This window comes from Thioclava arctica, from assembly GCF_040892615.1.
GTDB classification, from domain to species: Bacteria; Pseudomonadota; Alphaproteobacteria; order Rhodobacterales; family Rhodobacteraceae; genus Thioclava; species Thioclava arctica.
On record NZ_JBFRYC010000002.1, the window covers coordinates 169076 to 399761 of the forward strand.

189 protein-coding genes, 3 tRNA genes, 1 other RNA gene and 1 riboswitch (2 of these 194 cut by a window edge) are annotated in these 230686 nt (G+C 61.4%); of the genes, 78 read left to right on the forward strand and 115 right to left on the reverse strand.

Annotation, left to right across the window (positions count from 1 at the left end; translation table 11 throughout):
- Nucleotides 1–977, reverse strand: the start of a protein-coding gene (locus AB4874_RS03735; RefSeq protein ID WP_368390987.1) for a hypothetical protein. It extends 1312 nt beyond the left edge of the window; the window shows 977 of its 2289 coding nt (coding positions 1–977); its start codon is at nucleotides 975–977; the stop codon falls past the left edge of the window.
- Between the two features lie 160 nt (nucleotides 978–1137).
- On the opposite strand from AB4874_RS03735, the gene AB4874_RS03740 reads away from it, so the two are divergent.
- From AB4874_RS03740 to AB4874_RS03750, 3 genes are read left to right on the forward strand one after another with little or no spacing between them, the layout of a single operon-like run.
- Complete coding sequence (locus AB4874_RS03740; RefSeq protein ID WP_368390988.1) at nucleotides 1138–2085, forward strand: alpha/beta fold hydrolase; 948 nt, start codon at nucleotides 1138–1140, stop codon at nucleotides 2083–2085.
- Complete coding sequence (locus AB4874_RS03745) at nucleotides 2082–3083, forward strand: formylglycine-generating enzyme family protein (RefSeq protein ID WP_368390989.1); 1002 nt, start codon at nucleotides 2082–2084, stop codon at nucleotides 3081–3083. The genes AB4874_RS03740 and AB4874_RS03745 overlap by 4 nt, the downstream gene beginning before the upstream one ends.
- Entirely contained in the window at nucleotides 3076–4020 is a 945-nt protein-coding gene (locus AB4874_RS03750; RefSeq protein ID WP_368390990.1) for a phosphoadenosine phosphosulfate reductase, read from the forward strand. Before AB4874_RS03745 ends, AB4874_RS03750 begins: the two co-directional genes overlap by 8 nt.
- 43 nt (nucleotides 4021–4063) lie before the next feature.
- On the opposite strand, the gene AB4874_RS03755 is transcribed toward AB4874_RS03750, so the two are convergent.
- From AB4874_RS03755 to AB4874_RS03765, 3 genes are all read right to left on the reverse strand, one after another.
- A complete protein-coding gene (locus AB4874_RS03755; RefSeq protein WP_295534573.1) occupies nucleotides 4064–5998 on the reverse strand; it encodes a DEAD/DEAH box helicase in 1935 nt (644 codons plus the stop codon).
- Nucleotides 5999–6146: 148 nt separating this feature from the next.
- Nucleotides 6147–7073 carry an MYG1 family protein gene (locus tag AB4874_RS03760; protein ID WP_438273434.1) on the reverse strand — a complete coding sequence of 309 codons (927 nt, stop codon included), beginning with the start codon at nucleotides 7071–7073 and terminating at the stop codon, nucleotides 6147–6149.
- An 85-nt stretch (nucleotides 7074–7158) separates the two neighbouring features.
- Nucleotides 7159–7470: an ETC complex I subunit gene (locus AB4874_RS03765; RefSeq protein ID WP_295534577.1), complete on the reverse strand. Its 312-nt coding sequence runs from the start codon at nucleotides 7468–7470 to the stop codon at nucleotides 7159–7161.
- Nucleotides 7471–7821: 351 nt separating this feature from the next.
- Here AB4874_RS03765 and uvrB point away from each other — a divergent pair, with 351 nt between their 5' ends.
- The gene (uvrB, locus tag AB4874_RS03770; RefSeq protein ID WP_368390992.1) at nucleotides 7822–10005 is read left to right on the forward strand and encodes an excinuclease ABC subunit UvrB; all 2184 of its coding nucleotides are present in this window, start codon (nucleotides 7822–7824) and stop codon (nucleotides 10003–10005) included.
- On the opposite strand, the gene AB4874_RS03775 is transcribed toward uvrB, so the two are convergent.
- Together AB4874_RS03775 and AB4874_RS03780 are read right to left on the reverse strand one after the other, a co-directional pair.
- Entirely contained in the window at nucleotides 10002–10448 is a 447-nt protein-coding gene (locus AB4874_RS03775) for a hypothetical protein (RefSeq protein WP_368390993.1), read from the reverse strand. The genes uvrB and AB4874_RS03775 overlap by 4 nt on opposite strands.
- 58 nt (nucleotides 10449–10506) lie before the next feature.
- Nucleotides 10507–11088, reverse strand: a complete 582-nt coding sequence (locus AB4874_RS03780; RefSeq protein ID WP_368390994.1) for a rhodanese-like domain-containing protein — start codon at nucleotides 11086–11088, stop codon at nucleotides 10507–10509.
- Nucleotides 11089–11166: 78 nt separating this feature from the next.
- On the opposite strand from AB4874_RS03780, the gene AB4874_RS03785 reads away from it, so the two are divergent.
- The gene (locus AB4874_RS03785; protein ID WP_368390995.1) at nucleotides 11167–11625 is read left to right on the forward strand and encodes a YdcF family protein; all 459 of its coding nucleotides are present in this window, start codon (nucleotides 11167–11169) and stop codon (nucleotides 11623–11625) included.
- On the opposite strand, the gene AB4874_RS03790 is transcribed toward AB4874_RS03785, so the two are convergent.
- The 11 genes from AB4874_RS03790 to AB4874_RS03840 all read right to left on the reverse strand — a co-directional run bounded on the left by AB4874_RS03790 (nucleotide 11622) and on the right by AB4874_RS03840 (nucleotide 22750).
- Nucleotides 11622–11894 carry a GlsB/YeaQ/YmgE family stress response membrane protein gene (locus AB4874_RS03790; protein WP_295534590.1) on the reverse strand — a complete coding sequence of 91 codons (273 nt, stop codon included), beginning with the start codon at nucleotides 11892–11894 and terminating at the stop codon, nucleotides 11622–11624. The two genes, AB4874_RS03785 and AB4874_RS03790, sit on opposite strands and share 4 nt — an antisense overlap.
- Before the next feature lie 72 nt (nucleotides 11895–11966).
- Entirely contained in the window at nucleotides 11967–12284 is a 318-nt protein-coding gene (locus tag AB4874_RS03795; protein WP_295534592.1) for an antibiotic biosynthesis monooxygenase family protein, read from the reverse strand.
- A gap of 67 nt (nucleotides 12285–12351) precedes the next feature.
- Complete coding sequence (locus tag AB4874_RS03800) at nucleotides 12352–13665, reverse strand: TRAP transporter large permease (protein ID WP_368390996.1); 1314 nt, start codon at nucleotides 13663–13665, stop codon at nucleotides 12352–12354.
- A complete protein-coding gene (locus AB4874_RS03805; protein WP_368390997.1) occupies nucleotides 13662–14156 on the reverse strand; it encodes a TRAP transporter small permease in 495 nt (164 codons plus the stop codon). Before AB4874_RS03805 ends, AB4874_RS03800 begins: the two co-directional genes overlap by 4 nt.
- A gap of 1 nt (nucleotide 14157) precedes the next feature.
- A complete protein-coding gene (locus AB4874_RS03810) occupies nucleotides 14158–15198 on the reverse strand; it encodes a TRAP transporter substrate-binding protein (protein ID WP_368390998.1) in 1041 nt (346 codons plus the stop codon).
- A gap of 247 nt (nucleotides 15199–15445) precedes the next feature.
- Nucleotides 15446–18277: an aminomethyl-transferring glycine dehydrogenase gene (gene gcvP / locus AB4874_RS03815; protein ID WP_368390999.1), complete on the reverse strand. Its 2832-nt coding sequence runs from the start codon at nucleotides 18275–18277 to the stop codon at nucleotides 15446–15448.
- A 5-nt stretch (nucleotides 18278–18282) separates the two neighbouring features.
- Entirely contained in the window at nucleotides 18283–18642 is a 360-nt protein-coding gene (gene gcvH / locus AB4874_RS03820; protein WP_295534605.1) for a glycine cleavage system protein GcvH, read from the reverse strand.
- A gap of 24 nt (nucleotides 18643–18666) precedes the next feature.
- Nucleotides 18667–19770 (reverse strand): glycine cleavage system aminomethyltransferase GcvT, encoded by a 1104-nt coding sequence (gcvT, locus tag AB4874_RS03825; protein WP_368391000.1) that lies wholly within the window; start codon nucleotides 19768–19770, stop codon nucleotides 18667–18669.
- Between the two features lie 158 nt (nucleotides 19771–19928).
- A riboswitch (glycine riboswitch) is annotated at nucleotides 19929–20021 on the reverse strand.
- Between the two features lie 138 nt (nucleotides 20022–20159).
- The gene (locus AB4874_RS03830) at nucleotides 20160–21107 is read right to left on the reverse strand and encodes a 1-phosphofructokinase family hexose kinase (RefSeq protein WP_295534610.1); all 948 of its coding nucleotides are present in this window, start codon (nucleotides 21105–21107) and stop codon (nucleotides 20160–20162) included.
- A 173-nt stretch (nucleotides 21108–21280) separates the two neighbouring features.
- The gene (locus AB4874_RS03835; RefSeq protein WP_368391001.1) at nucleotides 21281–22213 is read right to left on the reverse strand and encodes an MBL fold metallo-hydrolase; all 933 of its coding nucleotides are present in this window, start codon (nucleotides 22211–22213) and stop codon (nucleotides 21281–21283) included.
- 102 nt (nucleotides 22214–22315) lie between these two features.
- Nucleotides 22316–22750 (reverse strand): metallopeptidase family protein, encoded by a 435-nt coding sequence (locus AB4874_RS03840; RefSeq protein WP_438273435.1) that lies wholly within the window; start codon nucleotides 22748–22750, stop codon nucleotides 22316–22318.
- A gap of 78 nt (nucleotides 22751–22828) precedes the next feature.
- Here AB4874_RS03840 and gltX point away from each other — a divergent pair, with 78 nt between their 5' ends.
- From gltX to parA, 3 genes are all read left to right on the forward strand, one after another.
- A complete protein-coding gene (gene gltX / locus AB4874_RS03845; protein WP_368391002.1) occupies nucleotides 22829–24157 on the forward strand; it encodes a glutamate--tRNA ligase in 1329 nt (442 codons plus the stop codon).
- Between the two features lie 123 nt (nucleotides 24158–24280).
- Nucleotides 24281–24556: a hypothetical protein gene (locus AB4874_RS03850; protein WP_368391003.1), complete on the forward strand. Its 276-nt coding sequence runs from the start codon at nucleotides 24281–24283 to the stop codon at nucleotides 24554–24556.
- Between the two features lie 172 nt (nucleotides 24557–24728).
- Nucleotides 24729–25364 carry a ParA family partition ATPase gene (gene parA, locus AB4874_RS03855; protein ID WP_368391004.1) on the forward strand — a complete coding sequence of 212 codons (636 nt, stop codon included), beginning with the start codon at nucleotides 24729–24731 and terminating at the stop codon, nucleotides 25362–25364.
- Between the two features lie 10 nt (nucleotides 25365–25374).
- Here the strand turns inward: parA and AB4874_RS03860 are convergent, their stop codons facing one another.
- Nucleotides 25375–27072 (reverse strand): NAD+ synthase, encoded by a 1698-nt coding sequence (locus AB4874_RS03860; protein ID WP_368391005.1) that lies wholly within the window; start codon nucleotides 27070–27072, stop codon nucleotides 25375–25377.
- 200 nt (nucleotides 27073–27272) lie between these two features.
- Between AB4874_RS03860 and AB4874_RS03865 the strand changes: the two genes are divergently transcribed.
- The gene (locus AB4874_RS03865) at nucleotides 27273–28772 is read left to right on the forward strand and encodes an MORN repeat-containing protein (protein ID WP_438273436.1); all 1500 of its coding nucleotides are present in this window, start codon (nucleotides 27273–27275) and stop codon (nucleotides 28770–28772) included.
- Between the two features lie 86 nt (nucleotides 28773–28858).
- Here AB4874_RS03865 and AB4874_RS03870 read toward each other — a convergent pair whose 3' ends face one another.
- Genes AB4874_RS03870 through AB4874_RS03880 form a run of 3 tightly spaced genes read right to left on the reverse strand, consistent with a single transcriptional unit; the run spans nucleotide 28859 to nucleotide 31738 of the window.
- Entirely contained in the window at nucleotides 28859–30385 is a 1527-nt protein-coding gene (locus AB4874_RS03870) for a cryptochrome/photolyase family protein (RefSeq protein ID WP_368391006.1), read from the reverse strand.
- On the reverse strand, nucleotides 30378–31091 hold the full coding sequence (locus AB4874_RS03875; RefSeq protein WP_368391007.1) for an SDR family oxidoreductase: 714 nt from the start codon (nucleotides 31089–31091) through the stop codon (nucleotides 30378–30380). The genes AB4874_RS03870 and AB4874_RS03875 overlap by 8 nt, the downstream gene beginning before the upstream one ends.
- Nucleotides 31088–31738, reverse strand: coding sequence for an SDR family NAD(P)-dependent oxidoreductase (locus AB4874_RS03880; RefSeq protein ID WP_368391008.1), 651 nt, complete (start codon nucleotides 31736–31738; stop codon nucleotides 31088–31090). The genes AB4874_RS03875 and AB4874_RS03880 overlap by 4 nt, the downstream gene beginning before the upstream one ends.
- Nucleotides 31739–32078: 340 nt before the next feature.
- Between AB4874_RS03880 and AB4874_RS03885 the strand changes: the two genes are divergently transcribed.
- From AB4874_RS03885 to AB4874_RS03915, 7 genes are all read left to right on the forward strand, one after another.
- The gene (locus AB4874_RS03885) at nucleotides 32079–33638 is read left to right on the forward strand and encodes a 2-isopropylmalate synthase (protein ID WP_368391228.1); all 1560 of its coding nucleotides are present in this window, start codon (nucleotides 32079–32081) and stop codon (nucleotides 33636–33638) included.
- 324 nt (nucleotides 33639–33962) lie between these two features.
- Complete coding sequence (locus AB4874_RS03890) at nucleotides 33963–34994, forward strand: rod shape-determining protein (protein WP_295531542.1); 1032 nt, start codon at nucleotides 33963–33965, stop codon at nucleotides 34992–34994.
- A gap of 41 nt (nucleotides 34995–35035) precedes the next feature.
- The gene (gene mreC, locus AB4874_RS03895) at nucleotides 35036–36010 is read left to right on the forward strand and encodes a rod shape-determining protein MreC (RefSeq protein WP_295531546.1); all 975 of its coding nucleotides are present in this window, start codon (nucleotides 35036–35038) and stop codon (nucleotides 36008–36010) included.
- The gene (locus AB4874_RS03900) at nucleotides 36007–36546 is read left to right on the forward strand and encodes a rod shape-determining protein MreD (protein ID WP_368391009.1); all 540 of its coding nucleotides are present in this window, start codon (nucleotides 36007–36009) and stop codon (nucleotides 36544–36546) included. Before mreC ends, AB4874_RS03900 begins: the two co-directional genes overlap by 4 nt.
- 15 nt (nucleotides 36547–36561) lie before the next feature.
- Entirely contained in the window at nucleotides 36562–38511 is a 1950-nt protein-coding gene (mrdA, locus tag AB4874_RS03905) for a penicillin-binding protein 2 (RefSeq protein WP_368391010.1), read from the forward strand.
- Nucleotides 38508–39653 carry a rod shape-determining protein RodA gene (rodA, locus tag AB4874_RS03910; protein WP_295531555.1) on the forward strand — a complete coding sequence of 382 codons (1146 nt, stop codon included), beginning with the start codon at nucleotides 38508–38510 and terminating at the stop codon, nucleotides 39651–39653. Before mrdA ends, rodA begins: the two co-directional genes overlap by 4 nt.
- Nucleotides 39650–40591, forward strand: a complete 942-nt coding sequence (locus AB4874_RS03915; RefSeq protein WP_368391011.1) for a 2-hydroxyacid dehydrogenase — start codon at nucleotides 39650–39652, stop codon at nucleotides 40589–40591. Before rodA ends, AB4874_RS03915 begins: the two co-directional genes overlap by 4 nt.
- 57 nt (nucleotides 40592–40648) lie before the next feature.
- Here AB4874_RS03915 and hisG read toward each other — a convergent pair whose 3' ends face one another.
- The 3 genes from hisG to hisS are packed head-to-tail and all read right to left on the reverse strand — an operon-like array spanning nucleotide 40649 to nucleotide 43920.
- Nucleotides 40649–41350 carry an ATP phosphoribosyltransferase gene (gene hisG / locus AB4874_RS03920; RefSeq protein WP_295531560.1) on the reverse strand — a complete coding sequence of 234 codons (702 nt, stop codon included), beginning with the start codon at nucleotides 41348–41350 and terminating at the stop codon, nucleotides 40649–40651.
- Nucleotides 41347–42417 carry an ATP phosphoribosyltransferase regulatory subunit gene (locus tag AB4874_RS03925; protein WP_368391012.1) on the reverse strand — a complete coding sequence of 357 codons (1071 nt, stop codon included), beginning with the start codon at nucleotides 42415–42417 and terminating at the stop codon, nucleotides 41347–41349. The genes hisG and AB4874_RS03925 overlap by 4 nt, the downstream gene beginning before the upstream one ends.
- Before the next feature lie 3 nt (nucleotides 42418–42420).
- Nucleotides 42421–43920, reverse strand: a complete 1500-nt coding sequence (hisS, locus tag AB4874_RS03930; RefSeq protein WP_368391013.1) for a histidine--tRNA ligase — start codon at nucleotides 43918–43920, stop codon at nucleotides 42421–42423.
- Nucleotides 43921–43995: 75 nt separating this feature from the next.
- Here hisS and AB4874_RS03935 point away from each other — a divergent pair, with 75 nt between their 5' ends.
- Entirely contained in the window at nucleotides 43996–44202 is a 207-nt protein-coding gene (locus AB4874_RS03935) for a SlyX family protein (protein WP_295531568.1), read from the forward strand.
- Complete coding sequence (locus AB4874_RS03940; protein WP_368391014.1) at nucleotides 44196–44627, forward strand: hypothetical protein; 432 nt, start codon at nucleotides 44196–44198, stop codon at nucleotides 44625–44627. Before AB4874_RS03935 ends, AB4874_RS03940 begins: the two co-directional genes overlap by 7 nt.
- Here AB4874_RS03940 and dnaE read toward each other — a convergent pair.
- Nucleotides 44624–48127, reverse strand: coding sequence for a DNA polymerase III subunit alpha (gene dnaE / locus AB4874_RS03945; protein ID WP_368391015.1), 3504 nt, complete (start codon nucleotides 48125–48127; stop codon nucleotides 44624–44626). The genes AB4874_RS03940 and dnaE overlap by 4 nt on opposite strands.
- A 234-nt stretch (nucleotides 48128–48361) precedes the next feature.
- On the opposite strand from dnaE, the gene xdhA reads away from it, so the two are divergent.
- The 9 genes from xdhA (at nucleotide 48362) to AB4874_RS03990 (ending at nucleotide 59322) form a co-directional block, all read left to right on the forward strand.
- Nucleotides 48362–49741 (forward strand): xanthine dehydrogenase small subunit, encoded by a 1380-nt coding sequence (gene xdhA / locus AB4874_RS03950; protein ID WP_368391016.1) that lies wholly within the window; start codon nucleotides 48362–48364, stop codon nucleotides 49739–49741.
- Nucleotides 49738–52065, forward strand: a complete 2328-nt coding sequence (xdhB, locus tag AB4874_RS03955; RefSeq protein ID WP_368391017.1) for a xanthine dehydrogenase molybdopterin binding subunit — start codon at nucleotides 49738–49740, stop codon at nucleotides 52063–52065. The genes xdhA and xdhB overlap by 4 nt, the downstream gene beginning before the upstream one ends.
- The gene (gene xdhC / locus AB4874_RS03960) at nucleotides 52062–52826 is read left to right on the forward strand and encodes a xanthine dehydrogenase accessory protein XdhC (RefSeq protein ID WP_368391018.1); all 765 of its coding nucleotides are present in this window, start codon (nucleotides 52062–52064) and stop codon (nucleotides 52824–52826) included. The genes xdhB and xdhC overlap by 4 nt, the downstream gene beginning before the upstream one ends.
- Nucleotides 52823–54337 carry an ABC transporter ATP-binding protein gene (locus AB4874_RS03965; RefSeq protein ID WP_368391019.1) on the forward strand — a complete coding sequence of 505 codons (1515 nt, stop codon included), beginning with the start codon at nucleotides 52823–52825 and terminating at the stop codon, nucleotides 54335–54337. The genes xdhC and AB4874_RS03965 overlap by 4 nt, the downstream gene beginning before the upstream one ends.
- The gene (locus AB4874_RS03970) at nucleotides 54334–55416 is read left to right on the forward strand and encodes an ABC transporter permease (protein WP_368391020.1); all 1083 of its coding nucleotides are present in this window, start codon (nucleotides 54334–54336) and stop codon (nucleotides 55414–55416) included. The genes AB4874_RS03965 and AB4874_RS03970 overlap by 4 nt, the downstream gene beginning before the upstream one ends.
- On the forward strand, nucleotides 55413–55745 hold the full coding sequence (locus AB4874_RS03975; protein WP_368391021.1) for a hypothetical protein: 333 nt from the start codon (nucleotides 55413–55415) through the stop codon (nucleotides 55743–55745). Before AB4874_RS03970 ends, AB4874_RS03975 begins: the two co-directional genes overlap by 4 nt.
- A complete protein-coding gene (locus AB4874_RS03980; protein WP_368391022.1) occupies nucleotides 55742–56674 on the forward strand; it encodes an ABC transporter permease in 933 nt (310 codons plus the stop codon). The genes AB4874_RS03975 and AB4874_RS03980 overlap by 4 nt, the downstream gene beginning before the upstream one ends.
- A 53-nt stretch (nucleotides 56675–56727) precedes the next feature.
- On the forward strand, nucleotides 56728–57813 hold the full coding sequence (locus AB4874_RS03985) for a BMP family ABC transporter substrate-binding protein (RefSeq protein WP_295531600.1): 1086 nt from the start codon (nucleotides 56728–56730) through the stop codon (nucleotides 57811–57813).
- A gap of 219 nt (nucleotides 57814–58032) precedes the next feature.
- The gene (locus AB4874_RS03990) at nucleotides 58033–59322 is read left to right on the forward strand and encodes an NAD(P)/FAD-dependent oxidoreductase (protein WP_295531604.1); all 1290 of its coding nucleotides are present in this window, start codon (nucleotides 58033–58035) and stop codon (nucleotides 59320–59322) included.
- Between the two features lie 130 nt (nucleotides 59323–59452).
- Here AB4874_RS03990 and AB4874_RS03995 read toward each other — a convergent pair.
- A tRNA-Met gene (locus tag AB4874_RS03995) sits at nucleotides 59453–59529 on the reverse strand.
- A 136-nt stretch (nucleotides 59530–59665) separates the two neighbouring features.
- Between AB4874_RS03995 and selD the strand changes: the two genes are divergently transcribed.
- Nucleotides 59666–61831 carry a selenide, water dikinase SelD gene (gene selD, locus AB4874_RS04000; RefSeq protein ID WP_368391023.1) on the forward strand — a complete coding sequence of 722 codons (2166 nt, stop codon included), beginning with the start codon at nucleotides 59666–59668 and terminating at the stop codon, nucleotides 61829–61831.
- On the opposite strand, the gene mnmH is transcribed toward selD, so the two are convergent.
- The 3 genes from mnmH to AB4874_RS04015 all read right to left on the reverse strand — a co-directional run bounded on the left by mnmH (nucleotide 61824) and on the right by AB4874_RS04015 (nucleotide 63791).
- Entirely contained in the window at nucleotides 61824–62870 is a 1047-nt protein-coding gene (mnmH, locus tag AB4874_RS04005) for a tRNA 2-selenouridine(34) synthase MnmH (RefSeq protein WP_368391024.1), read from the reverse strand. The genes selD and mnmH overlap by 8 nt on opposite strands.
- Nucleotides 62870–63448, reverse strand: coding sequence for a L,D-transpeptidase (locus tag AB4874_RS04010; RefSeq protein WP_368391025.1), 579 nt, complete (start codon nucleotides 63446–63448; stop codon nucleotides 62870–62872). The genes mnmH and AB4874_RS04010 overlap by 1 nt, the downstream gene beginning before the upstream one ends.
- 136 nt (nucleotides 63449–63584) lie before the next feature.
- Complete coding sequence (locus AB4874_RS04015) at nucleotides 63585–63791, reverse strand: YgaP family membrane protein (RefSeq protein ID WP_368391026.1); 207 nt, start codon at nucleotides 63789–63791, stop codon at nucleotides 63585–63587.
- A gap of 137 nt (nucleotides 63792–63928) precedes the next feature.
- On the opposite strand from AB4874_RS04015, the gene AB4874_RS04020 reads away from it, so the two are divergent.
- Both AB4874_RS04020 and AB4874_RS04025 read left to right on the forward strand, forming a co-directional pair.
- Entirely contained in the window at nucleotides 63929–66361 is a 2433-nt protein-coding gene (locus AB4874_RS04020; protein ID WP_368391027.1) for a heavy metal translocating P-type ATPase, read from the forward strand.
- A 90-nt stretch (nucleotides 66362–66451) separates the two neighbouring features.
- The gene (locus AB4874_RS04025; RefSeq protein WP_368391028.1) at nucleotides 66452–66913 is read left to right on the forward strand and encodes a transglycosylase SLT domain-containing protein; all 462 of its coding nucleotides are present in this window, start codon (nucleotides 66452–66454) and stop codon (nucleotides 66911–66913) included.
- A 139-nt stretch (nucleotides 66914–67052) separates the two neighbouring features.
- Here the strand turns inward: AB4874_RS04025 and AB4874_RS04030 are convergent, their stop codons facing one another.
- Both AB4874_RS04030 and AB4874_RS04035 read right to left on the reverse strand, forming a co-directional pair.
- Entirely contained in the window at nucleotides 67053–69560 is a 2508-nt protein-coding gene (locus AB4874_RS04030; protein ID WP_368391029.1) for an ABC transporter permease, read from the reverse strand.
- The gene (locus AB4874_RS04035) at nucleotides 69557–70240 is read right to left on the reverse strand and encodes an ABC transporter ATP-binding protein (protein ID WP_368391030.1); all 684 of its coding nucleotides are present in this window, start codon (nucleotides 70238–70240) and stop codon (nucleotides 69557–69559) included. The genes AB4874_RS04030 and AB4874_RS04035 overlap by 4 nt, the downstream gene beginning before the upstream one ends.
- Between AB4874_RS04035 and AB4874_RS04040 the strand changes: the two genes are divergently transcribed.
- Nucleotides 70239–70940 carry an arylesterase gene (locus tag AB4874_RS04040; RefSeq protein ID WP_368391031.1) on the forward strand — a complete coding sequence of 234 codons (702 nt, stop codon included), beginning with the start codon at nucleotides 70239–70241 and terminating at the stop codon, nucleotides 70938–70940. The two genes, AB4874_RS04035 and AB4874_RS04040, sit on opposite strands and share 2 nt — an antisense overlap.
- 61 nt (nucleotides 70941–71001) lie before the next feature.
- Here AB4874_RS04040 and AB4874_RS04045 read toward each other — a convergent pair whose 3' ends face one another.
- Nucleotides 71002–72207 (reverse strand): MFS transporter, encoded by a 1206-nt coding sequence (locus tag AB4874_RS04045; RefSeq protein ID WP_368391032.1) that lies wholly within the window; start codon nucleotides 72205–72207, stop codon nucleotides 71002–71004.
- Nucleotides 72208–72249: 42 nt separating this feature from the next.
- Nucleotides 72250–73194 carry a hydroxymethylbilane synthase gene (gene hemC / locus AB4874_RS04050; RefSeq protein WP_438273441.1) on the reverse strand — a complete coding sequence of 315 codons (945 nt, stop codon included), beginning with the start codon at nucleotides 73192–73194 and terminating at the stop codon, nucleotides 72250–72252.
- Between the two features lie 105 nt (nucleotides 73195–73299).
- On the opposite strand from hemC, the gene hemE reads away from it, so the two are divergent.
- Nucleotides 73300–74331, forward strand: a complete 1032-nt coding sequence (hemE, locus tag AB4874_RS04055; RefSeq protein WP_368391034.1) for a uroporphyrinogen decarboxylase — start codon at nucleotides 73300–73302, stop codon at nucleotides 74329–74331.
- A 6-nt stretch (nucleotides 74332–74337) separates the two neighbouring features.
- Here the strand turns inward: hemE and AB4874_RS04060 are convergent, their stop codons facing one another.
- The 10 genes from AB4874_RS04060 to hemF form a co-directional block, all read right to left on the reverse strand.
- Nucleotides 74338–74916: a LysE family translocator gene (locus tag AB4874_RS04060; RefSeq protein WP_368391035.1), complete on the reverse strand. Its 579-nt coding sequence runs from the start codon at nucleotides 74914–74916 to the stop codon at nucleotides 74338–74340.
- Between the two features lie 333 nt (nucleotides 74917–75249).
- On the reverse strand, nucleotides 75250–76311 hold the full coding sequence (locus AB4874_RS04065) for an ABC transporter ATP-binding protein (protein WP_368391036.1): 1062 nt from the start codon (nucleotides 76309–76311) through the stop codon (nucleotides 75250–75252).
- A gap of 3 nt (nucleotides 76312–76314) precedes the next feature.
- Nucleotides 76315–77103, reverse strand: a complete 789-nt coding sequence (locus tag AB4874_RS04070) for an ABC transporter permease (protein WP_295531649.1) — start codon at nucleotides 77101–77103, stop codon at nucleotides 76315–76317.
- Nucleotides 77100–77969 carry an ABC transporter permease gene (locus AB4874_RS04075; protein WP_295531652.1) on the reverse strand — a complete coding sequence of 290 codons (870 nt, stop codon included), beginning with the start codon at nucleotides 77967–77969 and terminating at the stop codon, nucleotides 77100–77102. The genes AB4874_RS04070 and AB4874_RS04075 overlap by 4 nt, the downstream gene beginning before the upstream one ends.
- Nucleotides 77970–78043: 74 nt before the next feature.
- Nucleotides 78044–79150 carry an ABC transporter substrate-binding protein gene (locus AB4874_RS04080; protein WP_368391037.1) on the reverse strand — a complete coding sequence of 369 codons (1107 nt, stop codon included), beginning with the start codon at nucleotides 79148–79150 and terminating at the stop codon, nucleotides 78044–78046.
- Between the two features lie 384 nt (nucleotides 79151–79534).
- Nucleotides 79535–81169, reverse strand: coding sequence for a ShlB/FhaC/HecB family hemolysin secretion/activation protein (locus AB4874_RS04085; RefSeq protein WP_368391038.1), 1635 nt, complete (start codon nucleotides 81167–81169; stop codon nucleotides 79535–79537).
- 67 nt (nucleotides 81170–81236) lie between these two features.
- The gene (locus tag AB4874_RS04090) at nucleotides 81237–101831 is read right to left on the reverse strand and encodes a leukotoxin LktA family filamentous adhesin (protein WP_368391039.1); all 20595 of its coding nucleotides are present in this window, start codon (nucleotides 101829–101831) and stop codon (nucleotides 81237–81239) included.
- Complete coding sequence (locus tag AB4874_RS04095; RefSeq protein WP_368391040.1) at nucleotides 101831–102520, reverse strand: hypothetical protein; 690 nt, start codon at nucleotides 102518–102520, stop codon at nucleotides 101831–101833. Before AB4874_RS04095 ends, AB4874_RS04090 begins: the two co-directional genes overlap by 1 nt.
- Complete coding sequence (locus AB4874_RS04100) at nucleotides 102520–103224, reverse strand: hypothetical protein (protein WP_368391041.1); 705 nt, start codon at nucleotides 103222–103224, stop codon at nucleotides 102520–102522. The genes AB4874_RS04095 and AB4874_RS04100 overlap by 1 nt, the downstream gene beginning before the upstream one ends.
- 971 nt (nucleotides 103225–104195) lie before the next feature.
- Complete coding sequence (gene hemF, locus AB4874_RS04105) at nucleotides 104196–105095, reverse strand: oxygen-dependent coproporphyrinogen oxidase (RefSeq protein ID WP_295531671.1); 900 nt, start codon at nucleotides 105093–105095, stop codon at nucleotides 104196–104198.
- Between the two features lie 111 nt (nucleotides 105096–105206).
- Between hemF and AB4874_RS04110 the strand changes: the two genes are divergently transcribed.
- Nucleotides 105207–105614 carry a hypothetical protein gene (locus AB4874_RS04110; protein ID WP_295531674.1) on the forward strand — a complete coding sequence of 136 codons (408 nt, stop codon included), beginning with the start codon at nucleotides 105207–105209 and terminating at the stop codon, nucleotides 105612–105614.
- Between the two features lie 7 nt (nucleotides 105615–105621).
- Here AB4874_RS04110 and AB4874_RS04115 read toward each other — a convergent pair whose 3' ends face one another.
- The 3 genes from AB4874_RS04115 to clpS all read right to left on the reverse strand — a co-directional run bounded on the left by AB4874_RS04115 (nucleotide 105622) and on the right by clpS (nucleotide 107935).
- On the reverse strand, nucleotides 105622–106431 hold the full coding sequence (locus AB4874_RS04115; protein ID WP_295531677.1) for an SDR family NAD(P)-dependent oxidoreductase: 810 nt from the start codon (nucleotides 106429–106431) through the stop codon (nucleotides 105622–105624).
- A gap of 37 nt (nucleotides 106432–106468) precedes the next feature.
- Nucleotides 106469–107515: a class I SAM-dependent methyltransferase gene (locus AB4874_RS04120; protein ID WP_368391042.1), complete on the reverse strand. Its 1047-nt coding sequence runs from the start codon at nucleotides 107513–107515 to the stop codon at nucleotides 106469–106471.
- Nucleotides 107516–107611: 96 nt separating this feature from the next.
- Complete coding sequence (gene clpS / locus AB4874_RS04125) at nucleotides 107612–107935, reverse strand: ATP-dependent Clp protease adapter ClpS (RefSeq protein ID WP_295531839.1); 324 nt, start codon at nucleotides 107933–107935, stop codon at nucleotides 107612–107614.
- Between the two features lie 122 nt (nucleotides 107936–108057).
- On the opposite strand from clpS, the gene AB4874_RS04130 reads away from it, so the two are divergent.
- Both AB4874_RS04130 and AB4874_RS04135 read left to right on the forward strand, forming a co-directional pair.
- Nucleotides 108058–108780, forward strand: a complete 723-nt coding sequence (locus AB4874_RS04130) for an HAD family hydrolase (RefSeq protein WP_368391043.1) — start codon at nucleotides 108058–108060, stop codon at nucleotides 108778–108780.
- 313 nt (nucleotides 108781–109093) lie between these two features.
- Nucleotides 109094–110923, forward strand: coding sequence for a D-alanyl-D-alanine carboxypeptidase family protein (locus tag AB4874_RS04135; RefSeq protein WP_438273442.1), 1830 nt, complete (start codon nucleotides 109094–109096; stop codon nucleotides 110921–110923).
- A gap of 129 nt (nucleotides 110924–111052) precedes the next feature.
- On the opposite strand, the gene ccoS is transcribed toward AB4874_RS04135, so the two are convergent.
- The 8 genes from ccoS to ccoN all read right to left on the reverse strand — a co-directional run bounded on the left by ccoS (nucleotide 111053) and on the right by ccoN (nucleotide 119193).
- Nucleotides 111053–111214, reverse strand: coding sequence for a cbb3-type cytochrome oxidase assembly protein CcoS (gene ccoS / locus AB4874_RS04140; RefSeq protein WP_295531686.1), 162 nt, complete (start codon nucleotides 111212–111214; stop codon nucleotides 111053–111055).
- Between the two features lie 9 nt (nucleotides 111215–111223).
- Nucleotides 111224–113446, reverse strand: coding sequence for a heavy metal translocating P-type ATPase (locus AB4874_RS04145; RefSeq protein WP_368391044.1), 2223 nt, complete (start codon nucleotides 113444–113446; stop codon nucleotides 111224–111226).
- A gap of 4 nt (nucleotides 113447–113450) precedes the next feature.
- Nucleotides 113451–113906 (reverse strand): FixH family protein, encoded by a 456-nt coding sequence (locus tag AB4874_RS04150; RefSeq protein WP_368391229.1) that lies wholly within the window; start codon nucleotides 113904–113906, stop codon nucleotides 113451–113453.
- 5 nt (nucleotides 113907–113911) lie between these two features.
- The gene (ccoG, locus tag AB4874_RS04155; protein WP_368391045.1) at nucleotides 113912–115360 is read right to left on the reverse strand and encodes a cytochrome c oxidase accessory protein CcoG; all 1449 of its coding nucleotides are present in this window, start codon (nucleotides 115358–115360) and stop codon (nucleotides 113912–113914) included.
- Nucleotides 115361–115723: 363 nt separating this feature from the next.
- Nucleotides 115724–116605 carry a cytochrome-c oxidase, cbb3-type subunit III gene (ccoP, locus tag AB4874_RS04160; protein WP_368391046.1) on the reverse strand — a complete coding sequence of 294 codons (882 nt, stop codon included), beginning with the start codon at nucleotides 116603–116605 and terminating at the stop codon, nucleotides 115724–115726.
- Nucleotides 116606–116637: 32 nt separating this feature from the next.
- Nucleotides 116638–116838, reverse strand: a complete 201-nt coding sequence (locus tag AB4874_RS04165; protein WP_295531699.1) for a cbb3-type cytochrome oxidase subunit 3 — start codon at nucleotides 116836–116838, stop codon at nucleotides 116638–116640.
- Nucleotides 116839–116850: 12 nt separating this feature from the next.
- Nucleotides 116851–117579, reverse strand: coding sequence for a cytochrome-c oxidase, cbb3-type subunit II (gene ccoO / locus AB4874_RS04170; protein WP_295531702.1), 729 nt, complete (start codon nucleotides 117577–117579; stop codon nucleotides 116851–116853).
- Between the two features lie 12 nt (nucleotides 117580–117591).
- Nucleotides 117592–119193, reverse strand: a complete 1602-nt coding sequence (gene ccoN / locus AB4874_RS04175) for a cytochrome-c oxidase, cbb3-type subunit I (RefSeq protein ID WP_368391047.1) — start codon at nucleotides 119191–119193, stop codon at nucleotides 117592–117594.
- A gap of 258 nt (nucleotides 119194–119451) precedes the next feature.
- Between ccoN and AB4874_RS04180 the strand changes: the two genes are divergently transcribed.
- Nucleotides 119452–120291, forward strand: a complete 840-nt coding sequence (locus AB4874_RS04180) for a universal stress protein (RefSeq protein ID WP_368391048.1) — start codon at nucleotides 119452–119454, stop codon at nucleotides 120289–120291.
- 113 nt (nucleotides 120292–120404) lie between these two features.
- The gene (locus tag AB4874_RS04185; RefSeq protein ID WP_295531711.1) at nucleotides 120405–120761 is read left to right on the forward strand and encodes a DUF1428 domain-containing protein; all 357 of its coding nucleotides are present in this window, start codon (nucleotides 120405–120407) and stop codon (nucleotides 120759–120761) included.
- Nucleotides 120762–120813: 52 nt separating this feature from the next.
- Here the strand turns inward: AB4874_RS04185 and fnrL are convergent, their stop codons facing one another.
- Nucleotides 120814–121560, reverse strand: a complete 747-nt coding sequence (fnrL, locus tag AB4874_RS04190; RefSeq protein WP_368391049.1) for a transcriptional regulator FnrL — start codon at nucleotides 121558–121560, stop codon at nucleotides 120814–120816.
- A 62-nt stretch (nucleotides 121561–121622) separates the two neighbouring features.
- Between fnrL and hemN the strand changes: the two genes are divergently transcribed.
- Nucleotides 121623–122978: an oxygen-independent coproporphyrinogen III oxidase gene (hemN, locus tag AB4874_RS04195; protein WP_368391050.1), complete on the forward strand. Its 1356-nt coding sequence runs from the start codon at nucleotides 121623–121625 to the stop codon at nucleotides 122976–122978.
- A 56-nt stretch (nucleotides 122979–123034) separates the two neighbouring features.
- Here hemN and AB4874_RS04200 read toward each other — a convergent pair whose 3' ends face one another.
- From AB4874_RS04200 to AB4874_RS04225, 6 genes are all read right to left on the reverse strand, one after another.
- Complete coding sequence (locus tag AB4874_RS04200; RefSeq protein ID WP_368391051.1) at nucleotides 123035–124261, reverse strand: glycosyltransferase; 1227 nt, start codon at nucleotides 124259–124261, stop codon at nucleotides 123035–123037.
- A gap of 2 nt (nucleotides 124262–124263) precedes the next feature.
- On the reverse strand, nucleotides 124264–125868 hold the full coding sequence (locus AB4874_RS04205) for an ABC transporter ATP-binding protein (RefSeq protein ID WP_295531724.1): 1605 nt from the start codon (nucleotides 125866–125868) through the stop codon (nucleotides 124264–124266).
- Complete coding sequence (locus AB4874_RS04210; protein WP_368391230.1) at nucleotides 125865–126974, reverse strand: ABC transporter permease; 1110 nt, start codon at nucleotides 126972–126974, stop codon at nucleotides 125865–125867. Before AB4874_RS04210 ends, AB4874_RS04205 begins: the two co-directional genes overlap by 4 nt.
- Nucleotides 126974–128131, reverse strand: coding sequence for a microcin C ABC transporter permease YejB (locus AB4874_RS04215; RefSeq protein WP_368391052.1), 1158 nt, complete (start codon nucleotides 128129–128131; stop codon nucleotides 126974–126976). Before AB4874_RS04215 ends, AB4874_RS04210 begins: the two co-directional genes overlap by 1 nt.
- A 32-nt stretch (nucleotides 128132–128163) precedes the next feature.
- Entirely contained in the window at nucleotides 128164–130026 is a 1863-nt protein-coding gene (locus tag AB4874_RS04220; RefSeq protein ID WP_438273443.1) for an extracellular solute-binding protein, read from the reverse strand.
- A gap of 254 nt (nucleotides 130027–130280) precedes the next feature.
- Nucleotides 130281–130835, reverse strand: a complete 555-nt coding sequence (locus tag AB4874_RS04225) for a c-type cytochrome (protein ID WP_295531734.1) — start codon at nucleotides 130833–130835, stop codon at nucleotides 130281–130283.
- Nucleotides 130836–131123: 288 nt separating this feature from the next.
- Here AB4874_RS04225 and AB4874_RS04230 point away from each other — a divergent pair, with 288 nt between their 5' ends.
- Nucleotides 131124–131993: a prephenate dehydratase gene (locus AB4874_RS04230; protein ID WP_368391054.1), complete on the forward strand. Its 870-nt coding sequence runs from the start codon at nucleotides 131124–131126 to the stop codon at nucleotides 131991–131993.
- Between the two features lie 12 nt (nucleotides 131994–132005).
- On the opposite strand, the gene AB4874_RS04235 is transcribed toward AB4874_RS04230, so the two are convergent.
- Both AB4874_RS04235 and nudC read right to left on the reverse strand, forming a co-directional pair.
- Complete coding sequence (locus AB4874_RS04235; protein WP_368391055.1) at nucleotides 132006–132479, reverse strand: SRPBCC family protein; 474 nt, start codon at nucleotides 132477–132479, stop codon at nucleotides 132006–132008.
- A gap of 46 nt (nucleotides 132480–132525) precedes the next feature.
- Nucleotides 132526–133539 carry an NAD(+) diphosphatase gene (nudC, locus tag AB4874_RS04240; protein WP_368391056.1) on the reverse strand — a complete coding sequence of 338 codons (1014 nt, stop codon included), beginning with the start codon at nucleotides 133537–133539 and terminating at the stop codon, nucleotides 132526–132528.
- A 217-nt stretch (nucleotides 133540–133756) separates the two neighbouring features.
- Between nudC and AB4874_RS04245 the strand changes: the two genes are divergently transcribed.
- The 6 genes from AB4874_RS04245 (at nucleotide 133757) to AB4874_RS04270 (ending at nucleotide 138779) form a co-directional block, all read left to right on the forward strand.
- Nucleotides 133757–135667 (forward strand): 5'-nucleotidase C-terminal domain-containing protein, encoded by a 1911-nt coding sequence (locus AB4874_RS04245; RefSeq protein WP_368391057.1) that lies wholly within the window; start codon nucleotides 133757–133759, stop codon nucleotides 135665–135667.
- A 180-nt stretch (nucleotides 135668–135847) separates the two neighbouring features.
- Nucleotides 135848–136861, forward strand: a complete 1014-nt coding sequence (locus tag AB4874_RS04250; RefSeq protein WP_368391058.1) for an ABC transporter substrate-binding protein — start codon at nucleotides 135848–135850, stop codon at nucleotides 136859–136861.
- Between the two features lie 62 nt (nucleotides 136862–136923).
- Nucleotides 136924–137712, forward strand: coding sequence for an ABC transporter ATP-binding protein (locus AB4874_RS04255; RefSeq protein ID WP_368391059.1), 789 nt, complete (start codon nucleotides 136924–136926; stop codon nucleotides 137710–137712).
- Nucleotides 137712–138473: an ABC transporter permease gene (locus AB4874_RS04260; protein ID WP_368391060.1), complete on the forward strand. Its 762-nt coding sequence runs from the start codon at nucleotides 137712–137714 to the stop codon at nucleotides 138471–138473. The genes AB4874_RS04255 and AB4874_RS04260 overlap by 1 nt, the downstream gene beginning before the upstream one ends.
- A gap of 136 nt (nucleotides 138474–138609) precedes the next feature.
- Nucleotides 138610–138684, forward strand: a tRNA-Gly gene (locus tag AB4874_RS04265).
- Nucleotides 138685–138704: 20 nt separating this feature from the next.
- Nucleotides 138705–138779: transfer RNA gene (locus AB4874_RS04270), tRNA-Gly, on the forward strand.
- 142 nt (nucleotides 138780–138921) lie between these two features.
- Here the strand turns inward: AB4874_RS04270 and AB4874_RS04275 are convergent.
- Nucleotides 138922–139149 (reverse strand): hypothetical protein, encoded by a 228-nt coding sequence (locus AB4874_RS04275; protein WP_368391061.1) that lies wholly within the window; start codon nucleotides 139147–139149, stop codon nucleotides 138922–138924.
- On the reverse strand, nucleotides 139122–139328 hold the full coding sequence (locus AB4874_RS04280) for a hypothetical protein (protein WP_368391062.1): 207 nt from the start codon (nucleotides 139326–139328) through the stop codon (nucleotides 139122–139124). The genes AB4874_RS04275 and AB4874_RS04280 overlap by 28 nt, the downstream gene beginning before the upstream one ends.
- Nucleotides 139329–139481: 153 nt before the next feature.
- On the opposite strand from AB4874_RS04280, the gene hisB reads away from it, so the two are divergent.
- The 3 genes from hisB to AB4874_RS04295 are packed head-to-tail and all read left to right on the forward strand — an operon-like array spanning nucleotide 139482 to nucleotide 141372.
- Nucleotides 139482–140069, forward strand: a complete 588-nt coding sequence (hisB, locus tag AB4874_RS04285) for an imidazoleglycerol-phosphate dehydratase HisB (RefSeq protein ID WP_368391063.1) — start codon at nucleotides 139482–139484, stop codon at nucleotides 140067–140069.
- Nucleotides 140069–140707, forward strand: coding sequence for an imidazole glycerol phosphate synthase subunit HisH (gene hisH, locus AB4874_RS04290; protein ID WP_368391064.1), 639 nt, complete (start codon nucleotides 140069–140071; stop codon nucleotides 140705–140707). The genes hisB and hisH overlap by 1 nt, the downstream gene beginning before the upstream one ends.
- Nucleotides 140704–141372 (forward strand): Dph6-related ATP pyrophosphatase, encoded by a 669-nt coding sequence (locus AB4874_RS04295; RefSeq protein WP_368391065.1) that lies wholly within the window; start codon nucleotides 140704–140706, stop codon nucleotides 141370–141372. The genes hisH and AB4874_RS04295 overlap by 4 nt, the downstream gene beginning before the upstream one ends.
- On the opposite strand, the gene AB4874_RS04300 is transcribed toward AB4874_RS04295, so the two are convergent.
- Nucleotides 141373–141762, reverse strand: a complete 390-nt coding sequence (locus AB4874_RS04300) for a DUF2147 domain-containing protein (protein WP_295531773.1) — start codon at nucleotides 141760–141762, stop codon at nucleotides 141373–141375. It abuts the gene before it with no gap.
- Nucleotides 141763–141924: 162 nt separating this feature from the next.
- Here AB4874_RS04300 and hisA point away from each other — a divergent pair, with 162 nt between their 5' ends.
- Nucleotides 141925–142644, forward strand: a complete 720-nt coding sequence (gene hisA, locus AB4874_RS04305) for a 1-(5-phosphoribosyl)-5-[(5-phosphoribosylamino)methylideneamino]imidazole-4-carboxamide isomerase (protein WP_295531776.1) — start codon at nucleotides 141925–141927, stop codon at nucleotides 142642–142644.
- Nucleotides 142645–142666: 22 nt separating this feature from the next.
- Here the strand turns inward: hisA and AB4874_RS04310 are convergent, their stop codons facing one another.
- From AB4874_RS04310 to uxaC, 11 genes are all read right to left on the reverse strand, one after another.
- Nucleotides 142667–143542, reverse strand: coding sequence for a sugar kinase (locus tag AB4874_RS04310; protein WP_368391066.1), 876 nt, complete (start codon nucleotides 143540–143542; stop codon nucleotides 142667–142669).
- Entirely contained in the window at nucleotides 143539–145062 is a 1524-nt protein-coding gene (locus AB4874_RS04315; RefSeq protein ID WP_368391067.1) for a UxaA family hydrolase, read from the reverse strand. Before AB4874_RS04315 ends, AB4874_RS04310 begins: the two co-directional genes overlap by 4 nt.
- Nucleotides 145055–146245 carry a mannonate dehydratase gene (gene uxuA, locus AB4874_RS04320; RefSeq protein ID WP_368391068.1) on the reverse strand — a complete coding sequence of 397 codons (1191 nt, stop codon included), beginning with the start codon at nucleotides 146243–146245 and terminating at the stop codon, nucleotides 145055–145057. Before uxuA ends, AB4874_RS04315 begins: the two co-directional genes overlap by 8 nt.
- Nucleotides 146245–147669 (reverse strand): mannitol dehydrogenase family protein, encoded by a 1425-nt coding sequence (locus tag AB4874_RS04325; RefSeq protein ID WP_438273437.1) that lies wholly within the window; start codon nucleotides 147667–147669, stop codon nucleotides 146245–146247. Before AB4874_RS04325 ends, uxuA begins: the two co-directional genes overlap by 1 nt.
- Entirely contained in the window at nucleotides 147659–148402 is a 744-nt protein-coding gene (gene kduD / locus AB4874_RS04330) for a 2-dehydro-3-deoxy-D-gluconate 5-dehydrogenase KduD (protein ID WP_368391069.1), read from the reverse strand. Before kduD ends, AB4874_RS04325 begins: the two co-directional genes overlap by 11 nt.
- Nucleotides 148399–149223, reverse strand: a complete 825-nt coding sequence (gene kduI / locus AB4874_RS04335; RefSeq protein ID WP_368391070.1) for a 5-dehydro-4-deoxy-D-glucuronate isomerase — start codon at nucleotides 149221–149223, stop codon at nucleotides 148399–148401. Before kduI ends, kduD begins: the two co-directional genes overlap by 4 nt.
- 11 nt (nucleotides 149224–149234) lie before the next feature.
- The gene (locus tag AB4874_RS04340; RefSeq protein WP_368391071.1) at nucleotides 149235–149540 is read right to left on the reverse strand and encodes a cupin domain-containing protein; all 306 of its coding nucleotides are present in this window, start codon (nucleotides 149538–149540) and stop codon (nucleotides 149235–149237) included.
- Between the two features lie 14 nt (nucleotides 149541–149554).
- Complete coding sequence (locus tag AB4874_RS04345) at nucleotides 149555–150835, reverse strand: TRAP transporter large permease (RefSeq protein WP_295531797.1); 1281 nt, start codon at nucleotides 150833–150835, stop codon at nucleotides 149555–149557.
- A gap of 4 nt (nucleotides 150836–150839) precedes the next feature.
- Nucleotides 150840–151397 (reverse strand): TRAP transporter small permease, encoded by a 558-nt coding sequence (locus tag AB4874_RS04350; protein ID WP_368391072.1) that lies wholly within the window; start codon nucleotides 151395–151397, stop codon nucleotides 150840–150842.
- A gap of 62 nt (nucleotides 151398–151459) precedes the next feature.
- Entirely contained in the window at nucleotides 151460–152440 is a 981-nt protein-coding gene (locus tag AB4874_RS04355) for a TRAP transporter substrate-binding protein (protein ID WP_295531803.1), read from the reverse strand.
- A 28-nt stretch (nucleotides 152441–152468) separates the two neighbouring features.
- Nucleotides 152469–153875, reverse strand: a complete 1407-nt coding sequence (gene uxaC, locus AB4874_RS04360) for a glucuronate isomerase (RefSeq protein WP_368391073.1) — start codon at nucleotides 153873–153875, stop codon at nucleotides 152469–152471.
- A 101-nt stretch (nucleotides 153876–153976) separates the two neighbouring features.
- Between uxaC and AB4874_RS04365 the strand changes: the two genes are divergently transcribed.
- The gene (locus AB4874_RS04365) at nucleotides 153977–154690 is read left to right on the forward strand and encodes a GntR family transcriptional regulator (RefSeq protein ID WP_368391074.1); all 714 of its coding nucleotides are present in this window, start codon (nucleotides 153977–153979) and stop codon (nucleotides 154688–154690) included.
- On the opposite strand, the gene AB4874_RS04370 is transcribed toward AB4874_RS04365, so the two are convergent.
- Both AB4874_RS04370 and AB4874_RS04375 read right to left on the reverse strand, forming a co-directional pair.
- Nucleotides 154645–157818: an efflux RND transporter permease subunit gene (locus AB4874_RS04370; RefSeq protein ID WP_368391075.1), complete on the reverse strand. Its 3174-nt coding sequence runs from the start codon at nucleotides 157816–157818 to the stop codon at nucleotides 154645–154647. The two genes, AB4874_RS04365 and AB4874_RS04370, sit on opposite strands and share 46 nt — an antisense overlap.
- The gene (locus tag AB4874_RS04375; RefSeq protein WP_368391076.1) at nucleotides 157815–159155 is read right to left on the reverse strand and encodes an efflux RND transporter periplasmic adaptor subunit; all 1341 of its coding nucleotides are present in this window, start codon (nucleotides 159153–159155) and stop codon (nucleotides 157815–157817) included. The genes AB4874_RS04370 and AB4874_RS04375 overlap by 4 nt, the downstream gene beginning before the upstream one ends.
- A gap of 308 nt (nucleotides 159156–159463) precedes the next feature.
- Here AB4874_RS04375 and AB4874_RS04380 point away from each other — a divergent pair, with 308 nt between their 5' ends.
- The gene (locus AB4874_RS04380; RefSeq protein WP_368391077.1) at nucleotides 159464–160303 is read left to right on the forward strand and encodes a crotonase/enoyl-CoA hydratase family protein; all 840 of its coding nucleotides are present in this window, start codon (nucleotides 159464–159466) and stop codon (nucleotides 160301–160303) included.
- Nucleotides 160304–160357: 54 nt separating this feature from the next.
- On the opposite strand, the gene AB4874_RS04385 is transcribed toward AB4874_RS04380, so the two are convergent.
- Nucleotides 160358–162013, reverse strand: coding sequence for an FAD-binding dehydrogenase (locus AB4874_RS04385; RefSeq protein WP_368391078.1), 1656 nt, complete (start codon nucleotides 162011–162013; stop codon nucleotides 160358–160360).
- Nucleotides 162014–162439: 426 nt separating this feature from the next.
- Here AB4874_RS04385 and AB4874_RS04390 point away from each other — a divergent pair, with 426 nt between their 5' ends.
- Nucleotides 162440–163270 carry a response regulator transcription factor gene (locus AB4874_RS04390; RefSeq protein WP_368391079.1) on the forward strand — a complete coding sequence of 277 codons (831 nt, stop codon included), beginning with the start codon at nucleotides 162440–162442 and terminating at the stop codon, nucleotides 163268–163270.
- Nucleotides 163271–163287: 17 nt separating this feature from the next.
- Here the strand turns inward: AB4874_RS04390 and AB4874_RS04395 are convergent, their stop codons facing one another.
- From AB4874_RS04395 to AB4874_RS04415, 5 genes are read right to left on the reverse strand one after another with little or no spacing between them, the layout of a single operon-like run.
- Nucleotides 163288–164751 carry an oligosaccharide flippase family protein gene (locus AB4874_RS04395; protein WP_368391080.1) on the reverse strand — a complete coding sequence of 488 codons (1464 nt, stop codon included), beginning with the start codon at nucleotides 164749–164751 and terminating at the stop codon, nucleotides 163288–163290.
- Nucleotides 164752–164771: 20 nt separating this feature from the next.
- Complete coding sequence (locus AB4874_RS04400; RefSeq protein WP_368391081.1) at nucleotides 164772–165968, reverse strand: glycosyltransferase family 4 protein; 1197 nt, start codon at nucleotides 165966–165968, stop codon at nucleotides 164772–164774.
- Nucleotides 165965–167020 (reverse strand): UDP-glucuronic acid decarboxylase family protein, encoded by a 1056-nt coding sequence (locus AB4874_RS04405; protein WP_368391082.1) that lies wholly within the window; start codon nucleotides 167018–167020, stop codon nucleotides 165965–165967. Before AB4874_RS04405 ends, AB4874_RS04400 begins: the two co-directional genes overlap by 4 nt.
- A 46-nt stretch (nucleotides 167021–167066) precedes the next feature.
- Nucleotides 167067–168515 carry a sugar transferase gene (locus AB4874_RS04410; protein ID WP_368391083.1) on the reverse strand — a complete coding sequence of 483 codons (1449 nt, stop codon included), beginning with the start codon at nucleotides 168513–168515 and terminating at the stop codon, nucleotides 167067–167069.
- Nucleotides 168512–169420 carry a WecB/TagA/CpsF family glycosyltransferase gene (locus tag AB4874_RS04415; protein WP_295532787.1) on the reverse strand — a complete coding sequence of 303 codons (909 nt, stop codon included), beginning with the start codon at nucleotides 169418–169420 and terminating at the stop codon, nucleotides 168512–168514. The genes AB4874_RS04410 and AB4874_RS04415 overlap by 4 nt, the downstream gene beginning before the upstream one ends.
- 371 nt (nucleotides 169421–169791) lie before the next feature.
- Here AB4874_RS04415 and AB4874_RS04420 point away from each other — a divergent pair, with 371 nt between their 5' ends.
- A complete protein-coding gene (locus tag AB4874_RS04420) occupies nucleotides 169792–171348 on the forward strand; it encodes a mannose-1-phosphate guanylyltransferase/mannose-6-phosphate isomerase (protein WP_368391084.1) in 1557 nt (518 codons plus the stop codon).
- A gap of 24 nt (nucleotides 171349–171372) precedes the next feature.
- Here the strand turns inward: AB4874_RS04420 and AB4874_RS04425 are convergent, their stop codons facing one another.
- Nucleotides 171373–172638: an O-antigen ligase family protein gene (locus tag AB4874_RS04425; RefSeq protein ID WP_368391232.1), complete on the reverse strand. Its 1266-nt coding sequence runs from the start codon at nucleotides 172636–172638 to the stop codon at nucleotides 171373–171375.
- A 310-nt stretch (nucleotides 172639–172948) separates the two neighbouring features.
- On the opposite strand from AB4874_RS04425, the gene AB4874_RS04430 reads away from it, so the two are divergent.
- The 5 genes from AB4874_RS04430 to AB4874_RS04450 all read left to right on the forward strand — a co-directional run bounded on the left by AB4874_RS04430 (nucleotide 172949) and on the right by AB4874_RS04450 (nucleotide 179798).
- Nucleotides 172949–174172: a polysaccharide biosynthesis/export family protein gene (locus AB4874_RS04430; RefSeq protein WP_368391085.1), complete on the forward strand. Its 1224-nt coding sequence runs from the start codon at nucleotides 172949–172951 to the stop codon at nucleotides 174170–174172.
- 102 nt (nucleotides 174173–174274) lie between these two features.
- Nucleotides 174275–175225: a glycosyltransferase gene (locus AB4874_RS04435; RefSeq protein ID WP_368391086.1), complete on the forward strand. Its 951-nt coding sequence runs from the start codon at nucleotides 174275–174277 to the stop codon at nucleotides 175223–175225.
- On the forward strand, nucleotides 175222–176322 hold the full coding sequence (locus AB4874_RS04440) for a glycosyltransferase family 4 protein (RefSeq protein ID WP_368391087.1): 1101 nt from the start codon (nucleotides 175222–175224) through the stop codon (nucleotides 176320–176322). The genes AB4874_RS04435 and AB4874_RS04440 overlap by 4 nt, the downstream gene beginning before the upstream one ends.
- Nucleotides 176323–176427: 105 nt before the next feature.
- Nucleotides 176428–177612 (forward strand): glycosyltransferase family 4 protein, encoded by a 1185-nt coding sequence (locus tag AB4874_RS04445; protein ID WP_368391088.1) that lies wholly within the window; start codon nucleotides 176428–176430, stop codon nucleotides 177610–177612.
- Nucleotides 177609–179798 (forward strand): GumC family protein, encoded by a 2190-nt coding sequence (locus AB4874_RS04450; RefSeq protein WP_368391089.1) that lies wholly within the window; start codon nucleotides 177609–177611, stop codon nucleotides 179796–179798. The genes AB4874_RS04445 and AB4874_RS04450 overlap by 4 nt, the downstream gene beginning before the upstream one ends.
- A 277-nt stretch (nucleotides 179799–180075) precedes the next feature.
- Here the strand turns inward: AB4874_RS04450 and AB4874_RS04455 are convergent, their stop codons facing one another.
- Nucleotides 180076–181383, reverse strand: coding sequence for an HlyD family type I secretion periplasmic adaptor subunit (locus tag AB4874_RS04455; protein ID WP_368391090.1), 1308 nt, complete (start codon nucleotides 181381–181383; stop codon nucleotides 180076–180078).
- Nucleotides 181383–183116 (reverse strand): type I secretion system permease/ATPase, encoded by a 1734-nt coding sequence (locus tag AB4874_RS04460; protein ID WP_295532796.1) that lies wholly within the window; start codon nucleotides 183114–183116, stop codon nucleotides 181383–181385. The genes AB4874_RS04455 and AB4874_RS04460 overlap by 1 nt, the downstream gene beginning before the upstream one ends.
- Before the next feature lie 295 nt (nucleotides 183117–183411).
- On the opposite strand from AB4874_RS04460, the gene AB4874_RS04465 reads away from it, so the two are divergent.
- Complete coding sequence (locus tag AB4874_RS04465; protein ID WP_368391091.1) at nucleotides 183412–184044, forward strand: acetyltransferase; 633 nt, start codon at nucleotides 183412–183414, stop codon at nucleotides 184042–184044.
- A gap of 53 nt (nucleotides 184045–184097) precedes the next feature.
- Here the strand turns inward: AB4874_RS04465 and AB4874_RS04470 are convergent, their stop codons facing one another.
- From AB4874_RS04470 to AB4874_RS04490, 5 genes are read right to left on the reverse strand one after another with little or no spacing between them, the layout of a single operon-like run.
- On the reverse strand, nucleotides 184098–185342 hold the full coding sequence (locus tag AB4874_RS04470; RefSeq protein WP_368391092.1) for a DegT/DnrJ/EryC1/StrS family aminotransferase: 1245 nt from the start codon (nucleotides 185340–185342) through the stop codon (nucleotides 184098–184100).
- Nucleotides 185339–186340, reverse strand: a complete 1002-nt coding sequence (locus tag AB4874_RS04475) for an SDR family NAD(P)-dependent oxidoreductase (RefSeq protein ID WP_295532799.1) — start codon at nucleotides 186338–186340, stop codon at nucleotides 185339–185341. Before AB4874_RS04475 ends, AB4874_RS04470 begins: the two co-directional genes overlap by 4 nt.
- 4 nt (nucleotides 186341–186344) lie before the next feature.
- On the reverse strand, nucleotides 186345–187466 hold the full coding sequence (locus AB4874_RS04480; RefSeq protein ID WP_368391093.1) for a DegT/DnrJ/EryC1/StrS family aminotransferase: 1122 nt from the start codon (nucleotides 187464–187466) through the stop codon (nucleotides 186345–186347).
- Nucleotides 187463–188482, reverse strand: a complete 1020-nt coding sequence (locus AB4874_RS04485) for a Gfo/Idh/MocA family protein (protein WP_295532801.1) — start codon at nucleotides 188480–188482, stop codon at nucleotides 187463–187465. The genes AB4874_RS04480 and AB4874_RS04485 overlap by 4 nt, the downstream gene beginning before the upstream one ends.
- Complete coding sequence (locus AB4874_RS04490) at nucleotides 188479–189003, reverse strand: acyltransferase (RefSeq protein ID WP_368391094.1); 525 nt, start codon at nucleotides 189001–189003, stop codon at nucleotides 188479–188481. The genes AB4874_RS04485 and AB4874_RS04490 overlap by 4 nt, the downstream gene beginning before the upstream one ends.
- A gap of 747 nt (nucleotides 189004–189750) precedes the next feature.
- Here AB4874_RS04490 and AB4874_RS04495 point away from each other — a divergent pair.
- On the forward strand, nucleotides 189751–192618 hold the full coding sequence (locus AB4874_RS04495) for a DUF4082 domain-containing protein (protein WP_368391095.1): 2868 nt from the start codon (nucleotides 189751–189753) through the stop codon (nucleotides 192616–192618).
- Between the two features lie 300 nt (nucleotides 192619–192918).
- Complete coding sequence (locus AB4874_RS04500; RefSeq protein ID WP_368391096.1) at nucleotides 192919–197076, forward strand: DUF4082 domain-containing protein; 4158 nt, start codon at nucleotides 192919–192921, stop codon at nucleotides 197074–197076.
- 48 nt (nucleotides 197077–197124) lie between these two features.
- On the opposite strand, the gene AB4874_RS04505 is transcribed toward AB4874_RS04500, so the two are convergent.
- From AB4874_RS04505 to AB4874_RS04550, 10 genes are all read right to left on the reverse strand, one after another.
- Nucleotides 197125–197805, reverse strand: a complete 681-nt coding sequence (locus tag AB4874_RS04505; RefSeq protein ID WP_368391097.1) for a Crp/Fnr family transcriptional regulator — start codon at nucleotides 197803–197805, stop codon at nucleotides 197125–197127.
- A 204-nt stretch (nucleotides 197806–198009) separates the two neighbouring features.
- Entirely contained in the window at nucleotides 198010–198786 is a 777-nt protein-coding gene (locus tag AB4874_RS04510) for an enoyl-CoA hydratase-related protein (RefSeq protein ID WP_368391098.1), read from the reverse strand.
- Nucleotides 198773–200425: an AMP-binding protein gene (locus tag AB4874_RS04515; RefSeq protein WP_368391099.1), complete on the reverse strand. Its 1653-nt coding sequence runs from the start codon at nucleotides 200423–200425 to the stop codon at nucleotides 198773–198775. Before AB4874_RS04515 ends, AB4874_RS04510 begins: the two co-directional genes overlap by 14 nt.
- A gap of 76 nt (nucleotides 200426–200501) precedes the next feature.
- Complete coding sequence (locus tag AB4874_RS04520) at nucleotides 200502–200870, reverse strand: DUF1850 domain-containing protein (protein WP_368391100.1); 369 nt, start codon at nucleotides 200868–200870, stop codon at nucleotides 200502–200504.
- The gene (locus AB4874_RS04525) at nucleotides 200867–202951 is read right to left on the reverse strand and encodes a TRAP transporter permease (RefSeq protein ID WP_295532809.1); all 2085 of its coding nucleotides are present in this window, start codon (nucleotides 202949–202951) and stop codon (nucleotides 200867–200869) included. The genes AB4874_RS04520 and AB4874_RS04525 overlap by 4 nt, the downstream gene beginning before the upstream one ends.
- A gap of 69 nt (nucleotides 202952–203020) precedes the next feature.
- Complete coding sequence (locus tag AB4874_RS04530; protein ID WP_368391101.1) at nucleotides 203021–203971, reverse strand: TAXI family TRAP transporter solute-binding subunit; 951 nt, start codon at nucleotides 203969–203971, stop codon at nucleotides 203021–203023.
- A gap of 180 nt (nucleotides 203972–204151) precedes the next feature.
- Entirely contained in the window at nucleotides 204152–205303 is a 1152-nt protein-coding gene (locus AB4874_RS04535) for an ABC transporter permease (protein WP_368391102.1), read from the reverse strand.
- Nucleotides 205300–206238: an ABC transporter ATP-binding protein gene (locus AB4874_RS04540; protein WP_368391103.1), complete on the reverse strand. Its 939-nt coding sequence runs from the start codon at nucleotides 206236–206238 to the stop codon at nucleotides 205300–205302. Before AB4874_RS04540 ends, AB4874_RS04535 begins: the two co-directional genes overlap by 4 nt.
- Nucleotides 206235–207185, reverse strand: coding sequence for an HlyD family secretion protein (locus AB4874_RS04545; RefSeq protein ID WP_368391104.1), 951 nt, complete (start codon nucleotides 207183–207185; stop codon nucleotides 206235–206237). The genes AB4874_RS04540 and AB4874_RS04545 overlap by 4 nt, the downstream gene beginning before the upstream one ends.
- Nucleotides 207182–207832 carry a TetR/AcrR family transcriptional regulator gene (locus AB4874_RS04550; protein ID WP_368391105.1) on the reverse strand — a complete coding sequence of 217 codons (651 nt, stop codon included), beginning with the start codon at nucleotides 207830–207832 and terminating at the stop codon, nucleotides 207182–207184. Before AB4874_RS04550 ends, AB4874_RS04545 begins: the two co-directional genes overlap by 4 nt.
- Nucleotides 207833–207969: 137 nt before the next feature.
- Here AB4874_RS04550 and AB4874_RS04555 point away from each other — a divergent pair, with 137 nt between their 5' ends.
- Together AB4874_RS04555 and AB4874_RS04560 are read left to right on the forward strand one after the other, a co-directional pair.
- Entirely contained in the window at nucleotides 207970–209214 is a 1245-nt protein-coding gene (locus tag AB4874_RS04555) for an Hsp70 family protein (RefSeq protein WP_368391106.1), read from the forward strand.
- A gap of 51 nt (nucleotides 209215–209265) precedes the next feature.
- On the forward strand, nucleotides 209266–209964 hold the full coding sequence (locus AB4874_RS04560) for a DUF2161 domain-containing phosphodiesterase (RefSeq protein ID WP_368391107.1): 699 nt from the start codon (nucleotides 209266–209268) through the stop codon (nucleotides 209962–209964).
- Here AB4874_RS04560 and AB4874_RS04565 read toward each other — a convergent pair.
- Nucleotides 209930–210562, reverse strand: a complete 633-nt coding sequence (locus tag AB4874_RS04565; RefSeq protein WP_368391108.1) for a DUF3047 domain-containing protein — start codon at nucleotides 210560–210562, stop codon at nucleotides 209930–209932. The two genes, AB4874_RS04560 and AB4874_RS04565, sit on opposite strands and share 35 nt — an antisense overlap.
- A 70-nt stretch (nucleotides 210563–210632) precedes the next feature.
- The gene (locus tag AB4874_RS04570) at nucleotides 210633–211064 is read right to left on the reverse strand and encodes an Lrp/AsnC family transcriptional regulator (protein WP_368391109.1); all 432 of its coding nucleotides are present in this window, start codon (nucleotides 211062–211064) and stop codon (nucleotides 210633–210635) included.
- A 118-nt stretch (nucleotides 211065–211182) separates the two neighbouring features.
- Between AB4874_RS04570 and rocF the strand changes: the two genes are divergently transcribed.
- Nucleotides 211183–212109 carry an arginase gene (gene rocF / locus AB4874_RS04575; RefSeq protein ID WP_368391110.1) on the forward strand — a complete coding sequence of 309 codons (927 nt, stop codon included), beginning with the start codon at nucleotides 211183–211185 and terminating at the stop codon, nucleotides 212107–212109.
- On the forward strand, nucleotides 212109–213164 hold the full coding sequence (gene ocd / locus AB4874_RS04580) for an ornithine cyclodeaminase (protein ID WP_368391111.1): 1056 nt from the start codon (nucleotides 212109–212111) through the stop codon (nucleotides 213162–213164). Before rocF ends, ocd begins: the two co-directional genes overlap by 1 nt.
- A 66-nt stretch (nucleotides 213165–213230) precedes the next feature.
- Here ocd and AB4874_RS04585 read toward each other — a convergent pair whose 3' ends face one another.
- Nucleotides 213231–213743, reverse strand: a complete 513-nt coding sequence (locus AB4874_RS04585) for a gluconokinase (RefSeq protein ID WP_368391112.1) — start codon at nucleotides 213741–213743, stop codon at nucleotides 213231–213233.
- 459 nt (nucleotides 213744–214202) lie between these two features.
- On the opposite strand from AB4874_RS04585, the gene AB4874_RS04590 reads away from it, so the two are divergent.
- Complete coding sequence (locus AB4874_RS04590; RefSeq protein ID WP_368391113.1) at nucleotides 214203–215276, forward strand: AbrB family transcriptional regulator; 1074 nt, start codon at nucleotides 214203–214205, stop codon at nucleotides 215274–215276.
- Nucleotides 215277–215358: 82 nt separating this feature from the next.
- Here AB4874_RS04590 and rpmG read toward each other — a convergent pair whose 3' ends face one another.
- Nucleotides 215359–215526, reverse strand: a complete 168-nt coding sequence (gene rpmG, locus AB4874_RS04595) for a 50S ribosomal protein L33 (protein ID WP_028719409.1) — start codon at nucleotides 215524–215526, stop codon at nucleotides 215359–215361.
- Nucleotides 215527–215720: 194 nt separating this feature from the next.
- On the opposite strand from rpmG, the gene AB4874_RS04600 reads away from it, so the two are divergent.
- Nucleotides 215721–216782 (forward strand): bifunctional transcriptional activator/DNA repair enzyme AdaA, encoded by a 1062-nt coding sequence (locus tag AB4874_RS04600; RefSeq protein ID WP_368391114.1) that lies wholly within the window; start codon nucleotides 215721–215723, stop codon nucleotides 216780–216782.
- Nucleotides 216783–216842: 60 nt separating this feature from the next.
- Here the strand turns inward: AB4874_RS04600 and AB4874_RS04605 are convergent, their stop codons facing one another.
- The 4 genes from AB4874_RS04605 to AB4874_RS04620 form a co-directional block, all read right to left on the reverse strand.
- Nucleotides 216843–217553, reverse strand: a complete 711-nt coding sequence (locus AB4874_RS04605; RefSeq protein WP_368391115.1) for a tellurite resistance TerB family protein — start codon at nucleotides 217551–217553, stop codon at nucleotides 216843–216845.
- Between the two features lie 80 nt (nucleotides 217554–217633).
- Nucleotides 217634–218017: a DUF302 domain-containing protein gene (locus tag AB4874_RS04610; RefSeq protein WP_368391116.1), complete on the reverse strand. Its 384-nt coding sequence runs from the start codon at nucleotides 218015–218017 to the stop codon at nucleotides 217634–217636.
- A gap of 162 nt (nucleotides 218018–218179) precedes the next feature.
- An RNA gene (rnpB, locus tag AB4874_RS04615) (RNase P RNA component class A) lies at nucleotides 218180–218604 on the reverse strand.
- Between the two features lie 42 nt (nucleotides 218605–218646).
- The gene (locus AB4874_RS04620; RefSeq protein WP_368391117.1) at nucleotides 218647–219849 is read right to left on the reverse strand and encodes an MFS transporter; all 1203 of its coding nucleotides are present in this window, start codon (nucleotides 219847–219849) and stop codon (nucleotides 218647–218649) included.
- A 184-nt stretch (nucleotides 219850–220033) separates the two neighbouring features.
- Between AB4874_RS04620 and AB4874_RS04625 the strand changes: the two genes are divergently transcribed.
- Nucleotides 220034–220468, forward strand: coding sequence for a DsrE family protein (locus AB4874_RS04625; RefSeq protein WP_295532827.1), 435 nt, complete (start codon nucleotides 220034–220036; stop codon nucleotides 220466–220468).
- A gap of 320 nt (nucleotides 220469–220788) precedes the next feature.
- Nucleotides 220789–221178 (forward strand): hypothetical protein, encoded by a 390-nt coding sequence (locus AB4874_RS04630; protein ID WP_368391118.1) that lies wholly within the window; start codon nucleotides 220789–220791, stop codon nucleotides 221176–221178.
- A gap of 81 nt (nucleotides 221179–221259) precedes the next feature.
- Here the strand turns inward: AB4874_RS04630 and AB4874_RS04635 are convergent, their stop codons facing one another.
- The 4 genes from AB4874_RS04635 to gatC form a co-directional block, all read right to left on the reverse strand.
- Nucleotides 221260–221880, reverse strand: coding sequence for an N-acetylmuramoyl-L-alanine amidase (locus tag AB4874_RS04635; protein ID WP_497029711.1), 621 nt, complete (start codon nucleotides 221878–221880; stop codon nucleotides 221260–221262).
- A 62-nt stretch (nucleotides 221881–221942) separates the two neighbouring features.
- Nucleotides 221943–222653, reverse strand: coding sequence for a hypothetical protein (locus AB4874_RS04640; RefSeq protein WP_368391119.1), 711 nt, complete (start codon nucleotides 222651–222653; stop codon nucleotides 221943–221945).
- Nucleotides 222654–222657: 4 nt separating this feature from the next.
- Nucleotides 222658–224136 (reverse strand): Asp-tRNA(Asn)/Glu-tRNA(Gln) amidotransferase subunit GatA, encoded by a 1479-nt coding sequence (gatA, locus tag AB4874_RS04645; RefSeq protein WP_368391120.1) that lies wholly within the window; start codon nucleotides 224134–224136, stop codon nucleotides 222658–222660.
- Entirely contained in the window at nucleotides 224133–224420 is a 288-nt protein-coding gene (gene gatC / locus AB4874_RS04650; RefSeq protein ID WP_038131791.1) for an Asp-tRNA(Asn)/Glu-tRNA(Gln) amidotransferase subunit GatC, read from the reverse strand. The genes gatA and gatC overlap by 4 nt, the downstream gene beginning before the upstream one ends.
- Before the next feature lie 143 nt (nucleotides 224421–224563).
- On the opposite strand from gatC, the gene AB4874_RS04655 reads away from it, so the two are divergent.
- The 9 genes from AB4874_RS04655 to AB4874_RS04695 all read left to right on the forward strand — a co-directional run.
- Nucleotides 224564–225256 (forward strand): metal-dependent hydrolase, encoded by a 693-nt coding sequence (locus AB4874_RS04655; protein WP_295532887.1) that lies wholly within the window; start codon nucleotides 224564–224566, stop codon nucleotides 225254–225256.
- Between the two features lie 82 nt (nucleotides 225257–225338).
- Nucleotides 225339–225707: a MerR family transcriptional regulator gene (locus AB4874_RS04660; protein WP_295532832.1), complete on the forward strand. Its 369-nt coding sequence runs from the start codon at nucleotides 225339–225341 to the stop codon at nucleotides 225705–225707.
- Between the two features lie 236 nt (nucleotides 225708–225943).
- Complete coding sequence (locus AB4874_RS04665) at nucleotides 225944–226342, forward strand: MerR family transcriptional regulator (RefSeq protein ID WP_295532833.1); 399 nt, start codon at nucleotides 225944–225946, stop codon at nucleotides 226340–226342.
- Nucleotides 226343–226373: 31 nt separating this feature from the next.
- Nucleotides 226374–228149: an acyl-CoA dehydrogenase C-terminal domain-containing protein gene (locus tag AB4874_RS04670; protein ID WP_295532834.1), complete on the forward strand. Its 1776-nt coding sequence runs from the start codon at nucleotides 226374–226376 to the stop codon at nucleotides 228147–228149.
- Between the two features lie 147 nt (nucleotides 228150–228296).
- A complete protein-coding gene (locus AB4874_RS04675) occupies nucleotides 228297–228653 on the forward strand; it encodes a DUF6404 family protein (protein WP_368391121.1) in 357 nt (118 codons plus the stop codon).
- A gap of 87 nt (nucleotides 228654–228740) precedes the next feature.
- Nucleotides 228741–229196, forward strand: a complete 456-nt coding sequence (locus tag AB4874_RS04680; protein WP_368391122.1) for a GFA family protein — start codon at nucleotides 228741–228743, stop codon at nucleotides 229194–229196.
- Nucleotides 229193–229405 carry a hypothetical protein gene (locus tag AB4874_RS04685; RefSeq protein WP_295532837.1) on the forward strand — a complete coding sequence of 71 codons (213 nt, stop codon included), beginning with the start codon at nucleotides 229193–229195 and terminating at the stop codon, nucleotides 229403–229405. The genes AB4874_RS04680 and AB4874_RS04685 overlap by 4 nt, the downstream gene beginning before the upstream one ends.
- Nucleotides 229406–229421: 16 nt before the next feature.
- The gene (locus tag AB4874_RS04690) at nucleotides 229422–229952 is read left to right on the forward strand and encodes a hypothetical protein (RefSeq protein WP_368391123.1); all 531 of its coding nucleotides are present in this window, start codon (nucleotides 229422–229424) and stop codon (nucleotides 229950–229952) included.
- A gap of 164 nt (nucleotides 229953–230116) precedes the next feature.
- A protein-coding gene (locus AB4874_RS04695; RefSeq protein ID WP_368391124.1) for a glutathione S-transferase family protein crosses the window boundary here: on the forward strand, nucleotides 230117–230686 show its 5' portion. The gene runs 57 nt beyond the window's last position; only the first 570 of its 627 coding nucleotides appear in the window; its start codon is at nucleotides 230117–230119; the stop codon falls past the right edge of the window.

Below are 230686 nucleotides of genomic sequence, written 5' to 3' on the forward strand. Positions count from 1 at the left end.
TCTCGGGGGCGGTCAGGTTCGGGCGGCGGGGGTTCGGTGGCGGGCTGGGGCGATTGCGCCGCTTGGCTTTGGCGGCGGGCGCGAAACGCCTGCACCATCCGCTCGACACGATGGGCTTTGCCGCGTGCGACCAGATGCTCTTCCATCACCTTGCGATAGAGATAAATGTCCTTGCGCGCCCGCGTGGCTTTGTAAAACCACTGCGGGGTCAGACGCCCCTCGACCGCCTCAAGCATCACCGATTTCAGCAGATCCATCCGGCGCAACACCAGCGCGGTTTTATGACCCTGCCCAAAGGCCTTGAGATGCACGGTCTTATCTTGAGGAAGTCGTGCGATCTGGTCCAGATCGGGTTTCAAGAACGGATCATAGACCACCCAGACACGCCCCGCCTGCCCCACGGTTAGCGCACTATCCGAGCGCGGCAAGCTCCAGTCCTGCGCGCGCCCCTTATCAAAACGGCGCTCCCACGGGACAAGATCAGCGTTGAGCGTCGATTGCGGGCTGAAGGCGATCACATCACAGCCCGGCGCCAGATCGGCAAAGGCCAGCGCGCCAAAGCCCCCCATCGACGCCCCGGCCATGACAACGCGGGAATAGCGCGCGAAAAATCCCGCATCGCGCAACGCTTCCATCCGCGCAATCAACTGCGCATCGCGATACCACGTCGGACCCTGAGCGACGATGCCCAGATGGCTCCAGCCCTGCTCGCGGATGAATTTTTCGGCCCAGGGGCGGATATCATAGCCCGGATAGCCCGCATCCGAGAGATTATCAAAGGTGACAACCAGACAATCAGGCGCGCGCGCGATATGAATAAGCGCATGAGCGCCAAGCTTTTCGTAAAATCCGTCGCGCGGTCCGGCAGGAAAAATTTCGCGATACCATTCCGGTAGAAGATCCCGCTCGGCGTCGGGGGCACCATCCTGCGAGGGGGTCGCATCGGGGACGCCGTCTTCCTCGAAATCGTCGGCCATTCACTGAGCCTCTTGTTTTTCTGCTGCCGATTGAGGTCTGGCATTTTTTGCGACTCTAGGCAATTATTTTGCCTCGATTTCGGAATTACATAACCGACTTATAGTGTTAGTTTGACCGCTGTATGAGGTTCAAAACAAACGCTTAGCCTTAAGGCCCAGAATGACCGCAGCAGAGACCGAAAAACAAAACCGGGCAGAGGCTTGGCGCGAGACACTTTTGGCAGCTGCCCGCGAAAAGGGCTTTTTCGAAGACGTCGGGGACATGCACAAGGCGATCTTCATCCCGGCAGAGGGCGCGGCAGCCAAAACGCTTGTGGTGGTGTTTGATAACCTTGATGACGTGCGCCAAAAGACAGATCGCTTGCCTTGGGCAGTGGATTTCATCTCCTCGCAGGGCTGGTCATCGCTGGGCTTCATGGCGCATGGCCCAACCTGGTATCGCGACGATGCGGTGCTGGATTACTTCGACCGATTGCAGGCGCAAGGCTTCTTCAAGAAATTCAAACGCGTAGTGTTTTATGGCACCTCGATGGGGGGCTATGCGGCCTGCGCCTTCTCAGCCGCCGTGCCCGGTGCGACCGTGGTGGCGATCAACCCGCAATCCACATTGGCGCGTGAAGATGCCGCTTGGGAGCATCGCTTTCGCCCGGTCTGGCATCGCAATTTCTCGGGGCGCTATGGCTTTGCGCCCGACATGGTCGCCAATGCCAAGAAGGTCTGGCTGTTTTATGACAGCCGCATCGCCGGGGACGCCGCCCATGTCGCCCTGTTCAGCGGCGCGCAAATCGAAAAGATCAAATGCCCGTTCATGGGGCATGGGATGCTGTCGGTCTGGCGCGATATGGGCATTTTGAAACCCATCGTTTCCTCCTGTATCGAGGGGCGTGCGACGCGCGAAAGCATTGCGCAACTGATGCGCAACCGACACAGCTCGCTGGCCTATAAACGCGCGGTTCTCAGCTATCTGCAAAAGAAAGGCCGCCATGTTTGGGTGGTGCGCTGGGCGGATGCGGTGATGCGTGAACGCCGGGGCCCGGTCTTTGTGAAGGCGCGCAGCGAGGCGCTAGCCGCCCTTGGGCCGCGCGCAATACGGCTGATCAAATCATGAGCGAGACGCAGCAACACTCGGGCTGCTGCGGTGGCACCGCGCGTACGCAGTCCAACGCCCGGTCGCAGCCCAAAAGCGTTGCGCCTCAAACCCTCGCCCCACAGGCTGCCTCTGCTGATTTGCGCGCCCAAATCACCCAAGGCATGCGCGCGATCCCCGGCGGGCTGTTTGAAATGGGCACCGATCACGGGCGCTACCCGGCGGATCTGGATGGCCCGGCGCGTCAGGTCCGGGTTTCGCCCTTCGTGATCGGCGCGCAAGCGGTCACCAATGATCTGTTCGCCCAGTTCGTGGCCGAGACCGGCTATGTCACCGTGGCCGAGCGCGAGGGGTGGTCTTTCGTGTTTCACACTTTCGCACCGGGTCAGGGCAAAGGCTTGCGCGGCCCGCTTGAAGCGCCTTGGTGGCGCGCCGTGCCCGGGGCCGACTGGCGCCACCCTGACGGGCCAAAGTCCGATATCGCGGCGCGCGGGGATCATCCCGTAACCCATGTCAGCTGGGACGATGCCGTTGCCTTTTGCACCCATACCGCCACTCGCCTGCCCAGCGAGGCAGAATGGGAATGTGCCGCGCGCGGCGGGCTGGATCGCGCGCGCTTTCCTTGGGGCGATGAGATGCTGCCCGAGGGCGCGCATCGTCACAATGTCTGGCAGGGGCATTTCCCCGGCGAGAACACCGCGCTTGACGGCTATATCGGCACTGCTCCCGCCAACGCCTTCGCGCCAAATGGCTATGGGTTATTCAACATGACGGGCAATACTTGGGAGTGGTGCGCGGACTGGTTTGGCCCGCTGCCCCATGCCCAGATGCCGCCCTTGCGCGACCCCAAAGGCGCCGCCTCTGGCCCCGGCCGGGTGATGCGCGGCGGCTCTCATCTGTGCCACGCTTCCTATTGCGAGCGCTATTTCGTACATTCGCGCACCCATAACACCCCCGACAGCTCTTCCGGCCATATCGGCTTTCGCGTTGCCGCCAACGAAGGTTTTTTGCATGACTGAATCCACTCTCAACGCCCATCAGATTGCCTGGGCCAGCCAGCTCGAACAGATCGGTGACGAGCATGGGTTTTATCGCGCCCTCGACCCCGAGCACAAAGCGCTGTTCGTCAAAGGCGATGACACGCTTGTGGTCACCTTCGACAATCTCGACGATGCCCGCCAGAAGGTCGAGGATCGCCTGCCTTGGGGGGTGAAATTCATCAATTCGCAGGGCTGGTCGGCGCTTGGCGTGGCCGCGCATGGCTGGACTTGGTATCGCGCCGAGGCGGTGCATGACTTCTTTGACCAGCTCAAGGCCGAGCGGTTTTTCGACCGCTTCAAACAGGTGGTTTTCTACGGCGCATCAATGGCAGGCTATGCGGCGGCGGCGTTTTCATCCGCCGCACCCGGTGCCAAAGTGATCGCGCTCTCTCCACAAGCGACGCTAGATCGCGATCTCACGGGGGGCTGGGAAAATCGCTTTCGGCTGGCATGGCGGCGCGATTTCAACAGCCGCTATGGCTATGCCCCCAATGAGGTGCGTACGGCCCAGAAAATGTGGTTATTCTACGACCCGCTCAGCCGCGAAGATGCGGTGCATGCCGCGCTGTTTCGCAGCCCCAACGTGACCCGCATTCGCTGCCGTCATTTCGGCCATAATATGGGGTCGGTGATGAATTTGATGGGCGCGCTCAAGCCGATCACCCAAGGCTGTGTGACGGACGATCTGGATGAGGCCGGTATCTACAAGTTATTGCGCGCGCGCCGCCACCTGCCGCTTTTCCAAAAACAGATCTTGCAGCAGATCACCGCGAAAAAGCGCCCCTTGCTGACTTATCACTATGCGCGTGCGGTGCTGGACGATTCATATCCCAAGGCACGCCCGCATTTCCTGCGTCAGGTCAACACCATCGCCAAGCAGCATAATCTGGCGCCCTACGCCCCACCCGAAAACTGAACGACCCGCTAGGATCGTTCAGTTTTAACGGTTGAGAACCCGCTTATTTCGCGGCCCCACGATGAGGCTTGCGCGGGCCTGACGGCTTACCCTTAGGCTTGGCGCTATATTTCGCCTTGGGTTTACCCGCTGGTTTCCCATCGGGTTTGCCCTTGGCCGCTTTCGGCTTGCCGAATTTGCCTTTGCCCGCCGGATCGCCGCCAGCAGCTTTGTCGAACTTCGGCTCAGGCGCAGTTTCGGGCTGCCAAGGCGCGCGTTTTTCACGCGCGGGCTTGCCCGCGGCGTCCCCATCGCGGGGCGCGTTGAATTTTGGCTTCGGGCCGGTGCGCGGTTTGCGCGGCGCATTAGAGTCATCAAAACTGCGTCCGCCCTGCGGCGGGCCACCCCGGCCTGCTGGGGCCAGTTGCGGCGGCGCATCCAACTGGCGCGCCTTCACGCCCTCTTCCAGTTCACCATTCGACCCAAGGGCCGCATTGAAACCCGCCACATAGGCTTGCGACAGCTCGACAAAGGTCTCGGTTTTCTGCACGCGGATCGCGCCGATGCCGTCCTTTTCGATATTGCCCGCGCGGCACAAAAGCGGCAGCAGCCAGCGCGCCTCGGCACGGTCATCATGACCGACCGACAGAGCAAACCATGTGCTCGGGCCAAAGGGCTTGCGATCACGTGCCGGGGCCTTGGCATCGGGCGCCATCAGCTCTTCGGGGGCGCATTTCTGCGCGCGATACAGGCGCAGACAGGCGGCGGCGATCTCGATGGGCGAATGCTGAGCCAGCAAACGCTCGGCGAAATCGGCCTGATCGGCAGAAGGCACCGCATCCCAAGCCGGATCGGCCAGCAGATTATCCTCATCGCGGCGCAAAATATCTTCGGCGCGCGGCGCGGTGGTCCATTCGGCCTTGATCTTGGCAAATTGCAACAGGCGCTCGGCCTTTTTGGTCGCGCGCGGCGGCACGATCAGCGCCGAAATCCCCTTGCGCCCAGCGCGGCCCGTGCGGCCCGAACGGTGCAGCAAGCCTTCGGTGTTGACCGGCAGATCGGCATGGATCACGAGGTTCAAATTCGGCAGATCGATCCCGCGTGCAGCCACATCGGTGGCCACACAAACACGCGCACGCCCGTCGCGCATCGCCTGCAAAGCATGGGTGCGCTCGGTCTGGCTCAGTTCACCCGACAGGGTCACCACGGCCAAGCCCCGGTTGCCCAAACGCGCCGTCAAATGGTTCACCGCCGCACGGGTATTGGCGAAAACAATCGCGCTTTCTCCGTCGTGATAGCGCAGCAGATTGATGATCGCATGTTCGCTATCGGTCGGGCCGACGCGGATCGCCTGATAGGCAATATCGGCGTGCTGACTTGCGCCGCCCAGCGTATTGATGCGCTTGGCGTTGCGCTGGAATTTTTCGGCCAGCTTGGCAATCGGCGGCGAGACGGTCGCGGAAAACAGCAGCGTGCGACGTTCTTCCGGGGCATCGGCAAGGATGAATTCCAGATCCTCGCGAAAGCCCAGATCCAGCATCTCGTCGGCCTCATCCAGCACCACAGCCCGCGCATCGCTCAGATCAAGCGAGCCGCGACGGATGTGATCGCTCAGACGGCCCGGCGTGCCCACGACGATATGCGCGCCACGCTCCAGCGCACGACGTTCGTCGCGCATATCCATGCCGCCAACGCAAGAGGTCACCCGCGCACCGGTCTTGGCGTAAAGCCAGCTCAGCTCGCGCATGACCTGAAAGGCCAGCTCGCGCGTCGGAGCGACGACCAGCGCCAACGGCAACGCCGCCGGCCCCATCCGCATCTCATCGCCCATCAAGGTGGGCGCAATCGCAAGGCCAAAGCCCACGGTTTTCCCCGATCCGGTCTGCGCCGAAACCAGCAGGTCAGACTGCGTCAGAGCGGGGTCAGTCACCGCTTCCTGCACAGGGGTCAATTTGTCATAGCCACGCTCGGCGAGCGCTTCGGTAAGGGGAGAGATCATGATAGGTGGGGTCCGTGGAATTGCGGCAAGGGCGCGTCAGATGCACCGCCGAAGCCGCGCAAGATCAGGTCCAATATAGGCTGCAGGCGCAAATGTATACAGCCAATTCGCCGCACAATAGCAAACTAGGCGGTTTTTTACGCCAATTTTACTGCGCCAAGGCCTCTTGAACCGCCAGTTCCGCCATTTGCACAATCGCGTCACGGCTGTTTGCAACCGCGATGAAACGGCCATTATGGCAAAACTTCGCACCGCTTACGCCACTGGCAGCCTCAAGCGCTGCGTCCGTCAGTCCCGCCCATGCGGCGGGCAGGTCGGCGCGGGTGGCAAACGTGTCTTCGCCCGTGCGGATCGTGCCCAGCGCCCAATCGGTGCCGCGCGGATGGATCACGAACAGCAGATGATCGGCCCCCGCCTGCTCCACGCCAGAGCGAAACGGCATGCCCATCGGCAATTCCAGAATGCGCCCTGCCCCGGCGGCATCGATTGCCGCCATGACCATCGACTCAGCGCGGAATTTAGCGGCTTTGCGCTTGATCTGGGCCTCGACGAAGGCACGCGCCACCGACAGCGCAGCGCTAAAGGCGCGATCATCCGCACCCTCTTCACGATCATCAAACACCGGTTTAAGGCTTTCCAGCAGCACCGGCAGCGTCAGTCCAGCAAAGAGTGGCCCCGCCTCAGACGCATTCACCGCACCATTATCAAGCAGATCGACCGGCAGTACGAAGCCGCGATCAAACGAGGCGTGGGTCGCCTCAATATCGCGCTCGGGCACATCCATCGCGCGCAAATAGTCCTGACCATATTGCGCCCAGATCAGGCCGAACGAGCTATAGGGCTGGCCGTCTTCGCGCAGCGGATTGGGGCGCTGATGATGGTCGAAAATCTGCAATGCGGCATCAAACTGACCGCCCACATCATAGATAATGCGATCTTTCGCAGGTGTGATCCACGCCACGTCGCGACTGCGCACGATCTCAGCCTTCGGGAAAATTCGCGTCAGAACGACCGAGGACAAAAGTTCATCCGCATGAAAGCCGCCGGAATGGGTCACAAGATGGGAGATGGTCATAGGCGGCCTCAAAGGAAAGGGGCGACCGCTGGGCCGCCCTTGAAAGCGTTGAAAGATTGGCGATATCGCACGAAGCGTGGTGCGTTCAATGCGTCCAGTTCGCGCGGCGATCCGAGGCGAAATTCTCGCCATAGCCACGCGGGCGGATATTGGCAGCGCGTCCATGGGGTTCGGTGACGACATAGTCGAGACCGTTCTCCTTGGCGTAATCTTCCGCCGCCTCACGGGTCTCAAAGCGCAAGCGCACCTGTGATTGCGTGTCATCCGACGAGGTCCAGCCCATCAGAGGGTCAATCTCACGCGAGTCAACGGGCACATAATCGAGAACCCATTTTTTGGTCTTGCCAATGCCCGATTGCATGGCGTTGCGGGCGGGCTGATAAATGCGTGCGCGCATGGGCAAACTCCTGTGCGATGCTTTCCCACCGTCTTAGTGCATCCAAGCGAAATCGCAAGCCCCGGATCGCAGGCCAACCCCGGATCGGAACCGGGTATTTCAAAGCAGAAGGGTGTCTGTCGGCCGACTTGGGGAGCGAGGGGTGGGGTGATGCGTCGGCCGACAGATCTATGCTGCTTGCCTGAACATAATGCGAACACCCCATCGATTCAGCAAGGAAAATATTCACCTAAGGCATTGGTTTAATGATACAATTATATCAAAACTCTTAACCTTGTGTTTACACATTCCACAACCCCTTGAATGCGAACGAAAAGAGGACAACTTTAGGGACAGCCAAAGGATGCCGCGATGCCCCACAATACCACCGATCAACCCAAGCCGCGCCCCGAGGTGCTGACTCGCCCCAAGCTTGAGGGCGGCAAGCGGTTCGTATTGCATACGGCATTTTCGGCCGCTGGCGACCAGCCCACCGCGATCGCGGAACTCGCAAAAGGCGTGCAAGAGGGCGAGCGTGATCAGGTGTTGCTGGGCGCAACGGGCACGGGCAAGACCTTTACCATGGCCAAGGTGATCGAACAGACCCAGCGCCCTGCCATCATTCTCGCCCCGAACAAGACCTTGGCGGCGCAATTATATGGCGAATTCAAAAGCTTCTTTCCCGAGAACTCGGTCGAGTACTTCGTGTCTTTCTATGACTATTACCAACCCGAAGCCTATGTCGCGCGCTCGGACACCTACATTGAAAAAGAAAGCCAGATCAACGAACAGATCGACCGGATGCGCCACTCGGCCACGCGGGCGCTGCTGGAACGCGACGATGTGATTATCGTGGCCTCGGTGAGTTGCATTTACGGGATCGGCTCGGTCGAGACCTATTCGGCAATGACCCAGGATATGAAGATCGGCGATCTGATCGAGCAGCGCCAATTCATCGGCGAATTGGTGACCCAGCAATATAAGCGTCTTGATGCCGCGTTTCAGCGCGGCGCGTTTCGCGTCAAGGGCGACACGGTCGATCTGTGGCCCGCCCACCTCGAAGATCGCGCATGGCGCTTTAGCTTTTTCGGTGAAGAACTTGAATCGATTACCGAATTCGACCCGCTTACGGGTCAGAAAACCAACAGCTTTGAGCAGATACGGATCTATGCCAACAGCCACTATGTGACGCCTCGCCCGACCCTGCAGCAAGCCACCAAAAGCATCCGCGTGGAGCTGACGCAACGCCTCAAACAGCTCAATGACGAGGGCAAATTGCTGGAAGCGCAGCGGCTGGAGCAGCGCACGAATTTCGACATCGAAATGCTGGAAGCGACCGGCGTGTGCAACGGGATTGAGAACTATTCGCGCTATCTCACAGGGCGCGCCCCCGGCGAGCCGCCGCCGACCCTGTTTGAGTTCATCCCCGACAATGCTATTGTTTTTGCGGATGAATCTCATGTCACCGTGCCCCAGATCGGGGGCATGTATCGCGGCGACTATCGGCGCAAATTCACGCTGGCCGAACATGGGTTCCGCCTGCCGTCCTGCATGGATAACCGCCCGCTGAAGTTCGAGGAATGGGATGCGATGCGCTCGCAATCGGTCTTTGTTTCAGCCACCCCGTCGAAATGGGAACTGGAGCAAACGGGTGGCGTCTTTACCGAGCAGGTGATCCGCCCGACCGGCCTGATTGACCCGATGATCGAGATCCGTCCCGTCGAGACACAGGTCGATGATGTGCTCGACGAAATCCGCAAGGTTTCAGCCAAGGGGTTCCGGACTTTGGTCACCACATTGACCAAACGCATGGCCGAGGATCTTACAGAATATCTACATGAACAGGGGGTGCGGGTGCGCTATATGCACTCCGATATTGACACCATCGAACGTATCGAGATTTTGCGCGATCTGCGACTCGGGGCGTTTGATGTGCTGATCGGGATCAACCTGCTGCGCGAGGGTTTGGACATTCCCGAATGCGGATTGGTCGCGATCTTGGATGCCGACAAAGAGGGGTTCCTGCGCTCGGAAACGTCGCTCATTCAGACGATCGGTCGGGCGGCGCGCAACTCGGAGGGCCGGGTGATCATGTATGCCGACCGGATCACCGGCAGCATGCAGCGCGCAATGGATGAAACTGATCGCCGCCGCGCCAAACAGGTCGCGTATAACATCGAACACGGCATCACGCCCGAGACCATCAAGAAGAATGTCGAAGATGTTCTGGCGGGCCTCTATCAGGGCGACACAGATATGTCGCGCGTCACCGCAAAAGTTGAAAATGTGAAAATTGGGGCCAATCTTGACGCCCATTTGCACGATCTCAGGTTGAAAATGCGCAAGGCCGCCGAGAACCTAGAATTCGAGGAAGCAGCCCGTTTGCGTGACGAGGTCAAGCGTCTGGAGGCGGTGGACCTTGCGATTCACGACGACCCGCTGGCGCGCCAATCCGCCGTCGAAGCCGCGAGCGAAGCGGCGGTGAAGGCCAGCGGTCGGTCCACGGCCGGGCGACCGGGGCAGCGTGGAGGAGTGAAGCGGCGGAAGGGGCGTTAAGCCGCTTCTTTGAGCGGCTCCTGAAGCGAGGCGGAAAGAATGACATCGCCATCGCGCCAGCGCCCCTTGATCAGCAGATCGCGTGTCTTGAGGATGGGATAGATCTCGACCCAGTCCCGGTAGCGGTCATTGATGACAATGCGCGCGGGAAGGCCAAGCGCCTTTGAAAAACTCTGCTCTCTGCGATATTTTTGCGAAATCAGATAGCCTGCATTTGCATCAAACCAGACCAGAGGCGTCGCCCCTGCACCACCAGCGCCCTGAGCAGAGACAGGTCGGGCGTCTCGGTGCGCTAATACAGCACGTTTGAGCCATCTATCAAAACGTATCGCTGCGCCCCACCCCTGCCCGTGGCAATTCACAGAACGACGACAAGAGCGATCAGCGCCACACCCATTGCGGCCGACGTAATTGGACTGGAAAAAAGCGCAGACAAAATTCACCTCATCAAAAATTCCGTCCAGACTGGCTAGACGGAAAATCTGGCAAAATTTTGATGCTTCACTCCGTCACAGTCAGCCCCAACATCCGCCAGGCCTGCATTCCGCCACGATAATAGTAGATTTTCTCCGCCGGATAACCAGCCTCGATCATGCGGCGCGCGGCGGTGGGGGATTGGCCGCACCACGCGCCATTACAATAAAGCGCGACTGATTTAACCGCCTCGCCCGAACAGTCGAAACCGTCGAAATCGGGCTCGCATCCCAGCTCTCCCAAACGATCCGCGGCCTCGGTATAGGGGATGTTGATCGCACCGGGAATCGCGCCGCCTTCAAAGTCACGACGCACCCGACCGTCGACCACCACCACATTGGGATCATTGAGAAATTGCATGATTTCCAACTCGCCAATCGGTGTCACACCGGGCGCGGGCACCATCGGTTGAATACAGAAACTCGGGCAAGGACGTGAGGTGCGCGCCCATTCACCCGACAGCATATTGGCATTGTCCTGATTGCGCGAAATCTCGACCGGGCCAGACGCCGTCTGCACCGTGACAGACATCACGTCGGGGCGAATATTGACCGGATCGGCAAACGCAGGTGTGGCGCAGACCAACGCCGCAAACAAAATGGCACGCATTGTTTTCTCCCTTTTCTACATCATAGCATAGATTTGCACCTCTTGTCGCGCGATGCGCGGGCGGCTAGCCATAGCAGTATGACCGACGCTTTCATCCTTGGGGCCGCCGTTTGGCCCGGCGGGCAGCCCTCGCCCACGCTGAAACGGCGGGTGCGCCACGGAGCTAAGCTGTATCACGCAGGCACGGTCCAGCGGCTTATCTGCTGTGGCGGACTTGGAAAACACCCGCCCAGCGAGGCCGAGGCGATGGTGCAGCTCTTGCGCGCGCAGGGCGTGCCTGAGACCGCGCTTTTGCGCGAGGATCGCTCGACCTCGACACGCGAGAATATCGCCTTTGGCTTGGAGATAAGCGGCGCGCAGGGCGCGATTGTGCTGGTCACCGATTGCTATCACGCCCCGCGCGCCCGCGCGGTGGCGCGCGCCCTTGGGGTCAACGCGCGCTCATCCTGCCCGGCGCATAAAACAAGCCCCCGCACATGGTTGCGCGAGGGCGGAGCTTGGCTGAAATTTCTTTGGTGGCGGGGGTTTAGACGTTAATCAAGGATCAGCTTGCCGATCACCAAAACGACGGCAGCCCCAACCAAAGCCATCGCGATAATTGCCAGCAAGCCACCTGCTGCAAGCACCGCACCGCCCAAAATCGCAACGATGAACGGCGTAACAAGCGCGCCCAGCACGCCAATCGCCAGATAGGCGCCGCGATGACGCCCGCCCGCAACAAGGCTGGCCAGCCAGCCCGCCAAAAGCCCTGCGAGCACCAAAAGGATAAAGCCGATCACGCCGATGGTTTGAAGAACGTCTTCCATGTCTCTCTCCGGGTTGTCTTTTGACATATTAACGCTGAGCGTGCGGCGTAGGTTCCGTCGGCTCAAGCGCGATCAGTAATTGGCGGCCACCTCATACATCACTGGCTCAAAGCTGCGGCACAGCGTATTGATGTAGCGGTTGCGCGCAATCATTTCCGGGCTGCGCAGCATCGCCTGATAATCGCCCCGCTCGCGCCATTTCGAATAGGTCGCAATCCGGGTCTGAGCGTCATTCATATGCAGCCCCGCACCGATGAAACCGGGCGCTTTCGAGATCACCTCGCTATAGGCCGATTGCAGTTTTTCCATCAATTCCGAGGCCGTCGCCGGCGTCATCTCGAAGGTGCAAATCACAGTTTGGCCGCTGAAATCACTGGTAATTTCTGTCATGAACGATCCTCCTTGGGGTAGAATTGCACAGATCGGCGCAAAAATCATCGCCCTATTTCATCGCCATCTACAGTGGCAGCAAGGCAATCGCAGGAATGGTCAAAATCAACGCGATCCGGGTCAGATCGGCCCCCACGAACCAGATCACCGCGCGCCAAGTCTGCGGCGCGGGCGTGCGCCCCTCAATCGCGCCGATGACGAACAGATTGAGCCCAACCGGCGGCGTAATCAGCCCGACCTCGACGGTGATCAACACCAAAACGCCAAACCAAAGCGCCAGAGCCTGCGCGTCCATCCCGAAATCGAGCCCAGAGATGATTGGCCAGAATGTCGGCAGTGTTAGCAAAATCATCGACAGGCTGTCCATGAAACAGCCCAAAATCAGAAAAAGTAGCAGCATCGCGATCAGCACCAGCCACGGGCTAAGCCCCTGCCCCGCCACCATTTGCGCCAGCTCCTGCGGCATCCGCGCAAAGCCCAGAAACCCGTTATAAACGGCCGCGCCGAGGATGATGAAAAATACCATGCCTGTGGTTTCGGCGGTCGCCAGCAGCGCGCGGATAAAGCCGCCCGCGCGCAATCCTCCCCCGGCCCAAGCCGCAATCCCCGTCAGCGCCGCACCAATCGCCGCGCCCTCGGTGGGCGAGAAAACGCCGCCATAGATGCCCCCCACCACGAGTGCAAAAATCCCGATTACCGGCCAGATCGCCAGCAGCGCAGCCCGGCGCTGCCCCCACGGCATCGGCGCGCGCCTCTCGCCCGCCGCTTGCGGGTGGCGCATCAGATAGGCCTGCACCGCAAGCCCGTAGCCCAGCACTGCCAGCAACCCCGGCAACACGGCAGCGGCAAACAGCGTGGCGATATTCTGCTCGGTCAGGATGGCGAAAATCACCAGCACGATAGAGGGCGGAATGAGGATACCCAAGGTGCCCCCCGCCGCCAGCGCCGCCGTGGAAAGCGCACCGGAATAGCCCGCCGCGCGCATCTCGGGGATCGCAACACGCCCCATCGTGGCCGCTGTCGCCAGCGAACTGCCACAGATCGCGCCAAACCCCGCGCAGGCCCCGATGGCCGCCATCGCCAGCCCGCCCCGGCGATGCCCGATCAGCGCATCGGCAGCGCGAAACAGCGCCCGACTCATGCCCCCTTGGGTCGCGAATTGGCCCATCAACAGGAACATCGGGATCACCGACAATTCGTAATGCGAGAAGGTCGAGACCCCCTCGTTTTTCATCTTGGCCAGCCAAAGCTGCGGGCTGCCTGATACCGCCCAAAGCCCGCCCGCGCCGATCACCAGCATCGCCAGACCGATTGGCGCGCGCAGAAAAATCAACAGCAACAGCAGCGGAAACGAACCCAGCGCGAGCGCAAAATCACTCATGCCCGCTCCTGCCGCACAGCGTTATACAGGGCCACGATCGCCGCCCCCCACGCGCCCGGAAGGCAAGCGGCATAGCCCCACCACACCGGCAGAGCCAGCAGAAATGTCTCGGTGCCAGAGCGCATCTTGCCCGCCATGCCAAGCCCGATCCGCCATGCGATCAGCGCAAACATAGCCGCCGCCACGACTTGCCAAAACACGTCGAACCCGTGCGCGCCTCGTCCGCGCAGCAACTCGACACGCGCATGGGCATGGCGCAGTTGCACCAGCGGGATCATTGCGAAAACGATACCGGGCAGCGCCAGTTCGACGATCTCATAGCCAGCCTTGTAAGGGCCAATCGCGAAGGGTTGCGGCAGCCACCCCCCCTGCGCGCCTTTCAAACCCAGCGCGCCAAGGCTCGACAGCACTGTCATCACGACCAGCGCCAGCAAAACCAAACCACCCGCCAGCGCCAGCGCCTGCACCGCGCGCTCAATCCCGACGCGCATACTAGCCCGAATGCGCTGTGATCAACGCGCGGGCCTTGTCCAGCAACGCCGCGCCATCAACGCCGCGCCCGTCCATCTCGGCGACCCAATCGTCAATCACGGGCTGCGAGGCGGCCACCCAAACGGGTGTCTCCTCGGCGGGAATGGTGATGATCTCATTGCCCAGATCGACCGCTTTTTGGCGCGAGGGGATATCCTCGGCCTGTTGCGCCGTGCCCGCCGCGCGCGAGAACGCAGCCCCCGACACAGACTCAATCACCTGACGCAGATCGGGCGGCAAGCTGGCGAAACGATCCTTGTTCATCGCAAGGATGAAACTGGCGGTGTAAATCGAGGGGCCGGCAAATTCGGTGTGATGATGCACCAATTCCCCGATCTTGAGCGAGGCCGACACTTCCCAAGGCAGCAGCGCCCCGTCAATCGTGCCCCGCGACAGCGCCTCGGGAACGGCTGGCACCGGCATGCCGACCGCCGTCGCGCCAAAATGTTCGAGCAACTTGGTCGTCACCCGCGAGGGTCCGCGCAATTTCAGCCCTTTGAAATCAGCGATCTCGCGCACCGCTTTGTTGGCGTGGATGACGCCCGGCCCATGCACCCAAATGCCCAGCAAATGCAGATCGGCAAAATCCGTGTCGATCATGTCCGATTGCGCCAGATCCCACAGCGCTGCCGAAGCCGGGCCTGCATCTGCCACCATGAACGGCAGCTCCATCACCTCGGTGCGCGGGAAGCGCCCCGGCGTGTAGCCCGGCAGCGTCCAAATGATATCAACCACGCCATCGGTCAATTGATCGACCAGATCAGTGGGTTTGCCACCCAGCTGCATCGAGGGGTAATGCTCAATCTTGATGCGCCCGTTCGAGGCGGCCTCGACCGCGGCAATCCACGGGTTCAGAATATGGGCGGGCACAAAGCTCGTCTCGGGAAGAAACTGATGCAGGCGCAGCGTGACCTCGGGCGCGGCCAGTGCGGGTGCTGCGGCCAATGCGGCAGCCCCGGCGGCTAAAACCAGACTCCCCCGGCGGGTGAAATTACGGCTCATGCGGGTCTCCCTCTCGCGTTGGTTCCCGATTTAGCCTGCGCGCGCTTATGCGTCCAGCAATTAGGAGCCTCGCTTGGGCACCCATTACGCCAAGCTGGGGCGCGGACTCACATCCGCGCCCCTGTTTTACTGGACAGACCGCCTTGCGACCTCTGAAAGGTGGCGACATCGATTGCCACGACAGGATTTGCAAATGCTGGGCACGATGGCGTTCAGCAAACTGCGATCAAGCGTGGCCCGCAGCCTGTCACTCCGCCGCGTAGGCCTCCACTGGCGGACAGATACAGATCAGGTTGCGATCGCCAAAGACGTTATCGACGCGCCCCACGGGTGGCCAATATTTATCGACCCGGAACGCGCCTGCCGGAAAACACCCGGCCTCGCGCGAATAGACCCGATCCCAATCGGCCACGAGATCTTCGACCGTATGGGGGGCGTGGCGCAGCGGGCTGTCCTCGGCGGCGATCTCTCCTGCCTCCACCGCCGCGATCTCGTCACGGATCGCCAGAAGGGCGGTGATAAAGCGGTCGATCTCGGCCTTGGTTTCGCTTTCGGTCGGCTCTACCATCAAGGTGCCTGCCACGGGCCAAGACATGGTGGGGGCGTGAAACCCGTTGTCGATCAGGCGCTTGGCGATGTCATCAACGCTCACGCCCACCTCAGCAAATTTGCGCGTGTCCAGAATGCACTCATGCGCCACCCGGCCCCGATTGCCCATGAACAAGATCGGATAGGCCGATTTCAGCCGCGCCGCGATATAGTTCGCGTTCAAGATTGCGACGCGCGTGGCTTGCGTCAGCCCCGCCCCGCCCATCATCAGGCAATAAGCCCATGAAATCAGCAAGATCGAGGCCGATCCGTAAGGCGCCGCACTCACCGCGCCAGTGCCCTCACCCGTCTCGCTATGCCCCGGCAGATAGGGGGCCAGATGCGCGCGCACGCCAATCGGGCCCATGCCGGGACCACCGCCGCCATGCGGGATCGCAAAGGTCTTGTGCAGGTTGAGGTGGCTCACATCGCCGCCGATCTCGCCGGGTTTCACCAGCCCTACCAGCGCGTTCATATTGGCCCCGTCGATATAGACCTGACCGCCGTGTTCATGGGTGATCTCGCAGACCCGCTTCACCGTTTCCTCAAACACGCCATGCGTCGAGGGATAGGTGATCATGCAGGCCGCAAGTTTCGCGCCGGCAGCCTTGGCCTTGGCCTCGAAATCCTCAAGATCCACGTCGCCATTGGGCGCGGAATTGACTACGACCACCTGCATCCCCGCCATCTGGGCAGAGGCCGGGTTGGTGCCATGCGCCGACATCGGAATGAGGCAGATATCGCGCTGATCATCGCCATTGGCACGATGATAGGCCGAGATCGTCAACAGCCCCGCATATTCGCCCTGCGCGCCCGAATTAGGCTGCATGGAGAACGCATCATAGCCAGTGATTTCGCACAGCTTCTCGGTCAGATCGGAAATGGCCTCGTGATAGCCCGCCGCCTGATCGGCAGGCACGAACGGATGCAGCGATCCGAATTCCGGCCATGTCAGCGGCATCATCTCGGCGGCCGCATTCAATTTCATCGTGCACGAGCCCAGCGGAATCATCGCCCGGTCCAGCGCCAGATCGCGATCCGACAGGCGGCGCATGTAGCGCATCATCTCGGACTCGGCGCGGTTCATGTGAAACACCGGATGGGTCAGGTAATCGCTGGCGCGTAGCATCGCCTCGGGCACGCCCAGCGCGCCCAGATCACCGGGGGTCTCGGTGATCCCGAACGCATCCAAAAGCCGCGTCACGATGCCCGCATCGGTGGTCTCGTCGATGGAGATGCCCACGCGGTCACGCCCGACCTTGCGCAGGTTGATGCCGCGATGACGGGCCGCGGCCATGATCCCCTGCTGGCCCACGCCGACCTTGACGGTGAGCGTGTCGAAAAACGCCTCTGGCTCAACCACAGCGCCCGCATCACGCAGCGCCTGCGCAAGCTGCGTGGTGGTGAAATGCACGCGCTCGGCAATCGCGCGCAGCCCCATCGGCCCGTGAAACACCGCGTAAAAGCTGGCCATCACCGCCAACAACGCCTGCGCGGTGCAAACATTCGAAGTCGCTTTTTCGCGGCGGATATGCTGCTCGCGGGTTTGCAACGACAACCGATAAGCGCGGTTGCCATGGGAATCGACCGAGACCCCCACGATCCGGCCCGGCATCGCGCGTTTCATATCATCGCGACACGCCATAAAGGCAGCATGCGGCCCGCCATAGCCCATCTGCACACCAAAACGCTGCGCCGAGCCGACCGCGATGTCAGCCCCCATCGCGCCGGGTTCCTTCAGCAGGCACAGCGCCAGCAGATCGGTGGCCATGATTGCCACGGCCTTGGCCCCATGCAGCGCCTCGCATTGGGCGGTGAAATCACGCACATGGCCATAGGTGCCGGGATATTGGAAAATCGCGCCGAACACCTGATCGGCGACCAGATCATCGGCCGCGCCCACGATCACCTCGATGCCCAAGGGCTGGGCGCGGGTCTGGATCACGCCAATCGTCTGGGGATGACAGTTTTCATCAACAAAGAACGCGGTCGCCTTGGATTTTGCGACGCGCTGCGCCATCGCCATCGCCTCGGCCGCCGCCGTCGCCTCATCGAGCAGCGAAGCATTGGCCACCGGCAGCCCGGTCAGGTCCGACACCATCGTCTGAAAGTTCAACAGAGCCTCAAGACGCCCCTGCGCGATCTCGGGCTGATAGGGCGTGTAGGCGGTATACCAAGCCGGGTTTTCAAGAATATTCCGCTGGATCGCGGGCGGCGTGACCGTGCCGTAATAGCCCTGCCCAATCAGGCTGACCATCACGCGGTTTTTCTTGGCCACCTCTTCCATCTTTTGCAGCAGCGCATATTCGGTGAGCGGCGCCCAGCTAAGCGGCTGCGCCTGACGGATGGATTTGGGCACTGTCTCATCGATCAGCGCCTCAAGATCGCGCGCCCCCACGGCCTTGAGCATCTCGGTCATCTCGTCTGGCGACGGCCCGATATGGCGGCGATTGGCGAAATCATAGGTGTCATAGGTCGTGGGGGTAAACATGAGGATTATCCGATAAATTCGATGTAGGCGGCCTCGTCCATGAAGCCATCAAGTGCGGATTGGTCGGCCAGTTTCATCTTGAAAAACCAAGCCTTGCCCAGCGGATCTTCGTTCACGAGGCCCGGATTGTCGGCCAGATCCTCGTTGATCTCAACGATCTCGCCATCCAGCGGCGCGGCGATATCAGAGGCCGCCTTGACGCTTTCGATGACGCAAATCTCATCGCCTTGCGACACTTCGGTCCCGGCATCGGGCAATTCGACGAAAACAACATCGCCCAGCTGCTCGCTGGCATGTTCGGTGATGCCGACGATCACAAGATCGCCCTCAACCTTGAGCCATTCATGGTCTTGCGTGAATTTCATTCTCGGTCTCCCTCGTGGTCTTTTTCAGCGTTTGTAGGTAGTGGGTTGGAAGGGCATCGGCGCGATAACAGCGGGCAGACGTTTGCCGCGCACCTCGCCATAAACGATTGTGCCCTCAGTCAGCTCGCTGGGCAGATAGGCCATCGCCATCGGCGCCGCAATCGAGGGGCCAAAGCCGCCCGAAGTGACGGTGCCAATCGGCGCGCCACCCTCGGCATCAGCGAAAATTTGAACGCCTTCGCGCATCGGCGCACGGCCTTCGGGGCGCAACCCGACGCGCTTGCGCGCAGCCCCGCCGTCTAGCTGCGCCAAGATCACTTCGGCACCGGGAACGCCGCCCGCGCGCGCGCCGCCTGTGCGGCGGATTTTCTGGATCGCCCAAGCCAGATTGGCCTCGACCGGGGTGGTCGTGGTGTCGATGTCATGGCCATAAAGGCACAGCCCCGCCTCAAGGCGCAGACTGTCGCGCGCGCCCAAACCGATCGGCTCCACCGCAGCATCCGCCAGCAGCGCGCGGGCAAAGGCCTCGGCCTGCGGCGCAGGCACCGAGATTTCAAATCCGTCCTCGCCCGTATAGCCCGAACGCGAAATCCACAGATCGACGCCCTGCCAGCCGAACGTCGCTACATCCATGAACCGCATCGCGCCAACACCGGGCACCAAGGCCTCAAGCGTGCCCTCGGCGGCGGGACCCTGCAGCGCCAAAAGCGCGCGGTCGGTGATTTCCTGAACGCCCTCGATATGGGCACGCAAATGGGCCAGATCGGCCGTCTTGCAGGCTGCATTGACCACGACAAACAGGTGATCGCCGCGATTGGCGACCATCAGATCGTCCAGAATACCACCCGCGTCATTGGTGAACATCGCATAGCGCTGACGGCCTTCAGCCAACTCCATCAGACTAACCGGCACCAGCGCCTCAAGGGCTTCCGCCGCGCCAGCGCCCGGCAAGATCACCTGCCCCATATGGCTGACGTCGAACAGCCCGGCCTGCGCGCGGGTGTGCAGATGCTCACCCATCACACCCAGCGGGTATTGCACGGGCATCGCATAGCCCGCGAAGGGCACCATTTTCGCGCCCAGTTCCATGTGCAAATCGTAAAGCGGCGTCTTGTGCAGATCGCTCATTCCGGCCTTCTCCCGTTCAGCCGGATCGTCCGGCATCGACCAATGGGCCAAATGGCCCGCCCGATGCCCCCTCTGTCCTTGCCCTACCCTAACGGGGTCGGGCGCCTGAGATCGTTATCCCTTCGGCGGGCGCATGCGGCGCCACTCTCCAGAGTCCTTTATTGAATGCGGTCCTTTTGCCTGAGAGTTTACCGGGGCGGTTGCTCCTTCGGCCCTGCGGATGTTTCCGCAGCGTCTCCCGTATCCAATACCCAATCGCATAGCCGAGCCGCCACAGCCCTGACAAGCCCAATTCGCCAGATACGGCAGTTTGGGGCAAAAAGCGACGCGGCGCAGGGCGTGAAACGCTTAAGGAACAAGCGCAGATATCCCCCGAACGCGCGGCGTGTTCAAATTTCGCTGACCGGGCATTGGCTCAGCAGGTTTTTGACATCGCGCGCCCTGCACAGCTCGGTTGCCGGCGAAGTGACCGCCGCCGACGCCCCTGCCGCGCCGTGACGCAACGCTTCGGGCAAGGGCTTGCCGCGCGCCAGTGCCAGCGTAAAGGCGGCCACGAAACTGTCGCCCGCGCCCACCTTGGACACCACCGTGACCTTGGCGGCCTTGGCAAACCAGCGCCCCTCGCGGGTGGCCAGCACATTGCCCTCAGAACCGCGCGCCACGATCACCGCATGGGCCAACCCGCGGCGCACCAGATCTTGGGCAAAGTCGGCGCTGTCGGCGCGGGTGGGCAAATCGCGCCCGGCCAGTTCCACCGCCTCCAACTCATCCATCCGCAGCAGATCTGCGGGCTGGCATTTGCTCTCTAGCAGGTGGTGCAGCGCCTTGCCCGAGGTATCCAGAAACAGCTGCGCCTTCGTGCGCGCGATCTTGGCGGCAAGCCTTGCGGGAAAATCCACGGGAACGCCGGGGGGTTGGCTGCCCGACAACACGACAATCCCACCTTCGGGGGCAGCGCGCGCAATCCGGGTAAGCGCCTTTGACACGTCGCGCTCAGACCAGTCGGGACCGGGCATGACAAAGCGAAACTGCTCGCCCGAGGTGGTGTCCGTGGCGGTCAGGCTAAGACGGGTTTCTCCCGGTGCTGGAAAGGGATAGACGCCGATACCCGCCTCGGCCAAAAGCCGCATCACCTTATCCCCGGTCGGGCCGCCCAGCGCCACAAAAGCGGTCGAATTCCCCCCGAGTGCAGCAATCGCACGGCTGACATTGAGCCCGCCACCGCCGGGATCAAAGACCGGGCGCGAGCAGCGCAGCTTTCGCTCGGGCAAGATATCTTTGGCTGAGGTCGCGACATCCACCGTCGGATTGAGAGTGATCGTTAGAATGGTCTGCATCGCACGCTCCTTGGCAGGCCGATCGGGGGCCTGGTGGCGATCATGGCACCTCGCAACAGCTGATCCAAGGGCGTTGCGCCCGCGTGCGTTCCCGAAAATGCAAAACGGGCCACACTTTCACAGTGCCGCCCGTTTCACTCTTGAGTGCTTAGATCGCTTTCACGCGCCTTGGGTCAGACGCTCAACTGATAGCTGACCGGAACAAACCGATAGCCCGGCCCGGAGGTTTCCAGATAGCCCATGCCGGGGAAGGGCATGTGATAGCCGATGAAAGGCACCCTGTCGGCTGCGACCATGCCAAACAGCGATTTGCGCGTCGCGGCGGCCTGCGCCTTGTCCATGTCGAAACGCACCTCCCAGTCGGGGCGTTGCAGCGACCAGACGTAGTGGTTTGCACTGTCCACCGCCAGAACCAGCGACTTGCCACCACTTTCCACCATATAGGCCATATGACCCGGCGTGTGGCCAAAGGCCTCGACCGCCGTGATCCCCGAAACGACCGACTCCCCGCCCTTGATAAAGGTGAACTGATCTTCGAGCGGGCGCACCTTGGCCTCGAAGGTGTCATTGCCGGCCTTGGACCAATGATCGAACTCGACCTCGCCGGTGATATATCTCGCCTTGCCAAAGGTCGCCCCGCCCTCGCCCATCAGGCCGCCAATGTGATCGCCATGCATATGGGTGATCACCACCGTGGTGATATCATCGGTGCCATGCCCGGCGGCCGCCAGGGCAGCAGCGGTGCCCTCGGGGCTAAGACCGGTATCGAACAGAATCTTTTCATCGCCCGCCTCAATCAGCGTTGGCGTGAAGAAATTCAGCGCCTTGTCGGCGGGAATAAAGGCCTCGGACGACAGAGCATTGAAATCTTCAGGGCTGGCATTGGTGCCAAAGGTGCCTTGCGGATTGTCCAGCGGACGGGTGCCCGCCAAAAGCGTCGTCACCGTCATATCGCCCAATGTGACCCGCCGATAGGGCGGGATCGCGGGCGGGGCAGCGGCGACCGTCTGCGCTTGCGTCATGCTTGCCCCGAGCAAAGCGGGGGCGGCGGGCAAGGCTGCGGCGGCCATAAACGCGGTGCGGCGGGTGATAAGGGTCCTCGTCATCTGTCTCTCCAAATGGCTGAAAAACGATACGTCAAGAATCACGCCTGCGCGCGGGGCGCAGACCTGATTATAGCACTGTAACGTATCCGTGAGCAGCTTGGTTCACTCCCACCAGCGATCAATTGCCGCGATATCGCCATCCGACCAGCCCAGATGATGCGCCAACTCATGCACGAAGACATGCGTGACCAGCACATCCAGCGTCACATCGCCCCGCGCAGCCCATTCATCGACAATCGCGCGGCGAAACAGCCAGATCACATCGGAATGCCCGCCCGGATCCATCACCGATTTCTGCGTCAGCGGCACCCCTTCATATAGCCCGCTCAGCGCAAGGGGATTGTCGATGCCCAGATCGTCCAGCAGCGCATCGGGGGCGACATCCTCCACCCGGATCGCCACATCCTTGGCGGCGGCAGCAAATTCGGGCGGCAAGCTGGCACGCGCAGCCATTGCCAAAGCCGCAATATCATCCAGACCGGGGGCCAGCACACCGGCCCAATCGCTTTGCTCCATCGCACCCTCCAGAGCGGCCATACCCGCCACGCATAGCCCTTCATATGGACAAACGCCCCGCGCTATGAAAGAGCAGGCGCCAACTAGGAGTTGACCCCGATGACCACCGTTACCCGTTTCGCCCCCTCGCCCACCGGCTATATCCATGTCGGCAATCTGCGCACCGCGCTGATGAACTACCTGATCGCGCGCAAGACGGGCGGCACGTTCATCCTGCGCCTCGACGACACAGATCAAGAGCGCTCGAAGCAGGAATATATCGATGCGCTCAAGGGCGATCTGGAATGGTTGGGCATCGAGTGGGACCGCGAAGAACGCCAGTCGCTGCGCCTTGATCGCTACCGCGAGGTGGCTGAGGAATTAAAAGCTGCGGGCAAGCTTTATGAGTGTTTCGAAAGCCCGACCGAGCTGGATTTGAAACGCAAGAAGCAGCTCAATATGGGCAAGCCGCCGGTTTATGACCGCGCCTCGATGCATCTGTCTGAGGCCGACAAAGAAGCCGCGCGCGCCGCTGGCAAGGATGGCTACTGGCGCTTCAAGCTGGAACTTGAGCGGATCGAGTGGGCCGATGGCATCTTGGGCGATCTGTCGATTGATGCGGCGTCGGTGTCGGACCCGGTGCTGATCAAGGCCTCGGGTCAGGTGCTCTATACCTTTGCTTCGCCGGTCGATGACGCGGATATGGGCATCACCCATATCGTGCGTGGCGGCGATCACGTCACCAATACCGCAACGCAAATCCAGATCATCGAGGCGATTGGCGGCAAGGTTCCCGCCTTCGCGCATCACTCGCTGCTGACCGGTCCGCAGGGCGAAGAACTGTCCAAGCGTCTCGGCGCGCTCTCAATCCGCGATCTGCGCGCCAAAGGGATCGCCCCCGAAGCGCTGCTAAGCATGATGGCGCGCTTGGGCTCCAGCCAGCCGATTGAGCTGCGCATGAGCATGGATGAGCTGGCCGAAGGATTTGAACTCAGCCAGTTCGGCTCGGCCCCCACCAAATTCGACGCCGAAGACCTGATCCCGCTGACGCGCACGCGCAACCAGCACCTGCCCTTCGCGGTGGTCAAAGACCAAATCGCCGCCCTCGGCATTCCCGCCGAACAGGCCGAACAATTCTGGGCCGTGGCCTCGCAAAATATCGATACGCTCAGCGATCTCGATCACTGGGCCGATCTGTGCCTGAACGGCGCCGAGCCGGTGATCGACCCCGAGGATGCCGATTTCATCGCTCAAGCCATGACGATGTTGCCCGACGCGCCCTATTCCGAGACCACTTGGAAAGACTGGACCAGCGCCGTCAAGGACGCCACAGGGCGCAAGGGCAAGGGCCTGTTCATGCCGCTGCGCAAGGCCGTGACCGGTCAGGCGCATGGCCCCGACATGGGCAGCCTGATGCCGCTTTTGCACAAGGTGCGCGCGCGCGGCTGAGGGCCCAAAGCATATTGCACGGGCCGCTTCATGCCCAAAGCGGTCGCATTTCCGCCTTGAGGTCCATCAAGGCGGAGGTGTCTCCAATTTGATAGAATCATCTTCCATTGGGGGAGAGACGCAATGATCACTTTGGAAGATGTTGAGGACATGTCTGCGCTAAGTCGTGCAGAAATTGACGCGCTGTCTGCGCATGAACATATCAGCGCATACGATGCGACGCTGTTGGGCGAATACATGATGCACGTCCATCACGGGCCGCAAAAAGTAAACGAGATGATTTGCGACGATATCCGCTCTGCTTTGCACGCGGACAACGTAGATCAGGCGGGCGAATTATTTGCCGTCTTGCGCGCCTTTTTGGCCGAGAATCCAGAAGCGGCCCGCGGAGCAAGCTGAGAGTCAAAGCCCGGCGTGTTCGAAGTTGGGTCGCCGCACTGTCGCGCATCATCGCCCAACCTCTCGCAGCCCGTTCACACCGTTTGGGGCCTTCCCACGCTTGCCCGATTGAGCGACATATAATTCCCAAATCTATCGTGATATGACGTCCCCGCAGCAGCGAGGGAATCAGTTGGCGCATATCATCACGATCGCTCAACAAAAGGGCGGAGCGGGGAAAACCACGCTCGCGGTCAATCTCGCCATCGCTTTTGCGAAACAATATCAACGCGTGGCGATCCTTGATACCGATCCGCAAGGTTCGCTTGGTCGCTGGTTCATGACGCGGCGCGAATTGCTTGGCGATCCCGGCGTGGAATTTGCCACCTCCTCGGCTTGGGGCGTTGGCTATGAGTGCACAAAACTGAGCGCTAACAATGACATCGTGATCATTGATACGCCGCCCAAGGTGGATAGCGATCTGAAACCTGCTCTGCGCGAGGCCGATCTGGTGCTTGTGCCTGTGGGCTCGTCGCTGGTGGATCTTTGGGCGACGGATGGCGTCGTGGATTTGGCGCAACGCGTCGACAAGACCTGCCTGATCGTGCTGAACCGCGTGAAATCGGGCACCCGCCTGGCCGAAGATGTGGCCGCCGCCGCTGCCGCCATTTCCTCTGAGGTTGCCAGCATCACCCTTGGGCACCGCGTGGTCTATGCGGAGACCCTTGGACAAGGGCTAAGCGCGCTTGAGGCTGGCAAATCCGCCGCCACAGCCGAGGTGAACGCCCTTGCCGCCGAGATTTCGGCGTTGCTGGCCGCGAAAGACTAACCCACTGCGCTTAGGATTCCGGTTCGCGCGGTTCAGGGCGGGCACGGCCATGGCCGGTATCGCGCCAGCGATTGACCATCGGATAGCGACGATCCAGCCAGAACCCCTTGCGCGAGATGCGCGGCCCCGGCGCAGACTGAAAGCGTTTCCATTCCGCGATATAAAGCAGATGCTCGACCTTCTTGATCGTGTCGTGCTCAAAGCCGCGCGCCACCAGATCGACGACCGAGGCGTCATCTTCGACCAGCCCTTCAAGGATACCATCCAGCACCGGATAGGGAGGCAGGCTGTCATCGTCACGCTGATCGGGGCGCAGCTCGGCCGAGGGGGGCTTGTCGATAATGCTGGGCGGAATCACCTCGCCCGGCGCGCCCTTCATCCAGTCGCGATGATTGGCATTGCGCCAGCGGCAGGTTTCGAACACGCGGGTCTTGTAGAGATCCTTGATCGGGTTGTAGCCGCCATTCATGTCGCCATAGATCGTGGCATAACCCACCGCCATTTCTGACTTGTTGCCGGTGGTCAGCAGCATCTCGCCGAACTTGTTCGAGATCGCCATCAGCATCACGCCGCGCAGGCGCGATTGGATATTTTCTTCGGTCACGTCGGGCTTCGTGCCCGCCATCAGATGCCCCAGCGCATCGTTCACCGCATCGCGCGCGCCGTCGATCTTGACCGTATCAAGGCGCATGTTCTGACGTGTGGCCAGATCGGCAGCATCATCAAGCGAACCTTGCGAGGTGTATTCCGAGGGCAGCATTACGCAATGCACGTTCTCCGCGCCCAGCGCATCGGCGGCAATCGTGGCCACAAGCGCAGAGTCGATCCCGCCCGAAAGGCCCAGAACGACCTTGGAAAACCCTGATTTACCAAGGTAATCCGCCGTTCCCATCACCATCGCGCGATAATCCTGTTCCCACTCGGAGGGTTGCGCATCATCGCGGCCCGACACACAGGCCCAGCCATCCGCCCCGCGTTCGAAATCGACGTGATCGACGATTTCATCGAAGGGCGCGAATTGCGCAGCCAACGCGCCGTGACGGTTGAGCACAAAGCTCGCCCCGTCAAAAACCTGATCGTCCTGCCCGCCTACAGCATTGAGATACACCAGCGGCAACCCGGTCTCGGTCACGCGCGCAACCATGTGGTTCATCCGCGTGTCCAGCTTGCCGCGATAGTAGGGCGAGCCATTGGGCACGATCAAAATCTCGGCGCCTGTTTCGGCCAGCGTCTCGGCCACGTCGGGATGCCACGCATCTTCGCAGATCGGAGAGCCGATGCGCACCCCGTTAATCGCGTAGGGGCCCGAAATCGGGCCGACATCGAACAGCCGGTATTCGTCGAAAATGCCCTTATGGGGCAGCTCATGCTTGAGCATCCGCGCAACCAGTTTGCCCTCTTTCCAGACCCAATAGGCGTTGTAATGACCGCTGTCGTCCCAGAATGGCGCGCCAATGCCCAGCGCGGGACCATCGGTGATACGCGCGCCCAAGGCCTCCATCGCGGCAGTGGCATCGCGCACGAAGGCGCGCTTGGCGATCAGGTCCTGCGTTTGATAGCCCGTCAGAAACATCTCGGGCAGCGCGACCATATCAGCCCCCGCGGCGCGGCCCGCAGACCACGCCTCATAGGCTTTCTCGGCATTGGCTTGCAGCGCGCCCACGGTTGGGTTGAGCTGGGCAAGGGTCAGGCGGAAACGGTCGGCCATGGGCATCCTCGGGCTATCAGACTGACCTTCATTTAACAGAAAGCGCCCGGCAGAAAAGGGCGCGCGCACATTCGCAAGGCCGCCACACCACCGCTTGGGCACATCTGCTTGTCACACCTTGCCCCGCCGCTTACTCTAATCGTTAACAGTGACGGGGCGAATCCCGTCTGACATCGACCCAAATCACAGCGAGGGCAGGCATGGCAGGGGCGCGGCTTCGCATCATGACATCGGCGGCATTGATTGCCGCAGTGCTGGGCGCGCAAGGCGCGCGCGCACAAGAGGTCATCACCAAGCAATATGACGATGGCGGGCTCTATGAGGGCACGTTCACCGATGGCAAGCAGGACGGATACGGCACCTATAAGCTCCCCTCGGGCTATGAATATGAGGGCCAATGGGTGATGGGCGAGATCCGCGGCCAGGGTCGCGCGCGCTTTCCCAACGGCTCGGTCTATGAGGGGCAGTTCGCGCGCGGCAAGCCCGACGGCAAGGGCAAGATCACTTTCGCCGATGGCGGCACCTATGAGGGCGATTGGGTCGCAGGCGAGATCACCGGCACGGGAGTTGCGCATTATGCCAATGGCTCGATCTACAAAGGCCAGTTTCGCAACGCGATGCATGACGGCAAGGGCACGCTTGAAGCCGCCAATGGCTATCGCTACGAGGGCGATTGGGTTGCGGGCATCAAAGAAGGCACGGGGCTGATCACCTATCCCGATGGCTCGACCTATGAGGGTCAGGTGAAAAACGGCCAACGCGCCGGGGACGGGACGCTGAAGATGGCCGACGGGCTGATCTTTGAGGGGCAGTGGAAAGACGGCCAGATGAACGGGATGGGCAAGCTGACCCAGCCCAACGGCGATGTCTATGAGGGCCAGATGGTCAACGGCAAGCGCCACGGTCGCGGCCGCGTCACCTATGCCAATGGCGATACCTATGAGGGCGAGTTCCTGCTCGACAAGCGCGATGGCACGGGCACCTTCAAGGGCACTGATGGCTATCTTTATGAAGGCGATTGGAGCGAGGGCCGGATCGAGGGAACGGGCAAGGTCTCATATCCCGATGGCTCGGTCTATGAGGGACATTTCAAGGCAGACCTGCCCGATGGGCAGGGCAAGATCACCTATCCCGATGGCTCAAGCTATGAGGGCGGTTGGGTTGCGGGTGTGATCGAGGGCTCTGGCATTGCGCGCTATGCCAACGGTCTTGTCTATGAAGGCCAGTTCAAGGATGCGCGCAATCACGGCACCGGCAAGATGACCTATCCCGATGGCTATTCCTACGAGGGCGAGTGGGCTGATGGTCAGCGTCAGGGCACAGGCATTGCGCGCTATGCCGACGGCACCGTCTATGAGGGCAATTTCGACGCCGGACAGCGCGATGGCATGGGCAAGCTCAGCATGCCCGACGGGTTTTCCTACGAGGGCCAGTGGCACAATGGCGCGATCGACGGCGAAGGCCGTGCAAGCTATGCCAATGGTGATGTGTATGAGGGCCATTTCAACAATGGCAAGCGCGAGGGGCAAGGCACGATGACCTATGCCTCGGGCGAGGTTGCGCAAGGCAAATGGACGCAAGGCACGCTGCGCGAGACGCCCCCGCCCGACTCGACATCGCAACAGGGCGCAGCGCCGCCCCCCGCCGCGGCCACGCCCGAGCCCGTTTTGCCCAATGCCGAGGGCACGGGCGGCAACTGAGCCGCGCGATGGGACTATCAGGCGTTTGCATTATTTGAACACGCAGATGCCTCCGGCGGGAGTATTTTTCGCTAGATGAAAGGGCCTCAGACCCTCTCGCCTGCGTCGAGCTTTGCCAGTATGGCCGCAGCGCTGTCGAGCTTGTCTTGGCGGGCCTGCGCGTCTTGTTTGTCCCAGTTGCGATAGACCAGCGCCATGCGGGGATTGCCCCCAAACCGTGCTCGGTGGCGGTCGATGAAATGCCAATACAGGCTGTTGAGCGGGCAAGCGCCCTGCCCCGATTTCGCCCCCACATCATAGGCGCAGCCTGCGCAATAGTCCGACATCTTGTCGATATAAGCGCCCGAAGACATATAGGGTTTCGAGGCCACGACACCGCCATCGGCGAACTGGCTCATGCCTGCCGTGTTGGGCGCTTCGACCCATTCGAACGCGTCGATATAGACCGCGAGGAACCAGTCTTGCACCTGCGCGGGATCAACGCCTGCGAGCAGCGCGAAATTGCCCGCCACCATCAGGCGTTGGATGTGATGGGCATAGGCAAGGTCGCGGGTTTGGGCGACGGTGGCGGCCAGACAAGCCATATCCGTTTCGCCCGACCAATAGGCGCAAGGCAGATCTCGCTGGTGATCAAGCGCGTTGCGCGCGGTGTAATCGGGCCCCTCGTGGAAATAGATTCCGCGCATATATTCGCGCCAACCCAAGATTTGGCGAACAAAGCCCTCGGCCGATTGGATGGGCACATTTCCCGCGTGGTAGGCAGACTCTGCCGCCGCGCAAACCTCGTGCGGGGAAAGCAGCCCGATATTGAGCGGAGCAGACAACAGCGCATGATAGAGTAGCGGATCGTCACCCAGCATCGCGTCTTGATAGGGGCCGAAATCGCGCAGGTTGTGGGTGATGGAATGATCAAGCGCGCGCAGCGCCTGCGCCCGACTGACGGGCCAGTTAAAGCCCTCGAGCGTGCCGAAATTATCGGGAAACTCGGCTTCGACCATCTCGAGCACCTCTTGCACCAGCGCGTCTTTGCGAAAGGTCGGCGCAGGGGTGCGAAACAGATCGGGCTGTGCGGGCTTGCGGTTGTCCTTGTCGAAATTCCACTGCCCGCCCGCAGGTTTATCGCCCTGCATCAACAGGCCCGTTTCGCGGCGCATCTCGCGATAGAACCACTCCATCCATAGCTCTTTGCGCCCCTTGGCCCAGTCGGCAAAGCGGCCTTCTGAGCAGAAAAACCGATCATCGGGCAGTTGTCGGATTTGGATCGGACAGGCCTCGAACGCCGCACGCAAGCGCCATTCGCCCGGAGCGATCACCAGCGCCTCATCGGCCCCGAGTTCCTTGGTTCGGCGCGCGATTTCGCCGGGCAACGATCCGGCATTGTCCGGGTCGGTCAGCTTGGTGTAGCGGAGCTGCCAGCCCGCCTGTGTCAGCTCGTCGCCAAAGCGGCGCATCGCGGCGAAAACCAGCGCGAGCTTCTGCTTGTGATGGGCGGCATAGCTGGCCTCGGCGCGCACCTCGGCCATCATCACTACATCGCGCGCCTTATCGGCTGCGCGTAGCGCCGCGCCGTCATGGCTAAGCTGGTCGCCCAGCACCACGATCAGCCTAGTCATAGATCATTTTCCGCGTCATGCCGCCATCGACCACCAGCATCTGCCCCGTGACAAAGCCCGCATCGACCAGATAACGCACGGCCCCCACAATATCGCGGGGTTCCCCAACGCGGCCCACGGGATGCTGGGCGTGATCGGCCTCGCTGAGGGGGGCAGCGCGGCTGTTGATCCATCCCGGCGCGATGGCATTCACGCGCACGTCTGGGCCAAGGCCCACCGCAAGCGCATGGGTCAGCGCCTCCACCCCGCCTTTGGCGGCGGCATAGGCATAGGTGTTGGGTTCCGATTGCAGCGCGCGGGTTGAGGCGATGTTGATCACACAGCCCTGAACCGCGCGCAGCGCTGGCAGGCATTCGCGCGTCATCAAGAACGTGCCCGTCAGATGCGGGCCAATCCAGCGGTTCCAGTCTTGCAGGCTCATCCCCTCAAGCGGGCCGCATACGGGGTCGGCAGGTCCGCCGTTATTGACCAACAGATCAAGCCGCTTGATCCCGGCCTCGGTGACCGCCGCCTTGATGTCGCGCTCGCGCGAAAGGTCGCAGGGGATCGGGTGCAGCCCGCGCTGACCCTGCATCGCCTCGAGCGCCTCGGCATCAAGATCGAGCACAGCGACATGCCAACCTGCCGCAGCCAGATCAAGCGCAATCGCCTTGCCAATACCATGCGCGCCCCCGGTGACAAGCGCTCTGCGGGGTGTCGAATTCACCATGGGATTTCCTTTCCAGCGTAGTCGTAAAATCCGCCCGTTTGCGTCGGGCTCAGGCCTTCCAGCACATCCAGCAGACGGCGCGCCGCCTCGGCCGGGGTCAGCTTGCCGCGCGGGTAATTGGCGGTAAAGGGCGTGTCCACCGTCCCCGGATGCAGGCAGACCAGAACAAGCTGCGGATGGCTGCGGGCCAGTTCAACCGATGCGCCGTGGATCAGTTGATTGAGCGCGGATTTTGCGGCGCGGTAGCTATACCACCCGCCCAAGCGATTATCGCCAATCGAGCCGACCCGCGCCGACAGTGCAGCGAACCGCGCAGGCCGGTCGCGCGGCAATAATCGGCGCGCATGTTTGAGAACCAGTGCAGGCCCCATCGCATTCACCGCAAATTGCGCCGCCATTTCCTGCGCGCCAAGCTGCGAGAGCGTCTTTTCAGGCGTGCCAAGCTGACCGCTGGCAACGAAGATCAGATCGAAAGGTCCGCTCAGCGCGCCCAGCGCCGAGGCGATACTGTCTTCATCACTCACATCGAACCCGTCGCGTGATCGTGACAGCCCCGTCACGACCGCCCCGCGCGCCTCTAGTTCAGACCGGATCGCAGCGCCGATCCCGCCTGTATCGCCGATCACAAGCGCCTGATCTGTCATGGCTCTCTCCCTTCGGATACCACTTCGGCCGGGTATGAATTCTACGCGGGGCCGACCGCGCTGGTTCCTTTTTTACTTTTCATTCCCGCACGTTTGCCTATAGTCGCCCACATGACACGGGATCAACATATCCAAATTACCGCAGCCGGGGCTCAAGCCCGTGGCGCGCTGACCCGTGGTCTCCTTCTTCTTAGCAGCCTCTGAGCGTGCCCCACCCGGGCGCGACCGCTCAGGGGTAGACAGCGCCCGGACCGATCCCGACCGCCACTGCGCAACGCTGGCCTTCGGGACAAACTGACGCTAAGACCCGCTAGGAAAGAGACAACAAATGGCACCGACCATGACCGACAAATCCAAAGTCTTGATTTTTGACACCACGCTGCGCGATGGCGAGCAATCGCCGGGCGCCACGATGACGCATGACGAAAAGCTCGAGATTGCCGAGCTGCTCGACGAGATGGGCGTGGACATCATCGAGGCAGGGTTCCCCATCGCCTCGATCGGTGATTTCGAAGCCGTCAGCGAGATCGCGAAACGCTCAAAGAACGCGGTGATTTGCGGGCTGGCGCGCGCCAAGATGCCCGATATCGACCGCGCCTGGGAGGCCGTGCAGCACGCAGCCAAGCCGCGCATCCACACCTTCATCGGCACCTCGCCGCTGCATCGCGCCATTCCCAACCTCAGCATGGATGAGATGGCGCAGGTGATCCACGACACCGTCACCCATGCGCGCAACCTGTGTGACAATGTGCAATGGTCGCCGATGGATGCCACCCGGACCGAGCATGATTATCTGTGCCGGGTGATCGAGATCGCGATCAAGGCTGGCGCCACCACGATCAACATCCCCGACACGGTGGGCTACACCGCGCCGCGCGAAAGTGCCGATTTGATCAAGATGCTGATCGAGCGGGTGCCGGGCGCGGATGAGATCGTCTTTGCCACGCATTGCCATAACGATCTTGGCATGGCGACGGCGAACTCGCTGGCGGCAGTTGAGGCAGGCGCACGTCAGATCGAATGCACGATCAACGGTCTGGGCGAACGTGCGGGCAATACCGCGCTTGAAGAGGTCGTGATGGCGATGAAAGTGCGCCATGACATCATGCCCTACGACACCGGGATCGACACCACCAAAATCATGAACCTGTCGCGCCGTGTGGCGCAGGTTTCGGGCTTTGCGGTGCAGTTCAACAAGGCGATCGTCGGCAAGAACGCGTTTCTGCATGAAAGCGGCATCCATCAGGATGGTGTGCTGAAAAACGTTGAGACCTTCGAGATCATGAAACCCGCCGATATCGGGCTCAATGAGGCCAATATCGCGATGGGCAAGCATTCGGGGCGCGCGGCGCTGCGCGCCAAGCTCAACGATCTGGGCTATGAACTGGGCGACAACCAGCTCAAGGATGTGTTCGTGCGCTTCAAGGCGCTGGCCGATCGCAAGAAGGAAATCTACGACGACGACCTGATCGCACTGATGTCCGATAGCGCCGCCAATACCGACAGCGATTATCTGCAGGTGAAATGGCTGCGTGTGATCTGCGGCAGCGATGGTCAGGAAGCCGAGCTGAAGATGCTGGTGAATGGCGAGGAGAAATCCTCGACCTGTGGCGGCGATGGCCCGGTCGATGCGGTCTTTAACTGCGTCAAGGCGATCTATCCGACGCAGGCCAAGCTCAAGCTCTATCAGGTGCATGCGGTGACCGAGGGAACCGACGCGCAGGCCACGGTTTCGGTTCGCATGGAGGAAGACGGGCGCATCGTCACCGGGTCTGCCTCTGATACCGACACCATTCTGGCCAGCGTGAAGGCCTATGTCGGTGCGCTCAACCGGCTGCGGGTGCGCAGCCAGAAAACCGCGCCAGATGCGGACATGAAATCGGTCAGTTTCAAGCTGTAGACCGGGACGGCACTTCATCGCAAAGGGCAGCCAGCGGGCTGCCCTTTTTGCGTATTGCGCAAAGTCGCAAAAACTAACGAAAATAGCACGATTTCGTGACGTATCGCATAATGTAAACTTTGAGCCCGTTTCACGCGGGGCCAGACAGGCTAAAAGTTGAAAAAGGTCAAGTGCTTGGAATCCCTTGGGCGGATTGCCGCGAGCGGTGCTTGGGCTGAACGCAAATCCGCTTCCACGTCTTGCGTGCTTTGACTATACCGAGCGCGAGCCACCGCTGTGACGAGTCGGAGGCAATTTAGAATTTGACGACGGGACAGGCGAAAAATGGTAGGCGGGCTCTTTTCCTCGGATATGGCAATTGACCTCGGCACGGCGAATACGCTGGTCTACGTCAAAGGCAAAGGGATCGTGCTGAACGAACCCTCGGTGGTGGCTTATCACGTCAAGGACGGCAAGAAACAGGTGCTCGCCGTTGGCGAAGATGCCAAGCTGATGCTGGGGCGCACGCCCGGCTCGATCGAGGCGATCCGCCCGATGCGCGACGGTGTCATCGCCGACTTTGACTCCGCCGAAGAGATGATCAAACACTTCATCCGCAAGGTCCATAAACGCTCGACCTTCTCGAAACCGAAAATCATCGTCTGCGTACCCCACGGCGCGACCCCGGTGGAAAAACGCGCGATCCGTCAGTCGGTTCTCAGCGCTGGTGCGCGCCGCGCTGGCCTGATCGCGGAACCCATCGCAGCCGCCATTGGTGCGGGCATGCCGATCACCGATCCCACCGGCTCGATGGTGGTCGATATCGGCGGCGGCACGACCGAAGTGGCCGTCCTCAGCCTTGGCGATATCGTCTACGCGCGCTCGGTGCGGGTGGGCGGCGACCGCATGGATGAGGCAATCATCAGCTATCTGCGGCGCAACCAGAACCTGTTGGTGGGCGAATCCACCGCCGAGCGGATCAAGACCACGATCGGCACCGCGCGGATGCCCGATGACGGTCGCGGGATGAGCCTGCATGTGCGCGGGCGCGACCTGCTCAACGGTGTGCCCAAAGAAATCGAAATCACGCAGGCGCAAGTCGCCGAGGCGCTCAGCGAACCCGTGCAGCAGATTTGCGACGCGGTGATGCAGGCGCTGGAAACCACGCCCCCCGATCTGGCCGCAGATATCGTGGATCGCGGCGTGATGTTGACCGGCGGCGGCGCGCTGCTGGGCGAGTTGGATCTGGCGCTGCGCGAGCAGACGGGTCTGTCGATCTCGATTGCGGATCAGTCGCTTAACTGTGTTGCATTGGGCACCGGCAAGGCGCTTGAATATGAAAAGCAGCTTCGCCACGTGATTGATTACGATAGCTGATCCGGGTTTGCCCCGGTCAGCCGCGCTAACCGGAGACGGATTTGGCCAAAAACCGCGATAACGAGGATTATCTTGGCCCGCTGCGCCGCGTGGGCGTGGCGCTTTTGGCGCTGTTTTTGCTGATCCTATTTCTGATCTGGCGCATCGACAGCCCCCGGATGGAGCGCGTGCGCTCGGCCCTTGTTGACCGCTTTGTGCCCAGTTTTGACTGGGTGATGGCGCCCGTCGGGAAGCTGACGGATATGGTCGAGGGGTTCCAATCCTACGCCCGCATCTACGAGCAGAACCAGGAATTGCGCCGCGAATTGCAGCAGATGAAAAGCTGGAAAGAGGCGGCCGTTCAGCTTGAACAGCAAAATGCCAAGCTGCTGGCGCAAAACAAGGTGCGGCTTGACCCGAAACTCACCAGCGTGTCGGGGCGCGTGCTGGCCGATAGCGGCTCGCCATTTCGCAAATCGGTGCTTCTGAATGTCGGGCAGCGCGACGGGATCGTTGATGGCTGGGCGACGATGGACGGGCTGGGGCTCGTCGGGCGGATCTCGGGCGTGGGCAAATCCACCAGCCGGGTGTTGCTGCTCACCGATGCCTCCAGCCGGATCCCGATCAGCATTCCCGCCTCGGGACAGAACGCAATTCTGGCAGGCGATAACTCGCCCTACCCGGTGATCGACTTCCTTGAACATCCCGAGCGCGTACGCCCCGGTGACCGGGTGATTTCCTCGGGGGATGGCGGAGTATTTCCTGCCGGGCTGCTGGTGGGACAGATCTTTCAGGGGCGCGACAAGCGGATGCGGGTGCGCCTTGCCGCCGATTACGAGCGGCTTGATTTCTTGCGCGTGCTGCGCTCGCACCCCGCCGAAAAGATTGACTCCGTTGGCAGCCTGATCGCGCCAGACCCCGCGCTGATTGAACGCGAAGCCGCGCAAAAGGCGCGCGCCGAGGCCAGCGAGGGCGCGCTGCAACCCGAAGATGGCACCGATAATGGAGGCGATGGGAGCGGGGCGGCCAGCCAATGATTGATCCGCTCACCAGCCGCCGTCTGCGCTATCGCGCGCTTTATGTCGCGATAGCGCTGGTGCTGATTTTCGTGCGCTTGCTGCCGGTCGATCATGCGCCCGGCGGTTTGCCCGGCCCCGATTTGACGCTGGCGATCACGCTGGCTTGGTTGCTGCGTCGGCCCGAATATGTGCCCGCTCTCCTGATCGTGGCGGTCTTTTTACTCGAGGATATGTTATTCTGGCGTCCAATCGGGCTTTGGGCGCTTATCGTTCTGGGCGCGACCGAGTTTTTACGTGCCCGCGAGGAATCCTTGCGCGATTTGCCCTTTGCGCTGGAATGGGCGCTGCTTGCGGCGATCTTGATCGCGATGATGGTGGTCAAGCGGATGGTGCTGGTGATGGTGCTGCTGGATCAGCCCTCGCTAGGGTTGGAGCTGTTCCAGATGTTGATGACACTGGCGGCCTACCCGTTCGTGGTGCTGGTGTCGCGGGTCGGATTTGGGTTGCGCCGCGCGGCTCCGGGTGAAGTCGATGCCTTTGGGCATAGGTTGTAGAGAAAGGGGTCAGCAATGAGACGATCCCCGAAAGAGACACAAGAAAGCACCCGCCGCATCACGCGCCGCGGGCTGATGCTGGGTGGCGCGCAATTGGCTGTGGTCGCGGTACTGGCCGCGCGGATGCGCAAGATGCAGCTTGAGGATGCCAATCAGTATCGGCTGCTCGCCGAGGGGAACTCGGTCAAGATCCGGCTGATCCCGCCTGCGCGTGGGCTCATTTATGATCGCAACGGCGTGTTGCTGGCAGGCAATGAGCAGAATTACCGCGTCACGATCACACGCGAGGATAGCGATGATGTCGAAGCCACGCTCAGCGAACTGCGCCGCCTCGTGCCGATTACCGATAGCGATGCGGCGGACATTCTGCACGATATTCGCCGCCGCCCCCCGACCACTCCGGTGACGGTGGCCGATCGTCTGAGTTGGGATGAATTCTCGCGCGTGGCAGTCAACAGCCCCTCTTTGCCCGGCGTGAACCCCGATGTCGGCCTGTCGCGAAACTACCCGCGCCGCGACGATTTCGCTCATGTCGCGGGCTATGTCGGCCCGGTCTCGGACTATGATCTGAGCAAGATGGATGACCCCGACCCGCTGTTGCTGATCCCGAAATTCCAGCTTGGCAAAACCGGGATCGAGGCCAAGGAAGAAAGCGTGCTGCGCGGTCAGGCCGGGCAGCGCCGGATCGAGGTGAACTCGGCAGGGCGCGAGATGCGCGAGCTGTCGCGCGAGCCGGGCAAGCCCGGTGAGAACCTGCAACTGACCCTCGATTACCGGCTGCAGAACTACGCGCTCAAGCGGTTGGAAAATGAATCCGCCGCCACCGTGTTGATCGACGTGACCAATGGGGATGTGCTGGCCTGTGCCTCTGCACCTTCGTTTGATCCCAATATGTTCGTGCGCGGCATCTCGGTGGCCGAATACCAGACGCTCACGCAGGATGACCACCGCCCCTTGGCCGATAAATCGGTGCAGGGCCTCTATCCGCCGGGGTCCACCTATAAGATGGTGACCGCGCTGGCCGCGCTTGAGGCCGGGCTTGTGACGCCCAATGAAACCGTCTGGTGTCCGGGTTATGTCGAGATTGCGGGACGGCGGTTTCACTGCTGGAAACGCGCCGGCCACGGCCATGTTGATATGACCAAAAGCATGGAGCAAAGCTGCGACGTCTATTACTATGAGATGTCGCAACGCGTCGGTATCGACAAGATGAGCGACATGGCCAAACGGCTGGGCATCGGCGTGCGCCCCGACCTTCCGATGTCGGCCGTCAAAGAGGGCGTGGCCCCCAACAAAGAGTGGAAAAAAGAGCGCTACGGCAAAGAGTGGCTGATCGGGGACACCGCCAATGCCGCGATCGGTCAGGGCTATGTGCTGGCCTCACCGATGCATCTTGCGATCATGACGGCGCGCATCGCAAGTGGCAAAAAGGTCGAGCCACGCCTGATCCGCACCCGCGACGGAATCGAGCAGCCGGTGCGCGTCAGCGACGATCTCGACATCCCCAAGGCCTATCTCGATGATGTCCGCAAGGGCATGACGGCAGTGGTGAACTCATCGCGCGGGACCGGGCGCGGCTCTCGCATTGCGATGGCGGAATGGAAGATGGCAGGCAAATCGGGCACCAGCCAAGTGCGCAACATCTCCAAGGCCGAGAGGGCGCGCGGCGTGATCCGCAACGACCAGTTGCCCTGGGATCAGCGCGACCACGCGCTGTTCGTCGCCTTCGCCCCGATCGACAATCCGCGCTACGCGGTCTCGGTGGTGGTCGAACATGGCTCGGGCGGGTCCGTGGCCGCAGCGCCGATCGCGCGCGATGTCTTGCTGTTCGCGCTCGCCGGTGGCCTTCCCCCGGATGAGGCCTACCCCTCTAGCGCGCGCGCCAAGGCCCAGGCGTTGAATGCCTCGCTGGATCTAGTCGACCCGGAAACCGTGCAAAAACCACAGGCGAAGTCGCGCGCATGAGCTATCTCGAATCCAACCTCAAGACCGTGCCAACGGGCTGGCGCAAACTGTTTTACATGAACTGGCCGCTGGTGGTCTTGCTAACGGCGGTCGCCTCGGCCGGGTTCTTGATGCTGTATTCGGTGGCGGGCGGCAACATTCACACTTGGGCCGAACCGCAGATGAAGCGCTTTGCCTTGGGCATGGTTGCGATGTTCGTCGTCGCCTTCGTGCCGATCTGGTTTTGGCGTAACGTCTCGGCGGTCGCCTATATCATCGCGCTCTTGCTGCTGGTCGCGGTGGAACTGTTCGGCGCAATCGGCATGGGTGCGCAGCGCTGGCTGGAAATCGGGCCGATCCGCATTCAACCCTCAGAGCTGATGAAAATCACCCTCGTGATGCTGCTGGCAGCCTATTATGATTGGCTGCCGGTCGAGAAAGTCTCGCGCCCGCAATGGGTTTTGGTGCCTGCACTGATCATCCTTGTTCCGACCTTCCTCGTGCTCGCCCAACCCGATCTGGGCACGGCGGTGATGTTGGTCTTGGGCGGGGCCTTCGTGATGTTCGCAGCCGGGGTTTCCTTATGGTATTTCGGCACAGTCGTTGCCTTGGTGGTGGCACTGGTCTTTGGCGTGATGGAAAGCCGGGGCACCGATTGGCAGTTGCTGCATGACTATCAATACAAGCGCGTCGACACCTTCCTTGACCCCGGCAGTGACCCGCTGGGCGCGGGCTATAACATCATGCAAGCACAGATCGCGCTGGGGTCTGGCGGCTGGTCGGGGCGCGGATTTATGCAGGGTACGCAGTCGCGGCTGAACTTCCTGCCCGAGAAACACACCGATTTCATCTTTACCACGCTGGCCGAGGAGTTCGGCTTTGTCGGCGCGTTTTCTTTGCTGGTGCTCTATGCCGGGATCATCGGTTTCGCGCTTTATACCGCGATGGCGACCAAGGACCGCTTTGCCTCATTGCTGAGTTTTGGGGTCGCGGGGACGTTCTTTTTCTTCTTCGCGATCAATATGGCGATGGTGATGGGGTTGATGCCCGTGGTGGGCGTTCCGCTGCCCTTGGTCAGTTACGGAGGCACCGCGATGATGATCTTGCTAGCGGCCTTTGGGCTGGTGCAAAGCGCGCATATTCACAGACCGAGGCAGGGATGATCCGGGTTCTTTTTGCCGATCGGGCCGAGAATTGGCCGCGCTATAAGGCTCCGTTGGCGCATGCCCTCGCGCAGGCCGGAGTGAGGGCGGAAATCGTGCTGCCCGATGCGGCCGCGCCCGACAGCATCGACTATATCGTCTATTCCCCGATGGGCCCGGTGCAGGATTTCACGCCCTTCACTCGCGCCAAAGCGGTGCTCAACCTTTGGGCTGGAGTCGAGCGTGTGGTGGGCAATAAAACCCTGACCCAGCCGCTGTGCCGGATGGTCGATGACGGGCTGGAGCGCGGCATGGTCGAATATGTGACCGGGCACGTGCTGCGCTATCATCTGGGGTTGGATGCAACGCTGGCGCAACAAGACGGGATCTGGCGCCACGATGACGGCGTGCCGCCACTGGCGCGCAATCGCCGCGTCGTGATGCTGGGGCTGGGGGCGCTTGGCGCGGCCTGCGCGCAGAGCTTGTCGGGTCTTGGTTTTGACGTGACGGGGTGGAGCCGTAGCCCGAAGCAGATCACAGGCATCACCTGTCTGGACGGAGCCGCGGGTTTGAGACAGGCGCTATCGCACGCCGAGATCCTTGTCTCCCTTCTGCCCGACACGCCCGAAACGTCCAATCTGCTAAACGCGCAGACGCTGGCTCTGCTGCCCAAAGGGGCGGCGATCATCAATCCCGGTCGCGGCACACTGATCGACGATGCGGCGCTGCTGGCAGCGCTTGATGCGGGGCAGATCGGCCATGCGACGCTGGATGTATTTCGTGTCGAACCCTTGCCTCCCGCGCACCCCTATTGGGCCCATCCGCGCGTCACCGTCACACCTCATATTGCAGCGGAAAGCCGGGCAGAAACCGCAGCACAGGTCGTGGCCGAAAACATTCGGCGCAGTGAGGCGGGCGAGGCGTTGTTATATTTGGTCGATCGCGCGCGCGGGTATTGAGCGGCTGGGGGTTTCACACCCCCAGCCCCCCGTGGAGTATTTCGCGCTAGATGAAATTCAAAGCTTAGCTGCGTCGAGCCCAAGTTGATGGACAAGCACGGCAAAATCGCCTTGCTGGCCCGTCCAATCGGCGGCGCGCGCGGCAAACAGCGTGGCCTGACTTTGATGGATCAACCCATCCGACAGGATTTTGAGGTGATTGGCGCGCAGAGTTTCGCCCGAGGAAGTGATATCGGCAATCGCCTCGGCCGTGAGATTTGCGATCGTGCCTTCGGTCGCACCTTGGCTGTCAACCAGCTGCCAGTCAGCCACGCCTTGCCGCGTCAGGAAATCGCGCACGAGGCGGTGGTATTTCGTCGCAATCCGCAGCCGGAACCCATGAGTTGCGCGAAAGCGATGCGCCACCGCGTCTAGGTCTTCGAGGCAATCGACATCGGCCCAGCAATCGGGCACCGCGATGATCAGATCGGCATAGCCAAAGCCCATCGGCGCAAGGCTTGTCACCTGACTGTCCCAATCAGCGAGCTTTTCGCGCACGAGATCCGAACCGGTCACCCCCAGATGGATGCGCCCGGCCGCCAGTTCACGCGGGATTTCGCCCGCTGACAGCAGCACAAGGCTGACGCCTTCAGCGCCCTCGACCGCACCGGCATATTCGCGCTCGGACCCGCTGCGTTTGAGCGTGATGCCGCGATTGCCAAACCACTCAAACGTCTTTTCCATGAGCCGCCCCTTGGAGGGCACGCCGAGTTTGATCATACCAGCCCCTCCAGATCGACCAACAGCCCGGCGCGGATCATGCCGCCCACTGCCGGGATTTCGCGCCCCTGCCCCAATTGGCGGGTCAGCGCGTCATAGCGCCCGCCAATCGCCACCGGCGGTAGGTCCGGGTCGGGGGCCGCGAAGGAAAAGACGAAGCCGTCGTAATATTCCATCGTGGAGCGGCCATGGCTGGCGTCAAAATGCAGATTATCCAGCCCGATCCCCTTGGCGGCAAGCGCGCTCAGGCGGCGCTGCAGCCGCGCGATCGCGGGTTCAAGCGCAGGTATCTTGAGCGCGCGCAGATGGTCAGGCGCGCTGTCAGCGCGGCAGCGCAGGGCTGCGAGCGCGTTGAGGGCATTGACCGAGGCGGCGGGCAGCGCAGGCGCGGCGGCATCGGCTTGCAGGGCGGCAATACGGGCCTCCATTTCGCCCTGTTGGCGCAGGCCGATCCAGGGACGATCCGAGCGCGCACCCGCAAGCAATTCGGCGCGCGCCTTTGGCACCGCAATTTGACCGCTATAGCGCGCAAGCAGGTGCTGAAACCGCTTGGGCCGCCAGATGTGACGCGCAAGTGCCGCCTTGCGTTCGGGCAAGGTATCAAGCCCGTCCACGGCCGCGCGCAACAGGCCCATATCCCCAATCGTGGCCGACAGGGTGAGACGGGAAAGGATGTTGGAGAACAACGCGAACACTTCGGCATCGGCGGCTTCGGGATCGGCGCGGTCGAAAATCTCGAAACCGGCCTGAAAATATTCATTGCTGCGCGCGGCCCCGCGATGGTCCTGACGGCGGAAAACTTCGCCCGCATAGGCATATCGCGCGGGTTCCGCACCATCGGCCATATGCGCCTGCACGACGGGCACGGTGAAATCCGGGCGCAGCATCATCTCACCGCGCAAAGGGTCGGCGGTGACATAGGCGCGCGCGCGGATATCTTCGCCGTAGAGGTCCAGAAGCGCCTCGGCGGGTTGCAGGATGTCGGGGGTGACTTCGACAGCGCCAGCCCTGAGGAACGCGTCAAGCAGGCGGGCGGCCATCGCCCTTGATTGCGCCTTGTCGGCCATGGATCAGCCCTCATAGCGCGCAAGGATCTCTTGCACTTTTTCAACCATTTCGCTGGTCGGAACCTCGAACTGCGCGGGTTGGGATTTCCATTCTTCAACTGTTGCGTCTTGGGCGATCTTTGCGCCAAGGATCAGATCCTTGACCTGCACCACGCCGCGCTCTGCCTCGTCACCACCTTGGATGATCGCCACGGGGCTTTGGCGTTTATCGGCATATTTGAGCTGGTTGCCGAAGTTTTTCGGATTGCCCAGATAGACCTCGGCGCGGATGCCAGCCCCGCGCAGTTGCGCAGCCATTGCCATGTAATCGCCCATCCGGTCGCGATCCATCACGGTCACCACGACCGGGCCTTGCTCGGTTCCGCCCAAGCGGCCCTTGGCGCGCAGCGCGGCCAGCAGGCGATCCACCCCGATCGAGACGCCGGTCGCGGGCACGGCCTGACCGGTGAAGCGCTTGACCAGATCGTCATAACGCCCCCCGCCCGCGACCGAGCCGAAGCTGCGCTTGCGGCCCTTCTCGTCAAGGATTTCAAAGGTCAGCTCGGCCTCAAAGACCGGGCCTGTGTAATAGCCAAGGCCGCGCACGACCGAGGGATCGATCACGATGCGGTCGGGGCCGTAGCCTTGCGCGTCAAGCAATTGGGCGATCTGTTCGAGTTCAGCCACGCCTTCGGCGCCCAAATCCGACCCGACGACGAGATCACGCAGCCGCGCGCAGGTCGCAGCGTTATCGGCGCGCTTGGCTTCCATGAAGCCCATCACCGTGTCGGCCTGCGCGTCAGATAGCCCCGCGCCCTTGGTGAAATCGCCCGATTCATCCATCCGGCCCGGGCCGATCAGCGCACGCACGCCCTCCTCGCCGAACTTGTCGAATTTGTCGATGGCGCGCAGGACGGTGCCGCGCTCGGCCTCAAATTTCGACGGATCGGAGGGGTCAAGAACGCCCGCGACCTCCATCACGCCATTCAGGACCTTGCGGTTGTTCACCCGCACCACGTAATCGCCGCGCTCGATGCCCACGGCTTCCAGCGCATCTGCCAGCATGGCGCAAATCTCGGCATCCGCAGCCACCGAGGGCGCGCCCACCGTATCCGCATCACATTGATAAAACTGGCGAAAACGGCCAGGACCGGGTTTCTCGTTGCGCCAGACCGGGCCCATCGTGTAGCGCCGATAAGGGCTGGGCAGGTCATTGCGATATTGCGCGGCCACGCGCGCGAGCGGCGCGGTCATGTCATAGCGCAGCGCCAGCCATTTGCCGTCGTCATCCTCTTGCCAAGCGAACACGCCCTCATTTGGGCGGTCCACATCGGGGAGGAATTTCCCCAGCGCCTCGACCGTCTCGATGGCCGAAGTTTCCAGCGCCTCAAACCCATGCGCGCGATAGACCCGCGCGATCGCGTCGAGCATCTCGGCCCGCTCGGTCACCTCGGCGCCGAAATAGTCGCGAAAGCCTTTCGGGGCTTCTGCGCGCGGGCGGGGCTGTTTTTTCTCTTTGGCCATTGGCTTGCACCTGATCTGATCTCGCGCGAGGGTGTAGCCCAAGGGGCAGGCCCCGGCAAGCGATAGGGACAACAGATGCAGGATCGAGTGGAACGGGCAGAAGAACAGATCGCCCATCTCAGCAAGATGGTGGAGGATCTTTCGGATGTGGCGGTCGAGCAATCGCGCCGGATCGAGCGATTGGAACGCCAGTTGGGCCTGATGATGGAGCGCGAGGCAGAACGTGAATTTGACAGCGGCGGCTCGGTTCCGCTGGCCGATCAGAAGCCGCCTCATTGGTAAAGATGCGCGCGCTTTGGGCCTTTGGGGCGACCTTGATCAGCTTGCAAATGCTGGTCTATTTCGGCCTGCTGATATGGCCCGGCGAGACCGACCTGCACGGCGCGATGGTGCGGTTTTCAGCATGGCAGGCGACGGGGGCGCTGGTGGTGCAGATCTTTGCGCTACTGCCCCTTTTGATCTTGCTGATCTGGCAATTTCGCCACCACACGCAGGCGCGGCTATTGCTGGGTGGGGCGCTGATTTTAAGCGCCGCTTTGGTAGTCTGCGCGTGGATTGAGCTGTGGTTGATCGAGGCTGCGCTGGCCGATTTGGTCAATATGGCGGATCGCGCACGGCAACTTGTTATCTTGCGCTGGGCTGAGGCCGCGCTTGCGTTTTGCGCGGCGATCACCTTGCGGCTGGGCTATGTCTCGGGCGCGCTTTAGACCTCTTCGACTTGTCCCACACCGCGCAAAGATCGGATCGCCCCTTTGACCTGCGGATTGACCGGGAATTCGCGCCCGGTGGCGATTTTGTAACGGCAGTTGCGTTCCGAATCATAAACCATGAAGGCGACGGGGCCGCGCGTGCGCACCTTGCCCTCTTCCTCAAGCCGCTCCAGCAGCGAGGCGATCGAGGGCAGCGCCATCGCGTCATCGACATGGATCAACAGCCCCGAGGCCCCCGCATCCGCCGTCGCCTTGTCCATCGGTTGGGCAGACGAGGCCACCATGCGCACCGATTCCCCATCGACCTCGACCTTGACGGTCAGCACCAGCAGATTGCCGGTTTCCAACACATCGCGGCAGGCCTCCAGCGCCTCGGACCAAAAGGCGACCTCGTAAGGGCCGCTCGCATCCGACAGCGCGACAAAGGCGAACCGATTGCCCTTGGCCGATTTCTTTTCGCGCACCGAGGCGACTTCGCCCGCAATTCTGGTGACGAATGATCCATCAACCGCCTTACGCTGCACCTCTTCCCAGCTCATCACGTTCTTGCGTTTGAGTGCGGGCAGGAAATCTTCGATCGGGTGGCCCGACAGGTAAAACCCGATGGCTTTGTGTTCTTCGGACAGGCGTTCGCCGGGTAGCCAGTCATCGGTATCGGCCAGACGCGGCGGGGGCAGATCGTCGCCCGCCTCGCCAAACAGTGAGACCTGCGCGCTCTCGCGCGCCTCGATCACGGCACCCGACCACGCCATCAGCGATTCGAGGCTTTCAAACACCCGCTTGCGGTTGGGATCGAGCAGATCAAACGCCCCGGCGCGTGCGAGCATTTCCAGCGGGCGCTTGCCCAGCCGCTTCATATCCACGCGACGCGCGAAATCGAACAGATCGGTGAAATCGCCCCCCGCCTCGCGCGCATCCACGATCATCTGCATCGCATCCGAACCGACGTTTTTCAGCGCGCCCAGCGCGTAGACCAGCTTTTGATCGACCACGTCGAAGCTTGCGAGCGAGCGGTTCACGCAAGGCGGAATGATCTCGATCCCGAGCTTTTTCTGCACCTCATCGGCATAGACGGCCAGCTTGTCGGTTAGGTGAATATCGCAATTCATCACCCCGCCCATGAATTCGACGGCGTGGTTGGCCTTGAGCCAGCCGGTGTAATAGCTGACCACCGCATAGGCGGCGGCGTGGGATTTGTTGAAGCCGTAATTGGCGAATTTTTCGAGCAGGTCGAAAACTTCCGAGGCCTTTTTCTTGTCGACCCCGTTCTGTGCCGCTCCCGCCTCGAATTTCGGGCGCTCGGCGTCCATCGCCTCTTTGATCTTTTTCCCCATCGCGCGGCGCAACAGGTCAGCGCCGCCAAGCGAGTAGCCCGCCATCACCTGGGCGATCTGCATAACCTGTTCCTGATAGACGATAATCCCCTGAGTTTCCTCAAGAATATGGTCAATCGTTGGATGCACCGAGGTGATCGGCTTCAGCCCGTTCTTCACCTCGCAATAGGTCGGGATGTTCTCCATGGGCCCCGGACGATAAAGCGCCACAAGCGCCACGATATCCTCGATACAGGTGGGTTTCATCTGGCGCAGAGCCGATTTCATGCCCTCCGATTCCACCTGAAACACCGCGACCGTTTTCGCGGCGGCATAGAGTTCATAGGTCTTGGGGTCATCCAATGGGATCGCGTTGATCTGGTTCTCGGCCCCCTCGGCGGGTTCATACAACTGGTTCCCAGCCGCATCGACATGCAGCGGACGGCCCGATTTGAAGATCAGGTTCATCGCCGATTGCACGACGGTCAGGGTTTTCAGACCCAAAAAGTCGAACTTCACCAGCCCGGCCTGTTCGACCCATTTCATGTTGAACTGCGTGGCCGGCATGTCCGAGCGCGGATCTTGATAAAGCGGAACCAGCTCATCAATCGGACGATCGCCGATCACCACCCCGGCGGCGTGGGTCGAAGCATTGCGCAACAGCCCCTCGATCGCCTTGGCGTAATCAAGCAGCCGCGCGACGACCTCTTCACTGCGCGCGGCTTCGCGCAGACGCGGCTCATCGGCCAGCGCCTTTTCGATGGAAACCGGTTTGACCCCCTCGACCGGGATCATCTTGGACAGCTTGTCGACCTGCCCGTAAGACATCTGCAACACGCGGCCTACATCGCGCACCGCCGCCTTGGACAAAAGCGCGCCGAAGGTGATGATCTGGCCCACCTTGTCGCGCCCGTATTTCTCTTGCACGTAGCGGATCACCTCTTCGCGGCGATCCATGCAAAAGTCGATATCGAAGTCGGGCATCGAGACCCGTTCGGGGTTCAAGAAGCGTTCGAACAGCAGGCTATAGCGCAGCGGATCAAGGTCGGTGATGGTCAGTGCATAGGCGACAAGGCTGCCCGCCCCCGAGCCCCGCCCCGGCCCCACCGGAATATCGTGATCCTTGGCCCATTTGATGAAATCGGCCACGATCAGGAAATAGCCGGGAAAGCCCATCTGCTCGATGATGCCCAACTCGAATGTCAGGCGCGCCTCGTAGTCTTCGACGGGCACGGCATGCGGGATCACCGCCAGACGCGCGCGCAAGCCTTCCCACGCCTGACGGCGCAATTCCTCGATCTCGTCATCGGCGAATTTCGGCAAGATCGGATCGCGGCGATAGGTGGCAAAGGCGCAGCGTTTGGCGATCTCGACGGTATTTTCCACCGCCTCGGGCAGATCGGCAAACAGCGCCACCATCTCGCTTTCGGATTTGAAATAATGCTGCGGCGTAAGGCGCCGACGGGGTTGCGCCTGATCGACATAAGCCCCGTCGGCGATGCAGATCATCGCATCATGCGCCTCGTAAAGGCTTGATTTCGGGAAATAAACATCATTGGTCGCCACCAGCGGCAGGCCCATCTCATAGGCCCATTCGACAAAGGGGCGCTCGGTTGCGGCCTCGGCCTCGGTCACGGCACTGACCTCGCCGGGATGGCGCTGCAACTCGACATAAAGGCGCGTCGGATAGATCGCGGCCAGACGCTCCAGCAGCGCGCGCGCCTTGCCGTTCTGACCTGCCCGAATAAGCCGCCCGATGGGCCCGTCAGAGCCGCCGCTCAGACAGATCAAGCCCTCGGAATGGGCCTCCAACTCGTCGACCGTAACCTGAATCTGTGCCCCGTGCTTATCCAGATAAAGACACGAATTCAGCTTCATCAGGTTTTCGTAGCCACGCTCGGATTGCGCCAGCAGCACGATGGGCGCAGGCGCGCGCGGGCGTTCGCCGGGCTGGGCGGGATCATATTCAACCGAGACCTGACAGCCCACGATCGGCTGCACCCCTGCCCCCAACGCGGTCACAGAAAATTCCAATGCCGCGAACATGTTATTGGTGTCGGTGACCGCGACGGCAGGCATTTTCGCCGCCTCGCACAGCTTCACCAGCTTCTTGGCGGGCACAGCGCCCTCAAGCAGCGAATACTCGGTATGGACGCGCAGGTGAATGAATCGGGGGCTGGTCATCGCGCCACGATAAGGTGCGCGCGCGCAGACGAAAAGTGCCAAAACCACCGATCCCGAATTCGCGTTCAATCGCCTTAATTTTGATCGTCAGATCAGTTTTCAGGCATCGCGCAGGCGCGAATCCCTTGCCAAGCCCTCCCCTGATCGGCTTTGCTATAAGAAAGCCGCCTTCTCTACGCCGCATCGAGCGGGCGCGCTGTGACCGGGGCACCAGTAACGCGGCGGATTAATTGCATGGACATCACGTTTCTTCTCAACGGAGAAACCCGGCGCGTTCAGGTCACTGAGCCTACGCAATCGGTGCTGGACTGGCTGCGCAGCGAGGGGTTGACCGGCACCAAGGAAGGCTGCAACGAGGGCGATTGCGGGGCCTGTTCGGTGATCGTGACAGACGAATCCGGCGCGCGTCCGCTCAATGCCTGCCTGATGATGATGCCCCATCTGCACGGCCGCGCCCTGCGCACCGTCGAAGGGCTGGCGGGCCCCGATGGCACGCTGCACCCGGTGCAACAGGCGATGATCGACCATCACGGCTCGCAATGCGGGTTTTGCACGCCGGGCTTCGTGGTTTCGATGGCGAGCGCGCATCTGAATGGGCAAACCGATCACGACGAACTGCTGGCGGGCAACCTGTGCCGCTGCACCGGCTACGCCCCAATCATCCGCGCCGCCAAGGCCGCGCAAGATGCCCCCGTTCCTGACTGGATGCTCGATCACCCGGTGGATCTGGACGCGGCCGTGTTGGGCGATGAGGGCAGCTCCACCGCCTTTATGCCGCGCCATTCCGATGAGCTTGCCACATGGTATCTGGACCATCCCGATGCCACGCTGATTGCGGGCGCCACCGATGTCGGGCTTTGGGTGACCAAACAGTTACGCCAATTGGATCAGATCGCGTTTCTCGGCCATTGTCATGATCTGCAAACCATCGAAGAAACCGCCGACAGTTTCGTCATCGGCGCGGGCGTGAGCATTGCCGCACTGCGCAAGGCCATGGCGCAGGCCCATCCCAGCTTCGCCGAACTGTTGCGCCGCTTTGCGAGCGAACAGGTGCGTCAAGCCGGCACGATCGGGGGCAATATCGCCAATGGCTCGCCGATTGGCGACAGCGCGCCCGCGTTGATTGCGCTGGGGGCCACCATGACCCTGCGCCGGGGCGATCTGCGCCGCACGATCGCGCTAGAGGATTTCTTCCTTGAGTATGGCAAGCAAGACCGCGCCCCCGGCGAGTTCGTGCAAAGCATCATCGTGCCGAAATCCGCCCCCGGTCTGGCCTGCTACAAACTGTCCAAAAGGTTCGATCAAGACATTTCTGCTGTGTGCGGATGCCTCAATTTGACCGAAGAAGGTGGAAAAATTGCAAGTGCGCGCATCGCCTTTGGCGGCATGGCAGGCATTCCGAAACGCGCCAGCGCGCTGGAAGCCGCGCTGATCGGGCAGCCTTTCAGCGAGGCCGCACTCAGCGCGGCCCTGCCCGCTTTGGAAGATGACTTCACGCCAATGTCGGACATGCGCGCCTCCAGCGCCTACCGGATGCAGGCCGCCAAGGCGATGGTGCTGCGCTATGGCCGCGAAGACAGTGGCCAAGTCTCGATCCTTGAGGTGCAGCCATGAGCATCGGCACCACCCAACCCCATGATTCTGCGCACCTTCACGTCACCGGCGCGGCGCGCTATGTCGATGATATCCCGGTGCCCGCAGGCACCTTGCATCTGGCGTTTGGGCTGTCCGAACAGCCCCATGCCGAAATCACCGCGCTTGATCTTGCGGCGGTGCGCGCGGCACCCGGCGTGGTCGCGGTCATGACCGCCGCCGACATGCCTTTTGCCAATAACGCCTCGCCCGCGCCAGACCCGGAACCGGTGCTGGCCGAAGGCGAGGTGCTTTATGTCGGCCAGCCGATTTTTCTGGTCGCCGCCACCAGCCACCTTGCAGCGCGCAAGGCCGCGCGCTTGGCCAAGATAACCTATGCGCCGCGCCCGGCAATTCTGACGATTGAACAGGCGCTCGCCGCCAACAGCCATTTCGAGGGCGGCCCGGTCACTTGGGCACGCGGCGATGTCACGGCGGGCTTTGCGCAAGCCGCGCAGATCGTCGAGGGCAGTCTGGATATTGGCGGGCAAGAGCATTTCTACCTTGAAGGCCAAGCCGCCCTCGCCCTGCCCGACGATCAGGGCATGGTGATCCGCTGCTCGTCACAACATCCGACCGAGATCCAACATAAGGTCGCGGATGCCTTGGGCTGCGCGATGCATGATGTCCGCGTCGAGATGCGCCGGATGGGCGGTGGCTTTGGCGGCAAGGAAAGTCAGGGCAACCACCTTGCGATCGCTTGCGCAGTGATGGCGCGCACCACGGGGCGGGCGTGCAAGATGCGCTATGACCGCGACGACGACATGATGATCACCGGCAAACGCCACGATTTCACAGTGAAATATAGAATCGGCGCGGATCAGGATGGCAAAATTGTCGCCGCAGAGTTCACCCATCTCGCGCGCTGCGGTTGGTCGCCAGATCTCAGCTTGCCGGTTTGCGACCGCGCGATGCTGCATGCGGACAGTTCGTATTTCCTACCCAATATCAGCATCGAAAGTCACCGTTTGCGCACCAATACGCAATCCGCGACAGCGTTTCGTGGCTTTGGCGGGCCGCAAGGGATGCTGGCCACCGAGGCCGCGGTAGATCACCTCGCCCATGTCATGGGGCTGGACCCGACTGAGCTGCGCCAGCGCAATTATTATGCGGCAGCGCTGGGGGCTGCCCGCCCCCAGACCCCCGGGGATATTTCGATCAAGAGGAAGGTGCAGACCACCCATTACGGCCAGCCGGTGGAGGATTTCATCCTGCATGAGCTGACCGACAAGTTGCAGAAATCCGCAGATTTTGTGGCGCGTAAGGCCGCTGTGGCGGCCTGGAATAGCACAAACACGACATTGAAGAAGGGCATCGCGCTGAGCCCGGTGAAGTTCGGAATTTCGTTCACGCTGACCCATCTCAATCAGGCGGGTGCGCTGGTGCATGTCTATGCAGACGGCTCAATTCAGCTCAGCCATGGCGGGACCGAGATGGGTCAGGGTCTGCATCGCAAAGTCTGTCAGGTGGCCGCGCAGGTCTTTGGGGTCGATGATGGATCGGTGCGCATCACCGCCACCGCAACCGATAAAGTGCCTAACACCTCAGCCACTGCGGCGTCCTCGGGGGCGGATCTGAACGGCATGGCGGTGAAGGCGGCCTGCGAGACGATCAGGGGCCGGATTGCTGCGTTCATGGCCGCGCAAGAGGGCTGCCCTGTCGATTCGGTGCGCTTCGAGGGCGGTCAGGTGATTGCGGGCGACAGCACACGGCCGTTCGCGGCAGTGGTCAAACAGGCCTATGAAGCGCGCGTTTCGCTTTCCTCCACCGGGTTTTACGCAACCCCCGAAATCAGCTGGGACCGGATCAAGGGCCAAGGCCGCCCGTTCTTTTACTTCGCCTATGGCGCGGCTGTGAGCGAGGTGGTGATCGACACGCAGACGGGGGAAAATCGCATTTTGCGCACCGATATCTTGCATGATGCCGGGGCCTCGATGAATCCCGGCCTTGATATCGGACAAATCGAGGGTGGCTTTGTGCAAGGCGCGGGCTGGCTGACGACCGAAGAGCTTGTTTGGGACGACGCGGGGCGCTTGCGCACTCACGCGCCCTCGACCTACAAAATCCCGGCCTGTTCGGATCGGCCCCGGATTTTCAATGTCGCGCTTTGGGATGAGCCCAACCGCGTCGAGACGATTTATCGGTCTAAGGCGACGGGGGAGCCTCCTTTTATGCTGGCGATTTCGGCCTATCTGGCATTGTCAGACGCCTGTCAGGCCTGCGGTCCGCACTGGCCCGATCTGCAAACGCCCGCAACCGCAGAGGCGGTTCTGGCTGCCGTGAACCGAGCGCGAGGCACGCCATGAGCGGCTGGATCAGCGTTACGATTTGCAAGACCAAAGGCTCGACCCCGCGCGAGGCGGGCGCGCATATGCGGGTCTGGCCCGACCGAATTGAGGGCACGATCGGCGGTGGCGCGCTGGAATGGGAGGCGATCTTGCACGCCCGCCAGATGCTAGTAACGGGGCATACTCAAACGCGGCGCAGCTTTGCGCTGGGGCCCGAATTGGGGCAATGCTGCGGGGGGGCTGTGAGCGTTGATTTCATCGCCGATGCGCCCGTTCTTGCGCCCAACGACGGGCAGCTATGGATCTGGGGGGGCGGCCATGTGGGGCGCGCGATTGCCGCCGTAATGGCCCCGTTTGAACACCGCCAGATCACGTTGATCGACATCAGCGCCGAAAAGCTGCCCGATCCGATGCCTGCGCGCGTGTCCCCGTTGGTCGCTGCAGACCCGGTGCGCGTCGTGGCCCATGCGCCAAGCGATGCCGAGCACATCGTCGCCACCCATTCCCACGATCTGGATTTGCGCCTGTGCGATGCGCTGTTGCATCACGGGTTTCGCTCGCTTGGATTGATCGGATCGGCCACCAAAGCCGCCCGGTTTCGCAGCCGACTTGGCGCGCTGAACCACTCAAATGCACAAATTTCGCGCATTGCCTGCCCAATAGGCGATCCAAGTCTTGGCAAGCACCCTCAAGCCATTGCTTTGGGCGTCGCCAGCGCGCTAGTGAGGGACCTGAGCGTGGAGCATGCCGCGCCAAGGGAAAGGGTGCGCGCCGGGTGAGCGAGCTGCTAGAAATCGAGGGCCTGACCAAGGCCTACCCCGGGGTCGTGGCCAATGATGGCGTGGCTTTGCGGGTCCGTCCGGGTGAGGTCCATGCGCTGCTGGGCGAAAACGGCGCGGGCAAATCCACTTTGGTCAAGATGATCTACGGGCTGGTCAAACCCGATAGCGGCACGATGCAGTTTCAAGGCGCGCTCTATGCCCCCGCCGATCCGCGCGCGGCGCGCAGCGCGGGCGTGGCGATGGTGTTCCAGCATTTTTCCTTATTCGAGGCGCTGAGCGTGGCCGAAAACGTCGCGCTTGGCATGGAAACCCCGCCGCCGATGCGCCAATTGGCGGCGAAAATCCGCGAGATTTCGACCGAATATGGGCTGCCGCTGGACCCCGCGCGTCTGGTGGGCGATCTGTCTGCGGGCGAACGCCAGCGCGTCGAGATCGTGCGCTGTTTGCTGCAAGATCCAAAGCTGCTGATCATGGACGAACCCACCAGCGTTTTGACCCCGCAAGAGGTTGATATCCTGTTCAAAACCTTGCGCAAACTCTCGGCTGAGGGCACCGCGATTCTGTATATCTCGCACAAGCTCGAAGAGATCCGCGCGCTGTGCGAGGCGGCCACGATCCTGCGCGGCGGCAAGGTCGTGGATCACTGCAATCCACGCGAGAAGAGCGCCCGCGAGCTGGCCGAGCTGATGGTCGGCGCGGAGTTGAAAGTAACCGACCGCTCCACGCGCAAACCCGGCGATGTCGTGTTGAAAGTCACCAATCTTTCCCTGCCCCCGATGTCACAATTCGGCCCCGCACTGAAAGAAATCGGCTTTGAATTGCGCGCGGGCGAAGTGCTGGGCATCGGTGGTGTGGCGGGCAATGGGCAAGAAGAATTGCTGGCCACGCTATCGGGCGAACGCCCCTCGAAACATGGCACAGTGCAGCTGCTGGGCGCAGACATTTCGGCGCTCGGGCCCAACGCGCGCCGTGGCATGGGGCTGCTCGCGGCGCCCGAAGAACGGCTTGGCCATGCCGCCGTGCCCGCGATGAGCCTGACCGAAAACGCGATTCTAACGGGCACGACGCGCAAGAAACTGACGCAGAATGGATTTGTCGATCAGGGCGCGGCGCGCGACTTTGCGCAAGATGTGATCACCGCCTTTGATGTGCGCACACCGGGCCCGCATGTGGCCGCGCGCGCACTTTCGGGGGGCAATTTGCAGAAATTTGTGATCGGCCGCGAGGTCTTGCAAGCGCCCGAGGTTTTGGTGGTCAATCAGCCCACATGGGGCGTCGATGCGGCAGCCGCGGCGGCGATCCGGCAGGCCTTGCTGGATCTGGCGGCGCAAGGGGCGGCGGTGATTGCGATCAGCCAAGACCTTGATGAATTGATGGAAATCGCTGATCGTTTTGCCGCGCTCAACGAAGGGCGGCTCAGCGCGCCGCGCCCAACCAAAGGGCTGAGTATCGAGGAGATCGGGCTGATGCTGGGCGGCGCGCATGGCATGCAGGAGGCGCAGATATGATCACCCTGATCCGCCGCCCGAACCCCGCAAAGTTCTGGACCTATGCCACGCCGATCGTCGCCGTTATCGCAACAATGATTGCGGGCGGATTGCTGTTTGCACTTCTGGGAAAGCCACCAATTGAGGCGATCCGCGTGATCTTTTGGGATCCGCTTTTCGGCGCGAATGCGGGCTATTTCCGCGGCCAGCTTTTGGTCAAGGCCGGCCCCCTGATCCTGATCGCAAGCGGCTTGGCCGTGGGCTTTCGTGCTGGCATCTGGAATATCGGCGCTGAGGGACAATACATCATGGGGGCGCTGGCCTCGGCTTGGTTGGCGCTGCATATCTATCCCGCTGAAAGTCATTGGCTTTTCCCTGCCATGATCGTGCTCGGAGCGCTTGGTGGTTTGCTTTGGGCGATGATCCCGGCACTGCTGAAAGTGTGGTTCGGCACCTCGGAAATTCTGGTGTCGCTCATGCTGGTTTATGTAGCGGAAAACCTGCTGGCTTACATGGCCTTCGGACCACTCAAGAACCCCGAGGGCTATGGCTTTCCCGGCTCGCGCAACCTGCAAAGCTACCCTTCGGCCCATAACACCGATCTGATCGCAGGCACGGGGCTGCATTGGGGGGTGGTCACGGCCTTTATTGCCGTTATCGCAACCTATATCCTGATGCACCGCCACATCATGGGCTTTCGCATACGCGTTGCAGGCGAAGCGCCGCGCGCTGCCCGGTTTGCCGGTGTCGTCCCGGCGCGTCTGGTGGTGTTTTGCCTTGGGCTGGCAGGCGCTTTCGCAGGGCTTGCCGGGATGTTTGAGGTCTCGGGCCCCTCGGGGCAAATCACCGACAGTTTCAATGTGGGCTACGGCTTTACCGCGATCATCGTGGCGTTTCTGGGCCGTCTGCACCCGATCGGCATCTTGCTGGCAGGCTTGCTGATGGCGCTGACCTATATCGGGGGTGACATGGCGCAGCTGACACTGGGGCTGCCCTCGGCGGCAATCCAGGTGTTTCAGGGGATGTTGCTGTTTTTCTTGCTCGGGTTTGACGTGCTCACCAACTTTCGCATCCGTCTGGGCCGGAAGGCGGTGGCATGAAGAAACTCCCCTCTTTGCATATTCCCGTTCTCGCGCTGGCAGGTCTGCTGGCGGGGTTGGGGCTGTGGTATGCCTTGGCGCTGATGAATGCGCTTTGGGTGCTGGTCGTGGTCGGGATCGTGCTGATCCTCGTTCTCGAAGCCATGGCGCGGGTGACGCAGGCGCTGATGGCGCGCGTCGGAGCACGTGGTGAGGGACCAAGCCCGCACATGCCCCATCTGCGGGGCCGCGAGCGCTATGTCGCAGTCGCGGGGCTGGTCGTGGGACTTATCTGCGGCTACGCCTTCTGGGGACCGGTGCTGATCTGGGGACAAGGGGGCGGCGCATGACGATCGGCGGGATTGATATCATTGGCCTGACGGCGATGCTGATGGGGGCCTCAACGCCGGTCTTGCTGGCCGCGACGGGCGAGTTGGTGGCCGAGAAGTCGGGCGTTCTCAACCTTGGGGTCGAGGGCATGATGATCATGGGCGCGGTCGCAGGCTTTGCGGCGGCTGTGGCTACGGGCAACCCGGTTCTGGGCTTTATTGCGGGCGCGCTGGCCGGGGCGTTGATGGCTCTGCTGTTCGCGTTCCTCACGCAGATTTTCTTGTCAAATCAGGTTGCTACGGGGTTGGCGCTGACCTTGTTCGGGCTGGGCCTCAGTGCGCTGATTGGCAAGGGCTATGAGGGCGTGCGCCCGCCCCCCACCGCCAAGCTGGATTTCGGACCACTCGCGGATATTCCGGTGATCGGGCCGATTTTGTTTTCCCATGACTGGATCGTGTATCTTTCGCTGCTGCTTGTCGCGGTGGTCTGGTTCGTGCTGCGCTACACCCGCGCCGGGTTGATCCTGCGCGCGGTCGGCGAAAGCCATGACGCGGCCCATGCGCTGGGCTATCGCGTGGTCGCCGTGCGCTTTGCCGCGCTGGGGTTTGGTGGGGCGCTGGCCGGTCTGGGGGGCGCGTATCTCAGCCTCGTGCGAGTGCCACAATGGACCGAGGGCATGACCGCAGGCGCGGGTTGGATCGCGTTGGCCATCGTCGTGTTTGCCAGCTGGCGCCCGTGGCGGGTGCTGCTGGGGGCCTATATGTTTGGCGGCATCACCGCGTTGCAATTGCAACTGCAAGCGGCGGGCTATGCCATTCCCGTTCATATCCTGTCGATGGCGCCTTATGTGATCACCATCATCGTATTGGTGATCTTGTCCGCCCTTCACCGCCATGGCGTGCAGGCCGCCCCTGCCAGCCTTGGCAAATCCTTCCACGCCTCAAGCTGAGGCATTTATCCACAGGGCTCATGAGAGGCCCGCAACCAACCTGGAGTAGCTTGATGAACCGCAGATCATTCCTGAAAACCACTGCCGCGACCACCCTGGTCGCCGGTGTCGGCCTGCCCGCATTCGCCGCCGACGAACCGCTGAAAATCGGCTTTATCTATGTCGGCCCGGTGGGCGATATGGGTTGGTCCTATCAGCACGATCAAGGCCGCAAGGCGATTGAGGAAAAATACGGCGACAAGGTGAAAACCTCGTTCATCGAGAACGTCCCCGAAGGCCCCGATGCCGAGCGCGCTCTGACCCAACTGGCGCTGGCGGGCAACAAGCTGATCTTTGCGACCTCGTTTGGCTTCATGGATGCCACCGTCAACGTCGCCAAGAAATTCCCCGATGTGAAATTTGAACACGCCACCGGTTATAAGCGTGCCGATAACCTCGCGACCTATGATGCGAAATTCTATCAGGGCCGCGCGATTCAGGGCACCATCGGCGGGCGCATGACCAAGACCAACAAGATCGGCTATATCGGTTCCTTCCCGATCCCCGAGGTCTATCAGGGCATCAACGCCGCCTATCTCGCCGCGAAAAAGGTCAACCCCGATGTCGAGATGAAAGTCGTCTGGGCTTACACTTGGTTCGACCCCGCAAAAGAGGCCGATGCCGCCGCCGCCCTGATCGCCGATGGCGTGGACGTGCTGCTGCAACACACCGATTCCACCGCACCCCAAGCCAAGGCGCAAGAGGCGGGCAACGTGATCACCTTCGGTCAGGCCTCGGATATGTCGAGCTTCGCCCCCAAACCGCGTGTCTCTTCGACGATCGACAACTGGGCCCCCTATTACATCAAGCGCGCAGGCGAGATGATGGATGGCAGCTGGAAATCCGAAGCCACCTGGGGCGGGATCGACACCGGCATGGTCGAGATCGGCGAAATTTCCGACGCGGTTCCCGCCGAGGTGAAGGCCGAAGCGCTCAAGCTGAAAGACGATATCGCCTCGGGCGCGGTGCATCCCTTTGCAGGCCCGTTGAACAAGCAAGACGGCAGCGTCTTCTTGGCTGATGGCGAAATGGCCACCGACGAGCAATTGCAATCCATGACCTTCTACGTCGAAGGCATCACCGCAGAAGCTCCCAAGTAAGGCAAACTTACTGACACAATTACGAAAGGCCGGCCTATGCGCCGGCCTTTTTCCGTCAATTCCCCGTATGATGCGCGATCACATTCTCGTCAGACTTGTCGCTAAGCCAGTTTGCGCGCAATGATGGCTTGACCGGCGCGCCTGACACATTCAAGAATATGAATTCAACGGATGGTCAAGCACGAAACTGACATTCGGGTAACGGGAGGGACTAACAGTATGGCACATATCGTGGTACTTGGCGCTGGCCTTGGCGGCGCTATCATGGCTTACGAGCTGCGCGATCAAGTTCGCAAAGAAGACGAAATCACCGTCATCACCAAAGAGGCGAAATACCACTTTGTGCCATCCAACCCTTGGGTTGCTGTTGGCTGGCGTGACCGCAAGGACATTACGGTCGATCTAGCGCCGACGATGAAGCGCAAGAATATCAACTTCATCCCGGTTGGCGCCAAGCGCGTGCATCCCGATGACAACAAGGTCGAGCTCGATGACGGGCGCGAGATCAGCTACGATTATATCGTGCTGGCGACCGGCCCCGAGCTGGCCTTTGACGAGATCGAGGGCCTTGGCCCCGAGGGCTTTACCCATTCGGTTTGCCATATCGATCACGCCGAAGCGGCGAAGCTCGACTTTGATAAATTCTGCAAAAACCCCGGCCCGATCATCGTGGGCGCGGTGCAGGGTGCCTCGTGCTTTGGCCCGGCCTATGAGTTCTGCTTCATTCTGGATACCGCGCTGCGCCGCGCCAAGATCCGCGATCAGGTACCGATCACCTTCGTAACCTCGGAACCCTATGTCGGACACCTTGGCCTTGATGGCGTGGGCGACACCAAGGGTCTGCTGGAATCCGAGATGCGCAACAAGCACATCAAATGGATGACCTCGAGCCGCGTGAAAAAGGTCGAAGACGGCACGATGCATGTCGAAGAGATCGCCGATGACGGGTCGATCAAGGCAACCCATGAGATGCCGTTCAAATACTCGATGATGTTGCCGCCCTTCCGTGGCATTCCCGCGGTCATGGGCCTTGAGGGCCTTGTGAACCCGCGCGGCTTCGTCATCGTGGACAAGCATCAGCGCAACCCGAAATACCAAAACGTGTTCGGGATCGGCGTGGGCATCGCGATTCCGCCGATGGGCCCGACCCCGGTGCCCTGTGGCGTACCAAAGACCGGTTTCATGATCGAATCGATGGTCACCGCGACCGCCCATAACCTGGGCAATATCGTGCGCGGCAAGGAACCGGACGAAACCGGCACCTGGAACGCAATCTGTCTTGCTGACTTTGGCGATAGCGGAATCGCCTTTGTTGCCCAGCCGCAATTGCCGCCGCGCAATGTGAACTGGTCGAGCCAGGGCAAATGGGTTCACCTCGCCAAGATCGGCTTTGAGAAATACTTCATGCGCAAACTGCGCAAAGGCACGTCCGAGCCGTTCTATGAGAAATTCGGGATGAAGATTTTGGGCATCGACAAGCTCAAGGCCGTCAAAAAGACCGACGCCTAAGCGCGCCACATCCAATCAACGAAAGGCGGGCCTCGGTCCGCCTTTTTTCATGCGGGGCCCACAAAGACCGCCACGAATGCAGAAAAACGACGCAAGCGCCGTTTTGTCTGATCCGCAAAGAGGGGATAAGTGGTGGCGAGGGGGGGACTTGAACCCCCGACCCCACGATTATGAGTCGTGTGCTCTAACCAGCTGAGCTACCTAGCCACTGCGTGCGCTAACTAGGCAAACCCGCCCCCCCCGTCAAGGGCGTTTTGCACGAAAACGACCTCCCCCGCTGCGTCAGATTGGCGATTGGCGAATGCGCGGCCAGCCGCTAGGCATGAGGAGACAAGGAGATATCATGCACCCCACCGCCCCGCTGCCCCTGACCCGTGACCTCGTTCTGATCGGGGGTGGGCATACCCATGCGCTGGTCTTGCGAATGTGGGGGATGAACCCGCTGCCCGGTGTGCGCCTGACCGTGATCAACCCGATGCCCTCTGCGGCCTATTCGGGCATGTTGCCGGGCCATATCGCGGGCCACTATGCGCGCGATGAATTGCAACTCGATCTGGTCAAGCTGGCGCGTCATGCGGGGGCGCGGCTGGTGCTGGGGTTCGCCAGCGCGATTGATCGCGACACGCAGCTGATCACCGTGCCGGGGCGCGCGCCGATTGCCTATGACGTGGCCTCAATCGATATCGGGATCACCGCCGAGATGCCAAATCTCCCCGGTTTTTCTCAGCATGTCACCCCGGCCAAGCCGCTGGACGCCTTCGCTGATGCCTGGGCCGCGTTCCTCGCGACGGCCCCCGCAGCGCCCCGCATTGCGGTGGTGGGTGGTGGCGTGGCCGGGGTGGAACTTGCGATGGCCTGCGCGCATCGCCTGCCCGCCGCTAAGGTCAGCGTTTATGAGGCTGGCCCTGCGCCCCTGCGCGCGCTGGGGTCTGGGGCACGGGCGCGCATGCTGGCCCATTGTGCGCGCCTTGGCGTAAGCATCGAAACCGATGCCGCGCTTGAAGGTGCGCGCGAGGGCGAGGTCTTGCTGGCAAGCGGGCGCAGCGCCAAGGCCGATTTCATCATCGGCACGGGGGCGACGAAACCCGCCGATTGGCTATCCACGACCGGGCTTGATCTGCAAAACGGCTTCATCACCGTCACCCCGACCCTGCAAAGCTCGGATCCGTTAATCTTCGCCACCGGAGACATCGCTCATCTGGCCTATGCGCCGCGCCCCAAGGCAGGCGTCTACGCCGTGCGTCAGGCCAAACCGCTGTTTCACAACCTGCGTGCTGCGCTGTCGGGCGGGACGATGCGCGACTATCACCCGCAGCGCGATTACCTCAAGCTGATCTCGACCGGCGGCAAAGGGGCCGTGGCCGATAAATGGGGCCTGCCGCTGGATGGCAAATGGCTTTGGCGCTGGAAGGATCGCATTGATCGCAAATTCATGGACAAAGTTCACGACTTGCCCGCGATGCCCCCGCCTGCGCTGCCCGCCGCGCGAGCGCTTGGGATTGAAGAGGTGCTGGGCGACAAGCCGCTTTGTGGTGGCTGCGGCGCGAAGCTGGGCGGGGCCGCACTGCGCTCGGCGCTGGCAGGGCTGCCAGCGCCCTCGCGCGCAGATGTGCTATCTGGACCGGGCGATGATGCCGCCCTTCTGGCGCATAGCGCAGGGGCGCAGGTCTTTACCACCGATCACGTGCGCGCCTTTACCGAAGACCCGTGGCTACTGGGGCACATCGTCGCGCTGCACGCGATGAGCGACGCTTGGGCGATGGGGGCCGCGCCGCAAGCCGCGCTCGCGCAAGTCACCCTGCCCCGCCAATCCGAGGACATGGGCGCGCGCGCTTTGGCAGAAATGCTGGGTGCCGCCGCGCAGGCCTTTGCCGAGGCGGGCGCCGATCTCGTGGGCGGGCACACTTCGATGGGGGCAGAATTGACGCTGGGCTTTGCCGTGACCGGGCTCTGCGCACAGCCCATCGGGCAGGATGGCGCGCAAGTGGGCGATCGTCTGATCCTGACAAAACCCATCGGCACTGGCGTCATTCTGGCCGCTGAAATGGCCAAGGCGGCTCCGGGCGAAGTCGTTGCGCGCGCGCTGCAGTCAATGGCGACCAGCTCCGCCAAGGCCAGCGCGATCCTTGCCCCGGTGACCCGCGCAATGACCGATGTGACTGGATTTGGCCTCGCGGGCCATCTGCTGGGCCTGTGCAAAACCTCCAATCTGTCCGCCGCAATCAATCTGGACGCGGTGCCACTGCTGAAGGGGGCCTTGGCACTGTCCGAGGACGGCCAGCACTCCACCCTTCTGGCGCAAAACATCGCCAATTGCGCAGGCCACATCACCGCCCCGCCGGGGCCAAAAACTGAACTGCTTTATGATCCGCAAACCTCGGGTGGGCTGCTGGCCGCCGTGCCTGCCGATCAGGCCGGGGCGGTACTGAAGGCACTGCAAGCCGCCGGATACGCCGCCGCCGATATTGGCGAGATCACCCCCGGCCCGGCCATGCTGCGCGTCAGCTAAGCGCGGCTTGGGCGGCTGCGATGACCTGCGCCGCCAGCGCCGGGATCGCTTCCGCCGCCAAGCTGGGCGCGTGCACGACCTGCTCGTCAAAGCTCTGACGCGCGCGGTGTTTTTCATAGCGCGGATCGTAGTGATCGGCCATCAGCTCACCTGCGAGCGCGGCAAATTCCCCCGCTGCTGCCTGCGCCTGCCAGCGTTCAATCCGCTCGGCGGGTTGAAACGGGCGCAGCTTGTCGATCACGGCGCTGAGGCGCGCGGTATCGGCGATGATGTCGCCATAGGCACGAGCCAGATACCCAGCGCGCTCGGCCAGCGGAGCGGTAATGCGGATACGCGGGGCGCTGCAAATCGCCGCCCAAATGCCCTTGGGCAGCTGCAGATCGCCAATCTTGGAACTTTCGGCCTCAAGCAGCACCACTCGTCCCGGATCAAGTGCCGCAATCGCGCGTGCCAGACGCGATTCGAAATCCTTTTGGCTGCTTTGCCCACCCTCGCGCGCGCCAAACAACGAGCCGCGATGATTGGCCAGCCCCTCAAGGTCGATCATCTGCGCCCCCTGCGCCGCCGCCGATTTGAGAATATCGGTCTTGGCCGAGCCGGTATTGCCATCAAGCACCACGACCGGGCACGGCATCGGCGCGGCGCAAGCCTCGACCACCAGCCGCCGCCACGTCTTGTAACCGCCCTCAATCAACTCGGCGCGCCAGCCCACCTGCCGCAAGATCGTTGTGAACGACCCCGAACGCTGCCCACCTCGCCAGCAATAGACCAGCGGTCGCCAGCCACCGTCCTTATCCGCTAAGGCCTCGCGCAAATGACGCGCGGCGTTTTCCGCCACCAAAGCCGCGCCAATCTTGCGCGCATCAAAGGACGAGACCTGCTTGTAGATCGTGCCCACACGGGCGCGCTGATCATCGTCCAGCACTGGCAGGTTGATCGCGCCGGGAATGTGATCCTCGGCGAATTCGGACGGGCTGCGCACGTCGATGATCGTGTCAAAATCCAGATCACCGACCTGCGCGACAGAGGTGAGTTGCATCAGTAAACGGTCACCGGCGTACCGACTGGAACGGTATCGAACAGCGCGATCACGTGATCATTTACCATCCGAATGCAGCCATTGGACACTGCATGCCCGATCGAACTGGGCGACGTGGTGCCATGGATACGGATCGCCGTGTCATGGCCGTTCTGATAGAGATACATCGCGCGCGCGCCCAACGGGTTTTGCGGTCCGCCCGGCATCCCATCGGCATATCTCGCGTAATTCTCGGGGCTGCGCTCGATCATTTCAGGGGTGGGCTTCCAGCTTGGCCATTCGACCTTGCGCGCCACCACGGCCTGCCCGCGAAATTTCAGCTCGGCCTTGCCCACGGCCACGCCATAGCGCATCGCCACGCCCGGCGCGATGATATGATACAGGAAGAACTTGTCCGATACGATGATGATCGAACCGACCGCCAGATCGGGCTTCACCCGCACTTGAGTGGGGTAATATTGCGAGCCAATCGGCCATGTCTTTACCGTCTCGGCCTCGACTTTGGGGGCCTGCGCAAAGGCAGGCAGGCCAGCAATAGACATCGCTGCAAGCGAAAGAACAAAGGCGCGGCGATCCATTGGCAACTCCTGAAACTCCGTAAACGCATATCGTTTACGGCAAAAACCTTAAGGCGAGGCTAGCAAAGCCGCCCCGCCCTCTCAAGTTCTTGCAAGCATTCCGGGCAGATAAGGGCCGCAGCGTGGCCAATCCGCCTTACTTTTGGAACGCGCAGCCCGATTTCACGCCGAACTTGCCAAAAATCAAAGCCGCCGGACAAAATCCGGTAAAGGCCGATTGCAACAGGTTCGCGCCGATAAAGGCGGTGAACCACAGCCAATAAATCGACACAAACGCGCTCAGCAGAACGGAAATCAGGATCATGACGCCAGCAAAGGCGAAGATGGTACGGTCGAGGTTCATCGGAAGGCTCCACATAGGGGGAATACTGTTAGGGTGAAGATAGCACCTCCTCACAACAAATTCAATAGTTCGAATGTATGACGCGGCGCTTGACCGCACCCTAGGCCCGCATCACATGAGGCGCAGGAGCGAACACCATGACCAAAACCAGTTTTACCATCGACGCAATGCATTGCGGGGCCTGCACGGGGCGGGTCGAGCGCGTGCTGATGGGCGTGCCCGGCGTACAGCAAGCCAGCGCCAATCTGATGGCGCGCACCGCCAGCGTCGAGTTCGACGCCCCCGCGACACCCGCAAATCTGGTCGCAGCACTTGATGCGGCGGGCTATCCGGCAACGATGGGAACTGCCCGGCTCGACATCGAGGGGATGACCTGCGCCAGTTGCACCGGGCGGGTGGAACGCGCCCTGAATGTGCTGCCCGGTGTCACGACGGCCACGGTCAATCTCGCCACCCAAAGCGCACAGGTCGACTATGTCGAGGGCACGCTTGCCCCCCGCGATCTGGCCGAGGCGGTCACTGCCGCGGGCTACCCTGCACGCGTGAAAGACCAAGGCGGCGCCCCGGCCCCGGTCGCACAACGTCAAGCCGCCGAGGCAAGCCACCTCAAACGCCAATTCCTGATCGCGCTGGCGCTCAGCCTGCCGGTCTTTGCACTGGCGATGGGCGCGCATCTGATCCCCGGCCTCCATCACCTGATCGCCGCCACGATCGGCGAGCGTACAAGCTGGTGGATCCAGATGGGGCTGACGACGCTTGTACTGGCCCTTCCGGGACGCATGTTCTTGCGCATCGGCATCCCCGCGCTGGTGCGTGGCGCGCCCGAAATGAACTCGCTCGTAGCGCTGGGCTCGCTCGCGGCGTTTGTCTTTTCCGCGCTGGTCACAATTGCGCCGGAGTTGATCCCTGCCTCTGCGCGCGGCGTCTATTTTGAGGCGGCCGCCACCATCGTCACCCTGATCTTGCTGGGCCGCTGGCTGGAGGCCCGCGCCAAGGGTCGCGCTGGCGAGGCGATCTCGCGTCTCATCGGATTGCAGCCCAAAACCGCCCGCGTGCAAACGCCAAACGGTGTCGAAGAGCGCCCGATCAGCGCCCTCACCACGGGTGATATCTTGTTGCTTGCACCGGGCGAACGTGTCGCGCTGGACGGGGTGATCACCGAAGGCGCGGGCCATATCAATGAGAGCATGCTGACTGGAGAACCGATTCCGCTTAGCAAATCCGAGGGCGACAAGATCACCGGTGGCACGATTAATGGCGAGGCCGCTCTTAGCTATCGCGTGACCGCCACCGGGGGCGATACCGTGCTTGCGCGCATCATCGCGATGGTTGAACAGGCGCAGGGCGCGAAGCTGCCTGTGCAGGCGCTGGTGGATCGCGTGACGCGGGTGTTCGTGCCCGCCGTCATGGTGCTGTCGCTCTCCACTTTCGCGATCTGGTTGTTGGCGGGAATGGGCTTTACCCATGCCTTTGTCGCCGCGATTTCGGTGATGATTATCGCCTGCCCCTGCGCAATGGGGCTCGCCACGCCGGTCTCGATTTTGGTCGGCACGGGACGGGGCGCGGAACTGGGCCTGCTATTTCGGCGCGGCGATGCGCTGCAACGGCTGGCCGAGGTCACGATCATCGGCTTTGACAAAACCGGCACGCTGACCCAAGGCAAGCCCGCGCTCAGCGATTTGCTCCCGCTGGCGGATTTGTCCGAAACCCAGATCCTTGCGCTGGCAGCAGGGGCCGAGGCGCGCTCGGAGCATCCGCTTGCGCGCGCAATTCTGGACGCTGCCGCCGCGCGCGACATTCCCCATGCGCCGGTGAAACGCGTCAAGGCGCTGGCGGGTATGGGCCTGCGCGCGCAGGCCGAAGGCGCGATGCTGTGGCTGGGCAACACACAGGCGATGGCGCAGGCGGGCGCCGACATCGCCCCCTTTTCCGCCCAAGCCGAGGCACTGGCCGCCAAGGGCCGCACGCCGGTCTGGATGGCGCTTGATGATAAACCCGTCGCGCTGATGGCGCTGTCCGACCCGATCAAACCCGAGGCCCGCGCCGCCATTGACGCGCTGCACCGCGCAGGCGTGCAGGTCGCGATGGTCACCGGCGATACCCGCGCCACCGCGCAGGCTGTGGCCGATACGCTGGGCATAGATCAGATCGAGGCCGAGGTTCTCCCCGACGGCAAACGCGCCGCAATCGACCGCTTGCGCGCCCATGGCCCCGTGGCATTCGTCGGCGACGGGATCAACGACGCCCCCGCGCTGGCAGCCGCCGATGTCGGCCTTGCCATCGGCACCGGCACTGATGTGGCCATCGAGGCGGCTCAGGTCGTGCTGATGGGGGGCGATCCCCAAGGCGTAGCGCGCGCATTGACCCTGTCACGCGCCGTGATGGCCAATATCAAGCAAAACCTGTTCTGGGCCTTCGCCTATAACGTGGCGCTGATTCCGGTCGCGATGGGCGTGTTGGTGCCCTTTGGCGGGCCCGGCCTGTCCCCGATGCTGGCAGCGGGGGCAATGGCCTTTTCGTCCGTCTTTGTAGTCTCCAACGCGCTTCGATTGCGCCGCGCGGCACGCTGATCGGCGATTGCGCGCCGATGCCCCGCAAGCCCCCTTTTCCTTGGCACGCAGATCGGGTTTTTCTTGTCACCGAATTTGCCGGAGCGCCCGATGCTGTCACGCCGCCTCATCTTGCTGTCTCTGGCCAGCCTTGCTGCCTGCGGAGGCGGCCCACAAACCGCGAACAAAGCCCTAGGCAACCCGCCCCTGCATCACAATGAAACGCCGCAACTGCGCGCGCTGATCAACCGCTACTCCGATCACTACGGGGTGCCGCGCAGCCTGACGCATCGCGTGATCCAACGCGAAAGTCGCTACCGCCCCGAGGCGCGAAACGGCCCCTATTTCGGGCTGATGCAAATCTCGCCGCAAACCGCACGCGGAATGGGATTTCGCGGCAACCCCCATGATTTGCTCGATGCCGATACCAACCTGAAATATGGCGTGAAATACCTGCGCGGGGCCTGGATGGTCGCTGATGGCTCTGAAGAGCGCGCAGTAAAGTGGTATGCGCGGGGCTATTACTATGAGGCCAAGAAACGCGGACTGCTGAAGCAGACGGGATTGCGCTAGGGCAAAGCGCGGCAATTCTGGCACGGGTGGAACGCTCCGCGGGGAGTATTTCGAGCTAGATGAAAGACGCAGCACGGCCATTTCATCTAGCATCAAATACTCCCGCCGGAGGCCTCCCGACGCCTGCCAAATCCCCTGCTTACTCGGAGGCGCGCAGCACCCCCGCCGGGCGCGCCGCAAGCGGGCGCAGCGCAAAGACCAGCCCGGCCGCCAGTGTCGCCACCACCCCGCCAGCCACGATGATCAGCGCAGGGATTGGCGCGAACTGATAGCTTGCGCCCATCACCAGATCGACAACGGCCCAGCCCGCAAGCCCGCCAAAGGCGATCGCGACCACACCTGCCGCAGCGCCCATCAGCGCCGAGCGCAGCGCAAAGCTAAACAAGATCGTGGACCGCGTCGCCCCGAGGGTCTTGAGCATTGCCGCCTCCCAGGCGCGCGCCCGCTCGCCCGCCGCCGCCGCGCCGATCAGCACGACAAACCCCGTCAGCAGCGTCACCGAGGCCGCCAGCGACGTCGCGCGCGCAATCGAGGAAAGCGCATCGGTGACGCGCGCAATCGCGTCGCGCACCCGGATCGCGGTAATATTGGGAAACGCCTTGGCCAGATCGCGCATTACCTGCGCCTCGGCCTCGGGCGGGGCGTAGATCGTGGCCAGCCACGTATGGGGCGCGCCTTGCAGCGCCGCCGGATCTAACGTCAGCACAAAGCCAATCCCGCCCGTTGAAAAGTTCACATCGCGAAACGAGGTGACCTTGGCCGTGATATCGCGCCCCAAGATATTGACGGTGATATCATCGCCCAGTTTCAACCCGATCTCTGCCGCCTCTTTGGCCGAGAAACTGGCCAGTGGCGGGCCGTTATAATCCTTGGGCCACCATGTGCCTGCCGTTAGCTTTTCACGCGGAGTCTCGGAATAGGTCACGCCGCGATCGCCGCGCAGAACCCAATGCTCGCCACCAACTTTACGCGCGTTTTGACCATTGATCTTAGTGATAACGCCGCGCAGCATCGGCACAGCTTCGACCTTGCTCACCGCAGGCATCTTGGCCAGCAGCGCCTTGAACGGGTCGATCTGATCGGGCTGGATGTCGATCACGAAATAGGCTGGCGCGATTTTGGGCAGATCGTTGGAAATCGCTCCGCGCAGCCCCGCATCGACCTGCCCCACGGCGGCCAGAACCGAGAGGCCAAGCCCCAGCGACAGGATGACCGAGCGCGCCTCGGAGCGCGGCCCACCAATTGCCGCCAAGGCCGCGCGCAAGGCAGGGCGGCCGCGCGCGAGATGTTGCGCGCCGCGTGCGCCAACGCGGATCGCCCAAGCCGCGACGCTTAGGATGGCCAAAGCCAGCACGATGCCGCCAAGGCTGGCCAGCGTCAGCCCCCACAGCCCCGAAAACCACGCCGAGACGACGACCAACACCACCAGCAAAACGCCCGTCAACGTCATCGTCGGCCAAGGCGGCAGGCGGCGTCCGTTCATCGTGTCACGATACAGCGTCGCCGCGCGCATTGCCGCCATCCGCGACAGCGGCCACAGCGCAAAGATCGCGGCAATCAGCGCGCCATAGAGCGCCGCCTCCCCCAGCGGGCCGGGTTGCAAGCGAATCTCGACCGGGATTGGCAGCGCATTTTCGATCAGCCCCGAGGCCGCGAAAACCAGCCCAGCGCCCAGCGCCAGCCCCGCGACAATGCCCACCACGCCCAGCGCCACAAGCTGAATCAAGAACGCCGCGCGGATCGTCGCCCCCGTCGCGCCAAGCGCGCGCAACGTCGCGATTGTGCCCGATTTGCGCTCGACCCAAGACGACACCGTCGCGGAAATGCCAACACCGCCCACTGCCAGCCCCGCCAGCCCGACCAGCACTAGAAACGAGCCGAGCCGATCCACAAAGCGCTGCGCGCCCGGTGCCGCGCGACGCCGATCCGACCAGCGCATCCCGGCATCCTTGAAGTGGCTTTCGGCTTGGCGCTTGGCCACCGTCAGATCGGTGCCCGCAGGCAAGCTTACGCGGTATTGGGTTTCAAACAGCGACCCCGGTGCCAGCAGCGGCGTGTCCGCAATGGCGCTAAGCGCAACGATCGAATTTGGCCCCAGCGCAAAGCCGGTGCCCGTGCTGTCAGGTTCGCGCAAGAGCCGTGCCATCATCACGAAATCCTGTCCGCCCAAACGCACCGTATCACCGGGTTTTACCGCCAGACGGTCAGCCAAAATCGGGTCGAGGAAAATCCCGGGGAAACCGTTTTCGCCCTTGAGCGCGGCGCGCCCCACGGGCGGGTCTAGCTCCAGCTTCCCTTCAAGCGGATAGGCGCCATCCACCGCCTTGACCTGCGTGAGCGCGCGTTGCGTCGCATCGGTTCCCGTGCTGAGCATGGAGCGGAAATCAATCACCTCCGAGACCGCCGTGGCGTGATCGGTGATCCATTTCAACTCGTCGGGTTTGGCTCGGCGATAGGTGAATTCATATTGCGCATCGCCCCCCAACAGCACCGCGCCCTGATCGCTGAGCGCCGAGGTGATCGCGCTGCGCACCAGCCCGACAGCAGCAATCGCGGCCACCCCAAGCATCAGGCAGAGCAGCATGACCCAAAAGCCGCGCAGACCCGCGCGCAACTCGCGCCGGGCAATCGTGAAAGCCAGGGTCATGCGGGTTCACCCGTCACGACCCGGCCGTCGCGCAGCTCAATGATGCGACTGCACCGCGCCGCTAGATCGGGGGCATGGGTGACCAAGATCAGCGTGGCCCCATGGCGCTCTTGCAGGCCGAACAGCAATTCGATGATCGTGGTCCCCGTCGCTGTGTCGAGATTTCCGGTCGGCTCATCGGCCAGCAGGATCGCAGGGCGCGGGGCGACGGCACGCGCCAAGGCGACGCGCTGTTGCTCTCCGCCCGACATTTGCGAGGGATAGTGATGGCCGCGATGACCCAGCCCCACGGCCTCTAGTTCCGCCTCAGCGCGCGCGAACGCATCGGGGACACCGGCGATTTCCAGCGGCATCGCGACATTTTCCAGTGCCGTCATTGTCGGGATAAGGTGGAAGCTTTGGAACACCACCCCCATATTACCCCGACGAAAGCGGGCCAGATCATCCTCGGACATCGCCGACAGATCATGACCCAAGGCCATAACCGACCCCGAGCTGGCGCGTTCCAGCCCGCCCATCAACATCAGGAGCGATGATTTGCCCGACCCAGAAGGCCCCGTGAGCCCAACGCTTTCGCCCCGCTCAATGGCAAGATCAATCCCGCGCAGAATTTCGACCGGGCCAGCATTGCCCGCCAGCGCAAGTTTTGCGTCTTTGAGCGCGAGGATCGTGTCAGCCATGGCTACCTGTCTTTCTTTTGCTTCAAAGGGATATGGGCCAAATACGCGGCTGCACAAGCGTTTGGGCGCAGGAATTGTGCTTGCGACGCTGCTGGCCATGCCGGTCGCGGCACAGACCAAGATCCTCGCCTTGGGAGATTCGCTGACCCAAGGTTACGGGCTTGAGAATCCCAGCGACGGCTTGGTGCCGCAATTGCAGGACTGGCTGAACGCGCATGGCGCGGATGTGACTGTAGTGAATGGCGGGGTGTCTGGCGATACCACCGCGGGCGGGAAATCGCGGCTCGATTGGCTGCTGACGCCCGACACCAAGGCGGTGATCGTGGCGCTGGGAGGCAATGATCTGCTGCGCGGGCTGCCGCCCTCTGAGGCGCGCGGAAATCTCGATGCGATCTTGGCGGATTTGCAGGGCAAGCATATCCCTGCGCTTTTGGCGGGCCTGCCCGCACCGGGCAATTACGGGCCTGAGTATCAGCAAGAATTCGATGCGATCTATCCCGATCTGGCACAGAAATATGGCGCGGTTCTGGTGCCCAATCTGTTGGCTCCGATCATGGCCACACCGCTCGCAGAGCGCGCCAAGGAAGACTTGATGCAGGCCGATAATATCCATCCCACGCCCGCGGGCGTAAAAAAGGTGGTTGCGGCTTTGGGGCCCAAAGTGTTGGAGCTGTTGGCAAAGGTGAAGCCGGGCAGTTGAGCGCGCGCCTGGCAGTGGGCAGGAGCCTCCGGCGGGAGTATTTTTAGCTAGATGAAAGGGCTTAGCTACGCGCGGCGCGCCGGTCCATCGCCCAAAGTGCGCCCGCGCCAATGACGCCCAGCAAGGCCCCCATCGCGGCGGCGAGCTCGTAACCTGCAAGCGCCGTGCCAATTGCGAAAACAGCGGCGGAAAACGCATCGCCCGCCAATTTCTGCAACGCCATCAGCGAGGCCCCCGCACCGGGACGATTGGACAGCAGGTCTTGCAGATAGGCCATCGGCTGGGTCAACACGACCGCGCCGCCGGCCGCGCCGGGAATTGTCAGCAACCAGACATAGGGCGTAGGTGCAAGAACCGGGATCAGCCCCAGATGCAGGGCATAAAGGGCCGCCCCCGCCCAGATCAGCGACGTGCGAGAGACGCGCCCCACCAACACCGGCAAGGCCAGCATGAAGGGCACTTCGAGCCCCGCCAGAAGCCCCGCGTAAAGTGCCGTATCCGCCGCGCCGCGCCCCGGCGTGGCCTCAAACACCAGCCCCATCACCACCAGATACAACATCACGGCCCCGTTGATCGTACCCAGCGCCACCACCCGGCTGAGGATCGGCAGGTTCGCCATTTCGCGCAAAGATTCGCGAAAGCTGAGGCCTGATTTCGGGTCGGGCCAGCGGGTCGCGCCATCGCGGGGCCAGAACGCCAGTGTCAGCGCAAGGATCAAAATCCCCAGCGTCAGCGTGACCGGGTAGATCGCCGTCAGCGAAGCTCCCTGATCGAAGGCGACCGACCAGATCGGCAGCACGACCAGCCAAGGCAACGCAAACAGCGCGCGCAGGGTCGACAGAATCGCGGCGCGGTCTTTTTCGGGATGGGTCGATGCGGCAAGGCGCGACAGCGCAAACAACTGACCAAAGATCGAGGCTGACAGCGGCAAGATCAACGCATTGGCAATCACGAAAACCACTGCGTTATCGCCCGCCAAGACCAGTGCCGAGGCCAGAATCAGCATTAACGAAGTACCCAACGCGATCGCACGTCGATTGGCCCGCTGATCGGCCAAAATCCCCAAGCCGACCGAGGCAGAGACCGACAGAACCGACGCCACCATCAAGACGAGCGCGAACGCGCCATCGGACAGGCCAAACACCTTGATCGCCAGCGCCGAAACATAGGGGCCCATCGTCGCCGCATGGGCCCCAAACAGCACCAGCAGCACCGCCGCCAGACGCAGCGCGGGATCTTTGACTATCGGGCGGAACGGAGCAAACATAAGCCCCCATTGCCCCCGTTTGCGGCCAATTTCAAGAGGGGCTCAGCGCCAGTCGAAAAAGCCGGTCGGGGCTTGGGCCAGCAATCGCCGCGCCAGATCGTCGCCCAGGGCCGCGCCCTCGGAAATCAACGCGCGCCCCTCGCCCGAGATCGCCTCAGAGCCGTCAGGGCGCAGGATTTCCCCACGCAACCACAGCTCGTCGCCCTCGATGATGGCAAGCCCGGCAATCGGAGTTTCGCAAGACCCGTCCAGCGTGGCAAGATAGGCGCGCTCAGCAGCCAGACGTTGCGCGGTGGGCAGATGGTGGATCGGGGCCAGCAGCGCCTCGCAGCGCGCATCGGCCACGCGCCGCTCAATGCCGATTGCACCTTGCGCCACGGCAGGCAGCATATCTTCCGGCGCAATCGCGGATTTCGCGACCTCGACCATACCCAGACGGGTCAACCCCGCCATCGCGAGAAACGTCGCTTCGGCCACGCCCTCTTGCAGCTTTTTCAACCGGGTCTGCACATTGCCGCGAAACTCAACCAGCTTCAGATCGGGGCGGCGATAGGCCAGCTGCGCGCGCCGCCGCAGGCTGGACGAGCCGACAACTGCACCCTCGGGCAGCGCCGCGATCCCGGCGTGGTTGAGACTGACGAACGCATCGCGCACATCTTCGCGCGGCAAATAGCAATTCAGGATCAACCCCTCGGGCTGCTCGGTGGGCATATCCTTCATCGAATGCACGGCGATATCGATGCGGCCATCGACCATCGCCTCTTCGATTTCCTTGGTGAACAGACCCTTGCCGCCGATCTCTTTCAGCGGCTTATCCGCATCAATCAACGCGCGATCATCGCCCGTAGTCTTGATCACCACGACCTCAAAGGCGGCCTCGGGGAGATCATGAGCCGCCATCAGGCGCGCACGCGTTTCATAGGCCTGCGCGAGCGCCAAAGGCGAGCCGCGCGTGCCGATCTTGAGCGGGGATTTCGCATCGGGCATCTGCATCATTCCCCCGGCTTACCCGCGACAGATGGCCCGCGCAAGACGGCGCGCGCTTGACATGTCGCCACAGGTCGCGATGAAAGAGGCAAAGAGGAGATGCACATGGCTGAGAAAACGATCCTGCGGGCGCTGAATGGTGAAGTACTGCCGACCCCTCCGGTCTGGATGATGCGGCAAGCCGGGCGCTACCTGCCCGAATATCGCGCCACCCGCGCACAGGCCGGCGACTTCCTGTCGCTGTGTTATAATCCTGAACTCGCCGCCGAGGTGACCTTGCAGCCGATCCGGCGCTACGGCTTTGACGCGGCGATCCTGTTTGCAGATATCTTGCTGCTTCCTCAGGCACTTGGTGCAGATCTGTGGTTTGTCACCGGCGAGGGGCCGCGCCTAAGCACGACCACCACACCCGCCGATTTCGCCAAGCTGAAAACCAAAGACGACATTCACGACACGCTTGCCCCGATCTATGAAACCGTTGGCATTCTCAGCCGTGAATTGCCCAACGAGACCACGCTGATCGGCTTTGCGGGCGCGCCGTGGACGGTGGCGACCTACATGATCGCCGGGCAAGGCACCAAGGATCAGGGCCCCGCTCATGCGCTGAAATCGCAAGATCGCGAAACTTTTTCAAAAATCATCGACCTGCTGACCGTTTCGACCATCGAATACCTGTCCAAACAGGTCGAGGCCGGGGCCGAGGTGGTCAAGCTGTTTGATTCATGGGCTGGCAGTCTCAAGGGCGACGATTTCCAGGATTTCGCGGTTGAACCGACCCGCAAGATCATCGCCGAACTCAAGGCGCGCTTTCCGCAATTGCCCGTGATCGCCTTCCCGCGTGAGGCGGGCGAGGGCTACATCGGCTTTCACGAAAAGACCGGCGCCGATTGCGTGGCGCTCGACAATTCGATCACGCCGGAATGGGGCGCGGCCAATGTGCAAATCGCGGGCTGCGTGCAGGGCAATCTTGCGCCCCATCACATGGTCACGGGCGGTCAGGCGCTGGTGGATGAGACCCGCCATGTCGTCGAGGCGTTCAAGAACGGGCCGCATATCTTCAACCTTGGCCATGGTATCACGCCCGATGCCGATCCCGAAAACGTGGCACTGATGGTCGAGACGATCCGCAACGGCTGAGGCGCGTCAGCGTTCCAGAAACACCAGCGCGATCGAGGCCACCAACAGCCCCGCCATCAGCCAATTGAACGCTCTCAGCCGCGGCCCCGTGCCAAGCCAGTGGCTGAGAGTTTGCCCCAACCCCGTCCAGATCGACACCGCGATCAGGTCGATAACCACAAACACCGCGCCCATCAGCAGCCCGCCCAAACTGCCGTAAATCGTGGCCGCGCCAAGCGACATCACCCAAGCCTTTGGGTTCACCCATTGAAACGCCGCCGCCTGTAAAAACGTGAACGGGCGCGTGTTCCCACCCTGCCCCGGCGCGCCTGCATGCGCGATTTTCCACGCCAGCCACAGCATGTAAATCGCAGCCAACACCGTCAGCACATCATGCAGCGCAGGCATGCGGATAAACACCTCGCCAAGCCCCAGCGCGATCAGCACCACCATCAGCCCATGGCCAAGCGCGATCCCCAGCAAATGCGGCACCGTGCGGCGAAACCCAAAGGTCGCGCCCGAACTCATCACCATGATATTATTCGGCCCCGGCGTGCCTGCAGCGACACAGGCAAAACCGAGCAGCGATAAAAAGAGTTGTGACATGACATTTCCATCTCGCGGCGAAACTTAGCGATCATCAAGACGCTCTCGCGCCCCATCGCCAGTGCCAAGATATCCCGGGGGAAGGTCAGAGGCCGGGGCGGCGCCCCCGACCAGACTGTTGTTTATTGCGCGCCCCGCACAATCTTGATCCGACCTATCGACGGATCTGCGGGACAAAGCAGATCACGGGGCTGAATGTGAGCATCGGGGGGCTCTTTCGCCCGCATTTCGCCAAAGCCTACAGCCGTTTGGCGCAAGACGATTGAGCGGTCACGCGGAAGTCAAGCGATGCCCTCCGCCGACGACTTGGGCGAGAAAGCCCCCCTTAAAACCCTAATCCGTCAGCACCAGCAGGTCACGCTCGGCCAGGCTTAGCTCGACGGCCTCACCGATGCGCGGCGGCGGCGTGTCGGGGGTGTTGAACGTATCCAGCGAGATCAGCGTGCCGCCAACATCGACCCGCATGCGGATCGTCGAGCCAAGGAAATGAACCTCGGCAAGTCGCCCGGCAAGGATCGTGTCGCGCCCTTCTTTGCGGCCCAACGACACAACCTCGGGACGCAGCGCGAGGTTGATGGTCTCCCCCGTCGTGGCCCCAGCCAACGGACGGTTAAGCGCGATGGGCGTTTCGCCCACCGTCACCCGGCCCGTCTTGGCATCAACGACGGTGGCCGAGAGCGTGTTCAGCGTGCCAACGAATTGCGCCACAAACCGGGTTGTGGGGTGGTTGTAAATCTCGAACGGCGCGCCGGTCTGTTCGGCCACGCCGCCATTCATCACCACCACGCGATCCGACATCGACAGCGCCTCTTCCTGATCGTGGGTGACGAAGATCGTGGTGATACCCAGCTCGCGCTGAATTTCGCGGATTTCGTCACGCAAGCTGACCCGGATCTTGGCGTCCAGCGCCGAGAGCGGTTCGTCCAGCAGCAGCACGCGCGGCTGCACGGCCAGCGCCCGGGCCAGCGCGACCCGCTGTTGCTGCCCGCCCGACAGCTGGAACGGATAGCGATTGCCCAGCTTGGGCAGGCCGATCAGGCGCAGCATTTCATCCACGCGGGCCTTGATCTCGGATTTCGGGCGGCCCGCCACGCGCATGCCAAAGCCCACATTCTGCGCCACCGTCAGGTTGGGAAACAGCGCGTAAGACTGGAAGACCATGCCGATATTGCGCTGGTTCGGGCGCAGATGCGTGACATCCTGACCGTCAATGCTGATCGCCCCGGACGAGGTCGTCTCAAACCCCGCGACCATGCGCAGTACGGTCGTCTTGCCGCAGCCCGATGGGCCCAGAAGCGAGACGAACTCCCCCTGATCAATGGCCAGATTGAAATCCTTCACCACACGGTTGGTGCCGAAGAATTTTTCAAGATGCTCAATGTTGAGAAAGGCCATGAGTTACCGTTGTGCTTTCGTATGTTTCGAAAATCGTGTGACAAGCTGGATCAGCCCCATGCAGATCCATGTGATTGAGAAGGCAATCACCGCCAGCGCCGCAGGCTCATAGGCCTTGTTGGCACCGACAAGCTGCATATACGGCCCAAAGGCGGGCCGATTGAGCAGCGAAGCGAGAACAAATTCGCCGATGACGATGGCGAAGGTGATGAAGGCCCCCGACAGCACCGCGATCAAGACATTGGGCAGGATCAACCGCGCAAGGATCGTGATCCAGCCCGCGCCAAGACTTTGTGCGGCCTCGGTCAGCGTCGCCACATCCAGCGTGCGCAGCCCCGTATCCACCGCGCGATACATGTAGGGCAGCGACAGCGTCGTATAGCCCAGCAGCAACAGGATATTGGTGCCCGTCAGAGTTCCGGTCAGCGGCAGGAAGGACGAGGTGTTGTAAAGCCGGATATAGCCAAAGACGATGACAATCGGCGGGATCACCAGCGGCAACAGGGTGATGAATTCAACCACCGGGCGCAGACGCGGCAGCTTGAGGCGCACCCAATAGGCCGTGGGCACCACGATCAGTGCGCCGACGAAGATGGTGAAGATCGCCATCACGATTGAATAGCTGAACGTCTCGCGGAATTGGGGATCGCTAAGCACCGAGCGGTAGGCATCCAGGGAATATTCACCACGGCGCGCGCGTAGCGAAAATTCCAGCGTGCCGATCAGGGGCAGCGCGAAATAGGTGAAGCCAAAGATCAGCGCGATGATGGACCAGAACCGTTGCACTCTCATTTCACCCACCTCTCAGACCGAACCCGCAACCAGACATAGACGAAATTCGCGATCCCCGTGATAACGATCATCCCGAACGCCAAGGCATAACCAAGATGGGGGTCTTGCAACACGTCGCCGCGAATCTGCGCATACAGCATGATCGGCACAATCGACAGCGACGATCCCGTCAGCGCGTAAGCCGTGGCCACGGCCCCGAAACTATTGGCAAACAGCAACGCCAGCGTGCCCAGCAGCGAGGGCCACAAGATCGGCAGCGCAACGATGCGCCAATATTGAAAGCCGCTGGCGCCCAGAATCGAGGCGGCCTCTTTCCACTCGCGCTTAAGCCCGTCGAGTGCAGGCGTGATGATCAGGATCATCAGCGGAATCTGGAAGAATAAATAGGTGATCGTGAGCCCGAAAAAGCTAAGCAGATTGAAGCCATGGGCATAGATATTAAAGCCGAACCATTGCTTGAGAACCACCGTCACCAGCCCCAGCCGACCCAACGTCGCGAGGAACGCAAAGGCAAGCGGCACGCCAGCAAAGTTCGAGGCCACCCCCGAAAACGTCATGATCGGTCCGCGCAGCCAGTTCGGCATGCCTCCGAGGGTGACGGCGGCAGCCATGGCAAAGCCGATCAGGCAGCCAAAGAAGGCCGTCGCCAGACTGATCTTGATCGAAATCCAGTAGGAGGCGAGGATCGAGGGCTGAAACAGGTTCACAAGATTGGCGAAGGTAAACCCGCCATCAGAAGATCTGAATGCGCCGATCACGATATACATCGTGGGCATGATCAAAAACAGGACGGCAAAGGCCGTGAACGGCACCATTCCGACCCATGTTAGCGGCAACCGGCGTCGCGAGGCGAGGGTGTCAGCCATATAGTGGTATCTTTCGAATCAAAGTGACCCGCCCCGCGCCGGATGGCACGGGGCGGGTTATTACGCTCAACGCCTTACTGGACGTTAGAGCCGACGACGCTGTCCCAACCAGAGGTCACGACTTCCTTGTTCGCGGCCTGCTCATCAAGCGTCGGGAAGATCGCTTTGGCATAGCCCTCAGCGGGGGGCATCGCGTCCAGCATCTCTTGGGGAACCTTGCCGTTTTTGGCCAGATCGTTGAAGCGAATCGGGTGGCAATAGCCCTTCAGCCAGCCCAGCTGTCCTGCGTCGGAATAAAGATATTCCATCCACAGTTTCGCAGCATTGGGATGGGGCGCATAGGCCGAGATCGCCTGCACATAGACGCCAGCGACCACACCCGTTTGCGGCACGACCACGTCGACCGGCGGGTTGCCCTTCAGCGTGTCACGCCCTGCCAGCGCGTTGTAATCCCACTCGATCACGATCGGCGTTGCGCCTTGGGCCAGCGTACCAGTTTTGCCGATGACGGGCACGAAATTGCCGTTCTTGTTCATCTCGGCAAAATATTTCAGACCGGCATCGCCCGAGGCTTTGCCCGGTGCGCCACCTGCAGACACACCTGCGGCCAGAACACCCAGGATCGCCTGGTTCGAAGCGCGCGGATCGCCTGCCAGTGCAACCGAATTAGCGTATTCGGGCTTGAGCAGATCGGCCCAGTCCTGCGGAACGTTGTCCACGAGGTCTTTGTTCACAGCGAACGACAGCACGCCGTAGTAATCGCCATACCAGTAGCCGTCAGCATCCTTGGCGCTGTCGGGGATCGTGTCCCAGGTCGACACTTTATAGGGCTGGATCAGCCCCTCATCCTTGGCGGCAGGACCAAAGGACAGACCCACGTCGATCACGTCGGGCGCTTGCGGGCCTTTGTTATCTTTGTTGGCGCGGATCGCCTGAACTTCGTCGGCCGAGCCCGCATCGGGGTTCAGCTCGTTCACGGTGATGCCGGGATACTTGGCCTTGAAGCCATCGATCACGCCCGCGTAGTTGCACCAGGAATGGGGCAGCGCGATCGTCGTCAAGCTGCCTTCCTTTTTCGCCGCAGCGTAGAGCGCATCAAGGCTATCAGCCGATGCGATGCTCGCGCTGGCGACAAAAGCCACCACGCTTGCGCTCAGAGCAAGTCGGATTTTAGACGTCATGTCAGGTCTTCTCCCCAGTTGTTGATCGGGCCCCCGGTCAGCATCGCCGCCGGTGTCTCGCCCGAAGATATTGATCGCACGCGCAGCGATATTCGTTTTTACGTCAGGTTTCAGCCCAATCGCGACACGCGCGGATCACAAGCACATGAGCCACTAAGGGCGTCATGTGAAAGTCGTGTGACAGATGCTTCGCAATTCGCGCCGCCAAAGCAACACTTTTTTTTGACACTGCCAAATTTTGAACAGATCGCGACGGCAGTTTTCGCCAAATGGTTGAGTGACTTAGATTTTTCTCGGCCCCAAGCGGGTCGATTCGGCGCATGAACCGACGGCACAGCGAAACTGAGGCGCTAAAGCTGCCTCAGTTTCGCTACGCGCGTGCCCTTAAAATGCGGCAACCGTTAGACGGGTATAAACTGTCGCGGGAGATTGGTTCGCCACAACCTGACGCAGTGGGAAGCCAACCCCAACCTCGAGTTTGGCATTTGGGGTCAGAGGATAGGCAAGGCCTGCGCCTGCCGAGGCAAAGAAGACGCTTTTGGGGAATGTCGAATACACAGACCCGGCATCCACAAACCCGTACACATCCAGCCCCTTTGCCAAACCCTTTATATCAAGTGACTTATGCAATTCGAACTGGGCGTAATAGCCGCTGTCGCCGGACGATGCGTCACTTGGAAAGCCGCGCACGGTCGTCGGTCCGCCGACCTGAAACAAGAGATCGCCCGGAACAAGCTTGGTATCGGTATATTGCCAAGCGCCGTTGGTGATCAGAACGATCCCGTTCTTGAACTGGTACGAACCGTTGAAAGAGCCGGTGAACAGAGAGATGTTACGCTTAAGCGGCGCGAGATGATCGTTGGTCAAAGCGCGCGATACCTGGGGCGAAATCGAGAATGCCAGCCGGTCTTTATTGTAGCTGGCATTGAGCGTCAGCGAGTATTCCTTGGTCGTGGAATCCACCAGCGGCGTCGCGTTTGAGAAGGATTTCGACGTTCCATACGAGGCCCCGCCAATCGCGAAAAGCGACCATGTCGGCGAAATATACAGCGGCTGGTTTAGCGTCGCGCCAAGCGAGCCCGAACGCCCCGAGATGTTAAGCGGCTGAGTCGGCCCGCTGATCACGTTAATCTTTGAGCGACTGAACGTCAGGCCCAGACGCGTCCCCATGGGCGTGATCGGCGCATCATATGACAGCGTGCCAGAGTCACTGCCCTCGGCATGCGTACCATAGGCAAGAAAATTATCGTCGGGCGTCAGCAAGCTGTAGCGGTGATAGAAAATCCCCAGCTCGGTCTTGCCCGTCGATGGCACGCCCTGATTATCAACGAAGAACGACAGTTGGTTTTTCTGCGGCTCGATCAGCTGCAGCGCCACATCGGTGGTGCCAAAATCAGCCCCCGGCTGGAGCGACATACGCAGCTGCGCATCATAAACCTTGTTGAAACGCGTGATGTCCTTGGCGGCAGCGGGCACATCCACGGTGTTTTCGCCCCGCGTCAGCTGCACCCGTTGCAAGATGAAATCTGCCGGCACCTGCTGGGCCCCGTTCACCGCGACCGTGGCAAGTTTGCCCTCGACGAGTTGCACCTTGAGCAAGCCGCGATCAAGCGTTTGCGGCGGCAGCACAGCGCTTGCCGTTACGATCCCCATGCGCGTGTAAAGGTCGTTGACGTCTTGAACGAGGTGCTGAATCTGCGAGAAATCGACCCGTTTGCCAACATATTTGACAAGGATCGGGTCCAGATCCGCCTGCGTCAGAAAGTCCGATCCGGGGGTGAATTCGACCTTGCTGAGCAAGACCGTCGGACCACCGGGCGGAACCATCTGACCGCGCGCAGCAGCTGGGCTGATGACCACAGGCCCCGACAAAGGCGTCGTCGCGCTGAGCGCTTGTACACGGCGCTCATTTTGTTGCTCGATCGTCGTCGCCGGGTTGATCGCTTGCGCCTCTACCGCAGCGACCGATTGCATCAGTGCCAGCGACCCAATCAAGCCCGCCGCACCGAAATCAACCAAACGAGATCTGCGGTGCCTGCCTGCCTTATGTTGTGCTCTCACCGCGCCGCTCCCCATTCTTGTTTGATCATTGCGCGCTGCCAAGTTGCACCGCGGGTCCCTGTCCGCCGACCAGCCCAATATCATGGGCCACACCGTCGATGTAGACTTTTTCTCCGTCCGTATAGACCGTGCTGGTGCGTGGCTGTTGCTTGTAGAACGCCCAGAACGGCGTGCCCGGCCCATATCCCCAATCCACGCCATTGCGCATCACCCGGATCGTATCGCGCACAAGGCCTGCGCCCGGGAAGTCCAGCAACTCAAGCTCGTTGGTAGCGTCGGGCGAGACATTATACTGAACCACATAGGCGTCCGAGGTACTTGCATAGCCTTTCAAATCAAGCGCAAAGGCGTAGGTCGGCTCGAAATACTGCACATTCGCATTGTAATGCGGGCGCGGCGTGCGGTTGTCAAACAGCAACGTTTGCAGCGGCGTGCGCACCCAAAGCGAGCCCGGCACGTAGGCGTTAGCAATGCTCACATCCTTTGCCGTGGTGTCGATCGTCGTGTCCACGAAGAACAGATCGCCGATATCAAGGCCCGCGGGCACATTGGCGGTGATCGTCGCCAAGGTTCCAACGCTGCCGCGACCGCCCGTCAGGGTCAGGCGCAGCGGGTTGGGACCGTTGGGCACCTGCGTGATCCCTGCCGTGACCGTTCCACCCCGCAAGACCAGCGAATCCGCGACCTGCAAGTCGGGCAGGTTCAAAACGCCCGTCGCATCGAAGGACATCGACTTGGCCTTGACCACGTTGATGCGGATGTCACCGGCATAGGTATCGCTGCCCGCAATCAAGTCAGCGACGTTGCCAACATCCAGCAGGTTTCCGATGATGTCCTTGCTTGAATTGATCGCCGCATCGACCCCGGCAATAACCGTATCAAAGCCGATCCCGTTGCCCGTCAACTTGACACTTCCAGCCGCGTCGATCGAGCCGCCGATGATCGCCCCGTCAGCCGAGGTCACATCCACATCTCCCGGATCGCCGGGCAATGCGCCCGTCGTCGTGATCTGCGTGAAGGTGGCGTCATTCTTTGCCAGCCAAGTCTGCGTGCCGGTGCTGGTCGCGGTGCCAACATCAAGCGCACCATCGGTTGTCTCAAGATGGACAGTGCCCGGCCCCTTCGTGCCCGCAGCAAGGGTCACAACGTTCATGTCCCCGTGTGACACAAGATTGACGTTGGCTCCCGCCCCGAGATCATCCACGCCCAAGGCGCCCTGTGTCACGATCTGGACATTAGCGCCCGCCATCGTCGACTGGGTATGGAAGTCGGCGCCCGCAGCGATATCGATGCTGCCGGTATCTGCGCTCAGTGTCGCTTGGGTAATCGCAAGCGGCGTGATCGCGTTGATATCACCAGCGGTGGCGCTTAGTGCGATCTTGGCGGTCTTGATGATCAGCGCATTGGCAACATTGCTGACCGGATCCGTCACGCTCGACCCGTCATAGGGCCAATCCAGCGGTGTCGTGTTGATCTTGGTCTGATCGCCAATCCCCGCACCCGACGTGATTTGCACCAATGCGCCCGCATCGGTGGTCTCGATGTCAAAGTCACGCGCCGGGTCGGTCCCGGCAAGGACATGGCCCGTGGCCGCGATGGTCACATCGCCCGACGCGCTCAGCGCCGTCACAAGTGCATCCCCACTATCCGTGGTGATATCGACGCTGCCATTGGACGCAATCAAACGCGCGCCGTTGAACATCTGCAGCGATCCGGCCGAGGTCAGGATGTTGCCCGCCGTCGTGGACACGGTGGCGTTGCCGGTGATCGACAGCTTGCCACCCACGGTCAATTGCAGCGGCCCGTTCGTGGTCACTGGCCCGTTGATCACCGCCGCCCCACCCGAAGAGAGCGAGATTGCGTTGGGTGCGAGTGCCGAGGTGATCACGAAGCTGCTGCTTGCCGGGCCATACAGATAGATCGCCCCAAGCGGCGCTGCCGCTGTGATCCCGCCCCCAAAGTTCGTGCCGACATTCAACGTCCGGCTGGACGCGCCAATATTGCCGCTTGTGGTGGTCAAAACGACATCGGTGCCAAGAATGTTGATCAGTTGATCATCATTGGCATTGGTGATGCCGCTATCGGCGGACACCGTAACATTGCCCGGCGAGTAGATCGTGTCGATGACCGCCGATCCCGTCACATCAAGGTCGATATCGCCCTGCGCGCGCGCCGTGATCGTGGCGCCGCTCAGCGGTGAAAGACGCATCGGGGCGAAACTCGGGCCCGTCGGATAAAGCGGGTTCAAGCCCGTGCCGATGCCACCCTGCGACGCCTCTAGCAGCAGATTGCCGGTCGCGACGATACCCGAGCCAACATTGGCAATCGGGCCAACAACCTGAATCCGGGCCTCTCCGGGAACTCTGATTGAGTCGAGCAGACCATTGCCACGCGAAGCCAGGTACGCCGTGCCATGATCCAATGTGCCGGGCGTGCCGGCCACATCAACATTGAGCGCGGTCTGCGCATCAAAGTTCAGGGGACGCTTGTTGAGAACCTGAATTGTCAAATCGGACTGCGCAACCAACTTGTTGGCCGCCGCGTGCAAGGCGGCACGTTGGATCTCCGTCATCGCGCTTTCATCCAAGCCCAGCGGCACAGTGACCTGCGTGTTCAGGATCCCTAGGCGAACGGCCTCGTTATAGGCGTCGATCTGGGCTTGGTTCGGCGATGCTGGCAAAGCACCGATCTTGTCGACGATGATCATCAGATCAGACCGTTCGGCCGAGGCAAGCGCGATCTTTTGCGCATCCGTCAGCGCGCTGGGATCAAGATCCGCCGGGATCAGCACCCCGACAGTGCTGGTGCCCGCACCGATGGTTTCGCCAATACCAACGCCCGCATTCAACGTGACGGTGTGACCTGAAACGTTGGGCGCTTTCAGCACCGGATTGGTTCCGGTGACGGTCTTCAAAGCCCCCGGTGACAGCGCAAAGGCCAATTGGCGATCGCTCCATGTGGAGCCACGCTTCAGGGCCGCGATATCATCGGGATGATCCACGGGGTTGTAGATATAGCCTGCGTCGTAGCTTGACGTAAGGCCACCAACCTCGGTGTTCAGGCGGTGATATTGATCGGTAAGTTGCGTCTGGTAATCCGCGATATCCACGCCCTGATCCACCAGTGTTTTATACTGCAAGGACGTCGGATCGAGTGTGTAATTGAACGTCGGATCATAGGCGGCACCGTTATCGGGCTGGCTTTGACGGATTTTCCAATAGGTTTTGTAATCGGCATTGCGACCGCTCGCAAAAGCGTCAATCGCAAGCTGGACCTTGGCGGTATTTTCGGCAGAGCCCTTGATCAGCCCCAGCGAATTCCAATAGCCCAGCAATTCGTTATAGGTCCGGGTATCGACGGTCTGAATCGGGTTGTTGTCAAGGATCTGGCCCGTGGTGTCGAGCAAGACATCCCCGCCCAGCGACACAACCTGATCAATCAGCATTGTGCCATCGGCATTCCCAGTCCAAGCCTGCGCGCCCGTCCCCCAATCGCTTGCGGTGATCCCGATATCGCCCGACGCCAGAACGCTGAGCCCATATTCGGGATCGGGGTTCACAGCATCGCCGAAGTTGCGATTTGCCAGCGAATAACCGGTGTTCACCTGCAGCGGATTGGCGATCGAGCCGATCGCGCCGTTGCCAGCGCTCAGCGTCACGCGCGGCGCTTGAATAAGAGCTGCGGTATCAACGATCGGATGGTTGGTGTTGGGCGCAATGAACTGCGCCGCCTGCCCGGCTTGAATGTCCTTGCCGACACTGATGTTGACATGGCCATCGCCCGCAGCGGGATTGCCCGCAGCCGTCACCCTTTGAATGAGAACGCCATTGGGCGCGTTCAGATTGACATTGCCCGCAGCCGCCGTCGCGATCAGCGCGCCGTTGCCATTTGCCGCACCGTCCATGCGCAATTGCACGGGGGCGGTCACACCGGCCCCGATCGAGCCTCCGGCCGTCAGCGCAACCCGGCGCGCCGTTACCAGCGCCCCCGGATCACCCGAGAGGATCGAGTGACCCGCCCCGTTCGCTGCGATTTCAACATCCCCGTTGCGCGCACTGACCGGCCCATTCAGCGTCACTTTCGTGGGCGATGTGATCGATACTGCGGCCGTATTCTGACCGATAAAGTTGATCGCAATCGGGTAATCAGCCTTGAGGGCGTAGGTCTTGATGGTCGTGTAATACTGATCCAGCAGGTAGCTCGTGGTAACCGTGGAATCGATACACAGCGTCCACCAGTTACAGCTCCGGCTGCTTTGCCCCGTCTGCTTGTAGCTCGAGCGCGGATCGCTGAACGAGAAGTCACCCGTCACCAACTGATTGGGATTATTCGGATCTGTGACGGGGTCAAAGTTCAGGCTGCTATTGGGCGTTTCGGTGTAGTTCGTCGGGCTGGTGAGCAGGATCGCAGGCGCGCTGGCTCCCGTTCCGCTGCTCGTCACGATCGTTCCGTTAGAGGCTTTGAACAGAGTCGTCCCGGTCGGCGTATAGTCTTGGCTCAGATAGGTGCCGTCAGCCAGGCGCGTATCGGCGAGGACATTCGGCGCGCCGATAGACGAGAAGCTGGTATTGCTGCTGATCTCAAGCGCACTTGAGCCAAACAATTGCTGGCTCTTGGTCTGCACATTCACCTGAAGACGATAGTCTGTCGACGTCGTCCAGATGTAGCGCAGGTTGGAGGTTGTTGCATAGCTTGTCGCACGGTCCGCGCCGCTGACCGCGACCGGAGAAAGCGTTTGCCCCGCATAGCTGGGAATGCCCGTCGCCGTGTCCAAAGTCCCGGTTTGCGTAGCCACCATGATCTGGCCCGAGGCCTGTCCGGGCACATAATCGCGCGTATAAACAGTGTGTTTGACGTTGACCTTGGTTGGCAGGGATGCCGCGTCCACATGGGTAATGTCGGTGATGTCGATCACCCCGGCAGTGCCGCGACCCAGCGTTCCGCTCGTATCTGCGCCAGCGTCGATCGTCTGAAGAACCAGCGGGATGTTGCTGGCATTGGACACGTTGATCCGCCCGAAGCCGTCCAGAACATTGAGCTGTCCGCCGCTTGAAGCGGTGTTCAGGATCTGGCCATAGAGCTGGATATAGCCACCATGCACCTCGGCGCCATTGACGACATATTCCGCATTATCAACGTCATAGCTGGCACCAATATTATCGCCAGGGCTTGCGACTACCTGATAGGCAAGACTGCTGGCGCTTGTCGCTGCTTTGTAGGCGTTTGCCTGCGCGATCTTGAATTCCAGCCGTGGGGTCACACCCGTGCCGCTAATGTAATCCTTGATGTTGATCATCTGCGGCTCGCCGCCGCCCGATACCGGGATCACATAGATCGGGTTTGTCGAAGCATCGCGCGCGATCGCCTCGTTATAGTCGGTAATCGCGGCTCTGAGTGCCGTGGTATCAAGCCCGATCGGGTTGAGATTGAGCGTGATCACCTGCCCTTGATTGTTGGTCACTGTGGTGATCGCAGAGGGCGTCCCACCAGCGGTAATGCTTGCGCGATAGGCATCAGATTTCGCCTTGATCGCGGTTGACGAGACGCCGATCTGCATTGGATCAAGCGCCGTAAGCGTCGGATCCGCCGCCAGATTCAGCGACAGATCCACAATGCCCGACTGGATCGTGCTGTTGATGTTGAGATAGCGCGCGCTGATCGAGATCGCACCATTCGCAACAATGCCGATCCCGGCCTCGGCGGCGCTTTTGGGATTGTTGAAGCTCGCCGGATCGCCACCGATATGGTCAAACCCATTGACATAGCTGGAGACGAAATCGCCGTTCTTCGCCAGAATATTGACCGATCCGGCATTGATCGCGCCATAGACAAAGATATTGCCGTATTCGCTGGTAAGATCGACCGTCCCATCGACGTTGTTGACCACTCCATTGACGATCAGATCCGGCGGAGCCAATCCGCGCTGGTTTGCGGGCCAAGAGATGCTGGTCGGGTTGTAATTATTCGTCAAAGTCACGATTGGCCGACTGCTTGTCAGACCAGTGATAACCTGACTGAAGTTGCTTGAACTCGGCTGGCCGGGTGCGAAGGCGGCAACATCTTCCTTCGAATTCACAAGCACATCATTCACCCGGACATGGCCCGCGTCATAGGACGGCATCGTGATATTGTTGACCTTGAGCGACGCGGCCGTGTTGTTGGTCACGTTGATCTCGGCATTGCCGGGGGCAGACAGAATGCCCGTGCCGCCACCCGTCACGATATTGCCCGACAGGTAAATATTGCCAAGCCGCGCCGCGACATCATGCAAGGTGATCATCGGCGTTGAGGGGGCCGCAGCCGGGGCGGTCGAAGCCCCCGGAATCTGTGCGTTCAAATCTGCGATGGTCGCGGCCAAAGTCGAGGCTTGCGTGGCAAAGGTCGCGATCGTGTAGCTGCCAGCCGTCGGCGTGCTGCCGGTCAATGTCGAGACGCGGTCGCTTACCGTCGAATTCACCGAGCCAAGCGCCGTCGTCCAAGCGTCCACGAATGTCTTTGCGTTGGCCACGACGTTGAGATTGTTCTTCACAGCTCCCGTCGTGACGGCCCCGCCATTGGCACGTGTCGTCAGGTTCGTGAGATTGGTATTGATCGTACCCATCTTCGAGTCGAGGTTGTCACTGGCGGTCTTGATCGCGGTGTTATTGGTGACGATCGTGTTGAGCTTTGTCGCGATCTGCCCCTGTGCCGTGCTCACCTGTGCCGTGGTGGAGCTTGGGTTGTTGATGATCGCGATCAGGCCCGTGATATCCGCTTGCAGCGCCTCATTTGCCGCCTGCTTCGTCTTGATGGTTGATTGATAGCCAGTCGCGTCCGACAGCGCATTCGCGACATTGCCGTTATACGTGTTGTAATCCGCAATCAAAGCCTGGGCTGCGGCATAGTCCGGGTTCGGCTTGGTCCCGCCACTTCCATCGGGAATGGTCGCAGGTGTCGCGACGGCGGCCGTATAGGCCGACAAGGTCGCTGCCTGAGCACGCGTCGCTGCGACATAAGACGTATAATCGTTTGCCGTCCCGTTGTCATAGCTGTCCGCGATACTGCTTGGCAGCGCGTCACTGACGACAGTCGCCTGATTGGTGAAGCCGGTCGTGACCCCATCAAGCTGAACCTGTGTGGCGGTCTTTTGGTCGATCAGCTGCTGCTTTTCCGACTTGCCCGCCGCATAGGCGACAAGGCTGAAATTGCCGCTGGCATCGCGCGTCCCAAGTCCAAGTGCGATCAACTTCTGCTCAAGGAAGTTGATTTCGTTCTGATATGCGCCAAGCGCGACCGTGTCGCCCTGCGTATTCTTGATCAGCAGGTTCAACTGGTTCAGGCGCTGGATGATCACCGAATTATCCGCCGTGATCGTGCTGCGGTCGATCCCATTCTCGCCGATCGTGCCACTGATAACGATGCACGAGACGTTGGCGGGGTCGCAGGACGCGCCATAATTCAGCGTCAGCGATTTGAATTTCTGCAGCCCCGTCGCAACCAGACCCTTCAGGTCGAGACGTCCGGTCCCGGTATTGCTGGTGGTGCCACCGTGATAGTCAAAGGTGACTTCATCGCCCCCAAACAATTCGCTTACAGCACTCGCCGCTGCAGCCAAAGCCTGACGGTAAATGTCGGTGCCCGTGCCAACCGCAGACAGCGTGATATCGCCACGATCCGCGCCGATTCTGATATTGCCCGCAGCCAGAATGCCTTTCAGCGGCGGCGGATTCGTATTGTCCGACGTGCCCTGCGTCACGCTCGCATTGTCGGTCAAATTGGCCTGAGCATCGGGTGAACCCGCAATTGGAATGGCGGAATTGTTGTACAGATCGATCGTGGTGTGCAGATTCACCGTCGAACGCGCACCCGTCGGGCTGCGGCCCGCATAGATATTGACCGTCGCGTGGCTGGGCAGCGACCCATCCGCTGGCGTGATCCCGTCGCTCGCCTCAATGCGGGCATCCGTGCCGATCGCGACCGTATTCGCGACCCCAAGATTGGCCCAGGAATGCCCATCCGGCGCCCCCGCAACCCCATAGGTGGTCGCTGCGCTGCGGCCATCCATCTCGGACTGGTTCCAAGCGCCGATATTGATATCGCCCACATCGACCAGCAAGGTGGCGTTTGAGCCGATATTGACAGTCGCGTTTTGGGTGGCCCCAAGTTCGACCACCGAAGACGCGGTCGCAATCGCGCCTGCCGAATCCAGCTTGGCTTTTTGATGCGTGATCAGTTCGTTATAAGCCTCGACCTGCAACAGCGAGAGGCCCGCAGTCGGCAGCAGCAAGCGAATGTCGCTATCCGCGCCGACATTGGCTTGGGTGTCTTGCGTGACCGAGACTTTCACCTTGCCCGCCGGCAGGTTCAACAAACCGCCCGAGCCGGAATCCACGTTCCAAGCAGCGTTATCGGCATTGAAAGCAGGAATCACCGCGTCGGTCAGCGAATACGCCGTTTGACCCAAGAAGAAGTTATGCGCTTTGCTTGCGGCCTTGATCGAAAGTTTGGCCGCGCGCACCCAAGCATTGTCGCCCAGATAGGCATTTACATCGGTATTGACCGTATGGTCCATCAAAGCGCCGCTGGCCCCAACAAGCGAGGCTTGCGTGCTATCCACAGAGCCGCCGAAAATTGCGCTATGGGTGGCGTTGATATCAACAAGACCGTTGATCACGCTGATCAGGAATTTATGGCTGGCCGAGCTGGTGTCGATATAGGCCTCGGTCGTGCCGGTCGCCGATGTCACACCCTTGGACGCGGCCCCCGCGACCACCCCGCCCGAGCCCGCAACGGCCGTGGCAAAGTTGCTATCGGTCCCATTCGCCGCGACGGTGAGGTTCCCTGCGGTGACCCCATTCATGTCGCTCATTGTGGCGCGCGTGTCGGTCGCAGATGTTGACTTGGCGTTGTTGCTGCCAAGGGCTGCGATTCCAAACACATAGCCGGTCGCATCCGCAGTTTGATGTGTTGTGGAATTGGCCTTGATCTCGACCAGACCGCTCGCATTGATGGTGCTGCCAGAGACATTCGTCTCGGCCTTGGAGTCATTCAGACTTTGGGCGTCGCTGCCCGCCAGCCCGACGAGAGCCCCTGCAACCGCAACGGCATCTGCCGTGTTGCTGCCTCCGGTGATCGTCGTCGCGATGTTGACCGAGCCGCCATCCAGAACCGAGCCGCCGTGAACGTCATTGGCCAGTGTCGCCTTGAGCGTGGAATGGGCCAGCGAAACGCCCGCAGCCAAGCCACCCGAAAGCGCCGCGCCCCCCGCATCGGTCGAGGCGCTGTTATTGGCGCTGACCGTGCTTGCGATCGCGCCGCTGGTGTAGATCTGTGCCGCGTTCATCTCGGTCGCGACCGTGGTGGTCACATTCCCCGTGGAAACCGCGCCCTGCAAAGCCGCGCCAATACCGCCCCCTGCTGCAACCGTCTTGGAAATGACGCCATCATTCGACGAGGCGCCAAGCGCCACGCTTGCGCTGCGCGACACATCGGTCCCGATGGTGACGCCCTGATCACTTGTCGCCCCTGACGCATCCGCCCCAAGTGCGGATTTGGTTTGCCCGCCGATGCTTGCTTTCGCGACCGAAACCCCTGCCGCGCCCGAAATTCCGAACGACAGCCCCAAGGATTTGACATCAATCGTGCGCGTCGAGGTGGCATTCACGGCAGCCGCACCGCTCAGCGCGATGTTCGCCCCGTTGATATAGGCGTAAGTATCTGAATCATCGGAAATAACCGAAACAGCCGCGGCCAGCCCGAACCCACCGGCAGCCCCCACCACAGCATTCGTCTTCAGCGCATGAAGGGTCTGCGCATTCAGCGTCAGCCCCGCCGAAGAGATATTGGCCGCTCCCGAAAGCTGCGCGGTGTTCGTCGTATCGACATTTTGCACCACGATGCCCGCGCCAACCCCGGCGACACCCGCCGCCGCAGCCCCCGCCGTAAAGGTCGTGTTCAGCGCGTCATAGCTGCGCACGCCCAGCGCGTTTCCTGCCGTGATATTGGCACGTCCGATATTGGCCGAGGTGCCCGCCGGAACCGAAAGCCCCGTGCTTGGCGCAGTGTCGAGCGTGATCGCCTCGCGCGCGGTCTGTGCGCGTGTGCTTGCGTCTTTCACATGGCTGTCGGTATCGCTGCTTGCAAACAGGCTGCTCACACCGGCCCCAGAGTTGTCATTGGTCTGACCGCTGGCTTGATCGGTGATATCATTGAGCGTGAATTTGCCATCGCTGGCATCGCTCATCTTGTCATCGGCCTCACCGCCCGGGGTGATCCCGTTGCCATAGTCATACACCGCGATCGCAGCCCCGATCGACACAACCCCCGCAGCGCCCGCCACGATAACCGAGTTGCCTGCCTTGTTGGACAACGCATTAACCAGAATATCATTCTTCGCCGTCATGGTGACATTGTCAGCGACACTCGCGCTGGTCGTGGTCTTGATCACACCGACATCCACGGTGCCCGCAAGCCCGACAAAACCAACGGCAAGGCCACCGGCATAGACGTTGGAGATCGACGTATCGCGCGCCGTCACAATCACATCTTGCGCACCCGAGGCGCCCGCTTGCGCCACATTCTGGTTGATCTGCGCATTGGCCCCGATATTGGCCGTGGTCGTGATATTTTGCAGCTGCACCGTCACGACACCGCTGATCCCGGCATACAGCCCGCCCGATGCCGAAGCGGCAATCGACAGGTTGCTCTCGCCCGAGGTCGCCGCGACGTTGATCCCGCGCGCCGCCATGGTCGAGGTCATATTGGTCCCGGTGTAACCCGCAAAGCTGTTGGCGCTATTGCCAAGCGCCGTCACATCGGCATTTGCCGCGATATCAGCCGTCGTGGTCTTGTTGATCGACAGCACACCGATGGCACCGCCAACCCCGGCCGCGCCAAGCCCGACCGAAACCGAACCGTTCATCGAGGCCACGCGCGTCTGATCATCCGCCAGAACCTGCACATTGCCACCCGCCACCGTGGTGCCGCCAAGTTCGGCCGTCGTCACATCGGTCACCGAAATGACGCCAACACCGCCCGCCAGCGCAACAGTGCCTGACCCCGCCGCCGCCGCCGAGAAGGCGCCAAAATCTGCCTGAGCGCGCGCCGTCACAGCAACATCGCCCTGGGCCGCCATGGTCGCGCCCGTATCGACCGTCGCCTTCGTGGTGCTATTCACCATCGCGACCGTGACGCCCGCACCCGCTCCAACGCTCCCGCCAAGGGCAACCGCCCCGGCAATGCCAAGATCGTAAGTGTCGCTTGCAGCGGCAACCGTCACGCCCTGATTGGCGTTCACCGCCCCCGCCAGCTTGTTGATCTGCGCCGCGCCAATGCTCGCCTGCGTGTCCGAGGTGATCAGCGGCACGTTGCCCGAAAGAGCGACCGCCGCAGTGCCCGCACCGCCAAAGCCAACCTCAAGCGAGCGCACTGCATTCGAGGCGGCCGCATTGACCACAACGCCATGCGCGGTCTGCGAATGGGCCGTGGAATTGCGCGTTTTGGTCAGCAACGAAATGCCCGTGTCGCGCGCATCCGCAGCCGTCAAACCGACAGTGCTGGCAGAGCTTGCATTCGCCGCGGTCAAGCCGGTGGAACTATCCCAATCGGGCAGCTCCGCGCCTTGGAAGTTATCCGCGAATGCCGTGAAGCTTGTATCAAAATCAGACACATAGGTAACTCCAGCCCCATTCCCCAGCGCGGTCACCTGTGCGAGATCCGCAATCACAGCATGGGTCGTGTTGTCAATGATGACGATTCCGACAGACGCCCCGATACCAGCACTGCCGCCAACCCCGGCCGAGCCCACCAGTGAATCCACGGTGGCGAAATCATTGGCCAGTACGGCCACGTCGTCATTGGCAAAGACCTTGGCGCTTTCTCCGATGCGCGCCGTCGTGGTGTTTTCGATGGTGTAGACTGCGACAGCACCGGCCAGACCGGCGCTTTGGCTCACACCCGCACTAAGTGCGATCGTATTGGCCGCTTCGCGACTTTGCGCGCTAACCCCAACATCGTTGGCCGTGACGGCGGCATTATCGCCGATCGTGGCGGAAACGGTCTTGCCGAGAACGCCGACAGCCACACCCGCGCCCGCACCGACGGAGCCGCCGATCCCGACAGCTCCGGGGAACGTGTCAAGCGTCGTGTCATCGCTCGCCGTGACAGACACATCCCCGACGGTTCCGCTTTGGCCAATCTGGGCGTAGGTGCCAATCTGCGCTTCGGTCGTAGTATCAAGCACATAGGTGCCAGACCCCACCCCGACGCCAACACTTTGCGACGCGCCCCCAGCCACCGCAAAGGTCTTGCCGGTTTCGCTGGCACTGGCGGCAATATTCAGCGCACCCGATTTCGAGATTTGCACCGCGTTCGCGGCACTCGTGCCATCGGCCAAGGCGGCCCGCGTCACATTGTTGATTGTGACAACCGAGACCCCGGCCCCGATTCCCGCACTGCCACCAATCCCAAGGCCACCCGCGACGCTGAGATTGTCGAAACCGTTATTCGCCAGCACCGAGACATCGCCCGAAGCCGCGATACGCGCCCCTGCCCCAACCAGGGCCTCGACGTCACTGTCAGAGACCAGAACGCTCGCCACACCGGCCACGCCCACATTGCTGCCAGCCGCCGCGCTGACGCCGATCACCTTGATCGATTGCGCGCCATCGGCCGAAATATCGACGGCACCCGCATCAATCAATTGCCCGTCTGCCGACAGTTGCGCGGTCGTTTTCCCCGTGCTGGAGACCACTGAACTGGAAACGCCCACACCAACCTTGCTGCTAAGCGCGACACCGCCCGAAAGCGCCTTGGCATCCAGCGCATTCTTCGCAGAGATCGTGACATTCCCGCCATTTGCGTCAACGCTGGTGGCTGCCGTGCTTGCGGGGGTCGTCAGGCTTTTGCCAATGGCCGCCGAGGTGTCATCCGAGAACACCATGACCGAGAATGAGCCCTGAACGGCAACTTTGCTCGCCTGCGCGCCACCAATCGCCTCGGTGTAATAATTGCCCGTGCTAAAGAGCGGCTGATTGACGATATTCTCTTGGAAATCTTTGAGGTCGGTAAAGTTGAACGCGACCGTGGGGTCGATTTTCTTGTTGGTTGCGGCGACCTTGACCGCCCCCGAGGTCAGCGACGTGCCCGCACCGATATTGGCGGTATAGCTGTTGTCCGAAACGACAACGGCAACCGAGGCGCCAATCCCCGCCTGACCGCTGGAACGCGCGACACTTGTGGATTTCGCGCTCATTCGGCTGGCGTTATCTGCAGTGACATTGACCGCACCGACGCGGCTCAGGCTGCCGATGGTGACATTGTCACCGATCAAGGCTGCAGTCGTTGTGTTGGACACGTCAACCGCCAAGGCCCCGGCAACACTGACTTTTTTCGAAGATGCCCCGGCATATGCCAGCGCAGACAAGCCGTTGAGGAAATCGGTCTTACCCGCCTCGTGCGCCATGTTCTGGCTGCTATCGGCCGTCACATTGATCTCGCCCGCGCGCGCAATCGTCGCACCATCAGCGATTTGCGCCGTGGCGCTATTGTTGGAAATGCTCAGCGCGACGCCCACGCCCACGCCGATCTGTGCGCCTGTCGCAGCCCCGTCACCCTTGGTCGCGATATTGGTTTCGTTGCGCGCCGACACCGTCAGATCGTTGCTCAGCGAGACCGTGACCGCACCCAGCGTGGCGGTGACGGCATCTTGCGCTGCTGCGACCCCAACGGCCGCCGCGACAGTGACCTTGGCCCCGCCCTTGCCGGTTTTTTGGTCCGACCCGTCGGTCCCTTTTTGGTAATTCTTGGTCTCATCAAGGGTCTTCGTGCTTTCGGCATCAGAGGTTTGCGAAGGTTCCTTGTCTTTGCCACCGCCTGCGCTGGCATCGGCATAGGCCTCATAGCTGCGCGTGGATTCCGCTGAAATTTCAAGCGAATCCGCCATCAAGTTGCGTGCAAGCTCTGCCGAAGTCGCGGAAGTATTCTTAAGATCGGTCGCCTTGTCACCGCCCCCTGCAATCACCGCAACCGCCGCACCGACGCCGACCTTGCCACCCTTGGCCTCGCCCGTGCCCGTCGCAGTGTTTTCGCCGCTATTGGTGGCCGCAATTGTGACATCGCCCGCCGTGTTGATCGCGTTGCCGGTTCCGATGCGCGCGCGCGTCGTCTGATCCAAAAGCGCGAGTGCCACCACCGCGTCAATCGCGATGCCGCCCTCAGAGCCTGCCTTGGCCTCGGTTTCGGTCGAGATGTCGGAATTGGCCAGCACCGAAATGCCCGCCCCGTTATTGAAGGCCGCGCCATCCTTGATCTCGGCGATGGCGTCGGTGGTGATCAGGTTCAGCGCCACCGAGGCGCCAATTCCGACCTTGCCGCCGGTGGTCGCACTATCATCAACCGGTGTGGCGCTGGCATTGGCCACCATCTGCTGATCGGCGGAAACCGTCGAGGCACCCGCGTTCGCATTCACAATCGCGCTGCCCGAAACCGTAGCCTCGCTTGAAGAGTTGATCAGGTTCAGCGCCAATGCGCCCGCAAGACCAACCGTGGTGCCACCTGCGCCCGACTTGGCGTCGGTGATGAATGTATCGACATGCGGCGTGTCCAGCGGTGCGGCCTTGAGCGCGGAAACCGTCACACCATCGGCGCTGTAATTCGCAGCCCCAAGGCTTGCGACATTGCTTGAGGTGATCGCGTTGACCGCAGCGGCGGCCCCGATCGACACTTTGGAATCTGCCGTACTTGCATCGGCCGTAACCGACCCATCCGTGGCATTGATCGCCAAGACCGTCAGACGACCACCCGCCGTGATATTCTGGCCATCCGGCAACGCCGCACTGACCGAAGACGTCACCACATTCACACCAATCGCGGCGGCTACCGAAAGCTTGCCTTCGCTCGTGCTCGCCGAGTGATCTTGATTGGCAGTCTCTGTCGTTCCGGCCTGCTGATCGGCATCGCCCACATTGCTGTCAGATTGCGTGGTCTTGGCAAAATCGAGCTGTCCCGTGACCCGGTCATCGACATTGCCTTCGCCATCGCTGGATTCATCGTTGCTGTCTGCGCCAGCGGCCCCCGAGGCCCCGGCCGTGACCGTAAGCGTCCCCGCAGAGCTACCTGCGGCCTTGAAGGTCACATCACCCGTCGTCGCCGTAATCGAGCGCCCCGTCGACACGACAACCTTATCGGTCACCAGCGCCAGCGAAAGCGCCGCACCGACAGCCGCCTTCGATCCCGCCGCTTTTGCCGAAGCCGAGGTCGTCTCGGTCGCGCTCTGCTCGGCCTCGACTGCGACTTCACCGACAACAGTCAAGGTGCTGGGATCGCTGCCAATTGTGGCGCTTGTTGTGTTGGTGACGAGCGCCAGAGACAGCACAGGCACGATCCCGACACCGCCCGAAGCGCCCGCTTCGGCCTCGGTTTCGATCTCATGCTCGGCCTGCGCCTTGAGGGTCAAGGACTCTGCATCGTTAAGCGTCACGTTATCGCCGATCTTAGCAATCGAACGATTGCCGACGATATTGATCGCAGCCGAAGCCCCCAATCCAAAAGTGCCCCCTGCTGTGCCCTCGACCGGCAGCGCCTTGGCGGTTTCCTTGGTCTGGTTGTCCGCCGTGATCGACACCGCGCCATGCAGCGTCACAATGGCATCATCAGCGATGCTGGCGACGCTTTGCGTGTCGATCAGGTTCAGCCCCAGCGCGCCGGCGATACCAATCTTGGAGCCGCCCGCCCCCGAGGTCGCACTGGCAAGATAGCTGTCTGCGCGGGTCGCCAAGCTTGCGGGATTTGCGGCCAGCGATGCCACATCCAACTTGCTTGCTGAAATCTCAAGGCTTTTGACGTCATGGGTTGCAGCCCCCAGCGTCGCGTCATTGACCGCGTGGACCACGTTCACCGAAACCGCAGCGCCGATCCCGACCTGCGCCTGCGCGCCCTCTTCGCCAACCGCAGAGGCGTTGGTCGTGGCTTTACCATCAGTGTTGCTGGCGGTCAGAATTTTGAGCGCGCCCGTGGGCGAGGAAATGCTGATATCGTTGGGAACGCTGGCCAGAACGGTGGCGTTCTGGATGTTCACCGCAACGCCCGCCGCAACGGTGACTTTGCCTTGGCTGGTCTCGGCAGAGTGGTTTTCAGAGGCTGCCGTATCGGTCGCGCCCTGCTGTTCGGCGTCGCCAACGCCCGATGCGTCTTGCTGATCGCGTGCGCTGCTCAATTGGCCATCGACCGTGTCATCCACGGTGGCGTCCTGACCGGCTTCGGCATTGCCGGACTCATCAGCCGGGGCACCGCCAGAGGCGCTTGCCTCGGCGCTCAGCGTGTTGAGCGAGGCCCCTGCGGCGGAAATGGTCACATCGCCACCCGCCGAGATGTTACGATTGGTGGTCGCGGTGACCGTGTCATTCACAAGGTTCAGCGCCAAGGCCGCGCCAACCGCCGCCGTGCCGCCCGCAGCCTGCCCTTTGGCAGACGTCGTCGCACTGGCTTGCTGAATCGCGGCAATGGTGACCTGACCCGAGGTCGTAACGCCCGCCAGCTGCGTACCAAGCTGTGCCATGGTCGTGTTGTTCACCATCGCAAGCGCAACCACCGGCGTGATCGACACACCGCCCGAAGATCCGGCCTCGGCGGTGGTGGTGATATCGTGCACGGCGCTGGCCGAAAGGGTGATGCCCCCCGCCCCGTTTAGCGCGGCACCATCGCCCAGAGTGGCCGTCGAGCGGTTGGCAACGATATTTATCGCGACCGAAGCGCCAATCCCGACCTTGCCCCCCGCAGCGCCCGTTTCATCAGGCAGCGCGGTGGCGGTCGTAGTCGTCTCGTTATCGCTGCTCAGCGTCAGATCGCCGCCCGTCAGCGTCACCGTCGCGTTATCGGCGATGGTGGCCTGACTTTGCGTATCGACAAGGTTCAGCGCCAGCGATCCGGCCAGCCCGACCTTCGAGCCCCCCGCGCCCGATGTGGCGCTGGTAAGATAGGTATCGCCAAGCGCATCAGCAGGATCACCCGCGACCAGCTTTGCCACATCCAGCTTGAGCGCCGAAACAGTGACAGAGGTCGCGTTCACCGTGCCATCACCCAAGGTGGCATCGTTTTTGGTATGCACCACGTTGACCGCGACAGCGGCACCAATGCCAACGGCAGCAGGCGTATCGCCCACGGCGGTCCCGTCCGTCGTGACCGATCCGGTCGTGTTATTCGCAGTCTCAACGCTCAGCGCGCCACCTGCGGTGATCGAACGCCCATCGGGCACGCCAGCGCTGACAGATGCGGTCTGGACATTCACGCCCACCGCGGCGGCAACCGTGACCTTGCCCTCACCCGTCGAGGCCGAACGCCCGCTTTCATCGGCGGCACCATCTGCGCTGGCTTGCTGTTGCTCACTATCGCCAACCCCAGCGCTGTCTTGCTGATCAGAGGCATGGGTCAGGTTGCTTGTGACCGTGCTATCGACATTGATGTCCTGCCCGGGCGCAGCGTCGCCGTTCTCTTCTGCGGCCTCAGCGCCAGAGGCACTCGCCGTGGCCTCAAGCGTATTCAGCGAGGCCCCCCAGCTGCGCAAGCTTACGTTGCCAACCGCGTTCAGATCGCGCAGCGTGGTTGCCGAGACGCGATCATTGACAAGCGCGACCGCGACAGCCGCCCCAATCGCGGCCTTGCTGCCCGCAGCGGTGCCCGAGGCCGTCGTGTTTTCGGTTGCCTGCTGGCTCGCCAAAATACTGATATCACCCGCAGACTGCTGCACCGATGTGCCAGTGCCAAGCTGTGCTGTGGTGGTGTTGTTCACCAGTGAAAGCGCCAGGGCCGGCGTGACGGAAATCCCGCCGCTCGAACCCGCTTCGGCCGTGGTGGTGATCGCGTGCACTGAATCGGCTGAGAGCGTCAGCGATCCAGGGGTGCTGATGCTCGTGCCGTTTGCCACGCTTGCGATGGTCCGGTTGGCCACGATATTGCTGGCAACCGAGGCCCCAACGCCCACATTGCCCGTCGCCCCGGTGGTGTCGGGAATCGCGCTGGCGGTCGAGACCGAGTCATCCGTGGCACGGATTCCCACATCGCCACCGCTGATCGCGACGGGACCCGTGGCTGTGACGCTGGCTTGGCTTTGCGTGTCGACAAGGTTCACGGCCAGCGACCCGGCGACTCCGACGCTGGTTCCGCCTGCGCCTGACGTGGTGTGCGTGACGAAGCTGTTGGCCCCACCCGCGCGCATCTGCGCACTCAGATCGAGGCTGCCCGCAGTGATGCCCTGACCGCCCAAAGTGGCGTTATTTTGCACTTTCGCCAAGTTGATGCCGACCGCCACACCTACACCAACATTCGAGTCCAGCGCCGACCCGTCAGCCGTCACATCGGCGCTATTGGAGGTCTGCGTGCGGATCGCGGCGCCCGCGGTGATGTCCGAGGCGCGATCGGACGTCATGCTGGCCGTGGTGGTCGATGTCAGATCCGACAGTGCAAAGGCACCGACAACCGACACTTTGCCCTCAGATGTGCTCTCATAGGGCTGATATTCGGGATCATCGAGATAGGTCGCAGCCTCACTGCCCGCTTGGGGCTCTGATGCGCCGCCCGCAGTCGCTGCGGCAGTGGCCACACTATCGGTTGCGCTGATCGCATCAAGCGACAGGCTGTCAGCGCGGATATAGCCCGAGGCATCGACCGTGGCTTCGGTAATCGCCTTGACCACGCTGACGGCGACGCTTGCGCCAAATGCGGCGGCGACGGGCGTGGCATCCGCATGGCTGGTGACCGTGTTGGTTGCGCCCAAGCTGGCCGCCCCCGCGATGATCAGATCGGCGGTGCCGATATGGGTCGTGGCCGAGCTGTTCACCGTCGAAACGGCTACCGCGCCATCGGCGCTGGAATTAGCGGGAACCAGGGACTTGGTCGCGATCTGGCTGTCGGCGGTTGCGATAGAAGACAGATCGGCGCTGGCGGCCTGGATATTTGCGCCACCGATAACATCGACCGAGGCACTGACATTGGTAACCACAACGCCAATTGGCAAATTGGCGGCCGTAGCCGCCGTCGAAGCCGTGGCCCGCGCCGTCAAAGCGCCAGAAGCGGTGATTGTTCCGCCATCAATCGAGACGGCCGCGTTCGCTGTTGGCGTTGAGGCCAAGATCGTCAAGGGCGCAGCCGTGGAACTGGCCAGCAGATTCACATCACCACCACGGACTTCGCCAGCGATGGTGATTTGGGCCGTTCCGCCCGTGGCTTGCGTCGCGTTCAGCGTCACAGTGCCCGCAGTGCCGCCGCCAAGCGCTTGCGCGTTCAGCAATCCGCCCGCAGCCACACTGATCGTCGGCGCGGTTAGCGTGATATCGCCCGAAGCCCCGCCCGATAGCGTCGTGTCGATGCTGCCACCGGCCTCGATGGTGATCGAATTATCGGCTAGAATTGACGTATTCACACCTGCGTTCAGGATCGAATTTCCAGCCGTGATCGTTACGTCGATCGGGTCGATCAAAAGCGTGCCACCCGCCCCGGTATCGGACAGAAGATCAAGCACAACCGCGCCGATTTCAGCGTGCTTGCCGCTCAGTTCGACAAAACCACCCGCGCCGCTTCCCGCGCCATGGGCAGACACCACCGCCCCGGTCTGGGCGAAAAGTGAGCTGCCAGCATAGACCACGATCGTGCCGCCGATACCTGCCTTGCCCGCACCATCAGCGCTGAGTTCCGCGGTGGGCGCGAGGGTCGTGTCGCCCCCCGATTTGATGTTGATCTTGCCGCCCTTGCCCGAGGCACTTGCCCCTACGCGGACCTTGCCGCGAATATTGGCATTGCCAGCCGCCACGATCGAAATGACGCCATTGCGGCTGACCATCGCGCCGCCTTCGCTCAGGCCGCTGGAATTCACCGTCGCGTCAAAACGCTGGCGTTGGGTCAGTTGATCGGCCGTTACGCGGCTCCCGGTCGGCCCGGTCAGCGTTACGTTCTGACCATCCAGCGTAATGCCATTTTGCGCATTGATCACGCCCGAGATCGAAATGAACCCCGACGATGACAGCGGGATCTCGCCACGCATCAACTTGCCCGCGGCATCCTGATTGATCGTGCCATCCGCGCCAATCACGGATTCCAGGAACTTGTCGGTCGGCGTGTTGACCGTCAGGGAGCCGACATTGACCACCCCGGACTGTCCCACGATAAAGCCATGAGAATCCGAGAAAAAGACATTGCCGCCGATCTGGCCACTTTTATAGGAGTTCAGCACGCCATCAATCATCACCGGCCCGTCGCGCACGATATTGACAAGGTTTCCGGTGCCGTCGGGCAGATACAGGTTTACCGTGGTGCCCGCGCTCTGCTCGAATTTGCTAAACGAGTTATAGCCAGTGTTTTGCGAGATTGTTGCGGTGGTAATCCCGGTTTGGCTGCCATTGACCGTCACCGTCGTTTTGGTGCGGCCATCCGTGATGATCGTATTGCCAGTCGCAACCGCATCTTGCGCAAAAACGCTTCCGCTGCCTGCCAGCGCAGCAATTGCGCCAAGGGCGATCGTGCCGACGCCAAAGCGCAGACTTTCGCCAAGCGAGCGATGCGTTGGTTCGGGCCCATGTGCGAAAGCCGCAAACTGAGGCTGAACCACAGTCTTGATACGGCGGGAACGACGACGATGGGCCCGATGGGACATTAGAATGATCCTTTAGGGAGCTTGAAGATATCAGGCTCGTTAGGGGCAGCCGAATAAAGCAGATCAAGACTGGCGGGCGTCAGCGTATTGCCCCCGTCCTGCCCTGCCGAGAATGCGCCCTGAAGCAGCAACAGCGTCACGTGATCTTGGGCATCGACACCGCGGAACATCAAAATCCCGCTGCCAATGACAACATTGGTCTTGATCGAATTCTGCGCGTAGGCCTCGCCCATGAAATGATTGCGCAGCAACTCGCCGTTTTCATACAGCATCGACGCGGTCATCGTGGGGTCGGTCTTTTCGCTCCAGGTGACACCCACCTGGATCAGCTTTTTGGTCAGGTAGCCAAAGACGTAGGAGACCTGCGCAATCCCACCGTGCCGGATCAGGTTTGGCACCGAAACCGTAAGAATATGCGTGCGCTCGACCGAGTGTTCCCCGGTTTGAATCGCATCATCCTTGATCTCGAAATCCGACAGGATCGCGGCGCGCACCGCCGCTTCATCCATCCCGAAGCGCGCCGAGCGGAACCCCTCGACCACGCTTGTTTCCTGCGCGCCCTCTTGGGCGGGGGCCTCGGTCTCGGGCTGAGCGACGGTCGTCTCGGGCGACACGTCGGCTTGCGACAACTCCGCATCAACCTCGATCGGCTGGCTGCTGGATTTCGTGGTATTGGCTGTTTTGGTCATTAGAAAGACCCTTCCGGGAGTTTGAAAATATCAGGGGCGTTGGGGTCAGCCGAATACAGCAAATCAAGACTGGCCGGTGTCAGCGTCTTGCGCCCGTCATCGCCAGTCGTGAAAGTCCCCTGCAGCAGCAAAAGCGTCGCGTGGTTATCGCTATCGGCCGCGCGAAACATCAGAATTCCGTTGGGCAAAGCGACATTCGTCTTGATCGTTTCGGGTGCGTAGGCCTCGGCCATGAAATGACTGCGCAGCACGTCGCCGTTGTCATACAGCATCTTCGCCGTCATCTTCGGATCAGTTTTGCCGCTCCAGGTGACGCCCACTTGGATCAGTTTTTTGGATGAATATCCAAACACATAAGACACTTGGGCCATCCCGCCCTCGGGGATCAGATTGGGCACTTCGATGGTCAAGATCTGAGTCCGCTCGACGGCGTTTTCTCCGGCCTGAATCTTGTCCTCTTTCGTGGCGAAATCCTTTGCGATCGCTGCGCGAACCGCCTTTTCAACCATCCCGAACTTAGCCGAACGAAACCCATCAACCGTGATCGTGGCGCGCGCGTCGGCCGAGGCTTCAGGTTTTGGCAACGGGGCTGCAGTCGCGGTATCCGAGAACGCGGGAGTCACCGCTGCGGTCGCAAGAAAGCTCGCCACTCCAAGCGCGACAAGGAGGGGGCGGGAGGCAGAAAATTTTCGGCGAAACGACATATGTTCCTCTTGGGTCAATACTATGGCTCCGAGCAGACGTGCCCGGCTTGTGTCACTTGGACGGGGCGTGATGGCTAAATTGCACATCACGCTCAGCTTTCCGCGCGCAGCTTAGCCGCACGCAAAATTCTCGAAGACTGACGGGAGAACACGCAGGATATGCGCGGCGACACCTTGCAGACTGCAAATGATTCGCATTGTGAAGACAGCGATTCCATGGCCGAATTAGCAGCGCTCACCTGCGACAATTTGCCTAATAGACGCACTTGCAAGCCGCGCCGCAATCGCCTTACGAATAAGGGAATTACACGCAGAATTGACGAATCGTTATCACTAACATTTCGACAGAAATCGTCCCCAAATGTGCGCAGACAATCCAACGCACCGTCCCCCCGGATTATTTATTGCCTATATTTAGAGCCAATTTTTCAAAAAATTCAAGCGTTTCGCCATTTTCCGCGGCAATTAGTTTCCGTTAGGACAAGGAAGCAACGCGATGCAGGCGCCAAATCGACACTGAAAGCGAGTCAACAATATGTGCGTTTATCGTGTCCCAATGCGCATTGCACGCGGCCACAATCTGCGCCCTCAATCCATGCGCCCAAGCGTCCAAACCGTCCTCGCCCTGATGAGAGGCGGGTTTGAGCGGCATAATAATTTCAATCCGAAAAGTTATGGCCTGATACGTCCGCGCAATCGAATAGGACTGTGCCAAGCCCCTGTAAGCACAGCCAAAAGGACTGTAATTCCGCGATCTGTCGCAGCGCTTATTCTGGTTCGCCTTTACAGCAATATATCCAAGGCTCGGAGTTGAAACCCAACCCTAGATAAATGCGGCGATCACAAGGACCGCGAGGCGCGTATTGGGCCATTGCCGCACACGCCCCCCGGTCATCCCGTCTGCACCGATTGCACCAAAGAGACGTGCGCGATCTACGCGCGGGATATTGGATCGTCGCAGCTTGACCCGCTCAATACCACTTCGCGATCGGGGGCAGGCTCATTAGAACCGCATCCGCGTTATGCCCCGTCTCAAGCCCGAATTTCGTGCCCCGGTCATAGACCAGATTATATTCGGCATAGAGCCCGCGATGGCGCAGCTGGGTTTCGCGATCTTCCTCGGACCAATCTTGCACCCGACGTTTTTCGATCAGGGGCAGATAGGCAGGCAGGAACGCCGCGCCGACCGCTTGGGTAAAGGCGAAATCCTCGTCCCATGCGTCGGTGTTGAGATCGTCATAGAAAATCCCGCCCACGCCGCGCGCACGACCGCGATGGGGGATAAAGAAATACTCATCCGCCCAAGCTTTGAAATGATCGTAATAGGTGCCGTCATGAGCATCGCAAGCGCGCTTCATCTCGGCATGAAAATGCGCGGTGTCTTCGTCATATTCCAGGCACGGGTTGAGGTCTGCCCCGCCCCCGAACCACCACGCGCCCGGCGTCCAGAACATCCGCGTGTTCATATGCACAGCCGGGCAATGCGGGTTTTGCAGATGCGCCACAAGGCTGATCCCGGCGGCCCAGAAGCGCGGGTCTTCCTCCATGCCGGGCACGCCGCGCGCTGCCATCGCTTTTTGCGCGCGCGGGGCCAATTCGCCCCATACGGTCGAGATATTCACCCCGACTTTCTCAAACACCCGCCCGCCGCGCAGCACTGACATCTTGCCGCCGCCGTGATCCTCGCCATTGGGGCCGGTGCGCTTGGTCGGCGTCACTTCGAACTGGCCGGGGGCGGCATCGGCCAAGGGACCTTCGGCATGACTTGCCTCCAATCCCTCAAAGCCCGCCACGATCTGATCGCGCAGGTCCGAAAACCACTGACTGGCTTGCGCCTTGCGGGCGTCGAAATCCTCGGTTGCGTCGGTCATGGCTTGGCCTCCCATTTGCATGCGGGTTTGATAACAGGGCGATGTGCGCGCGAAAAGGGCGCGATTGATCCCAGCGGGCGCGCGCCGTAAGCTGGCGCAAAGGAGAACCCCATGCGCCCTGCCATTGCGTTGCTCGCCCTGATTGCCCTGACCGCCTGCGGCACCCCGCAAGAGCGCTGCATCCGCCAATCCACCGCTGAATTGCGCCGCATCGACACGCTGCTAGGCGAGGTGCAGGCCAATCTTGCGCGCGGCTATGCGTGGCAAAGCTATGAAACCACCTTAACCCGCTGGGAAGTGTGTGGCACGCGCACGGTGACAAAGGGGGATAAAACCTACGAAACACCGCGCATGTGTCTTGAGGATCATACCATCACGAGCCGCCGCGCTGTGCCGATTGATCCGGTTGTGGAAACCCGCAAGCGCGACAATCTGCTGGCCAAAAAGCGCGAGCTCACGGCTTTGGCGCAACGCCAGATCGCGCAATGCCGCGCCCTTTATCCCGAAGAGAGCAAATAGCGCGCGCTTAGAACGCTGGCACCTGAACGCGGTCCAGCAGGCCCCGCCCGCCATCGATCTGCACGATCTGCCCGGTCACAAAGCTCGCCCCAGACGAGGCGAGATATTGCACCGTTTCCGCCAATTCCGAGGGCGCCGCAATTCGGCCCAGCGGCGTGCCCGCACAGATCGCCTCGCGCCAATCCTCATTGGTCTTGAGAGCATCTTGCAGCGAACGCGACATCACCGACCCTAACGACACGCCATTGACCCGGATGCGATGGGGCGCAAGGGCCACTGCCAGCGAGCGGATCGCCTGATCTTGCGCCGCGCAAGCTATTGAATAGGCCATCAATTCCGGCTGCGTGCGACTGGAGGCCAGCGACGACACGTTGATGATTGACCCAATCTCCCCCTCGCTGCGGTCCTCATCTTCGGCCTGTTTCATCATCCGCTTTGCCGTCATTTGCGAAATCCGCAGTGCCGATTTCATATTTTTCGACAGCATATCATCAAGCACTTCGGTCGAGGGCTCCAACGGATCACAGGGTGCAAAGGCGCGCGCGGTATTGACCAGTATATCGATCCGGTCAAAGGCATCGACCGTCGCCGAGAGCAGGTTTTTCACCGTCAGTTTCTGGCACAGATCGCCTGCGAAATAGCGCGCAGGGCCCTCGGATTTTGCGGCCTCACCAAGTTCGGAGGCAAGTTTCTCTTCGTCGATATCGGCGAACATGACCTGCGCCCCGCGATCAAGGAAATGGCGCGCAACGGCCAGCCCGATCCCATGAGCGGCCCCAGTAACAATGGCGGTCTTGCCGGAGATGGAAAGCGACATGGCTCTCTCCCAATGGTTTGGCTGAACGTAACCGCGTTTAACGTCGAGCGCGAGAGGGGCGTGCGGCGGCGGTGCGGTTTTGGTCGCGCGCGCTCAAGACACCCTGCGCGCGGGTGATGCGAAACCGCGTGGACGGCCCGCTTGGAGGAGTGACCTCTTGGATGTCGCGAAAGGTCTGGGCCAGCGCATCGCCGTAGGGCAGATGGCGATTGGCCACCATCCACAGGGTGCCAGAGGGCGTCAGCAGACGCGCGGCGGCGGCGATGAACGCCTCGCCCAGCCCCGGTTCGGCATCGCGACTTTTGTGAAAGGGCGGGTTCATCACGATCGCATCATAGCGCGGACCTGCGGGCAGCCGCGTCACGTCCTCCCAGTGGAACTGCGCGCGCGGATCGGTGATGTTGCGCCGCGCACAGTCCAACGCGATTGCATCGGCCTCATATAGCGCGATCTCTTGGACGCCCCCGCGTGCCAAGACCTGCCCGCTTAGCCAACCCCAACCCGCGCCCAGATCGGCCACCCGCGCAGGCAGCGTTTCGGGCAAGCAGGCGGCCAGTAGCGCCGATCCCTCATCCACACCATCGGCGGAAAACACGCCCGGACGCGTCACAAACCCCGGCGCGGCCTCGTAGTCGCGCGCGGTCCAATCTGCCAGCGCCTTCGGATCGGCGGGGAAACGCGCGATCTTGCCATGCGCCTTGGCAATTGGCGCATCCAAGGCCACATGCCCACGCAATTCCTTGAGCAAGGAATCGATCCCCTCGAATTTTGCGCCGTCGATATAAATCGATCCGCCCGGCGTCACGCTGGCACAGGCCTGCGCCAACAGCGCACGCGCCTGCGCCTTGGCGCGCGGGGCAAAGACCACCGCCGCCGCGTAGGGGCCTGCGGGGGTCTGCGCCATCGCGACACCGCGCGCGGCCAATGCGTCATGATCGGGCTTGAACGGCTGGATCACGACCAAACGCTCTAGCGGCAAAGCGCTGAGATCCTGCGCGCCAGCGGGGGCAAATAGCGCAATCTGCCCCTCATCAGGCAGGGGCTCGGATGCCGCGAGGGCAAAGGACAGGCGAGATTGGCTCATGGCAGACAACGTATCCCGATCAGCAAAGGCGCCCGTCCCTTAGGGCCGAGGCGTAACAATAGCAAGCCTCGCCCAGCGGCGGCGCAGCGCCTGGGGTTAGTCTTTTTCCATCGTGCATTGCAGCGGATGCTGATGACGACGCGCGAAATCCATCACCTGAACGACCTTGGTTTCCGCCACCTCAAAGCTGAACACACCGACCACCGCCAACCCCTTTTTGTGCACGGTCAGCATGATCTCGAAAGATTGCGCATGGTTGAGCCCAAAGAACCGCTCAAGGATGTGCACGACGAATTCCATCGGCGTGTAATCATCATTCAGCAGCAGCACCTTATACATCGGAGGACGCTGCGTTTTCGGCCGGGTCTTAGTGGCGACACCGGTCTCGTCTTCGCGATCGTCGTCATTGTCGTGCGACATCATGTAAAACGGCTCGGTCAAGGCATCTCCGCCAGATCAGGAATCGTTGAGGGCTCTGGCGGAATATAGGGTCTTCGTGACATATGAAAAGCCTCTGAGCGCGCTTAAGATAAAGGCAAGTGATGCAAATCAGCACAATCGGCTTTGATGCGGACGACACGCTTTGGCACAATGAACGCGTCTTCGCGCTTACACAGGCCCATTTTACGCAAGCAATGGCCGAGTATATCCCCCAAGACGCGCAAGGCCCCGATCATCTGGCCGAGCGGCTGATCGCAGCGGAACGACGCAACATTTCCCATTACGGTTTCGGCGTGAAAGGGTTCACGCTGTCGATGATCGAAACCGCGATCGAGGTCAGCGAGGGGCGCGTGCCTGCCTCGGTTCTGGCCGAAATCCTCGCCGCCGGGCGCGAGATGCTGTCGCATCCCGTCGATCTCCTGCCCCATGCCCGCGCCACCATCGAGGCGCTGTCGGGACAGTATCGACTGGTCCTGATCACCAAGGGCGATTTGATTGATCAGGAACGCAAACTGGCGCAATCGGGTCTGGGCGATCTGTTTGACGCGGTGGAAATCGTCTCTGACAAAACGCCCGAAATCTATACCCGCGCCTTTGAGCGCCACGGCAGCGGGGCCTCAAATGGTCTGATGGCGGGCAATTCGCTCAAATCCGATGTCATACCGATGATCGAGGCCGGCGGCTGGGGCGTGCATATCCCCCATGATCTAACCTGGGCGCTTGAACACGCACCCGCCCCGCTCAACCATCCGCGATTTGCACAACTGCCCGATCTCAGCACCCTGCCCGCATTGATCCAACAGCTCGCGCGGGACGGCACCTGATGGCCCCCTTCGCATCTGCAAAAATTTCCCCGCCGAAGGCATGCCCGGCCAAAATCCGCGCGTACGTCGCGGAAAGGCGCGTCCACCCTAAGCCCAGCAAAACACCATCCCTAGAGGGGTCACCTTTGGGTCACCCTCTACATATTGTGGTATTGCATGAATGTCGCATTGAATGCTCTTGAAAATAGGCGGTTTTCAGGTCGCAGCACTCATGTTAGGCTGAAACCAAATCAAGCCCCAAAGCCGCCAACGATGTGGCACATAAAAATCGGGGCAACGAGGCAGTGAAAGGGTTAGAGCCGTGACCACGCTTATGTGCTGGGTCCGTCAAGGGCTGTTCGTATTCTTATTGGCAATTTTCGCACCGCTCGGCGCGATCGCTGCACCTTTTGCGGCGATGGTAATGGACATGCGCTCGGGCGAGGTGCTGTATTCGAAGAATGCCGATACGCCGCTGCATCCTGCCTCGTTGACCAAGATGATGACGCTCTACATCACCTTTCAGGCGATCGAGCACGGCGAGTTCAGCCTCGATTCCATCGTTACGGTCACCAAGCACGCCGCCTCGCAGCCGCCCTCACGTCTGGGTCTGCGCCCGGGGCAAAAGATCGCCGTGCGCTATCTGATCCGCGCCGCCGCGATCAAATCGGCCAATGATGCCGCCGCCGCCCTTGGCGATTATATCGGCGGCGATGAGGCTGGCTTTGCCGCGCGCATGAACCGCACCGCCAAACAGCTTGGGATGAACGACACCCATTTCGTCAACGCCAACGGGTTGACGCGTAAGGGACATTTGTCGTCAGCCCATGACATGACCACTCTGGGCCGCCATTTGTTTTTCGATTTCCCGCAATATTACAACATCTTCTCGCGTCATTCCGCGGATGCCAAAATCGCGACCGTCTATTCCACCAACCGCCGTTTCCTCAGTGCCTATAAGGGCGCAGACGGGATCAAGACCGGCTATACCTCGGCCTCGGGGTTTAACCTGACCGCCTCGGCCAAGCGCGGAAATGAACGCATCATCGCAACCGTGTTCGGCGGCACTTCGACCGCGCAGCGCAATGCGAAAATGGCCGAGCTGTTGGATATGGGCTTCAAGCGCGCGCCCAGAAATGCGCGCATTCTGCCCCCTACAGTCCCGCGCTACATCCCGCCACAAGGCGACGCGCCGATGCTCGTGGCGCAGAAACTGGCCCCCAAAGAAAGCCCGCGCCCCGATACTCGGCCCTCCCCGCCGCGCGCGGATAGCGATGCGATTGCGCTGGCGCTGGCAGCGGCCGTGCAAGGCGATCAGGTCGAGGAAAACGTGGCGGACACGCCCGAAGATGTGGCCGAAGAAACCGATACCGCCGCACCCGACATGCAAGTTGCTGACGCGGGGAATGCGGCAAGCGAGACGATCGACGGCGCTGGTATTGGGGCCCAGATCGTTGCAAGCCCGCGCCCGATGCCCGCTCCGCGTTCGATCTTGATGGCGCAGGCGCAACAGGCGAAACCCGCCGAAGTTACTGGCGCGACACCGCTGGCGCAGGCCGCCGCAAGCGATGCCGCCGCCGCGGCTGAACCCAGCGATATCCAACTGGCGTCTTATGAACCCGACAGCGCTGCTGCCGCCGCTGCGCCGACGGGGCCGAAATTTGTGCAAAATACCCCGCCGCAACCCGAAACGGTTGAATTGGCACAGGCTCGCGCGCTTGATCTGGGCGATGAAAGCAAAGCCGAAGGAGATGCGGTTGAACCCATTCCGGGATTTGCCCAAACCACCAAACCGCAGCCCGAAACGGCCGCGATGGCCAATCAGCCCACCAAGGATCAGCCCAGCGAGATCATCCTTGCCGCCCTCACCCCCGAGGCCCCTACCCCCGCCCCCAAGCCGCGCGTGGTTGCGCGTGTCTCCAGCTCGGGCGGGCGAAATTGGGGGGTTAGCCTTGGGCTCTTTGGGTCGAACTTTGCCGCCGAGCGCCACCTGCTGACCACCGCCTTGATGGATAGCGATACGCTGGGCGAAGCGCTGCGCAAGGTTGCCACGCGCAAAACCGGCTATGAGGCAAACTTCGTAGGCATGACGCAAGATGGCGCTCAACTGGCCTGCGCCCGCCTGCAAGCGCGCGCGATGGATTGCACGGTGATCGGTCCCTGACACTCCTCCCCAGAGAACCGATCTGAAAAAGCCGCGCTCCCAAGCGCGGCTTTTTCAATGTTCCCATCGCATATGTCGAACTAACCCGGGACCTGACGCAAGCAGCAGGACAACGCCCCACGCATGTTTTCACTCTTGCTTGGGACGGTCGTCAAACTCATCGGACAAGATCCGCTCGGCATCACCTTTGGGGTCTTCATATTGCCGGTTTTTGATCGACCACCAAAAAGCCGTCAGCCCGATGCCCCCCAAGAACAATGAGATCGGAATGAAATAGATCAGCACATCCATGGCGTTCCCCTAGCGCAGGCGCAGCGAGTTCAGCGAGACCGTGATCGAGCTGGCGGACATTGCCAGCGCCGCCATCAACGGCGTGGCCAGCCCCATCAAAGCCAGCGGCACCGCGACCGCGTTATAGACGATCGAAATCGCGAAGTTCTGCTTGATCCGGCGGCGCGCATGTTTGGCAATCCGGGCGGCTTCGGCAATCGGGGCCAGGTCCTGCCCCAGCAGCACGATATCAGAAGCCGTGCGCGCCGCATCCAGTGCCGAGGCGGGTGAGACCGAGACATGCGCACCCGCGAGGGCTGCGGTGTCGTTGAGCCCATCGCCCACCATCAACACGCGGTGCCCCTCATGGGTCAGATCGGCCACAAGCTGTGCTTTTTCCATCGGCAGAGCGCCAGCGCGAAACTGTGAAATGCCCAAACGGGCCGCAAGATCAGCGACCGCCGCTTCAACATCCCCCGAGACCAGCCAGACCGCTTTGCCTTGCGCAACCAGCCCCGCAACGGCCTCTTCGGCACCCGGGCGCAAGCTGTCGACAAAGCGGATCGATACGGGGGCCTCATCACCAATCTTGAGATGGGTGGCCGTGCTCGCGCCCTCCTCTGCGCCAATCCAGTTGGCCCGACCCAGACGCACGATCTGCCCTTGCCAATGCCCCTCGACACCGTAGCCGGGCACTTCTCGGATATCTTCCAGCGCGGCAGCCGTTGCCCCCTGCCCAAGTGCCGCTTGATGCAGTGCGCGGGCCAGCGGATGCGACGAACCCTCAGCCAAGGCCATCGCCACCGACAGCGCCTTGGGCGAAAGATCAGGCAGGTTTTGCGGGCGCGGCGCGCCCATGGTCAGCGTTCCGGTTTTGTCGAACACGACGGTGTCAATCTCGGCGAGACGTTCCAGCGCGGTGCCATCCTTGATCAACAAACCTTTGCGAAACAGCTTGCCCGAGGCGGCCGTTACCACCGCAGGCACGGCGAGACCCAGCGCACAAGGGCAGGTGATGATCAGCACAGCCGCTGCGATATTCACCGCAAGGCGGAAATCGCCTCCCGTCACCCACGCCCAGGCGCAAAACGCGGTAAAGGACAGGATATGCACGATCGGCGCATAGGCACGCGCGGCGCGCTCAGCCAGCGAAGTGTATTTCGTCTTCGCGCTTTCGGCCATCGCCACCAGATCGGCCATACGATGCAGCGAGCTATCCTTGCCCGCCGCCGTGACGCGGATCATCAGCGGCCCGGTCAGGTTCACTTCGCCCGCGCTCAGAACCATGCCGGGGCCGACCTGAACGGGCAGGCTTTCACCGGTCAGCAGCGAGCGGTCGGATTCGGAATGCCCCTCGATCACCTCGCCATCGGCGGGGATGCGGCCACCGGGGCGCACGCGCATCAGATCGCCCACGACCAGCTCACCCACAAGCACCACGACCTCAACGCCATCGCGCAAAATAGTGGCGCGGGGCACTTCGAGCGCGGCCAGTTCCTCGGCAGCCGAGCGCGCCACAGCGCGGGTGCGATAGTCCAGATAGCGGCCCACCAACAGGAAGAAGGTCAGCATCGTGGCAGCTTCGAAATAGGCATGCGCGCCCGAATGCATCGTCTCGAACAGGGAAATCCCAAGCGCCAGCAGGATCGCCAGCGAGATCGGAACATCCATGCCCAACCGCCCGCCACGCAACGAATAATAGGCGCTGGCAAAGAAGGGCTGGCCGGAAAAGATGATCGTCGGAATCGCGATGGCCGCCGAAACCCAGTGGAACAGGTCGCGCGTGGCATCCTGCGCGCCTGACCAAACCGCGACCGAGAGCAGCATGATATTCATCATCGCGAACCCGGCCACGCCAATGCGCATCAACAGATCGCGCCCACGCTTATCAGCCTCGGTGGCCGACAGCATGCCCGCATCAAGTTCGTGCGATTCATAACCGATTTTATCAAGCGCCGCGATCAATCCCGCAGGTTCGACCCCGGTCTCGGCATCGACCGAGGCGCGTTTGAGCGTCAGGTTCACGCGCGCCGATTTCACGCCGGGCTGCTTCATCAGCTCGCGTTCGACATCGGTGATACAGACCGCGCAATGGGCCGTGGGCAGCGACAGCATGATCCGCGCGCCCTTGATATCGCCCGATTTCGCCAACTGCTCCGCCGAAGGGGCGGCCAGACAGGCCGGACACGCAGAGGCGGAGACTCGCTCCTCCTCATAGGTATTTGCATTGGATGGGGCCGGTGAGACCGTCATCGCATCAGCCTTTCACGAACAAATCAATCCGCTGGCTGAACTGCGTGCCGTCAGCGGCCTCGGCATCAAGGTGGATCAGCCACGCCCCGGGCGCAAGCGCCAAGGGAGCGACGAAAATGCCACCGACATACTTAAACTTCGGCGTCACATCATCGCGCACGTGGGTGGTGCGCCCCACCAGGGCCTTGAGCGAGGCCACCTTTGCAGGCAGTCCCGATTTATCGCGGATCACAAGGCTCAGCTTGCCATCCGAATACTCAGGTTCCACGACCCAGCCCAGCGCCTCTTGCGCAGCCCGGTTCTTATCGAACACCTGCGAGGCGACATAGGAATTCTTGACCTCCAGACCAGGAAAGGTGGAGACCGCGTTCCAGGCCATCACGAGGTTCACCGTGATGATCACGCCAAAGGCGCCTACCGCGATCATCAGAACCTTTCGACCGGTCAGTGGTTTGGCCATCGTGCTCATTTCGCCTTTCCGTTAAAGACCGTGTCGGTTGAGACGCGATCGGTAGTGGCGGCATCCGAAATCCAGACCCGCATTTCCGTGCGGTCCGAGGTTGCGGGCACCGACCCGGGTGCAGCCATGATATAGAGCCGCTGGGTCATCGTTTCATCGGCAGGCACGGTGACCGTGTCGCCCTGTTGCCCTTCGAGCACAACGCTCATCGCGTTTTGATTGACGCCATCTGGGGCCACGACAGTGACTTTGAACGCCGTGGCTTCGCCCGCCTTGTTGCGCAAACGCAGCGTGTAGATGTTGCGGATCGCGCCACTGGGTTCGACCACATACAGCGGATCGCGGTTTGGCGTGATGTTGAAATCAATCGGCGAGCGCATGAACAAAGCCGCCACAAGACCGACACCGATCGCGCCCCAAAGCGTGAAATACATGATCGTGCGCGGGCGCAGGATGTGTTTCCATACGTTGACGACAGGGTTGCCCGCCTTCTCGTTGGTTTCATCCTTCAGCGCCATATAGCCAATCAGGCCGCGCGGCTTGCCGATTTTATCCATCACCTCGTTACAGGCATCGATGCACAGACCGCAGGTGATGCATTCCAACTGCTGACCATCACGAATATCGATGCCCATCGGGCAGACGTTGAAACAGGCCATACAGTCGATGCAATCGCCCTGCGTCGGGTCGTGTTCACCCTTTTTCAACTTGCCACGTGGCTCTCCGCGCCATTCGCGATAGGCGATGGTGATGGTGTCTTCATCCATCATCGCGGCCTGAATGCGCGGCCAAGGGCAGGCATAGATACAGATCTGTTCGCGCGCAAAGCCACCAAAGGCAAAGGTGATCAAGGCCGCAACGGTAATGGTGATATAGGCCACAGACGAGGCCGTGCCGTGGATCAGGTTATTAAGCAGCGTCGGCGCATCGGTGAAGTAAAACACCCACGCCCCGCCCGTCGCCACGCCGATCAGCAGCCACAACACCCATTTCGTGATGCGTTTGCGGATCTTCTCCGCGTTCCAGTTTTGACGCAGCAGGCGAATACGCGCGTTGCGATCCCCCTCAACCCAGCGCTCGACAAGAATAAACAGATCGGTCCAGACGGTTTGCGGGCAGGCATAGCCACACCACACGCGCCCCAAGGCCGAAGTGAACAAGAACAGCCCCAGCCCCGCCATGATCAACAGGCCAGCGACGAAATAGAACTCGTGCGGCCAGATTTCGATCATGAAAAAGAAGAAACGCCGGTTTGCCAGATCCATCAGAACGGCCTGATTGGGCAGTTCGGGCCCACGATCCCAGCGGATCCACGGCGTGATGTAGTAAAACCCGAGCATCAAGGACATCAAAATCCATTTGAGGCTGCGGAACTGACCTTTGACGCGACGCGGAAAGATCGGCTCTCGGGCGGCGTAAAGCGGCGGGGGTTCGACTGGATCGGTGGAGCTCACGACTCTCTCCGTATGGTTACAACGCGTCCTCAGCGTCTTCTCCTATGACACAGTTGTGAAGACTTTGACCTGCGTCAAAAAGACAGATTTAGGATGCAACAAATCTTTGCGCCCTTGGCTGATTGACTGAATATCCCGAAAGCGGCGGCGCCAAAGCCCTCATCACGACACTGTGGGGCGGCCAAAAAATCCTTGCATGCAGAAAAGATACATTCAAGGCTACGCTTTGGTAACCCCGTAACGTGAAAAAGAGGACCCGCGCTTGGGCCCTCTTGATCAAGGGCACCGGCACCCCCAGGAAACGCGCGAACAGGACGGGGGTGCCGATGCTACCCGAGGGGCCGAAGCCCCTTGGGATCACTGTTACTGACCACCGCCAAGGCCGTGGACATAAGCGGTAACGGCGCGAATGTCGGCTTCGGACAGACGCTCGTTCCAGTTGGGCATCACACCCGTGCGGGCGTTGGTCACGGTATAGGTGATCGTGTCCACATCCCCGCCATACAGCCAGATCGCATCCGTCAGGTTGGGCGCACCCTGTGCCTGATCGCCAGTGCCATCTTCAGCATGACAGGCCGAACAGTTGTCCGCGAACACGGTCTCACCAGCGGCCGCCAGAGTGGCGTCGTTGTCCTGACCCGAGATCTTGCGGACATATTGCACGACCTGAGAGATTTCCTCTGTGCTGAGGATCTCGTCCTTGCCGAACGCCGGCATCTGCGAGAAGCGGGCCTCTTCTGTGGGGTCCGTTTCGTTGCGAATGCCATGGGTGACGGTGAAATGGATATCGTCCATCGTGCCGCCCCACAGCCAGTCGCTATCCAGAAGGTTCGGATAGCCAAGCTGCGAATTACCGCCCGCACCCGCACCATGGCACTGGGCACACCAAGTTCTGAAGATCGCCCCACCCGCGTTCTGGGTGAAGTTCTTCAGCTCGGGATCACTGGCGATTTCGTCAAGATTGACGGCAACCAGCTTTTCCTGCACCGGCTTGTTCATCGCGGCGAACTTGTCGATATCGGCCTGCACATTGGCCCGGGTCGATGACCCGAGAAGACCCGGCGTCGCGCCCGATTTAAAGATCGGCCAAGCGGGCATCGCGATCGAATAGCCGATGCCCCAGATGATGCAGATATAGAAGGTATACAGCCACCATTTCGGCAGTGGGTTGTTATACTCTTCAATGCCGTCCCACTGGTGACCAGTGGTCTCGACCTCGTGTTTTTTCGTCGGTTTTTTGCTCATAATTCCACGCCTCCTTAGCTAACGTGGCGCCGTCATTCGCCCCGGTCCCGGTTTTCACCGGGAGCGGAGGAACTGGCGGGTTTGTCTTCATGCCGGAAGGGAATGTCGGACGTATCCTCGTAGGTCTTGCGCGACCCGGGCCGGAAGACCCAGACGACAATCCCGAGGAAGAACACGAACAGGAAGATCAGAAACCAGCTGTCCGCGAATTCCCTGAAGATATGATAGTCCATTTTTATACTCCCTTACCGGCTAGCCACGGGCTGGAAGGTCGAGAAGTCGACCATCGTGCCAAGCACCTGCAAGTAGGCGATCAGCGCGTCCATCTCGGAAAGACCGGGACGCCCATCGAAGTTGCGAACATTTACGGCGTTGGGATAGCGCTCCAACAGACCATCGGTGTCGGCATCGGGATCCGCCTGCGCCATGAAGTCGGCCTTGGCGTTCTCGATCATGTCCGAATTATACGGCACACCCACCATCGCATCGGTGGACAAACGATCGCTGATATAGCGCCCGTCGATCATCCGGTTCGAAAGGAAGCCGTATTTCGGCATCACCGATTCTGGCACAACCGATTGCGGGTTGGTCAGGTGATCCACATGCCACGCATCCGAGTAGCGGCCACCCACACGGGCGAGGTCAGGCCCCGTTCGCTTGGAGCCCCACTGGAACGGATGGTCATATTTGCTCTCTGCTGCCAGCGAGTAATGACCATAGCGTTCCACCTCATCGCGCATCGGGCGGATCATCTGCGAGTGGCACAGATAGCACCCTTCGCGGATATAGACATCGCGCCCGGTCAGCTCCAGCGGCGTGTAGGGCCGCACCCCTTCAACATCCTCGATAACGTTTTCGAGGTAGAAAAGCGGTGCGATCTCTACAATGCCGCCGATGGTGACAACGAGAAAGGCGAAGATCAGAAGCAGTGTCGCGTTCCGTTCAAGGACGGAGTGTTTGTCGAGAAGTCCCATTCTGTCCTCTCCTTATTCTGCCGGAACGGCGGCAACCGAACGTGTTTCCACGCGAGGTTGACGAGCGACCGTCATCCACAAGTTATAGGCCATGATCATCCCACCAGCGAGGTAAAGAACCCCGCCCAGACCCCGCACCACGAACATCGGGTGCATTGCGGCTACGGTGTCGGCAAAGGCGTTCACCAGGAAGCCCTGGCTATCCACTTCGCGCCACATCAGACCTTGCATGATCCCCGCAACCCACATCGAGGAGGCGTAAAGAACGATCCCGATCGTGGCGAGCCAGAAGTGCCAGCTCACGAGTTTCAGCGAATACAGGCCTTCACGGGCCCACAGACGCGGCACAAGGAAGTAGAGCGTGCCGAAGGTGATCATGCCGTTCCAGCCCAGCGCACCCGAGTGCACGTGACCGATCGTCCAATCCGTGTAGTGCGACAGCGAGTTCACCGCCTTGATCGACATCATCGGGCCTTCGAAGGTGGACATGCCGTAAAAGCCGACCGACACCACCATCATACGGATGATCGGATCGGTGCGCAGCTTGTCCCATGCGCCCGAAAGCGTCATCAGGCCGTTGATCATGCCACCCCAGGACGGCATCCACAGGATGATCGAAAAGGTCATGCCCAACGTGCCAGCCCAGTCGGGCAGCGCGGTGTAGTGCAAGTGGTGCGGACCGGCCCAGATATACAGGAAGATCAGCGCCCAAAAGTGCACGATCGACAGTTTATACGAATAAACCGGGCGCTCGGCTTGCTTGGGCACGAAGTAATACATCATCCCCAAGAAGCCTGCGGTCAGGAAGAAGCCCACCGCGTTATGGCCATACCACCACTGCGTCATGGCATCTTGCACGCCCGCAAAGACCTGCACCGACTTGGAACCGAACATCGACACCGGCACGGCGAGGTTGTTGACGAGATGCAGCATCGCGATGGTGACGATGAAGGAAAGGTAGAACCAGTTCGCAACGTAGATATGGGGTTCTTTGCGCTTCAAGATCGTGCCCATGAACACCAACAGGTAGCTCACCCAGACAATGGTGATCAGCCAGTCAGCAACCCATTCCGGCTCGGCATATTCCTTGGATTGCGTTGCGCCCAAGATGTAGCCCGTCGCGGCCAGAACGATGACAAGCTGCCAGCCCCAGAACACGAACCAGCCAAGGCCACCGCCCCAGAGGCGTGCTGCGCTGGTGCGCTGCACCACATAGAAACTCGACGCGATCAGCGCATTGCCGCCAAAGGCGAAAATCACCGCAGAGGTGTGCAACGGCCGCAACTTGCCAAAGTTCAGATAGCCCTGCGCCCATTCGAAGTTCAGCGACGGATAAGCCAGCTGAAATGCGATGATGACGGCCACGAGAAAACCGACCACACCCCAAAAAGTGGTGGCGATAACCCCGGCGCGAACCACGCCGTCAAAATATTCATTCTGAGAGGCCGGTTGATGGCTCCCCATGGTGCGAAGCACCCAGATAAACGCGATTGCTGCTGCCAGCATGATCTCGACCGCGTTGACCTGATAGGCAAGATCGCGCGCGTTGCCAGCCGCAATAGCGGCCAGTACCGCTACCAGGCCAAGCGCAATCAGCTTGATATAATCCCACATTTTGTGCGTCCCTTCGTCGTGTCTGTCCCCTGAAGCGAAGCCCGCAATACGAGAATCCCCCAAGGAGTGACTTTAGCCGTTGTGGTCTCAGGGTATGCACGATGCCTTGATCTGCATCAAATGATCGCGAGGGGGTTGCGCGATTTGGTCGCAGGTTTGTGATTTTGACGCCACGGGCCTTGATCCGGATCAAAGCCGCGTCGACATGATCGGGTTAATCTGGCTTAACTGGAAATCCGAGAGCGCGGAGTGAGCCTAATGTCCTACAAAACCATACTGACAATCGTGACCAACCCTAAGGTCGATGCGTCCCAGCTTGATACGGCGATTGCGGTGGCGCGGCGACGCGATGCGCACCTTGATGTGCTGTGCATGGGAATTGATCGTACCCAAACCGGGTATTACTACGCTGGTGCGACGGCATTTGTGCAACAAGAGACCATTGATCGCGCTCAGGATGAGGCGCGCCTTGCCAATGAGGCCGTGCGTGCCCGCCTGCGTAGCGAAGATATTCGCTGGGGCGCCGATACCGTCGTCTCGCAGATTGGCGCGATGGCCACCGTTGTCGGACAGCGCGCGCGGTTTGCCGATCTGGTCGTGATGGGCCGCCCCTATGGGGACGGGCGCGGCACCGATCTGGAAGCCGCGATTGAAGCTGCCCTGTTCGAAGGTCAGGTGCCCGTCGCAATCGTGCCCGACAGCTATAAAGGCGACATCCCCGCCAAACGCGTGGTCATCGCGTGGAACCAGTCGCACGAAGCAATGCGCGCCGTGCGCGCCGCTCTGCCGGTGCTGAAATCGGCCGATCTGGTGGATATCACCGTGATCGACCCGGCCACGCATGGCCCCGAACGCTCTGATCCCGGCGGCCAACTCAGCCAGATGCTGGCGCGTCATGGCGTCAATACCGAGGTCTCGGTGCTATCCAAAACGATGCCGCGGGTGTCAGATGTGCTTAACCGGCACATCCGCGACAGCAATGCCGACGCGCTGGTGATGGGGGCTTACGGCCATTCGCGCTTCCGCGAGGCAATTTTGGGCGGTGCCACCCGGCATATGCTGGAAATGGCCGATGTGCCGGTGATCATGGCGCATTGAGCCTTAGCCAAACGCTGCAATCGGACAGAAGGGCGCTCTCTCGGGCGCCCTTTTTCATTGCCTGCACGCCCCGCCCCATGCGACGATTACCTTAAGTAAACAGGGAGGCTGCGATGAGCTATGTGACCGCATTCATGACGGCGGTGCCCGAACAGAACAAGGCGCGCTATATCGAGATGGCCCGCAAGAGCTGGGGTTTGTTCGTTGATTTTGGCGCAATCGAAATGACCGAGTGCTGGGAAGACAACGTCCCCGACGGCAAGGTGACCTCGTTTCCGATGGCCGTAAAGCGCGAAGCCGGTGAAAAGGTCGTCGTCTCGTGGATTCGCTGGCCCAACCGCTCCTCGGCGGATCGCTGTTTCGCCTCAATGGAAAGCGATCCGCGCTGGCAGGCAATGGGCGAGATGCCCTTTGACGGCATGCGGATGATGTGGGGCGGCTTCGAGCCGATCTTCAGCGCACAGCGCTAGGCGCGAAGCCCTCAACCCTGTCGAAGGTGATACCCCGGGGCAGAAACGCCCCTCAGATCAGTAAGCCGCCGTCGCTGTCATCGCCCGCTTCCATCAGCAGCCGGTCCATATCGGGCACGCTGACATGGCGCTTGCCTTCCAGCACGATCACCCCGTCGCGTTTAAGCGCCGAAATCTGGCGACTGACCGTTTCAAGCGTGAGCCCGAGATAATCGGCCATCGCCTCGCGGGTAAGCGGCAGATCGAAGGTGACCTCACTGGTCTGCGCGGCATGATTGAGCGGCGCATCGCGCCGCGCCACGATTGAAAGCAGCGAGGCGATCTTTTCGCGCGCCGTCTTGCGGCCCAAAAGCAGCATCCATTCGCGCGCCGCATCCAACTCGTCCAGAGTCATCTGCAACAACCTCTGCGCGATATGGGGCGTGCGCTCCATCATCTCTTCGAAGGGCTTTTTGCGAAAGCAACACATCAAGATATTGGTGGTCGCAGTGACATTATAAGCCGCGCCCGAACGCCCCGGACGGCCGACAAAATCAGACGGGAGCAACAGCCCCACCATCTGCGTGCGCCCATCTTCCAGCGTTTGCGTCAGCGTCGCAATTCCCGACACAACCGAAGCCACGAAATCCATCTTGTCGCCCGCCCAGACCACGGTCTGACCGGCCTCAAAGCTGCGATAATATTTGATATCCTCGAGCTCTTCGATCTCGTCAACATCACAACGTGCACAGACCGCCCGATGGCGGATCGGACAATCCCCACAAGTCAGGGAAACAGGATGAACGTCGTCATGAGCCATGCGGTGTTTCGTCTTGATCTGTGTCAATTTCTCACGCCGATCTTACAACTAAAGATACGTCTATGAAACAGGAATCGCAACTCGCCAAACTCGGCCTTTTCGATGCAAAAGTGCCACGCTACACCTCTTACCCTACAGCACCGCATTTCGCGGGCGGCGTTGGGCCGGATACTTTTTCTAGCTGGATCGAGCAGATTCCGGCGGGTGGGTCGATCTCGCTTTATCTGCATGTGCCGTTCTGCCGCAGGTTGTGCTGGTTCTGCGCCTGCCGCACGCAAGGCACGCAAAGCGATGAGCCGGTGCGCGCCTATTCCGAGGTTTTGCTGACCGAATTGCAAATGCTGCGCGACCGGCTTGCGCCCGGCGTGACGCTGTCGCGCCTGCATTGGGGCGGTGGAACGCCGACCTTGATGCCCGCCGATATGATGAAGCGGCTGGCCGATGCGGTGTTTGACGTGGTGCCGATGGGCGAAGGCGCCGAGTTCTCAGTCGAGATTGACCCCAATGAGATCGACGCCCCCCGGATGGACGCGTTGGTGGGTGCGGGCATGAACCGCGCCTCGATCGGGGTGCAGGATTTCGACCCGCAAATCCAGAAAGTCATCGGACGCGAGCAAAGCTACGAGATAACCAAGGCCGCCGTGGACATGATTCGCGAGCGCGGCGTGGCCAGCCTGAATGCCGATATCCTGTATGGTCTTCCCCATCAGACCCCCGCGAAGATCGCCAATTCGGTGCAGCAGTTGCTGTCGCTTGGGCCCGATCGCGTGGCGCTGTATGGTTACGCGCATGTGCCGTGGATGGCGCGGCGTCAGACGATGATTCCGTCTGATCATCTGCCCACCCCGCAAGAGCGGCTCAAGCTGTTCGAAGTGGCGCGCGATCTGTTTGTGGCCGATGGCTATGACGAGATCGGCATTGATCACTTCGCCCTGCCCACGGATGGCCTGTCGATCGCGCAAAAGAACGGCAAGCTGCGGCGCAATTTCCAAGGCTATACCGATGATCTTGCCGAAGCGCTGGTCGGGCTCGGAGCCTCGTCAATCTCGCGTTTCCCGCAGGGCTATGCGCAAAACGCCTCGGCCACGTCGAAACATACCGGCGCGATCCGCGAGGGGCAGTTCTCCACCGCGCGCGGCCATGTCTTCAGCGCCGAAGACAAGCTGCGCGGCCGCATGATCGAAGCCCTGATGTCGGATTTCGAGATCAAGACGGATGAGCTGGTGCGCGATTTTGGTGCCAAGCCGCATGAGTTGGCACAGATGTTTTCAACCTGTGTCGATAAGTTCGGCGATATGGTCGAGATGACGACCGAGGGGCTGCGCATCCCCGTCAAAGGCCGCCCGTTGACGCGCATGATCGCGCGCCATTTCGACGTCTATGATATGTCGGCCTCTAGCCACAGTTCGGCGATCTGAGGCGCGATTTTGGGTGATAGGATCGGGCGTCTGGGACACTGGGCGCCCTTTTCCCCCTACCCCCGGCGGTGCGCGCCTTCGACGAACTCAATCAGCCGCGGCAGGCACTTCGTTTTGAGATCATAGGTCTCAACGATATGGCGGCGCGCGGCCACGCGCATTGGCGCATAGGTTTCAGGTTCGCTCAGCCCCTCGATCAGCGCCTCTGCCCAGCCTGCGATGTCAAAGAACTCGACCAGCCGCCCGGTCTCGCCATCGCGGATCACCTCGCGCACCGGCGCAGTATCCGAAGCCACTACCGCACAGCCCGCCGCCATCGATTCCAGCAGCGACCAGCTAAGAACAAACGGGTAGGTCAGATAGGCATGCACGCGGCTGACATGCAGCAGGTTGACGTAATCCGCGTAAGGGATGCGGCCCAGAAAATGCACGCGATCCAGATCAAGCTGGCCACCGACCTCGTTCAAGAATTTCTGCTTCCAGCTTTCGGCGTCCTTGGGCGGGGCGCCATAGCTTTGCCCCTCCTCGCCCACGATCAGCACATGCGCCTTGGGGCGCGCCGCCAGCACTTCGGGCAATGCGCGCATAAAGCTGTGAAAGCCACGATAGGGTTCTAGCGAGCGGTTGACGAAAGTCACCACCTCATCGCCGGGACGGAAAACCCGTGTGGTTCCGGGAACGGTGAAACGGGCATCGGCGCGCGGCGCAAGACGGTCGGTATCAACGCCATCATGGCACACGGTGATCTTGGCACGCAGCTCGGGCGGGAAAGTGTCGGCCTGAAACTGCGTGGGCGACAGCCCCGCATCCGCCTGCACCATCGACTGCACCAGATGCGCCGAACGCGCCACGGTCGAGACCCGCGCCTCAAGGCCGGGGCGGGCGAATTCCGGGTCGAAATCGGTATCCAGACCCGTCGTGCGATACATCAGCTCGGCATAGACCAGCAGTTTCGCCTGCGGCCAGACCTCGCGCAGGAACAGGGTTTCGCCCCAGCCGGAATGGCCAACGATCACATCGGGCGCATAGCCATTCTTGTCACGCAACTGACGCGCGGCAAGGGCGGCGCGCGCGCCCCGTTCGGCGCTTTGTGCATAAAGCCGCGTCAGGCCAGATGACAGCGTCACCTCGTCGGGCTTGCGGTATTTCACCACCCGTACCGGCGAGGCGCGTGTGTTGGTTTCAGCCGTGAGCGCCAGCACCTCATGGCCGCGCGCGACCAGCGCGGGCGCGAGATGGGGGAACTGGCCGGGGAAATTCTGATGAACGAACAGGATTTTCATGCTCAGGCCGTTTCAAGCGCCGTCTCGCCCAAAGCGGCGGCCATCAACTGGCGGGTATAGGCGGTTTGCGGGTTCGCAAAGACGTCACGCGCCAGCCCCGCCTCGACGACATCGCCGCGCTTCATCACCATGATCTTGTGGCTGAGCGCGCGCACCACGCGCAAATCGTGGCTGATGAACAGATAGGCCAGCCCGTGACGGCGCTGCAAATCACGCAACAGATCGACGATCTGCACCTGCACCGTCATATCCAGCGCCGAGGTCGGTTCGTCCAGCACCACCACTTTGGGCCGCAAGATCATCGCGCGCGCAATCGCGATACGCTGGCGCTGACCACCGGAAAACTCATGCGGGTAGCGCTCCATCATCGCGGGATCGAGCCCGGTTTCAGCCATGATTTCAGCCACCATATCGCGGCGATTGCGCCCCTTCTCGACGCCATGCACCGTCAGCCCCTCAGCGATGATCTGCTCCACCGTGAGGCGCGGGCTGAGGCTGCCGAACGGGTCTTGGAACACGATCTGCATGTCCCGGCGCAGCGCACGCAACCGCCCCGCCTGCCAGCGCGAGATATCCTCGTTTTCATACAGGATCGGCCCCTCGGAGGCGATCAGCCGCATGATCGCAAGCGCCAGCGTGGTCTTACCCGAGCCGCTTTCGCCCACGATCCCCAAGGTCTCGCCCGCGCGCACAGACAGCGAGGCGTCATTGACCGCCTGCACATGGCCCACCGTCTTGCGCAGCAATCCGCGTTGGATGGGAAACCAGATTTTCAGATGCTCGGTGCGCACGACTTCGGGGGAATTTTCCGGCACCGGATCGGCGAGACCCGTGGGTTCGGCCTCCAGCAGTTTGCGGGTATAGGGATGGCGCGGATTGGCGAAGATCTCTTCGGTCGGGCCTTGCTCGACGATCTCGCCGTTTTGCATCACGCAGACCCGGTCCGCGATGCGCCGCACCACGCCCAGATCATGACTGATGAACAACAGGCTCATGCCCATGTCGCGTTTCAGATCGGCCAGCAGATCCAGAATTTGCGCCTGAATGGTCACATCAAGTGCTGTGGTCGGCTCATCCGCGATCAGCAGTTCCGGGCCATTGGCCAGCGCCATCGCGATCATCACGCGCTGGCGTTGCCCACCCGAAAGCTGGTGGGGGTAATCGTCCAGACGGCTTGCAGGATCGGGGATGCCGACCTTGTCGAGCAGTTCAATCACGCGCGCGCGCGCCGCAGCCCCGCGCAGACCTTGGTGCAGCGACAGGCTTTCGCTGATCTGTTTTTCCAGCGTGTGCAGCGGGTTAAGCGATGTCATCGGCTCTTGAAAGATAAAGCTGATATCATTGCCGCGCGTGGCCATCAGATCGCGTTCCGACGCACCGATCATCTCGCGCCCGGCATAGCGGATCGAGCCCTCAAGCCGCGCCGTGCCTCCCAAAAGCGCCACAGTCGACAGCGCCGTGACCGACTTTCCAGAGCCGGATTCGCCCACAAGCGCAACCGTCTCGCCATTGCCGACGCTAAAGCTGACGCCCTTCACCGCTTGGGTATATTTCCCCTCCGAGCGAAACGACACGCGCAGGTTTTCGACCTCAAGAACCGGTTTCATTGAAACACCTTTCTGGGGTCGAACGCGTCGCGGATGCCCTCAAAGATAAAGACCAGCAGCGACAACATGATCGCAAAGGTGAAAAACGCCGAAAAGGCCAGCCAGGGCGCGTTCAGGTGCTGTTTGCCTTGCAGCGCCAGCTCGCCCAGCGAGGGTGCCGATGAGGGCAACCCGTAGCCGAGGTAATCGAGCGAGGCCAGCGCCCCGATCGCGCCCGTGATGACAAAGGGTAGCATGGTCAGCGTTGCCACCATCGCGTTGGGCAGGATGTGGCGGAACATGATCACCCGGTCGCTCACGCCCAGCGCGCGCGCGGCGCGGACATATTCGAAATTGCGCGCGCGCAGGAATTCCGCGCGCACCACGCCCACCAGCGCAGGCCAGCCAAACAGGATCGAGACAAATACCAGCAACCAGAAACTGCGCCCCAAAATCGCGAACAGGATGATGATGACGTAAAGCGAGGGCGTAGAGGACCAGATTTCGAGGATGCGCTGGAAGAACAAATCGACCTTGCCGCCGAAATAGCCCTGCACCGCACCCGCCGAAATCCCGATAAGCGAGCCGATCCCCGTCACGATCAGCGCAAACATCACCGAGGTGCGGAACCCGTAAATCACCCGTGCCACCACATCGCGCGCGGTGTCATCGGTGCCCAGCCAATGCGCCGCGTCAGGCGCCGAGGGGGCTGTGCCGACATCGTTGATCGTGTTGTAGCTATAGGGGATCACCGGCCAGATCATCCACCCTTTGTCGATCTTTTCGCCATCGATCTCGCCGGTTTTCTGGGCCTGCTCCATCACCGCCTGCGGATCGTCATCGAAACAGGCCTCATTGCCGCCCGTCACGATCAGGCATTGCACCGCCGGGTCGCGATAGATCGCCTGCGTGCGGAAATCGCCACCAAAGGCGGTCTCGGGATAGAACTTGTAGATCGGGAAATAGTAGTGCCCGCGATAGTTCACTACGATGGGTTTGTCATTGGCGATGAATTCGGCCAGCAGCGCGCCGATGAACAGCACGCCAAAGATCATCAGCGACCACAGCGCGCGGCGATTGGTCTTGAAATTGCGCCAGCGGCGGGCGTTGAGCGGGCTTAGGCGCATCATCCGGCCCTCTTCTCAAAGTCGATGCGCGGATCGACAAAGACATACATCAGGTCAGACAGAATATTCACCACAAGGCTGATGAGCCCGAACATATAGAGCGTGCCGAAGATCACCGGGTAGTCGCGTTCAACCGCCGCTTGGAACCCCAGCAAGCCCAACCCGTCGAGCGAAAAGATCGTCTCGACGATGATCGAAGCGCCAAAGAACACGCCCAAGAATTGCGAGGGAAAGCCTGCGATCACGATCAGCATCGCATTGCGGAAGACATGGCCATAGAGCACCTTCTTCTCGCTCAACCCCTTGGCGCGCGCGGTCATCACATATTGTTTGTTGATCTCTTCGAGGAAGGAGTTCTTCGTCAGCAGGGTCATTGTGGCAAAGCTGGCAATCGTCGTCGCCGTCACGGGCAGCGCGATGTGCCAGAGATAGTCGAGCGCCTTGCCAACAAGGCTGAGTTGGGTGAAATCATCCGAGGTCAGGCCGCGCAGCGGGAAAATCTTCCAATAGGACCCACCCGCAAACAACACCATCAACATCACCGCAAACAAGAAGCCGGGAATGGCATAGCCCACAATGATCGCGCCGCTGGTCCAGGTGTCGAATTTCGTGCCATCGCGCACCGCCTTGCGAATGCCAAGCGGGATCGAGATGAGATAGGCCAGCAGCGTCGACCACAACCCCAGCGTGATCGAGACCGGCATCTTATCCAGCACCAGATTGATCACGCTTTCATTGCGAAAAAAGCTCTTGCCGAAATCGAAGGTGGCATAGCTTTTCATCATGATGAAAAACCGCTCCCAGCCGGGGATTTTTTCCTTGTGGCAAGCGGGGTTCTTCAGGTCCGGCGTGCCGGTAAAGCCCGCATCGCAAGTGATGCGCGCATAGCCCATCTGCACCTCAAGCTGGCTGAGCAATTCGGGCGAGATGCCGCGCGCGCCCTGATAGCCGCTATCCTCGACGCCGCCTTGGCCCTGACTGCCCGCATCGCCCCCGCCCGAGATGTTGCGCATCGAATCCGCATCGCCCTGCACGCGGGCAATGACCTGTTCGATCGGCCCGCCGGGGACGAATTGCGTCAGCGTAAAGTTGATGATCATGATCCCCAACAGCGTGGGGATCACCATCAGCAATCGCCGCAAGATATAGGCACCCATTTTCGGCCCTCTGCTCGTTGGTGCGCGCGGCCTTAAAGAGCGCCGCTCGCTTTCAGTTTCTTGGCCTTTTCGGCGTCATACCACCAGAAATCCAGCTCTCCCAGAGAATAGGGCGGAAGGGCTGCGGGGTGCTCATACATGTCGTAATAGGCGACCGTGTGGCTGGGTTTATACCATTGCGGCACCCAGAACCGAAGGCTGCGCAGGGCGCGGTCCAGCGCATGCACGCGCGGCTCCAGTTCATCATGGGTTTTGGCCTGCTCGACCAGCTTGATCAGCGCGTCGATGGCCGGGTTTTGCAGCCCCATCTTGTTGAACACATCATCGGTGCTTTTCGAGCCAAAATACTGCTGCAGATTCGATCCGGGAATGTAGTCCTGACCCAGATGAGCAGTAATCATATCGAAATCATGGCTGCGCTCGCGATTGGTGAATTCGCTGTCGTCCACGCGCTCCATCTTGGCATCGATCCCCAGTGCGCGCAGGTTTTGCACATAGGGGGTGATGACGCGGTCAAAAGTCTGGCTGTCATTAAGGATCGCAACACTCAATGTCTCGCCCTTGGCGTTGCGCCGCATCCCATCGCTGCCCACGATCCAGCCTGCATCCTCCAGCAGTTTGGCTGCTTTGCGCATGTTCTTGCGGTCCAACTGGCGCTTGCCGGAAAGGGGTTGCACGACCGCATCATCGGTCAATATCCCCGCAGGCAGATCGCCCGCCAAAGGTGTAAGGAGTTTCAGTTCCGCAGCCGAAGGCTTGCCCTGCGCCTGCAAATCGGAATTTTCCCAGATGCTTTCGACCCGGTCATATAGCCCGTAAAACAGCGTCTCATTGGACCATTCGAAATTGAACATCAGCCCCAGCGCCTCGCGCACCCGGATATCGTCGAATTTTGGCCGCCGCAGGTTGATCACGAACGCCTGTCCCGAGGCGATATTCCCATCGGGCAGTTCGGCCTTCACGACCTCGCCCTTTTCCACCGCCGGGAAGGTGTAGCCATTGGCCCAGATGCTGGAGCTGGCCTCGTTGCGAAACGTGTAGGTGCCGCCCTTGAAGCCCTCAAATGCCGATTGGTAATCGCCGTAATATTCGATCCGAATACGGTCGAAATTGGCCCGCCCTTTGTTGATTGGCAAATTTGCCCCCCAATAGTCCGGGTTGCGTTTCCAAGACACCGTGCGGTTGTCCTTGGCGGCGTCAAACATATAGGGCCCCGAGCCGATGAAGGGCACATCCGAGGTCTGCGACAGGTCGATCTTGTCTTTCTCGAACTGCGCCTTGGAGAATACCGGCAACCCGCCAACGGCCTGAATGATGTCGCGGCGCGGATAATCGGGCATGAAAGTGAATTTGATATGGCTGGGGTCGATCACCTCGGCGGATTTGACCTGCTGAGCGATCACCGCGCGAAATGAGCTGAGCCCCTTGTCACGCAACTGTTCATAGGAAAATACCACATCGTCGGCGGTCAGAGGCGAGCCATCCGAGAATTTGATCCCGTCGCGCAGGGTGAAGATTACCCAATCCTTGCTGGCGGGGTATTGCAGGCTTTTGCACAACAGACAGTATAACTCGCCCACCGTATCGGCCGTGCCCTCCATCAGCGATTCCAGCGGCGCCGAGGCCAAAGCGGCCGCGCGGCCCTGAATTGAATAGGGATTATAATTGTCAAATCCGCCAGGTGCCCATTCCGAGATTTCTCCGCCCTTGGGCGCGTCCGGGTTGACGTAATCGAGATTGGCAAAATCGGCGGGGTATTTCAGCGATCCCAGCGTGGCGATGCCATAAGTGGTGACCACATCCCCAGACGCATCCGCAGGTGTCGTGGCCGTCGCGGTGTCTTGTGTGGCGGTGTCCTGCGCATGTGCGCCAAATGCCAGCCCGACCCAGATCAAAGCCCCCGCGATCAGCGCCAGCGCGCTGCCTGCAATCCGGTCTTGATGCGTTATCTCATTCGTTCTCACCGCTACACGCGCTTTCACTCTACACTCCCACCTTGTTGTCGCACATCTCAGGGGCCGCCTTTTGATCACGCTAGCGGTCCAACACCCCGGTGGGCAAGTTACGAAACTGTAAGGCGGCGCGCGCGAATGTGAAAGGGCCGCTCCCGGCGGGAACGGCCCTGATAACAGATCGCAAAAAACGCGCCTTATTGGGTGTGTTCTTGCAGATAGGCGATCACATCATTGCGGTCTTCGGCCTTTTTGAGACCCGCAAAGGACATCTTGTTGCCGGGAACATATTCTTTGGGGTTGGCCAGATAAGCGTTGATCGCCTCAAGCGTCCACTCGCCGCCATGCGATTTCATCGCATCGGAATAGTTGAAATCGGCCACAGAGCCAACTGCGCGATTGATCACGCCATCCAGATGCGGACCAACGCCGTTCTTGCCTTCGACGCTGTGGCAGGCCTTGCACTTGCCAAAGACCTTCGCGCCCTTGCCAGCATCGCCATCGCCCAGAACGATGGTTTCTTCAGCTTTGGTCTCTGTCTCGGCAGCCGCGTCACCCTCGGTTGCCAGCAAATCGCCGGGCGCTGCGGACATCATGGTGCCCGCCGCTGCCGCCTCGTGTTCACCACCCGAGTGGTCTTCGGACTCGCCGACATGATAGAGAGCGCTCGACGCCCAAGCCATCAAGAGAAAAAACAGCAAAGCGCCCAATAGCGCGCCAGCAAGCTTGGTGAGGGTCATCGTATTGAACATTTTCCGTCCCTGGATATGTCGTCTTTGTCTCTTGCATCTACCCGGTTGGGGCGTGGAAAATCAAGCGAACTTTACTTGCCGTGATCGGATTTTCATTGTGTCGGCCCTGCTTTGACTGCGCCAACCTGTTTGCACCAAAGGGCCCGGGCCGGCTCGGCCAAGCCCTCTTTTCTTTGTGGGCAAGCCGGGCTAGGCACAGTTTGGACCAGTTTGGGCACAAGGGGCCAAGGCGAAAGCGCCCGCTGTGAAGGACCCGAAGCGAAGGACCCGAAGCGAAGGAATTGCGTGATGTCAGACAACCAAAGCAGCAGATCGCGCGTCCCGCCCCATGGGCGCATCGCCTTTCAGGGGGAGTTGGGAGCCTATTCGCATCAGGCCTGCCGCGACGCCCGCCCCGATCTTGAGGCCGTGCCTTGTCGCAGCTTTGAGGACGTGATCGACACCGTCAAACGCGGCGCGGCGGATCTGGCGATGCTGCCGGTGGAAAATACCACCTACGGGCGAGTCGCCGATATTCACCGCCTGCTGCCCGAAAGCGGTTTGCGCATCGTGGATGAGGCCTTTGTGCGCGTCCATATCAGTCTGATGGCCCTGCCCGGCGTGCAGATCGAAGAGCTGGAAAAAGTGCGCGCGCATCTGGTCTTGATTCCGCAGGCGGCAAGTTTTCTGGCGCGCTACAACATTCGCGGCGAACCGGCGGCCGATAGCGCGGGGGCGGCTGCGGAACTGGCGCAGGCACAGACCCGCACAATCGGGGTTCTGGCATCGGATATGGCAGCCGAGACCTATGGGCTCAATATTCTGGCCCGCCACATTGAGGATAACGCCCATAACACCACCCGTTTTTTGATCATGGGCAAAACCGCCGATCAGACCCGGCGCAGCGAGCTGATGATGACCACTTTCGTGTTTCGCGTGCGCAACATTCCTGCCGCGCTTTATAAGGCGATGGGCGGGTTTGCGACCAATGGCGTGAACATGACCAAGCTCGAAAGCTACATGGTGGGCGGCAATTTCACCGCCACGCAGTTCTATGCCGATGTCGAGGGCCATCCCGATGATCCCGCCCTTGCGCGCGCGCTCGAAGAGCTGGATTATTTCACCGATTATCTCGAAATCCTGGGCGTCTACCCGGCCGATCCGCGTCGCAAGCGCTGAGGACGGTCGTGGCTAGGCGCGGGCAGTTTTTTCGGCCTGCCGTTCTAAGTCTTGGGCGAAATGGCCCACGCGCTCGTCGAAACGCCGGTCCAGATTGCCTTTGCCAAGCTTGGCAGATTGCACCATCAGACGCGCGCCCAAGGTGCGCGGCCTGACCTCCAGCGCGGTTTGCATCCGTGTGCGGGTCTTTGACAACTCGGTGACCAACATCTCAAGACGCGCCTCAAAACTGGTTGACGTGCCAAGGCAAACCAGCGCCTCGGGGCGCTCAAAGGTGGCCAGATCAGTGATCATCTGGCGCTCGCGCCCGCGAAAGCGAAAGCCGATCTCCCACGACATGCCCGCCCCCGGGATCGCCAGCGTATCAAGGCGCTTGAGTGTGATCCCACGGCGCAGCGCGACACGCTCGAACGAACTGAAATCTGCCAACCGGTCGAAAATAAACTCGGCCGGGGCCGCGATATCCTTGCGGGTGGAAAATTTCATACCGTTTATCCTCACTTCGTGCCGACGCTCGGCGCGCAAACTGGCCTTAAAGCAAACGATCCGCAAGCCACTGACGCATCATCCAGCCCGCAATCGCGCCAACGCGTGGCGGAGAAATTACCGCGTCACGCCCTGCCACCACATCCAACAGCCGCTCGCGGGTGATCCACATCGCATCCTCGATTTCGGTGGGATCGACGGTGATCTCCTCGCTCAGCGCCTCGCCATGACAGCCCAGCATCAGTGAGGACGGAAATGGCCAAGGCTGCGAGGCGATAAAGCGCACCGCACCGACCTGCACGCCGGTTTCCTCGGCCACCTCGCGGCGCACCGCTTTTTCAACCGTTTCACCGGGCTCCATGAACCCTGCAAGCGTGGAATACATCCCCTCAGGCCAACCCGGAGACCGCCCCAGCAACAGGCGGTTTCCCTTTGTTATCATCATGATGACAGCCGGATCCGTGCGCGGAAAATGCGAGGCCCCACAGGTGGCACAACGACGCTGCCAGCCCGCATCCTTCAGATCGCTTGGCGCGCCGCAAACGGCGCAAAACCGGTGCGAGCGGTGCCATTCAAACATCGCGCGCGCGGTGGCTGCCAGTTCCGCCTCAAGCGGGCCAAGGCGCGCCATTGCGCCGCGCAACTCGGTGAACCCATGGCTGTCTGGCAGGCTCGGGTGGCCCAGCTCGGTGGCGTCGAAAGACACGCCGCCCTCGGGCAACGATTCCTGTGGCTCATACGCCGAGACATCGCGCGCAAAAAACGCCCCCGCCGCCTCGCTTGCGCCCAGAACGCCATCCGAAACCCTGCCCAGATAAATCTCGGGGCCCGCGAGGGTGGCGAAAAGCGCGTGATCGGGGGGCAGCAGGCCCAACCCTTCGGGGCTCAGCAACACCCTGCCTCGCCAGATTGGCAAGACGCGGGTGTCAGGCTGCGCGCGCAAGTGTTTCAAGCCTTGAGGATCGCGGCGTAACTGGTCATCGCGGTCCAGCCCATTGGCGCCACTGAAGGCAGGCAGATCATCACGCCAATCTGGCATGGGGACGTAGTCGTTGGGCATGGCGCGGGCTCCTTTTGCGCGGATTCTTCCCATATTGACGTAGGCTTGACCAGTCACGGGGGCGTGTTGCGATCCAGAGCCCTGCGCAAAAATAGCACAATCAATTTTACCTCTAGCTCGAATGTGCTTTCTACCATAGGTTGTAGAATCGAAGGCGAAGCTAGCTCGGCTAACGAGCGCTCGCAAGAAGCCGTGCAAATACGGTGAGGGGATAGAGATGGAAGGGTTGCCATTTGAGGCGCCGCAGGTTGAGACCTGTGCGAAGACGGTGACGCTCACGATCCGTGTGCTTAAGACAACGGATCTTCATGGTCATGTGCGCGCCTATGACTATTTCACCGATAAAACCAACCATGGTGCGGGGCTTGCCGCGCTTGCCAATGAGATCGCGAAGGCGCGCCGCCAAATACCAAATTGTCTGCTTTTCGACATTGGCGATTTTCTGCAAGGCACCCCGCTGACCCAGCTTTGGGGGGAATCCCCCGGCCCCAACCGCCAACGTGTCAACCCGATGATCGCGGCAATGAATGCGGTGGGCTATGATGCGGGCACGCTGGGCAATCACGAATTCGATTTCGGTCTGGATCAACTCAATCACGCGCTTCTGGCCGCGCATTTCCCGATCGTCAGCGCCAATCTCATCCTGTCTCCGGACGCCCAAAGCGCCCATCCCGCGCTATCGTTGCCGCCTTGGGTAATGCTGAAACGCGAGATGTGCGATAGCTCCGGGGCGCGCCAGTCTTTGCGCATCGCAGTCATTGGCTTCCTGCCCAAGCAGCCCGATTCACTCGTGCAAGGCGAGGGAGTCGACGGGTTTTTCTTTGGCGACAGCCTGACAGCGGCGCGCGCGCAGATGCGCGTGATCAAAGCGGCCAAGCCTGATCTGGTGATCGCGCTGGCCCATACCGGGATCGCGCCGCCAAACCTGGACGGACCGCTTGAGGGGGGGGCCAAAAATTGCGCCCTCGCGCTTGCGGCAGTTGACGGGATCGACGTAATTTTGGCCGGGCATGACCACCTAACCTTTCCTGGTCCAGAATGGCCTGCGATCGAGGGTGTGGACCCGATCCAAGCGACGTTGCACGGCAAACCAGCGCTCAATTCCGGGTCATACGGCAGCCATCTGGGCGTGCTTGACCTGACCCTACAAAAAGAGGCGGACGGCCCTTGGCGTATCGCGCGCCACATTGCCGAATTGCGCAAACCCCGCGCCATTGAGGCCCCCGCCGTCATCGCCGCAAGCAAACACGCCCATCACAGCACGCTAGCCCATATTCGGCGTGAAATCGGCACGCTGGAAACGCCCTTGCACAGCTATTTCGCGCTGCTGGGACCAGACCCGATCCTCACGCTTTTTGCGCAGATCAAAACCGATTTCGCCCGTCGGGTTCTGGCCGGCACCCCCGAGGGCGAACTGCCGCTTTTATGCGCCACCTCGTCGTTCAAGGCGGGGGGGCGGCACGGGCCAAGCAATTATGTCTCGATTGCGCCGGGACCGCTACGAATCAATCATATTGACGACCTCTACCTGTTCAACAACACGCTGGCTGCGATTGAAATTACCGGGGCCGATCTGCGCAAATGGCTCGAACAAGCCTGCCGTATTTTCCACCAGATCCCGGCGGGAACACAGGGGCATTGGCTGCGCAACCAAGGCTGTCCCAGCTACAATTTCGATGTCATTTCCGGCGTAAGCTATCAAATCGATATCAGCCGCCCCTCGCGCTATGATCTTGAAGGGATTGAGTGCCACACCGGCCCGGGACGCATCCGCGCGCTGTGCTATCAGGGCCACCCCGTCGCGGATGCGCAACGCTTCCTTGTGTTGACCAACTGCTACCGACTTGCGCAAGGCGGACGTTTTGGCATCTGCGGACGCCAGGTTTCGCTGTCCAAGCAGCCCATCAAAATCCGCGATTTGCTGCTCCACAAAGTTCGCGGCTCAAAGCCACTGCAGATCGCAGCCCAACGGAATTGGAGATTTGCCCCGATGGCGGGCACCAGCGTGATCTTCCGCACCGCACCTGACGCGATCAACCACCTCGCCCAACTCACGGCCACCGGGCTGGATGTAGCCCCGATGGGATTAGACGATGACGGCTTTTTGCAGATCAAACTCGCCCTATGAACCCTTCTGTGCATTAAAAATGAGCAACCGCACATCATATCGCCCACAATTCCATCAGTTCGCCGTGATCGACATGGCGGCGCAGGGACCCGCCCCCAATTCGCTTTCGCCAAGCCCCATTGTGCGCAGGATCAGTTTGAATGGCCTGTTTTGACCACGATATTGACTATGAGGATTGCAATGTTTCACCCCAAATCTGCCGTAATCGCCACGCTCGCATTCACTTTCAGCGCAGCGCTTGCGCAAGGCGAAACCAAGATAACTTTTGCACTGGACTGGAAATTCGAGGGGCCGTCTGCACCCTATTTCTTGGCCATTGATGACGGGCTGTATGGGGCTGCTGGGCTGGATGTCGAGATTTCCGAGGGCAAAGGGTCGCTCGATGCAATCCCGAAAGTCGCCACCGGTGCTTATCCGGTGGGATTTGCCGATATCAACTCACTGATGAAATTCCTCGACCAAAACCCCGGCGCGCCGGTCACGGCGGTGATGATGGTCTATGACAAGCCACCCTTCGCGGTAGTCGGGCGCAAGGATCTAGGTATCAACGCGCCCAAGGATCTGGAAGGTAAAATTCTGGGCGCGCCGCCGCCAGATGGCGCATGGGCGCAGTTCCCGATCTTCGCCAAAGAGACCGGTCTGGACATCACCAAGATCAAGGTCGAGCCGGTGGGCTTTCCGGTGCGCGAGCCTATGCTTGCCGAGGGCAAGGTCGATGCGGTGACCGGCTTCTCGTTCTCCTCGACGCTCAACCTCAAACGTCTTGGCGTGCCGCTCGATCAGCAATCGGTGCTGCTGATGGCCGATTATGGCGTGGCGCTGTATGGCAATGCGATCATTGTGAACACCGATTACGCCAAGGCCCATCCCGACGAGATCACCGGTTTCATCAAGGCCACCGCCGAGGGCTGGAAGGCCGCGATTGCTGATCCGGGCAAGGCGGTTGATGCGTTGATCAAACGCAACCCCGCTGCCGATAAGGCGCTGGAAACCGAGCGTCTGCAAATGGCGATCGACGCCAATGTTCTGACCGATTTCGTCAAGGAACACGGGATCGGCAGCATCGATCCTGCCCGCATGGACGCCGCGATCGAACAAACCAAACTGGTCTATGAATTCACGCATACCCCTGATGCGAGCGTGTATTTCGACAGCAGCTATCTGCCCACCGATGGCAGCTTGAAAATCGATTGATCCTCCCCGGGGGCGGGCGGCTCCTCCCGTCGTTCGTCCCCACTTTTTTGTTTGGCAGGTTCATGGACACGCTCATCGACATTCGCGGCGTTACGCACGCCTATCAGACGAAACACGGCCCCCTTCCGGTGCTGGACGGGCTTAATCTGTCAGTGCCCGAGGGCGAGTTCTGCGCCGTCGTCGGCCCCTCGGGATGCGGAAAATCCACGCTGACACGGCTGGTGGCAGGGTTGATGAAACCCGATCGGGGCGAGGTGTTCTTGCATGGCGAAAAGGTCACGAGCCCGCGCAAGACCGTCGGCATGGCGTTTCAGAACCCGGTCCTGCTGGAATGGCGCAGCATTCTGGAAAACGTGATGTTGCCGCTGGAAATCGTCGCGCCGAGTATGGCGCGCGCCGATAAGATCGCGCGCGCCGAGCATCTGCTGGAGATGGTGGGCCTGAAGGGATTCGAGAATAAGCGCCCGTCGGAACTGTCAGGCGGGATGCGCCAGCGCGCCAGCCTGTGCCGCTCGATCGTGCATAAGCCCGAAGTGCTGATCATGGACGAACCCTTTGGCGCGCTTGACAATTTCACCCGCGAAGACCTGTGGCAGACGATGCGCGACCTGCGTGCCGCCGAACCCTTTACCGCCGTTCTGATCACCCATGACTTGCGCGAAAGCGTGTTTCTGGGCGATCAGGTGGTCGTGCTGTCAGGCCGTCCGGCGTGCACGCAATATGTGCTCGATGTCGATCTGCCCGGCGACCGCAGCATCGACATTCTGTATGAACCCAAGGCCGTGGATATGCTGCATCTTCTGCGCGATCAAATTCGCATCGCTCAAGGGCGCGACGAGGGGGTGCATTGATGGATTGGAAGAAAATCGCAACGCCGCTGCTGTCTGTCGTGGCCTTTCTGGTGCTGTGGGAATTCATCGTCTGGATCAACAATTGGCCCAATTACGTCATGGCCTCGCCGTCCGATCTGCCCGCCGCCTATGAGAAATACTGGAAACTGTTCCTGATCGACAGCTGGCAAACGCTGTGGCGCACGGTGGCAGGGCTGGCGCTTGCGGTGGTGTTTGGCACGTTTCTGGGTATGGTCATGGGGTTTTCCAAGACCGCGCGTGACGCACTGTATCCGCTGCTGGTCGGCTTCAACGCAATCCCCAAGGCGACACTGGTGCCAGTACTGTCGCTGCTGTTCATCGGGGCGCATGATTTCAACACCGTTCTGATGGCGTTCCTGATTTCGTTCTTCCCAATCGCGGTGTCGGTCGGGATCGGCCTGTCCACGTTAGAACCGGAATACCGCGACATTCTGGGCGCGCTTGGGGCCTCAAAGCTGACGATTTTCCGCAAGATCGCCCTGCCCAAGACCCTACCCGAGTTTTTCGGCGCGCTGAAAGTCTCGGTCACGCTGGCCTTCATCGGCACCAATCTGGTGGAAATCATCTCGCCCCATGGCAAGGGGTTGGGATCGCTGTTTCAATCTGGCGCGACCAATGGCGATTACCCGCTGATGTTTGCGGTGCTCATCGCGCTCGCCTTCCTTGGGATCGTTTTGTATTACGCGGTCGTGGCGCTGGAGAAGGTTTTTGCCGGCTGGGCCGAGCGCCCCGCAAGCTAAGGAAAACGGTGCGCTGGAGAATCCGTGCCATTCAGCCCTGCTCGCCCGCGGAAAATCCGAAAATTGTCATCCGCGATGAATTTCCTCTTGCGGCGGCGCGCGCGATCCCCTAAATCCGCGACCACTGAACCGGTATGCGGGCGTAGCTCAGGGGTAGAGCATAACCTTGCCAAGGTTAGGGTCGGGCGTTCGAATCGCCTCGCCCGCTCCAGTTCAGACATACCCAAGGATGCGGGCGTAGCTCAGGGGTAGAGCATAACCTTGCCAAGGTTAGGGTCGGGCGTTCGAATCGCCTCGCCCGCTCCAAAACAAAAGACCTCCCTTCGGGGAGGTCTTTGTCATTTCAGACGCTGCGACAGGACATCAGCCAGTTACACGAGATGGCTGCGCCGACTGTTCAAGCGACGAGCGGCCGCACTGTGGACTGAGCAGGTACTGGGCACAAATATCAGGAGCCCGGGCTTGGTGCGCAACCGACCGCGCCTTTGTCCAAGAAATACGTCGCGATCTCGGCCAGATCATCGACCTTAACCGGGCGGCGCAAAACGCAGCGCAGCGGCGAGAGCATCGAAAACAGCTCTCCTTGCGAAAACAATTCGCTTTCTGAGAGCAAACTCGTCACCAGATCCGGGGTGCGAAACTGCGCACTCACCGCCGCCGAAAGCGCACTTTCCACTTCACCGCGTGAGCATAGGGAAAGAGGTTTGGAATCAGCAGATCAAGCGTTTTCACCCGCACTTCTTTCCTTGTACAGGGCACGGTGTCGACCGAAACGACATCGCAACCCTGAAGATACAGAATTTGATGCACGACCAAAATGTCCGGCCCGGCCTCTTCTAAAATCAAAACCTTCATCATCGGTTCCGCGTTCAGATATATGCATTAGATAAGAGCAGGTTCCGTTCAAAACCGCCTAAAGAAACCAGCGCGAGACGGAACTTAAAGGACAAACGCTTAACAACCTCTTTGCACCAGCCTATAAGGCAGACAGCAACAAGGAGCCGCCCGATGCGCAAGGCCAAGATCAGCCGCACCACTGCCGAGACCGATATCTCTGTCGAGATCAATCTTGATGGTCAGGGAACCTATGACAACCAGACCGGCGTCGGGTTTTTCGACCACATGCTGGACCAGCTGTCGCGCCATTCGCTGATCGACATGACCATCCGCGCCAAGGGCGATCTGCATATCGACGATCACCACACGGTCGAGGATGTGGGCATCGCCCTGGGGCAGGCTTTGACCCAGGCGCTTGGCGACAAGCGTGGCATTCGCCGCTACGGGCATTTCGCGCTGGCGATGGATGATGCGCAGATCAGCACCGCGCTCGATCTGTCGGCGCGTCCGTTCCTTGTATGGAACTGTGACATGCCCACCGCCAAGATCGGCACGTTTGACACCGAACTGGTGCGCGAGTTCTTTCAGGCGCTGTCCACCCATGGCGGCATCACCCTGCATGTCGACCGGGTGCATGGGCTCAATTCGCACCACATCGCAGAGGCGGCGTTCAAATCGGTCGCGCGTGCGCTGCGCATGGCCGTGGAGGCCGACCCGCGCATGGCCGACAGCCTGCCCTCGACCAAAGGGGCGCTCTGATGCTGACGGCGCTGGTTGATTACGACAGCGGCAACCTGCATTCGGCGGAAAAGGCGTTTCACCGCATGGCTGCCGAGACCGGGCATGGCACGATTGTCGTAACCTCGGAACCCGACGTCGTGGCGCGCGCGGATCGCATCGTGCTGCCCGGCGATGGGGCCTACCCGTCGTGCCGCGCCGCGCTGCACCGCTTTAAAGGGCTGGCCGAGGCGATCGAAGAGGCCGTGACCATCAAATCCCGCCCCTTCCTTGGCATTTGCATCGGCATGCAGATGCTGGCGACGCGCGGGCTGGAGTTCGAAGAAACCGAAGGCTTCGGCTGGGTGCCCGGCGAGGTGGTCAAGATCACCCCCGATGATCCCGCGATGAAAGTGCCGCATATGGGCTGGAACGATCTGGTGATCGACACGCCCCACCCGGTGCTCGAAGGCATCGCAACGGGCGATCACGCCTATTTCGTGCATAGCTATCACTTCAATGTGGCCGAGCGCGCCGATCTGCTGGCCCATGTGGATTATGGCGGTCCGATCACGGCCATTGTCGGGCGCGGCAATGTCGTGGGCACGCAGTTCCACCCCGAGAAATCGCAAGCCACCGGGCTGCGCCTGATCGCGAACTTTCTCGGCTGGAAACCATGAGCCTGCCGCGCGCGGTCCTCAGCTGGTCGTCTGGCAAAGATTGCGCGATGGCGCTGCATGTTTGTCGCAGCGAAGGGCTGGCCGATATCGTCGCGCTGCTGTGCACCACCAACGAGGCGTTTGACCGCGTCGCGATGCATGGCACGCGCAACGCCATCCTGCGCGCTCAGGCGGCGGCGGCTGGCCTGCCTCTGATCGAAGTGCCGCTGCCCTGGCCCTGCTCGAACGACGATTACGAAGCGCGCATGGCGGCAGCGATGGATCAAGTCCGCGCGCTGGGTGTCGAGACAATGGTGTTTGGCGATCTGTTTCTGGAAGATGTGCGCGACTACCGGATCGCGAAACTGGAACCGCTTGGCATTACCGCGCTGTTCCCGCTTTGGGGCCGCCCGACAGATGAACTGGCCCGCGAGATGATCGCGCTGGGGTTTGAAACCCATCTGGTTACGGTCGACCCGTCCAAACTTGACGCCTCTTTCGCGGGGCGCAAATTCGATGCGAACCTACTGGCCGACCTGCCCGAAGGCGTCGATCCCTGCGGCGAGAATGGCGAGTTTCACACCGCCGTCTCGGCAGGTCCGATCTTTGACGCCCCGATCAAGGTGGCGGTCGGCGAAACCGTGCTGCGTGACGGTTTCGCCTTTGCCGATCTCAGCCTCAGCTGATCACTTCACGCGCTGCCAATCCTGCGATTTGCAGAACAGCCCGCCCGCGACACAGCCAGCCAGCGCCATCGCGCTGCCCTGCACCTTGATCTTGCCGAGATAGATTTTGTTGTTGGAGGGGCGCCAGACCTTGCCCTCGTATTTGCCGCCTCCCTTGGGCGCCATGTCGATGACGATCTCCTTGCCCTCGTTGCCGGTCTTCACCTCTTGCCCCTTCGCATCGAAGCTTTTGGTAATGTTGCCACAAAACGCCGCACCGCAAGGTTTGATCGTGACGTAGGCGAACTTGCCCGCATCGGGCTGGGTCTTCCACATGCCCTCAATCGGGTCGGCCAGAACCGCCCCCGCACTCAGCGCCATTGCGGCCGCTGCCAGTATCAGTGTCTTCATGGTAAATCTCCTCCCTTTTACCGTTCTCACCCATCTGGCCACGGCCCCTGATTCCGGGCAAGCCTGACGTGACGTCCGCGTCAATCTGGCCTATGCGCGCGTCCCCCTCTTGCCCCGCGCCCCCGCGCCGTGGCATGAGGCGCAAAACGATGGAGAGCCACGATGATCCTGTATCCCGCGATCGACCTGAAAGACGGGCAATGCGTTCGCCTTCTGCATGGCGAAATGGATAAGGCGACCGTGTTTGGCGATGATCCAGCAGCGCAAGCGGCCAGCTTTGAGGCGGCGGGGTGCGAATGGGTGCATCTGGTCGATCTGAACGGCGCCTTCGCGGGCGAACCGGTCAACGCCGCCGCGGTCGAGGCCATCCTGGCGCGCATCAAAGTGCCCGCGCAGTTGGGCGGCGGCATCCGCGATATGGCCACAATCGAACGCTGGTTGGAACGCGGCCTTGCCCGCGTGATCCTTGGCACCGTCGCAGTCGAAAACCCTGATCTGGTGCGCGAGGCCGCGCGCGCTTTCCCCGGTCAGGTCGCCGTCGGCATCGACGCGCGCAATGGCAAAGTCGCGACCAAAGGCTGGGCCGAAGAGACCGACGTGATGGTCACCGACCTCGCGCGCAGCTTTGAAGACGCGGGCGTTGCGGCGATCATCTACACCGACATCCTGCGCGATGGCGCGATGGGCGGGCCCAATATCGCCGCGACCGAGGCCTTGGCACGCGCCGTCGACATTCCCGTGATCGCCTCGGGCGGCGTGTCATCCCTGCCCGACCTGATCGCGCTGCGCGACACTGGCGTGATCGCAGGCGCGATTTCAGGCCGTGCGCTGTATGACGGGGCGCTTGATCTGAAAACGGCTTTGGCCGCGCTGAAAGCCTGAGGCGGCCAGCGCCCTGCCCCGCTTAGATGATCGCGCCGGGCTGGGCGATCACCTTGAGCGCTTGGGCATGGCCGCGCAGCAACCTGTCGGTTTGCGACGCCCCCTGCAGATAGGCCGCCAGCCACGCGCCGTTAAAACTGTCACCCGCCGCAGTAGTGTCGACAATCTTTTCGGCTGCCGAAACCGTCGGCGTCGCGCAGTTGGGATCAAGCGGCAAAGGGCCTTGCTCGCCCCGTTTCAGCGCCCCCTCATTCAGCCCCCAGCCGTTCAGGCGCGCGCGCACCGCCGCACCATCGCGATCGCCAAACAACGCCATCTCATCATCCAGCGACGGCAGACCGATATCAGCGACACGCCAAGCAGCCTCAATCGTGGCCTTTGCGGTGGCGACATCTTCCCACAGCCGAGGGCGATAATTGGAATCAAAGGCGATTTGCGCGCGATGCCCGGCCAGATGCTCCAACAGCGCGATGCGGATCGAGGGCGGCAAGATCGCCAGCGTGATGCCGCTCAGATAGATCAGATCCGCGCCCTCAAGCTGGGCAAAGCCGTCTTCGAACAACGTGCGCGCGGCGGATTGATCGCGCCAATAGGAAAAGCTGCGCTCGCCCGCCCCATCCAGCGCAATCGCGTAGAGGCCGGGCAGGCGCGTGGGGTGGCGGGTGATGCGCGCGCAATCCACGCCCTGCGCGGCGATAAACCCGCGCATCCGGTCCGAGACCGCATCCCCCCCCAGCACGCTGACAAAGCCGACCTGCGCCGCCGCACCGATATTGCGCGAAAGATAGACAGCCGTATTCAGCGTATCGCCAGCATAGCTGATCTGCTGTCCGGGACGGTCAAAGGACAGCTCGACCATTGCCTCACCCACGCAGGCGATGACGGTTTTCTTGCTCACATCACTGCTCCGATTTGCCAAGGTTGGAACTCGTTATCACCAAGGCCCAGTTCTTCCGATTTGCTCCGCGTCCCCGAGGCCACGCTCAGGATCGCCTCGAAAATCTCCGCCCCTTTTTGCGCGATTGGCACGCCTTGCGACAAGATATCGCCACACCCGATATCCATATCATCGGGCATCGCGCGCATCAGCGCATCCGAGGTCGCCAGTTTCAACGTCGGCGCGGGCTTGGAGCCAAACGCAGAGCCGCGCCCGGTGGTAAAGACCACGATCTGCGCGCCGCCCGCGATCTGCCCCGTCGCCGAGACCGGATCGTAGCCGGGGCTGTCCATGAAACTCAGCCCCGCTGCGCTGACCCGTTCACCATAGTCATAAAACGCGCGCAGCGGTGTCGCCCCGGCCTTGGCCACCGCCCCGAGCGATTTCTCAAGGATCGTGGTGATGCCGCCCTGTTTGTTGCCGGGGCTGGGATTGTTATCCATCGACCCGCCCCCTTGCGCGGCATAGCCCTCCCACCAGTTGAGACAGGCCATCAGACGACGCGCGACCTCTGGCGTGGTGCGGCGCAACAGCAGGTCTTCGGCACCGTGAATTTCGGGGGTTTCTGACAAGATCACACCGCCCCCCTGCCCCACGATCAAATCCGAGGCCACACCGAGCGCCGGGTTTGCTGTGATCCCCGAGAACCCGTCCGAGCCGCCGCATTGCAACCCGATGCGCAGGCTTGAAACCGGGCAATCGCTGCGTCCGGTCGCGTTGACCTGCGGCAAGATCGCACGGATCTTAGCCTTGATCGCGTCAATCGTGGCGCGCGTGCCTCCGGTCTCTTGAATCGTAAGCGCGTGAAGGCGTTCCCGGCCCGCATCACCGAAATGTGCCTGCATCCGCGCGATCTGCATGACCTCGCAGCCCAGTCCGACAAAGATCGCGGCCCCGACATTGGGATGGGTCGCATGCCCCCAAAGCACGCGTTCAAGGATCTGCGCGCCCAGCCCTGTCGCAGCCATGCCACAGCCCGTTCCATGGGCAAAGGCCGCGATCCCATCGACATTGGGATAGGGCTCCAGCAGCCCCTCGGTTTCGGCCTCGAACGCGGCGCGTTTGATGACCGTCGCCGAGCAGTTGACCGTGGCACAGAGCGCGATGAAATTACGCGTGCCAACTTGACCATTCGCGCGCGCATATCCGCGAAAGCGGCGCGCGGGTTGATCGCGTGGAATTGCCGCCTCTGCGCGCGCCAAATCGGCCCCGATCTGGTGGCTTTGATCGTGATCGCCAAAGGTGCAGTTCTGGGTGTGGACATGCGCGCCAAGCGCAATCGGCTGGCTGGCACGCCCGATAAACTGGCCGAACTTGATCACCGGATCCCCCGCAGCCATCGCGACACGCGCGATCTTGTGGCCAGCCGCGACGGGATGGGACAGCGGCGCGCCTTTGCCCAGCGGACAGCTACCTTCTGCGGCACGCAGCGGCAAAACCGCGACCGTGTCGTCGGGGTGCAAGATGATCGGCTCAGCCATTGGCACCTTCGCGCCCCTTTAGTCCCGCGATCACGCCGCGCAATTCCGCCAGCCCGCGCATCCGCCCGATCAGCGGATAGCCCGGAAACGCGTTGCGCGCGCCATCGTCAAGCAGCGCATGGCCGTGATCGGGGCGGAAGGGCAGCGCACAATCGCGCCGCCCCGTCGCGCGGCGGTGCCCCTCTTGCGCAAGCAAAGCGTCGATCAGCGCGACCAGATCGCTATCGCCCTCCAGATGGGCGGCCTCTTCGAAACTGCCATCGCTCTCTTTGCGCACATTGCGCAGATGCACGAAATGGATGCGCTCGCCAAAGCGGCGCGCGATCTGCACCAGATCGTTTTGCGGGTTCGCCCCCAGCGATCCGGAACAAAGCGTCAGACCATTGGCCGGACTGTCATAGGCGTCCAGAATCCATGCGATATCCTCTTCGTTGGAGACCACGCGCGGCAGGCCCAAAATGTCGCGCGGCGGATCATCTGGATGCACGCCAAAGCGCAGACCAAGCTCTTCGGCCGCCGGGATCACCTCGTTCAGGAAGCGCTTGTAATGGGCGCGGATTTCCGCCCGCCCGATCCCGTCATACAGTGCAAGCTGGGCGCGCAACCCGGCAATATCGTAGCGATCAAACGCGCCGGGCAGACCCGACATGATCGCGTGCAGCAGCGCCTCGCGCTCGCCCTGAGAGCTGGCCTGAAACCATGTCGCCGCTTTGGTGCGCACGTCCTGCGCGTAATCGTCCTGCGCCCCTGCACGGCCCAACATATGGATCTCGAACGCGGCCATTTTATAGGCCTCAAAGCGCAGGCAAGTCCCGCCACGCGCAAGCGGCGCGGTCAGATCCGTGCGCGTCCAATCCAGCACCGGCATGAAATTGTAGCAGATCGTGGTGATCCCTTCGGCGGCCAGATTGGCCATCGACTGACGGTAATTGGCGAAAAGCTGTGTCAGATCGCCATCGCCCCGTTTGATGCGCTCGTGGATCGGCAAGCTCTCGACAACATGCCAATGCATGCCCGCCGCCTCGATCAGGGCGCGCCGCGCAGCGATTGCTTCGCGCGGCCAAACCTCGCCATAAGGGATCTCATGCAGAGCGGTGACGATTCCCGACGCCCCGGTCTGCGCGATCTCGGGCAGGGTAATCGCGTCTAGCTCGGGGCCATACCAACGCCAGCTTTCGATCATTACGCCACCTCCTGCACAGCCACGCGCGCACCCTTTGCCAGCAAGGTTTCATAGGCCTGCGTGACCGGTTCTTGCAGCTTGGCGGCCAGCGCATCAGAGAACACCGCGCGCAAGGATAGCAGCGCTGCAACCTTGCCGCTGGCCGTCTCAGCACTGTCCGAAAGCCCGCGCAATTGCGCCGCCAGCGGGTCTTTGACCTCAATCGGCTGGCCCGTTTCATCCACGCCGCCGACATAGCGCATCCACGCCGCAATCGCGAGCATCAGCCCCGGACAAGTCCGACCATCCGCCAGCGTTTCCGCCACCGTGCCAAGAATGCGCTGGGGCAGTTTCTGGCTGCCATCCATCGCGATCTGCCACGTCCGATGACGGATCGCGGGATTGGCATAGCGTGCGGCCAACGCCTCGGCATATTCAGATAGCGACACGCCCGGCGGCGGAGTCAGCACGGGAATGATCTCGGATTGCCACAGATGCCGGACAAACCGCGCCATCTCCGGGTCGGCCATCGCATCTGCAATCGTCTCATGGCCTGCGAGATAGCCCAGATAGGCCAGCGCGGAATGGGTGCCGTTGAGCATGCGCAGCTTCATATGCTCATACGGCGTCACATCCGCGACCAACTCGGCCCCGGCGACGCCCCAATCCGGGCGGGCGTTGGCTACGAAATCATCCTCGATCACCCATTGGCTAAAGGGTTCGGGCGCGACCGGGGCGGCGTCATGATAGCCCGTCAAGTCCTCAAGACCCGCGATGTCTTCGGGTTTGGTGGCGGGCACAATCCGGTCCACCATCGTGGCGGGAAAGCGCCCCTCGTCCGCAATCCAATCGGCAAGCGCGGGGTCGATCCGGCGCGCCAGATCCAGCACCACACCGCGCAGCATCGGCCCGTTTTCGGGCAGGTTGTCACAGCTCAGAACGGTGAAAGGCGCAAGCCCGCGTGCGCGCCGCATTTGCAACGCACGCACCAGATAGCCCGGCGCCGAGACCGGCAGGTCATGGCTAAGATCATGCACGATATCGGGGTGATCGGGGTTGAGCGCCCCGCTTGCGGGCGCGTGGCAATAGCCCTTTTCGGTGATCGTCAGCGTCACGATACGGATCGCAGGATCGGCCACCGCTTCAAGCACCGCTTGGGGGTCTTCGCGCGCCACCAGAACATCGCGCACGATCTCGATGCGCTGCGCCTCGTCGCTAGCCGCGCCACGCAGCAACACGCTATAGGCAAAGCCCTGCGGCGCCAGCGCGTCGCGCATCGTGGGCGATTGCAGCGACACCCCGACAATGCCCCAATCACCGCCCGAGTTCGCCACCGCCTTGGCGGTATATACCGCACCATGCGCGCGATAAAACGCGCCAAGCCCAAGATGCACGATACCGGCCTTGGGGGCGGGGTTTACGCGGGTCATTCGATCAGCGGGCAAGCCAGCCTCCATCAACATTGAGAACCGCGCCATGGATGTAGCGCGCGGCGGGGGAACACAGGAACGCAGCAGTGCCACCGATATCTTCGGGCGCGCCCCAGCGACCGGCGGGAATGCGTTCAATGATTGCGTCGTTGCGCGCGGGATCGGCGCGCAACGCAGCGGTGTTATTGGTCGCGATATAGCCCGGCGCGATGGCGTTGACGTTGATCCCCTTGGCCGCCCATTCATTGGCCAAGATCTTGGTGAGCCCCGCCACGCCATGTTTGGACGCAGTATAAGAGGGCACGCGAATGCCGCCCTGAAACGACAGTAACGAGGCGATATTGACCACCGCCGCAGGGGTGTTTCCTTCGTCCAGCGCGGCCTTGGCAAAGGCTTGCGTGGTGAAAAACAACGCCTTGAGGTTGACGTCCATCACCGCGTCCCAATCGGCCTCGGTGAACTCCAGACTGTCGGCGCGCCGGATGATCCCGGCATTGTTAATCAAGATCGAATAGCCCTGCCCCGCAAAGACATCGCGCGCCGCCATCGGATCGGCAAAATCAAGCGTCAGGGTTTCGCCCATACCGCCCCGCGCCGCAATCATCGCGACCGTCTCATCACAGGCCCGGCGGCCCGCGCAAGTGACGCGCGCCCCCTGAGCGGCAAGAGCGACGGCAATCGCCTGCCCGATTCCGGTATTGGCACCGCTCACCAGCGCGCGCCGATCTGATAGAGAAAACGCGCTCATTTCAAATCTGCCGGCTGGACGAAATCCATATCGGTGTAATCGACATTGTCGCCCGCCATCGCCCAGATGAAGGTGTATTCGCCAATTCCCGCCCCCGCATGGATCGACCACGGCGGCGAGATCGCGGCCTCTTCATTGGCGATCATCAGATGACGGGTTTCTTGCGGCTCGCCCATCAGATGCAGGACACGCGCCTCGGGCTGCATACCCCAATAAAGATAGGCCTCCATCCGGCGATCATGGACATGGGCAGGCATCGTGTTCCAGACCGACCCGTCAAGCAATTGCGTATAGCCCAGCACCAACTGGCAGCTTTCCATGACGGTCGGGTGGATGAACTGGTTGATGACACGCTTGTTCGAGGTCGCCGCCTCGCCCATCTCGACGCGCTTGGCCTCGGCAAGTTTGATCAAACGGTGGGGGAAGGCGCGATGGGCGGGGGCGGACACAAGATAGAACCGCCCCGCGCCCTCAAATGTCACAGGGCCCGCGCCCATCCCCAGATAGAGCACATCGCCGCGCCCCATATCCCAGGTCTCTCCCGCCGCCGAAACGCGCCCCGGCCCGCCGATATTGACCACCCCCAATTCGCGCCGCTCAAGAAAGGTGGCGGTTTTGGTTTCTGCCACCTGATCGAGCGTCAGCGGCGCCCCATTCGGCACAGCCCCGCCCAGCGTGAAGCGGTCGTAATGGGTGTAAATCAGCCGGATCTCGCCGGGCGCAAACAGACCGGTGCCCAGAAAATGCTGACGCAGCTCTTGCGTGCCCATGCTGCGGGCGTGGTCGGGATGGATGGCGTGACGGGTTTCGACGCTCAGCATTGGAAGTCCTTTCACAAAAAATCGTCGCGGCGCGGGGTAAAACTGTCGATCAATTCTCCGGTCTCAAGGCAGTGACAGCCATGCTCGGCCCCGCCCGGGATCAGCAAACTGTCGCCCGCGCGCAGGTCATGCTCTTCGCCGTTCAGCAAAAATCGAAACCGCCCCGAGACACAGTAGCTCGACTGCACATGAGGATGGGAATGCAACGCCCCTGTCGCACCCGCCTCGAAGCGAACCGAGACCAGCATCAACTCGGGGGCCTCGGCGAGAACCTGTCGGGCAACACCGCGATCAGGGTGGGTGATTGGATAGCTCATGAGACATCGTCCTCTCAGTGGAACACAGATGGCAGCCAAAGCGAGAGCGCAGGAATATAGGTCACCAGCATCAGCGTCGCGAAGGTTGCAAGATAGAACGGCCAGATTGATTTCATCACCGTCGAGATCGGCACCTTGCCCACCGCGCAGCCGACAAACAGCACCGCGCCGACAGGAGGCGTGCACAGCCCGATCCCGAGGTTGAGCACCAAAATCACCCCGAAATGCACCGGATTGACCCCGAACGCCTCGGCGACGGGTAGGAAGATCGGCGTGGTAATCACGATCAGCGGCGACATATCCATGAACGTGCCCAGCACCAGCAAAAGCAGGTTGATCAACAGCAAGATCACGATCGGATTATGCGAGAAGTTTTCCAGCACATGGATCAGTTTCGCGGGCACTTGCAGATAGGCCAGAAGCCAGCCGAACGAGGCCGCGCAGCCAATCACCATCAGCACCATCGCCGTCGTGCGCACCGCGCCTTTGGTGGCCTCGATGAAGTCAGACAGCTTCATCGTGCGATACAGAAAGACCGTCACCAACAGCGCATAGACCACCGCGATATTGGAGCTTTCAGAGGCAGTGAAAACCCCCGAGCGCACTCCGCCAAAGATAATCAGGATCATGATCAGGCCGGGCACCGCATTCCAGAATAACCGCCCAAGTGCCTTGCGACCGGGGAAGGGCTCGGTTGGATAGCCACGGCGCTTGGCGACGAAATAGGCGGCCACCATCAGCGACAGCGCCAACACCAGACCCGGAATGATTCCGGCGGTGAACAGATCGGCAATCGAGATTTTCCCGCCCGCCGAAATCGAGTAGATAATCATGTTATGGCTGGGCGGCAGCATCAGCGCGATGATCGCCGCAGTCACGGTGATATTGACGCCGTAATCGGCCCCATAGCCGCGCGCGCGCATCTGCGGCACCATCAGCCCGCCGACCGCCGAGGCATCCGCCGCCGCCGAGCCTGACACGCCGCCAAACATCACCGAGGCAAGGATATTCACCTGCCCCAGACCGCCGCGAATATGGCCCACCAGCGCGCCCGCCAGCGCCACCAAGCGGCGCGCAATATCGCCGCGCACCATCAGATCCCCGGCATAGATGAAAAACGGAATCGCCATCAGCGCGAACACCGACACGCCAGAATTCAGGCGTTGGAACACCACCACTGGCGGCAGCCCGAGATAGGTGACCGTGGCGAAGGACGCGACGCCCAGACAAAACGCCACCGGCGTTCCGATCAGCAACAAGACAGAGAACGTCCCGAACAAAATCCAGAGTTCCATAGCATCAGTTCCCTTCGCCTACAGGGGCCGCGCCTTCAAGCTCAGCCGCCTCGTGATCGTCGCCAAACCGCGCTGTCGGCAGTCCCGCAAACCGGCGCAGGATGCGCTCGGCGCAAAAGATCATCAGCAGCGCCCCGCCCGCCAAGACCGGCACAAAGCGGAAGGCCCCTGAGACCCCGATCCCCGAGATCGTCGTCGACGCCATCTTGTCAGCCAGAAGCCAGCCATATTTGAGCATCCCGAACCCAAAAGCCGCGACCACCAGATCCGAAATCGAAAAGAAGGTAAGACGCGCCTTTTCGGGCAGCACAAAGAGCAACACGTCAAAGCTCAGGTGATAGCCTTCGCGAATGCCCACGGCGGCACCGAGAAAGATGAACCAGCCCATCAGAATGACGCTGGCAGGTTCGGCCCAGAACAGGCTTGAGCCCAAGACATAGCGGTAAAACACCTGGGCAAAGACGAAAGCTGTCATCAGCACCAGTCCGATCCCGGACAGCCATAGGGCAGCCTGACCCAGCCATCCGGTCCAGACGGCCAGTTTCTCCATAACGTCGCGCATTGCTGGGATCTCCAGAAGATGAGTGGGCCCCCGCCGCAGCGGGCGGAGGCCGGGCGATCAGATCACTGGGTCGCTTGAATGCGCGCGACCAGATCCTTTGCCTCAGGCGTGGTCACGTATTTGTCGTAGACCGGCTTCATTGCGTCGATGAAGGGTTGCTTGTCGATGTCTTTGACCACTTTGACACCCGCCGCGACGACTTTGTCCTCGGATTTTTTCTCTTGCTCGGCCCACAGTTTGCGCTCAAGCGTTTCAGAGTTTTTCGCCGCAGCCTTGATGACCGTTTGATCCTCGGGGCTCAGCTTGTTCCAAGTCGTTTTCGACATCGCCACCAGCTCAGGCACCATCAGGTGTTGATCCAGCGTGTAATAGGGCGCGACTTCGTAATGGCCCGAGCTGTCATAAGAGGGCCAGTTGTTTTCCGCACCATCAATGACGCCGGTCTGGATCGAGGAATACACCTCGCCATACGGCATCGGCGTGGCATTGGCGCCAAGCGCCTTCATCATGTCAACGAAGACGTCGTTTTGCATGACGCGGAACTTCATGCCCTTGAGATCGGCAATCGAGTTGATCGGGTGCTTGGAGTTGTAAAAGCTGCGCGAACCGGAATCGTAATTGGCCAATTGCACAAGGTCATGCGATTCAAAGGCTTTGCCAACTTCGGCACCGATGGGACCGTCGAGAACGTGGTGCTGATGTTCGACCGAACGGAACAGATAGGGCAACGAGAACAGCTGCGTTTCCGGCACGATATCGTTGAACGTGCCAAACGAGGCGCGCACCATATCGATCACACCCAATTGGGTCTGCTCGATCGTGTCTTTTTCCTCGCCAAGCTGGGCCGAGGGATAGACCTCGATGCAGATCCGGCCATCCGTTTTGGCCTCAACCTCTTTGGCCATGGCTTTCACCGCCTCAACGGTCGGATAGCCATCGGGGTGGGTGTCAGACGAGCGCAACGTCATGTCGCAAGCCGATGCGGCTGTGGCAAACGCGGCAGATGCCAGCAATGCTGCAAGTGTTGTCAAAGTCTTCTTCATTCTCTCTCTCCTCCCAAAGATCGCTCGTTCAGAGCTTGTAGGCCTGTCGTGCAAGCCTGTGTGTGAGGTCTTGTATGACCTCATAAGCATCCTCCTCCGACAGCCGCCCTGTGGCGACCAGATTGGCGAGGAATCCAGCATCGACCCGGCGGGCCACATCATGGCGCGCCGGGATCGAAAGATAGGCGCGCGTGTCATCATTGAAGCCCACGGTGTTATAAAACCCCGCCGTTTCCGTGATCATTTCGCGATAGCGCCACATGCCCTCAAAGCTGTCATGAAACCACCATGCGGGGCCAAGACGCAGACAGGGATAGACACCCGCCAGCGGCGCGAGTTCGCGCGCATAGGATGTCTCATCAAGGGTGAACAGAATGACGCGCAGATCGGGTTCTTCGCCCACCGCATCCAACAGCGGCTTGAGCGCCGCAACATAATCGGTGCGCGTCGGGATGTCATAGCCCTTGTCGCGCCCAAAGCGTTGATGCACCGGGGTAGAATGGTTGCGCCACGAGCCGGGGTGGATTTGCATGACCAGCCCGTCTTCAACCGACATCTTCGCCATCTCGGTCAGCATCTGGGCGCGAAACGCCTCGCGCTCGGCGGCATCGGCCTGACCTGCCAGCACCTTGTCATAAAGCGCCTTCGCCCCGGCCCGATCAAGATTGAGCGTCGCCGCCGTGCGATGACCATGATCGCTTGAGGTCGCCCCAAAGGATTTGAAATAGCCGCGCCGGTCGCGATGCGCGTCGAGATAGGCATCAAACGAGGTGCTGCTTTGCCCACCGAGCGCACAGAACTGCTCGATATTATCCCCAAAACCCTCAAAGTCTGGATCGGTCACGGCATCGGGGCGATAGGCCGTAATCACCCGCCCGTCCCAGCCACTCTCACTGATCATCTTGTGCCATTTCAGATCATCAAGCGGGCTTTCCGTCGTCGCGATCACCTCGATATTGAAGCGTTTGAACAAAGCGCGCGGGCGCATCTCGGGGCGCGTCAATGCCTGCGAAATCCGGTCGTAATAGTCATCGGCGGTCGCCGCACTCAGCGGCGTGTCAAAGCCAAAGACGGTCTCAAAGGCATGATCAAGCCAAAGCCGCGACGGCGTTGCGCGAAACAGATGATAGTGCTGGGCAAAGCAGCGCCAGATTTTGCGCCCGTCGGTTTCGCTCGCGCCCCCATCGACGCGCGGCACACCCAGACTTTCCAGCGGCACGCCCTGCGAATGCAGCATCCGAAACACATAATGATCGGGCGTGACAAGCAACTGCGCGGGGTCCGCGAACGGTGCGTCTTGGGCAAACCAGCGCGGGTCGGTATGGCCATGAGGCGAGACGATGGGCGCATTTTTGACCGCGTCATACAGTGCGCGCGCCAGCGCACGCACCCCTTGATCGACTGGTAAAAGACGATTTTCGTCAAGCAGCGCCATGGCATCCGCCTCCCCTCGTTGCTAAGGCTTGTAGCAGTAGACAACCGCTACACTAATAGACTAATATGCTAGAATATTCGACCCGTCAATAAGGAGTCCCGATGTCCGACGCCATGCTCTTGCCACAGCTCGATCTGAATGCGCGCCCCTCGGTCGCGGATCAGGTCTTTGCCGAGCTGCATCGTCAGATCCTCTCGCTGGAACTTGCGCCGGGCGCAAAGCTGTCAGAGGTCGAGGTCGCCAGGCAGATGGGGGTGTCGCGTCAACCGGTGCGCGATGCATTCTACCGGCTGTCAAAACAGGGGTTTTTGCTGATCCGGCCGCAGCGTGCGACAACCGTTTCACTGATTTCATCCGATGCCGTGATGCAGGCAAGCTTCATTCGCACCGCCTTGGAAATTGAAACGATCCGCGTCGCCACCGAAGCGCTGAGCGAGGCCGATCTGCGCGCGCTGCACGATGTGCTGGCAGAACAGCGCGCCGCCGTCGAGCGCGAAGACCGCATCGGGTTTCATCGGCTGGATGATCAATTCCACCGCGAGATTTGCACCCGCGCGGGCATCGGCTTCACATGGGAGCTGATCGCCGAGAACAAGGGGCATATGGACCGGGTGCGCATGCTGTCGCTGTCCTTCGCCTCGCGCGATGCCTTTGACGATCACGAGCACATAATGGCCGCGCTAGAGGCGCGCAACGTCGAGGCCTCGACCATGGCAATGCGCACGCATCTGGCGCGAATCCGCACCCAGATTCACCGCATCCGCGCCGATCATTCTGCCTTGTTTGAAGCGGGCGATGACAGCGCGCCTGCGTAAACCTGGGTCTTATCGCTGGCCCCATCGTCCTGCGTTTCTTTGGTGTTGGCGACATTCACCCCGAAATCTTCCAGCACAGCCAGAATGGCCGGGGTCACGAACAGCGACAGCAGCGTCGCAGCCGTCAGACCAAAGGCCAGACTGGCCACAATCGGACGCAGGAATTGCGCCTGTGTGCTTTGCTCTAACAGCAGCGGACCCAGACCGACCACCGTGGTCAAAGAGGTGAGGAAAATCGCGCGGAAGCGATCGCGCACCGCCTCGCGTCCCGCATCCAGCATCGAGGCCCCCGCCGCGCGACGCTCTCCGATAAAGGCATCCAGCAAGATCGAGTCATTCACCACAACCCCCGCCAAAGTCGCAAGACCCACAAGGCTTGGCAGCGAGATTTGCAACCCCAGCGCCAAGTGCCCCCACATCACGCCAACCAGACTAAGCGGCACCACCGCCAGCACCGCAACGGGGCGAATAAAGCTGCTCATATAGAAGGACAACAGCAGGTAAACCCCGATGATCCCCGCCGCCATGTAGCGCGCCAAAGATGCCCCCGTAGTGGCGGTATCCTCGGCCTCGCCCAGAATGACCACCTTCACGCCGGGGCGTTTTTTCGCCAATTCGGGCAGGTAATCGGCCCGCATCGCCGCCATCAGCTCGCCAGAATTGGCGATATCGGGATTGATCGAGCCTTGCACCGAAACCGCGCGCTGCCCGTTCACATGGCTGATCGTGTTGAAGCCGCGCGTTTGCGTCACATCCGCCACCGCCGAAAGCGGCACCAGCGCGCCATTCGCGCCCGGCACGCGCAGCGCCAAGATATCGCCCAGCGTCTTGCGATCAGATGCAGCTAGGCGGGCGACCACATCAATCTGCCCGTATACATCAGAGAACGACGCCGCGCTGTCGCCACGAAAGGCGGCGCGCAGCCCGCTTGCCAGCGCCTGCGGCGTAACCCCCAAAAGATTGGCAGCACCGGGACGCATCCGCACCACGATTTCAGGCTTGCCCGGTTGCAGATCGAAGGTCACATCGCGCACCCCGTCAAAGCCGCGAAAGAATTTGCGCAATTCGCGTGCGGTCAGCGCCAACTCGTCCAGATCATTGCCCTCAATCAGCAAATCAATCGGCTTGCCCCCCGCCCCACGTTCCTTATCGGTAAAGCGGATCGCGGCCATATCAGGCATTTGTCCGGTCAGCTTTTTCCACTGATCGACAATCGTGCTGACCTCGGTCGTGCGCACGCCTGCGGGCAGCAATGCGGCGCTGATCGTGGCCATATTCGGCCCTGCGCTGGGGCTGTCGGCATTATAGCCATAGGTAATCGTGTAGTTTTTCACCAAGGGCTGGGCACCGGGCTGATCGGGGCTGAGATCGCTGTTCATCTGCTCAAGCGCCTTGACGACCTTTGCCACCCGCGCCTCTGTGCGCTCCAGCGGTGACCCTGCCGCCAGCAAAAGGCGCGCCTCGACCGTGTCGCTTTCCAGCGTCGGGAAGCTTTGGAACTTGATCAGCCCACCCGTGAAGGGCGCAATCGACAGCGCCACAAGCAAGATCGCGAGTCCGATCGTGAGATAGCGAAAGCGCAGCGCCAGACCCGCGAGCGGCACAATCACGCCATCGCGAAACCGATCGAACGCGCCATTGACCGCACGGCTCACCCGCCCCGGTCGCACATCGCCATGCAGCGAATGACGCATATGCGCAGGCAAGATAAGGAACGCCTCGATCAGGCTGACAGTCAGCGTAATCAACAGCACGATCGGGATATATTTCAGCAGCGCCCCGATATTGCCGCTCAGAAAGCTCAGCGGTCCGATGATCATCGCCGTCGTCAAGAACGAGGCAATCACCCCCGGCCCGACCTGCATCACCCCGTTGAGGGCTGCCTGCTGCGCGCTTTCGCCCGCCTGTCGGCGGCGCACGATGTTTTCAGAGATAACAATGGCATCATCCATCAACAGACCTGTCGCCACCAACAGCGCCACCATCGTCATCATGTTGATGGTATAGCCCAAAAGCTGCATCACAAAGATCGCCCCGAGGAACGAAATCGGAAGCCCCATCGCGACCCAGAACGACATGCGAAAGCCAAAGAACAGCCACATCGCCACCAGCACCAAGATCAGCCCCTGCACACCGTTCCAGCCGATAATGCGCAGCCGCTCACGGATGTTTTCCGTCGAATCCGCTGAAATCGTCAGCTTGATATTGCCCGGAGCCTCAGCCTGCGCCTGTGCCAGATCGCGGTCCAGCGCGGCTTTCACCTTGAGCGCGTCTTGCGAGGCGGTTTTGGATACGGCCACGATGGCCGCGCGCTCTCCGTCGAAATAGCTGGCCTGCGAAGGATCATCAAAGCCCTCGCGGATCGTCGCGACATCGCCCAGCCGCACCTCGCCCCCAGCCGCACTTCCCGCGATCGGGATTTGCGCCAATTCATAAGGCGTGCGCTTTTCGCCCAGGAACCGGATCGCGGTCTCTCCTGAGGGGCCTTGCAGCGTGCCCGCAGGCATATCCAGACTGTGACGGGCAAGTGCCGCACCGATATCCGTCATATCAAGATGGAGCCGCTCCAGCGCGGTCTGGTTGAATTCCACCCCGATTTCGCGATTGGAAAACCCTTTGACATCAACTAGCGAGATCGCCGGATCTGCGCGCAGCCGGTCGGCCAAATTCTGGCCATAGGCAAACAGCACCGCCGGATCTTTGGGCCCCGTCACGGCAATCGAGGCGACCGAACTGACCCGCTCGACAATCTGAACCACGGGGGCATCGGCCTTGCCGGGAAAGCTTGAAATGCCATCCAGCGTGTCTTTTACATCATTGTAAAACCGCGTCATGTTGGCGCCTTCGATCATCTTGGCAGTGATCAGGGCCATGTTTTCGCGCGCAAGACAGGTTAGCTTGGCAAGGTTCTCGACCTTCATCAGCAGCGGATCGGCAAGCGTGCAAATCCCGGTTTCCACCTCGGAGGGGGCGGCGCCGGGATAGGTGATGCGCACCGACACTTCCGAGGGCGGCGTGACGGGGAACGTGTCGCGCTGCAACGTCGGCAGGGCCAGCAGTCCCAGCCCCGCGATCGCGATCATCAGAATATTGGCCGCCGTGCGGTGGCCCGCAAACAGCGCGATCATTGCGCGGCCTCTTTGGATTTACCCGCGCCGCTGCCCGGTTTCGCCACCGCTGCGGTCTGCCCCAGCGCCTCGGCGGCGATCTGGGCCTTGCGCGCCTCATCCTCGACCGGCTTAACGGCCATGCCCGGCACCGCGATGGAAGGATCGGTCACCACCAGCTTGTCACCCGGTGATAACCCCTTGCTCACCACCGCCAGATCCCCCGAGGTGAACCCGATCACCACAGGCCGCTTTTCCAGCGTGCCCTCCGCCGAAATCACCAGCGCCATACCGTTTTGCACCGCCTCGGCGGGCACCACGAGAGCCTGTTGTTTGGGGGCCGACAGTTCGACTTCGACAAACATGTTGCGCCGCAATGGCGGGCGCTCTCCGGCGACGCTTTGGGCTTGCGGATCGGTGACGCGCACCACCACAGGCGCGCTTTGCGTGCGCTCATCAATCGCGTCGCCCATCCGCTCGACCTTGGCGGGCCACACCACGACATGCCCTGGCGCGGGCAGTTTGACCTGCGCCTTGAGCTTGGTGACGGCTGCGTTTTCCCCCGCAAGGCGCAGCAGCGGCCCTATCCGCCCAATCGGGAATTGCGCCGAAATATCTGCAGCGTCCACGCCCTCTCCCGTCAACAGAACCTGCCCGCGATTGACATATTGGCCGATATCCGCGCTCAGATCGCTCACGCGCAGATCATAAGGCGCACGAATGTCGGCAAAGCCGATCGAGCGTTCTAGCCCCGCGCGTTGCGTGGCCAGAACATCGCGCTCGGCCGCATTCAGGGCGAGTTGATTGTTCAGCTCAGTCACCTTGGTGCGCGCGGTCAATTCCTGACGTTGCGTGGCATCCAGCGCGGCCTGCGTCACCACGCCTTGAGTGTTGAGCCGCGTCTGGCGTTCCAGATCGGCACGTACCAAGTCCAGATCAGACTGCGCCAAAGCCAGACTTGTGCGCACCGTGTCATCCTTGATGCTCGAGGCCGCAATTTGCGCATCGACCCCGGCCAAGGTCAGCTTCATGTCGCTATCGTCGATGCGAAACACCAAGCTGCCCTGTTTGACGATATCTCCCGGCGCTAGCGGTTTGGCGACCTCGGTAATCGCCCCTTCGATACGCGCCACCGCACGCCATTCGCGCACCGGCGCAACCGAGCCATAGCCCGTCACGCGGGGGATCAGCGCGATGGGCGCAACGGTGATGACACGCACCAAAGTGGGCGGACGGCTCACCGCGCCAGGCTCTGGCAGTTTTCGCAGATTGCCCGCGAAGAAGATGCCCGCCACACCAAGCGCCACCGGTACCGCCACCATAAGAGCACGCCGCATCACGAGGCCAACTGTCGCCATTCCAAAACCCTACCCTTATCGTGTACTTGCGAAAGACTTTGCGCGATGAAAACGCAAGTTTCGAGTCCTTATTTCTAGCGACATCGAGATCGCGATCATGGGGTTGCGTCACAGGAATGCGCAATATCGGGTAGGGCCGCGACATCGCGCGCCAGCCTGATAATCAGACGATAACATTTCCGCAAACGGCGCCGCGCATGTCCCCCAACTGCCGTTACGTTTCGCAACCCCGCCCCGCAAAGTCGTTTTCGCAATAGCCGCCTCGGTGCTATGAAGACCCAAGCCCCCAGCCAGATCATGAGGCACAGATGACCGACATGCCCTCCTCGCAGTATTTCGTTGTTACGATCACAGATGGCGTTGCACATCTTGAGATGAACAACCCCGACAAGGCCAATAGCATGACGCCCGATTTCTGGGCGGATCTGCCGCGCATTGCGGCCGCGCTTGATGCCGATCCGGCGGTGCGCTGTGTCGTGTTGTCCGGACGCGGACGGCATTTCACCTCGGGGATGGATCTGGCGGTGTTCAACGGCATCACCGCCTTGATGCAATCCGAGCCGGGACGCGGGGCCTATGCGCTGCGCGATCTGGTGACAAAGTTTCAAGCCGCGCTCAGCAGTCTTGAAACGCTGCGCGTGCCCGTCATCGCCGCGACTCATGGCGTTTGCCTTGGCGGTGGGATCGACCTGATCACAGCCTGTGACATTCGCATCGCCAGCGCCGAGACCGCCTTTGGGATCGAAGAGATCCATATCGGCATGACGGCGGATGTCGGCACGCTGCAACGCCTGCCCAAGCTGATCGCGCCCGGTATCGTGCGCGAACTGGCCTATACGGGACGGCGTTTCAGCGCGGATGAGGCCAAGGGCTGGGGGCTTGTGAACGCAATCCATCCCGACCGCGACGCCACCATCGCCGCCGCCCTTGCGATGGCCCATGAGATCGCGGCGAAATCGCCGCTGGCGATTGCGGGCACCAAGCAGGCGCTGACCTATGCGCGCGATCACTCGGTGGCCGATGGGCTGGATCAGATCGCGACGTGGAATGGCGGCATGCTGCGCCCTGAAGATTTGATGAAAGCGCTGCAAGCCAAGATGACGAAGCAAACCGCGCTGTTTGCCGATCTGCTCAACGACGCGGGCTGAGCTACGAATGCCAAGGGATCGCGCCGCGGTTGTCGGACCTGCGGCGCGCCCCGATCAGGCGTTTCGCCCGGCTACGCGCCCCGAGAACAGGCAGCCGCCCAGGAACGTGCCCTCCAGCGCGTTATAGCCGTGATAGCCGCCCCCGCCAAAGCCCGCGACCTCCCCGGCGGCAAACAACCCGCCAATCGGCTCGCCGGCTTGATCCAGCACCTGCCCGCTCAGATCGGTATGCAGCCCACCCAAAGACTTGCGCGTCAGCACATTCAGCCGCACCGCGATCAGCGGACCGCAACTTGGATCAAGGATCTTGTGCGGCTTGGCGGTGCGGATCAGGCGATCACCCAGATAGGCGCGCGCCCCGCGAATGGCGGTGATCTGGGCATCCTTGGAAAACCGATTGTCAATTTCGCGATCACGCGCTTCGATCTGATGCTGAATATGGGCCAGATCCAGCGGAATTTCGGGCACGAGTTGCGCCATGCCCGCAACCAGCTCGGGCAAGCTGTCGCGCACGATGAAATCCGCGCCATGGGACTTAAACGCCTCGATCGGCGCGGGCGCGCCCTTGCCCAGCCGCGACTTGAGCACCGCACCCCATTTTGCCGCCGTCAGATCGGGATTTTGCTCGGATCCTGACAGCGCGAATTCCTTCTCAATGATCTTCTGGGTCAGGATAAACCAGCTATGGCCATGCCCGGTGCGCAGAATCCGCTTGAGCGTGCTCAGCGTGTCAAAGCCCGGAAAGCAGGGCGCCCCCATCCGCTCTCCCAAGGCATCAAACCACATCGCGCTGGGGCCGGGCAAAATGCGGATACCGTGATTGGGCCAGATCGGGTCCCAGTTCGCAATCCCTTCGCAGTAATGCCACATCCGGTCGCCATTGATCACCGCAGCCCCCGCCGCTTGGGCAACCTGCTGCATGCGCCCATCGACATAATCGGGCACGCCCGCAACCATTTTCGCAGGCGCCGGACCAAGGCGCTCTTGCGGCCAACTCTGGCGCACCAAAGCGTGGTTTCCCCCGATCCCCCCAGAGGTGACTACGACCGATTCTGCCGCAAATTCAACCGCCCCGATCACATCGCGATTGCTGCTTTGGCCGCGCGGCGCATCATCGGCGGCCAGCATCTCGGCGCGCACCCCGGTGATCCGGCCCTGCGTGGTGATCAAGTCCGTTACGCGATGGCGAAACGCAAAGGTCAGCGCGCCCTCGGCCTGCGCTTGGCGCACGCGCCGCTCAAACGGGGCGACCACCCCGGTGCCCGTCCCCCAAGTCACGTGAAAGCGCGGCACCGAATTGCCATGCCCATCCGCCAGCGCGCCGCCCCGCTCGGCCCAGCCCACGACCGGGAACCAGCGCATCCCAAGACCATGCAGCCAAGCGCGCATCTCGCCGCTTGCGAAATCCAGATAGGCGTTCGCGAACCTCTTGGGATTGGCATCCTCGGGCCGGTCGAACTGCGCCGCGCCAAACCAGTCCTGCGCCGCCAGATCGCGCGAGTCGCGAATGCCTAAGCGGCGTTGCTCGGGCGTATCGACCATGAACAGCCCGCCCAGCGACCAGAACGCCTGCCCACCCAAAGATTGCACGCCCTCCTGATCCATCAGCAGAACCGAGCGCCCGCGCGCCACCGCCTCCACCGCCGCAACCAGCCCTGCCAGCCCCGCCCCCACAACAATCACGTCAAATGTCGATCCTTGGGCGGTCATCGGGCTCTCCTGGCGATGTCTGAGAGCGCGGTCCGAACCAAACCGCGCGATGCCCCCAGCCTATCGCGCCCTTAGGTTTGCACAACCCACGCCGGGCCGGGGCGTGCAAATTTGCACCCGAGAATCGAAAAGGAAACCCACAACAAAAGCGTCCCTGCATTCAATATATAATATCCACCTTCCAAAAGAGTTAATACATTATTAACTTTTGTTAGTGCGACGCCTCCGAGAATGCACAACGATATTCATCACAGCCAGTTGATGATTCTGGAAATCAAAAGGTTTAATAAATGGAATGGCTAACATCTAAATAAGTACCCCAATCGGTTAATAGCAATTAAATTGCGTTAACCTCCTGAAATCGTGTCTCTATCCGGCCCCACACGGACGACGCCAAAAGTCCACGCCTTGAAAGGGATAAAACGAATGAACAAGGAAGTCACCGAACGGTTTACACCGGTCAGCTATTGCCACGCAGTTTCAGAAACAAACCTGCGTCCTGCGGCTCTTAATCCTCAATCGGAAGACCGAAGGAAGCCATTCTCTCAGCGCGTGACACCGCTGACAGATCGCGCCCCGGATTTCGACGTGTATGTCGTCATCGACAATCGCGCGCTGGAACGGGCGTGCTTTGTGCAATGCCTTCAGCAACGCTGCGAAGGCTCGACCATTGTCGATTACGAAACGCTGGCGGATTGGCGCGATGACATCGGCTCGACCGACGCCCGCCAGGTCATTCTCAGCAACCTCGGATCGCGCTCTTTGGCGGATGAAAAGGTGCGCGCCGATTTGCAGAAACTGATCGCCGAGGCCGGAGAGGTGCCCGTCGTCGTGCTTGGCGCTTGCGAGGATATCGAGGCCAGCATTTCGGCGCTGGAATGCGGCGCTGCGGGCTATATCTCGCCCTGTGTGCGCTTCGTGGATATCGTCGAGGCCACGCGCCTTGCCGTTGGGGGTGGTATCTTTTTGCCACGCGCCGCGCTGATGGCGCTACGCAAGACTGCGCCTGAGCCGGTCGAAGGCCGCGTAACGGTTCTGGATCATTTCACCGATCGCCAGCTTGCCGTGGCCGATGCGCTGCGCTGTGGTGCGGCCAACAAGATGATCGCCTATCAGCTGCAACTGCGCGAAAGCACAGTGAAAGTTCATATCCGCAACATCTTCCAGAAGCTGAAAGCAACAAACCGCACCGAGGCGGCGTTCTTGCTCAATCAGATGAACGGCTGGCCCGAAGCCGCCGACGGCGCCCCGAGATAACGGGGCGCCCCCGGGCGTCAAGGCTGGCGCACCCACCAGATCAGCGGGACTTTCGCGCGCAGAAAACTGCGCGCGGCCCCGAGTTCTTGCGACAAGGGGTGGCGCATCATCTGCAGGCCCGCAACCCAGCCAATCGCCGCCCCGATGATCGCCAGCACGGTGCTGAGCCCGCTCAGGGCGTTCCAGGATCCGACCGCCAGAACGATCACCGCCGGCAGGGCCACGGTCACAAGCGTGACGCCCCCGCTGCGCAGCAACACAAGGCCCAGCTCTGCCCAAGCGAAGGGCACTTTGCGGCGCACGAAAATCATCACGGTGATGACCTGAATCGGACCTGTCAGAAACAGGCTCAGCGCCATCACATGCAGCCCGAACCGCGACGCCCCCAGCATGATCAGGAAACACGGCGGCAGCGCGATCATCATCGCCACGGCCATATCGCGCACCCGGCCCAGCGTCACCAGAACCGGGTAGCACAGATAGACCGGGAAGAGGCAAAAGAAGGCCAGCGCCACGATCCGCACCAGCGGCACGACCTCCAGCCATTGCGGCCCCAGCAACAGGCGCACAATCGGATCGGCCAGAACAGCGATCATCGCCAAGGCAGGCCATTGCAGCCCCGAAATATAAGACAGTCCCATCAGGAATGGCGCCTTGAGCGTGCCATTATCGCGCGCATGACTGGCAAGTGCAGGCAACAGCACGGGCTGCACCGCGCTCAGGATCAGGCGATCTGGCAGTTGCGACAAAGAGATCGCACGCGCAAACAACCCCACCGCCCCAAAGCCCAGCACACGGCCCAAAATCAAACGCGGGAAGGCATCAAACAACATGCCCAAAAGCGTGACGATGCTGGACCACGCGCCAAAGGGCACCACGAGCCGCCAATCGCGCAAAGTGGGCACAAAGATCCACCAGAGCGGACGGCAGATCACCGCGCCCACCGCCGTGACACAGGCCGCCAGCACCGAGCCCCAAACAAGGCTGAACGGCCCGTAGCCCGCAAGCGCGAGCCCAATGGTCATGCTGGCATTGGCAAGCCCGGCCGCGACATTGATCGCCGCCACCGCTCCAAAGGCCATGTCGCGGCGCAGCAGCGCCAAAAGCGGCGTGCTGATCGGGGCGACCAAAAACGCCAGCGCCGCGATCCGGATCAGCCCGGCAAGCTTGGGATCTGCATAAAACTGCGCAAGGGTCTCGGCCCCAAACAACGCTAAACCACCCAGCACCAGCGACATGCAGGTGATGATCGTCACCGCCGTGCGCACCAATCGCGGCGCCAGATCGGGCTCGCGGATCAGGAACGTGCCGATGCCAAAATCGCGAAACGCCTCGATCAGGATCACGATGGTGCTGGCAACCAGAAACAGCCCGACTTCTGCGGGGGTCAGGATGCGCGAGACAATCGCCATCGTGATGATGCTCATCAGCACGACCGAAACCTTGTCGGCGAGCGCAAAGGCAAAAGAGCGGCGAACCATGGCTTGCGTCCTTTATGCGGTCAGGGCTTGACGTGTCGGTCGCGTGAGGCCACGCGAAAGCGCCGCTCGCGCAGATAATAATACGAGGTGCGACAGGCATCGCGCAGGGTTTGCGTCAGCTGCGGGCGCGCCATAGCGGCTTCGTGGCAGACCTGCGCAAGCCCATCGCCGACCGCCTCGAGCCCATGATATTTCACAACGAAACTGCGGCCAAATTCACCCAGCGCATGGCGCGTTTCGCTAGACTGGCACAGGGTGTCCAGCGCCTCTTCCATCTCTAGGTTTTCAGCGCCGCCATCCCCAATGCCAAACATGCCGCTTTGCAAAAACCCGTCGGTGCTTTTGGGCGTGAAAAGACGCGCAAACCCGCGCTCGCCGATCACCACAAGCGGCTTGGCAAAGGCCAGACCACGCAGTGCCGAACCGCCCATACCCAGCACGATATCGCTTGCGTCATAGGCCGGGCGCGGGTCGTTCATCGCGCCGATCAAAATCACCGCATCGCGGCCAAGCCGGGCGTTGACCACATCGGCCATGTGCTGCAATTCAGCGCGCGCTTCACCGTCGCCCACGATCACCAGTTTCAACGGCAGCCGAGCCCCCAATTCGCCGACCACCTTGATCGCGCGCACCAGACCTTCGGATTTCATCACCTTCGCGAGGCGCGACACCGAGACCAGCGCGATCTCGTCTGCGCGCACGCCATGGCGCGCCCGAAACGCCGCCCCATCGCCAATGCCGGGCGCATTGGCGTCCACATCGACCGGGGGCAACAGCAGATGCGTGTGTCGCCAGCCCGCGCGCACCGCGCGATCACGCTGCTCGACAAAGCCAAAAGTCGTGGGCACCTCGCGCGGCATCGCGCGTGTGAGGCTCATCATCATGTCGGAAATCACCAGCGGCACCCCCATCGGAAGATGTACACCGCTATAGGCCTCAAGCCCCTGCCACCAATCCCACGCATGGATCAGATCAGGCTGCTCGCGCTGCACCAGCGCACGCAACGCCTTGATTCGCGCTATTGAGGGATGCAAACGCACATCCGGCGCGGGCGAGTAGATCAGTTTATGCGCCGCAACCAAGTCCAATGCTGGACCTGGCGCGGCGTGGAAGACGATATCGAACCCGTGCCGATCGCGAAGATCGGCAGCAAGTTCGATCGCATTCACCTGCGTTCCTCCGAGTTCCAGCCGGTGGCCGAACACGATGAGTTTCACAGATGCGCTCCGTTTGACATCATGCCGCGGGCCAAGGCCTCGGTATGGGGTTCCACGGGACGGGTCCGACGCAGCAGCGGCGCTTTGCGTTGCGGAGCACTCGAAGGGGCGGAAAGCTCGCCTTCGAAATAGACGATCGTGCGCATCAGACCTTCGCGCAGCTCGATCGTGGGCGACCATCCCAGATACTCACGTGCGCGCGAGATATCGGGCTTGCGCTGGGTCGGGTCGTCTTGGGGCAACGGCCGGGTCGTCAGGATCGAACGCGAGCCGGTCAGCTCCAGGATGGTTTCAGCCAACTGTCGCATCGTGAACTCAACCGGATTGCCCAGATTGCACGGCATCGGCACGGTATCTGGCGCATTCATCAGCGCCATGATGCCGCGAATGAGATCATCGACATAGCAGAACGAGCGTGTCTGCATCCCGTCGCCATACAGCGTGATCGGTTCGCCTTTCAGCGCCTGCATAATGAAGTTCGACACCACGCGACCGTCATCGGGGCGCATCCGCGGCCCGTAGGTGTTAAAGATCCGCGCCATCCGGATATCGACGCCATATTGGCGGTGATAATCAAAGAATAGCGTCTCGGCACAGCGCTTGCCCTCGTCATAACAGGCGCGCGGACCGATCGGATTGACGTTGCCGAAATAGCCCTCGACCTGCGGATGCATCGCCGGATCGCCGTAAACTTCGCTGGTGGAGGCCTGAAAGATCTTGGCATTGGCGCGCATCGCCAGATCCAGCATGTTGATCGCGCCATGCACATTGGTGCGCACGGTCTGCACCGGATCGATCTGGTAATGCACCGGCGAGGCAGGACAGGCGAGGTTGTAAATCTCGTCAATCTCGGCGCAGATCGGCACCGTTACGTCATGGCGGATCAGCTCAAAGCGGTAGTCATCCAGCAGATGCAGAATGTTGCTCCGGCTGCCGGTATGGAAATTGTCGAGGCACAGCACATCATTGCCATCCTCCAGCAGGCGTTCACACAAGTAAGAGCCGAGAAACCCCGCACCCCCCGTTACGAGAATTGTCTTATCCGCGCACATATTTCTGTCTCCTAATCATAAAACCAGCACGCCCAACCACGCGCATTCAGTAAGCTCCCTTGCGCCCGAGCAGAGCCGCAAAGGTTCCCAGAACGATCCACAGGTCGAGCCAGATGGACCGGTTATCGATGTAATGTTCGTCAAGCTGTTGCTGCAGCGCGAGATCGGCATCGCTGCGCGCCGTGATCTGCCAAAGCCCGGTGATCCCCGGCGCGACAGAGCCCCGCTTGATACGAAACTCCGGGGGCATCGCAGCCAAGTGATAATCGGGAAACGGGCGCGGGCCGACGATGCTCATCTCGCCGCTGATCACATGCAGCAACTGAGGCAACTCATCACAGCTTGAAGCGCGCAGGAATTTCCCGATCACGGGCAAGATGCGCGGATCGTTATGCAGCTTGAAATGGGTTTCCCACTCGGCGCGCGCGACAGGATCATCGCGCAGCAAAGCTTGCAAACGCGCATCGGCATCGCGATACATCGTGCGCAGTTTGAGCATGCGCAACACGCGGCCATTATGGCCATCGCGGGCCTGACGGTAGAACACCGGGCCGGGATCGACCATCCAGATCGCCGCGCTCGCCAGCGCAAGAATTGGTGCCGCCACGATCATCGCAGGGATCGCAATCGCCAAATCAAAGGCGCGTTTGCGCGCGCTGATCGGAACGTAGGACAGATCGACAATCTTTTCGCCCACCGCGCCGCGCAACGCGCGCGGACCAATTCCCGAAATGCGCATCTGGGGCAGATCGGCCAGAACCAGCACCTGCGCATAGCGGCGGTGCAGATCGGCGGCGGCCTCGGGGCTGGGGGTGCGGTCCAGCGCGGCGATAGCGCCGGGCGCTTGGGTCGGGATCAAGCCATAGCGCCAATTGAGCGCGAAAAAGCTCTCAAGACGGCGCGCCATATCTGGCGCGGTGAGAAAATGGGTCGGCGTGCCCCATAGCCCTAACTGATGCAGAAAACGCTGCACGAGATAGCGCACAGGCACCTGCAAGACCGTCGCGATCACCAAGAAAAACTCGGACATCGCAACGCCGCTCCAGCCGCGGGCATCAAATCCGCCGATCCCCGCCACCAGCACCGCTGCACCAAGAAATGCCAGCAGATCGCGGCGCAGAATTTCTTGCGGCTGCAAGCGATCTCCAGGATAGAACCCGACCAGCCAATGCAGGGCCAAAACCGCGATCACGATCGCTACAGGCACCCACCCCAGAACACTGGCATCTACCACGAAGCTCAGGTGAAGATAGGCCGCGCCAAACGCCACGATATCAGCCAACGCAACCGCCCCGGTGCAAAGCGCGCGCCGAGTTGTGAGCGGCAGGGTGCGCTGCCATGGCATCGTTACCCCTGAGGGGGCCTCAGACACAGAGCCGCTGCTCAAAACGGGGCTCGCCCCGGCCAAGGGGTCAGGCGCAATGGCGCTGTTGCTTGGGTTCGCAGAGGGCCACGAAAGCGAGGCGCGATGAATGTCACCAATAGGTTTTGTCATGATTGTGACCTTCCAGAATTTGAAACGTCGATAGCGGGCACAATCGGAAAGGCCCGCAGCCCGGTCTTTTGCAAAAACCGCAGCCAGATATAGGCGGGCACACACTTGGCGTAGCGCCGCCACAGCCGACGCGGCTCTGTCATCAGACGAAACGCCCATTCCAGCCCGGCACGTTGCAAAAACGCGGGCGCGCTTCGCTTATTGCCGCCGATAAAATCGAACGCGGCGCCAACGCCAATCAAGACCGGAGCTTCCAGCTTGTCGCGCATCGCGGCCATCCAACGCTCTTGCTTGGGCGCGCTTAGCCCGACCCAAACGACATCGGGCTTGACGGCATTGATCACAGCGCTGACCTCGCGCTCTTCCTGCGCACTCAGCGGGCGGAAGGGTGGCGCATGAACGCCGACGATTTCGGCCCCGGGATATTGGCTTTGCAACGCCACACTCAGCCGCTCCAGCGACTCGGGTGTGGTGCCATACAGGAAATGCCGCATCCCGCTGGAGACGCCTTTGGCAAACAACAACCGCATCAGATCGGGGCCATAAACCCGCCCCGCGCTGTCATGCCCGTCGCCATGCAGTGCCCAAACCAGCGGCATGCCATCGGGTGTCACTGCCATCGCCGCATTATAAGCATCGCGCAGACTGGGATCGGTTTGGCATTCGACAAGCCCATGCGCCCCTGCCACGCAGATATAGCCCCGCCGGCGCGTTCGCACCGCGTCCTGAACCAAGCTCACCGCCTGATCCATATTCAGCGCCGACACCGCCACACCCAACACATTGGTTGTTCCAAGAGGCTGCACTGGCGCTGCGTGGCGCGCGGCCATCCCCTCGTTCAGCGGCACATCGATTGGCGTCGCGTCCCAGGTCTGATCTTGCAGGCTTTCACTACGCAGGGTCATCGCAAGCTCCGAGATGTTTGCACCCCTCGACGGTAGGCGCGCGCCAATCCTCGGAAAACTTGGATGAATGACACAACGCTGCGCTTTCTGGCTGGGTGGCCCCCTTCATTGGAAGCAAGCCCACTGCACCAGGGGGATAGCCCTACGCCAAAAGGAGGTGTCCCCGCTCCTCCGGAGGATACCGCGCGCAACGATCGGTGGGATTTACTTGCGCCTCACAATGACCGTCGATGGAAAGAGACTTTGACTGAGGCTCGGGCGCGCGACTGCCGTGCGAGTGCACGCGACATTCGCACTAGCGAGCCTTGGGGTCAGACGTGAAACAGCGCCGCATTGGCTCGGCTGCACAGCTTTGCAAAGGATGATCGACCATGGCAAACGGTATCGAAATGACTCATGCAGAGGCCCGCGGGCGCGTGCAAGACACGCCTGCCTCAGCGGCCGAAACACGTCGCGACAGTCGCCCCGGATCAGAGCCGAGACGCCCCAAGGGCGCGGCAACGATCACCCCTGCCCTTTTGTGCGGCGGCTCTGGAACCCGGCTTTGGCCGCTCTCACGCAAAAGCTATCCCAAGCAGTTCGCGCCCTTGATGGATGACCAGACCCTGTTTCAGGCTGCGGCACGTCGGATGTCAGGCGCGGGGTTTCACGCCCCGATCATCCTGACCCATACCGATTTCCGCTTTATCGTGACTGAGCAGCTCGCAGCAGCCGGGATCACCCCGTCTGCCGTGCTGATCGAACCGCTGGCGCGCAACACCGCGCCAAGCGTTCTGGCCGCCGCCGTGCATCTAGAGCGCACATCGCCCGACGGGTTGTTATTGATCGCGCCCTCGGATCATGTGGTCACGGACAGCACGCGATTTCTGGCGGCTATCGAGGCGGGCCGAAGTGCCGCGATGGCGGGTAAGATCGTCACCTTCGGCGTATCCCCAACCCGACCTGAAACCGGCTATGGCTATATCGAACCCGCCCCGTCGAGCGATCCCGAAACGGACAGCCAACAGCCACGCGATATCGTGCGCTTCATCGAAAAACCCGATGCGGCGCACGCGGCTGATATGCTGGCCCAAGGCGGCTATCTTTGGAACACCGGGATTGTGCTGGCCTCGGCGCGCACGATCATCGCAGCCTTTGCCGAGCACGCGCCAGACTTGCTGGATCCGGTCACGTCTGCGGTTGAATCGGCACGCCCAGATCTGGATTTTATCCGTTTGGATTCCGCCTCTTGGGCCGAAGCGACCGAGATTTCCTTTGACTACGCTGTCATGGAGCGCGCGCGCAATCTTGCGGTGGTGACATTGGACACCGACTGGTCGGATCTGGGCGATTGGGCCGCGGTCTTGCGCGCTTCGAACCCGGATGCGCGCGGCGTTGCGCTGTCAGGGGCCGCCACGGCAATTGATTGTGATATGAGCTTGCTGCGATCTGAAGATGAGGGGCTGCAACTGGTTGGCCTTGGCCTGCAGGGCGTGATCGCCGTGGCGATGCCCGATGCGGTGCTTGTCGCGGATGCCTCACGCGCCCAAGAGGTCAAAGAAGTGGTCGCAAAACTGCGCGCCCAAAAGGCCAAACAGGCGACGGAATTCCCAAAGGATCACCGGCCTTGGGGCTGGTTTGAAAGCCTCGCCACCGGCAGCCGGTTTCAGGTCAAGCGCATCGTGGTGCATCCTGGCGCGGCGCTATCGCTGCAATCGCATCACCACCGCTCGGAACATTGGATCGTGGTGGCAGGAACCGCCCGTGTGACGGTCAACGACAAGGTGAGCCTGATCAGCGAAAATGAGTCGGTCTATATCCCGCTTGGGGCGACCCATCGCATGGAAAACCCCGGCAAGTTTCCGATGGTGCTGATCGAGGTGCAAACCGGCGCTTACTTGGGCGAAGACGATATCGTGCGCTACGAAGATGTGTATGCGCGCAAGTAACCGCCCTGCGCGCGCCCGCTGAAACTAGTGCGGCGCGCGCAGCCCAAACATTGCGACAACGGTCATCATCATCAGGGATTGAATGTCGTTTTGCGCCAGAAAGTTGCTCTCCGACAGGTTGAGCACGACCATCACCCCAATGCTCACATTCATCCACGCCCAGCCCGCTTCGGGTTGCGCACATAGCAACACGCCCCCCCGCCGGATCGCGCGCACAATCGTCAGCACCAGCAGCACCAGCCCCGGAATCCCGAAATTCAGCAACATATCGCGATAGCCATTATGAGCATGCGGCGGAATCCATTGCAGCGCCTCTTCGATGACAAATTTGGCCGGGTTGCTCTGGCTCCAGAACGCCCCATAGCCAAAGCCCCGCCAAGGGCGCTCAGCGATATAACCATCCACCAGATGCCACAGCGGCACACGACCCGTCAGCGTCGCATCCTTTCCCAGAGATTCCAGAACAGGCACCAGAAACTCGCTTAAAAACAGCAACAACAGCGCTGCCAGTTGCAATACAACCAACACCAAAAGCGCGCGCGCGAGGCCGCGCTTGCGGTGCAACAGCGTGTAAACCCAAAACAGCACCAATCCCGTGACCGCCGCCAACAGGCTGGTCGAGGATTGCGACAGCACGAGGCACGCAATGCTGGCCAACAACAAGACGACGCCACGACGAAACAACCGCCCTCCGGCATCCGCCATCAAACCCAGCGCCAGAATGAAGCCCAGACAGGCCGCCCAGCCCAGAACATTCTTATGGGTATAGATGCCGCGCAATCCGGTATCATCGGGCATGAAGGCGATCTGCGGCGCGATCACCCCAATAATCAGGCTCAGGCCCAGACAACCGCCCAAGATGGATGAGAACAGCACCAAAAGCTGGCGCGGAGTGAACCGGATCGCCAAAAGATAGGCCAGCAACATCGCCGCTATCAACGCAATCGCGCGGCGCAACGTGATCGACGGAGAAATCGACCAGAACGCCGACGCAAACGCCAGCAAAGACAGCGAAAACATCGGCAGCGTGCGGCGAATAGCCAGCAGCAGCTCGCCCAGATGGCGGCTCAAAAGGATCAACGTGATCGCAATCACTGGCAACTGCATCAGGCGCAAAACGCCGCGCTCTGAATCGCCAAGACTGCCTGACTGCACCATCAAGAGCAGCGGAAATACCGCCCCCGACAGCAAGAACAGCGAAATCGCAACACCCCACCATTCCAGCAAGCGCCAGCTTACATGCAGGCTTTGCCTGCGATAGCGGCGCGCCGATCGGGCTGCGGGCGTCACGACGGCCAAGGGCAAACCTCCAGTTCCAGACTCAAGATGGCTCCCCCCGCCCGGATGCGTTCACGCATCATCCTCACGGCAAGGGCGCTCGCCTTCGACTGTGACGGTGCGCAGAAGCTCAGGAAAGCCCCCTTTCCGCATGGGGGCGCATCAACTGGATGAGGGCTCATGCCCCCTTGCGGCGTCAAAAGAGGTAGAGTGGCACGCAACTTACGCCTGATAGGCATGTTAGGTCTTGGGCAAGAACCCGCTAGTCTGACCTATGTGGCCACTATTGCCTCTGGAGGGAACCGTGGGGATATCTTCGCAAATGAGACGGATCATGCGTGGCGCGCGGGTTGTCTGCGCCCTTGGCGCGATCTGGCTGGCGCAGGGGATCGGCGCTCCGGTCCTCGCCGAGACCTTGGTTGAGCGCGGCGATGTGCTGTATGTCGCGGTCGTGGGAACGCCCGAGATGACGCGCGATGCACGGGTCGACGCCGATGGCCGCGTCCGTCTGCCGCTTGTCGGGGGCATTCCCGTGGCCGGCAGCAATCTTGATGAGATCAGCGCGCGGATCAAAGAGGCACTGGTCAAGGCTAACATCTTGCTCGATCCGGTGGTGCTTGTCGAAATCTCGACCTACCGCCCGATCTATATCGGAGGCGCGGTGAAACGCAGCGGTGCGGTTCCCTATGAACCCGGATTGACCGTGCGCCATGCGCTGATCGCGGCGGGTGGGCTGGAGACCGCAACAAGCGTAGAGCCCGTGGGCATTGGTCAGGTTCTGGAATTGCTGGCGCGCCAGCGCGCAGCTTCGCTGTCTCTGGCACAGACCGATAGCGAGATCGCGCGCCTCAAGGCCCAGCTAGCCCAAGCCGATGCACCCGCTCAAGACCCGCCCGAGATGGCCCAAAACGCCGCTCCAGACGCCCCCGCCGAGGCCCGCGCGATCCAGAAAATCGACAGTGACCTGTTGCGGGATCTCTCGTTTCAGCGGTCCTCGAACCTGGCCTATGCCAAGACCGCGGTAAAGCTTGCCGAGGTCGAAATCGACGTGCTGGAACAACAGGCGACCTTTCAAAAACACGAACAGCAGTTGCAGCACGATGAGGTAGAGCGCACCCGCACCCTTGTGGAGCGCGGTCTGGTGCCGCTGCCTCAGTTGATGGAATTGCAACGCGAGGATTCGCGTCTGTCGCGCGACCTGCTTGAGAATTACGCCTTCGCCGCGCGCGCCCGCCAATCGATGGAGCGTATCCGTCACGAAACCAGCGTCGAGGCGACCCAGAACCGCATCAAGAACCGTGAATCCTATCGCGCGGCATTGCGCGAACGTGCGGCCCTGCAATCTGAACTGGATATCATCGCCGGGCATCTTTTGGCGGCTGGGCAAAAAAGCGATCCGCAGGCAGGGATCGCCGCTGTGGAGCCCAATGTGGTGATCTATCGCCGCGCGTCCAATGAAACCCGCAAGGTGCCCGCCACGATGGAGACCCCCCTTGAGCCCGGCGATATCGTCGAGCTGAACCTGCCCGATCTGGTGCGTGGCTAACGTGGCGCGTCCAATCGGATCTGGCGTTTCGCCCCCCCTTGCGTTTTGGCAAACCGGTCAAGGCGGCAAGGCAATCTGTCACGCCGAGCGGAGCATTGCTGCATGACCTCTCCTTTGATCAGCGTCATCATCAACAATTACAATTACGGCGCGTTTCTGGCGCGCGCCGTGCAAAGCGCGCTGGATCAACGCGACGTGCGCGCCGAGGTGATTGTGGTGGATGACGGCTCTAGCGATGACAGCCGCGCCGTGATCAACAGCTTTGGCGATCAGATCGTGGCGGTGTTTCAGGCCAATGCCGGACAGGCGGCCGCGATCAATACCGGCGTGCGCTACAGCAAAGGCGAGATACTGTGTTTTCTGGATGCCGATGACTGGTTTACCCCCGACAAGCTGGCCGCCACCGCCGCCGCTTTTGCGCGCGATCCGCGCATCGGGCTTGTGTATAACCGCCTACAACCCGTGCACCCCGATGGCAGCGACGCCTTTGCGCCCATTCCGCGCAGCCTGTGTCAGGGCGATCTGGCGGCGCTGATGGCGCGCTCGGGCGGGCGCTGGCCGTTTCCAATGACCTCTGCCGTCTCGGTGCGCCGCAGTCTGTGGCAGCGCATCGGCGATATTCCCGACAGCTTTCGTATTTCTGCCGATGCCTGGCTGGTCGGGATCTATCCGTTTTTCGCGCGCGTCGCGGCCCTGCCCGAGGTCTTGGGATTTTATCTTATTCACGCCAACAATTGGTATCGCGCGCAAGATGACGCCGAGATGCTGCAAAAACGCATGGCGCATTGGGCTGCGACTGTCGCGGCGAGCAATGAGTTTCTGACCGCGCACGATCTGCCGCATCGCCTTGAATTGGATGATCATTTTCCCTACCAGGTCGCGCGCGCGCGTCTGGAAGGGGCCGCGCCCAGCGCCCGGCTTGACCTGCTTTGGAACGGCCTGCGCGACCCCGGAGAGCCGAACCTTGCGCGCCGCATCCGCGACTGTTTGCGCGCGATGCAACAGGTGTCGAGCGCGGGCATGGGGGGCGCTGATCCGGTGCGCGCGCGATGAACCTGCTGCTGATCGGATCCGAGCCGGTCGATTACACCATTGCTTTCGCCAATGGGGTGGCGGCCAATATGCCCGTCACATTGGTGGCCCCGCGGGCGCGGTTCGCCGCGCTGACCGAGGCGCTTGATCCGGCGATTGATCTTATCTTGATGGATTGGCCGCGCCATCGCAGCCTTGCCAACCCGGCCTTTCTGGCGCGTCTGACGCGGCTGATCCATCAGCGCAAACCCGATCTTATCCACCTGCTCAGCAACACCGCGCTTTGGCTCAATCTGGCGGTGCCGTTTTGGCGCCCGATCCCGCTGCTGACGACGATCCATGACACGCGCCTGCATCCCGGAGATCGCGACACCGCGACCCTGCCCGCTTGGGCGCCGCGTCTGATGGTACGCCAGTCGCGCGATGTCGTGGTGCATGGCGAAAGCCTGCGCGACAGCGCCGCTGCGACCTTTCACAAGCCCGCCGAACGCATCCATGTGCTGCCCCATCCCGCGATGCCGCGCTACGCCGATCTGGCGCGCGCCAAGGGGTTGGCGCGGCGCGCCCCTGACGACAGCTTCACAGTTTTGCTGTTTGGCCGGGTCTTTGCCTATAAGGGGTTAGATACGCTTTTGCGCGCCGAGGCGCTGCTGGGCGAACGCGTGCCGGGCCTGCGTATCGTGGTGGCTGGGCGAGGCGATGACCCGATGGCGCTGCGCGATCTGATGGGCCGCCCCGAGCGCTACGACATCCGCCACCGCTTTATCGAAGATCCCGAGGTGGCGCAGCTGTTTCTCGACGCGGATCTGGTGGTGCTGCCCTATCACGAAGCCTCGCAAAGCGGCGTGCTGCCAGTTGCCGCCACCTTTGGCAAGCCGGTGGTGGTCACCGATGTCGGAGAGTTGCGCGCCAGTGTCGAACCCCACGGAACCGGGCTGGTCGTTGCCCCCAATGACCCGGCGCAGCTGGCGGATGCGATCGCACAGATGGCGCAAGATCGCGATCTGCTGGCGCGCTGCGGCGCACGTGCGCGCGCATGGGCTGACGGCGTGGTTGGCCCCGAAATTGTCGGCGCACAGGCCCATCAACTTTACGCCCGCATCCTCCAAAGGGTCTAGGCAGTCCACCGAACAGATGGGCGCGATATCGGGAAGTCACGTTGTTTGGTGCCAAGGCCTGCCGGACAGTAAAAGCAGTATTGGACAGGTTTCAGGTAGGTTCACGTGCACAACAATACCCATAAACTTCCAGACCCGATGCCAGAGCCGAGCGTTCGTCACTACGTCGCTGGCGGCACCGAACATGGCGGCGGCATCGGGCGGCTGATTGGCTATATTCTGGCCTCGCACCCGCAAAACAGCCATGACCACCGCGTCACCGACACGCGCGGCCCGCGCTGGGACAAGCTGCGCTCGCCGTTCATTCTATGGGGTGCGATGGCGCTGATGATCAAAGACCGGCTGGTCGCACCGGGGCGCGTGCATCATCTGCATATCGCGGGACGCGGCAGCACGGCGCGCAAGCTGGTCTTGGGGGCGTGCGCGCGCACGTTGGGCTGCACCCATGTGCTGCATCTGCATGACTTCGATTACGCCGCCGATTTCCTACGCCGCCCGATCTGGCAAAGACGCGCGATCCGCGCCCTGTTTCGCGGGGCCGACCGCGTCATCGTTCTGGGAGAGCGCGACCGTGCCACCGCCACCGAATTGCTGGGCGTGCCTCCGCGCAGCATCGGCGTGCTGCACAACGCCGTCCCCGACCCGCAGCAAGGTCGGGACGCGCCGGCCAAGACACAGGCCACAGCGCCACAGGCCGATCCGCAAGGCACACCCTGCAAAATCGTCTTTCTTGGCCAGCTCGGGCCGCGCAAAGGCGTGCCCGAACTGCTGAGCGCCTTGGCCCATCCGAATATGCAATCGCTGAACTGGTCAGCGGTTTTGGCGGGCGATGGCCCCGTCGATGAGTATCACGCCGAGGCAGAGCGTTTGGGTCTGCTGGACCGGGTGAGCCTGCCCGGCTGGCTGGGCAGCGCAGAGACCCGCGCGCTATGTGAGCGCTCGGATATTCTGGTGCTGCCGTCGCATGGCGAGGGCATGGCCATGGCGGTGCTCGAAGGTCTCGCGCATGGGCTGGCCGTGGTGACCACACGAGTGGGCGCACATGAGGAAATCCTGCGCGATTGGGAAACCTGTCTGTTCGTCCCTGTCGGCGATGTCGAGGCTCTGGCCAACGCGCTTGGCAACCTGGTCGCCCATCCCGAAATGCGCGCAAAACTCGCGCAGGCGGGGCGGGCGCATTACCTGAACGCGCTGAGCATTGATGCCTATGTTGGCAAGCTCGACGCGCTGCACCGCTCTGTTTCTCAAGGCGCCCTGCAACGCGTGCCCACCCAGCGAGGGGCGGCATGAACCAGCTTCAACACAACCGCCATGCGCCGCTAACCTTTGCTGCGCCAGATCCCGCAATGCCGCGCGAGGCCGATTTCGACCTTAGCGCGATGCTGCGCATGATCCGGCGCAATGTGCGCTTTATCGGGGCAATCACCGCCCTGCTGACGCTTGCGGCACTGCCCTTTATCATCGCAATTGACCCGGTCTATCGCGCGCAGGCACGGTTTCTCATTCACCCCACGCTTGCGGTCGAAACAAACAAAGATGCGGCCGCGCCCGATCTGAGCGATGAGGTCGAACGCTTGCGCTCACGCGTGATCGCCGATCAGGTCATCGCGCGTTTCGATCTTGCAGCGCTACCCGCCTTCAACCCGAAAGCCAAACCGCCCAGCGCGATCCAGAGCACCGTCACAGAGCTGAAATCAGCCCTCAGCGTCACCGCAACACCCAATAGCCAACCCCTTGGCACTCAAGAGCGCATCTTGGCGTCGTATTATCAGCACCTCTCGGTCTGGCACGAAACCAAAAGCCAGGTCGTGCAAATCAGCTTTAGCGCGCCCACTCCAGAATTGGCAGCCGAGGTGCCCAACGCGATGATCAGCATCTATCTCGCCGATCGCGAAGCCAAGCATCGACAGCGCGTCTCAGCCGCATTGGAGCTGCTGGACGGGCAGATTGCCGAGCAAAAAGACAATGTCGCCAAGGCTGCCGCCGAAGTGCAGGCCTATCAGGTCGAAAGCGGCGTCACCTCGGTTGGGCGCGCGGAAACGCTGGAACAAAGCCGCATCATTCTGGTCAATGAACAGCTGTCCGATATTCAGCGTCAATCCTCGGAACTGCATGGCAAGCTGCGCTCGGTCGAGGCGGCACTGGCAGGGGACGGGGGCATTTCGCCCGATGAGCCCGAGGTCATCAGCGATCTGCGCAAGGCGTTGCAACTGCGCAAACGCGCACTCGCGCAGCTTACGGCCAGCTATGGCGATGCCTATGGCGGCGTCTTGACCGAACGCGCCCATGTCATCGAAATCGAGAACTCGATCCGCGATGAATTGACGGCCTGGGCGGCTTCGATGCGCGCCCAGATCGGCCAGCTTAACGACGACCAAGCGACCCTCACGAAGAACCGCAACACCTTGGAGGGCACGCTGTCAAAGACGACCGTTGCAGAGTTGAACCTGATCAACCTGATCCGGCGCGCCGATGCCCAGCGTGAAATTCTCGATGGCTATGAGGGCCAGCGCCGCCAGCTTGCCGCCCGTCTGGCGCAGCCCGCGCTGGATCTTGAAATGATCGCCCCCGCGACCCCGCCCCTCTGGCCGGAAGGGCGCGGGCGCAAGGTCTATCTTCTTTTCACGATGCTCGCCGCGGGGCTGTTTGCATTAACCCTTGCCGGGGCGCGCGATCTGACCGATCGCAGTGCCCGCTCGCATCTGCAATTTGAAGATGACCCCGATATTATTGACGCGGGAATGCTGCCGATATTACGCCGCCGGGGCAAAACCCGCACTGCGGATCGACACCTCAAGATGGCGCTGAACGCAACGATTCGGGTAATTGCCACACAGGAAGGCGGAGCATTGCCGCGCAGCTTGATGGTCACGCCGGTGCAGGCCAATGACGGCGCGCGCTTTGTGGGCTATGAGCTGGCGCGCGAACTGGTTGCCAGCGGTCAGGGCGTTTTGGTGATCGACACGCTTGGCCCAACGCAGCCATGGTTTGCCAAATGGCTGCCGCGAAAGCTTCGCCTTCGTCTGAAATCGGCCAATCCGGGCCGAAAGGGTTTTGCCGAGCATCTGCGCGAGGGCACGGATCTGACCGAGTTGGTGGTCACCGGACGCGCCACCGGGCTTCGGGTTTTACAGCGTGGCAATGGGGTCATTCCGCCGCTTGACGATGCGTTGGCCATTCGATCGATCCTGAAATATGCCTCAACATATCGCTTGATGGCGATCTTCATCTGCCCACCTGCCCTAAGCAGCGCATCTACGACCAAGATCGCCTCGGTGATGGAGCAGGTTTTGGTGGTGATCGGTTGGGGGCATTCCCCCCAAGAGGCCGTGCGCGCTACGGCGGATCATTTGCAGATGGCGGGGGTGGATCGTGTGCTTACAGTGCTGAACCGCGTCGATGCGCGGCGCCAAGCGCTGTATCCGTTTGGCGACGGCACGGCCTTCGCCCATGCCGCGCGCGCGGATGCCTGGTAGGCGCAGAATCGTGGCCCGCAGGGGCGCGCAGCCACATCTTTTAGGCAAGCTCCATCGCTACGCGCGCGCCCTTTCGTGGCGCGCGCAAGTCCTTTTGCGCGGGGCAATTGACGATAGCCGAGCAAACCCCACCACTGCACATCTCATCGCCTCAGGCTGAGAGACGCAGCGTGCATTGCGCCCTTTGGCACAGCCGCACTGAGCGGTGCGTCACGCGATCACTCATATTGTCAAACGGGGGGGATGGGCGATGCACAGCCTGCGCATCGCCCGCAAGTCAGCCGCGGAAGGCGCGGGCGAAATAGTCGCTGAGCGGCTTGATCAGATAGGCCAACGGGGTGCGATCCTGGGTGCGGATAAACACCTCGACCGGCATGCCGGGGATCAGGGTCACATCGTCGGGCAAACGGTCGCGTTCGGATTCACTCAGGGTGATTTCAACGCGGTAATAGCTGGCCTTCGATCCCTCATCCTGAAACGCATCCGCCGAGATTTGCACAACTTTGCCGGTCAATTCCGGCGTGGTGCGCCGATCCAGCGCCGAAAACCGTACGCGCACGTCCTGACCGATCCGGATCTGGTCGATATGGCTTGGCACGACCTGCGCGTGAATAACCAAGGGGCGATCCTGCGGCACGATGTACAAGATCGGCTCGGCGGGCTTCAACACTGAGCGCGGCGCGAACACCTGCAGGCCATAGACCACCCCCGAAACCGGCGCGACGATGTCGAGCCGATCAATCTGTTCCAACAGCGACGAGCGTTGCTCGCGCAGCTCCAACTCACGATATTGCAGGTCTTGCAACGTCGTGTTGGTCTCTTCGCGCAGCCCCGATTGTAGCTTCAGCAGTTCGATGTCGATTTCGGTCATGCGACCCTCGGACTGCGCTTTTTGCGCCGTCAAATCGCCCAGACTGCCCTGCAACCCGGCCTGTTCGCGCCGCAATGACAGCACGCGCGAGGCCTGCGCCAGCCCCTTGTCGAGAAGGGATTGCTGATCGCTCAATTCGCTGCCGATCAGGTCGGTCTGTTCGCGCAGCGCGTCTTGCTGCGCCACGATCCCTTTGATCTGATCTGCGATCTGGGATTTGCGTTTCGTGAGCTGGGCGATCTCGTTGGTCAAATTCCCCGCGCGCGCGGCCAGCAGCCGCTTTTGGCCCTCGATCAGACCGCGCACATCGGCGTTGTCACGCGCCGCCTGCACCAGCAGCGGATCAAAGCTGGCCTGCGCATTGCCATCGCGTTCGGCTTCCAGCCGGCCCCGGCGCGCCATCAGCTCATACAGCTCGTTCTCGGTGATCACGAGCTTGGATTTCAGCGTTGTCGCATCCAGACGCAGCAAGGGCTGGTCGGCGGCGACCATTTCGCCCTCATCGACCAAAATCTCAGAGACGACCCCGCCATCGGGATGCTGCACCACTTGGCGATTCTGATCGACCTCGATGCGTCCATTGGCAATGACTGCGCCCGCGATATTGGTGAACGCCGCCCAGCTGCCAAAGCCACCCAGCAGCAGAACAAGGCCCAACACCCCGATCGAAATCGGCCAGCGTGCCGACCATGCGGATTTCTGTGCGAGAGTCATTAGCGGATCCCTCCCGTGCCGACGGATTGCACGATCTTCGTGCGGTTTTGCACGACTTCGCGCAACACATCATCTTTTGGACCAAAGGCACGGACTGCGCCGTTTTCGAGCATCAGCAAGATGTTACATTCCTTGATTGCAGCGGGGCGGTGGGCCATGATCAGCACCGACTTGCCCGCCTCCTTGAAGCCCCGGATCGCCCGGTTCACCGCCGCGCTGCCCTCGCTATCAAGATTTGAATTGGGCTCATCGAGCACCAAGATCACCGGATCACCATACATCGCGCGCGCCAGACCGATGCGCTGCATTTGCCCCCCTGACAAGCGCCCGCCATTGGCTGAAACCGGGGTGTCATAGCCTTGCGGCAGTTTAAGGATCATCTCATGGGCATCGGCCTTGGTGGCCGCTGCGACCACCGCCGCCGGATCCGGCGCATGTGAGAGCCGGGCGATATTCTCGGCAATCGTGCCGTCAAATAGCTGTACGCGTTGGGGCAGATAGCCGATATGGCGCCCCAGGACATGGGGCGCAAACTGATCCAGCGTCGCGCCATCCAGCCGGATGGTTCCCGAACGCGGCCGCCACACCCCGGTGATCGCGCGCGCCAGCGTGGATTTGCCAGACCCCGAGGTGCCGATCACGCCGATAGCCTGCCCCGGCTCGACCGTGAAGCTGACCGCTTTCAACACCGGATCGCTTTCGCCCGGCGCCAAGATCGTGAGGTTTTGCACCTCAAGGCGCGCCTTGGGGCGGGGCAATTCGGTGCGTGCGCTTTCGGGGGGAACCTGTTCGAGCAGCACTTCCAGACTGCTCCAGCCCTTGCGGGCGCGCTGGATCATCGCCCATTGGCCAACGATCTGTTCCACCGGCGCCAAAGCGCGCCCCAGAAGAATTGAGGAGGCGATCATCGCCCCGGCCGTCATCTCGCCGCGCAGCACCAGATAGGCCCCAAGCCCCAGCATGGCCGATTGCAAAAACAGCCGGAACGTCTTGGTGGTAACGCTGAACGTGCCCCCCAGATCAGAGGCGCGGATCTGCGCCCCCAGCGCACGCCCACGCGCCTTGTGCCAGCGGTCAAACGCCGCGTCGCGCATGCCCATCGCCTGAACCATCTCGGCCTCAGAGCGGATCTGATTGGCCATCACCCCGGCCTGAACCGCAGCTTGATTGGCATTCGTCAGCGAGTTGCGCGTGGCGAACTGGTTGGCCAGCGCCACCAGCACCAGCAGCCCGCCTCCCGTCAGCGCCAGCGTTCCCAGGAACGGGTGGAAGATCCAGATCCCGGCGAGAAAAAGCGGCGTCCAGGGTAGGTCAAACACGGCGGTCAGCACTGGCGATGCGATCAACCGCTGCACAGATTCCAGATCGGCAAGCCCGGTCGTTGTGCGCTCATCGGGTGCAATCGCGGATTTGCGCACCACCGCATCAAAGACGCGACGATCAAGGCGAGATTGAAACCGCGCCCCCACCCGCCCCATGACGCGCCCACGCGCATAATCCAGAATCCCCATCATGCCATAAAGAAACGCTACCAGCGCTGTCAGCGCGACCAGCGTTTCTACTGATCGGCTACCCAACACCCGGTCATAGACCTGCAGCATGTAAAGCGGCCCCGTCAGCATCAACAGGTTCACGAAAACGCTGAACACCGCGACAAAGACGTACAGGCCCCACGAGGCCCTGCGGGCCGCGCGCAGCTCGGCTCGGCCATGAGAGGGGACTTGCTGGGTCATCTTGGGATCATCCTTGCTGAGCGGCGGGTTGAACAGATGCGCATGAACCAGAGCGCGACGCACCCGGGATCGGGAGCTGGATCGGGGCTGCGCGCCATGGTTGCTTGGGCTGCGGTCTTTGATCATGCAACGCGGCATTGAACCATTGCGGCCTTGCGTGGCAGGCTATTTCCCGCCACCCGCTCGGCAAGAAGCAAGCCGATGACCGCAAAACTCGAATCGTGCTAAGGTGGTCGGACCGTCGAGCAAACCGCCCACTGCGGCCCAACCCAGCTGAATGAAACGGGATTTTTCGGTGACACGACCTAAAGTAGTTCTGATCGGCCTGAGCGGAAATACGCGCGAAATTTTCGAAGCGGTGCAGGCGCAATTCACAATCACGGCGATCTTGTCGGATGATCCCGCGCATGCCTCCGGGTTTGAGGGCATTCCGGTGGCCCCGCTGGCGCAGGCGCATCGCTTTGCCGACTCGCAATTCCTGTTCCTGATCGGCTCGCAAGCGTCCTATTTGCACCGGCGCGAGTTGATCGCGCGCCTCGGCGTCCCGCAGGATCGCTACACTCAAATCATTCATCCGCGCGCAACCGTGTCGCGCTTTGCCCGGCTTGGCGCAGGGTGCGTGCTGCATTGCGGTGTGACGCTGACCTCGAACGCGGTTTTGGGCGCGCATGTGATGGTGCTGCCCCATACGGTCATTCATCACGATGTCACGGTCGGGGACTATTCGCTGATCGGCTCGAATGTGACCATCGCGGGGTCGGTCGAGATCGGCGTGAGCTGCTATATCAGTAGCGCCTCCTCGATCCGCAACGGCGTGCGGATCGGGGATGGCGCGTTGATCGGCATGGGCGCGAATGTGTTGAACGATGTCGCGCCCGGCGCCGTGATGGTGGGCAATCCGGCGCGCGCAATCCCACGCCGCAGCTAGGGATTTGCCCCTCTTGCGGCGTGGCGCGCCCCCCCGATCAAGGCCCGGTATCATCACCCCGGCTCGCGCATCGCGACCGCGTCAGAGGCAGTGTGCATCGACGCCGCTGGCACCGCCACCGGTTCGCGTCTGGGTTTGGCCGGACGGGCGCCCCGGCGCGCCTTTGCCATCTCATCGCGCAGCCTGTCGGCGACGATACCGACCTCGCCATCGCTCATCTGCACATATAGCGGCAACAGGACCGCGTGATCGCGCGCCTCCTCAGAGCGCTTGAGCGAATGGCGCAACTCGACATCCGCCTGCGCGGGTTCCAGATGCATGCACATGATACCGCGCCGGGTGGTCACGTCCCGATCCAGCAAGCCTTGCATCAAGGCGCGCTGATCAATCGCGCTGTCCAGTCGCACCGCATAGCTTTGCCAGTTCGATCGCGCCCAATCGGGCTCGACCGGCGTGGACAGCCCCTCGATCCCGGACAGCATCTCGCCATAAAGCGCGGCAATTTCGCGACGGCGGCGCACGATTTCATCGAGCCGCCCAAGTTGCACCCGCCCGACAGACGCCTGAATATCGGTCATGCGATAGTTATAGCCGCGCTCGATATAGCTTTCGAACACGACACTTGCGGCGGCGTGACGCGCGGTGTCGGAAATCGACATCCCATGCTGACGCCACAGCCGGAATTTCGCATCATATTCAGCGTTGCGCGTGGTCAGCATCCCGCCCTCGCCGGTGGTGATGACCTTGCGCGGATGAAACGAGAAGCAGGCGATATCGCCATGCGGCGCGCCAATCTTGCCCCATTGCCCATCAACGCGGATTTCCGAGCCGATGGCGCAGGCTGCATCCTCGATCAGCGGCAGATCATGGGCGCGCGCAATCGCGAGCAGCGCCGTCAAATCGCAGGGCATCCCGATCTGATGCACACACAAGATCGCCTTGCTGCGCGGCGTGATCGCCTGCGCGACCGCCTCGGGATCGATGTTATAGCCGTCCGCCTCGATATCAACGAACACAGGCATCGCGCCGCATTGCCGGATCGCGTTGCCGCTAGCGATGAAGGAATGGCTGACGGTGATCACCTCATCGCCAGGGCCCACGCCCAGCGCCTGACAGGCCAAATGCAGCGCAGTGGTGCAGTTGGACACAGCCACCGCATGGGGCGCGCCTACGAGGGCGGCGAAATCAGCCTCGAACGCGGCGACCTGCGGCCCTTGTGAGACCCAGCCCGACAGGACGGCGGCATGGGCGGCATTGGCCTCGGCCTCGCCCAGAAACGGTTTTGCAATCGGTATCATGCGAACATCTCCCGTGCTTGCGTGGCCATGGTTTCCCCCTGCCACCATGCGATCAGATCGTGCAGCCCGATATCGACGGGGATCTGGGCCGTAAAGCCAAGCTGTTTGGCGGCCAACGCGCCCGAGGCAAGACGCCGTGGTACCGGGTTGACGTTGCGCTCCGGCGCGTGGGTTGGCACCAAATCGGGGCGTCCCATCCCGGCCGACAGCAGTTTCGCCAGTTCCAGCAGCGAGGTTTCGGTTTCGCTGCCGACGTTGAACACCGCATCCGACACCGGCACGCTGGCCGCCAGAATATTGGCCCGCGCCACGTCGCGCACGTCGATCATATCCATCGTCTGAAGCCCGTCGCCGAACACGATCGGGGGTTCGCCATTGGCGATCCGCTCCATCCAGCGCACCATGACCTCGGTGTAGCGACCATGCAGGTCCATGCGCGGGCCATAGACGTTGAAATAGCGCAGCGCGACATAGTCCAGCCCATACATATCGTTGAACGAGCGCAGCATCCCCTCGCCAAAAGCCTTGGCTGCACCGTAAAGCGTGCGATTGGGATAGGGCGGCTCGGATTCGGTGGTCGGGAAATTTTCGGCCAAGCCATAGATCGAGGCCGAAGACGCCATCACCACCTTACGGGTGCCTGCGCGCTGACACATCTGCAACAGATCAAAGGTCGCCTGCACCATCACCGACATCGCCTCATCGGGTTCGGCAGCGCAATGGGTGATACGCAAAGCGGCCTGATGAAACACGGTATCGGTCCCCGCAACAAGGCGCTCCATCAGATCGCTGTCGCGAATATCGCCCTCGATCAGCTTGACCCGCTTGTCGCCCAGCGCCGTTGCAAGATTTTCACGCCGGCCCCGCACCATGTTATCAACCACGATGATCTCGCTGCAATTCTCGGCCAGCAGAAGATCGACGATATGCGACCCGACAAAGCCACTTCCGCCGGTCACCAAAACGCGCTTGTTCGCCAGAATACCTTGAGTGCTCATGGGACTATCCTTGCATTTCCATTGGCGCCATCGCGCCGGCAAATCGGTTCACCGACTCCACGATATGATCGACATGCTTGTCCGTGAGATCGGGATGGATCGGCAGCGAGACGGTGGTGTCGGCATAGGCCTCGGCCACCGGAAAATCGCCGCGCGAATAGCCCATGCGGGCATAGGCGGGTTGCAGATGCACCGGCAACGGGTAGTGCACACTGGTGGGCACGCTGGCGGTTTCCAGATTGGCTTGGAACTCGGCGCGATTGGCGACACGAATGGCATAGACATGACCGACATGATCCTCGCCAAACGGCCCCTTGGCGCGTGAAATGTCAGGCGCGAGCCCCTCGTGATACATATTGGCGATCCGGCGCCGCGCAGCATTCCACGCATCCAGATGGCGCAGCTTTACGTCAAGGATCGCGCCCTGCACGGCATCCATGCGGAAATTGTAGCCCTCGACCACATGGTTGCCTTTGCCTTTTTGGCCCCAGTCGCGCAGGCAGCGCACCTTCTCATCCAACTCTGCCGAACTGGTGACAATCGCGCCACCCTCACCACATGCGCCAAGGTTCTTGCCGGGATAAAAGCTGAAACAGCCGATATCGCCGAATGTACCCGCACGCTGCGTGCCCCGCTGCGCGCCATGCGCCTGCGCGGCGTCTTCGATCACCAGCAAGCCATGACGGCGCGCAATCGCGACGATGGCCTCCATATCGGCCAACCGACCGTGCAAATGCACCGGCAAGATCGCGCGGGTACGTGGCGAAATCGCGGCTTTGATCCCGCGTGGGTCCATGTTCCAGGTCTCGGGGTCGATATCGACCAGCACCGGGGTTGCACCCGTATAAAGAATGGCCGCGATCGTGGCGACGAAGGTGGAGGGCGTGGTGATGACCTCATCGCCCGGCCCGATCCCAGCGGCCAGCAGCGCCAGATGCAGCGCTGAGGTGCCACTGCTGACACCAATCGCAGACCCCGCGCCACAATAGAGCGCGAAGTTCTCTTCAAAGGACTCGACCGGCTCGCCCAGCACATAATTCCCGCTGCGCAAGACCTGCAACACGGCCTCTTCGATCTCGGGGGCGATGGCGCGATACTGGGCGCGAAGGTTCAGGAACGGGATCATGACGCCTCTCTTTTCTGGCCAAGTTCGACGGGAAAGCCCCGACGCGTTGTGGAAAGGGTTGCCGCCGCGAGCAGTTCGACCACCCGCAGCCCGCCGACCCCATCGGTCAGAGGCGTGGCTTTGGTGTCGATGCAGCGTGCGAATTCCTGAACTTCGGTGACCAGTGCCTCTTTCGAGGACAGCGCGGGCGCACGCATGTCACCCAAGCGATACGAGACCAGCGGCTCATAGCGATCAACCCCGGGGGCAGCGCCACGGTCATAGACCTTGACCTTCTCGCTGGTCTGCATGTCGTCATAGATCACCATGCGCTGACTGCCACCGATCACGGTCTGGCGGATCTTGACCGGAGCCAGCCAGTTCACATTGAGATAGGCCATCACCCCGTCGTCATAATAGATCGACAGATGCGCCATATTGGCCGGGCTGCCCGCGATGCAGGTCGCCGCACTGGCCGAGACCGCAATCGGGCTGGCCCCGAGAAGGTGGTCGAGAATAGCAATGTCATGCACCGCGAGATCCCAGATCACATCGACATCGCGCTGGAAAATCCCAAGGTTCACCCGCGTGGAGTCGTAATAATACATCTTGCCGAGTTCGCCCGATGACATCAGCTCTGAAATCTTCTGCACCGCTCCGGTATAGATGAAGGTGTGATCGACCATCAGGATCACGCCTTTATGGGCGGCCGCTTCGACCAGTTTGGCCGCGCGCAAAGGCGTGTCGGCCATCGGCTTTTCGACCAGCACATGCTTGCCCGCCTGAATGGCCGCCATCGCCAGATCGTAATGGCTGGCGACGGGCGTGGCGATCATCACCGCATCGACTTTGGGATCCGCGATCATCTCATAGATATCGGTGCTCAGGCGGGCCGCCGGGTGGCGCTGTGCTGCGCGCCCCAAGGCCTTGCTGTCACGATCCGCGATCATCTCGACGCGCGCACAGCCCGATTCCGAGACCGCACGGGCGAGGTTGGGGCCCCAATAGCCGTATCCTGCGACTCCTACGTTGATCATGTCCGGTCCTCCGGTTGCTGTGACGAATGTGTCTGAGAAGGGGATTGGCCGCTGCCTTGCGCAGATGGCACATCCCCGATGATGCGCGCGGGCACGCCCGCCACGACGGTGCGCGCGGGCACGTTGCGCGTGACCACGGCCCCCGCGCCGATCAAGGCTCCCGGGCCAATCGAGATGCCGCAAAGAATGGTCGCGTTGGACCCGATGGACGCGCCGCGCCCGATCACAGTCTCAAGGCATTCCCAATCCTGCGCGCCTTTCAGCGAGCCGTCGGGATTGGTGCTGGCGGGATACATATCATTGGTGAACATCACGCCGTGGCCGACGAAGACCTCATCTTCAAGGGTGACGCCGCTACAGATGAAACTGTGCGAAGACACCTTGCAGCGCGCTCCGATCCGGGTGCCTGACTGGATCTCTACGAACGGGCCAATCTGGGTGTGACTGCCAATGCTACAGCCATAGATGTTCACAAGATCAGGGTGCGTGATCTTTACGTCTTTGCCGAGAGAACAATTCACGATTGGCACATCACTGATCCGTTGCTGGGCCGCAGGGTCTGACGAGAGAGCCACTGGCAGCGTTTATCCCTAGGACAAAGCTGACAAATCACGCGCCGATAAAGAACCGCGCTATTGGGCGTAGCGCGTTGCGGATCGGGGGAAATGGGCTGTGCTGTGCCACCGCCAAACGCCGTGCAGGCACCGCTGATTTGCGTGATGGCGCGCCAAAAGGCACAGGCGCATCTGCAAGCGCGCGCCCTTTTGACACCCGCGCTTCCGCCAAATGCGCCCCAGCCTGACCATTCGGAGGAGCCCGCAAATCTTGCCCGGACAGCCCAAGCAAGTGCGCCTTCGCAAGCACGAAAACGAGTCGCGTTTCGCTCTGTCAGGCAACCAGATATCGCCGTCGACAAGCGGATGATCGCCAAATAGCGGCATTTTTTACGGATTTAGCCCTGTCGCAAGGCCTTAATCGGCAACAATCCGCGCATCAGATTCGCAAGACCTCTCTCGGGCCAAGTTGCTGAGGACGGGATGAAAATTTCGACGCGTTTGGGGCCGAAGACTCGGATCGGCATGAAATGCACCCATCCTTTGTAGGTTGCCGCTTATGCGCCCAGCCCTGTCTGACGTTTAAGGATTCCCAATGCTATCAATCCCTCGCAATATGCAATTGATCGAAGCAAAAGATCTTTCGGCCGATGCCACTACTTCAAAAGAAGTAGCCCCACAGAACGCAAGGCCGAAAGCCCATTGGAGGCGAACATGACTGTTTACTATGTCGACACGAACGGCAACGACAACGCGAACGGCAGCTCAGGCTCTCCGTTTCGCACCATCAACCAGGCGCTCAATGCCAATCTCAACCCTGGAGATGAGATTGTTGTGCGCCCGGGAACCTATAACGAAGCGCTCAATATCGACCAAGGTGGCTCGGCGGCAGGCGACGTCACCATTCGCGCAGAAACCCCCGGCACAGCCCTGATCCGTCCCCCCTCAGGGTCGTGGAACGCGATCAGCGTGAATGCGAACTATGTGAAGATCGAGGGCTTTGACATCGCCAACGCCAATGGCGACGGGATCGAGGCCAACAGCGTCCATCACATCACTATTGCCGACAATATCGTGCACAACAACGCCGAGTCGGGCATCCAGTTCAACTACTCGGAATTCATCACCGTCGTCGGCAACGAGACCTATGGCAACGCCTCGTCGGGTTGGTTTTCGGGTATCTCGATCTATCAAAACCGCAATGTCAGCGGCGATACGACGACGCCCGGATATCGCACGATCATCAAAGACAACATCACCCATGACAACGTAACGCAAAGCGGTGCGCATACCGATGGCAACGGCATCATCATCGATGATTTCCAAAGCACTCAAACCTCCGGTTATCCGAATTACACCTACCCCACGCTGGTCGAGAACAACGTCTCTTACGGCAATGGCGGCAAGGGTATTCAGGTCACCTGGAGCGACTATGTGACGGTGAGCAACAACACCGCCTATCACAACAATGTCGATCTGCAGAATGACGGCACCTGGCGCGGTGAAATCTCGAATGCGCAGTCGAGCAACAACACCTTCGTCAACAACATCGCCGTGGCCGATCCCAGCATCAATGGCAATAACACCGCGATCGATAACAACTCGTATGGTGGCTATTCCAACGACAATGTCGTCTGGCAAGACAACGTGCTGTATAATGGCACGGACGGAAAGCTCTCGGTCTCGACGGATGGCGGCAATGCGGCCCCAAGCGCGGCTGATGGCAACCTGATCGGCGTCGATCCGCAATTCGTCGATCCCGCGAATGGCGATTTCAGCCTTGCCTCGGGCTCGGCCGCGATTGACCTTGGCGCCTCTGTAGGGGGCTCTGACTCGGTTGTTTCGCCCCCCAGCACCCCAGACCCTGTCGTCACCCCCGACCCCGTCGTGACACCCGACCCGGTACCAGCTCCTGGTACACCCGCAGTCGAAAACACGGCCCCCGTGGCGCATGACGATATCAACTTTGAGACCACGCCAACCACGCCCTTGGTCTTGAAAGAGGCGCAACTGCTGTCCAATGACACGGATGCGGATGGCGATGTTCTGGTGTTGACCAATATCGTCGGCACCACGAAGGGCAGCGCGGTGATGAACGATCAGCACGAGATCACCTTCACGCCCGACAGCACGGCCAGTGGCACGGCAAGCGTGACCTATCGTGTGTCTGATCAGCAAGGCGGCACGGATACCGCAACGGCCTTTATCGACATCACCGCAGCTTCGGCACCCACGACGCCCGATACCACTCCCCCTGCCGCCGATGACGCAGTTTACAGCGTCTGGTCGGCGTCGGACACGCCTGCCATCACCGCAGGGAACGACCATAACTCGGTCGAGCTGGGGATGCGCTTTGAGGTCACTGCCGATGGCGAGATCGATGCCGTGCGCGTCTATCGCGGCGAGGGCAACACCTCGACGATGCCCGCCACGCTGTGGGACGCCGATGGCAACAAGATCGCCACGGCAACCCTGTCGGATACCGGAACAGCGGGCTGGCAACAGGTCGCCTTCGATACCCCGGTGCAGGTTTCGGCGGGCGATAGCTATGTGATCTCGTATCACGCCCCGCAAGGCCAATACGCGGTGAGCCAGAACTACTTCGACGATACCATGTCGACGGGTCCGATCTCGACCGAGGCCAATGCGGGCGTCTATAGCTACGGCTCACAATCCGCGCTGCCGACTCAAAGCTACCACGCCAGCAACTACTGGGTGGATGTGGTCTTTGACGAAGGCAATTCGGGCGCGGCCCCCACGGACCCGACACCCGAGCCGGTTGTGGATCCGGTCGTTGACCCGGTCACGCCCCCGGTCACGCCGCCGACCACGGACACCAGCGTTCCCGCCAACGACGCGCTTTACAGCGTCTGGTCGGCGTCGGACACACCTGCCGTCACCGCAGAGAACGACCATAACTCGGTCGAGCTGGGGATGCGCTTTGAGGTCACTGCCGATGGCGAGATCGATGCCGTGCGCGTCTATCGCGGCGAGGGCAACACCTCGACGATGCCCGCCACGCTATGGGACGCCGATGGCAACAAGATCGCCACGGCAACCCTGTCGGATACCGGAACAGCGGGCTGGCAACAGGTCGCCTTCGATACCCCGGTGCAGGTTTCGGCGGGCGACAGCTATGTGATCTCGTATCACGCCCCGCAAGGCCAATATGCGGTGAGCCAGAACTACTTCGACGATACCATGTCGACGGGTCCGATCTCGACCGAGGCCAATGCGGGCGTCTATAGCTACGGCTCACAATCCGCGCTGCCGACCCAAAGCTACCACGCCAGTAACTACTGGGTGGATGTGGTCTTTGACGCCGGCAACGGAGTGGACGCCAACGCCGATGAGTTTGTGTTCACGCCGGACACGCAAAGCGCTGTGGCTTCCAACCTGTCCGCCGCACCTTTGGACGTGGCAGCACCCGCAACGGATGTCGCGGCTGCGACCCATGATGCTTCATCCGTCGACCCGGCCACGATTGATCCCGCCGCAGCAGATAGCCTGCCTGCGCTTGAGACCTCTCATGTCTTTGGGCACCATTCTGGCTGGTCGTTCTGGGGCGACATGGCAAGCTGATCGACGCCACGCCCAAGGCGTAGCACGCAATCCCGACGCGTCCGGCTTTTGCCGGGCGCGTTTTTCGTTCTGGCCCCCCTCGCCTTTTGACGCCCTGAGCCGGCTCCCAACCCGCCCTTTGATCCACGCGATCGTCAATCCGAAGATCGGCGCACCCACCCACCCCCATTTGCATAATGCAACGATCAATCGGTGGGGAAGAATCAGCCGTTCGGTGAGTATTCCCACGACGCGATCGCGCGCAGACTGTGGCTCGATAGGGCTGATTTCCGGCCAGACGCAGAAAAAGGGCGACACGTCATGGCAGACAACCCGATTGTTATCGAAAATCAGAAACCCGGCACCGCGCGCGCGATCTGGGATGCGCCTGCAAGCAACCAGATCGAAGGGTTCGCGACCGATATCAGCGTCGATACGGGCGATGAAATCTCGTTCAAAATCAACGTGAACGCCGCTGACGGGGTCGATGTGCCCTATCATATCGAGATTTATCGCCTGGGCTATTATGGCGGCGATGGCGCGACGCTGGTCACCACGATCAACGGCCTTGTCGGCAATGCACAACCCGACCCGATCACCGATGATCGCGGGCTGGTCGATGCCGGAAATTGGAGCGAATCGGCCTCGTGGCTGACGCCAGAGACCGCCGTGTCGGGCGTCTATCTGGCCAAGCTAGTGCGCGACGATACCGGAGACACCAACCAGATTCCGTTCATCCTGCGTGAGGATGATCTGCGTGCAGATGGCAGCCGCAGCGATATCGTGCTGCAGACCTCGGACACGACATGGCAGGCCTATAACGGCTGGGGCGGCAACAATGGCGAGGTCGCGGGCAATTTCTATGGCGGCTATGCGGACGCACCCCCGCCGCCCGAAGATGCCGGCCCGTTCGGGGCCGATCGCGCCTTTGCGCTCTCTTACAATCGCCCGATCATCACACGTGACGGTGGCGGCTATGCATCGGGTCCGCAGGACTATCTGTTTGGCGCCGATTACGCGGCGATCTACTGGCTTGAAGAGAATGGCTATGATGTCAGCTATATCTCGGGGGTCGACACGGATCGGCTTGGCCCGAGCGCGTTGCTGGGGCATGAGGCCTATATCTCGGTCGGGCACGACGAATACTGGTCGGGCGATCAGCGCGACAATGTCGAGGCAGCACGCGATGCGGGGGTGAACCTGCTCTTCTGGGGCGGCAATGACGTTTACTGGAAAACCCGCTACGAGCCCAGCATCGACGGCACGGACACCGATTACCGCACGCTGATCACCTATAAGGAAACCTGGGCGAATTATTCGCTTGCGGCGGGTCCGGATGACTACGCCAATATCGACCCCTCCAACGAGTGGACGGGAACTTGGCGCGATCTGCGCTTTGTTGATGCGGTGGATGCGCAGGGCAACCCCACAGCCGAGGGCGCGATCCCTGAAAACGCGCTGACGGGCCAGTTGTTCATCGGCGATGGCGGCGTGTCTGATGTGGGTCTTGATGTGCCGCAGGAATTGTCCGGGCTTCGGCTGTGGCGCGATACCTCGGTTGCAGGGGTAGGCGCGCAAGACCTTTCGCCTGCGATTATCGGCTATGAATGGAACACCGTGCCCGCAGATGAATATCGCCCCGCCGGGCTGATCTTGCTGTCGAGCACCGAGGTGGCGTGGGATGAAATCCTTGTCGATCAGGGCAGCCGGACGGCTCCGGGCACTGGCACGCACAGCTTGTCGCTGTATCGCGCGCCAAGCGGAGCGCTGGTCTTTGGCGCAGGCACCGTATTCTGGACCTGGGGTCTGAGCGACGAGCATGACTCCTCGCCCTATGGCGGCAATATCGAAAACGCCGCACTGCAGCAATTCACCGTCAACCTGTTTGCCGATATGGGCATCCAGCCAGGTGTGTCCGATCTGGTGCTCGCCTCGCAAGGTTTGGTGCGCGCAACGGCCTCGACCGACACGGTGGCGGCCACGGCCACGCTTGACGATCTGCCCAATGAGGTCGTTGCCCTCTCGCCCTACCTCATCACCGGCACGGCGACCGATGACGACGGCAATCCGCTGACCGATGACGGGCAAGTCGCGATGGTCGAAGTCTCGTTTGACAACGGCGTGACGTGGCGACCCGCCTCGGGGTTCAGCACGTGGAGCTATGAATGGACGCCCCAGCAAGAGGGCAGTTTCCAGATCGTGGCGCGCGCGATTGATGACAGCTTGAACATCCCCTCATCGGTCGGGTTGGCCTCGGATGTGGTCACGGTGACCCCGGCCCCCTTGCCCGAGACGTTCTCGTTGTTTGAGGGCGCGCCGATCACCCCGCAGGCGCAGAACGATGGCGCGTCACTGGAACTTGGCATGCGCTTTGCGCCAAGCCAAAGCGGGATCATCACCGAGCTGCATTATTTCCGCGCCCTCAGCGATTCCGATGATACCGACCTGCGCGATGGCCATTTGTGGGACGCGAATGGCAACCTGCTGGCGACCGTAAGCTTCACCTCGGTGCCCGGCCAAAGCGGTTGGCAAACGGCCGCGCTGTCAGCCCCCGTCACCGTGATCGCGGGCACGACCTATACCGCCTCCTATCACACCGAAAATTTCTATGTCGGAACGGCAGGGTTCTTTACCACCAATTTCAGCGATCCCTATGATCTGTTGACCGCGCCCTCTGGCTCGAACGGTGTCTATGCCTATAGCGCCACGCCCGTTGTGCCCGAAGGGTCCTATGAGGCGACGAATTACTGGGTCGATGTGACCTATCAGGTCGGCGTTCCGGGCAATGCGGCCCCGGTATTCACCTCTGATAGCGGGTTCAACATGATCGAGAACCAGATCCTTGCCGCGATCTTGGGCGCAGACGATCCCGATGATGATCCGCTGACGTTCTCGATAGCGGGCGGAGCCGATGCGGCCCTGTTCTCGATTGGCTCAAGCAACGGCGCGCTGTCTTTCCTGACAGCCCCCGATTTTGAGGCCCCGGGCGATGTGGGCGGGGACAATGTCTATGACCTGCTGGTCAGCGTCACCGATGGCATCACGGACCCGGTCATCCAAGCCATCCAGATTGCGGTGGGCGATCAAGTCAACGAAACGCCATCATCCAATCTGTATTCCCTGTTCAACGAGGGGGTGGTGTCGGCCACTACGATCAACGATTCCTCAACGGTCGAACTGGGGATGCGGTTCACCCCGACCCAGACCGGCACGATCACCGAATTGCGCTATTTCCGCTCGGTTGGGGATTCCAACGATACCGACCTGCGCGACGGGCATCTGTGGGACGCGAATGGCAATCTGTTGGCCAGCGTGCAATTTGACTCCGCCCCCGGAGACAGCGGCTGGCAAACAGTGGCCCTGTCCTCTCCCATCCTTGTGAGCGCGGGGCAGACCTATACCGCCTCGTATCGCACGGCGGATAACTATGTGGCATCGCAGGGCTATTTCACCACCGATGTGACCGATGCGTCTGGCAATCTGACCGCGCCCGGAGTGGTCAATGGCGTTTATGCCTATGGCAGCGCGCTCAGCGTGCCAACGGCAAGCTATAACTCAAGCAATTATTGGGTGGATGTCGGGTTTGATCTGAACGTCCCGGCCAATGAGGCGCCTGTCATCACCTCGCAAGCGGCCTTTGATGCGGCGGAAAACCAGACCAGTGCCGGGGTAATCACCGCGACAGATCTTGATGGCAATACGCTGAGCTTTGCGATTGCGGGGGGAGCGGATGCGGCGCGCTTTGGTATCGACGCGCAAAGCGGTGCGCTCAGCTTCCTGTCCAAGCCCAATTTCGAACTTCCCTCCGATGCCGGGGCCGACAATATCTATGATGTGACCGTCAGCGTGTCTGACGGGATCGCGCCTGCCGTGACGCAAGCGGTGCAGGTCACTGTGACCGATGTCGAACCCGAAACCGCCCCGACATTCGCAACCCTCTTTGAGGCAAGCGACGCCCCCGCCGCGACGATCACAAGCGAGGCAACCGATTACGAGCTGGGGGTGAAATTCACCGCCAATTCAGCGGGCGAAGTGACCGAGCTGCGCTATTTCCGAGGCGCAGCAGATGCGGGCGACACCGATCTGCGCACGCTCAATCTTTGGGATAACAACGGGGTCAATCTGGGCTCTGTCACGGTGCAATCCGATCCGGGTGACTCGGGCTGGCAGGTCGGCGCGCTGGCGACGCCCATCGCCTTGACGCCGGGGGCCAGCTATGTGGCGTCTTACGGCACGACGCAGAACTATGTCGCGACCAACAACTATTTCGACACGGGCCATGACGGGACCGATGGGCTTCTCAGCGCTCCGGGCGGAAGCAACGGGGTGTTTGCAGCCAATACCACCGGGATCTTCCCGACCCAAAGCTGGGCGTCGTCGAATTACTGGGTGGACGTCGGGTTCACACCGGATTTGCCCGAGGATGAGTTCATCTTTGCCCTCGATCCGGCCCCGGCTTCGGGTGACTTCCTGTTCTAAACAACACAGCGCCGCAGTCCGATGCGTGACTGCGGCCTGTGGGCATGGCTAGAACACCGTCTTGGCCCTGAGATAGCCCGGATCGAACCCGGCCAGCTTGCTGAGCTGGTCGTAATCGTCGATGAACACCTCGCCCTTGCGAAAGGTCAAAAGCCCGTCTTCACGCAGCTCGCGCAGGACGCGGTTGATGTGGATCGCGCTAAGCCCCAGCGCATCGGCCATGTGATATTGCGTCAGCGGGCAGGCGTAATTGTCTTTGCGCCCCTGCCCGGCCTCCTCCAGCCGCGCGCCCAATTCCAAGAAGAAATGCGCAGTGCGTTCGGGCGCACCTCGCCGCCCGATACTGACCAGATGCTCGACCGTAATCGCTTGATCGCGTGCAATTCCCGCTAGGATGGCCGACATCAAACGCGGCACTTTTGTGCCCGCGCCCAGCAACTCGCCAATCTGGAACTCGGTGACCTCGACATCCGTAAGCGGCTCGATGAACAGATCCGACATTGGTGACAGCAACCCGCGCAGGCCCAGAAAATCCCCCGCCACGCGAAAATCCACGATCTGGCGCGACCCGTCATGCAGCAAAATATACGAAAACGCCCAGCCCCGCGTCAGGATAAACGCCGCGCTATTGGCCTGCCCTTGCTGGGACAGCCCCTGATCCGTGCTCAGCATCAACTTGCGTTGCGCCACCCCCGCCAGCGTTTCAATTTCGGCTGCGGTCAGAGCCATAAACTTGCTCAGTTTTTGCGTCAGAGCATTGGAATGCATTTGGTCCATTTGAGCGGGCTCACCGAAATACTCTGTTGCGAGAACAATCCCTTAATCTGACACAGAGCGGACAACATAAGCCAGTTAATCATTTGGCCAGCTTTGCCCAAAATATAGGAAAAACCGCATTCGCCGCCCGCCCCGACTGCAACAAGGCGGGGTTGACTAGGTTCCAGACCAGTTTGGCGGGCGCTTTTCAAAGAACGCAGCGATCCCCTCGGCCACGTCCTGGCTGCGCGACAACGCCTGCAGCGAGCGGTCATTGGCCTGCCAAAGAGAGGCCTCTTCACTGCGAAACATCTGATCTGAAAGCGCAAGGCTTTCGGTGATGCTTTGCGGCGCGTTTTGCGCGATCTCGCGTGCCAATCCCAGTGCGGTTTCAACCAAGTCTTGCGCGGCCACCACTTGGTTGATCAGCCCCCAGCGCAGCATTTCAGAGGCCGGATAGGTCTTGCCCGTTAGCAGCAACTCATTGGCCAGCACGCGCGGGATGCGCTGCGCGAGCCGGATCGCCCCGCCCCCGCCTGCAATCAGCCCCAGCTTCACCTCGGGCAGACCAAACACCGCCTCTTGCGTGGCCACAACCAGATCGCAGGCCAGCATAATCTCAAACCCGCCCGCAAGGGCCGCGCCATGCACAGCGGCGATCACCGGCTTGCGCCGTTCACGCGCCACGAACCCGGCAAAGCGATGCGGGCCATTCAGGATCGCATCGGCCTCACCCTTGGTGAAACTTTTCAGATCCATCCCGGCGCAAAATACCGGTCCTGCGCCGCTAAGGACCGTGACGCGCACGTCCGGGTCCGCTTCGATACGGTCGAACGTGGCGCGCAGGGCGGTGACCATTTCGGGGTTGATCGCATTGCGCTGCTCGGGGCGGTTGAGCACGACCGAGGCCACCCCGCCCGACACCTCGACACGCACCAAATCACTGCTGATCATTGTCTGCCTCCTCCTGCGCCAAAGCGCGCAATTGCGCGCGGATAATCTTGCCCGTCGTGGTGGCGGGCATCACCTCGATGAACCGAACAACGCGCGGAAATTCATAGGCGGCAAGCTTGTCTTTCACATGCAGCGCAATTTCATCTGCCAGCTCCGGGCTTGGCGTAAAGCCTTGGGAAAGCTGGATATAGGCGGCCACGATTGACCCGCGCACCGGGTCGGGCTTACCCACGACCCCGGCCAGATGCACCGCGGGATGCGTTAGCAGACAATCCTCAATCTCGGCGGGGCCGATGCGATAGCCCGACGAGCCGATCACATCGTCATCGCGCCCGATAAAGGCGATCCGCCCCGAGGGCGTCACCCGCCCCTTATCCCCCGTCAGCAGCCATCTCTGATCGCCCACGCTCAGGAATTTCGCCGCTGTGGCCTCGGGGTTGTTCCAATAGCGCAGGAACATCACCGGATCGGGGGCAAGCACGGCGATAGCACCCTCAGCCCCCGGCTCGGCCTGCGTGCCGGTTTCCTCGTCCAGAATGGCCAGCGTGTGACCGGGCACCGCAAAGCCCATCACGCCCGGCTCGGCGGGCTCAAGCGCGGCGCAAGACGACACGATCATGTTGCATTCGGTCTGGCCGTAGAACTCGTTGATCGTGCAGCCAAACACCCGCTGCCCCCAGGCGATCAGCTCTTTGCCCAAGGTCTCGCCGCCGCTGGCAACCGAGCGCAGATCAAGGCGCTGCGTCTCAGCTTCGGGCCAAAGCCGCATCATCTTAAGCGCGGTGGGTGGCAAAAACGCATTGCGGATTTTCTGGGCACGCATCAGATCAAACGCCGCCTGCGCACTGAATTTGCGAAACCGGCAGGCGACAACGGTAACCCCGTGATGCAGCGCGGGCATCATCACATCCAGCAAGCCGCCGATCCACGCCCAGTCGGCGGGCGTCCAGATGCGATCACCTGGTTGGGGAAAGAAATCATGGCTCATCTCGACACCGGGCAGATGCCCCAGCAACACCCGATGCGCATGCAGCGCGCCTTTGGGATTGCCCGTCGTGCCCGAGGTGTAAATCAGGATCGCCGGGTCTTCGGCCAGAGTTGGGGTAAACGCGAACTCAGCGCTTTGCGCAGCACAGATGGTTGCGAAATCAAGCACTGGCGCAGGCGCGGGATCGACGCAAATGACATGGCGCAGATCGGGCAGTTGGTCGCGTATCTGGGCGATCTTGGCGACCCCATCGGCATTGGTGATCACCACGCTGGCCCCGGAATCGCGCAGCCGATGCAGCAGCGCATCGGGGCCAAACAGCGTGAACAGAGGCAGCGCGATACGCGCGGATTTGGTGATCGCGATATGGGCCTGTGCGGTCTCGATGGATTGGGGCAGCAAGACGCCGATCCGGTCGCCCTTGGCGCTGATCTCGCCCAGCGCATTGGCCAAACGGTTCGAACTTTGGCGCAATGCCTCGAAACTGCACTGCCGGGTGGAGCCATCTTCGGCTACGTCGATGATCGCAATCGCTTCGGGGCGCTGCGCCGCATGGCGATCACAGATATCCACGCCGATATTATAATGCTGTGGGATGTCCCAAGCGAACTGATCGCGCGTCTGCGCATAAGTCGGCTGTTGTCCTAACATCGGCCCTCCCCTCCGAATAATTGAACTTACGTTCAATTAAACGCTAGCGCCTGACGGAAGACCATTCAAGGCTTTGTCATCGCGCGTTACAGGGCGCGACGCGAATAGGCGCTTCGCGCTGTGCCCCGATCACTGTGCAGCCCACCGAACACAGCGTCCAACCCGACACAGTCGCACCCGAGGCCGCCAGTTCGAGACTGGGCACCTCGGGGCCGGTCGTGCTCCAGACCCACCAGCCGTTTTCGAAATGCCCGCCCGGCCCCGGCTCCATCCCCGCACCCGAGCCCTTGACCGCCGCCCCGACCAGCCGCAGCGTTTGGTGATCGGTGAGCTGCCAATGCTCGCGCCAGCCCTCATGTTCGACCGAATGGGTCCATTCGAGACTGAACTGGCCCGAGGGCGCCAGCGCGATCATCATGGCACCGACCATCAAGCACGCGCTCATGCGGTGGCCGCGCCTTTGCGCATCCACAACACGGCGGCAAAGCCCGCCACCAGCGCAAAGCCGATCTCATCGGTGAGCGGCAGCGCGGCGATCAGCGTAAAGGCCGCGACCATCGCAAGGCCGCGCTCCCATAATGCCAGCGGACGGCCCAGCCAGCCGATCACTGCCACCCCCCAAAGCGCAATCGCGATCACCGCCTTGAGAATAACGTAGGCGACCGCAGGCCAATAGCCGATTGCCACCGCCAAAGGCCCGCCATCTTGCAGCATCAAAGCGGGCGTGTAGACCGCCATGAAAGGCACCACGAATCCAGCAGCAGCAACCTTGATCGCCTCAAAACTGATCTTGAGCCCACTTTCCTTGGCGATGGGCGCGGCGGCAAAACAGGCCAGCGCCACGGGCGGTGTCAGATCGGCGAGAATGCCGAAATAGAACACGAACATATGGCTCACGATCAGCGGCACGCCCAGCGCCAGCAGCGCAGGCCCGGCAATGGACGAGGTGATGATGTAATTCGGGATCGTCGGGATCCCCATGCCCAGCACGATACAGGTGATCATCGTCAAGATCAGCGACAGGAACAGCGAGGATTTGCCAACCCCCACAATGAACTGTCCAAATGTCGTAGCCGCCCCGGTCAGCGTCATCACCCCGATGATCGTACCCACCAGCGCGCAGGCGATCCCCACCGGCAGCGCAGTTTTCGCGCCTTCGGCCAGACTGTCGCGGCACAGCGCCAGCGTCGCATGACCGCCCTTGATAAACGCGTTGATCGCGATCAGCACCGCCACGGCAGCCAGCACCGCCCAGATGCCGACCTCGAAAAACGCACCCGCCACCAGCGCGATGATGATCCAGAAAATCACCCGCAACACCTGATTGGGCAGCCCCAGCGCGACCGAGCCGCCCAAGATCAAAAGCCCGGTCAGAGACAGTCCTACGGTGCCTGCAAATAGCGGCGTGTAGCCCGAAAACAGCAGGTAAACGAGCACGCCCAGCGGCAGCAGCAGATACCAGCCCTCGCGCAGCGCCTTACGCGGGCTGGGCAATTCTGATTTCGCCAAGCCGCGCAGATTGCGCTTGCCCGCCTCCAGATGCACCATCCAGAACGCGCCAAGGAAATACAGGATCGCGGGGATCAGCGCGGCCTTGACGACCTCGACATAATCGACGCCCAAGGTCTCGGCCATGATGAAGGCCACAGCCCCCATCACCGGCGGCATGATCTGCCCGCCCATCGAGGCCGTGGCCTCGACCCCGCCCGCAAAAGCCGAGCGATAGCCAAAGCTTTTCATCAGCGGAATCGTGAATTGCCCGGTGGTCACGACATTGGCCACGCCCGAGCCCGAGATCGTGCCCATCAGCCCCGAAGACAGCACCGAGACCTTGGCCGCCCCGCCCATCTTGTCGCCCACCAGCCCCAACGAAACATCGGTGAAAAGTTTGATCATCCCGGCCTTTTCAAGGAACGAGCCGAACAGGATAAACAGGAAAATATAGGTCGCCGAGACATAGGTCGGGATACCGTAAATCCCCTCGGTGCCATAGCTCATCTGCTCGATCACCTGTTCAAACGCATAGCCGCGATGGTTGAACGGTGAGGGGAGATATTGGCCAAACATCGCATAGGCCAGAAACGAGCCCGAGATGATCGGCAGCGCAGGCCCCATCAGCAGCCACGCTGCGGTAAAGACGGTGACCAACAGGATCACCCCGAACACCAGATCGACGCTGGTGGGGTCGCCTGCGCGCATCAAAAGCGGCGTATATTCCACCCATTGATAGGCCGCTACAGCGACACCACAGGCGGCCAGAACATAGGCGATCGACTTGCCCAACGGCCCGTAGCCCTTGGCGATCGACAGCAGCGGAAAGCCCAGCGCCAGCAGAAATCCAACATGCACCGCGCGCGCGATCTGGCTGGAGGGCGTCACGATATGCGCGGCAAAGGCGATCTGCCAGACCGAGAAGGCCACGGCCAGCCAGAACAGCGCCCGCCCCTCGAAACTGGCGGGAAACCCTCCGGCCAGCGGATCGTGTTGCACCAATTCGGCTTCTGCGGTTTGTGTCGTCACGCCCATGCATCCCTCCCTCATGGATCAGGGGCGACCCGTCTGCGCGCGCCGCCCCTGCTTGTGTTGGCTCTGACTTTACTTGATCAGGCCTTTTTCTTTGTAATATTTCTCGGCACCCGGATGCAGCGGGATCGGCAGCCCTTGGATTGCTGCCTCAAGCGAAATACCGCCCGCAGCCGCATGCGCCGCCTTGAGCGTATCGAGGTTTTCAAACAACAGCTTGGTCATCTGATAGGCCTCTTCGTCGGACACATCCGATTGCGTGACAAGGATATTGGTGATCGCCACGGTGGGTACATCCGCGTCCTGACCCGGATAGGTGCCAGCCGGAATGACGCCCGGCTTGTAGGGCGCGCCCAGCTTGTCAGCAATGTCGGCCGGGATCGCCACAAAGGTCACGTCCTGCGTCGTCGACAGATCCTTGAGCGCGGCATTGCCCAGACCCGAGGATTGGAAGGTCGCATCCAACTGGCGGTTCTTCATCAACTCGACCGATTCCGAGAAGGGCAGATATTCCACCTTGCCCAGATCGTCATAGCTCATCCCGGCTGCGTCAAAAATCTTGCGCGCGTTCAGCTCGGTGCCCGATTTTGCGGCCCCGACCGAGATGCTTTTGCCCTTCAGATCGGTGATCGTGGTGGCATTCGCGTCCTTCAAAGCGGCGATCTGGATGAAGTTGGGATAGATCGCTGCGATGGCGCGCAGCTTGCTCAGCGGTGCCTTGAAGCCCGCATCGGCATTGCCTTCCCACGCGTCTTTAACCGAGTCACCCAGCGCAAAGGCCAGCTCACCCCGTCCCTGTTGCAGCAGGTTCAGGTTCTCAACCGAGGCCTTGGTCGATTGCACCTGAACGCGGGTATCAGGCATGGCCTGACCGTAGATTTCCGACAGCGCCACGCCCAGCGGGTAATACACCCCCGAGGTGCCCCCGGTCAGAATGTTAATGAATGTCTCGGCCTTGGCGACCGGAGCCGACAGCGCGATAATCCCGGCGACCAGCGCGCCGAGCTTGATGTTGTGAAACATCCTCTCCTCCCGTTTTATCATTGCCCGCATTGACTTGCAGGACTGCGCCTAGCCTTAACATATTCGCGCGCAGATCAAATCAATTCACACAGTTGCGACAAGAAAACGCGTTTGCAGCGATATGATTGCCTAAGCGCTGTGCAGGCATGGCTTGGCCCATTGCTGCACATTTCGCGCGGCTCAATCCAGCGTCTGGTGATAGCGGCGCAGCGCGACAAACACGATCACCGCCATGATCACAGCGATCCCAAGCATATTGCCTGAGATATCGCCAACCCCTGCGCCTTTAAGCATGACCTTGCGCACGAGGCGCAGAAAATGGGTCGTAGGGATCGCGCTTCCGATCGCCTGCGCCCATGAGGGCATCGCGGCGAAGGGAAACATGAACCCCGACAGCAAGATCGAGGGCAGCAAGGTAAAGAACGACAGTTGCATCGCCTGCATCTGGCTGCGCGCCACCGTCGAGATCAAAAACCCCAGTGCCAGATTGGTCACGATGAACAGGTTGAACCCCAGAAAAAACGCCAGCGCAGAGCCGGTGAACGGCACATTGAACAGCGCCCGCGCGGCCAGCAGAAACACCCCCGTCTGCACATAGCCCACCAGCACATAGGGCGCGATCTTGCCCAGCATCACCTCAAACGGGCGCACGGGGGTGGCGATCAACGTCTCCATCGTGCCGCGCTCGGTTTCGCGCACGATGGCCACGGCGGTGATCATCACCATCGTCATCGAGAGAATGACACCCAACAGCCCCGGCACAATATTGATCGAGGTTGAGCCTTCGGGATTATAGGCGCGATGCACAACCACCGAAAACGGCGATTTGCCTTGCGCGGCAAAGGCCAGAGGCCCGCTCAGCGTTTGTGCCATCGCGGTGTCCACGATGCCTGAAATCGCGCTGGCAGCCCCACCCACAGCGGTTGGATCGGAGGCATCGGCCGATAGCAGAATTTGCGGTGATAACCCGCGCATCACGTCGCGCTCAAAATCGGGCGGAATCACCACGACGAAATTCGCGCTGCCATCGCGCAGCGCCGCCTCGCCCTGCGCAGGGCTGGTCACCACGCCTTCGAAATCGAAATAGCTTGAGGTCTTCATGCCCATCAGCACCGCGCGGCTCACCGGGCCCTCATCGGCCATCTCAACCAGCGTCGGCAAATGGCGCGGATCGGAATTGATCGCGTAGCCAAAAATCATCAGCTGCATGATCGGCACCCCGATCATCATCACAAAGGTGATCCGGTCGCGCCGCATCTGGATGAATTCCTTGGACAGCACCGCAAGAAACCGTCGCCAAGAGAAGCGAAAGAAGGGGAATCTTGCGCTCATTTCAGATCCCCGCGAAAGTTGTCCGCAGCTCCGGTCATTAAATAGATAAAAGCTTCTTCCAGCTCTGCGGGCTTCTGCTCCCAGTTATGAGTGCCCTTGGCGCGGTAGCGATCCGCCAGCGCGCTAAGCGCCGCCTCATCGGTGCCCGACACATGCAACACCGCGCCGAACCGTGCGACCTGCACCACGGCAGGTTCGGATTTCAACGCCACCTCAAGGGACGTTATATCGGGTCCGGTGACGCGGTACGTATGCAGCCCGATCATTTTCGGGATGTCCTGCGCCACGCCCGAAATCAGCTTTTTGCCATAGGCGATATAGGCGATGAAATCGCATTGCACCGCCTCGTCCATGTAATGGGTCGAGACCAGCACCGTCACGCCTTGCGCCGAGAGTTTGCGGATCTCATCCCAGAAATCGCGCCGCGCCTTGGGATCGACGCCCGCAGTCGGCTCATCCAGCAACAACAACGCGGGGTCGTGGATCATGCAGGCCGCCAGCGCGAGGCGCTGCTTCCACCCACCCGACAAGTTGCCCGCAAGTTGCCCGGCGCGATCGGCCAGCCCCAGATCCTCAAGCGCCGCCTGAACCCGTTTCTTGCGCCCCTTCACGCCAAACATCTGCGCGATGAAATCAAGGTTTTCGCGGATCGTCAGATCCTCATAAAGCGAGAATTTCTGCGTCATATAGCCGACATTGGCCTTGATCCGGTCCTGCTCGCGCAGGATGTCAAAGCCCAGACAGGTGCCCGTGCCCTCATCGGGCGTGAGCAACCCGCACATCATGCGAATGGTGGTCGTCTTGCCCGAGCCGTTGGGCCCCAAGAAACCGTAAATCGCGCCTTTGGGCACATCCATATCAAAGTGATCGACCACTGTGCGCCCAGAAAACCGCTTGGTCAGGCCAGACACGGAAATGGCGGGCGCGTCACTCATGGTTTTGCGCTCAGCGTGAGGGGTTGGCCGGGCAGCAGCCCTTGGGCGTTGTTCACCCGCGCCTCAACGCGAAACACCAAGCGCGCACGCTCCTCGCGGCTATAGATGATCGGCGGGGTGTATTGTGGGCTTGAGGCCATGCGCGTGACCTTGGCTGTGATGCCGCTGGCACATCCGGTGCAGCTGACGTTGAATACCTCGCCCAGCTTGATCTGCGCGCGATCCGGTTCGGGCACGAAAAACAGCGCCTTGAGCGCATTGGGCGGCAAGATCGCCACCACTGGCGCGCCTGCGCCTGCCACCTCGCCCAGATCGTAATAGACCTTGTCCACCAGTCCACCAACGGGCGCGTCAACCGTGCGATCACTCAGCGCCGATTGCGCCCCCGCCTCTTGCGCAAGTGCGGCGGTGTGGCTGGCCTCGGCGGCGATACGCTGGGCATTGCGCGCAGGCAGCTCGGCCACCTTGAGCTGTGCGGCAAGCTGGGCGACATGCGCCGTCGCGCTGTCATAGCTGGCCTGATCGACATCGACCTTGGCCTGTGAGACCGCCCCGCTTGCGCGCAGCTGTTGGGTGCGCGCAAGGGTCGAGGCTGCCAGCGTCTGATCGGCGCGCGCTTGATCCAGCGTGGCGCGGATCACGTCAATCTCGGGCAACCGACTGCCCGTCGAGAGATTTTCCAGATTGGCCTGCGCCACAGCCGCATTCGCCTTGGCCGCGTTGAGCGCTGCCACTTGTTGGGAATTCTCAAGGCGAAACAGCAGATCCCCTTTGTGCACCTGCATGCCCTCAACCGCGTCGAGCTGCGCAATCCGGCCAGCGGCAGCGGGCGCTGCATAGACGTAATCGCCCTCGGCATACCCGTTGTAGCTTGGCACTCCATCGCCGCCAAAGCCCGGAAAAATCGCCGCCGCAAAGGTCGCAATCCAATCGACAAAAGCGCTCATGGCGTTTCTCCCACAGGGGGTTCGAGCCCCGCAAAAATAAGGGTCAGATGGTTTTCAACCAACCGATCCATCTGCAACCCGCCCTCGGGGCGAATGGCGAAGACCTCGGACAGCAAGAGATGCGCAATCATCGGGCCAATCACGCTGCGCGCGGTCAGCTCCGGGTCGATTGCGCGGATATGCCCGCCCGCCACGCCCTGCGCCAAAAGCGAGATCATCGCAGGCAGCGCACGTTCCAGAACCGATTTGCGATAAAGTGCTGCGATATTGGGCGCGACGGGCGCTTCTTGCAGGACGATCATCACCACGGCGCGGGTTTTGGGCACCGCAAGCGCCTGCGCCATCGCGCGCAGGAATTGCGCCAGCACGGGGCGCGGGTCGCCGCGAAAATCGGCCATCGTCTCGAAAGCCGCCTCTGCGACTGGCTCAACCGTGCGCCGCACCAATCCTTCAAGGATCGCCTCTTTCGAGGCGAAATACAGATAGACCGTGCCCTTGGAGAACCCCGCCCGCTTGGCCACCTGATCGACGGTGGTGCGCGCATAGCCCTTTTCGGTGAACAGGCTCAGTGCAGCATCCAACACCTCATCCGGGCGCGCCTCGGCACGTCTGCGGAACTTTGGTTCTTTGGGGGTATTTTGCGTCATGTCAAAATAAATAACTGACTGGTCAGTTATCAGCAAGAGGCTTTCGATATCCGCGTCCAATCCGCTTCTTCCCTTGCAGCATTGCGCAAAATTGAGTAGCCGCGCAGGTTCCGCTTTTCCTGATGAGGCCGCCGCAGATGACCGCCCCAACCCTTGCAATCGACTTTGGGACCTCCAATTCCGCCGCCGCGATTCTTGAGAATGGCACCGTGCGCCACCTGCCGATCGAGGCAGAGGCACTGACCTTGCCCACGGCCGTGTTTTTCCCCGCAGACGAGGCCGAGATGCTGATCGGCACGGCCGCGGCACAGGCGCTGATGGCGGGCGATGAGGGGCGCTATATGCGCGCACTCAAAAGCGTTCTGGGCCTGCCGTTGCTGCATGAAACGCGCCTGATCGGGGGCAAGCGGCGCACGCTGTCCTCGATCATCACAGCCTTTCTGGGCCAGATCAAAGCGCGCGCCGAGGCGCAGACCGGACAGCCCTTCACCCACGCGCTGTCAGGCCGCCCCGTGCATTTCCACTCCAACGATCCCGAGCGCGACGCGCGGGCCGAGACCGACCTGCGCGCCTGTTATCTGGCAGCTGGGTTCGAGACGGTCGATTTCCTGTTCGAACCCGAGGCCGCAGCCCTTGCCTATCAAAGTCGCGGTGCGGCGGGCGAGATCGGGTTGATCGTTGATATCGGCGGCGGCACCTCGGATTTCACGGTCTTTCGCAGCCACGGCCCGCGCATCGAAGTGCTGGCAAGCCACGGCATTCGCCTTGGCGGCACCGATTTTGATCAGGCCGTGTCGATGGCGCATGTGATGGCGCATCTGGGGCATGGCGGCACGCTAAAACGCAGCTTTGGCACCGGGCTGCTTCCCGTTCCAAACGCGATCTATGTTGACCTTTCCACCTGGGCCAAAATCCCGTTCCTTTACACCCGCGACACCGAACGCGCGGTCGAGGATATGGTCAAACACGCCAGCGATCCGCGCAAAATGCGCCGTCTGGAAAAGGTGATTGAGGATCATTTGGGCCACACGCTGGCGTTCGCGGTCGAACGCGGCAAGATCGAGGCCAATGGCGCGACCGCAAGCGAGATCGCGATGGGCTTTATCGAACCCCGATTGAACGCACCAATCACGCCGGACTCTCTGAACGCGGCGCTGCAGGGGTTTCGTCCCGATCTGCGCGCGGCGATGGCCGAAACGCTCTCGCTCGCGGGAGTTGACGCGGGCCAGATTGACGCGGTGATCCTTGTGGGTGGCTCCAGCCTGATGGGGATGATTTCGCAAGAGGCGCAGGCGCTGTTCCCGCTCGCCACACAGGACCGCGCCGATGCCTTTACCGCCGTGGTCGATGGGCTGGCACGCGCGACCGCCCTGCGCGGATAGATCAGCGCGCGTCTTTGCGTTATGGCTAGGGCGCAGCCAGCCGGAGGAGACATGCGCGAGGCCGATCTATACCCGCCGATCAAGACCTATCTTGAAGCTCAAGGCTATGAGGTGAAAGCGGAAATCGGTGCCTGCGATGTGATGGCGCGGCGTGGCGATGAACCGTCCCTCGTGGTCGAGTTGAAGACGACATTCTCGCTGGCGCTGATCTTTCAGGGGATTGAACGCCAGACCCATAGCGACCTCGTGTATCTTGCCGTTCCGGTGTCGTCCGAACGTGGCTGGAAGCTGCGCTACAAGGATATTGCGCGGCTGTGTCGACGGCTGGGGCTGGGGCTGCTGGCGGTGGATGTGAGCCGCGCCAAGGTTGAGGCGCATCTCGATCCCGGCGATCATACTCCGCGCAAAAACCGCAAGGCCGCCACGCGGTTGCTGCGCGAGTTTGAACGCCGGGTGGGCGATCCGAATGTCGCGGGCACAACACGCACCAAACGCATGACCGCCTATCGCCAGGACGCGTTGCGCTGCGCGGCCTATTTGGGCACGCATGGCATATCGAAACCCGCGACGATTGCCCGCGCAACCGGAGTCACGCGGGCTGCAACCCTGATGCGCGCCGATCATTACGGATGGTTCGACCACCCCGAGCGCGGGCTTTACGCGCTGTCTCCGAATGGTCAGTCAGCGGTGCTTGAGCATGCCGCAGAATTGGACATCATTGCAGCCGCAACCCCGCCAGAGACGCCTTAAGCGTGCTGTCCGTGTCATCGCTATCGGCCGAAACAGCCAGACCAACGAGCGTCGTTTTCGCCCCCCCAAATGCCTTGGTATAATCCGTCGCCAGATCGACGTTTTCGCGATGATCGCCCGTGCCCGCCTTGCGCATGATCAGCGTCTTGCCGCGCGCGCCCAAATATGGCGAGGACAACACCGAGCCGCGCGCATGCTCGCCACCCCAGACATACATCAGCACCCGCGCCTCCTTGACGCTCAGCAACTTGCGGATCGAGGCGTTGCGGTTTTGTGCGGCCACGTTTTCGGGCATGAACACGAAATAGAGCGACAGATCGCGGTCATCCCCACCCTTTTGCGTCAGATCGGTCGCGGGCACGCTTTGCGCCACCGACCAGCGCCATGACGCCTTGCGCACATTCCCCTGCGCAGGCGGTAGCGCCGTCCAGATCAGCGACACCGCCCCATCAGAAACCACCGATACACCATCCGCCGATTGCTGCCAATCATTGCCGGAAAACAGCGAAAAGCGCTGTTCCTTCCAATTCCCGAAAGGCTGCGCCAGTGCCAGCCCCGGCACCATGATTGCCAGCGTGAGGGCCAGAATACGTTTCATCGCGATCTCCTTGAGTGTCGGAAAAGGTTACGTCATCACGCGACATCGCGATCACTTTCATACGGCGCGTCTAGCCGACAACCGGTGCCAGAAGCAGACAGCTTTCGCTATTCTGCACCCCGGGAATTTCGCGGATCTCGCGCAGCGCACGGTCAAAACTGGCCAAGGAATCCGTGCGGATTTCGGCCACCAAATCCCAGTTGCCATTGGTGGCATAAACGGTCGAAACATCAGCGATACGATGCAGCGCGCGGATCACGGTGCGCGACATGCGCCCTTGCAACTGCACCAACGTAATCGCGCGCACCTGCCCCTCAACATCGATATCGGTCTCAATGGTGAAGCGCCGGATTCGTCCGCTCTCGATCAGTGATTGCAACCGCACCCGCGCAGTGGTGCGCGAGATCCCGGCCTTATGCGCCAGTTCGGTCACCGAGATCCGCGAATCTTGACGCAAGGCGGCGATGATTGCGCGGTCGATGGTGCTAGGCAGGTCGCTCACTGATCACTTCGCACAAATGATTGCTCGATTTGATTAATTATACCTTCGTTTCGCGCAAATTGGCAATCGAAACCGCAAGAGAATTCCCCCATCTTGGCGCTTAACTAGGGAGATCATGATGAAAAAGACCTGTTCGCTTTTGGGCGCACCGATTCAGACGGGCGCATCGCAGCCGGGCTGCGTGATGGGGCCTGCGGCCTTGCGCACAGCGGGACTGGCGCGCGTGCTGGCTGATCTGGACTGGACCGTCACCGATCTGGGCGATCTGGCGATTGGCCCGCAAACACCCCTGCCCCATGCCAACCCCACGATCCACGATCTGGCCGAGACCCGCGCCTGGATCACGATCCTTGCACAAACCGCGCAGGAGGCCGCGCGCACCCACGACCTGCCCGTCTTCATGGGTGGCGATCACGCGATGGCGGCAGGAACGGTCAGCGGCATTGCGGCACATGCGGCCAGCCTGAACCGCCCGCTTTTCGTGCTGTGGCTGGACGCCCATCCTGATCTGCACACGCTCGACACCACGACCAGCGGCAATCTGCACGGCACGCCGGTCGCCTATTTCACCGCCCAGCCGGGGTTTGAGGCCTATCCGCCGCTCAAACATGCCGTGGAGCCAGCCAATATTTGTATGATGGGCATCCGCTCGGTCGATCCGGCTGAGCGCGACCGCATCTCCGCGACGGGCATTGAAGTGCATGACATGCGCGCGCTCGATGAGACCGGCGTGCTGGCCCCGTTGCGTGCGTTTCTGGCGCGTGTGCGCGCCGCCAATGGGCTGCTGCATGTCAGCTTCGACGTTGATTTTCTCGATCCTGCAATCGCGCCTGCCGTGGGCACAACCGTGCCCGGCGGGGCGACCTTCCGCGAGGCGCATCTGATCATGGAGGAGCTGTGTGACAGCACCCTCGTAACCTCGCTCGATCTGGTCGAGCTGAACCCGTTTCTCGATGAGCGCGGGCGCACTGCAAAACTGATCCGCGACCTCACCGCCAGCCTGTTTGGCCGACGCGTTCTAGACCGCATGACCCGGAGCTATTGATGACCTCGCAGGCCCCTACCCCCTCGGCGCTCGCCTTTGTGCCCTTCGTCTCTGTCGCCAACATGATGCGGCTGGTGAACTCCATCGGCCCCGAGCAGGTGATGCGCGACTTGGCCACATATATCGAGCAGGATTTCCGCCGCTGGCCGGAATTTGACAAGACCCCGCGGGTGGCGAGCCATTCGCAAGAGGGCGTGATTGAGCTGATGCCCACGGCAGACGCCGAAAATTACGGCTTCAAATATGTCAACGGCCACCCCAAGAACGGGCGCACCGGGCATCAGACGGTGACGGCCTTTGGCGTGCTGTCCTCGGTCGCGACGGGCTATCCGCTGCTGCTGTCGGAAATGACGGTGCTGACGGCGCTGCGCACGGCGGCGACCTCGGCTTTGGTGGGGAAATACCTCGCCCCGAAAGGCGCAACCGTGATGGCGATGATCGGCAATGGCGCGCAATGCGAATTTCAGGCGCTGGCCTTTCGCGCGATCTGCGGCATCAACCGCTTGCGCCTGTATGACATCGACCCAACGGCCACCGCGAAAGCCATGCGCAACCTCAGCGCACAGGGCTTTGACGTGACGGCCTGCACATCGGGCGCGCAGGCCGTGGAGGGCGCGCAGATCATCACCACCTGCACAGCCGACAAGCAATGCGCGACGATCCTGAGCGATAACATGGTCGGCGCGGGCGTGCATATCAACGCGATTGGCGGCGATTGCCCCGGCAAGACTGAGCTGCATCGCGACATTCTCACCCGCTCGGATATTTTCGTGGAATACCCGCCGCAAACCCGGATCGAGGGCGAGATCCAGCAGCTTGACGCCGATCACCCCGTGACCGAGCTGTGGCAGGTGATGCGCGGCGAGGCAGAGGGGCGGCGCGATGCGCGCCAGATCACGCTATTTGACTCTGTGGGCTTCGCAATCGAGGATTTCAGCGCCCTGCGCTACATTCACGACCAGATTGCGGGCAGCGATTTTTACCAGCCGCTTGATCTGCTGGCCGATCCCGATGACACGCGCGATCTGTTTGGCATGCTTATCCGCGCGGCGTGAACGCCCCTCGTGGACTTGGCGGCGCGGCAGGTCTGCCATGCCCCCTTTGGCCTGCCAAAAGCGAAGTCAACCGATCTTAGCCCCTCGCGAAAGCGCGGCGTCTTGCAAGCTGCGGCAAATCTCGGCGATGATCTGTTCTGGCGGCTGCGCAATATCACAGATCAGCGCGCCTTCCTCTTCGCTGGGCGCTTCAAGGTCGGCCAACTGACTGTCAAGCAGCGTGGCTGGTATCAAATAGTCTGTCCGCTGCGCCAGACGCGCCTTGATCAAAGCGCGCGTACCGCTCAGATACACAATCGGAATCTTGCCGAGCTTACTGCGCAAGCGGTCGCGATAGGCATGTTTGAGCGCGGAGCAGGCGAAAATCACACGTTGCCGACTGAGCATACCCACCCGCAGCACCTCATAGGAAACCCGGTCAAGCCACTCCGATTGCATCGCATCATCCAGCGCCTTGCCCGATGCGATTTGCGCTTCATTCGCAGGCAGATGATAGTCATCGGCGTCAAGAAACCGCCCGCCCAAGGCCTGCGCGACACCTTTGGCAATCGTACTTTTGCCGGTGCCACTCACGCCCATCACAAGCACTGATTCAATAGGATCTCTTGAGTTTACAGCCATTTCGCCCAACCAGAGTTAACGATATTTTCTGTCATTGCTTGGCTTTTTAGTCCGATCTTATCTTTAACAGGATAGGCTGATTTCCCTAATGGGAAAGAACGCAAAAGAATACGCAAAACCGAAAGCGGGGGAACAATGCGTCGCGCAATCGCCAAGCGTGCCGATTTCGCCACAACCGCAGTTGCGTGCCCGCGCCTTGCGGTGTCGCGCCTGTGCCAAGGCTCGCAAATGACGCGGGGGCCTGCCCCCAGCGACAGTTTCAACTGATGAACTCAGGGGAAATTTAGCCCCCCAGCACGGCCCAATGCGCCAGCTTCCAAAGTGCTCGCCTCAAATATCGCGTGACAGCTTTCTGCCATTGGCGTGAGGCATAATTGTGCTATCTGACAGGCATAACAACAAGATGACGGCACCAATATGCTTGCCTCTTTGCTGACCTTCCCCGCGAAATGGCCCGCACCGCTGCGCTGGGGTGTCTTGATCTTGGGCTCAAGCCTTATGGCGCTGCTGCTGGGACAGGCACATCTGTCTGCGGCGCTGCTTTTGGGACCGATGATCGTCGCGATTGCGATGGCCGGGCTGGGCTCTGGCGTGGCGATCCCGCGGGTTGTTTTCATCATCGCGCAAAGCGTGGTCGGCATGATGATGGCCTCAAAACTGCCCCCCGAGCTGTTTCCTGAAATTGCGCGCGACTGGCCAATCTTTGCGGCGGGAATCCTGTCGACTGTGTTGGGCGCGATCAGTCTGGGCTGGTTGCTTTCGCGCACCGGCATGCTGCCCGGTAGCACGGCGATCTGGGGATCGTCGCCCGGGGCCGCGACGGTAATGACGCTGATGTCGGAAAGCTACGGCGCCGATATGCGGCTGGTCGCGATGATGCAATATCTGCGCGTGGCGTGCTGCGCGATCGCGGCCACAGTGGTGGTGAAACTCTTTGGGATCGCGCCGAGCCACACCGTGAGTTTAGCGCCAAACGTCGTGCCCCATAGCGCGCTGGAGATTGCCAAGACCCTGACATTGGCGATTGGCGCGGGGTTGATCGGTTGGCGCTTGAAAGTGCCCGGTGGCGGGTTGCTGACACCGCTGATCGCGGGGGTGATCTACAATCTCGGCGGTCTGGGCGTGATCGCATTGCCCCAGCCCGTGCTGGCGCTGAGCTATGCTATCGTGGGCTGGGGGATTGGCATGCGGTTCTCTCACGAGGTGTTGCGCCATGCCGCGCGGGTGTTGCCGCTGGTGCTGGGCATGATCGTGACACTAATTGCGCTTTGCGCGGGCTTTGCCGCCCTTCTGGTTCATTTTGCCGGCATCGAGCCGGTGACCGCCTATCTGGCGACCAGCCCCGGCGGCGCCGATTCCGTGGCAATCATCGCGGCGGGCACGCAGGTGGATATCCCCTTTGTGATGGCGATGCAGATCGGGCGATTCCTGCTGGTGCTAATCGCGGGTCCAGCAATGGCGCGCTACCTGTCACGCGGGGCACGGAGCTAACATTTGCCGCCAAATCAGGCGCGCCAAAAGCAAAAGGCCGCGCCCAACGGCACGGCCCTTCAACCAATCCAAAGCGGCGATCTTATTTGATCTTGCCTTCTTTGTATTCAACATGCTTGCGCACGACCGGATCGTATTTGTTCACGGCCATTTTTTCCGTCATGGTGCGGGCATTCTTCTTGGTCACATAGAAGTGCCCGGTGCCCGCCGTCGAGTTCAGACGGATCTTGATCGTCGTCGGCTTCGCCATTTTAATTCTCCTAGCTCCGGGCACATCGGCGCGCCCGCGGAATCCTTGAAGCCCGCCTTTTAGCTATACCCCATGCGGAGTCAACACCAAAACCCAGGCCGCACCCCAGATTTCCCGCGCGGCTTGGCGCAGAAAATAAAATAGACGCCCGTTTTTCGACAGTCCCACGCGCTAGCGGGTGCTATGTTGGCGTCATGCTATTTGATTTGCCAGATCACGCCACCCTGTATCGCGCCCTGCTAGAGCGCGACTCGCGTTATGACGGGCAGGCCTTTGTCTGTGTAGCCACCACAGGCATTTTTTGCCGCCTGACCTGCCCTGCGCGCAAACCGCTGGCTCAAAACTGCACCTTTCACGACTCGATCGGGGCCTGCCTTGAGGCCGGGTTTCGTCCTTGTAAACGCTGCCATCCGATGCAAGCTGCCGCCAAGGCCGAGCCAGTCATCGCCACACTTCTTGACGCACTCGAGGCCGATCCAGCGCGGCGCTGGCGGGAAGGCGATCTCGCGCAGATGGGATATGATCTGTCCACCGTGCGGCGGGCTTTCAGGCGTCATTTCGGGATGACTTTTCTGGACATGGCCCGGCTGCGTCGCTTGCGCGAGGGGTTTGAGACGCTGGCCGAGGGCGGCAAGGTGATCACCGCGCAGCATCAGGCCAGCTTTGATTCGCCCAGCGCCTTTCGTGCGGCCTTTGCCCGACTGATGGGATGCGCGCCGGGGGCCTTTCGGGCAGATGCCGCGCTGCGCGCCAGCTGGATCGCCACGCCCTTGGGCGACATGATCGCGCTGAGCAGCGCGACCCATCTGCATCTTTTGGAATTTCTCGACCGCAAGGCGCTGCCCGCGGAGTTGAAAAAGCTGCGCGAAACCACGCCCGGCGGAATCGGAATCGGGCGGTTTGCCCCCACGGATCAGGCCGAGGCGGAACTGACCGAATATTTCGCGGGCCGCAGCGCGCAGTTCGCCACGCCGCTGGCCCAACACGGATCAGAGTTCTCCCGCGCCGTCTGGGCCGCGTTGCGCACCATTCCCGCAGGACAAACCCGCAGCTACGCCCAGATCGCCCAAGCCATCAATCGCCCCAGTGCGACCCGTGCCGTCGCGCGTGCCAACGGGGCCAATCAGATCGCGCTGATGGTGCCCTGCCATCGGGTGATCGGCGCGGATGGGTCGCTGACGGGCTATGGTGGCGGGCTGTGGCGCAAGCAACGCCTGATCGAGATCGAGCGCGGCTTCAAGTCTGCCACCCCCTGAAATGCAAGATGCGGACCACGGCGCTTGGCCCCGACCCGCATCCCAATGTCCAAGCCCAGATCAGACCAGCGGCTTGCCCATCGTCTGATGGATTATCGCCACTTTCTCTGTCTGCAAGCCAAGCGCTGCCGCCAGATTCGCAAGATATTGCTTTTCGGCCTCGGTATCGACGGTAATCGCCATCAGCGCGGCGGAATAGACCTGCGCTTTCATGCTTTCAGCCGTGTCACGGGCGAGGCCCGTCACGTCGATCTCGGCGTCGAGTTCGGATTTCACGAAGGCGATTTCCTCATCGGAGGCATCCGAAAGGTGATCAAGAATGGTCGTGCGTTCCTGATCGTCGATAGACCCGTCGGCCTTGGCCGCCTGAATCATCGCGCGGATCATCAGTTTCGCCTGATCCTCCATCGCGGGTTCTGCCGCCGTGCCGCCCGTAACCGCGCTAAGCATGCCGCCCAGACCGCCTGCGCCCGTCTTGGCCGCACTTGTCAGCGCGCCCATCAACGACCCAAGCCCCGCCTCAGCCGCTCCCGTCGCCGAGGCTGCCTGATCACCAAATTTGGCGAACATATCGCGCACGCTGTCCTTGCCGCCGGGGACGCCCATCTTTTCCGCCATATCGCCGATCTGATCGGCTACGCCGCCGGGTTGACCGGCACTTCCGAGGGCGTCTTTCATGCCCTGCATGCCACCCATTTTCGAAAACTTCTGCGCCCCTTTGGCAGCAGCAAACCCCACCGCCAAAGTTGCCAATGTCTTGACGAAGCTCATGTCAGCCTCCCGAGTTGAGTTAAATCCACGCCAGTCTTGCGCGTGATCCCCCGGAAGGCCAGCAAAAACGCTATGTCAGGTCAAAGCGCCGCGATGACGTCCTTGAGCATTGCGCGCACCTTGGTTGCGACTTCGGCTAGCCCGTCACTTTTCACCGCCTGCATCGAGACCACCGGATCGACGGCTGACACCTCGACCCCACCTTCGACTTCGCGCAGGATCACGTTGCAGGGCAACATCGCGCCAATTTTGGGCTCGTGCTGGATCGCGGTAAAGGCCAGTTTCGGATTGCACGCACCAAGGATCTTGTAGCGCGGCATGTCTTCATCCAGCTTGGCCTTCATCGTGGCCGAAACATTGATCTCCGTCAGCACGCCAAACCCCGCCGCGCCCAAAGCCGCGCGCACCTGCGCCTCAACGGCGTCAAAATCTCCGTCCAATGTCTTGTCGATCGTATAAGTCATCTTCGCTCCTCCTGAAGGTCGTATAAGTCTACCTTTTAAGCTTGGGGTCTGGCGCGAAAAAGAAAGGTCCACTCGCGCAGAGGTGCGATTGCAATTTCGCACAGTGCGGCGCCACTGCGGCCAAGACCCCGAGGGACCCCCGTCCCTCAAAGCCATGAAAATTTGCGCGGATGGCCTGTAAGCCGGATTCTGTCCAAGGGTTGCCCCTCTGGATGACCATTCCTCTCGCCCTGTCGTTGCCAACAGGGTCCAGCCGCCAACCCGGATCGCTCGGGGCGAAGTTCCCCTGCCGTCACCCGTTGCCGGGGCGGCGCACGATCCCTATTCGGCGTTGCTCCCGGTGGGGCTTGCCATGCCAGGACTGTTACCAGCCCCGCGGTGGGCTCTTACCCCACCGTTTCACCCTTACCCACAAGATCCGCCGAGGCGAACCGATTGGGCGGTATCTTTTCTGTGGCGCTTTCCGTCGGGTTGCCCCGCCCGGGCGTTACCCGGCACCGTCACTTCATGGAGTCCGGACTTTCCTCGAGCACCCAGCTGTCCGCAGAAACGGAGCTATGGGCACTCGCGGTCATCCGGCCATCCGCGCATCGTTGCAGATAGGCAATCACATGCGGCGGGTCAATCGCCTAGGCGCGCGCGGCCCGCGTTTCACGTGCCAACAGGACCAGCGTGATCAGGCACAACAGCGCAACCACGGCGGCAAAGCCGATCGCGCTGGCGTAAAGCCCAAAGACCGCGCTGGCCATGCCAACCCCGACCACCGGCAGTGACAGCGCAACATAGGACACCGTGAAAAAGGTCGAGGTGACGGCAGCGCGTTCGTCAACGGGCGCGGCTTGCGCGACCCGGCCCAGCCCGGCACGCAGCACCAACCCGTTCCCCACACCCGCAATCATCGCCCCAACGAAAATCACCGATAGTTGCGCCAACCCAAGCCCGGCGCCCAAGACCAACACCCCCGTCAACAGCAGACCGACCCCGATGGGCAAGCGACGATGCGCCGGAAAGAGCGGCAACAACATCTGTCCCAGCACCGCCATCAGCAGAAAAGAGGCCACATCCAACCCGACCAGAATCGCGCTGTGACGCCCCAAAACCTCGCCTAGAAACGCGGGCGACACGGCCGTGAAGAACCCAGCCACCATGAAACCGGCAAAGGCCGCCGTGGCTGCGGGCACAAAGACCGGACGGACCTCGGGCGGCACTTCGAGACGCTGCATCTGCAGCCGTGGATGCGCGGGTTTGTTGACGGTTTCCGGCGCGATCAAGATCAGCACGGCACCGATCACGGCCAGTCCCAGATGGCTAAGGTAGGGCGTAACCAGCGGGTCAGACACGTCTTGCAAGATAAGCGCCGCAAATAGCGGCCCCAGCCCCAACCCGCCCAGATTGGCCGCAACGGCCACCAGCGGGCCATGCGCGCGCCAGCGCTCTGGCATCAGCTCGATCACCGACACCGTCGCAGCACCCGTGTAAATCCCCGCAGACATCCCCGAGATCAACCGCCCCAGCAACAGCCAACTCAGCCCGTCGGCCTGCGCCAAGATCACGTCGCTCAGCGCCGCACAGCCCAGCCCTGCCAGCAGCATCGGCCGTCGCCCGATCTGATCCGACCAGCGCCCCATGCCCAAAAGCGCCCCGATCACCCCCACCGCATAGACTGCAAAAATCACCGTGATCAGCGGCTCGGAAAACCCAAAACCCTGCCGATAGAGCGGATAAAGCGGGGTTGGCACCGTGGTGCCCAGCATCACCACGAAAAATGCGAATACCGTGCCCGGCAGGCCCAAAACATGGCGTAATCTGGAAGCGGCGTGAAACGACGTCATACGAAAGGGTCTCCGGGCAGTTGGGCAATCGGGCAAGCGCGACGCGCGCCGTCACGAGCGCTCCACTTGGCGCGGCGAAGCGGCGCGGCCATTCACGAATGAGTGAGCGCCCTGCGCGGTTTTTGTTGCAATTCGCAAGCGCTTTGCCAAGGCTGTAGGTTCAGAATGTGAAAGGGAGAGTCACATGATTAAGGGAGGAACCCGCCTCGGGCTTGCGCTCGCGGCGACACTATGGGCCTTGCCGGTCTTTGCCGAGCAAAAGGTCGCCATTCAGGTCGATGAAGCCGACCCGAAAGTGATGAATATCGCGCTCAATAACGCCGCGAATATCATCAAATATTATGAGGAGAAGGGTGAGAAGATAAGCGTCGAGATCGTCACCTATGGCCCCGGCCTGAACATGCTGCGCTCGGACACGTCGCCGGTGAAGGCGCGCATCGAGGAAATGGCGATGACCGATCAGCCGATCCATTTCCGCGCCTGCGCCAACACGATTGCGGGAATGACGCGAAAACTGGGCAAGGCGCCGCCGCTGGTAGACGAGGCCGAAGTCGTGCCCTCGGGCGCGGTCTATCTGATGGAGCTTCAAGGTCAGGGCTACGCGTATTTGCGCCCCTGAGCGACCAAGCGCGAAAATACAAAAGAGAGGGGCGCGCGCGCAGTCTGCGCCCCTTTTTGCGGACCAGAATTCCCAAGTGATGGGCGCACAGCAACGCGTTAGCAATTATTAGCGCCTCTTCAACACTTCGTTGATATCAATGGGCATGGCAGCGTAACTTACTGTCAGTGAACAGAAACATCCTTGCATGAGCGTTCGAGCAGGATCGTCTCAGATGACTGACAGAGTCGTCACGACCAAATTTGTAACTGTCGCATCGCTAGCCTGCGCCTTTTCACCCATGTCCGCATTTGCCCAAGATAACGCTTGGCGGCAACCTGATGCGCACCCGTCTTTCGGGGGGCGGCAGTCATATTGATCTCGATATGATTGGCGTCGCTGGCGCCTATCAGTTCAACGATCAATGGGCGGGGTTTGGGGGCGTTCCGCGCACCAAGATCAGCACGCTCAACGCCAAGGCAACGACCTTTGGTCTCGGCGTGAGCGATGAGATTGCATCGCTGATCAAATTCAACTCCATCGCGTCGCTGGAATACGCCCGCACCAAAGCCGATCTGGGCGGTGGAAGCGCCTCGCTGAACACGGTGCGCCTTGGCGTGCCCCTCCCGTTCGGTCAGGCGACGGGAAAAGTGCCGCTGAACAGCGTGGCGGATTCGATCTTGAACCCGACCCACAGCGCGCTGCCCTCAACCGTTCTCAGCGCGTTCTAAGACGGCTAATACGCAACAGCGAAAGGCCGCAGGCGTCAACCTCCGGCCTTTTTCATTTGGGACATGGCTGCCCGGCGGCGCCTAGCTCGCGCGCCACGCCCCACCATCATCGCCAAAGCGCATCGCAAGATCCGCGACCAGCGCCATGTCGGTGGCATCAAGCGGCCCCTGATAGCGCGGACGAAAGCGCAGCCGAAAGGCGGGCAGCAGCGTCTCGATCCCCAGATCGCCATAGCCAAAATTTTGCGCCAAGGCGCAAAACGTGTCGGCATTGGGCGCAGGTGCATTGCGCGGCTCGGGCCAGATCGACAGGCCCTGACGCGACAAACGCTGCCAATCGAACCGTGAACCGGGATCGATCTTGCGCCCCGGCGACATATCGGAATGGCCGATGATATTTTCAGGCGGGATCGCCCAGCGCGCCATGATAGCGCCTAGCACACCCTCAAGCGCGGCCATTTGTGGTTCGGGAAAAGGGCGTTCGCCAAGATTGTCCAACTCGATCCCGATCGAGCGGGAATTCACATCGTCACAGCCGCGCCATTGCCCTGCCCCGGCATGCCAGGCGCGCATCTCTTCGGGCACCAGTTGCTCGGCCTGCCCATCACTGCCGATCAGCCAATGCGCCGAAACTTCGGCCTCGGGCAGGCATAGCCGCGTGCGCGCCGAGCCAAAACTGGGCATCGCGGTGTAATGGATCACCACCAGCTCCGGGCGCGCGCCGCCCCGCCGCTCACCGAAATTGGGTGAGGGCAGCGCGCAGATCACTGGCGGGCGGCCTGAAACGGTGTCGGATCCCAGCCACAGGCAAATCCATCGCCGTCGGGATCAAGGTTTAGCTTGTCGCGCTGCGGCCCGCCCGACGACAGAAACGCAATCTGCGCCTGGTCGGCCGAGATATATTTCGCGCAGGCTTTGTCCGTCGAGGTCAGGTGAATTCCGCCGCGTTTATAGACCGACTGGCCCGGACGGTTGGACACCGACAGCGCATAAGCCGCAAGATTTGGCCCAGACGCATCATTATCCAAGATCGGTTGCGCAGCTACGGGCGCAGGCGTGGCAGGCAGGCTTGACGCCGTTGTGCTAGACCCGCTTGTCGCGTTCATTGTATCGCCGCTCGGCGCCGTCTGTTGCAACGCCGCCATCGCATCCGCGCCAATCGTGTCCCCGGCCGTCCTCGACATCGCGGGGGCGGGCACGCTTGGATTATTCCCAATCGTGCCCGTCGCATCAATCGAGGGGGCCGAAAGCGCATCGGTCGTGCCCGGCATCGCCGTGCCCGTCGCATTGAGGGGCGCGCCATTGGGCGAGGGGTTGGTGCCCGGCTCGCCCGGCATCACGCCTTGGGCAGTGGGCGGCACGATCGGCTGACCGCGCAACTGCGCCTCGCGCTGTGACTCGGGGCCAGAATCGGGGATTGAGGACACACAGCCCGCAAGGGCCACAACGCCACCAAGAACAGCCAAAGCACGCATCATATTACCACCATTTTTTCGGTTTCGCGGCAAAGCCTGCCGCCTGTTCCAAAACGTAGGCGTGGTTCAAAAGTTCCCCTTCTTCCCACGGACGTCCGATCAATTGCAGCCCCAGCGGCAAGCCCTTGGCATCCAGCCCACAGGGAACCGAAATGCCCGGCAGGCCAGCAAGATTCACGGTCACGGTGAACACATCATTGAGATACATCGCGACCGGATCAGCATCCGCCATCTCGCCCAGACCAAAGGCCGACGAGGGCGTGGCGGGCGTCAGGATCGCGTCGATCCCTTGGGCAAAGACTTGCTCGAAATCGCGTTTAATCAGGGCACGCACCTTGCGGGCGCGGTTGTAATAGGCGTCGTAAAAGCCCGCGCTCAGCACATAGGTGCCGATCATCACGCGGCGCTGAACCTCGGCGCCAAAGCCCTCGGCGCGGGTTTTTTCATACATGTCGGTGATGCCTTCGCCCGCCGCCAGCTTGGCGCGGTGGCCATAGCGCACCCCATCATAGCGCGCGAGGTTCGAGGAGGCCTCGGCAGGAGCTACGACATAATAGGCGGGCAGCGCGTATTTCGTGTGCGGCAACGAGATATCGACAATCTCGGCGCCGGCATCTTTCAGCATCGCGATCCCGTTTTCCCAGAGCTTTTCGATCTCGGCGGGCATGCCCTCAAGGCGATATTCTTTGGGGATACCGATCTTCTTGCCGCGAATATCGCCCGTCAACATCGCTTCGAAATCAGGAACGGCGATCTCGGTCGAGGTCGAATCCTTGGGGTCATGGCTGCACATCGTGCCCAGCATGATCGCGGCATCGCGCACCGATTTCGTCATCGGCCCGGCCTGATCGAGGCTAGACGCAAACGCCACCACACCCCAGCGCGACACACGCCCATAAGTCGGCTTGATGCCCACGATGCCGGTGAAGGCCGCAGGCTGGCGGATTGAACCGCCAGTATCGGTGCCCGTTGCTGCCAGACAAAGATCCGCCGCCACAGCCGCCGCCGAGCCACCCGAAGAGCCGCCCGGCGTCAACTGACGGTCATCGACCTTCCACGGGTTCACAACCGGGCCATAGCAGGCGGATTCGTTGCTCGAGCCCATCGCGAACTCGTCCATGTTGAGCTTGCCCAACATCACCGCGCCCACATCCCACAGGTTCTGCGTCACGGTCGATTCGTATTCCGGCTTGAACCCTTCGAGGATGTGTGAGGCTGCCTGCGTTGCGACACCCTTGGTCGCGAACAGGTCCTTGATCCCCAGCGGGATGCCGCACATCGCAGGCGCATCGCCCGACTTGATCCGCGCATCGGCGGCCTTAGCCTGCTCCAGCGCGATCTCGGGGGTTTTGTGCACGAACGCATTCAGCGCCCCTGCCCCTTCGATCTCGCCCAGACAGGCCTCGGTCAGCTCCACCGAGGTCAGATCGCCCTTGGCCAGCGCATCGCGCGCGGTGGAAATGGTCAGTTTGTTCAGGCTCATTCGACCACCTTCGGCACGGCAAAGAAACCCTCGCGGGCATCGGGCGCGTTTTTCAGAATTTTCTCGGGATAGCCGCCATCGGTGACCACATCTTCGCGCCGCTTCAGGCGCATCGGCGTCACCGAGGTCATCGGCTCCACCCCCTCAACGTCAACTTCGTTGAGCTGCTCCATGAAGGTCAGGATGTTGGACAGCTCGGATGCAAGCGCAGGAAGGTGGTCTTCGGGCACCCGGATTCGGGCCAGATGCGCCACCTTGCGCGCGGTGTCGATATCAATGGACATTGGGTTACTCCGCTACTCTTGGATCGCGGTTTAGCCCGTGCATCAGCCGCTTTCAAGCGCCCCGCCCGATTGTGAGCGTCCGTCCCCCTATCCGGCGCGGATTTACGCCCTAGACTTGGGGAAGACACAAAGGAGGACCAATGATGAAACTGACCTGGCTTGGCCATTCCGGCTTTCGTATCGAGACGGGCGACGCGGTGATCCTGCTGGACCCGTTCCTGACCGGCTCGCCCGTCTTTCCCGATGACAAACGCGGCGAGGCGATCAAAGGCGCGACCCATATCTTACTGACCCACGGCCATGGCGATCACGCATCGGATGCGGTGCCAATCGCCAAGGAATTGAGCATCCCGATCTATTGCATCCATGAACTGTCGATCATCCTCGGGGCTGAGGGCGCTGAGGTTGTGGGCTTTGGCAAGGGCGGCACGGTCGATATTGGCGGCGCAAAGGTGACGATGGTGAATGCGACCCATTCGGCCTCGATCGACTATAAGGGCGGCGATCCGATCTATGCCGGACAGCCCGCAGGCTTCATGATCGCGGCGGAAGATCACACGATCTATGTCAGCGGCGACACCGACATCATGGCCGATATGGAATGGATGGGCGAGCTGCACCAACCCGATATCGGCATCCTCGCGGCGGGTGGTCATTACACGATGAACATGGAGCGCGCGGCATGGGCGGCCAAGAAATACTTTGATTTCAAGACCGTGATCCCCTGCCATTACAAGACATTCGGCCTGCTGGAGCAATCGGCCCAGCCGCTGATCGACGGGCTGGCGGGTGTAAACGTGATCGAACCCGAAATCCTCAAACCGATCGAAATCTAAACAAAGGCGCGACCGGGCGGCAAGCGATCGCTTGAAGCCCGCCGCCCGGCGCGCTAGATTTTGGCTCTAGAGGAGGGGCAGTATGTCCGATTTGCTGACGTTCAAGGAAATGTGCGAGCGCTTCGACGTAACGCCGCGCACCTTGCGCTATTACGAGTATATCGAGCTTCTAAGCCCACAAAAGGAAGGCCGCTCGCGCTTTTATGGTCCGCGTGAGATTGCCCGCATGACGCTGATCCTGCGCGGCCGCCGCTTTGGTTTTTCTCTAGAAGAGTCGCGGCAATGGCTGCAAATCTATGATCAAAAGGGCACGCAGGAACAAAATCGCGTCTGGATCGAATTGGCCGATCGCCAGCTCGGCATTCTCCGCGCGCAACGCGATGAGCTGGACAGCGCGATCGAAGATCTCCGACAATTGCGTGATCAGGGCTCGCCCCCCCTTGATTCTTGACTTCAAAATGCATTCCTTAGCGTCAGCACGCATGAGAAATCTCAAGCGGGCTTAATAATAAGTTTCGCATTCGGCGAAAGAATATTTCTTGACCGAATGGTTAAAAGTTCCTGACATTACGTCACCAAATTCGTGACGCGACGTTACGGTGACGTGCGCGTCAAGAAGTCTTGTAATGTAGGGGCAGTCGTATGATTTGCCCCTGCATTACGCTAAGGAAACACGGGGCTGAGAGCATGACCGAAGACGAAGTTTTGACGATCCGCGAGATGTGTGACGCGTTCAATGTAACGCCGCGCACCCTGCGGTTCTACGAAAGCAAGGAGTTGCTGTTCCCAATCCGTGAGGGTCAGAAACGGCTGTTTACGCGGCGTGATCGCGCAAGGCTGAAACTGATCCTGCGCGGCAAGCGTTTCGGCTTTAGCCTGGAGGATATCCGCCAGCTGCTGGATCTTTACGAAATGGGCGATCAGCAAAAGACGCAGCTGCACGAGACGATTAAAGTCGCGCAGCAAAGAATGTCGGAGATGTCGCGCCAACGGGATGAGTTGGGGCAAGCCATTTCCGAACTGGCCGAGCAGATCAGCTGGGCAGAGAAACAACTGGATAAGGCGCGCCACACCGACGCGGCCTGATCCGCGACTGACGAAAAACCGGGAGGACGCCATGCCGAATTTCACCGCCAACACCAAGGACATGCAGTTCGTGCTGCAAGAGGTTCTGAAGATCTCGCAGACCGATATTCCGGGCTATGAGGACATGGAGCCCGATTTCACCGAGGCCGTGCTTGATGCCGCCGGTAAGGTCAGCGCCGAAGTGCTCGCCCCGCTCAATGAAGTTGGCGACAAGGAAGGCTGCGTGCTGGAGAACGGCATGGTCCGCACGCCCAAGGGCTTTGACAAGGCCTTTGCCGCGATGAAAGACGGCGGCTGGACCGCGCTGGATTGCGACCCCGAATATGGCGGTCAGGGCATGCCTTATGTGCTCAACTGCGCGGTGGGCGAGATGTTCGTGTCCGCCAACATGGCGTTCAACATGTATCAGGGCCTGACGCATGGCGCCTACTCGGCGATCCACACGCATGGCACGGACGCGCAGAAATCCACCTATCTGCCCAAGATGGTCACCTGTGACTGGACCGGCACGATGAACCTGACCGAGCCCCATTGCGGCACCGATCTGGGTCTCATGCGCACCAAGGCAGAGCCGCAGGACGATGGCTCTTATCTGATCACCGGCACCAAGATCTTCATCTCGGCGGGCGATCATGACCTCTCGGATAACGTGATCCATCTGGTGCTGGCCAAGGCACCGGGCGGTGGTGAGGGCACCAAAGGTGTGTCGCTGTTCATCGTGCCGAAGTTCCTCGTGAATGACGATGGTTCCCTGGGCGAGCGCAACGCGGTTTCCGTGGGCAAGCTCGAAGAGAAGATGGGCATCCACGGCAACGCCACTTGCGTGATGAACTACGACAGCGCCAAGGGCTGGCTGCTGGGCGATCTGCACAAGGGCATGCGCGCGATGTTCACGATGATGAACGAGGCGCGTCTGGGCGTGGGCCTGCAAGGCTACGCCGTGGCCGAGGCCGCCTATCAAGAGGCCGTGGCCTATGCCAAGGATCGTCTGCAAGGCCGCGCCGTCACCGGGGCCGAGGCCCCTGACAAGGCCGCCGATCCGATCATCGTGCACCCCGATGTGCGCCGGATGCTGATGGATCAGAAAAGCTTTGTTGAGGGCGCGCGTGCGTTCACCTTCTGGGGCGCGCATCTGATTGACCGCGTGCACAAGGCGGGTGACAAAGACGCTGACGGGCTGATCTCGCTGATGACGCCGGTGATCAAGGGCTTCCTGACCGACAAGGGCTTTGAGACCGCAGTGCAGGCCCAGCAGGTGTTCGGCGGCCACGGCTATACCGAAGATTGGCCGATGTCGCAGCATGTGCGCGACGCCCGCATCGCGATGATCTATGAGGGCGCGAACGGCATTCAGGCGCTCGATCTGGTGGGCCGCAAGCTCGCTCAGGACGGTGGCAAGCATGTCATGGCCTTCTTTGAGATGGTCAAGGCCGAGTGCAAGTCGCATGACGGCGATGAGCGCATGAAGCCCTTCACCGATGCGCTGAAAGTGGCCAGCAAACAGCTTCAGGCGGCGGGCATGTTCTTTATGCAAAGCGGCATGAAGAACCCCAACGCGGCGCTGTCGGGCAGCTATGACTTCATGCATCTGATGGGCCATGTCTGCCTTGGCCTGATGTGGACGCGGATGGCAAAAGCCGCCAATGTCGCGCTGGACAATGGGGCGACCGATACCGCGTTCTACGAGGGCAAGATCGCCACCGGCCGCTACTACATGGCGCGCCAACTGCCCGCCTGCGCGATGCACCTGGCCCGCATCGAAACAGGGGCCGAAACGGTGATGGCGCTGGCCGAAGATCAGTTCTGATCCCAAGCGAACCAAGACCTAAGACGGCGGGCTTTGGCCCGCCGTTTTCAGATCGATCACCAGCATGTGCGGTGAAGTGTCCGGCCGGGCGATTGTGTCAGCCCGGGCGCGCGCTACCCTAGCCTCAATTCGACTCATGAGGTTGCCATGTATCTGGGCACAGCTGAAACCAATCGCCGCTATGCGGTCGCGCTGTCTGAACTGCGCGCGCGCGGCGTGATTCACGGCCCCCGCCCGCTGCTTGCGCGGGTGATGGCAGCGCTTGGCCTGGAGCCGCGTCCGGGCCCGTATCTGAGCTGTCGGCAAACCCTGCTGATTTATACCATCGGCTTTGCCATCGCCCGTCTTGTCGTTGATCCGCTGCTAAGCTGGACGACAGGATTGTCCTTCGGTGTGCATATCGTCGGGCTGGTGCTGAGCGCGCTGTTTTTCGGCTCCATCGTGGCGGGTCTGCAAATCTGGCGTCAGCATAAATTGGGCCTGAGCGCCTGGGATCAGCTTTAGACGCGACGGCCCCATAGCCACGCCCCAAGCCCATGGCCACGCCCCAAGATTATGCTAAACTGTGGCGGCACAGCTTCGGAGCGCCAGATGATGCCTCAAAATCCGACTTTTCCAACAGCGCGTGGCGGCTGCCAATGCGGTGCGATCCGATTCACCGTGTCCGAAGGCCCCGCCAAAGCCGGTCTTTGCCATTGCCGGATGTGCCAGCGCGCCACCGGAAATGCCTTTGCGCCGCTTTTCGAGGTGCCCGGTGCGCGGGTCGAATGGCAGGGCGAGACGCCACGCGAATGGGCCTCGTCCAACATCTCTGTGCGCGGGTTTTGCCCGACCTGCGGCACGCCGCTCTATTTGCGGACGGGCGACACGATAGAAATCATGGCGGGCTGCTTTGCCCCCGATTTCCCCTATCAACCGTGCGACCAAGGCGGGATCGAGGCAAAGGTGGGCTGGCTCGACCAGCTAAGCCACCTGCCCGCACATGACACTTATCCCGATCTGATCGCACAGGTCGTTTCGAACCAAGCCCCCGAGGAGCGCGGATGACCAAACGCCTGAAACTGACCCGCCGCTTTCCCGTCGCCATGACAAACGATGCTTATCGTCGCCTCAACCGCTTTGCTCAAGAAGCCGAGATCACGCCGGACGAGGCCTTGACCTTCCTCTTTGAACATTTCAATTCGGTGACCCATCAAGAGAACCTCACCCACAGGTTGCGGCTGTTCAAGGCGGAATTGCCAGAGCGCAAAGCCTAGGCGCGAAAGGTCCGATATGCCTCGTCTGCTTCTTGCAACTGCGCTTTGTCTCGCGACCAGCCTGCCTGCCCTTGCCTTCGATGCGTCAGATCGCAATGCGATCACCCAAGAGGCGGCGGGTTTCGTGCGCGCGGTGCAAGACAAGAACTATGACGTGTTTTTTGACACCGTGCCGCCAAAGATGATGCGCGCCCTTGCCTCGCAATCGGGCGTGGGGGTCGATGCGCTGGAAGGCCAGATGGAAACGCAGATTAAAAAGGCGATGGCCCCCGTGGTGATCGACAGTTTCTCCATGGATGTCGCCGCGATGCAAAGCGGGCAAACCAAGGCGGGGCGCGCCTATGCGACAATCCCGACCACCTCGGTTCTGGAACTGCCCGCACGCGGCAAGCTGCGGCGCGACGACACCACTTTGGCGCTGCAAGACAATGCCGAATGGTATCTGATCCGCCTCGACAGCCCCACGCAGCTTCGCCTGTTGCGCAAAACCTACCCGGATTTTCAGGGTATTACCTTTCCCAAAGCCACGGAAGTGGTGGTGCAATAGGTCGGCCAGTTCACCTTCATTTCACCTTTCGCAACGGAACGTCGCGCGCGCTCTCGCGTTAGACGCGACGTCGTGATGGAATGACGTTGCGGCGAAACGCCTGCAAGGGGCTTACGTTCGCGTCACTTAATCGCCAGATTATGGGCAGACGAGGGGGAGGTCGCATGACCGCAAAACTGTATTGCTTTGGAGAATCGGGCAACGCCTACAAGGCGGCGCTGACGATGGAGCTGGCCGGCTATGACTGGCAGCCGCACTATGTCGACTTCTTTAACGGCGAGTCGCGCAGCCCAGAGTTTCGCGCGCTCAACGAGATGGGCGAGGCCCCTGTTTTCGTCGAGGGCGATCTGACGCTCACACAATCCAGCCTGATCCAGCTACATATCGCGGAAAAAACCGGCAAGTTTCTGGCCGATGACCGCAATGAAATGATGCGCTGGCTGTTCTGGGACGCTCAGAAAGGGTCAGGCCAGCAAGGCAGCTTGCGGTTCTTGATGAACTTCCTGCCCGAGGACAAGCGCCCGACCGAGGCGATCAAATGGCTCAAGGGGCGGGTGCTCGCCGCGCTGGCCACACTTGAAACCCATCTTGAAGGCCGCGACTGGATCGTGGGCACTACCCCGTCAATCGCCGATTTCGCCTGCTGCGGCTATCTCTACTACCCCGAGCCTTTCGGCTTCGAGCGTAAAGATTTCCCCAATATCGACCGTTGGTTAGACAGCATCTCTGCCCTG

Excerpts from the sequence above, each read along its gene's own strand:
- AB4874_RS03740 (WP_368390988.1), top strand. The coding sequence starts at position 1,138 with ATGACCGCAGCAGAGACCGAAAAACAAAACCGGGCAGAGGCTTGGCGC.
- AB4874_RS03745 (WP_368390989.1), top strand. The coding sequence starts at position 2,082 with ATGAGCGAGACGCAGCAACACTCGGGCTGCTGCGGTGGCACCGCGCGT.
- AB4874_RS03750 (WP_368390990.1), top strand. The coding sequence starts at position 3,076 with ATGACTGAATCCACTCTCAACGCCCATCAGATTGCCTGGGCCAGCCAG.
- AB4874_RS03755 (WP_295534573.1), bottom strand. The coding sequence starts at position 5,998 with ATGATCTCTCCCCTTACCGAAGCGCTCGCCGAGCGTGGCTATGACAAA.
- AB4874_RS03760 (WP_438273434.1), bottom strand. The coding sequence starts at position 7,073 with ATGACCATCTCCCATCTTGTGACCCATTCCGGCGGCTTTCATGCGGAT.
- AB4874_RS03765 (WP_295534577.1), bottom strand. The coding sequence starts at position 7,470 with ATGCGCGCACGCATTTATCAGCCCGCCCGCAACGCCATGCAATCGGGC.
- uvrB (WP_368390992.1), top strand. The coding sequence starts at position 7,822 with ATGCCCCACAATACCACCGATCAACCCAAGCCGCGCCCCGAGGTGCTG.
- AB4874_RS03780 (WP_368390994.1), bottom strand. The coding sequence starts at position 11,088 with ATGCGTGCCATTTTGTTTGCGGCGTTGGTCTGCGCCACACCTGCGTTT.
- AB4874_RS03785 (WP_368390995.1), top strand. The coding sequence starts at position 11,167 with ATGACCGACGCTTTCATCCTTGGGGCCGCCGTTTGGCCCGGCGGGCAG.
- AB4874_RS03790 (WP_295534590.1), bottom strand. The coding sequence starts at position 11,894 with ATGGAAGACGTTCTTCAAACCATCGGCGTGATCGGCTTTATCCTTTTG.
- AB4874_RS03795 (WP_295534592.1), bottom strand. The coding sequence starts at position 12,284 with ATGACAGAAATTACCAGTGATTTCAGCGGCCAAACTGTGATTTGCACC.
- AB4874_RS03800 (WP_368390996.1), bottom strand. The coding sequence starts at position 13,665 with ATGAGTGATTTTGCGCTCGCGCTGGGTTCGTTTCCGCTGCTGTTGCTG.
- AB4874_RS03805 (WP_368390997.1), bottom strand. The coding sequence starts at position 14,156 with ATGCGCGTCGGGATTGAGCGCGCGGTGCAGGCGCTGGCGCTGGCGGGT.
- AB4874_RS03810 (WP_368390998.1), bottom strand. The coding sequence starts at position 15,198 with ATGAGCCGTAATTTCACCCGCCGGGGGAGTCTGGTTTTAGCCGCCGGG.
- gcvP (WP_368390999.1), bottom strand. The coding sequence starts at position 18,277 with ATGTTTACCCCCACGACCTATGACACCTATGATTTCGCCAATCGCCGC.
- gcvH (WP_295534605.1), bottom strand. The coding sequence starts at position 18,642 with ATGAAATTCACGCAAGACCATGAATGGCTCAAGGTTGAGGGCGATCTT.
- gcvT (WP_368391000.1), bottom strand. The coding sequence starts at position 19,770 with ATGAGCGATCTGCACAAGACGCCGCTTTACGATTTGCACATGGAACTG.
- AB4874_RS03830 (WP_295534610.1), bottom strand. The coding sequence starts at position 21,107 with ATGCAGACCATTCTAACGATCACTCTCAATCCGACGGTGGATGTCGCG.
- AB4874_RS03835 (WP_368391001.1), bottom strand. The coding sequence starts at position 22,213 with ATGACGAGGACCCTTATCACCCGCCGCACCGCGTTTATGGCCGCCGCA.
- AB4874_RS03840 (WP_438273435.1), bottom strand. The coding sequence starts at position 22,750 with ATGGCCGCTCTGGAGGGTGCGATGGAGCAAAGCGATTGGGCCGGTGTG.
- gltX (WP_368391002.1), top strand. The coding sequence starts at position 22,829 with ATGACCACCGTTACCCGTTTCGCCCCCTCGCCCACCGGCTATATCCAT.
- AB4874_RS03850 (WP_368391003.1), top strand. The coding sequence starts at position 24,281 with ATGATCACTTTGGAAGATGTTGAGGACATGTCTGCGCTAAGTCGTGCA.
- AB4874_RS03860 (WP_368391005.1), bottom strand. The coding sequence starts at position 27,072 with ATGGCCGACCGTTTCCGCCTGACCCTTGCCCAGCTCAACCCAACCGTG.
- AB4874_RS03865 (WP_438273436.1), top strand. The coding sequence starts at position 27,273 with ATGGCAGGGGCGCGGCTTCGCATCATGACATCGGCGGCATTGATTGCC.
- AB4874_RS03870 (WP_368391006.1), bottom strand. The coding sequence starts at position 30,385 with ATGACTAGGCTGATCGTGGTGCTGGGCGACCAGCTTAGCCATGACGGC.
- AB4874_RS03880 (WP_368391008.1), bottom strand. The coding sequence starts at position 31,738 with ATGACAGATCAGGCGCTTGTGATCGGCGATACAGGCGGGATCGGCGCT.
- AB4874_RS03885 (WP_368391228.1), top strand. The coding sequence starts at position 32,079 with ATGACCGACAAATCCAAAGTCTTGATTTTTGACACCACGCTGCGCGAT.
- AB4874_RS03890 (WP_295531542.1), top strand. The coding sequence starts at position 33,963 with ATGGTAGGCGGGCTCTTTTCCTCGGATATGGCAATTGACCTCGGCACG.
- AB4874_RS03900 (WP_368391009.1), top strand. The coding sequence starts at position 36,007 with ATGATTGATCCGCTCACCAGCCGCCGTCTGCGCTATCGCGCGCTTTAT.
- mrdA (WP_368391010.1), top strand. The coding sequence starts at position 36,562 with ATGAGACGATCCCCGAAAGAGACACAAGAAAGCACCCGCCGCATCACG.
- rodA (WP_295531555.1), top strand. The coding sequence starts at position 38,508 with ATGAGCTATCTCGAATCCAACCTCAAGACCGTGCCAACGGGCTGGCGC.
- AB4874_RS03915 (WP_368391011.1), top strand. The coding sequence starts at position 39,650 with ATGATCCGGGTTCTTTTTGCCGATCGGGCCGAGAATTGGCCGCGCTAT.
- hisG (WP_295531560.1), bottom strand. The coding sequence starts at position 41,350 with ATGATCAAACTCGGCGTGCCCTCCAAGGGGCGGCTCATGGAAAAGACG.
- AB4874_RS03925 (WP_368391012.1), bottom strand. The coding sequence starts at position 42,417 with ATGGCCGACAAGGCGCAATCAAGGGCGATGGCCGCCCGCCTGCTTGAC.
- hisS (WP_368391013.1), bottom strand. The coding sequence starts at position 43,920 with ATGGCCAAAGAGAAAAAACAGCCCCGCCCGCGCGCAGAAGCCCCGAAA.
- AB4874_RS03935 (WP_295531568.1), top strand. The coding sequence starts at position 43,996 with ATGCAGGATCGAGTGGAACGGGCAGAAGAACAGATCGCCCATCTCAGC.
- dnaE (WP_368391015.1), bottom strand. The coding sequence starts at position 48,127 with ATGACCAGCCCCCGATTCATTCACCTGCGCGTCCATACCGAGTATTCG.
- xdhA (WP_368391016.1), top strand. The coding sequence starts at position 48,362 with ATGGACATCACGTTTCTTCTCAACGGAGAAACCCGGCGCGTTCAGGTC.
- xdhB (WP_368391017.1), top strand. The coding sequence starts at position 49,738 with ATGAGCATCGGCACCACCCAACCCCATGATTCTGCGCACCTTCACGTC.
- xdhC (WP_368391018.1), top strand. The coding sequence starts at position 52,062 with ATGAGCGGCTGGATCAGCGTTACGATTTGCAAGACCAAAGGCTCGACC.
- AB4874_RS03970 (WP_368391020.1), top strand. The coding sequence starts at position 54,334 with ATGATCACCCTGATCCGCCGCCCGAACCCCGCAAAGTTCTGGACCTAT.
- AB4874_RS03975 (WP_368391021.1), top strand. The coding sequence starts at position 55,413 with ATGAAGAAACTCCCCTCTTTGCATATTCCCGTTCTCGCGCTGGCAGGT.
- AB4874_RS03980 (WP_368391022.1), top strand. The coding sequence starts at position 55,742 with ATGACGATCGGCGGGATTGATATCATTGGCCTGACGGCGATGCTGATG.
- AB4874_RS03985 (WP_295531600.1), top strand. The coding sequence starts at position 56,728 with ATGAACCGCAGATCATTCCTGAAAACCACTGCCGCGACCACCCTGGTC.
- AB4874_RS03990 (WP_295531604.1), top strand. The coding sequence starts at position 58,033 with ATGGCACATATCGTGGTACTTGGCGCTGGCCTTGGCGGCGCTATCATG.
- selD (WP_368391023.1), top strand. The coding sequence starts at position 59,666 with ATGCACCCCACCGCCCCGCTGCCCCTGACCCGTGACCTCGTTCTGATC.
- mnmH (WP_368391024.1), bottom strand. The coding sequence starts at position 62,870 with ATGCAACTCACCTCTGTCGCGCAGGTCGGTGATCTGGATTTTGACACG.
- AB4874_RS04010 (WP_368391025.1), bottom strand. The coding sequence starts at position 63,448 with ATGGATCGCCGCGCCTTTGTTCTTTCGCTTGCAGCGATGTCTATTGCT.
- AB4874_RS04015 (WP_368391026.1), bottom strand. The coding sequence starts at position 63,791 with ATGAACCTCGACCGTACCATCTTCGCCTTTGCTGGCGTCATGATCCTG.
- AB4874_RS04020 (WP_368391027.1), top strand. The coding sequence starts at position 63,929 with ATGACCAAAACCAGTTTTACCATCGACGCAATGCATTGCGGGGCCTGC.
- AB4874_RS04025 (WP_368391028.1), top strand. The coding sequence starts at position 66,452 with ATGCTGTCACGCCGCCTCATCTTGCTGTCTCTGGCCAGCCTTGCTGCC.
- AB4874_RS04030 (WP_368391029.1), bottom strand. The coding sequence starts at position 69,560 with ATGACCCTGGCTTTCACGATTGCCCGGCGCGAGTTGCGCGCGGGTCTG.
- AB4874_RS04040 (WP_368391031.1), top strand. The coding sequence starts at position 70,239 with ATGGCTACCTGTCTTTCTTTTGCTTCAAAGGGATATGGGCCAAATACG.
- AB4874_RS04035 (WP_368391030.1), bottom strand. The coding sequence starts at position 70,240 with ATGGCTGACACGATCCTCGCGCTCAAAGACGCAAAACTTGCGCTGGCG.
- AB4874_RS04045 (WP_368391032.1), bottom strand. The coding sequence starts at position 72,207 with ATGTTTGCTCCGTTCCGCCCGATAGTCAAAGATCCCGCGCTGCGTCTG.
- hemC (WP_438273441.1), bottom strand. The coding sequence starts at position 73,194 with ATGCCCGATGCGAAATCCCCGCTCAAGATCGGCACGCGCGGCTCGCCT.
- hemE (WP_368391034.1), top strand. The coding sequence starts at position 73,300 with ATGGCTGAGAAAACGATCCTGCGGGCGCTGAATGGTGAAGTACTGCCG.
- AB4874_RS04060 (WP_368391035.1), bottom strand. The coding sequence starts at position 74,916 with ATGTCACAACTCTTTTTATCGCTGCTCGGTTTTGCCTGTGTCGCTGCA.
- AB4874_RS04065 (WP_368391036.1), bottom strand. The coding sequence starts at position 76,311 with ATGGCCTTTCTCAACATTGAGCATCTTGAAAAATTCTTCGGCACCAAC.
- AB4874_RS04070 (WP_295531649.1), bottom strand. The coding sequence starts at position 77,103 with ATGAGAGTGCAACGGTTCTGGTCCATCATCGCGCTGATCTTTGGCTTC.
- AB4874_RS04075 (WP_295531652.1), bottom strand. The coding sequence starts at position 77,969 with ATGGCTGACACCCTCGCCTCGCGACGCCGGTTGCCGCTAACATGGGTC.
- AB4874_RS04080 (WP_368391037.1), bottom strand. The coding sequence starts at position 79,150 with ATGACGTCTAAAATCCGACTTGCTCTGAGCGCAAGCGTGGTGGCTTTT.
- AB4874_RS04090 (WP_368391039.1), bottom strand. The coding sequence starts at position 101,831 with ATGTCCCATCGGGCCCATCGTCGTCGTTCCCGCCGTATCAAGACTGTG.
- AB4874_RS04095 (WP_368391040.1), bottom strand. The coding sequence starts at position 102,520 with ATGACCAAAACAGCCAATACCACGAAATCCAGCAGCCAGCCGATCGAG.
- AB4874_RS04100 (WP_368391041.1), bottom strand. The coding sequence starts at position 103,224 with ATGTCGTTTCGCCGAAAATTTTCTGCCTCCCGCCCCCTCCTTGTCGCG.
- hemF (WP_295531671.1), bottom strand. The coding sequence starts at position 105,095 with ATGACCGACGCAACCGAGGATTTCGACGCCCGCAAGGCGCAAGCCAGT.
- AB4874_RS04110 (WP_295531674.1), top strand. The coding sequence starts at position 105,207 with ATGCGCCCTGCCATTGCGTTGCTCGCCCTGATTGCCCTGACCGCCTGC.
- AB4874_RS04115 (WP_295531677.1), bottom strand. The coding sequence starts at position 106,431 with ATGTCGCTTTCCATCTCCGGCAAGACCGCCATTGTTACTGGGGCCGCT.
- AB4874_RS04120 (WP_368391042.1), bottom strand. The coding sequence starts at position 107,515 with ATGAGCCAATCTCGCCTGTCCTTTGCCCTCGCGGCATCCGAGCCCCTG.
- clpS (WP_295531839.1), bottom strand. The coding sequence starts at position 107,935 with ATGTCGCACGACAATGACGACGATCGCGAAGACGAGACCGGTGTCGCC.
- AB4874_RS04130 (WP_368391043.1), top strand. The coding sequence starts at position 108,058 with ATGCAAATCAGCACAATCGGCTTTGATGCGGACGACACGCTTTGGCAC.
- AB4874_RS04135 (WP_438273442.1), top strand. The coding sequence starts at position 109,094 with ATGTGCTGGGTCCGTCAAGGGCTGTTCGTATTCTTATTGGCAATTTTC.
- ccoS (WP_295531686.1), bottom strand. The coding sequence starts at position 111,214 with ATGGATGTGCTGATCTATTTCATTCCGATCTCATTGTTCTTGGGGGGC.
- AB4874_RS04145 (WP_368391044.1), bottom strand. The coding sequence starts at position 113,446 with ATGACGGTCTCACCGGCCCCATCCAATGCAAATACCTATGAGGAGGAG.
- AB4874_RS04150 (WP_368391229.1), bottom strand. The coding sequence starts at position 113,906 with ATGGCCAAACCACTGACCGGTCGAAAGGTTCTGATGATCGCGGTAGGC.
- ccoP (WP_368391046.1), bottom strand. The coding sequence starts at position 116,605 with ATGAGCAAAAAACCGACGAAAAAACACGAGGTCGAGACCACTGGTCAC.
- AB4874_RS04165 (WP_295531699.1), bottom strand. The coding sequence starts at position 116,838 with ATGGACTATCATATCTTCAGGGAATTCGCGGACAGCTGGTTTCTGATC.
- ccoO (WP_295531702.1), bottom strand. The coding sequence starts at position 117,579 with ATGGGACTTCTCGACAAACACTCCGTCCTTGAACGGAACGCGACACTG.
- ccoN (WP_368391047.1), bottom strand. The coding sequence starts at position 119,193 with ATGTGGGATTATATCAAGCTGATTGCGCTTGGCCTGGTAGCGGTACTG.
- AB4874_RS04180 (WP_368391048.1), top strand. The coding sequence starts at position 119,452 with ATGTCCTACAAAACCATACTGACAATCGTGACCAACCCTAAGGTCGAT.
- AB4874_RS04185 (WP_295531711.1), top strand. The coding sequence starts at position 120,405 with ATGAGCTATGTGACCGCATTCATGACGGCGGTGCCCGAACAGAACAAG.
- fnrL (WP_368391049.1), bottom strand. The coding sequence starts at position 121,560 with ATGGCTCATGACGACGTTCATCCTGTTTCCCTGACTTGTGGGGATTGT.
- hemN (WP_368391050.1), top strand. The coding sequence starts at position 121,623 with ATGAAACAGGAATCGCAACTCGCCAAACTCGGCCTTTTCGATGCAAAA.
- AB4874_RS04200 (WP_368391051.1), bottom strand. The coding sequence starts at position 124,261 with ATGAAAATCCTGTTCGTTCATCAGAATTTCCCCGGCCAGTTCCCCCAT.
- AB4874_RS04205 (WP_295531724.1), bottom strand. The coding sequence starts at position 125,868 with ATGAAACCGGTTCTTGAGGTCGAAAACCTGCGCGTGTCGTTTCGCTCG.
- AB4874_RS04210 (WP_368391230.1), bottom strand. The coding sequence starts at position 126,974 with ATGCGCCTAAGCCCGCTCAACGCCCGCCGCTGGCGCAATTTCAAGACC.
- AB4874_RS04215 (WP_368391052.1), bottom strand. The coding sequence starts at position 128,131 with ATGGGTGCCTATATCTTGCGGCGATTGCTGATGGTGATCCCCACGCTG.
- AB4874_RS04225 (WP_295531734.1), bottom strand. The coding sequence starts at position 130,835 with ATGTTCAATACGATGACCCTCACCAAGCTTGCTGGCGCGCTATTGGGC.
- AB4874_RS04230 (WP_368391054.1), top strand. The coding sequence starts at position 131,124 with ATGTCAGACAACCAAAGCAGCAGATCGCGCGTCCCGCCCCATGGGCGC.
- AB4874_RS04235 (WP_368391055.1), bottom strand. The coding sequence starts at position 132,479 with ATGAAATTTTCCACCCGCAAGGATATCGCGGCCCCGGCCGAGTTTATT.
- nudC (WP_368391056.1), bottom strand. The coding sequence starts at position 133,539 with ATGCCCAACGACTACGTCCCCATGCCAGATTGGCGTGATGATCTGCCT.
- AB4874_RS04245 (WP_368391057.1), top strand. The coding sequence starts at position 133,757 with ATGGAAGGGTTGCCATTTGAGGCGCCGCAGGTTGAGACCTGTGCGAAG.
- AB4874_RS04250 (WP_368391058.1), top strand. The coding sequence starts at position 135,848 with ATGTTTCACCCCAAATCTGCCGTAATCGCCACGCTCGCATTCACTTTC.
- AB4874_RS04255 (WP_368391059.1), top strand. The coding sequence starts at position 136,924 with ATGGACACGCTCATCGACATTCGCGGCGTTACGCACGCCTATCAGACG.
- AB4874_RS04260 (WP_368391060.1), top strand. The coding sequence starts at position 137,712 with ATGGATTGGAAGAAAATCGCAACGCCGCTGCTGTCTGTCGTGGCCTTT.
- AB4874_RS04280 (WP_368391062.1), bottom strand. The coding sequence starts at position 139,328 with ATGAAGGTTTTGATTTTAGAAGAGGCCGGGCCGGACATTTTGGTCGTG.
- hisB (WP_368391063.1), top strand. The coding sequence starts at position 139,482 with ATGCGCAAGGCCAAGATCAGCCGCACCACTGCCGAGACCGATATCTCT.
- hisH (WP_368391064.1), top strand. The coding sequence starts at position 140,069 with ATGCTGACGGCGCTGGTTGATTACGACAGCGGCAACCTGCATTCGGCG.
- AB4874_RS04295 (WP_368391065.1), top strand. The coding sequence starts at position 140,704 with ATGAGCCTGCCGCGCGCGGTCCTCAGCTGGTCGTCTGGCAAAGATTGC.
- AB4874_RS04300 (WP_295531773.1), bottom strand. The coding sequence starts at position 141,762 with ATGAAGACACTGATACTGGCAGCGGCCGCAATGGCGCTGAGTGCGGGG.
- hisA (WP_295531776.1), top strand. The coding sequence starts at position 141,925 with ATGATCCTGTATCCCGCGATCGACCTGAAAGACGGGCAATGCGTTCGC.
- AB4874_RS04315 (WP_368391067.1), bottom strand. The coding sequence starts at position 145,062 with ATGGCTGAGCCGATCATCTTGCACCCCGACGACACGGTCGCGGTTTTG.
- uxuA (WP_368391068.1), bottom strand. The coding sequence starts at position 146,245 with ATGATCGAAAGCTGGCGTTGGTATGGCCCCGAGCTAGACGCGATTACC.
- kduD (WP_368391069.1), bottom strand. The coding sequence starts at position 148,402 with ATGAGCGCGTTTTCTCTATCAGATCGGCGCGCGCTGGTGAGCGGTGCC.
- kduI (WP_368391070.1), bottom strand. The coding sequence starts at position 149,223 with ATGCTGAGCGTCGAAACCCGTCACGCCATCCATCCCGACCACGCCCGC.
- AB4874_RS04340 (WP_368391071.1), bottom strand. The coding sequence starts at position 149,540 with ATGAGCTATCCAATCACCCACCCTGATCGCGGTGTTGCCCGACAGGTT.
- AB4874_RS04345 (WP_295531797.1), bottom strand. The coding sequence starts at position 150,835 with ATGGAACTCTGGATTTTGTTCGGGACGTTCTCTGTCTTGTTGCTGATC.
- AB4874_RS04350 (WP_368391072.1), bottom strand. The coding sequence starts at position 151,397 with ATGCGCGACGTTATGGAGAAACTGGCCGTCTGGACCGGATGGCTGGGT.
- AB4874_RS04355 (WP_295531803.1), bottom strand. The coding sequence starts at position 152,440 with ATGAAGAAGACTTTGACAACACTTGCAGCATTGCTGGCATCTGCCGCG.
- uxaC (WP_368391073.1), bottom strand. The coding sequence starts at position 153,875 with ATGGCGCTGCTTGACGAAAATCGTCTTTTACCAGTCGATCAAGGGGTG.
- AB4874_RS04365 (WP_368391074.1), top strand. The coding sequence starts at position 153,977 with ATGTCCGACGCCATGCTCTTGCCACAGCTCGATCTGAATGCGCGCCCC.
- AB4874_RS04370 (WP_368391075.1), bottom strand. The coding sequence starts at position 157,818 with ATGATCGCGCTGTTTGCGGGCCACCGCACGGCGGCCAATATTCTGATG.
- AB4874_RS04375 (WP_368391076.1), bottom strand. The coding sequence starts at position 159,155 with ATGGCGACAGTTGGCCTCGTGATGCGGCGTGCTCTTATGGTGGCGGTA.
- AB4874_RS04380 (WP_368391077.1), top strand. The coding sequence starts at position 159,464 with ATGACCGACATGCCCTCCTCGCAGTATTTCGTTGTTACGATCACAGAT.
- AB4874_RS04385 (WP_368391078.1), bottom strand. The coding sequence starts at position 162,013 with ATGACCGCCCAAGGATCGACATTTGACGTGATTGTTGTGGGGGCGGGG.
- AB4874_RS04390 (WP_368391079.1), top strand. The coding sequence starts at position 162,440 with ATGAACAAGGAAGTCACCGAACGGTTTACACCGGTCAGCTATTGCCAC.
- AB4874_RS04395 (WP_368391080.1), bottom strand. The coding sequence starts at position 164,751 with ATGGTTCGCCGCTCTTTTGCCTTTGCGCTCGCCGACAAGGTTTCGGTC.
- AB4874_RS04405 (WP_368391082.1), bottom strand. The coding sequence starts at position 167,020 with ATGTGCGCGGATAAGACAATTCTCGTAACGGGGGGTGCGGGGTTTCTC.
- AB4874_RS04410 (WP_368391083.1), bottom strand. The coding sequence starts at position 168,515 with ATGACAAAACCTATTGGTGACATTCATCGCGCCTCGCTTTCGTGGCCC.
- AB4874_RS04415 (WP_295532787.1), bottom strand. The coding sequence starts at position 169,420 with ATGACCCTGCGTAGTGAAAGCCTGCAAGATCAGACCTGGGACGCGACG.
- AB4874_RS04420 (WP_368391084.1), top strand. The coding sequence starts at position 169,792 with ATGGCAAACGGTATCGAAATGACTCATGCAGAGGCCCGCGGGCGCGTG.
- AB4874_RS04430 (WP_368391085.1), top strand. The coding sequence starts at position 172,949 with ATGAGACGGATCATGCGTGGCGCGCGGGTTGTCTGCGCCCTTGGCGCG.
- AB4874_RS04435 (WP_368391086.1), top strand. The coding sequence starts at position 174,275 with ATGACCTCTCCTTTGATCAGCGTCATCATCAACAATTACAATTACGGC.
- AB4874_RS04440 (WP_368391087.1), top strand. The coding sequence starts at position 175,222 with ATGAACCTGCTGCTGATCGGATCCGAGCCGGTCGATTACACCATTGCT.
- AB4874_RS04450 (WP_368391089.1), top strand. The coding sequence starts at position 177,609 with ATGAACCAGCTTCAACACAACCGCCATGCGCCGCTAACCTTTGCTGCG.
- AB4874_RS04455 (WP_368391090.1), bottom strand. The coding sequence starts at position 181,383 with ATGACTCTCGCACAGAAATCCGCATGGTCGGCACGCTGGCCGATTTCG.
- AB4874_RS04460 (WP_295532796.1), bottom strand. The coding sequence starts at position 183,116 with ATGACCCAGCAAGTCCCCTCTCATGGCCGAGCCGAGCTGCGCGCGGCC.
- AB4874_RS04470 (WP_368391092.1), bottom strand. The coding sequence starts at position 185,342 with ATGATACCGATTGCAAAACCGTTTCTGGGCGAGGCCGAGGCCAATGCC.
- AB4874_RS04475 (WP_295532799.1), bottom strand. The coding sequence starts at position 186,340 with ATGAGCACTCAAGGTATTCTGGCGAACAAGCGCGTTTTGGTGACCGGC.
- AB4874_RS04480 (WP_368391093.1), bottom strand. The coding sequence starts at position 187,466 with ATGATCCCGTTCCTGAACCTTCGCGCCCAGTATCGCGCCATCGCCCCC.
- AB4874_RS04485 (WP_295532801.1), bottom strand. The coding sequence starts at position 188,482 with ATGATCAACGTAGGAGTCGCAGGATACGGCTATTGGGGCCCCAACCTC.
- AB4874_RS04495 (WP_368391095.1), top strand. The coding sequence starts at position 189,751 with ATGACTGTTTACTATGTCGACACGAACGGCAACGACAACGCGAACGGC.
- AB4874_RS04500 (WP_368391096.1), top strand. The coding sequence starts at position 192,919 with ATGGCAGACAACCCGATTGTTATCGAAAATCAGAAACCCGGCACCGCG.
- AB4874_RS04505 (WP_368391097.1), bottom strand. The coding sequence starts at position 197,805 with ATGGCTCTGACCGCAGCCGAAATTGAAACGCTGGCGGGGGTGGCGCAA.
- AB4874_RS04510 (WP_368391098.1), bottom strand. The coding sequence starts at position 198,786 with ATGATCAGCAGTGATTTGGTGCGTGTCGAGGTGTCGGGCGGGGTGGCC.
- AB4874_RS04515 (WP_368391099.1), bottom strand. The coding sequence starts at position 200,425 with ATGTTAGGACAACAGCCGACTTATGCGCAGACGCGCGATCAGTTCGCT.
- AB4874_RS04520 (WP_368391100.1), bottom strand. The coding sequence starts at position 200,870 with ATGAGCGCGTGCTTGATGGTCGGTGCCATGATGATCGCGCTGGCGCCC.
- AB4874_RS04525 (WP_295532809.1), bottom strand. The coding sequence starts at position 202,951 with ATGGGCGTGACGACACAAACCGCAGAAGCCGAATTGGTGCAACACGAT.
- AB4874_RS04530 (WP_368391101.1), bottom strand. The coding sequence starts at position 203,971 with ATGTTTCACAACATCAAGCTCGGCGCGCTGGTCGCCGGGATTATCGCG.
- AB4874_RS04535 (WP_368391102.1), bottom strand. The coding sequence starts at position 205,303 with ATGAGCGCAAGATTCCCCTTCTTTCGCTTCTCTTGGCGACGGTTTCTT.
- AB4874_RS04540 (WP_368391103.1), bottom strand. The coding sequence starts at position 206,238 with ATGAGTGACGCGCCCGCCATTTCCGTGTCTGGCCTGACCAAGCGGTTT.
- AB4874_RS04545 (WP_368391104.1), bottom strand. The coding sequence starts at position 207,185 with ATGAGCGCTTTTGTCGATTGGATTGCGACCTTTGCGGCGGCGATTTTT.
- AB4874_RS04550 (WP_368391105.1), bottom strand. The coding sequence starts at position 207,832 with ATGACGCAAAATACCCCCAAAGAACCAAAGTTCCGCAGACGTGCCGAG.
- AB4874_RS04555 (WP_368391106.1), top strand. The coding sequence starts at position 207,970 with ATGACCGCCCCAACCCTTGCAATCGACTTTGGGACCTCCAATTCCGCC.
- AB4874_RS04560 (WP_368391107.1), top strand. The coding sequence starts at position 209,266 with ATGCGCGAGGCCGATCTATACCCGCCGATCAAGACCTATCTTGAAGCT.
- AB4874_RS04565 (WP_368391108.1), bottom strand. The coding sequence starts at position 210,562 with ATGAAACGTATTCTGGCCCTCACGCTGGCAATCATGGTGCCGGGGCTG.
- rocF (WP_368391110.1), top strand. The coding sequence starts at position 211,183 with ATGAAAAAGACCTGTTCGCTTTTGGGCGCACCGATTCAGACGGGCGCA.
- ocd (WP_368391111.1), top strand. The coding sequence starts at position 212,109 with ATGACCTCGCAGGCCCCTACCCCCTCGGCGCTCGCCTTTGTGCCCTTC.
- AB4874_RS04585 (WP_368391112.1), bottom strand. The coding sequence starts at position 213,743 with ATGGGCGTGAGTGGCACCGGCAAAAGTACGATTGCCAAAGGTGTCGCG.
- AB4874_RS04590 (WP_368391113.1), top strand. The coding sequence starts at position 214,203 with ATGCTTGCCTCTTTGCTGACCTTCCCCGCGAAATGGCCCGCACCGCTG.
- rpmG (WP_028719409.1), bottom strand. The coding sequence starts at position 215,526 with ATGGCGAAGCCGACGACGATCAAGATCCGTCTGAACTCGACGGCGGGC.
- AB4874_RS04600 (WP_368391114.1), top strand. The coding sequence starts at position 215,721 with ATGCTATTTGATTTGCCAGATCACGCCACCCTGTATCGCGCCCTGCTA.
- AB4874_RS04605 (WP_368391115.1), bottom strand. The coding sequence starts at position 217,553 with ATGAGCTTCGTCAAGACATTGGCAACTTTGGCGGTGGGGTTTGCTGCT.
- AB4874_RS04610 (WP_368391116.1), bottom strand. The coding sequence starts at position 218,017 with ATGACTTATACGATCGACAAGACATTGGACGGAGATTTTGACGCCGTT.
- AB4874_RS04620 (WP_368391117.1), bottom strand. The coding sequence starts at position 219,849 with ATGACGTCGTTTCACGCCGCTTCCAGATTACGCCATGTTTTGGGCCTG.
- AB4874_RS04625 (WP_295532827.1), top strand. The coding sequence starts at position 220,034 with ATGATTAAGGGAGGAACCCGCCTCGGGCTTGCGCTCGCGGCGACACTA.
- AB4874_RS04630 (WP_368391118.1), top strand. The coding sequence starts at position 220,789 with ATGCGCACCCGTCTTTCGGGGGGCGGCAGTCATATTGATCTCGATATG.
- AB4874_RS04640 (WP_368391119.1), bottom strand. The coding sequence starts at position 222,653 with ATGCGTGCTTTGGCTGTTCTTGGTGGCGTTGTGGCCCTTGCGGGCTGT.
- gatA (WP_368391120.1), bottom strand. The coding sequence starts at position 224,136 with ATGAGCCTGAACAAACTGACCATTTCCACCGCGCGCGATGCGCTGGCC.
- gatC (WP_038131791.1), bottom strand. The coding sequence starts at position 224,420 with ATGTCCATTGATATCGACACCGCGCGCAAGGTGGCGCATCTGGCCCGA.
- AB4874_RS04655 (WP_295532887.1), top strand. The coding sequence starts at position 224,564 with ATGAAACTGACCTGGCTTGGCCATTCCGGCTTTCGTATCGAGACGGGC.
- AB4874_RS04660 (WP_295532832.1), top strand. The coding sequence starts at position 225,339 with ATGTCCGATTTGCTGACGTTCAAGGAAATGTGCGAGCGCTTCGACGTA.
- AB4874_RS04665 (WP_295532833.1), top strand. The coding sequence starts at position 225,944 with ATGACCGAAGACGAAGTTTTGACGATCCGCGAGATGTGTGACGCGTTC.
- AB4874_RS04670 (WP_295532834.1), top strand. The coding sequence starts at position 226,374 with ATGCCGAATTTCACCGCCAACACCAAGGACATGCAGTTCGTGCTGCAA.
- AB4874_RS04675 (WP_368391121.1), top strand. The coding sequence starts at position 228,297 with ATGTATCTGGGCACAGCTGAAACCAATCGCCGCTATGCGGTCGCGCTG.
- AB4874_RS04680 (WP_368391122.1), top strand. The coding sequence starts at position 228,741 with ATGATGCCTCAAAATCCGACTTTTCCAACAGCGCGTGGCGGCTGCCAA.
- AB4874_RS04685 (WP_295532837.1), top strand. The coding sequence starts at position 229,193 with ATGACCAAACGCCTGAAACTGACCCGCCGCTTTCCCGTCGCCATGACA.
- AB4874_RS04690 (WP_368391123.1), top strand. The coding sequence starts at position 229,422 with ATGCCTCGTCTGCTTCTTGCAACTGCGCTTTGTCTCGCGACCAGCCTG.